The organism is Burkholderia sp. Bp8998, from assembly GCF_003854235.1.
In the GTDB taxonomy this organism is placed as follows: domain Bacteria; phylum Pseudomonadota; class Gammaproteobacteria; order Burkholderiales; family Burkholderiaceae; genus Burkholderia.
On the sequence record NZ_QTQF01000010.1, the window covers coordinates 1 to 165,508 of the forward strand.

Genomic DNA, 165,508 nt, shown 5'->3' on the forward strand with positions numbered 1-165,508 from the left:
GCGCTCAGATGCTGGTATTTCGTCATTGCAACACCCTACCTCATCAAAGGTGTTGCACTTGAAACTAGAGTCTAAGGAGAATCCTTTGCCTAGGGTGCTATAGGTGCTTACTTCTGTCGTTTGACCAACAAATCCTATTTTTATGTTTGGTAATATGTGTTCCTGTCCGTTTTCATCGTTGGCATACACCTCAAACATCGTAATAAAAGAGTAATCATTCCAATGATCTACCTTCAGGTAGACGGTGTTTGGTTGGCCGTTTTTTGGATGCTCGCTTCTGCTGATTATATTAAACTGAATTTCCATGATTTCCTTTTTATTTTTCAATTAGTGAGATGGGGCTTTGAATCATCTATGTAATTAATATATCCCATTGCCACATCATCCTTTTTCGGACCTTCCGTAGTGAAAGGCTGCTTGTCTAATGCATTCCACGAGATTTGCTTCACTGACGGAAAATGAAGGCGTACGAAGACACGAGCAGCGATTGCTTCCTTTTAGGCAGTCTCCTTTGTCCGGCCGCAGGAACATAACCGTGATACTACGACAAGGGAGCCGGAAACTTTAGTCGACGACTGAGAACGTCTGCTGTCGGGCACTCACCGACGGTCGAATGTCTGGCGGGACCGCCCGTCAAGCATCCCGTGATGGCCGGCGGCCGGCGGCCGACGTCTGCGAGGGGCGCTTTCCGAACCTTTGGAGGTCTGATCCGGGTGGCCGCGCCCTAAATTTTGGACTACAGGCAGCGGTGGCTGCGGCGCTTCCTCGGCGGTACACTTTGCCGGTGCAACTCCGTGGTGCTGAACGCAATCGGGGACCGCCAACGCGCTTCAATCCCGCCATAATGCCGCGAGGAGCTTGCACCTTCTTCTCGCCGGCATGGATGGCAATAACGATTCGAAAGCTAATGGCTCCGTCAAAGAGCACATCCAACCCAAAAGCGGCGCGCGGGGGCAGCGCGAAACGCGCGCTCGCGACGCTGCGGTCGACGAGCGGCGCCGGGTTCGAATTCGAGGATCTGATAAGCGCCTGGCAATTGGTGAAGGCCCTGTCAGGTGAGCAGGCGCCGGGTATCGGCGGCATGGTCACGCAGGTTCAAGCCCAAGTCGCGACCTTGGGGTGGCGCATCGACGACCTTCTGCTGACAGCCCGCGCCACCACAGGGCTGCGGAGACTTGCGATCTCGGCGAAGGGCAATTTGCAGGTGACTGCGGCAGGCCTCCCCGCTGACTTCGTGACGCGCGTTTGGGAACAATGGCGTGACCCGCAGGGGCCGTTTAACCGCGCGGCCGACGGGCTGGCCTTGGCCACGCTCGGCACTAATCAGGCGTTCCTCCCGGCGTGGCGGGAAGTGAAGAATGCATGCAGCGGCACAGATATCGTGCTTGCCATGAGCCGCATCCGCAGCAACACGAGGCAGTCGGTCGTCTTCGACAGCGTCCAGAAGCCCGGCGCCGCCTCCGACGAGGAGGCCATCGAGCTCATCCGCCACCTGCACGTGCTGCCGACCGACTTGCAGTTCGCGCACTCGGAGTTCGAAGCCCAGGCCGTCGCGCAATGCCGTCGCTTGCTCGCGTCCAGTTGTGGCGATGAAGCACGGGCTCTTTGGGAGGGTTTCATCAACGTTGCGAAGGCGGTGCGCCTTCGTAGCGGGACTATCACCGTTCCGGACATGTTGTCCTTGCTCCGCGGCCGGTTCGGCCTCCGCCACCATCCGGACTTCGAGCGTGATTGGGAAACGCTCTTCAACATCACCACCGACCACAAGGCGCGAATAGAGACGGAGTTGCCGTCTGGCTATGCCGTCCCGCGGACGGCAGAGAAGGCATCGCTCCAGACAGCTGTCGCCGACCACCGAGTCACGGTGGTCTTCGGTGAGTCGGGGTCTGGCAAGTCGGCGCTAGTAAAGTCAGTGTTGGACGGCGCGTACACTTCATGGAACCAGGTGTGGTTCGGTCCGGAAATCCTGAAGACGGCGCTCAGCGCGGCGCGGCGCAGCGCCCTTCCCCTGGCGCACGAACTTTCGCAGGTACTGAGCGCCACGGTGAAGCCACAGAATGTGTTGGTCATTGACTCCGCGGAGCGCATCGAGGCCGGCGAGTTTGTCGTCATTCGCCAGTTGCTTCAAGCCATCCTGCCAAATAGCGGCGAAGAGACCGAGGGCGCGTGGCGGGTCGTCATCGTCACGCAGACACAAAGTTGGGCCGATGGCGAAGAGATGATACTCAGCGGGCGGAAAGCGCATCTCGTCGAGGTCGAGGCCCTCAAGAGCGACGCTGTTAAGCTGGCGCTTCTGGCTTCGCCGACGTTGGGGTGGTTGGCAGCGCATGACGACACCATCGCGGCGCTAACGAACATGCGGACACTGGCATGGGTCGTAAAGGCGGGTGCGGCGTTAGGGTCGAACGTCGATGGTCTGGCGTCTCATACCGCCATTGCCGACAGCCTCTGGAAGTACTGGACTAAGGGCAATGTCGCCGTGCAGGCATTGATGATGCGCCTCGCCCGGCGCGAAGCATCGTTCGAGCGCAGCTTCGCGCTGACCGACTTCGAGCCGACGGACACGGTGACATTCACGCAGCGGCCCGACGAGCTTCCGCTGCGCCTGAACGAGCGAACCAACCGCGTCGAGTTCGAGCACGATCTCGCGGCAGATTGGGCGCGCTTCCAGTTCCTGAAGCAGATCGGGACTGATACGCCGCAGTGGGCCGTCCTGGCCAAGAATCCGCTCTGGACGAACGCGCTCCGGATGCTCGGCCAGTTCCTGCTGCGACAGTCGGCCGCGAATGGCACGGCCTGGGATGTCGCCTTCGGGTCCGCTGAGGCGGCGAAGAACGAGTTGGCGGGCGATATCCTCCTTGACGCGCTCTGCTTGGATCCCGATGCGGAACGCTTCCTGACCGATCGCGTCGACCTCCTGCTCGGCAACGCAGCGAAACATTTCACGCGGCTGCTTCTGCGCTTCCACCACATCGCGACGGTGCCGACCGGCGGCGGAATGGGGTTGAGCGCGGCGATCGGCTTATACATGGAAGCGCAGTACCGCTCGATTGTCTTCGGCCGTTGGCCGCCTTTTCTCCGCTTCCTCATCGCGCAGCGGGAGCGGCTGGCAGGGGTGGTTTCGTCCGCTCTCGCGAAGGTCATCGAGACGTGGCTGACGCAGACGCCGCAGACACTGACCAGCGGCAACTGCCTTCTGGAAGAGCCCGTTCTTCCCTTTCTTCCAGCTGGCCCCGAAAACGGCGCTCACCGCGCTCATCGCGTTGGTGAATTTCTGCACGGAGCGCTGGGTCGCCGAGACCATGAGGGGGCGAACCGGCGAGGCTCCCGGGGTGACACTGCAATTTGCCGACGGGTCGCAGAAGACCTTCTCTGGCTGGTGGCAGGTGTTCGACTGGCCGCAGTCCAATGACTCGATGCGCAACGGGAACTTGTACTGCGCTCTCGATGCGCTGGAGCGCTGGCTTATGTTGCAGCTCGACGCGGGTGGGGACATCACGGCCGATGTCGAGAGGATACTCCGGGAGGGAAACTCCGCGGCGCTCGTCAGCGTGCTCCTCAACGTCGCCAAGTATCGGCCGTCGCTGCTGACTGAGCCCCTCGCAGCCCTGATTACGTTCCCAAACCTGTTCTATTGGGACAACGATCGCGTGAAACAGGTTGGCGACAACTTCATCGCGTGGAGCTGGCTGCAGGGCGGCCAGGTAATGTTCAACTTCGCGCGTGATTGGGCCCTGGCGCCCCATCGCCGGCGGAAGTTCCTTGATGTCGTTGTCGAACTCCTGTTGGCCGCCGACGACGTTGCGCGGCGTCTTCAAGCGCTGCTGCTGACCTGGGCGTTGCCTGAAGACCCGAAGGAGGCGTTGGAGTTCAAAGTTCTCTTCGCTGCGCTCGACCGGACCAATTATCAGACCGTCACCGACCCGGCGACGGGCGCGGAGACCATAGTCCTTGCGTATCCTGACGAACTCCGCAGCGAGGTGTTGTCGTGGCAGACCGACAGCGCGCCAACCGTCACGTACCTTCTTGTGCCGCATCGATGCGAGCAGAGGCTTCAGGGCGGCCAACCGCTCACCGACGATGAGGCCTGTTATCTCTTCAATCTGCTCCGAGAGTGTGACGCCGGAGCGGATGGCGAAGATGAGAACGTGAAATCGAAATGCCGTATCGCTGCAGCCGGCACGTTAGTCGCATTGGGCGGTGCTTGGCTCGCCCAGAACCCCGAAGTGCAGACGTACACGCTCGAAGTCGTGCGTGCCTGTGTGGCGGCAACCGCGTCGACAGGAGAAGAGATTCGCGGGCGGCGCATGGGGAGCCACCGCGACGAACTGAAGTTCGTCGCTTACGCGGTCATGCACCTGTGGCTTGCCGATGGAGATGGCATGCCGGAATGGGAGACCGCCGTCCTGCGCCTTCTGACGAGCGGTGACACGCAAGCGACCGCTGTTGTGGTCGGCGTCGCCTACGCCAGTCGAAAGCAGCTTGGCACAGCGTGGTGGCGGCTGCTTCGCGCCGGGCTTTTCTGGTCGGGCCTACTCCTGCTCGCTCCGCACCTCGACGATGGCGACGATGCGGAGCGCACCTGGGGGGCGTGGCTCGCGCGGTTGCGGCGCTTTCCGCTCCGTGGACCGAGCGCGACGCCGGATGAACTCGATTTCAAGCGTGTCGTCGCGGGCCGAGAACGTTTGGACTTCCAGCGCCGCATGCGGCTCTACAATGCTGGTAACCAGACTTGGCGCGGAAAGCCGGAGCGCGAACGATGCGGTTCGCTAGACGGTCATGTCCTCCAAGTCATGTTTAACTGGCTCATCGAAGGCAACGGGACTGGCGATCGGGATCTCGACACGCGCTTGGCGCTGCGCATCTGGGATTACGATGCCACGCGCGCCAAAGCGTGTGAGAAGAAGCATGGCGAGTACGATTTGCCCACCCAGAACCTCGGCTACGACATCCTTGAGAAGCTTGGAGCCCTGTCGATCGCGGCGCCCGCCGGGGAAGCGCGCGCGGTTTGGGAGCCCGTTCTGGCCCACGGTCCGGCCGCACACTACGCACTGCAGCACTTCATTCGCAGCTTGTTCCAGCGCCTCGGGAAAGGTGACGACCCGGCGTCATTCGAGTACGTCTGGCGGGCTGCGGCGGAGTATGGCCTCGCAGCCGATTGGTCTCAGCCGGGCCTCTGGTTCTACGGCGAGCGCTTGATTTGCGACTTGCTGGGCTTCGGGAACGAGGACGCTCTGTCCGGCCTGCACCCGGGCGCGGCCCTGCGGATGCAGGATCTCTACACACGATGGGCCGTTGCGCACCTGACTCGCGACGAAGAATGCGTCACTCGTTTCTGTCACTTCCTGACGACAAAATTCGGAGCTCCACTTCGGCTTGAAGGGCTTCGCTGGCTCGCCGCTGCACTGAAGGAACACGAGCCTTCCAGTCGCTGGTACCGCAAGGTTACGGGCGACGCACTGGTGGAGCTAGTGGCGACGGCATTGAGTTCCGACGCTCAGGCCCTGTCGCAACATGCTCAGGCGCGAGAGGCGCTTGTCGAGATAGCTGCCGCACTCGCAGCTATGAACATCCCAGTTGCCCTGGCGCTCCAGGAGCGCATCAAACAGCTGCGATAGCGATCGAGAACAGGCGTCACGTGGTCGGTTTCGAACTTGATACAAAGACTAGTCTGCGTAGCAGTTCGTGAGAAAATGCGGTCCGTCGAGCCTAGGGTGGCCACCCGAAAGCCGGACACCTTCACCGGCTGGCTCGGCGTTCTTCGTGAAGGTCCACGCGAAGGGTGGACATGAGAAAGTCGCGCAACCTCGGGCACGAGGAAATAGATCCCGACGAAGAGCCGGTATCCGTACCGGCAGGAATACATCCCCGGTCACGGCAAGTTCATGGTCTATCGCGTGCTGCCGTCGATCTTCACGCTTGAGCTGTGAAATGCACCGCCGCCGTCCGGGAGGGCGGTGGCGGGCATTCCTTTGCGCGGCATTTTTGGCCCGCGCGTCAAAGTTACTTTGAGCGATCCGCTCCAGACGGAACCGGGCGGGCGCTTGCCGCGAATCTTGCCGCCATCGTAACAATCCAGCCCGGTTTATCTCCAGTATCTCCAGCGTTCTCCAAATCGATTGGAGACACGCGAAGCCTTACCCCATAAGGCTTCGCGGCCGATTCAGGCGTTTATCTCCAAATCTCCAACTCGTTTTGCACTGAGCGGACAGACGTCGACCGACCGTAGCGACCGCGAAGCCAGACGGGACGCGGCTGTCCGCGATTCGAGGTGCCTCGACAACGTGTTTTCGAGGGGGGTGTCCGCGACGCGCCCCGATCGGGCATTGTTGCGCCGGCCGCAAGTGTCGGGGCGGCCGGAAAGCGGGGGACCCTGCGTCTAGGGCAAAGACGCGGGGGCTCACACCCGCGTCTTTTCTCTACTGACGGCAAACATAGGGGGGGCACATAATAATAAGGGGCCAAATCATCGGTTTGCCCCACGCCTAGGAGGTTTCCGTTTTGCTGGTGGGGGACGCACGTAAGGGGGGCATAGCCCATGCGATAGAGCGCGTAGAGCATGGTGTTGTTCGAAATGTGGCTTCGGCCTTGCACACTGTAGAACACGAATCGATGCTGGCCGTTGAGCGCGCGGAGCTGGGCGATCACGTCGAGTGCCTGCCGCGATAGCGGAACAATGTGCGGATCGCGCATCTTCATACGCTCCGGCGGCACGCGCCATTCTGCGGCAGCTTCGTCAAACTCCGACCATTCCGCACGGATCATTTCCGTTGTCCGCACGAAGGTCAACGCCATCAGGCGCAGCGCGAGACGGGTGACTAGGTCGCCTTGGTAAGCGTCGATGTCTCGCATGAGCTGCGGAATCTCCGTCGCCTTGACGCGGGCCATGTGCTGCACACCGGGACCTTTCTTCAAGACCGTCTGCGCGTCGATATCGGCTGCCGGATTCCTGGAGCATCGCCCGGTCATGATCCCGTACTGGAAGACCGCGCGAGAGCGCTGGAGGATTCGCTTCGCCGTCTCGCGCACGCCGCGCGCCTCGACCTCGCGGACGATGCTGAGCATCTGCGGCGAGTCGATCTCGGCGATCGGGCGAGGGCCGATCTTGGGGAACACGTCGACCTCAAGCGAATTCAGCACCTTCTCGGCGTAGCCGTCGCTCCAGCCCGGACGCTGCGAGTCGTACCACTCGCGCGCTACCGCTTCGAACGAGTTAGCCGCCGCGATTTCGGCTGCCCGTTTCGCGTCTTTCTTCGCCTCGCCCGGATCTACGCCGGCCGCGATCTGCTCGCGGGCCTCGTCGCGCTTCTTCCGTGCCGTCGCGAGCGTGACGGCCGGATAGACGCCGAGGGCGAGCGTCTTCTGCTTGCCAAGGAAACGGTAAGACAAGCGCCAGTACTTCGCGCCGTTCGGTTGGACGAGCAAGAACATCCCGTTGCCGTCCGTGAGTTTGTACGGGGCCGCGCTGGCCTTCGCGTTCCGTATCTGTATGTCAGTGAGAGGCATTGTTGGTATCTGTGTTGTTGGTATCTGCTGATACCAACAAAAATACCAACACTTTCTCCGGCTGTCACTGAGCAACGTTGGGTAACGATGGGCGCGAGATGGCCGCCAGACGGGCTTGAACGGGGAGTTTCTTGTGAATCTTGGGGATGGTTTGGGGCTTGGCTGGTCCCCCCGACAGGAATCGAACCTGTATCTAGCGCTTAGGAGGCGCTTGTTCTATCCATTGAACTACGGGGAGCGGATAGTTTGAGCGGGATGGATAGAACCTTGTGAATCAGGCTCTTAGCCGTGTCCCGTTTGCCGTCTTGGAACTTCTGTCGTTCCGCATATAACGCGAAATGACTGGCGGCGAAGCACAGTTTAACGCCCCGTTTGCAACAAATCGGCTTTGTAGCAGCGTACGTGAATGACGCATCGCTACAACTGGCAAACGGGGTATGGCATGGCTTCGATCCCCCAAGATCGGCGAATGCTGGCGGGCTCAGGTCCGCCAGCGGGGACAGAGTATACCAAAGACGTTTCGAACCAAGGGCGCGACGTGTGAGATCGAGGATAGTCTCGACGAAGGTCGGGGCGTTGTTGGCGAGCGGGGTATCACGGTCGGCGAGCTTGTCAGCTGATATCGAAACACTTGGAATGATTTCCGTCTCGCCGAGCGACCGGAGGGATCCCGCGCTGCGGCCTTTTCCGCCCTTCCTCAAGCCTGCCAGCGCGCGATATCGTGTTTGCTCGGATCCTCCGGTGATACAGTGCCTCGGCCACGCGAGGTCGTGGAGTATGAGCAGCGCTTTGAGAGGGCGACGATGGCAAACGAAAATATGCGATTAAGCGAGGCCGGGTGGGCTGCGTTGCGGACGCGGGAACAAGCGATCATGGCCTATTACAACGATCAGGCAAACAACTGCACCTTCGGCGTAGGCACGCTTGCACACACGGGGCCATGCACCCCCGAAGAGCTGCGCCGTCCGGTTACCGCCGCGCAGGTCAATGCGCAGCTCGCCACGGGCGTGAGCCGAGCCTCAAGTGCGTAGAACAGTCACACAGCGAGAGTTGACGCAGGCGCAGTTCGATGAGTTGGTGAGCTACACCTGCAACGCGGGCAATAGCGGTGCCTTGGATGCACCGCGCTCCGCAAACCAGAATAACGATGCCGGCGTCGTGTCGCACATGAATCAGCGCGTCTACATCCATCCGCGTGACGCGCATGGACGTCGCCTTCGCGCAGTTCGGTCGAACGGGCTCGTCAATCGGCGCCGACTGGAGACCACCCCCATTCCAGACGCAGAGGCCGCGATGAGGAAATATTGTTTCTTGTTGCTCGTGACGGTGTCGGCGACCACATGGGCTGGCCAGACGCCTGTCGATGAGATCGCGGCGCGTAGCGGCTTGCCGGCGAGCGAGGTTGGCGCCCTGTTGGGCAATTGTGATGCGAGCCAGACCAGCATGAATTTCTGCGCATGGCGCGATCAGCTCGTCGCCGAGCGCGAGTTGCAGCAGGCCATTGACACGCAGATCGCCACGCATCCGGAGCGCAGGGTCGCGCTTGAGGCTCGGATCGCGAAGTGGGGGAAGGCCCGCGATGCGTCGTGCGAGAAATCGGCGCGCAAGGAGTGGGGTGATGGCTCGATGCGACCGGCAGCTCAGGCAACTTGTGCGGCAGCGGTGACGAAGAAGATGACGAAAAAACTCGCCGCCAGCGCGAATCGCAAACCGTCATGAGCGAAGGAAGGCCCCGCTTCGACGAGGCCTTTCCTTGGGCTACATTCCGGGACATTTGGTCGTTGTGTGGCTGCCTACCGGCAACTGAGGCAGGCTAACAGCAACCGTTACGATGTGTGCGGCGCGTCAGGGTGGTCACGAAGCGCTCGCCGATCGACGTGTCCTTCACGGCGATCGCATACTTCGTCAAGGGCGGCGTGCCCGATGCTTCCCTGCGGCAACTCGAACGCATCGTGCCGCAGTGTTTCAGCTGATCAACCGTGTTCGGAAATCAGAAATCCACGACGACGAAATCGTCCTTGCCCACGTCGCACAGCGGGCAGCGCCAGTCGGCGGGGATGTCGACGAAACGGGTGCCGGCGGGGATGCCCTCGTCGGGCAGGCCTTCCGCTTCGTTGTAGACCCACCCGCAAATCAGGCAGACCCAGCTCTGGTATTCGGTTACTTCGCTCATGTGGCGCTCGGGATGATGAAAGTCGGCGATGCCGTCCGCGGCGCGGCCGGCGGACGAAAGGCGCAATAGTACCGGAATTTCGCCGAATACCTGCGCAACGTCGTTTTAAACGTGCGCATCGCGAACAACGACCGTCATCACGCGTGTCGGGCATGCAGTGTATCCTTCGTGAGCCTTTCAATCTGAAGGAGAAAAACGATGCTCAACAAGAAGTGGATTGCAGGTGCGGTTTGTGTCGCGGCACTGGCCGTGTCGACGCTCGCGCGTGCCGAGGCGCGTGTGTTCTTCGTCGAGCCGAAGGACGGCGCGACCGTATCGAGCCCCGTGCATGTGAAGTTCGGTCTCGAAGGCGTGGCACTCAAGCCGGCCGGCGACATGACGCCGGACACGGGCCACCATCATCTGCTGATCGATGGCAAGCCGGTGCCGAAAGGCGATGTGATCCCCGCCACCGACCATTCGCTGCACTTCGGCAAGGGCCAGACCGAAACCGACGTGAAGCTGCCGCCCGGACAGCACACGCTGACGATGCAGCTCGGCGACGGCGCGCACCGGTCGTACGGTCCCGCGCTGAACTCGACGATCACGGTCAACGTGAAGTAATTGCGTGTTCCGCTTGCGGGCGCCCGGCCGGGAAGCGACGGCCGGATGCCCGCCGCCGGCCCCGCGTGACGTCGATGCGCGCGCTGCCGGCCCCGTCCGCCGAGCGCGCGCCGTCATGTCGCCGCGGCACCAACGCAGCACAAAATGAATCGCCCGCCGGCCTAGTCCGTCCGGCCATCCCGGCGCAGGCGTCCGCCACCGGTACAATGGGCGCTTCCGATTTCTCTCTTCGCCGTCTCCCCATGTCGCTTTATTCCATTACCGGCGCGCAACTCGCGTTCGGTCACGTCGCGTTGCTCGATCACGCGGATTTCTCGCTGGAGGCCGGCGAGCGCGTCGGTCTGATCGGTCGCAACGGCGCGGGCAAGTCGTCGCTGCTGAAGATCGTCGCCGGGCTGGCGAAGCCCGATGACGGGCTGATCACGCGTCAGCAGGAGCTCGTGACCGTCTACGTGCCGCAGGAGCCCGAATTCGAACCCGGCGCGACGGTGTTCGACGCCGTGGCATCGGGGCTCACGCATACGCGCGAAGTGCTCGAAGAATACGATTCGATTGCGCACCGCCTCGCGGAAACACCGGAAGGCGCCGAGCACGACGCGCTGCTCGCGCGAATGAACGCGTTGCAGTCGTCGCTCGATGCGCACGACGCATGGAACTGGCGCACGCGCGTGTCGATGACGCTCGCGCAGATCGGCCTGACGGACGGCGACGCGCAGGTCGACGCATTGTCGGGCGGGATGCAGAAGCGCGTCGCGCTGGCGCGTGCGCTCGTGCTGCAGCCCGACGTGCTGCTGCTCGACGAACCGACCAACCATCTCGACTTCGACGGCATCCGCTGGCTGGAAGAGCTGCTGGTCGCGCAGCGTGCGGGCCTCTTGTTCATCACCCACGATCGCGCGTTCCTCGACCGCGTCGCGACGCGCATCGTCGAGCTCGATCGCGGCCGGCTGCTGTCGTATCCGGGCAATTTCTCCGCGTACCAGACGCGCAAGGCGCAGCAGCTCGAAGTCGAGCGCGTGGAAAACGAGAAGTTCGACAAGCTGCTCGCGCAGGAAGAGGTGTGGATTCGCAAGGGCGTCGAGGCGCGCCGCACGCGCAGCGTCGGCCGCATCGCGCGGCTCGTGCAGATGCGCAACGAGCGCGCGGAGCGCCGCAATTCGCAGGGCAACGTGAAGCTCGACGTCGCGCAGGGCGAGAAGTCGGGCAAGATCGTCGCGGAACTGACGGACGTGACGAAGCGCTACGGCGACCGCACGGTCGTCGACACCTTCTCGACGACGGTGATGCGCGGCGACAAGATCGGTTTCGTCGGCCCGAACGGTGCCGGCAAGACCACGCTGCTCAAGCTGATCCTCGGCCAGCTGAAGCCCGACACGGGCACGGTGCGCACCGGCACGAACCTGCAGGTCGCGTATTTCGACCAGATGCGCGCGCAGCTCGACCAGGAAAAGAGCCTGGCCGACACGATCAGCCCCGGTAGCGAATGGGTCGAGATCGGCGGCGTGCGCAAGCATGTGATGAGCTATCTCGGCGACTTCCTGTTCGCGCCGGAGCGCGCACGCTCGCCGGTGAAGTCGCTGTCGGGCGGCGAGCGCAACCGGCTGCTGCTCGCGCGCCTGTTCGCGCGCCCGGCCAACGTGCTGGTGCTCGACGAACCGACCAACGACCTCGACATCCCGACGCTCGAACTGCTCGAAGAGTTGCTGGCCGACTACGACGGCACCGTGCTGCTCGTCAGCCACGATCGCGCGTTCCTCGACAACGTGGTCACGTCGGTGATCGCGGCCGAGGGCGACGGCAAGTGGCGCGAATACGTCGGCGGCTTCACCGACTGGCAGATTCAGAGCGAGCGTTCGCAGCAGCTCGCGCAGCAGGAAGCGGCGAAGCGCGCGGTGAAGGACGCGGCACCGCTCAAGGAAGACGTGGCGAAAAGCGCGGCCGGCCGCAACGCGCAGCGCACGGTGAAGCTGTCGTTCAACGAGCAGCGCGAACTCGATGCGCTGCCGGAGAAGATCGCGGCGCTGGAGGAAGAACAGAAGACGATCAATGCGCAGCTCGAGGACGGCTCGATCTTCGCGAAGGATCCGCAGGAAGGCACGCGCCTGACCGAACGGTTCGCGGCGATCGACGACGAGCTCCTCGCCGCGCTCGAGCGGTGGGAGACGCTCGAGGCGAAGCGCAAGCCGGTCTGACGCACCGCGCGCCGCGTGAGCGATCTTGCGACGGCGCGCCACGCGGAACCAGTAAAATACCGCGCGTCCCGGACTGCGCAGCGCACGCCGCGCGCCCGCTTTCGGAGCAGTCCAAGCACACCGTTGTTTCGATTCGCTTTTTTACGGAACTCAACGTTTTGTCCACGACGTTATCCACACGAGGTGTGGACAACGTCCCGATGAATGACGAAATTCAGCGCCTATGTCAACGAAGAAGCCCAGCGCGGCCTATAGCGAAGCATCGATCAAGGTGCTCAAGGGTCTCGAGCCGGTCAAGCAGCGGCCCGGCATGTACACCCGTACCGAAAATCCGCTGCACATCATTCAGGAAGTCATCGACAACGCGTCCGACGAGGCGCTCGGCGGCTACGGCAAGCAGATTACGGTCACGCTGCACGCCGACCAGTCGGTGTCGGTCGAGGACGACGGTCGCGGCATCCCGTTCGGGATGCACCCCGAAGAGGGCGTGCCGGTCGTCGAGATCGTGTTCACGCGCCTGCACGCAGGCGGCAAGTTCGACAAGGCCGCCGGCGGCGCATATACGTTCTCGGGCGGCCTGCACGGCGTCGGCGTGTCGGTGACGAACGCGCTCGCGACGCGTCTCGACGTGACGGTCTGGCGCGACGGCAAGATTGCCGAGCTCGGCTTCGCCGACGGCGATGTCGTGAAGCCGCTCGCGACGCAAGGCGCGGGCCGCGGCGAAAAGAAGTCCGGCACGCGTGTGCAGGTGTGGCCGAATCCGAAGTACTTCGATTCGCCGAACCTGCCGCTCGGCGAGCTGCAGCGTCTGCTGCGCTCGAAGGCCGTGCTGCTGCCGGGCGTCGAGGTCGTGCTCGTCAACGAGAAGACCGGCGAGCGCCAGGCGTGGAAGTACGAGGACGGCCTGCGCGGCTACCTGCTCGACGAGATGAACGGCAGCGAGCTGCTGATCCCGCTGTTCGAGGGCGAGCGCTTCGCCGATGCGCGTTCGACCGACGAAACCTTCGCCGAAGGGGAAGGCGCGTCGTGGGTCGTCGCATGGAGCGAGGAAGGCTCGCTCGTGCGCGAGTCGTACGTAAACCTGATCCCGACGCCGGCCGGCGGCACGCACGAGTCGGGCCTGCGCGACGGTCTCTACCAGGCGGTGAAGAGCTTCGTCGAACTGCACAACCTGCAGCCGAAGGGTGTGAAGCTGCTCGCGGAAGACGTGTTCGCGCGCGTGTCGTTCGTGCTGTCCGCGAAGGTGCTCGATCCGCAGTTCCAGGGGCAGATCAAGGAGCGGCTGAACAGCCGCGACGCAGTGAAGCTCGTGTCGTCGTTCTCGCGTCCGGCGCTCGAACTGTGGCTCAACCAGCACGTCGAGCACGGCAAGAAGCTCGCCGAACTCGTGATCAAGCAGGCGCAGGCGCGCACGCGCGCGGGTCAGAAGGTCGAGAAGCGCAAGAGCTCGGGCGTCGCGGTGCTGCCCGGCAAGCTGACCGATTGCGAGACGGAAGATATCGCGCGCAACGAACTGTTCCTCGTCGAGGGCGACTCGGCGGGCGGTTCCGCGAAGATGGGCCGCGACAAGGAATACCAGGCGATCCTGCCGCTGCGCGGCAAGGTGCTGAACACGTGGGAAACCGAGCGCGATCGTCTGTTCGCGAACAACGAGGTGCACGACATCTCGGTCGCGATCGGCGTCGATCCGCACAGCCCGGACGACACCGTCGACCTGTCGAACCTGCGCTACGGCAAGATCTGCATCCTGTCGGACGCGGACGTCGACGGCTCGCACATCCAGGTGCTGCTGCTCACGCTGTTCTTCAAGCATTTCCCGCAGCTGATCGAGCGCGGTCACGTGCATGTCGCGCGGCCGCCGCTGTTCCGCGTCGATGCGCCCGCGCGCGGCAAGAAGCCCGCGCAGAAGCTCTATGCGCTCGACGAAGGCGAACTCGAGGCGACCCTCGACAAGCTGCGCAAGGACGGCGTGCGCGAAACGCAGTGGAGCATCAGCCGCTTCAAGGGCCTGGGCGAAATGAGTGCCGAGCAGCTGTGGGACACGACGATGAACCCCGACACGCGCCGCCTGATGCCGGTGAAGCTCGGCGAGCTCGACTACGAGGCGACCGTCGAGCGCATGACGATGCTGATGGGCAAGGGCGAGGCAGCCGCACGGCGCGGCTGGCTCGAGGAAAAGGGCAACGACGTCGAAGCGGACATCTAAGCGGGGAACCCGCGCGGCCGGGCATGACGCCCGGCCCGGCCTCATGCCACTTACGAATACGGAACACAGATGGACGACAACACTTCCGATCTCTTCGCCGGGTCCGATGCGCCGGAAGCCGATGCGCTGACGCTCGGCAACTACGCGGAACAGGCGTACCTCAGCTACGCGGTCAGCGTGGTGAAGAGCCGCGCGCTGCCCGACGTGTGCGACGGCCAGAAGCCGGTGCAGCGCCGGATCCTGTTCGCGATGAACGAAATGGGCCTCGGCCCCGACGCGAAGCCGGTGAAGTCGGCGCGCGTGGTCGGCGACGTGCTCGGTAAATACCACCCGCACGGCGACCAGTCGGCGTACGACGCGCTCGTGCGTCTCGCGCAGGATTTCTCGCTGCGCTATCCGTTGATCGACGGCCAAGGCAACTTCGGCTCGCGCGACGGCGACGGCGCGGCGGCGATGCGATACACCGAAGCGCGGCTCACGCCGATCTCGAAGCTGCTGCTCGACGAGATCGACCAGGGCACGGTCGACTTCATGCCGAACTACGACGGCTCGTTCGAGGAACCGAAGACGCTGCCGAGCCGCATGCCGTTCGTGCTGCTGAACGGTGCGTCGGGCATCGCGGTCGGTCTCGCCACCGAAATCCCGTCGCACAACCTGCGCGAGGTCGCGGCGGCGGCGGTCGCGTTGATCCGCAATCCGAAGCTCTCGCACGCGGAGCTGATGAACCTGATCCCCGGCCCGGACTTCCCGGGCGGCGGCCAGATCATCTCGAGCGACACCGAGATCGCGGCGGCCTATGAAACCGGCCGCGGCAGCCTCAAGGTGCGCGCGCGCTGGAAGATCGAGGATCTCGCGCGCGGCCAGTGGCAACTGGTCGTCACCGAGCTGCCGCCGAACACGTCGGGCCAGAAGGTGCTCGAGGAAATCGAGGAGCTGACCAACCCGAAGCTCAAGCTCGGCAAGAAGACGCTCACGCCCGAGCAACTCAACACCAAGAAGGCGATGCTCGACCTGCTCGACGCGGTGCGCGACGAGTCGGGCAAGGAAGCGGCGGTGCGGCTCGTGTTCGAGCCGAAGTCGCGCACGATCGACCAGACGGAATTCGTGAACACGCTGCTCGCGTACACGAGCCTCGAGTCGAACGCGACGCTGAACCTCGTGATGATCGGCGCCGATGGCCGGCCGGGCCAGAAGGGGCTGCTGACGATCCTCGACGAATGGGTGAAGTTCCGCCAGCTGACGATGACGCGCCGCTGCCGCCATCGTCTCTCGAAGGTCGACGATCGCATCCACATCCTCGAAGGGCGGATGATCGTCTTCCTGAACATCGACGAGGTGATCCGCATCATCCGCGAGTCGGACGAGCCGAAGGCCGCGCTGATGAGCGCGTTCGGCCTCTCCGACCGCCAGGCCGAAGACATCCTCGAAATCCGCCTGCGTCAGCTCGCGCGGCTCGAGAAGATCAAGATCGAGAAGGAACTCGAAGCGCTGCGCGACGAGAAGGCGAAGCTCGAGGAACTGCTCGCGAACGAAAGCGCGATGAAGCGGCTGATGATCAAGGAGATCGAGGCCGACGCGAAGCAGTACGGCGACGATCGCCGCACGCTGATCCAGCAGGAAAAGCGCGCGACGTTCGAGGCGAAGGTCGTCGACGAGCCGGTGACGGTCGTCGTGTCGCAGAAGGGCTGGGTGCGTGCGCTGAAGGGCCACGGGCTCGACCCGGCGGGCTTCTCGTTCAAGGCCGGCGACCACCTGTACGCGGCGTTCCAGTGCCGCACGCCCGATCGCCTGATCGCGTGGGGCAGCAGCGGCCGCGTGTACTCGGTCGACGTGTCGGTGCTGCCGGGCGGGCGCGGCGACGGCGTGCCGGTGACGTCGCTGATCGAGCTCGAATCGGGCTCGCACCTGATGCACTACTACGCGGCGCCGGTCGAGCAGCAACTGCTGCTCGCGTCGAGCAACGGCTTCGGCTTCCTCGCCAAGGTCGGCGACATGGTGAGCCGCGTGAAGGCCGGCAAGTCGTTCATGACCATCGATGCGGGTGCGGTGCCGCTCGCGCCGATGCCCGTGCTGCCGAATGCGTCGCAGGTCGCGTGTCTGTCGAGCGGCGGCCGTCTGCTGGTGTTCGGGATGGACGAGATGAAGACGCTGTCCGGCGGCGGCCGCGGCGTGATCCTGATGGCGCTCGACGACAAGGAAACGCTCGTGCAGGCGCTCGCGATCGACCCGGCCGGCGTCGTGCTGATCGGCACCGGTCGCGGCGGCAAGGCGCAGGACGAAACGCTGTCGTACGCGGGGCTCGCGCCGCACGTCGGCAAGCGCGCGCGCAAGGGCCGCACGCCGGAAACGAAGCTCAAGGTCGTCAACGAGCTGCGTCCGCTGCTCGGCTGACGCCGCATCCGGTCGCCGGTTCGATCGGCATCGCAGGCCGCACCTCCGCTTCGGCGGGCGTGCGGCCTGTTTCTTGGGGCGACGCATTCAGGAAAGCGAGCGTGGCGCCGTCACGCGGAACTTGCAAAATATTGTGAAATGCCGCCGGGTGGCTGAACCGAGCGGTGGCGCGCCGGTCGAACGTCGCTTGAGACCGCGCGTGACGCGGCTATTCGTTGCACTCAACCCATCACAGGATTGCCGCCATGTCCCACGCCGTTGCCGTCGCGCTGTATCTTCATCTGCTGGCCGTCGCCGTGTGGGTGGGCGGGATGGTCTTCGCGAACTTCTGCCTGCGCCCGGCGCTGTCCGACCTGACGCCGCAGCTGCGGCTGCCGCTGATCGAGGGCGTGTTCGGCCGCTTCTTCAACTGGGTGTCGGGCTCGGTGATCGTGATCCTGCTGTCCGGCGGTTTCCTGCTCACGGCATTCGGCGGCGCGCATGCGACGTGGTCGCTGCATGCGATGGCGGGGCTCGGCGTCGTGATGATGCTGATCTTCGGTCATATCCGCTTCGCGCTGTTCCCGCGCATCCGCCGCGCGGTGCAGGCGCAGAACTGGCCGGACGGTGCGCGCGCGGTGAACACGGTGCGCCTGCTGGTCGTCGTCAACCTCGTGCTCGGCGTCGTGACGATCGGCGCGGCCGTGCTGTCGCGCGGCTTCTGATCGCCTGATCTTGCGGCGCCGTTCGGCGCCTGCCGCCGGCGCGATGCCGCGCGCCGCTACGCGGCCAGCATCGCGTCGAGCAGCCACGCGCCGGCCGGGCCGAGCGGCCGGTTGCACGACCACACCGCATCGACCCGCACGCGGCGCGGCCAGCCGCGCGAGCGCAGCTCGCGGAGGCGATCGCGCGCGAAGTGCTCGACCATCCAGCGCGGCAGCTCGGCCCAGCCGAACCCCAGCACCGCCATCTCCAGCAGCATCAGATAGCTCGGGGCGAGCCAGCGCTGCGTGCCGACGACGATCCGGTCGTCGGCGCCGCGATCCTCCGGTTTCACGTACGTGTTGAGGCGCAACTCGCGCGCGTCGCGCAGCGCCGCGTGCGGCACGTCGGCGTCGCCATACGCCGCAAGCGCGTGCGTGCACCCGACGAACAGACCGATCTCCGATTCTTCCGCCACCGTCGCCGCGCCGATATCGGGCGGGTAGACGGCGCGCGCGGCCATCAGCCCGAGCTGCGCGCGGCCCTGCTGGATCAGGTCGAGCACGTCCTCGTGTTCGGCGATCTGGCATTCGAGCTCGAGCGCCGGAAAGCGCCGCTCGAGCGCCATCAAGGTTTCCTCGTAACGCTTCGACTGGTACGTGTCGGACACGACGAGCGTCAGCCGCGCTTCCTCGCCCTGCGCGAGCCGCGCGGCGGCGCGGTCGATCGCCGCGCCGGCTTCCAGTGCGCGCTGCACCTGCGGCAGCAGCGCGCGACCGGCATCGGTCAGCGTCGGCGCGCGCGTCGAGCGGTCGAACAACTGCACGCCGAGATCGATCTCGAGATTCGCGATCGCTTCGGACACCGTCGACTGGCGCTTGCCGAGCTTGCGGGCGGCGGCCGTGAACGAGCCGAGCAGCGCGGCTTCGGCGAACGCGAGCAGGGCTTCGGGTGCGTGACGCATGCGGCGGACCTCTAGCGTTATATCGGTAAAACCGATGATATCAAACTGGATTCATACGGTCGCGCCGATCAAAATGGCCGACATGGGTGGGACAAACGAATCGGAGGGAACCATGAAACAGATGAACAAAACGGTGACGGAACGCCTCGTTCACGCACTGACGTTCGAGCTGGTGGCGATCGCGCTGTGCGCGCCGATCGGCGCGTGGCTGCTCGACATGCCGGTATCGCACGTCGGCGTGCTGACGGTGATGGTGTCGCTGATCGCGATGGCCTGGAACATGACGTTCAACACGCTGTTCGATCGCCTCGAGCGGCGGGCCGGCCTCACGCGCACGCTCGGCATGCGGATCGCGCATGCGGTCGCGTTCGAGCTGGGCCTCGTCGCGATGGTGGTGCCGGTCGCCGCGTGGTGGCTGAACGTGAGCCTCGTCGAGGCGCTGTTGCTCGACCTCGGCATCGTGCTGTTCTTCCTGCCTTACACGTTCTGCTTCAACCTCGCGTACGACGCGCTGCGCGCACGCTGGGTCGCACGCCGCGTCGCGGTACAGGCGGGCTGAGCGGCAGGCATCCGGCGGTGGTGGCGGTGACCGAGGCCGACCGTCAGTGCGCGACGGCCCACAGCCACACGCCGCACGTGATCGCGACCGCACCGTAGACGGCATACACGGGCACCTTGAAGCGCGCGAAGCACAGCGTCGCGAAGGCGCCCGTGAGCCAATAGACGGGATCGGCCGGTTCGCGATGCAGGATCTTCACGACGGCGACGACGAGAAAGCCCGTCGTCGCCGCGCGCAGCAGGCGCATCCCGTGCTCGAAGCGCGAATGGCGCTTGAGCCGGAACAGATGGTTCTGCGCGAACACGACAAGACACCCCGACGGAATGAACAGCGCGGCGGTCGCGAGCAGCGCGCCGGTCCAGCCGTCGGTCAGGTAGCCGAGAAACGGCACGACGTTCAGCAGCGGGCCGGGCGACACCGGCGACAGCGCGAACGCGAGCGTGAAGTCGCGATCGGAGATGCCGGTGGCCGGCGACACGAACAGCGTCTTGAGCACGGGCAGCGCGGAGAAGCCGCCGCCGAACAGCGTCATGCCGGCGCCGGCGAGCCGCGGCCACAGCAGCGTCATCTGGTAGTCGCCGGGCAGCGGCAGTGCGAATACCGCGACGAGGACGGCGAGCAGCACGAGCAGGTTGCGGTCGCGCTTCGACAGCGTGAAGTCGACCGCGTCGTGTTGCGGCGGCCCGGTGAGCCAGCCTGCTGCGAACGCCGCGAACAGAATCCCGACGAAAGCGGCTGGACTATGTGCGAAAGTGAGCAGAATCGTCGATAGCGCGGCAATCACCTGTTCGAGTCGTGTGCGCGCGAGCGTGCGCAACTGCCTGACCCACGTGACGCCGATCAGCGCGGCGAGCACCATCCCGAAGTGATTGATCAGGATCGGCGCGGCAAGCGCGCGCACGATCGGCGTGCGGTAGAAGATCGCGAACAGCGTCATCAGCACGGAGAACGGAAGGACGCTCGCGATGCCGGCGACCCACGCGCCGGCGCGGCCGTGCAGCGTCTGGCCGACCTGCACCGCGACATTGCAGCCGACGGGGCCTGGCACGAGCCATGCGAGGGCGACGAAATCGGCGAACACGTGCGGCTCGATGCGCTGCAACCGTTCGACGTAGTGGCGTTCGAGCTGCGCCATCATCGAAAGCCCGCCCCACGACACGGCTGAAATGCCGGCGACGACCTTGAACAAGGCCCACAGGGATGCCTGTGCCTGTTCGACACGTTCGGCCGCTTCGACTTCGACGGTGGTCATGATGGTGTTGCTGTTGGCGCAGGGCCTGGTCTCGCGCATGGGGATGTGCCGGCGGCCCGCCGACACGGTGGCCCTCCCGATTGTCCGCCGCGCGTCGTGACACTGCCATGCGCGAAAACGCTAGTGAATGAACTAAACAGCCGGATCGGAAACCGAAACAATCGGTGTGCCGCGCAACATGTGCCGCGCGGGTTGCCGGCTCATGCGCCGGTGCTGCCGGTCGCGCGGTGCGCGAGCACGTTCGGCCGGTCGCCGCGCACGCCGAAGCGCGCGATCAGCGCGGGGATCGCATCGGCCGGCACGGGGCGCGAGAACAGGAAGCCCTGCGCCTCGATCTCGCCGAGCGCGGACAGCCATGCAATCTGCTCCTCGGTTTCGGTGCCTTCGACGACGACCGTCAGGCCGAGCGAGCGCGCGAGATGCACGATCGACGACACCATCACGCACACGCTGCGATCGTTCGGGATCGCCTGCACGAACGAGCGGTCGACCTTCAGCGTGTCGACGGAGAAGCGGTGCAGGTACGACAGCGACGAATAGCCGGTGCCGAAATCGTCGAGCGCGATCCGGATGCCGAGCTTCTTCAACGCGACGATCTTCTCGGACACGAGCTCCGGATATTCCATCATCGCGGTCTCGGTGATCTCGAGTTCGAGCCGGTTCGCGTCGATGCCGGTGTCCTGCAGCGCCTGCGAGATCGTCTCGATCAGGTCGCCGCGCCAGAACTGCACCGGCGAGATGTTGATCGCGAGCGTCAGCGTGTCGTGGCCCTCGTCGCGCCAGCGCGCGATCTGTTCGCACGCGGTGCGGATCACGAAGTCGCCGATCGGCACGATGAGGCCCGTCGATTCGGCGATCGAAATGAATTCGTTCGCGGAGATGATCCCGTGTTCGGGGTGGTCCCAGCGCGCGAGCGCCTCGAAGCCGGTGATCGTGCGGTGCGTCAGGTCTATCTTCGGCTGATACGCGAGGAACAGCTGCCCCTCGGCGAGCGCGACGCGCAACTGCTGCTCCCAGCGCATCAGGTGATCCGCGCGATGCGACAGGTGCGGCGCGTAGAACTGGTAGCAGTTCTTGCCCGCGTCCTTCGCGCTGTACATCGCGAGGTCGGCCTTCTTCAGCAGGTCGATCTCGCTTTCGTTCGCGACGGTGTGCAGCGCGATGCCGATGCTCGCGTGCAGCACGAACGAACTGCCGCGCACGTCGAAGGGCTCCCCGAACATCCGGATGATCGCTTCCGCGAGCCGCACCGCGCGCCGTTCGACGTCGTCGCCCTTCATCACGACGACGAACTCGTCGCCGCCGATCCGCGCGAGCGACCCTTCGTCGCCGACGGCATCCGACAGGCGCGACGCGGTCATCTGCAGCACGATGTCGCCGGCGTTGTGGCCGAGCGTGTCGTTGACGGTCTTGAAGTTGTCGAGGTCGATGAACAGCAGGCCGAGCCGCGACAGGCTGGCCGGCATCGACACGTCGTTGCGCAGCCCGCGCAGGGTCGCGTAGCGGTTCGCGAGGCCGGTGAGCAGGTCGTATTCGGCGAGTTGGGTCATCTCGCGCTCGCGGCCGAGCAGCTTGCCGATCAGCCCCGTCGCGACGCTGAAAAACGCGAGCATCGCGAGCGTGATGAAGCTCGTCATCAGCAGGTAGACGTTGCGCGTGTGGTAGTAGTCCGCGAATTCCTCGGTCTGCGACAGCCCGACCATCACCGCGAGCGGGTAGCCGTCGAGGTGGCGGTACGACACGATGCGCGTCACGCCGTCGATCGGGTCGATGATCGTGCCCGTCACGCGCTCGGCGATCGGGTAGACACCCGATGCGGAGAACGCACCCGGAGCGTTGTTGAGCGAGCCGGTGCGCCGCGCGAGCACGGCGCCCGTGTCCGACACGACGGAGATCACGCCTTCCTTGCCGATCGCCGCGTTGTTGTAGAAGTCGTTCGTGAAGTAGCTCGGGTCTTCCGACACCACGACGATGCCCGCGAAGCTGCCGTCCGGGTTGTTCAGGCGCCGCGTCATCTGCAGCGTCCAGTGGCTCGACACGCGGCCGAGCACGGGCTTGCTGATGTACAGGCGGTCGTCGTTGTGCGCGAGGTGGACCCTGAAGTGCTCGCGATCGGCCAGGTTGATCGGCTGCGGATGGCGTTCGGCCGTGTTCGCGAACAGGATTCCCTTCGCGTTGACGAGCGAAACCTGGATCAGCGTGTCGCTCGGCACGACGCCCTTTTCGACCGCGCTCGCGAGGTTGAAGCGCGCGGGCGATTTTTCGAATTCGAACTTGACGAAGCGGGTGATCTGGTCGACCTGGTGGATCGCCTTGACCGTGTGCTGTTCGAGCGCGGACGACAGGATCGCCGCGGAGGCCGCCGCTTCCTTGTACGCGCTGTCCTTTTCAACCGACAGCCGCGCGATGATCACGGCCCACAGCAGCGCAAGCGCCAGCATCCCGAGCAGCGGGATCGCGAACAGCGCGCGCCGGCGCGACTTGCGTGGCGCGCGTAGCGGCCGGTTCGGCGGCGTGTGGTTTGACCGGGCGGAACTCATCGAAGAGGGCGGCGTCCTGCTCGCGTGCGCCATCCCGCGTCGGGACGGCCGGCTATGGTTGGGGGCGCACCGGCGTCTGTTCGTTCGCGGGATGCGCAACCATGGACAGACCCGCCGAAGCGACGGATTAGGCCCGATATTACTGGCTGGAACGTTTTTGCGATAGCCGGGGGAATCGTAGGGCGCCGGCCGGGCCGACGCCATCGCACATGGCGAAACGTCAGGCAGGCGCCTGGAACGTACCGTCGACGACCGTCACGACGTGGCCGCCGATCCAGATCGTGCCGTCGTCGTCATAGCACACGGCAATGCGGCCGTCGCGGCCGATCGCCGTGCCCTGGCGGGCTGTATACGACGTGCCGGGGCGGCGCTGCTGGCGGCTCAGCAACCCGGCCAGCGCGGCGTTCGCGCTGCCGGTGACGGGATCCTCGCCGGTGCCGAAACCGCCGCCCGTCATCAGGCACCGGATTTCGAACGTCGCGGGGCCGCCGTCGGGATGGGGCGCGTAGACCGCGAGGCCGTGCGCGCCGTAGCGGTGGGTGATCGCCTCGAGCGCGGCCGGATCGGGGGCGAGGCCCAGGCAGGCCTCGGCCGACGTGAGCCGCACCACGAGCCACGGCGCACCATTGTCGACCGCGCACGGTTCGGCATCCGGATCGATCGCGTCGCTGCGCAACGCGGCCGCGAGCACCGGATAGTCCAATCGGTCGAGCGGCGTGAACCGTGCCGGCGGCGCGGCAAATGCCCAGCCGTCGGCCTGTTCGCGCAGTTCGACCCGGCCGACCCCGCACTGCTGGATCAGCCGGCCCGGCGTGCGCGACCGCGCGCCGCTTTCCAGGTACGCGTGTGCGGTGCCGAGCGTCGGGTGGCCGGCGAACGGCAGTTCGCCGCCCGGTGTGAAGATCCGGACGCGGTAATCGGCCTCCGGATCGGTCGGCGTGCACACGAACGTCGTTTCCGACAGGTTCGTCCAGCGGGCGATCGCGAGCATGTCGTGGTCGCCGAGCGAGTCGGCGTCGAATACGACGGCGAGCGGGTTGCCCTTGAACGGCACCGACGTGAAGACGTCGACCTGCTTGAAGCGGACGCGGCGGGTCATCGTGACAGTTGCGTGACGCGACTTACGCGACTTCGGCGATCAGTTCGATCTCGACGCATGCGCCAAGCGGAATCTGCGCGACGCCGAACGCCGAACGCGCGTGCTTGCCTGCGTCGCCGAACACTTCGGCGATCAGTTCCGACGCACCGTTCGTCACGACGTGCTGTTCGGTGAAGTCGAGCGTCGAGTTGACGAGGCTCATCAGCTTCACGATGCGCTTGACCTTGTTCAGGTCGCCCGTGTGCGCGTGCAGCGTCGCGAGCAGGTCGATCGCAATCGAGCGCGCAGCCGCCTTGCCGTCTTCCGTCTGCAGGTCGGCGCCGAGCTTGCCGGCCCAGACCTTGCCGTCCTTCTTCGCGATGTGGCCCGACAGGTAGACCGTGTTGCCGCTTTGCGCGCTCATCACGTAGGCGGCAGCCGGTGCGCCGGCGGTCGGGAGTTCGATGCCGAGCGACTTCAGTTTGTCGTAGACGTTAGCCATGTGGTCGATTCCTCGTAGAGAGTCGTGACAGGAAAATGGGGATCAGAGACGCTCGCGCAGCAGCTTGCCGAGGCGCGCGACGCCTTCCTCGATCTTCTCCGGCGGCACCGTCACGAACGACAGGCGCAGCGTGTTCTGCTGCGGGTCGTTCGCGAAGAACGGCGCGCCCGGCACGAAGGCGACGTGGTTGTCGACCGCGGCCGCGAGCAGCTTCATGCTGTCGATCTGCGCGGGCAGGTTCACCCAGATGAACATGCCGCCGTCCGGGCGGTTCCACGTGACGCCTTCCGGCATGTGGCGCGCGAGCGACGCGAGCATCGCTTCGCATTGCGCGCCGTACAGCTGGCGGATCGTCGGGATGTGCTCGTCGAGGAAGCCGTCCTTGATCACTTCGTGCGCGATGCGCTGCGTGAGCGTCGGCGTGTGCAGGTCGGTGGCCTGCTTGGCCTGCACGAGCTTGAAGTGGAGTTCCTCGGGGGCAATGATGTAGCCGATCCGCAGGCCCGGCGCGAGCACCTTCGAGAACGTGCCGAGGTGCACGACGTGGTCCGGTGCCATCGACAGCATCGTCGGCAGCGGCTCGCCCTGGTAGTTCAGCGCGCCGTACGGGTCGTCTTCCAGCACCGGGAACGGGCTCGACTGCGCGAACGCGGCGAGCGCGCGGCGGCGCTCGACGGGCAGGCGGCGGCCGGTCGGGTTCTGGAAGTTCGGCTGAGCGTACAGCAGGCGCGCGCCTTGCGTCAGGTCGGGCGTGAGGCCTTCGGGCAGCAGGCCCTGCTCGTCGGTCGGCACCTGCACGTAGCGCGGCTCGTACAGCGAGAACGACTGCAGCGCGCCGAGGTAGGTCGGGGTTTCGACGAGGATCGGGCTGTCCGGATCGATCAGCGCCTTGCCGAGCAGGTCGAGCGCCTGCTGCGAGCCGGTCGTGATCAGCACCTGCGACACGCGCACGCTGTAGCGCTCGGCGATCCATTCGCGCAGCGGCAGGTAGCCTTCGGTCGCGCTGTACTGGAGGGCGGCGGCGGGCGAATCGCGCAGCACGCGGTCGGCCGCGGCGCGCATGCGTTCGGCCGGGAACGTCGCGGGAGCGGGCAGGCCGCCTGCGAACGAGATGACCTCGGGGCGTTCCGTGACCTTCAGGATCTCGCGGATCGCAGAGCTCGTCAGCTTGCGGGCGCGTTCGGAAAGCTGCCAGTGCGGCGGATGCAGGTCGCTCGGATTCATAGTCTCCTCGTTCGGATATCGTGGTCAGTCAAGAAAGGTCGGTCGGGCAGATTGCGTCGGCGCAGCCGGGTGGGCGTGCGGGAGCGCGATCGGGCCGTCGCGGCCGGGTGGGCAACACCGTTCAGGCAAAACGAACATTATGGCGCACCTCATCAACCGGCGCGAGCGGGACGCGGGGCCGTGGCCACCGCCGAGCGCCGGCCGAGCATCACGGTCGCGATCACGGCGGCCGCGAACAGCCACGTCGACGGCGTCACCGTTTCGCCGAACAGCAGCGCGGAAAAGGCGATCGTGAAGAAGATCTGCAGCAGTTGCACCTGGCCGACGCGCGCGATGCCGCCCATGGCGAGCCCGGCGTACCACGCGAAAAAGCCGATGAATTGCGAAAAGAGGGTCACGTACCCGAAGGCCAGCCAAGTGCGCAGCGCGAGCGGGGCAGGGTGCGCGACGTGCTGCGTCCATGCGAGCCAGCCGACCGGCAGCACGAGGAACGGCGCGGACACGACGAGCGCCCAGCAGATCACCTGCCAGCCGCCGATCTGGCGCGCGAGGCGCGCGCCTTCCGCATAGCCGAGCGCGCCGATGCCGACCGCGACGAGCATCAGCGCGTCGCCGGCCTGCACCGTGCCGCCGCCGTCGCGCAGCGCGAACGCGATCACGAGCGCGCTACCCGTCAGCGCGCTGGCCCAGAACGCCCTCGACGGCCGTTCGTGCGACAGCCACGCCGCGTACAGCGCGACGAACAGCGGCTGCAGGCCGTTCACGACCGCGCCGTGCGAGGCCGGCACGGTCTTCATCGCCCACGCGGAGAACACCGGATACGCGATGATCACGCCGGCCGATACGACCGCGAGGCTTTTCAGCTGCGCGCGGGCCGGCAGCCGCTCGCGGTGCCACCACAGCAGCAGACCGGCCGGCACCGACGCGGCGAGCGCGCGGCCGAGCCCGTTGAGCAGCGGGTTGAGTTCGGAGACGACGATCCGCGTCATCGGCAGCGTGAGGCTGAAGATCATCACGCCGATCAGGCCGAGCAGCATGCCCCGGGTTTCGCGCGAATTCATGTACTGGGTGTCTCCGTATTGCTGGGTTCGTGTAATCGAGGGGCGGCCGGGCGGTCAGCGCAGCGTGCGTGTGCCTTGCGGCGTATCGAATTCGGCGACGAGCGCGGGCGGGCCGTCGCCGGTGTCGAGGTCGAGCAGATGGCCGGCACCGAGCCAGTCGAGCTGCTCGCGGATGGTGTCCGCGCGCGGGTGGACGCCCTTGAGCGCCTTCAGCGCGACGCCGTCGTTCGGCAGCGATTCGGCCGGATGGCGTGGGCTGTCCCACTGGATCAGCGACGGCACGAGGCCGTCGCCGGCGCCTTGCCAAGCGGGGAACGCGCCGTCGTCGGGCACCGTGAGGCCCCAGCTCAGGTCGCCGCGCCGCATCGCGACGACCGGCGCGATGCGCGTGGGGTACTGGCTTTGCCACAACGCGAGCTGGCGCGGGCGGTCGACGCGCGCGACCCAGTGCGCGAGGAACGGGCCCTGCGCGAGCCGTGCGTGCATCGCCGGGTCGTCGAGGCCGAACAGCCGCGCGCGCGGCGGCGTGGCGTCGTCGCCGGTGGCGGGTGCGTCGGGATCGATCGCGATCACTTCGAGGTACAGCCCGCCCCACGCGCCGAACAGCGCGTTATGGGTGCGCATCAGCGGATGGCGGCCGCCGCCGGCCGGTTCGATGCCGAGCGCGTCGGCGACATGGCGCACGCCTTCGTCGAGCGTGCGCGCGGCGATCACCAGATGGTCGAGGGTCAGGGAGCGGGCTGGCATGAACGTCGGTCGGGAAGCGAAAGTGTCATGGTAGGCCGGCGGTGCGCCGGGTGGTCGGGCGACCGGCCGGTGCCGGGGCGGCGTCGCACGCCGGCCGGTGCCGCCCGCGTGGGGCAGGGCCGGAACGGCGGCCGCACGATCGCCATTCCGGTCAACTGTAATCGTCGGCACCGGCACAGTAACGGTACAATCGGCGCGATAGCCTTCGGTACAGTTGGAGCTGCCGCCCATGTCCACCGTCCCTCTCGCCCAGATTCCCGCGCCGCACGATACGGCCACGCTCACGCTCGTCGACCAGCTCGTCCAGTGGGCGCGGCGCCGCATCGACGAGCGCGTGTTCCGGCCCGGCATGCGGATGCCGTCGATCCGCAAGCTCGCGCTCGACAAGAGCGTGTCGCGTTTCACCGTCGTCGAGGCATACGAGCGGCTCGTCGCGCAGGGCTACCTCGACTCGCGGCGCGGCTCGGGTTTCTACGTGCGCGAGCGTACGGCCACCGGCCCGCAGCCGGCCGACAACGTGGTGCGCGTGGCCGAGGCCGCGCCGGTTCACAACACGATCGACGTGGTCTGGCTGCTGCGCAACATGCTGCATACCGTCAGTCCGGAAAAAGGGCCGGGTCTCGGCTACCTGCCGGGCCGCTGGCTCGATGGCGAGCTGATCACCGGGGCGCTGCGCGCGCTCGGACGCCAGTCGGGCGCGCAGATGCTCGGTTTCGGCACCGCGCAGGGCTTCCTGCCGCTGCGCCAGCAACTGCAGACGCGGCTCGCGGAAGTCGAGATCGGCGCGAAGCCCGAGCAGCTCGTGATGGTGTCGGGCATCACGCAGGCGATCGACCTGATCTCGCGGATCTACGTGCGGCCCGGCGATGCGGTGATCGTCGGCGATCCCGCGTGGTTCCAGATGTTCGGCCGCTTCGCGTCGCAGGGCGCGCAACTGGTCGGGATGCCGTATACGCCCGACGGCCCCGATCTCGACGCGCTGGAAACGCTCGTGCAGATGTGGCGGCCGAAGATGCTCGTGATCAATTCGGTGCTGCAGAACCCGACCGGTACATCGCTGTCGGCCGCGCAGGCGTTCCGGATCCTGAAACTCGCGGAGGCGTACGACTTCCTCGTCGTCGAGGACGACGTGTACGGCGACCTGTGCCCGCCGAGCTATCCGGCCACGCGGCTCGCGAGCCTCGACCAGTTGAAGCGTGTGATCTACCTGGGCAGCTATTCGAAGACGCTCGCGGCGAATTTGCGGGTCGGCTATGTCGCGTGCGCGCCGGAGATCGCGAAGGCGGTTACCGACCAGAAGATGCTGGTCGGGATGACGACGCCGGAGCTCAACGAGCGCGTGCTTTACAAGATCCTGACCGAAGGGCATTACCGGCGCCACGTCGAGCGGCTGCGCGCACGGCTCGACGGCGTGCGCGACAAGACCGCGCGGATGCTCGAGCGCACCGGCCTGCGGCTCTTCACGATGCCGGCGGCGGGGATGTTCCTGTGGGCCGATACCGGTGTCGATTCGGATGCGCTCGCGGCTGCCGCGCACGAGGAAGGGTTCCTGCTGACACCGGGGAGCCTGTTCTCGCCGCAGCAGTCGACGTCGACGTGGACGCGCTTCAACGTCGCGAACTGCGGCGATCCGGCGCTGCCGGGGTTTCTCGCGCGCTATATCGAGTCGGCGGCGCGGCGCGCGTCGTGATAGGGGGGCGGCACGCTCCCCCTTGAAATCCGGTCGCCCGTCCCCAGATACCCGCGCAAACCGCCTGCGCCAGGCGGTCGTCCTTGACGGGCTCGCCGGCATCGCGCGCCGGCCGCCTGCGCCACACCATTCAAGTTCAAGTAAGAGGAAACAGCATCCATGGCACACGAAACGATGAGCTTTCAGGCAGAGGTCAAGCAACTCCTCCACCTGATGATTCATTCGCTCTACAGCAACAAGGAAATCTTCCTGCGCGAACTGGTGTCGAACGCGTCCGACGCGGCCGACAAGCTGCGTTTCGAAGGGCTCGCGGACAACGCGCTGTACGAGAACGATCCGAACCTGCGCATCCGCATCGGCTTCGACAAGGCCGCCCGCACGATCACGATCGAGGACAACGGCATCGGCATGAGCCGCGACGAGGCGATCGCGAACCTCGGCACGATCGCGCGTTCGGGCACCAAGGAATTCTTCACGAAGCTGTCCGGCGACCAGCAGAAGGACGCGGCGCTGATCGGCCAGTTCGGCGTCGGCTTCTACTCGGGCTTCATCGTTGCGGACAAGATCACCGTCGAGACGCGCCGCGCCGGCCTGCCGGCGAACGAAGCCGTGCGCTGGGAAAGCGCGGGCGAGGGCGATTTCACGATCGACGCGATCGAGCGCGCGCAGCGCGGCACCACGATCACGCTGCACCTGCGTGAAGGCGAGGACGAACTGCTGTCGTCGCATCGCCTGAAGTCGATCATCCAGAAGTATTCCGATCACATCGCGCTGCCGATCCTGATGCAGAAGGAAGAGTGGGATCAGGAAAAGGGCGAGATGGTCCTGAAGGACGAGGACGAGACCGTCAACCAGGCGAGCGCGCTGTGGACGCGTTCGAAGAGCGACATCAGCGACGAGCAGTACACGCAGTTCTACCAGCACATCGCGCACGACCACCAGGATCCGCTCACGTGGACGCACAACCGCGTCGAGGGCCGCAGCGAATACACGCAACTGCTGTTCGTCCCGGCGCACGCGCCGTTCGACCTGTGGAACCGCGACTACCGCGGCGGCCTGAAGCTGTACGTGAAGCGCGTGTTCATCATGGACGACGCCGAGCAGCTGCTGCCGCAATACCTGCGCTTCGTGAAGGGCGTCGTGGATTCGGCCGACCTGCCGCTGAACGTGTCGCGTGAAATCCTGCAGGAAAGCCGCGACGTGAAGGCGATCCGCGAAGGCGTGACGAAGCGCGCGCTGTCGATGCTCGAGGAACTCGCGAACGCGGAAGAGGATGCCGGCAAGGAGAAGTACAAGACGTTCTGGAGCGCGTTCGGCCAGGTGCTGAAGGAAGGCCTCGGCGAGGATCACGCGAACCGCGAGCGCATCGCGAAGCTGCTGCGCTTCGCGTCGACGCACGGCGACACCGACGCACAGGACGTGTCGCTCGCCGACTACGTGTCGCGCATGAAGCCCGAGCAGAGCAAGATCTACTACGTGACCGCCGATACCTGGCAGGCCGCGAAGAACAGCCCGCATCTGGAAGTGTTCCGCAAGAAGGGTGTCGAGGTGCTGCTGCTGACCGATCGCGTCGACGAATGGATGCTGTCGTTCCTGCAAGAATTCGACGGCAAGCCGCTCGCGAGCGTTGCCCGCGGCGATCTCGACCTCGGCGAGCTGAACGACGAGGAAAAGAAGGCGCAGGAGCAGGCCGGCGAGGCGATCAAGCCGGTCGTCGAGAAGATGAAGGAAGCGCTCGGCGACAAGGTGAAGGAAGTGCGCGTCACGTTCCGCCTGACCGATTCGCCGTCGTGCCTCGTCGCGGACGACAACGACATGAGCGGCTACCTGCAGCGGATGCTGAAGGCGGCCGGCCAGAACGCGCCGGCGATGCAGCCGATCCTCGAGATCAACCCCGAGCACGCGCTCGTGAAGCAGCTGAACGCCGACAGTGCCAATTTCGGCGACTGGTGCCATCTGCTGTTCGACCAGGCATTGCTGGCCGAAGGCGGGATGCTCGACGATCCGGCGAGCTTCGTGAAGCGGACCAACGCGCTGCTGCTGTCGCGCACCGCGTGAACACGCGGATGCGATTCGACGGCGCACGGGCGGGCTGGCGCGACACGCCCCGGCCCGGCTGCACGCTCGACCAGCGCGACTGGCTGACGCGCGGCGGTTCGTTGACCGCGCATCTCGCGCGACTCGGCAGCGTGAACGTGCGCGTGACGCGCGAGGCCGTCGACTGTCCGTGGTTCGACGAACCCGCGGCGCTCGATAGTGCGCCGCGCGCGCCGATGTGGGTGCGCGAGGTGATCCTGTCGGTCGACGGCACGCCATACGTCGCCGCGCACAGCATCGCGCCGCTCGCGGCCAGCAAGGGTGTCTGGCAGGCGATGCGGCGGTTGCGCACGCGGCCGCTCGCGGAACTGCTGTACAGCGATCCGCAGGTCGAGCGCTCCGCGCTCGTCAGCCGGCGCGTGATCGCCGGTCATCCGTTGTATACGCTCGCGAGCCATGCGTTGCAGGGCGCGCGGGCGCCGCATGCGTTCGCCGCGCGGCGCTCGGTGTTCCAGCGGCACGGCAAGCCGTTGATGGTCACCGAGTGCATGCTGCCGGCGCTGTGGCGTCATCTCGATGCGCACGGCGACGGGCCGGGATCCGTCGGGCCACGCGGAGCCGTGTGATGCTGCAAGGCTTTCCGCCGGTCGTCGCGCCGAATACGCACACGATGATCCTCGGCAGCTTTCCGGGCGAGGCGTCGCTCGATGCCGCGCAGTACTACGCGCATCCGCGCAATCAGTTCTGGCGGTTGCTCGGTGCGGTGCTCGGCGAACCGGGGCTGCACGCGCTTGTGTATGACGCGCGGCTCGAGCGCGTGCTTTCGCACGGCATCGGCATCTGGGATGTCCTCGATGCATGCCATCGGCAAGGCAGTCTCGATTCCGCGATCCGCCATGCGAAGCCGAACGACTTCGCGTCGTTGCGCGAGCATGCGCCGCTGCTGAAGAAAGTGTGTTTCAACGGGAAGACGGCGGGGCGGTTTGCCGAGGTGATCGGTCAGGCCGGGTACGAGACGCTCGTGCTGCCGTCGTCGAGCCCGGCGAATGCGATGCTTTCTTTCGATCAGAAGCTCGTCCTTTGGCAGGGAATCCGCCGCTGACCGCGACGGCGAATTCTCATTCCAGGATCGGTCGCACCGCGATCGACTCGGTTGAATCGCGCATGGGCAGTGCGGCGCAGCCGCACCGTGCCGGTACTTACTTTTGCAACTCGGGCGCCTTTGCCAGCGCGGATTGCAGTTTGGACACCGCATCGGCCGTGGCAAGCTGCCCGGCAAGGCCGAAGTTGCGTTTGAATTCGCTGAACTCCGCGTGGCCGGTACCGGTCACGTCCGCGGTGGCCACGGGCCGACCGCTCGGGTCCGCGACGGTGCAGGCGAGCGAGACCGAGAAATCCGTGGGCGGCCACGTGAACGGGCTGGGGGACGACGACGTCGTCTTGATCGTCGGCGTGATCACGTAATCGAGATGCTTGGCCTGAATCGTTGCCGCGTCGGGCGCACTCTTGAGCTTGGTCACGTTCTTGAATACGTGGCCGAGACCGATGTAAATCGGCAATTCAAGGTCGTGGTACGGGCGATAGCTGACCTTGTCGCCTCCCCCGCCGGGGGTAATCACTTCCCGGGACAACTGATCATCCGTGATGACCAGACCCACCGTCTTGTCGAGTGGCGCTGCCGACAGCGCCGGAATCTTGTTCGCGTCGCCGGTCAGCGAAATTTCGTGCGCGCAGCCGGACAATGCCGCGACCACGGTTGCGGCTGCCATCATTCGAATCAATGCCATTGTGCTTGGTCTCTCGTCGTGTGGTTGGTAACGTTATTGAATTGCCTCGAGGAAGGCGGGATCGGCGTATAGCTCGCCGAGCAACTTCTGTACGGCGAGCGGATACTCTTCGCGCGCTTTCGGTACGGCAATCATTGCCGCGAACGCCGAATCCCATTGCGTGCGCGCGGATTTGACCGTGTCGTAGCGCACGGCACCGGCGCGCATCACGATAAAGCGCGCCGACAGTCTCGCGGCGCCGGTTGCCATACCGACGTCGATGTCGTTTTCCAATAGCGTCGCCTTGATCTCGACATCGCTTTGCGGCGAGAGCTTGCCGGCCAACCGCAATTCCTTCGTCATCGCGTCGGCAAGATATGCGCCGAACGAATCCCCGACCGGGGATTTCATCAGGTTGGCACGCAACGGGACCGGATACCGATTGGTGGTATCCGAATGGGATTCGAACGCGCCGATCTTCGCGTGTGCAGTAGCGGCATTCTTGAGCGCCTGGATATTGTCGACAGCGGGGGAATAGGGCGGAGCAACCATCGAACAAGCGGCCAATAGCACAATCGGCGTGATCAGGCCGACTGTACGGACAACGTTGCGCATATTTGAACTACCTCTGATTATTAAAATTGGCTTACGCAGGGGCTGTAAAGCAATGCGGCCCGATGCGCGATCGGCGGATGGGCACGTGAGGTCTTGTCTGGTGGAATTCGATTTTGGCCTCCATTCGGGAATATCGGCACGGAACCGCGAATCTTGAATGAACGAAAACGGCGCACCGGGTCCAAGGCGGGCCGGCAAGCCGAGGTGGTTCCGGTTCGATGTCGAATCGGCCGGCTCATCAGTCCGTTCTGGCGGTTGCTCGGTGCGGTGCGCGGCGAACCCCGCGAATGCGATGCTGTCGTTCGAGCAGACGCTGGTGCAGTGGCGGGCGATTCACGATTGACGCCGATCCGGCTGGCGCGGGCGGACGTCGCTCCGGCGCTCAATCGTCCTTGCCCCATCTCCACCTGGGCTTTTCGCCCTTGATCCAGCAAACGGCAGTCAACAGCGCGACCAGCGCCACGATGCATGCACCGTATGCAATCGGCGATCGGTGCGGCGGCACCCACCACGCGCTCGCGATAATCCCGATCGCGAACAGCAGCAGCACGACCCAGCCCTGCCAGGCTACCGGCAATCCCCAACCCCATCCGTAGCGCTTTGCCGGAAACCAGATTTTTTTGTCGTTCGAGCTCATGTGTCCGCCTTCGATCGGTGCATGCAGCATGGTGCCACGGCGATTCGAGGTCCGGCGGCCCGGCTGTGTGGCACGGCCGCCATCCTTCACCAATGCTATCCTCTCGTCCGCTCATCCAGCGTCACCCAGCGAGATTCAACATGACCCGACTGATCAAGCGCGCGTCCGCCGAGGCGCGCGCGTTCAAGAAACGCAAGCCGTCCGCCTACAACGGCTCCGACAAGCTCCAGCCGCCGCGCGTGAAGCGTCGCCCGGAGATCGACGAACACGACGACGTGCCCGTCCTCGAAGCACCGCGCAAGCCGCGCTTCGCGCCCGTCACGTTCTCGGAAGAGCGCGGCGTGCGCTTCCTGCACTTCGGTACCGAATGGGTGCAGGGCGCGATGCGGATTTCGAAGCCGCTGCACATCGAACTCGAATACGCGCAGCAGATGATGGCGTGGCTGCTGTTCCTCGAAACGCCCGAGCGGATCGTCCAGCTCGGGCTCGGCACCGGCGCGCTGACCAAGTTCTCGCACCGCTTCCTGCCGCACGCGAAGGTCGAGGCCGTCGAACTGAACCCGGCCGTGATCGTCGCCGCGCGTACGATGTTCGCGCTGCCGCCCGATGACGCACGCCTCGTCGTGCACGAAGCCGACGCGTGGGACTTCGTCAACGATCCGGCCAACCGCGGCACGACGGGCGCGCTGCAGATCGACCTGTACGACGCGACCGCGCGCGGTCCGGTGCTCGACAGCGTCGCGTTCTACCGCGCGGTGCGCGGCTGCCTCGCCGACGCGGGCATCGCGACGATCAACCTGTTCGGCGACCATCCGAGCTTCGTGCGCAACATGAAGCACCTGAACGCGGCGTTCGACCATCGCGTGATCGCGCTGCCGGAAGTGCACGACGGCAACCGGATCGCGATCGCGTTCTCGGGCCCCGCGCTCGACGTGTCGTTCGCGCAGCTGGAAGCCCGCGCGAAGCTGATCGAGGACACGCTGAAGCTCCCCGCGCACAAGTGGGTGAAAGCCTTGAAAGAAACGACGGGCGCACGCGAATCCTCGTTCGCGATCTGACGCTCATGCGCCGGCCGCATGCCGGTGCAACCGCATGACTGGGGGGCGGATCACCTCGGGTTCGCCCCCGCTTGACCGCGCGCTCGCGGCTTCTATACTGGCGCGAAGCTGGGGGAGCCGCAGCCTACCCGTTTTGCCGCTCCTCTCGCCGCCGTACCCGCGTAACAAGATCGATAACCGGGATAGATGAGGAGACGTCATGGCTCACGATGCCGACGCCAATCGGGCCGCCAAGCGCTGGCTCTGGCTGCTGGTGCTGCCGCTGATCGCGATGGTGTGGGTACCGTCGTACAGCAAGATCGAACCGCAATGGTTCGGTTTTCCGTTTTTCTACTGGTACCAGTTGCTGTGGGTGTTCATTAGCGCGGTGATCACCGCGTTCGTCTATTTCAAGACCAAGAACGCGTGGAAGGCGGGCGGCCCGCAGGGAGGTGCACGATGAATCTCGGCGCGACCTTCGTCTTCGTACTCCTGTTCATCGGCGTCACGATCATCGGTTTCCTGGCCGCGAACTGGCGGCGCGGCGATCTCGCCCACCTCGACGAATGGGGCCTCGGCGGTCGCCGCTTCGGCACGATCGTCACGTGGTTCCTGCTCGGCGGCGACCTCTATACGGCCTACACGTTCGTTGCGGTGCCCGCACTCGTGTTCGGCGCCGGCGCGATGGGCTTCTTCGCGCTGCCGTACACGATCCTGATCTACCCGTTCGCGTTCATCGTGTTCCCGAAGCTGTGGAGCATCGCGAAGCGCCACGGCTACGTGACGGCCGCCGACTTCGTGAACGCACGCTACGGCAGCCGGATGCTCGCGCTCGCGATCGCGGTGACGGGCATCCTCGCGACGATGCCGTACATCGCGCTGCAGCTCGTCGGCATCGAAGTCGTGATCGGTGCGCTCGGTTTCGACACGACGGGCTTCGTCGGCGACCTGCCGCTCATCATCGCATTCGCGATCCTCGCTGCCTACACGTACACGTCGGGGCTGCGCGCACCCGCGATGATCGCGATCGTGAAGGATATCCTGATCTACATCACGATCGCCGCGGCGGTCATCGTGATCCCGGCGAAGCTCGGCGGCTTCGGGCACATCTTCGCGGCGGTGCCGCCGGCGAAGCTGCTGCTGAAGGCGCCCGACGCGATGAGCCTGAACGGCTACAGCGCGTATGCGACGCTCGCGATCGGCTCCGCGCTCGCGCTGTTCCTGTATCCGCACTCGGTCACGGCGATCCTGTCGTCATCGTCGGGCAACTCGATCCGCCGCAACATGGCAATGTTGCCCGCGTACTCGTTCGTGCTCGGCCTGCTCGCGCTGCTCGGCTACATGGCGCTCGCGGCGGGCGTGAAGGACATGCCGCAGTACGCACCGTACTTCAAGGCGTTCGGCCCGAACTTCGCGGTGCCCGCGCTGTTCCTCGAGTATTTCCCGTCATGGTTCGTCGGCGTCGCGTTCGCGGCGATCGGCATCGGCGCGCTCGTGCCGGCGGCGATCATGTCGATCGCGGCCGCGAACCTGTACACGCGCAACATCCACCGCGAGTTCGTGAACCGCAACATGACGCACGACCAGGAGACGCACGTCGCGAAGCTCGTGTCGCTGATCGTGAAGGTTGGCGCGGTCGCGTTCATCCTCGGGCTGCCGCTGACCTATGCGATCCAGCTGCAGCTGCTCGGCGGGATCTGGATCATCCAGACGCTGCCGGCGATCGTGCTCGGCCTGTACACGCGCGTGCTCGACTATCGCGGCCTGCTGGCCGGCTGGGCGGCCGGCATCGTGTGCGGCACGTGGATGGCGATCTCGCTGAAGCTGGCCAGTTCGATCTTCACGATCCACTTGTTCGGCCTCGCGATTCCCGGCTACGCGGCCGTGTGGTCGCTGGTCGTGAACCTGGTGGTGGCGGTGGTGGTGAGCGTGCTGGTGCGCGTGACGGGCATGGCGCATGCGGAGGACCGCACGCGGCCGGAGGATTATCTCGACGTCGTCGAGGGTTGAAACGGGTGGCGCGGCCGCGTATCGCGGGCCGCGCAGCGCGCAGCGACAACGACGCCCGCCACCGCGAAGTGGCGGGCGTTTTCGTTGGCGTCAGCCCTGCGCGCGTTTCGAGAGATCCTCGCGCTGCGACAGGTCTTCGACATTGACCATCCAGTGCACGCCGAAACGATCCTTTGCCATCCCGAAGCCGAGCGCCCAGAACGTCTTGCCGAACGGCATCGTCACTTCGCCGCCGTCGGCGAGCGCATCGAACAGCTTCTGGCCTTCCTCGACCGTCGCCGGGTTCAGCGACAGCGAATAGCCGGCATGCATGCCGCCGCCCGGCTGGCTGCAGTCGCCGTCCGAGCACATGATCATCGAGTCGCCGATCGTGAAGCTCGCATGCATCACCTTGTCGGCCATCTCCGGCGACATCGGGTAATCGGGATTCGGCGGTGCATCCTTGAAGTGCATCTTGAACATCGTCTTCGCGCCCAGCGCCTTTTCGTAGAACTGAAGGGCTTCTTCCGCGCGGCCGTAGAACGTCAGGTACGGTTGGACTTGCATCGTTGTCTCCTGTTGACCGGGCCGGCGTGTCGGTGCCGGCCCGGGTACTTCCAAGATTGACCGGGAAGAGCATGCCGGGATGCGGCCGGCGCACTCGTGACGTGGATTGTAGTGCGCGCGCTTGACGATGGAATGAAAAATAAAAACGGCCGCGAACACGAGGTTCGCTGCCGTTCGTCAGCTTGCTGACGGTTGTTGTCAGGGTTGCTGACAGTTCAACTGACAGCCGTCGCGTCACGTGCGGCGTGGTTCAGCGCAGCGCGTCGATCAGCTTCTCGAGCTTCACCGCATCGGCGGCGAACACGCGGATGCCTTCGGCCAGCTTTTCCGTCGCCATCGCTTCGTCGTTCAGCTGGAAGCGGAACGACGCCTCGTCGATCGCGACGCGCTCGGTCGGCTTGTCCTGCAGCGCGTCCGGCGACAGCTTGCGCGCCACCGTGTCGGTGCTGTCCTGCAGCTTCTGCAGCAAATCGGGGCTGATCGTCAGCAGGTCGCAGCCCGCGAGCTCGGTGATCTGGCTCGTCGTGCGGAAGCTCGCCCCCATCACTTCGGTCGTGTAGCCGAACGTCTTGTAGTACGTGTAGATGCGGCGCACCGACTGCACGCCCGGATCGTTCGCGCCGCCGTCCCGCTCTTCATTCCACTCTGCGCCGGCCTGCTTCTTGTACCAGTCGTAGATGCGGCCGACGAACGGCGAGATCAGTTGTGCGCCGGCTTCCGCGCACGCGACGGCCTGCACGAGCGAGAAAAGCAGGGTCATGTTGCACTTGATCCCTTCCTTCTGCAGCACCTCGGCCGCGCGAATGCCTTCCCACGTCGACGCGAGCTTGATCAGGATGCGCTCGCGGCCGACGCCGGCCTCTTCGTACAGCTTGATGAGTTCGCGACCCTTGTCGATCGAGCGCTGCGTGTCGAACGACAGGCGCGCATCGACCTCGGTCGACACGCGGCCCGGGATCAGCTTCAGGATCTCGGTGCCGAATGCGATCAGCAGGCGGTCGATGATGAAATCGGAGGGTTCGTTGCGGTGATCGCGGACGGTTTTCTCGAGGATCGGCTTGTACGCGTCTTTCTGGACGGCCTTCAGGATCAGCGACGGGTTCGTGGTCGCGTCCTGCGGCTTGTATTGCGCAAGCTGCTGGAAATCGCCCGTGTCGGCGACGACGGTCGTGTACTGCTTCAGCTGGTCGAGTGCGGTAGTCATGGCGATTCGGAAGAAGGGCGCGGGGCGCCGGGTTCTCACGGGCCGCGCGAGCGCGGCGGCGAAGCGAAGCGGCGCCGGGCGCCGCCTCCGATCCATCATTTTAGGCCCGATTCGTGTCGAACACGTTTTGGCGTGCCCGGCGCCCGCCGCGGCGGGCGTCGCGCCGCATCACGCGGGGCGACGCGCGTTCAGGATCACCTGCGTGACAATCCCCGCGACGAGCCCCCAGAACGCCGAGCCGATCGACAGCAGCGTGAGGCCCGACGCGGTGACCATGAACGTGACGAGCGCGGCTTCGCGCTGTTTCACGTCCTGCATCGCGTTCGCGAGCCCGCTCATGATCGAGCCGAACAGCGCGAGCGCGGCGACCGACACGACGAGCGCCTTCGGCAGCGCCGCGAACAGCGCGGCGATCGTCGCGCCGAAGATCCCGGCGATCAGGTAGAACGTGCCGCACCACACGGCGGCCGTGTAGCGCTTCGCGTGATCCTCGTGCGCTTCGGGGCCCGTGCAGATCGCCGCGGTGATCGCCGCGAGGTTCACGCCGTGCGAGCCGAACGGGGCGAGCAGCAGCGACGCGAGGCCGGTCGTCGCGATCAGCGGCGACGACGGCGTCGAATAGCCGTCCGCGCGCAGCACCGCGATGCCCGGTACGTTCTGCGACGCCATCGCGACGACGAACAGCGGAATGCCGATGCTGACGATCGATGCGAGCGAGAACGCGGGCATCGTGAACACGGGCTGCGCGAGCGCGACGTGGAAGCGGCTGAAGTCGAGCAGGCCGAGGCCGCCGGCCACCGCGGTGCCGATGATCAGCGTCGTGACGATCGCATAGCGCGGCGCGAGCCGCTTGACGAGCAGGTAGGTGAAGAACATCGCGAGCACGAGCGCGGTCTGGAACTGCGCGGCGCGGAAGATCTCGATGCCGATCTCGAACAGGATGCCCGCGAGCAAGGCGGCGGCGATGCCGGCCGGAATGCGCCGCATCAGCGTGTCGAACAGCCCGCTCACGCCGATCGCGGTCAGCAGCAGCGCGCACACGACGAACGCGCCGATGGCCTCGGGATACGGCACGCCGGGCAGCGACGCGATCAGCAGCGCGGCGCCGGGCGTCGACCAGGCGACCACGACGGGCGCGCGAAAGCGCAGCGACAGGCCGATCGTCGTCAGCGCCATGCCGATCGACAGTGCCCAGATCCACGACGAAATCTGCGCGTCGGTCAGGTGCGCGGCGCGACCGGCCTGGAACATCAGCACGAGCGAGCTCGTGTAGCCCGTCATCATCGCGACGAAGCCGGCGACGAGCGCGGAGACGGACGTATCGGTGAAAAAGCGGCGGCCGCCGGCGCGGCCAGCGCTCGCGGTGGGCGAAGGGTTCATGCTATCTCCGGGGAAAGGCCGCTCGGACGCGACCTTCGTGTCTTCAGGGTGGGTTCGTTACTTGCTGAGTGCGCGCATCGCGGTTTCGAGGCCCGCGAGCGTGAGCGGGTACATGCGCTGGCCGAGCACGTCGCGAATGATCGAGACGGATTGCCGGTATTCCCATAGCCGCTCGGGCTCGGGGTTCAGCCATGCATGGTGGGGGAACTGGTCGGCGAGGCGGCGCAGCCAGACGGCACCGGCTTCCGGATTGTTGTATTCGACCGAGCCGCCGGGCTGCAGCACCTCGTACGGGCTCATCGTCGCGTCGCCGACGAAGATCAGCTTGTAGTCGGGCGTGAACTTGTGCAGCACGTCCCACGTCGCGGTGCGCTCCGAGTGACGGCGGCGGTTGTTCTTCCACAGGTGGTCGTACACGCAGTTGTGGAAGTAGTAGAACTCGAGGTGCTTGAACTCGGCCTTCGCGGCCGAGAACAGCTCCTCGGTGCGCTTGATGTGGTCGTCCATCGAGCCGCCGACGTCGAGCAGCATCAGCACCTTCACGTTGTTGTGGCGCTCGGGCACCATCCGCAGGTCGAGCCAGCCCGCGTTCGCGGCCGTGCTGCGAATCGTGCCGGGCAGGTCGAGCTCCTCGGCCGCGCCTTCGCGCGCGAAGCGGCGCAGGCGCCGCAGCGCGACCTTGATGTTGCGCGTGCCGATCTCGACCGAATCGTCGTAGTCGCGGTATGCGCGCGCCTCCCACACCTTGACCGCGGTGCGGTTGCCGTTCGACGGGCCGCCGATGCGCATGCCTTCGGGGTTGTAGCCGCCGTGCCCGAACGGCGACGTGCCGCCGGTGCCGATCCACTTGTTGCCGCCTTCGTGGCGTTCCTTCTGCTCGTCGAGCAGTTCCTTCAGGCGCTCCATCAGCTTGTCGAGGCCGCCCATCGCTTCGATCTGCGCCTTTTCCTCCGGCGACAGGTCGCGCTCGAGGCGCTTCTCGAGCCAGTCGAGCGGAAGGTCGAACGCGTCGGACGGCAGCGCGGACACGCCGTGGAAATACGCGCCGAACGCCTGGTCGAACTTGTCGAAGTACTGCTCGTCCTTGACGAGCGTCATTCGCGCGAGGAAGTAGAACGCGTCGATCGACGGCGAGATCAGCCCGGCCTTCAGCGATTCGAGCAGCGTCAGGTATTCCTTCACCGAGACGGGCAGCTTGGCTGCGCGCAGCGCGTAGAAGAAATTGAGCAGCATGGCCGGGCCTTCGCGGGTGGTTTACCGGTTGTGCCGGTTCATGTAGACGAGCCGCTCGAGCAGGCTCAGGTCCTGCTCGTTCTTCAGCAGCGCGCCCGCGAGCGGCGGCACGATCTGCTTCGCGTCGGCGCCGCGCAGCGCGTCGGCCGGGATGTTCTCGGCGAGCAGCAGCTTCAGCCAGTCGAGCAGCTCGGACGTCGACGGCTTCTTCTTCAGCCCCGACACGCTGCGCAACTCGAAGAAACTCTGGAGCGCCGCTTGCAGCAGTTCCGCGCGGATGTTCGGAAAGTGGACATCGACGATCTGCTGCATCGTCGACGCATCGGGAAACTGGATGTAGTGGAAGAAGCAGCGGCGCAGGAACGCGTCGGGCAGCTCCTTCTCGTTGTTCGACGTGATGATGACGAGCGGGCGATGCTTCGCGCGCACGGTCTCGCGCGTCTCGTACACGTGGAATTCCATCCGGTCGAGCTCGCGCAGCAGGTCGTTCGGGAATTCGATGTCGGCCTTGTCGATCTCGTCGATCAGCAGCACGCTCGGCTGCTCGGCGTCGAACGCCTGCCACAGCACGCCCTTGACGATGTAGTTCGCGATGTCCTTCACGCGCGCGTCGCCGAGCTGCGAGTCGCGCAGCCGCGACACCGCGTCGTATTCGTACAGACCCTGCTGCGCCTTGGTGGTCGACTTGATGTGCCACTGCAACAGCGGCATGTCGAGCGCGGCCGCCACTTCCTCGGCGAGCATGGTCTTGCCGGTGCCGGGCTCGCCCTTGATCAGCAGCGGGCGCTGCAGCGTCAGCGCGGCGTTGACCGCGAGCTTCAGGTCGTCGGTGGCGACGTAGTGCGAGGATCCTTCGAAACGCATGGCGGCGCTCTTTCCTGGTCGCAAAAAAACCCAGTATAAGTCAGAAGGGCTGTCCGGTTGGGCCGCGGCCGCGTATCGTTGCGGGGCTGCGGCGGGGGCGGACCGGGGCGCCATATGGACGCGTTCCCCGCCGACGCGGTACAATCTGGCCGTTTTTTTTGGCCTGCGTGGCGATCCGATAAGCAAAACGGCGCGGGCCGTTGCCGCTTCGGCGCCAGTTTCCCCTCAAGCTAGGTTACAAGAGCTATGAACAAATTCGTCGGCAAACACGTCGTTGTCGCAGCGCTCGTGGCGCTCGCGGGCAGCGCGCAGGCGGCCGGTGTGGTCGGCAACCCGAAGGACGGGGCAAGCAAGGCCGCCATGTGCATCGGTTGCCACGGCATCCAGGATTACCGCGCGGCGTACCCGGAGGTCTACCGGGTGCCCGTCATCGGCGGCCAAAACCAGCAATATCTCGAGAACGCGCTGAAGGCCTACCGCAAGAAGGATCGCCACTTCCCGTCGATGAACGCGATCGCCGGTTCGCTGACGGACCAGGACATCGCGGACCTGGCGGCCTACTACGCCGCCCAGAAGGTCGACACGAAGGACAATCCCTACAAGTAAAGCGCGCGCCGCCGATTCTTACCGGCGGGACAGGAGCATTCATGAACAACGCATTCAAGACGGCGGCGGTTGCACTGGCGGCCGGCCTCGCGATCGGTACCGCGCATGCGGCGGACACCACGAAGGGCAAGGAGCTGGTCGAATCGCACAACTGCGCGGCCTGCCACGGCGCGCAGCTGAACAAGCCGATCAACGCCGAGTATCCGCGCCTCGCGGGCCAGCACGCCGACTACCTCGTGTGGGCGATGCGCCAGTACCAGATGGGGCTGACGAACCCGCTGCTCGGTCGCAACAACGCGATCATGCAGGCGCAGGTGCAGAACCTGTCGGTCAACGACATGAAGGACATCGCGGCCTACATCGAGTCGCTGAAAGAGACCGATCTCGTCTTCAAGAAGTAAGCGCGCCGGGCCTTCGCGGCCAGTGCAGCCAAAATACCCCGCCGCGGCGGGGTATTTTTTTGTCCGCGGCGCTCAGTCGCGCGACGCGCGGCGCAGGATACGCTGCAGGTACGCGTCCGTATCGGGCGGCGTGCCGGTGCGCTGCGCTTCCCAGATCGTCTCGCCGAGGCATTCCATGATCATGTGCTGCGCCTCGTGCGTCGAGTCGAGCTTCGCGGCCAGCTTGTCGTGCGCGGCGCGGATGCCGGGCGGCTGGTCGATCGACAGCTGCTCGCTGATCGCGAGGTGCATCGACAGATGCAGGAACGGGTTCGTGCGACCTTCCTCGGGCGTGTAGTTGCGCGCAGCGGCGCCGTCGGCGTCCGCGAGGTCGTCGTGGTATTCGGGGTGCTCGACGATCCAGTCGGCTGCCATCGCTTCCAGCGGCGTCAGGATCTCGCCGGCGCGCTGCTTGCGCCAGGTCTCGGAGAAAAAGCGACGGACTTCGTCGCGACTCGGATTGAACATGGTGGGGAAACGTCGTGATTCGGGCGGCGTCATGCCGCGTCGCGCATTGTACGCCGGGTCGGCGCACGGTGCTGGCGACGGGTGGCGCGCGGGTGGGGCGCGGGTGGGGCGGGCACGGGGGCGCATCGTGGCGACGCCGGCCGGAGCCAGCCTGCGCGGGTCGGGCGCGGTGCCAACGGGTAAGCGCGGGCTAGGCTGCCGGCCGCCGCGCCGCTACACTCCGACGATTCCCGTCGTCGCGCTCGCACCGTTCCATCATGTCCGCCACCGCCCGTTCATCGTCCGCCGCGCTGCAGGGCGCGCTCTATGTCACGCTGTCCGCCGCCGCGTTCGGCGCGATGGCGATCTTCGGCCGCTATGCCTATGCGGCCGGCGTCGACGTGCTCGGGCTGCTGATCGTGCGCTTCGCGATCGGCGGCGCGATCCTCGCCGCGATCGCCCGGCACCGCCGCGTCGCATGGCCGCGCGGCCGCACGCTCGCGCCGCTCGTGGCGATGGGGGCGCTCGGCTACGTCGGACAGTCGTTCTGCTATTTCAGCGCGCTCCAGCATGCGCAGGCGAGCCTCGTCGCGCTGTTGCTGTACCTGTACCCGGCCTTCGTCACGCTCCTGGCCGCGTGGTGGCTCGGCGAGCGCCTCACGCGCGCGAAGGCGGTCGCGCTCGTGCTCTGTGTCGCGGGCTCCGCGCTGATGGTCGGGGGCGGTCGCGGCGAGCCGCTCGGCATCGCACTCGCGCTGGCCGCCGCGGTGATTTATTCGCTGTACATCGTCGGCGGCGCGAAGGCGACGCGCGGCGTCGATCCGCTCGCGACCACCGCCATCATCTGCCTGTCGGCGACCGCGACGCTCGTCGCGATCGCGATCGTGCGGACCGCGGCGTTCGGCGCGCCGCCGCGCTGGCCGGCGACGGGTGCAGGCTGGGCGTCGATGCTTGCGATCGCGCTGGTGTCGACGGTCGCCGCGATGCTCGCGTTCTTCGCCGGGCTCGAGCGGCTGGGCGCCGCGCGCACGTCGATGCTGTCGACGCTCGAACCGGTCGTGACGGTCGCGCTCGCGGCGCTGCTGTTCGGCGAGGCGCTGTCGCCGTTGCAGTGGATCGGCGGCGTCGCGATCCTCGCGGCCGTGCTGGCACTCGTGCGCGCGGGCGGCGCGGCGGCCGACGACGCGACGGCGACGTCCAACGCATAGCGGGAAAGGGGAAGGAGACAGCCGCGGCTCGCGCTCACTCGTTCGGCGGCGGCGTCTTCGGCCGGAATTCGCACAGCGGCTCGATCGCGCAGTGCCAGCATTCGGGCTTGCGCGCCTTGCACACATAGCGCCCGTGCAGGATCAGCCAGTGATGCGCGTCCTGCAGGAATTCCTTCGGCGTGAACTTCTCGAGCGCGGCCTCGACGGCCCGCACGTCCTTGCCCGGCGCGAGCCCCGTGCGGTTCGCGACGCGGAAGATGTGCGTGTCGACCGCGATCGTCGGCTGACCGAACGCGGTGTTCAGCACGACGTTCGCGGTCTTGCGGCCGACGCCCGGCAGGCTCTCGAGCGCCTCGCGATCGGCCGGCACCTCGCCGTCGTAGCGCTCGAGCAGGATGTTGCACGTCGTGACGACGTTCTTCGCCTTGGTGCGGTACAGGCCGATCGTCTTGATGTAGTCGGCGACGCCTTCTTCACCGAGCGCGACGATTTGTCGCGGGGTGTTCGCGACCGGGAACATCTTGCGCATCGCCTTGTTGACCGACACGTCGGTCGCCTGCGCGGACAGCATCACCGCGATCAGCAATTCGAACGGCGTCGTGTATTCGAGCTCGGTGGTCGGATGCGGATTGAGGCTCTGCAGTGTTTCGTAGATCGCGCGTCGTTTCGTGGCGTTCATGGACGGTTTTTGTCGGGCGGCGCGGACGGGCCGTTCCGGTCGCCGTTGTTCGGATCGTCGGGATGGTCGCCGGCGGCCTCGGCGTCGCGCTGCGCCTGCTGTTCGGCGAGCCGCTTGCGGCGGGCTTCGGCCGCGTCGATCTGCGCCTGCACGGCCGCGCTCACACCGTCGGTGTTCTTCGGCCCGGCGCCTTGCTCGGACAGTTCTTCCTTCTTCTTGCGTGCGCGTTCGAGCGCGGCGGCGATGATCGCGCGTTTCTTCGCGTCGGCGTCGTCGGCGTCGTCAGCCGGGGCCGCGCTCGGTGCGCCGCCAGGCTGTGCCGCGGCCGGCGCGGCCTTGGCCGCACCGGCGCTGGCCGCGCGGCGGGCGGCGGCGCGTGCCTCGGCGGCCTCGCGTTCGCGACGCTGGCGGGCGAGCCGGCGGTCGTGGCGCTCGCGCGCGGCGTCCGCCTGTTCCTGCGACCATGCGTCCCAGCCGGTGCGTTCGTCGGTCACGGGGACCATCGCGATGCAGTCGACCGGGCAGGGCGGCACGCACAGGTCGCAGCCCGTGCACAGCGATTCGATGATCGTGTGCATCTGTTTCGGTGCGCCGATGATCGCGTCGACCGGGCACGCCTGCATGCACAGCGTGCAGCCGATGCACAGGCTTTCGTCGATGAACGCGACGGCGCGCGGATGCTCGGTGCCGTTGACGGGGTTCAACGGGATCACGGGCTTGCCGAGCAGGCTCGCGAGGCGTGCGATGCCTTCGGCGCCGCCGGGCGGGCACTGGTTGTAGTTCGCGTCGCCGGCGGCGATCGCGTCGGCGTACGGACGGCAGCCGTCATAGCCGCACTTCGTGCATTGCGTCTGGGGAAGCAGATCTTCGATGCGATCCGCGAGGGTCTTGGATTCGGTCACGGTGACAACGGGCGCAGCAGCGCCGAATGGCTCTCGGCCGCGTCTGGCGCGGCCGGAAAGGTTTGCCAAACCTTGATTATCGCCGATTTCCCGCATTGCGCTGGACGCTGTCTGTGCGCATAATCGAACCGCTTTTTTGCAGGGGCTCAGCAGGAGGGCGGCCGCACGCGGCGCGCTCGTTCCAGGGCAGCCGGCGCCGAGGCGGTGGGGGTGCCGGTCCGGATCACGCGGCTCACATAGCAAAACGCCACCATGAATCAGCCAAAAATCAAAAGAGATCCTGAAGGTACACGCCGCCGCATCCTGATGGCGGCAGCCGAGGAGTTCGCGAGTGGAGGGCTGTTCGGCGCACGCGTCGACCAGATCGCGCGCCGGGCCGAAACCAACGAGCGCATGCTCTATTACTACTTCGGCAGCAAGGAGCAGCTGTTTACAGCCGTGCTCGAACACGCGTTTTCGTCGCTGACCGAGGCCGAGCGCGTGCTCGATCTCGATGGCGTCGCGCCCGTCGAGGCCGTCACGCGGCTCGCGCATTTCGTGTGGGACTACTACCGCGATCATCCGGAACTGCTGCGGCTCATCAACAACGAGAACCTGCACGAAGCGCGCTACCTGCACAAGTCGACGCGGATCCGCGAGATGATGTCGCCGATCGTCGCGAAGCTCGGCAACGTGCTGATGCGCGGCCAGAAGGCCGGCCTGTTCCGCAGCGATGTCGATCCGCTGCACTTCTACGTGACGCTGTCGGGGCTCGGCTACTACATCGTGTCGAACCGCTTCACGCTCGCCGCGACGCTCGGCCGCGACTTCAGCGAAGCCGACGAGCGCGCGGAGATGGTCAGGATGAACACCGAGGTGCTGCTCGCGTATCTGTTGCGACGCTGAACCGACGCGCCGCCGAGCCACTCACCTGCGCCCGGATAAAAGAACGCCGCCGTGCGCAAGCAACGGCGGCGTTTTTGCGTCGGAACGCGGCGCGTCAGGCGGCCTTGCGCGTGCGAGCGGGCTTGGCGCGCGTGCTGCCCGCGCGTTTCGCGGCCGGTGCGGCCTTCACGGCGGCCGTCCTGGCGGGCGCAACCGTCGCGGCCGGGGCCTTCGCGCGTGTACGCTTCGCGGCGGTCGCGCGCGCCGTCGCTTCGGGCTGCGGCTTGGCGCTCGGCACGGCAGCGAGCGTCGTCGTGGCCGGCGCATCGGGCGTCTTCGTCGCGCCATTCTTCGGTTCCGGCACATGCTCGCGGATGAAGTCGCGCAACTGCGGGTAGATGATCGTGCGCCAGCGGCGGCCCGAGAAGATCCCGTAGTGACCGCACTTCTCGGCGGTCAGGCTGCGGCGATCGTCCTGCGGGATGCCCGTGCACAGCTCGTGCGCGACGTGCGTCTGGCCGCTGCCCGAGATGTCGTCGAGCTCACCCTCGATCGTCATCAGTGCGGTGTGCTTGATGTCCTGCGGACGCACGCGCTCGCCTGCGACATCCCACGTGCCTTCCGCGAGCCGGAACTCCTGGAACACGACGCGGATCGTCTCCAGGTAATACTCGGCGGCCATGTCGAGCACCGCGTTGTACTCGTCGTAGAACTGGCGGTGCGCTTCGGCGTCGTCCTCGTCGCCGCGCAGCAGGCTCTGGTAGAAATCCCAGTGCGATTGCGCGTGACGTTCCGGGTTCATCGCGACGAAGCCCGTGTGCTGCAGGAAGCCCGGATACACGTGACGGCCTTCGCCCGGATAGTTCGCGGGCACCGTATGGATCACGTTGTTCTCGAACCACGCGGTCGAGTGCTGCGTCGCGAGCGAGTTCACCGACGTCGGGCTGCGGCGCGCGTCGATCGGCCCGCCCATCATCGTCATCGTGAGCGGCGTGTCCTCGCCGCGGCTCGCCATCAGCGAGATCGCCGCGAGCACCGGCACGGTCGGCTGGCACACGGAGATCACGTGCAGGTTGCGCGCGCCGATGTGGCGGATGAATTCCTGGATGTACGCGATGTAGTCGTGCAGGTGGAACGGGCCGACCTCGACCGGCACCATCCGTGCGTCGATCCAGTCGGTGATGTACACCTTGTGATCCTGCAGCAGCGTGCGCACGGTATCGCGCAGCAGCGTCGAGTGGTGACCCGACAGCGGCGCGCAGACCAGCACGACCGGCTCGTCCTTCAGCTGCGTGACGGCATCGGCGTCGTCCGAATAGCGCTTGAAGCGCAGCAGCCGGCAGAACGGCTTCTCGATGATCGTCTGCTCGACGATCGGGATGTTGTGGCCGTCCTTGACGATCTGGTGAAGGTTGAATTCGGGCTTCTCGTAATCCTTGCCGAGCCGGTACATCAGTTCGTACGCGGCGGCCATCCGCGTCGCGCCGGGCATCAGCGAGAACGGGCTGGACGGATTGGCGAACGACTTGGAAGCGGCCTGGGCCCAGGCCGTGAGCGGGCTCAGCATCGCCCGCTGGAATTCATGCAGTTGGTAAAGCATGCAGACTACTCCCGCGTGGGGGACGGTGCCGGGCAGCGTGGGGCGTCGCGGCGTGCCGTGTGGGCCAGCGACCGGCCGTGTTGCAGTGCGGCTGGTCAATCGAGTCGATCATATCGGACAACGATGAATGTTGCAATGCAACATTTCTCCGGTTATTCATCAAGGTTTTGCGAATTGACGATCTCTGAAGAAACCGCCTCGCCGCCGGTCAGCGCCCCGTCGCCACGGCCGGCGCGGGCTGGCCGGCCGCGCGCGCCATCGCCTCTTCATGGTGCATCAGGTTCATCGCGGTATGCACCAGCGCCACGTGCGAGAACGCCTGCGGGAAATTGCCGACGAGCCGGCCCTCGACCGGGTCGTATTCCTCGGCGAGCAGCCCGAGGTCGTTGGACAGTGCGAGCAGCCGGCTTAACAGCCGGTGCGCTTCGTCGATCCGGCCGAGCAGCGCGTAGTTGTCGACCAGCCAGAAGCTGCACGCGAGAAACGTGCCTTCGCCGGGCGGCAAACCGTCGTCGTACTCGGTCGTGCGGTAGCGCATCACGAGGCCATCGTGCAGCAATTCCCGTTCGACCGCCTCCACCGTGCCGACGATGCGCGGGTCTTCCGGCGGCAGGAAGCCCAGCAGCGGCAGCAGCAGCACGCTCGCGTCGAGCTCGTCGCTGCCGTAGCTCTGGGCAAACGCCTGTTTGCCTTCATGCCATGCGTTGACGCACACGTCGGCGTGGATCTGGTCGCGCAGCGCGCGCCAACGGTCGAGCGACGCGGGCAGCCGGAACATCTCCGCAGACTTGATCGCGCGGTCGAACGCGACCCACGCCATCACCTTCGAGAACGTGAAATGGCGGCGGCCGCCGCGCGTCTCCCAGATGCCCTCGTCGGGCTCCCGCCAGATCTTCTCGAGATGGTCGAGCAGCGAACACTGGACGGACCATACCGTGTCGTCGGCCTGCAGGCCGCCCACGCGCGCCAAGTGCAGCGCGGCCATCACTTCGCCGAACACGTCGAGCTGGAGCTGGTTCGCGGCGCCGTTGCCGACACGCACCGGTTTCGAATCCTGGTAGCCGGGCAGCCAGTCGAGCTCCATTTCCGGCAGCCGGCGCTCGCCGGCGATCCCGTACATGATCTGGATCTGCTCGGGCGAGCCGGCCATCACGCGGCCGAGCCACGTGCGCCACGCGCGCGCCTCGTCGTAATAGCCGCCGCGCATCAGCGCGAGCAGCGTGATCGTGGCGTCGCGCAGCCAGCAGTAGCGGTAGTCCCAGTTGCGGTTGCCGCCGATCTTCTCGGGCAGCGACGTGGTCGGCGCCGCGACGATGCCGCCGGTCGGCTCGTACGCGAGCGCCTTCAGCGTGATCAGCGAACGGCGCACGGCGGCCGCGTAGCGGCCCTGCACCTGGCAGCGGCCCGACCATTCGAGCCAGTAGTTCTCGGTGCGCGCGAGCATCGACAGCGGATCGCGCGCGGGCGGCAGCCGCAGGTGCGACGCGGCATAGCTGAGCGAGAACGGGATGCGCTCGTCGGCGCTCACCGTGAATTCCGCAAGCGTATGGAGGTTCTTGCCGGTGAGCGGCACCGGCGTGCGCAGCACCACGGTATCGGGGCCGGCGATCGCCTTCATGCCGTCCTCGCGCGTCAGCTGCGTGACCCACGGGATCGAGAAACCGTAGTCGAAGCGCAACACCAGTTCCATGCGCATCTTCATCGTGCCGTGGCGGCCGACGACGATCCGGACCAGTTCGGACCAGCCATTGCCGGGCGGCATGAAGTCGATCACGGTGACGGCGCCGTCGGCGCTTTCGTAGTCGGTTTCGAGGATCAGCGTGTCGCCGCGATAGCGGCGCGTCGTGTGCGTGATCGTGGCGTCGGCGGCCGGCGCGAGCAGCCAGCGGCCGTGCTCGGGCGTGCCGACCAGCGCCGCGAAACAGGCGCCCGAATCGAAGCGGGGCCAGCACAGCCAGTCGACGGAGCCGTCTTTCGAGATCAGCGCGGCGGTGTGGCCGTCGCCGACGAGCGCGTAGTCTTCGATCAAGGCGGGCATGGGCAAGCGGTCCTTGGGTTATTCGAGTTCACAAAGCAGGCTGCGGCACCCGGGCTTCACGCGCCGGCGTCGCGCCCCGTATACTCGGCCGGGCGGCGGAGCGCGTGAACGGCCGGCGTTTCGTCCTATCTCAACACTTGAAGCGACTCGATGCAAGGAGGATTGAATGCCCAACCGTTTACGCGAGCATGACGCGCGCGCTTCGACACGAGGGTTCCCGCTCAGGTTCGCTCACTGGATGAAAGGTTTCGCGATCGTGCTTTCCTTGTCCGCGACCCACGCCTTCGCACAACAATCGCCGGCACCGGCCGACGGCGTCTACAACCTGCTCGTCGGCACCTATACGGGGCACGGCAGCGACGGGATCTACGTGTACCGCTTCGATACGAAAACGGGCAGCGTCGCGCCCGTGTCGTCGGCGAAGACGGTGAATCCGTCCTACCTGTTGCCGAGCCGCGACGGTCGCACCGTCTACGCGGTCAACGAACTGCCCGGCGACAACGGGCCGGCCACGCAGCGCGGCGGCATCAGCGCGTTCGGCTTCGATCCGAAGACGGGCTCGCTCACGTTCATCGACCGCGTGTCGTCGGAAGGGAACGATCCTTGCTATCTCGCGCTGTCGCCGGACGGCAAGTACCTCGTCACGGCCAACTACTCGGTCGCGGCCGATCCGGGCGGCAGCTTCGCCGTGTTCCCGATCCGCGACGGCGGCGCGGTCGGCCCGGCCGTGCTGACGACGCACCACGAAGGCACGGGGCCCGTGAAGGGGCGCCAGGACGGCGCGCACGTCCACTCGACGGTGTTCTCGCCCGATGGCCGTTACCTGTTCGTGCAGGACCTCGGTGCGGACAAGATCTACGGCTACCGCTACACGGTGGACGGCAGCCGCGGGTTGATCAGCCCGACCGACACGCGCTACACGCCGGTGAAGGCCGGCGCCGGCCCGCGTCACATGGTGTTCGGCGCCGACGGCCGGTTCGCGTACGTGACGAGCGAACTCAACGCATCGGTCGAGGTGTTCGGCTACCGCGACGGCAAGCTGACGCCGGTCGAGACGCAGCCGATGACGGTGCCGGGCTTCAAGGGCAAGGTCGGCGGCGGCGCGATCCACCTGTCGCCGGACGGCCGCTTCCTGTATGCGAGCAACCGCGGCGACGTGAATGAAATTGTGATCTATGCGGTGAACCCGACCGACGGCCGGCTGAAGACGGTCGGGCGCCAGTCGAGCCTCGGCAAGACGCCGCGCGAATTCCTGATCGATCCGACCGGCAAGTGGCTGATCGTCGGCAACCAGGACAGCGACGCGTTCTATGTGTTCAGCCGCGATGTCGAAACAGGGCGGCTCGGCGCGAACCCGCAGAAGGTGGCGGTCGGCAGCCCGGTCGATTTCAAGCTGGTGCCGGTGGCGCTGTAAATCGCGGTCCATGAAAAAAGGGCGCTGCCGACGCAGCGCCCTTGTTCGTTCCGGCGGCCGCTTGCGCGGGGCGCCCGTATCGGTCGTCGGCGGCCGTACGGCCGCCACGCTCAGTCGGCCGCGGCCGGCACGAGCACCTCGCGGCTGCCGTTGATGCCCATCGGCGACACGAGTCCGGCCGCTTCCATCTGCTCGACGAGGCGCGCGGCGCGGTTGTAGCCGATACGCAGCTGCCGCTGCACCGACGAGATCGACGCGCGCCGCGTGCGCACCACGAACGCGACCGCTTCGTCGTACAGCGGATCGGCTTCCGCATCCGGCGCGTCGCCGAACAGGTCCTGCGTCGCACCATCGGCGGCCGGGCCGTCGAGAATGCCTTCCTCGTACTGTGGCTCGCCGAACTGTTTCAGGTATTCGACGATCCGGTGCACTTCCTCGTCCGCGACGAACGCCCCGTGCACACGCTGCGGGTAGCCCGTGCCCGGCGGCAGGAACAGCATGTCGCCCTGGCCCAGCAGCGATTCGGCGCCCATCTGATCGAGGATCGTGCGCGAGTCGATCTTCGACGACACCTGGAACGCGACGCGCGTCGGGATGTTCGCCTTGATCAGGCCGGTGATCACGTCGACGGACGGACGCTGGGTCGCGAGGATCAGGTGGATGCCGGCCGCGCGCGCCTTCTGCGCGAGACGGGCGATCAGCTCCTCGATCTTCTTGCCGGCGACCATCATCAGGTCGGCCAGCTCGTCGATCACGACGACGATCAGCGGCAGCTTCGACAGCGGCTCGGGATCGTCGGGCGTCAGCGAGAACGGGTTGCCGATCTTCTTTTCCTTCGCCTCTGCGTCGCGGATCTTCTGGTTGAAGCCCGCGAGATTGCGCACGCCGACGGCCGACATCAGCCGGTAGCGCTTCTCCATTTCGCCGACGCACCAGTTCAGTGCGTTCGCCGCGAGCTTCATGTCGGTGACGACCGGCGCGAGCAGGTGCGGGATGCCTTCGTAGACCGACAGCTCGAGCATCTTCGGGTCGATCATGATCAGGCGCACGTCCTCGGGCGTCGCCTTGTACAGCAACGACAGGATCATCGCGTTGATCGCGACCGACTTGCCCGAACCCGTCGTGCCCGCGACCAGCATGTGCGGCGCCTTTGCGAGATCGGTGACGACCGGGTGGCCGGTGATGTCCTTGCCCATCGCGATGGTCAGCTGCGACGCCGAATGCTGGTACTGGCGCGATTCGAGGATCTCCGACAGGCGGATCATCTGGCGTTTCGCGTTCGGCAGCTCGAGGCCCATGCAGGTCTTGCCGGGAATCGTCTCGACGACGCGGATCGACGTGAGGCCGAGCCCGCGCGACAGGTCCTTCATCAGGCCGACGATCTGGCTGCCGCGCACGCCGAGTGCGGGCTCGATCTCGAAGCGCGTGATCACCGGGCCTGCCGATGCGCCGACCACCGTCACCGGCACCTTGAACTCCTGCAGGCGCTGTTCGATCACCTGGGCCGTCTGCGCGAGGTGTTCCTCGGTGATCGTTTCGACGTCATCGGAGGCGGGCTCGAGCAGGTCGAGCGTCGGCAGTTCGACGTTGAACGATGCGGGTGCGTGGAATTCGAACGCGTTCGGACGCGGCGGGCGTGCGGAAGCGGCCGATGCATCGGGGGCCGGGGTGATCGATTCCGCCGGTGCCGGTGGCACGGTGACCGCCGGTGGCGTTGCGGCCGGAAGCGACGCGGTCGTGACGGCCGGGATGGCGGTGCCGGTTATCGCAGGCGTCGCGCCGGTGCCGAGCATTGACCAGCTCGCCGGCGCAGCGGCGGGCGCCGGCGGGGCGGTGAACGGCTGGGCCTGCGGCGCCGGTGCGGACGCGAGGGATTGCGCCGGTGTCGCCGTGTCGATGAATCCGCCCGGCGCTGAGAAGGTCGGCAATGCCGGCACCGGTGGGGGCGCGGAAGTCGGGGACGCGGCCGGTGCCGCAGCGGCGGCGGTTGCGGCCAAGGAGGCCAGCGCGCCATTTGTCGAGACAGGCGTGCCACCGAACTCCGTCGTAGACGCCAGGACGGAGGTCGCCGCCACTGCGCGTGGCGCGGACGGCGCAACCGATGCGGGCGCTGCCGATGCGGCCGGTTGCGACAGCGAACCGGAGGCCATGTTCGTCATGCCGGCAAACGAAGGCGGCGTGGCGACTGGCGTGCTGCTCGACGTGTGCGCCGGTGCCGGCGCAGCAGAACCGGGCGCGCGGCCGACGGGCGACGACGCGTCTGCTGCCGAGGGTGTCTGCGCAGCAGAGAAGGGTTCAGCGGACAACGGCTGCGACCACGATGCGGGGGATCCCGTGGCATTAACGGAAGCGGATTCCGCGATCGCGGAGGTCGACGCCACCGGCGCCGGTGCCGGATTCGACGCGGCCGAGGCTGCCGTCGTCGCTGCCGCGACCGGCATCGCATCGGCAAGCGGCCGCGCCGGCGTTGCCGCGACCGGCGAAGCGGAGAGGGGAGTGGTCGGCGTGACCTGCTGGACAAGGTTCACAACGTCCTGAGTCGCGTGCACGCCTTGTTTCGTATCGACCGATGCCGCGGTATCGGCAGGCACCTCAGATCGCGATTGGACCTGGCCGACGAGCCCGGCGGCCGTTGCCGAATCCTTCGCGTCGACGGCGCGGCCGATGGCACTTGCCGTCGACGTGACGGCCGCCGAAAGCGTATCGACAGCCGCGCTCGCAGCCATCGGCTCTTCCGCGTCCGACCGCGGCGTGGCAATCGGGCTTTCGTGCGATGCGCCGAGTCCGGAAACCGGCTGGCTGACGATGTCTTCCCACGGCGCAAAGTCGATCGGGGCATCGAATGCCGGCGCGGCACGCACATCGGCGCCATGCCGTGGTTCGCCGTCCGCATGACGCGTCGGCGCATCGGTCTCGACGCCGAGATCCGATATGGCATGCCGCACCGTCTCGCCGAACGCCGAGGCACCCGAATCGATGCGTGCGCGCGGCTCGGCCGGCATGAACGCATCCAGCACGATCGGTGCGTCGTCGTATGCCGGCGCCCCTTCGTGCGCGTCCGGGCGGCCTGCGTCGTGAGGCGCGGCCAGGTGCGTGCCCGGAGCGATCCCGGCCGGTGCCGCCGGCGATGCCGACGCGGCCACGCTGCCTGCCGATGCAACCGCGCCGGCCACGGTCGCCGCGGCGGTCGTCGCCGGCGACGCATCGGTCGACCGCACACCGTCCAGCGTCGCCCACTGCGCGGTACTGGCCTCGATCGAGCGCAGCGTGTCGTGCACGCTCGGCGCAGGCGTGATCGGCTCCGCGGGCTGTTGCACCCACGCGTAGAGCGGCGCGCGTGCGGGGGCCGGCGGCGCGGGGCGGCGTCGTGCCGCATCCGGCGACTGGCCGGCGGCGCCGGCGCCCGTCACCGGGCGCGCCGGTGTGCGCGGCGGCGTCGCGGCGGCCGGGCGTGGCGTGACCGCGGTGCGCGGCGCGGCCGGCTGCTTCAGTGCGGCTGCGGCCGGTCGCGCGGCGGTCGGTTGCGGCCGAACGGGCTCGAACCCGGCCGGAAGCGGGGCCGGACTGGGGCGCGGCACTTGTGCGTTCGCGGCGGCGCGCGCGAGGCTGGCGGTGCTGCCGGTCGTCGGGGGCGGCATGGCGCTCGCCGCGCCCGGTGCGGGCATGCGATTGGCCGACGTGGGCTTCAGCCAGCCCGACGGCGCGACCGGCTCCGCGAGCGGACGCGGCGCTGCGTTGCTGCGCGGCTTCGGCCGGGCCTGCGGATCGGGTTTCCACGACGTCGGGCGCGAATACCGGCCGTTCTGCCGCGGCGCCATCGAGTTGACGGTATGGGCGGTGGTCGGCTGCACGATGTCGTCGTCGCGATGCAGCGCGCTGCGCGGCAGGTCGGCGACGCCGCGCACGTCGTCGTCGACGTCGCGCGCGAGCTTGACGCCGAACGACGTGTCGACCCACGCGGCGAACTGCCGCCAGCCGATGCCGGTCAGCCACGGCAGGCCCGCGAAGAACAGTACGACCATCGCGACCGGTGTGCCGATCGGGCCGAGCACATGCGCGAAACCGTTCGAGAACGCGTGGCCGAGCGCATTCGTGTCGGAGCCCGACAGCGGGCTCGTCAGCGCGCAGCTTGCGACGAACACGGCCGCGAAGCCGAGCCACAGGCGAATCGAGCCGCGGCCGGCGAGTCCGCCGCCGCCGGGCAGCATCGCCTGAACGAGACGCCAGATGAGAAGGAGGAACCAGACGGCGGAGATGCCGAACCAGCCGAAGACAACCGTGTGCATGCTTTGATGAAACAGGAAGAAGGCGGGGAGCGCGGTGCGCGACCCGCCGAGTTTAACCGGCCGACGAACAAGACTGACAGGACGCCAAGGCAGCATGAAGGCGTCGAAGCGCCTCCAGGCCGCGCGACGCGTGCGTCCGGGATGCGCGCGTGGCGAAGGCGGCCGGTCGGCCTTCGCCCGTGCGCTGCATCAGGTGCTCCGACGCGTGAAGGTCAGTGTCGCGCCGGCTTCGGTCACGATCTGCAATTGCTGCGGCTCGCGCATCTGCACGCCGGTCTTCCCGATGTGCGCGAGCGCATCGAGGTACGCGTGTTCGAGCTGGCCGCCGAGCGTGTTCGGGCATGCCATGCGCGTGCCGGCGAGCGGCCCGAAGCTCAGCAGGCCGTTCTTGAGCGCGTAGGTTCCCATGTAGCGGTTGCAGCCCGAAAAGCCGCTGGCGCGCCGGACGCCCGATTCGCTGGACAGCGCGAGCTTGATCGGCTCGCCGTTGTCGCCGTGCGGAATCGTGCGTGGCGTGCCGTCGGGGTTCACCCAGCTCGTGAGTTCCCAGGTCGTGTCGTCGAGCAACTGGACGGCGGCGGGGTTGTACGGGTCGGGTGAGGGGGCGGCGGAATCGGGGTGGGTCGGCATCGCGCAGGCGGCGAGAAGCGTGGCAAGCGTCAACGCGCAGAGCGGCGTGCGCAACGGGCGAAGCAGGCCGGTGCGTGCGCGTGCGGCGGCGGACAGGTGGGACATGAGCCTCGTTCCTCATCGGATTCTGATCAAGGCGTAAGAGTAACGCACCCGCCCCGCGCGAGGCGAGCCGACACTTCGCGCATGAAAACGTTCGCAATCCGCCCGCGCGCCTCGCGCGGCGGGGCGGCGACGCGACGAAACCGGCCGGACCGGCGCGGATGCGCGTGTTAACATCGAAGCCGTTTTCGTCCTCCAACAGAACCAGCGGGAAATCACATGCAGATCGGTCAGCGGCTCGGTACGCCGCTTTCACCCTCGGCCACGCGCGTCATGCTGCTCGGCGCGGGCGAACTCGGCAAGGAAGTCATCATCGCGTTGCAGCGGCTCGGCGTCGAAGTCGTCGCGGTCGACCGCTATCCGGACGCACCGGGCCACCAGGTTGCGCATCGCGCGCACGTGATCGACATGACCGACGCCGCCGCGCTGCGCGCGGTCGTCGAGGCCGAGCGTCCGCACCTGATCGTGCCGGAGATCGAGGCGATCGCGACCGATGCGCTCGCGGCGATCGAGGCAGCCGGCCTGGCCGAGGTGATCCCGACCGCACGTGCGACGCAGCTCACGATGAACCGCGAAGGCATTCGCCGACTCGCGGCCGAGGAGCTCGGGCTGGCAACGTCGCCGTATGCGTTCGCCGAGTCGTTCGACGCGTTCAGCGCGGCCGTCGCGAAGATCGGCATGCCGTGCGTCGTGAAGCCGGTGATGTCGTCGTCGGGCAAGGGACAGTCGGTCGTGCGGACCGAGGCCGACATGAAGCCCGCCTGGGACTACGCGATGGCGGGCGGCCGCGTGAACCACGGCCGCGTGATCGTCGAGGGCTTCATCGATTTCGACTACGAAATCACGCAGCTGACCGTGCGCGCGATCGACCCGGCGACGCTCGAGACGCGCACCTACTTCTGCGAACCGGTCGGGCACGTGCAGGTGGCGGGCGACTACGTCGAATCCTGGCAGCCGCAGCCGATGAGCGCCGTCGCGCTCGAAAAATCGCGCGAGATCGCGCACAAGGTGACCGAGGCGCTCGGCGGGCGCGGGATGTTCGGCGTCGAGCTGTTCGTGCGCGGCGACGAAGTCTGGTTCTCCGAGGTGAGCCCGCGGCCGCACGACACCGGCCTCGTGACGCTCGCGTCGCAGCGCCAGTCGGAGTTCGAACTGCACGCGCGCGCGATTCTCGGGCTGCCGGTCGATCCGACGCTCGGCTCGCCGGCCGCGTCGGCGGTGATCTACGGCGGGCTCGACGAGCGCGGCATCGCGTTCGAGGGCGTGCGCGACGCGCTGGCCGTGCCGGGCGCCGACCTGCGCCTGTTCGGCAAACCGGAAAGCTTTGCGAAGCGGCGCATGGGCGTCGCGCTCGCGACCGGCGCGACCGTCGACGAAGCCCGCGAACGCGCGAAGCGCGCCGCGGCGGCCGTGCGGCCCGTGTCGGCGCGCTGACACGGCCAGGAGCGCGCGATGGCATCGACCTGGCGGCGCATCGGCCGTATCGGCAAGCTGGGCGCCGCGCTGGCGCTGGTCGCGAGTCTCGCGGGGTGCGGCCTCGCGGCCGCGCCGTGCCGGGTCGCATCGGCCGGGCTGAAGATCGTGCCGGTCATCGGCCACGTCGCGGCCGCGCCGACCGACGCATGCGCCGACGTCATCGATCCCTGACCGGCGAACCCTCGATCCAAAACCAACGATACCCGCGCGTCCCGCGAGGGCGCGCCTCCACCCGTCTCGTGAGAGGACCTGCATGATTCGCCAAACCTTCGCCGCGCTCGCGCTGGCCGGCACCGCCGTTTCCGTTGTGCATGCCGCGCAACTGACCGTCGAGGAGATCGACGCCGATTCGCGCGTGCAGACCCTCTATCAGTGCGCGAACCAGAAGCAGCCGGTGCGCGTGTCGTACTGGCGCGCGGGCAACGGCCAGAGCTTCGCGCTGGTGCCGGTCAACGGGCAGCAGTTGCTGTTCGTCGATACCGTTTCGGCGTCGGGCGCGCGCTACCAGGCCGGACGCTACACATGGTGGACGAAGGGCAAGGAAGGGACGCTGCGCGACGAGATCGCCGACCAGAATGCGGCCCCGCTGCTTGGCGACTGCGTGCAGGTCGAGAAGAGGAACAAGAAGAAGGGCTGAGCGTCGGGACGCGATCGGGTACGTCATGCGAGCGTGCCGATCGCCGCGATCGGGGCGGGCGGCCCGGTTCGGCCCTGGACAGGACGGTGGGTCGGGCAGCGATCACGCTCGCCAGCCGCCTGCTGACTTTCCGAGGGGGGGGCGTGATTGGGCCCCTAATTTCGACCATCAGCCGATCGGGATGGCCCGATCGCTCGACGCATCGCCCGCGCCCGGCCTGCCGGCGTACGCCGCGAACCGCCACCGGGGCCGTTCGCGGCATTGTCACGGACAGATTGCTGCGCAGTGCTACAATACGCCCCTTTCCGCCGGCATTCGCGCCGAACGGAGTCCGCACGGCCTGTGGCGCCCGATGTTCGAATTGAACCGGTCCCAAGCGCCAGAGCGGCGCCGCGCGGCGCGCCGCGGCTCCGTCTACTTCCGAAATGTGATGAGCGCAGGCCCGGCCGGCCTGACGCACGATGTCCCCGCCGCGCCTTTTGAGCGAAACGCCACCATGTCCGATTCTGTCGCCAAGCCAGCCGACGCAACCTTCGATCAATTCGGCCTTGCCGCCGATATCCTGAAAGCCATTGCGGAGCAGGGTTATACGACGCCGACGCCGATCCAGGCGCAGGCCATTCCGGTCGTGCTCGCCGGCCGCGACGTCATGGGCGCCGCGCAAACGGGCACCGGCAAGACCGCGAGCTTCTCGCTGCCGATCATCCAGCGGCTGCTGCCGCAGGCCAACACGAGCGCGTCCCCGGCGCGCCACCCGGTGCGCGCGCTGATCCTCACGCCGACCCGCGAACTCGCCGACCAGGTCGCCGCGAACGTGCACGCGTATGCGAAGCACACGCCGCTGCGCAGCGCGGTCGTGTTCGGCGGCGTCGACATGAATCCGCAGATGGCCGAGTTGCGCCGCGGCGTCGAGATCCTGATCGCGACGCCGGGCCGCCTGCTCGACCACGTGCAGCAGAAGACGGCGAACCTCGGCCAGGTCCAGATCCTGGTGCTGGACGAAGCCGACCGGATGCTCGACATGGGCTTCCTGCCCGACCTGCAGCGCATCCTGAACCTGCTGCCGAAGGACCGCCAGACGCTGCTGTTCTCGGCGACGTTCTCCGGTGAAATCAAGAAGCTCGCGTCGACCTACCTGCGCAGCCCGCAGACGATCGAGGTCGCACGCAGCAACTCGACCAACGCGAACGTCACGCAGATCGTCTACGACGTCGCCGAAGGCGACAAGCAGGCGGCCGTCGTGCAGCTGCTGCGCGATCGCGGGCTCAAGCAGGTGATCGTGTTCTGCAACAGCAAGATCGGCGCGAGCCGACTGGCCCGCAACCTCGAGCGCGACGGCGTGGTCGCGTCGGCGATCCACGGCGACAAGACGCAGATCGAGCGGATGCAGGCCCTCGACGCGTTCAAGCGCGGCGAGATCGAAGCGCTGGTCGCGACCGATGTGGCCGCGCGCGGTCTCGACATCGCCGAACTGCCGGCCGTGATCAACTTCGACCTGCCGTTCAGCGCGGAAGACTACGTGCACCGGATCGGCCGCACGGGCCGCGCGGGCGCGACGGGCGATGCGCTGTCGCTGTGCAGCCCGAACGAGCGCAAGCAGCTCGCCGATATCGAGAAGCTGATCAAGCGTCCGCTCGACGTGCAGACGCTCGTGCTCGACAAGCCGGCGCGTCATCATCACGACGAGCGAGGCAGCAATCGCGGGGGCGAGCGCAGCGGCGAACGCGGCGGCCGTCGCGAGCGCGACGAGCATCGCGGTGCGTCGGGGCGTCGTTCGGGTGGGTCCGAGCGTGGCGGCCATCACCGTCGTCACGAGGCGCCGGTCGACGATTTCTTCCTGAAGCCGTACGAGCCGTCGGTGCCGGCGAAACAGCCGGAAGAGGCGAAGTCCCAGCAGCCCGAGAAGAAGGGGCCGAAGCGTCAGGTCGCCGCGCTGCTCGGCGGCTTCGGGATGCCGCGCAAGCCGTCGGCGTAAGCGGGCGGTTCAGGCGGTCGGTGCGGCGCGCGAGCGCTGCCGCGGAAACGGGTGCATGTGATGAGCATGTGCCCGTTTTTCATTGGGCGAGACAATTGCGAAGAGGTGGGTGATTTCATGCGGCACGGCGTGCAGTCGAGTGGGCGCCCAGGGGGTCTTCATGCGATCGGATTTGGCGCTGACGGATGCAGGAGCGCGGTTGCGACAGGCCGGCGTTCGGTGAGCGGTTAGCTGGCGCGTGGCCCGAAGCGACGCGTCCACGCATCGGTCGCGGCCGCGTAGAACGCATCCATCGTATCGCCCGATGGATCGCCATCGGCCAAAAGGCCGAGATATGCCGCGGCGGCCCGCAGCGCCGGCAACGGATCGTCGCGTTCGAGCGCGATCGCACCCGTCTGCTTGCTGAGCTTTTCGCCGTTCGCATCGACGACGACGGGCACGTGCAGGTAGCCGGGCGTCGGCACGCCGAGACAGCGCTGCAGATAGATCTGGCGTGCGGTCGAATCGAGCAGGTCGGCGCCGCGCACGACGTGCGTGATGCCCGCGTCGGCATCGTCGACCACGACCGCGAGCTGATACGCCCACTGGCCGTCCGCGCGTTTCAGCACGAAATCGCCGACCTCGGTCGCGAGGTTCTGCGCTTGCGTGTGCTGCCAGCGGTCGTCGAACGTGACGATCGCGGCGTCGCCGTCCGGCACGCGCAGCCGCCATGCACGCGCGGGCTTGCCGTGCAGGCCGGTGCGGCAGGTGCCCGGGTACGCGAGTGTCGTGTGGCGCTCGTGCGCGGCGCGCAGCGAGTCGGCGATTTCCTTGCGCGTGCAGCCGCACGGATAGACGAGCCCCGCGGCGACGAGCCGTTCGAGCGCGGCCGCATAGGCGGCCTCGCGCGTGCTTTGCCATACGGGCGGCTCGTCGGGCGTCATGCCGAAATGCGCGAGCGTCGCGAGGATGTCGTCGGCGGCGCCGGGCACCGTGCGTGGGCCGTCGATGTCCTCGATGCGCACGAGCCACGCGCCGCCGTGCGCGCGCGCGTCGAGCCAGCTCGCAAGCGCACCGACCAGCGAGCCGAAATGCAGCGGGCCGGTGGGCGACGGCGCGAAGCGGCCGCGGTAGCCGTTCATCGGGGCGCGGAGCGACGCGCGCTTATGCGGCGGCGCTGGCTGTCTGCGCGCAGGCCGGGCACGACTTGCCGGGCACGTAGCTCGGCGATTGCTGGGCTTCCGGCGTGACGACCGCGCGGCACGCGAAGCACGTGACGTTCTCGGTCGGCTGCAGTTGCGGGTTCAGCGCGGTGCGGTAGTCGAACACGAAGCAGTCGCCGTGATAGTGCGCGCCGCCGACTTCCTCGAAATACTTCAGGATCCCGCCCTCGAGCTGGTACACATTCTCGATGCCGATTTCCTTCATGTGGATCGCCGCCTTCTCGCAACGGATGCCGCCGGTGCAGAACGACACGACCGTCTTGCCGTCGAGATCGGCGCGGTTCGCGTCGATCACTTCCGGGAACTCGCTGAACTTGTCGATCCGGTAGTCGAGCGCGTCGTCGAACGTGCCGACGTCCACTTCGAATGCGTTGCGCGTGTCGAGCATCACGACCGGGCGGCCGGCATCGTCGTGGCCGCGGTCGAGCCACGCCTTCAGCGTGCGCGCGTCGACCGACGGCGCGCGGCCGAGCTCCGGCTTGATCGCGGGCTTCTTCATCGTGATGATCTCGCGCTTCAGGCGCACGAGCATCCGGCGGAACGGCTGCGAGTCGGACAGGCTCTCCTTGAACTGCAGCGTCGCGAACTTGCCTTCGAACAGCGGATCGTGGCGGAGGTAGTCGACGAACGCGTCGGTCGCGTCGCGCGGGCCGGCGATGAACAGGTTAATGCCTTCCGGCGCGAGCAGGATCGTGCCGCGCAGGCCGAGTTCGTTGCAGCGGGCGGTGACGAGCGGGCGCCATTGCGCGGTCGCGTCGAGCGACACGAAGTGGTAGGCGGCGAGGTTGACGATGGTCATGATGGTCCGACGGGAAACGGCCGCGGCCGTGCGGCGGGCGCACGGCGGCCCCGCAAAAAAGGGTGCGAAGCCGGGACGATGATTCGAAAACCCGTATTATCCCGCAAACTGCGCATGCGCCGGCACCTGACCGTTCGGCCGGCGTCGCACGCATCGGCCGAACGGCCGGGCGCGGGGATTTTTTGGGCAGTCTGCGCGACGACGCGGCTACAATAACGCCCATGTCAGATCCCCGCTTCGTCCATCTTCGCGTTCACTCCGAATTCTCGATTGCCGACGGCATCGTGCGCCTCGACGACATCGTCAAGGCGGCGGCCGCAGACGGCCAGGGCGCGCTCGCCCTCACCGATCTCGGCAACGCATTCGGCCTCGTCCGTTTCTATCAGGAAGCCCGCGGCAAGGGCATCAAGCCGATCGCCGGCTGCGACGTCTGGATCACCAATCCGGACGATCGCGACAAACCGTCGCGCTTGCTGCTGCTGGTGAAGGACAAGGTCGGCTACCTGAACCTGTGCGAGCTGTTGTCGAAGGCGTGGCTCACGAACCAGTACCGCGGCCGCGCGGAGCTCGACGCGAGCTGGCTCGACGGCGAGCTCTCGCACGGGCTGCTCGCGCTGTCCGGCGCGCAGCAGGGCGATATCGGGCTCGCATTCGCGGCCGGTAACGAGGAAGCCGCGCGGCGTCATGCCGAGCGCTGGGCGAAGGTGTTCCCGGGCGGCTTCTACATCGAGCTGCAGCGTTACGGCCAGCCGGGCGCCGAGGCATACATCCAGCAGGCCGCGACGCTCGCCGCGTCGCTGAAGCTGCCGGTCGTCGCGACGCATCCGACGCAGTTCATGACCGACGACGATTTCACCGCGCACGAAGCGCGCGTGTGCATCTCGGAAGGCGACATGCTCGCGAATCCGCGGCGCCAGAAGCGTTTCACGACCGATCAGTACTTCCGCACGCAAGACGAGATGGCCGCGTTGTTCGCCGACCTGCCGTCGGCGGTCGCGAACACGGTCGAGATCGCGAAGCGCTGCAACCTGAAGCTCGAGCTCGGCAAGCCGAAGCTGCCGCTGTTCCCGACGCCGGACGGCATGTCGCTCGACCACTACCTGGTCCAGCTGTCGAAGGAGGGGCTCGAGAAGCGCCTCGAACAGCTGTATCCGGATGCCGCGGAGCGCGACGCGCAGCGCGACACGTACTACAAGCGGCTCGAATTCGAGTGCGGGACCATCACGAAGATGGGCTTCCCGGGCTACTTCCTGATCGTTGCCGACTTCATCAACTGGGCGAAGAACAACGGCGTGCCGGTCGGCCCGGGCCGCGGCTCTGGCGCCGGCTCGCTGGTCGCATACGCGCTCGGCATTACCGATCTGGACCCGCTGCGCTACAACCTGCTGTTCGAGCGATTCCTGAATCCGGAACGCGTGTCGATGCCCGACTTCGACATCGACTTCTGCCAGCACGGCCGCGATCGCGTGATCCAGTACGTGAAGGAAAAATACGGCGCGGACGCCGTGTCGCAGATCGCCACCTTCGGCACGATGGCCGCGAAGGCGGCCGTGCGCGATATCGGCCGCGTGCTCGATCTCGGCTACATGTTCACCGACGGTGTCGCGAAGCTGATCCCGTTCAAGCCGGGCAAGCACGTGACGATCGCCGACGCGATGAAGGAAGAGCCCCAGCTGCAGGAGCGCTACGACCACGAGGACGAAGTGCACCAGCTGCTCGACCTCGCGCAGCGCGTCGAGGGCCTCACGCGTAACGTCGGGATGCACGCCGGCGGCGTGCTGATCGCACCCGGCAAGCTGACCGATTTCTGCCCGCTTTACACCCAGGGCGACGACGGCGGTGTCGTGAGCCAGTACGACAAGGACGACGTCGAAGCCGTCGGCCTCGTGAAGTTCGACTTTCTGGGTCTCACGACGCTGACGATCCTCGACTGGGCCGAGCGCTACATTCGCCGCCTCGATGCATCGAAGGCCGACTGGTCGCTCGCGCAGGTGCCGCTCGACGATCCGGCGTCGTTCCAGATCCTGAAGAAGGCCAACACGGTTGCCGTGTTCCAGTTGGAAAGCCGCGGGATGCAGGGCATGCTGAAGGACGCGCAGCCCGACCGCTTCGAGGACATCATCGCGCTCGTGTCGTTGTACCGTCCGGGCCCGATGGACCTGATCCCGAGCTTCTGCGCACGGAAGCACGGCCGCGAGAAGGTCGACTATCCGGATCCGCGCGTAGAACCCGTCCTGAAAGAGACCTACGGCATCATGGTCTATCAGGAGCAGGTGATGCAGATGGCGCAGATCATCGGCGGCTACTCGCTCGGCGGCGCGGACTTGCTGCGTCGCGCGATGGGCAAGAAGAAGCCCGAGGAGATGGCCAAGCACCGCGAGATCTTCGCCGAGGGTGCGGCGGCGAACGGCCTCACGCGCGAGAAGTCCGACGAGATCTTCGACTTGATGGAGAAGTTCGCGGGCTACGGCTTCAACAAGTCGCACGCGGCGGCCTACGCGCTGCTCGCGTATTACACCGCGTGGCTGAAGGCGCACCATCCGGCCGAATTCATGGCGGCCAACATGACGCTCGCGATGGACGACACCGACAAGGTGAAGATCCTGTTCGACGACTGCGTCGTGAACAACCTCGTCGTGCTGCCGCCGGACATCAACGCTTCGCATTACCGGTTCGAGCCGGTCGCCGAAGCCGACGGCAAGCGCTCGCGCACGATCCGCTACGGCCTCGGCGCGGTGAAGGGCAGCGGCCAGAACGCGATCGAGGAAATCCTGCGCGCCCGCGAGGAAAAGGCGTTCACCGACCTGTTCGACTTCTGCGAGCGGATCGACCGGCGCATCGTCAACCGCCGCACGGTCGAGGCGCTGATCCGTGCCGGCGCGTTCGATTCGCTGAACACGAACCGTGCGCAGCTGATCGCGTCGGTGCCGCTGGCGATGGAAGCGGCCGACCAGGCCGAGGCGAACGCGATGCAGGCCGGCCTGTTCGACATGGGCGCCGAGTCGCCGCACGCGCATGCGCTCGTCGACGAACCCGCGTGGGACGACAAGCGCCGCCTGCAGGAAGAGAAGGGCGCGCTCGGCTTCTACCTGTCCGGCCACCTGTTCGATGCGTATCGCGACGAAGTGCGCCGGTTCGTGCGGCAGAAGGTCGGCGACCTGAAGGAAGGGCGCGACAAGCTCGTCGCGGGCATCATCGCGTCGCTGCGCACGCAGATGACCCAGCGCGGCAAGATGCTGATCGCATTGCTCGACGACGGTTCGGGCCAGTGCGAGATCACGATCTTCAACGAGCAGTTCGAGGCGAACAAGGCGCTGTTCAAGGAAGACGAACTGCTGATCGTGCAGGGCCAGGCACGCAACGATGCGTTCACCGGCGGCATCCGCTTCACGGCCGACACGGTAATGGATCTCGAACGCGCGCGCAGCCGCTATGCGCAGGCGGTGCGGCTCACGGTGAACGGCAACGCGGATGCGGCAGCGCTGCGCCGCGTGCTCGAGCCGCACGTGTCGAAGGACGATCCGGCTGCCGCACCCGCGGTCGAGGCGCCCGCGCCGCGAGGCGGCGGGCGTGACGGCGGCCGTCGCCCGCAGGCACCGCTGCCGAACGGGCTCGCGGTCCAGGTTCACTACAGCAACGCGCGCGCGCAGGGCGAAATGCGTCTGGGCGACGCGTGGCGAGTGAAGCCGAGCGACACGCTGCTCGCGGAACTGCGCGCGACGTTCGACGGCAGCATCGTCGAAATCACGTACTGACCGCATCCCCGCCGGACGGTCGTCGCCGGTGCGGCCCGTCGCATCGCCATCGTGCGGTGCGGCGGGCCGTCTTCATTTTGGCGGGTGCTTGGGGCTGTCATCCGGACGCTATACAATCCGTCGCGCGCGACGCAGATGTCCCCCCCGGCCGTGGTCCGTCCGCCGGCCGGCGGCGACATCGCGGGCGTGAAAACGGGGACGGTTCCGCGCGACACGGAATGCAGCGCGGTGCCGCGGGCGACCACGCGACGAGTCGGCACGGAGACGCAAGCCCGGATGCCGATCGGAACGCGACGACAAAAAATACCGACAGCACCACAACTACAATGGCCAACGGGAAACCGACGGGGCGGATCCTCGTGATCCGGATTGATTTTCTGGGCGACATGCTGTGCACGACCGCTTTTCTCGGCGCGCTGAAACAGCGCTGGGCCGGGGCGGAGCTGCACGTGGTCGCGAACCGTTACAACGCGGCCGCGCTGGCCGGCAACCCGGACGTGCACACGATCCATACGTACGTGTACAGCCGTCAGTGCGAGCGCAATGACCGCCCCGGACGGATGCGCGCGTTCTTCGACCGGCTGCGGCTCGTGCGCCGGCTGCGCCGCCTGCGGTTCGACCTCGTGGTCGTGCCGAACGGCGGCATGCATCGCAGCAGCATCCAGTTCGCGCGGCAGCTCGGCGTGACGGATTGCCGCTGGCACGATGCCGATTCCGAATTCGACGATCGCAAGCCCGAACACGTCGCGTCGCGGCCGATGTGCCATGAAGCGTTGTCGGGATTCCGGCTCGTGCCGGAACTCGGCCGCAGCGATCTCGACGGTCTCGTGCTGTCCGTCCACCCGGACCGCGCGCTGCAGGACACCTGGTATCGGCTGCTCGGGCCGCGCACCAAACCGCGCGTCGGTCTGTTCGTGTCGAACAAGGCGGCCGAGCGGCGCTGGCCGGCCGATCGATGGCGCGAGCTCGGCCAGCGGCTCGCACCGTTCGCCGACGTGATCGTGTTCCGCGATCCCGCCGTGTCGGCCGAGGCCGACGCCGATCGCGACGCGTGGCGGGACGTGGACGCCCGGCATGTCGTGCCGTCATCGGTCGCCGAACTGGTGGCCGCCGCGAGCCTCCTCGACGCGATCGTGTCGGCCGACAGCGCCCCCGTGCATCTCGCGTCGGCGCTCGGTGTGCCGGTCGCCGCGCTGTTCGAGGACCGTCCCGAGAAATACCGGCGCTGGCATCCGCTCGGCGTGCCGCACATGATCCTGCGGGCCGGCGCGACGGTCGACGCGATCGGCGTCGACGCGCTCGAGCGTGCGGTGCTTCATCTGTTGACGCAGGCCGGACAGCCCGACGACGCGATCGGCGGCGCACTGCCGCTCCCGGCCGCCACGCTTGCGGCACCCGGGGCCGGCGCGATCGTTTCGTAGCCCCGCGGAACGCAGGTGGCGGCGGCACTGCCGGTACCGCTGCTGGACGGGCAAGCGGGCGCAAGTAAGCGCGTGGCCGCAGGCCCCGCCGTGCCCGGTGCGTTGTTGCCTGCCGCACTGCCGGCCAAGCGACGCCGGCCGCCGGCCGCGGCGTGTCGCCGACGCCCGCTGTCCGCTGCCCGGCGCCACGCCAGCGGCCGCAAAATCCTGTACATTGCGAGCCTTGTCCAGCCAGCTAGACGGAACGATCGCCGTGGCCCTGTTTTCTTCCGCCCGCCCGCCCAGAACCATCCTCGTCGCAGCACCACGCCGTATCGGCGACGTGCTGCTGACGACGCCGCTCGTGCGTTCGCTGAAGGCGCGCTGGCCCGATGCGCAGATCGACATGCTGGTGTTTCGCGGCACCGAAGGCGTGCTGGAGCACAACCCGGACGTGCGGCGCGTGATCGTCGTCGCCCAGCGCGCGGGGTTTCGCGAACGGCTGCGCGACGCGCTGTCGATGTGGCGCCGCTACGATCTCGCGTGCGCGGCGCTCAGCTCCGACCGGCCGCGCTTCTATAGCTGGTTCGCCGGCCGCAAGCGCGTCGGCCTCGTCGATCCGAACCGCGTCACGTGGCTGACGCGAATGATGCTGAACGGCATCGCGATCAATCATCACGAGTCCGCGCATACGGTCGTCAGCACGCTCGCGCTCGCACCGGTGATCGGCATCGAGCCGGTATCCGAGGTGGTCGCGCCGGGCATCGGCGACGATCCCGCGCGGCGCGCGCGCTTCGACGCGTGGCTCGCCGAATCGCCGGCGATCCGCGATGGCAAGCCGCTTGTCGTGCTGCATCCGTATCCGATGTTCCGCTACAAGCAATGGCGGCTCGACGGCTGGGTCGAGATGATCGAATGGCTGCGCGCGCAGGGGTTTGCGATCGCGCTGTCGGGCGGCCCGGCCGATCGCGAGCGCGAGTACGCGGAGCAGGTCGCGGCCGAGGCGGGCGGCGACGTGCTGAACCTGGTCGGTCGCCTCACGTTCGGCGAAAGCGCGGAGCTGGTGCGGCGTGCGCGGCTGTTCATCGGGCCCGATACGGGCGCGACGCACGTTGCGGCCGCGACGGGCACCGCCACGATCGCGCTGTTCGGTCCGTCCGACCCGGTGCGCTGGGGGCCGTGGCCGCAGCACTGGCCGGCGACCGAGAACCCGTGGGCGCTGCGCGGCTCCGCACGGCACGGCAACGTATGGCTGCTACAGGGCGAAGGCGATTGCGTGCCGTGCCGGCACGAAGGCTGCGAGCGCCATGTCGACAGCCATAGCGACTGCCTCGTCAATCTCGGCACGCAGCGTGTGAAGGCGGCGGCGGCCGAGATGCTCGGGCTGAATCCGCCGGGCGGCGCCGATGCGGTCATCGACACGTCGCGACTGCATCGCGCGCGCTCGGACTGACGCACGACAGCCGGACGTTTCCTGATTTGAAAGGCGGGACGTGGCGGCACGACGCGTCGACGGCGCGCGTGCGCCGCCGTTGGGCCGAACCGGCGCCGGGCGGCCGCGTACCGCCCGCCGCCTGATGCGTTACGCGCTGCGCCGGATCGCCGACGTTTCGCGCGGCAGCGCTTCGCTGCGCGCGCCGCAGCCGAGCAGGATACCGGCCAGCAGCACGAGCAGGTGGCCTTCGGCGAAATCGAGCAGCAGCGAATTCGCGAGACTGCCGATCGTGAAGATCGCGAGCCACGCGAGCAGCAAGTGCCGCGAACGCGAATCGAGCGCGCGGCTGCCGCGCGCGATCTGCACGATCAGGTTCAGGAACAGCAATACGCCGAGCGTGCCAAGCTGCACGGCCATCAGCAGGTATTCGTTATGCGGATTCGACGTGAGCTGGCCTTCGGCAGCCGTCTTGCCTGCCGTGAGCTTCTGGAATTCGAACTCGAGGCCGCCCGCGCCGTAGCCGATCACGGGGCGCTGGCGATACAGCTCGAGCCCCTTCTTGTACCACTCGAGACGCAATCCGGTCGACGTGATCGCATCGCTCTGCCGATACTGCTGCACTTCCGACACGACCTTCACGAGCCGTCCGCTGTTCACCGTGCATGCGGCGGCGACGAGCGCGGCGCCCGCCAGGACCAGCGCACCGGCGGCGAGCCCCGCGCGCAGCGCCGACTGGCGGCGCAGCAGCAGCACGAAACGCACCGCCACGACGAGGATCAGCAGCAGCGCGATGACTTGCCCGGTGCGTCCCTGCAGCATCACGAACACGTTGATCAGCGACCACGCGGCGACGGCGGCATACGCGGCACGCGACAGCGCGGTGCGGGTCGCCAGCGCGAGGTCGGCTGCCTGGTAGAACAGCAGCGCGCCGAACATGCCGGCCGCGATGTGGTTCTTGAACACCCAGGCGCGCGACAGCGGCAGTTCGGTCGCATGCGCGGGCCCGATCGCGGTCAGCCCGAGATAGTTGGTGGTCGACAGCAGCAGGACCACGCACAGCGTGCCGAACCACGCGCGCCGCACGATCGGCGCCCAGTTCGAATGGCGGAAGGCGAGTACGGCAAACGGCAGCAGCAGCAGCTTGTCGTACTTGGCGACCCAGTTCCACGCCTTCGGGTGCGGCGCGACCGTGTAGGTGACGCTCGCGGTCAGCGCCGCGAGGATCAGGAGCGCCGCCAGCGACGCCGGTTCGGTCACGAACGTGCGCAGGTCGCGCCAGAATTCGGGGGAGATGACGAGTGCGGCCGCGAACAGCCCGCAGAACACGTTGGTCAGCGCGGTCGAGACGGGCACCATGCAGAGCGCGATGACGGCGAAGGCGCGGGCGGCGGTCAGGCGCCGCGTGGCGGGGGCGGAAAACGAAAGCATCGGAACCTGTCGAATGGACGATTGCGGCATGCGGGCACCGTGCTGCGCGCCGCGCGTCCCGGCGGCACCGCGCGGGACGAAGCGCGCAGTATACGCGAAGCTGCGGGCGTTTCCGTGCCGTTTCCGGGGTCTGATCAGCTGAATGCGCGCTTGATCCGCGAGCGCAGCAGCGCGCGCTTGAGGCGCCCTTCGACGGCCGGCGTGTCGAGCGCGAGGTGCGAGCCGGCCGGCTCGCCGCGATGCAGGTAGTAGCGGTCGAACGTGGCCTGCGTCATGCCCCATTTGTTGAGGAACTGGCGGCGGCCGTCGTTCTTGACGATCTTGCCGGTGCTCTTCTGCTGGAAGTGATAAACGAGGCTGTCGCCGACGCCGAGGAAGATCCGGCAGCCGGCGTCCCAGAATTTCATCGAGAAGTCGTTGTCGCTGCTCATCCCCGGCGACAGTTCGCTGCTGTAGCCGCCGATGCGGTTCCACCAGTCGCGGTGCACGAGCGTGGGCGGCCAGGTCGAGCCGAGCCAGTCCGCGCGCGCGAGCCGCGGCGTGGCCGCGACGAGGCCGGCCGCGTCGAACTGGTCGGCGTCGCGGCCGAAATTGCTGACGACGACGCACGGGTTGCGGGTGTCGACCGGCTCGACCATCGTGCCGGACAGCATGAACAGGTCGGTCGGCATCTGCTCGATGCGCCGCACGAGCGCCGTGTCCCAGCCCGGGCAGCAGTACATGTCGTCGTTCATGTAGACGACGTAGTCGCGCGTTGCGCGCGCGGCGGCCAGATTCACCGCGTGGCAGATGCCGATGTTGGCCGGCGACGCGGTGTGCTCGATGCCTTCGCTGCGCACCCAGTCGAGCGTGCCGTCCGAGCCGTCGTTGACGTGCACGATGATCTGGTGGTCGTACGCGGAATGACGGCGCAGGCTGTCGACGACGAGCTTGAGGTACGGCAGGTTGTTCCAGGTCGGGATGATGATGGAGAACATGGCGGTCGGATTCGGTGGTCGTCGTGTCGGCGGCGCGTGGCGCGGCGCCGCGCTCGGGCGCGCATGGCGTGCCGGCAGCCCGGCATTGTAACGCCGGGCCGGCGCCTGCCGGCGGCGTCGGGGTGGGGGCAGGGCGGGCCGCGCTCAGCGGGCCGGTTCGTGGCCGAGCTTCAGGAATCGGTAGTAGACGGTTTCCGCGTTGAACACGGCGATCATGAAGCCCGCGCGGCCGTCGAGAAACCCGCGCCGCAGCAGGTAGGTCCGCACGAATGCCCACGCGCCACGCGCGAGCGCCTTGCCGAAGCCGCCGCGCTGGCCGGCCGCGCGGCGCTGGCGCGCGCCGGCCGTCGAATACGCATCGAGCTTGCGCACGACGGTTTCGAAATCCTCGTACGAATAGTGCATGAGCTTGCCCGGCAGCCGCTGCGCGGGCGTGTCGAACACGAGCCGTTCGTGCACCAGATCGTCGGAGAAGCGGGCGGTGCCGCGCCGGAACAGGCGCGGCACCCAGTCCGGATACCAGCCGCTGTGGCGGATCCACTGGCCGCAGAAGCTCGACAGCCGGTCGAGCGCATAGACCTGCGCGGCCGGCGCGCGGATGGCCGCGCGGATCGACTGCGCGAGTTCCGGGCTGACCACCTCGTCGGTGTCGAGCGACAGGATCCAGTCGGTGTCGAGCGCATCGAGCGCACGGTTCTTCTGCGGGCCGAAACCTGGCCAGTCGCGCTCGACGATCACGCGGGCGCCGTGCGCGCGGGCGATCGCGACGGTATCGTCGGTGCTGCCGCCGTCGATCACGACGACGTCGTCGGCGAAGGTCAGCGCGTCGAGGCACTGCGCGAGCCGCGTGGCCGCGTTGAGGGCGATGAGGGCGACGCCGAGGGTGGGTTCTGCCATGAAATCGTCGAAAAGGCGGAGAAAACGGTGAGCGGCAGTATACCCGCGCGCCGGCCGGCGGCCGCTTCGGCGACGGCCATGCCGGTGCAGGCGGTACAGCTATAATGTTGGGCCTTTTTCGGCACCCGCCGGATGGGGCGAATCCCGGGCAGCCACGCCCCGGGCGCCGCGTCGCGGCTCAAGAAGGATTGCCTTGGAAACCCAGAACACTCTTCGCAAACCGATGGACGGCACCGGTACGTCGCCGGCCACGGTCCTCAAGCGCCTGTGGCCGTACATCCGGCCGCTCATCGGCATCGTGCTGCTCGCCGTGATGACGATGGGTGTCGTCGCGGCCACGGAAGCCGGGATCCCGGCACTGCTCAAGCCGCTGCTCGACCACGGCTTCGGCTCGCACGGCAGCGACCGCGCGAAATGGTACGTGCCGATCGCGGTGATCGGCCTCGCGCTCGTGCGCGGCGTGTCGCAGTACGCGTCCAACTACCTGCTCAACTACGTGTCGAACCGCATCCTGCTGCAGCTGCGGCTCGAGATGTTCCAGCGGATGATCCACACGGGCGCGTCGTTCTTCCAGCGCGAGACCGCGAGCACCGTGATCAACGCGATCGTGTTCGAGGTCAACCAGATCCTGTCGGTGCTGACCGGCGTGATGGTCACGCTGGTGCGCGACTCGCTGACCGTGATGTTCCTGCTCGGCTACCTGTTCTACCTGAACTGGCGGCTCACGCTGATCGTCGCGGTGATCCTGCCGGGCATCGGCTGGCTCGTCAGCAAGATCAACCGCCGCCTGCGCCGCCTGAACCGCGAGCACCAGACGCTGACCAACGAGCTGTCGTACATCGTCGAGGAGACGGTCGGCGGCTACAAGGTCGTCAAGGTGCACAACGGCGAAGCGTACGAGATGGACCGCTTCACGACGATGAGCAAGCGCCTGCGCGGCTATGCGATGCGCATGACGATCTCGGGCGGCCTCGCGCAACCGCTGACGCAGTTCCTCGCGTCGATCGCGCTCGCGGTCGTGATCACGATCGCGGTCGTGCAGTCGACCAACGACCAGACGACGGTCGGCGGCTTCGTCGCGTTCGTCACGTCGATGCTGCTGGTGATTTCGCCGCTCAAGCACCTGATCGACGTCAACCAGCCGCTGCAGCGCGGGATGACGGCCGCCGAGCTGATCTTCGGGCTGATCGACGAGCCGGCCGAGCCGCAGGGCGGCGGCCGTGCGCTGCCGCACGCGCGCGGCGAGATCGAATTCCGCGACGTGTCGTTCGACTACGGCGCCTCCGAGCGGCCGACGCTCGACCGCATTTCGTTCAAGGTCGCGCCGGGCGAGATGATCGCGCTCGCGGGGCCGTCGGGCAGCGGCAAGACGACCCTCGTGAACCTGCTGCCGCGCTTCTTCGATCCGACGGGCGGTGCAATCCTGGTCGACGGCGTGCCGGTGGCCGACTACGACCTCCACGCGCTGCGCGGCCAGATGGCGATGGTCAGCCAGGACGTCGTGCTGTTCAACGACACGATCGCCGCGAACGTCGCGTACGGGCAGACGCCCGACCGTGCACGCGTGCAGGCGGCGCTCGAGGCAGCGAACCTCGCCGACGCGGTCGCCGCGATGCCCGACGGACTCGACACGCTGGTCGGCGGCAACGGGATGCGTCTGTCGGGTGGCCAGCGGCAGCGGCTCGCGATCGCGCGCGCGATCTACAAGGATGCGCCGATTCTGATCCTCGACGAGGCGACCTCGGCACTCGACTCGGAGTCCGAGCGTCACGTGCAGGCCGCGCTCGAGCGGCTGATGGAAGGGCGCACGACGCTCGTGATCGCGCACCGGCTGTCGACGATCGAGCGCGCGGACCGGATCCTCGTGCTCGAAGCCGGCAAGATCGTCGAAGAGGGCAGCCACGACGAACTGCTGCGCCATGGCGGGCTGTACGCGCACCTGCACCGGATCCAGTACCAGCAGCAGGCGGCGTGACGTCGGGTCACGCCGGTGTGCTAGTCTTGATCGGGCAGGTGCAGTTGTTCCAGTTGTTTCCGGTTCGACGTGACAACACGGAGGGAAGGACAATGAGGAAGATGCACGGGATGATGCTGGCCGCGCTGGTCGCGGCGGGTTTCGCAGCGCCGGTCGCGATGGCGCAGGATCACGGCAACTACGACAACCACGGGGACCACGGCAATCACGGCATGCAGCGCGGCCACGGTCCGAAGCACATGCCGCCCGGCCAGATGCGTCACGAAGACGACGTGCCGCAGCGCTGGGCCGATCAGCCGCGCCGCGAATGGCACAAGGGCGACCGGCTTCCCGGCGAATTCCGCGATCGCCAGTACGTGGTCGACGACTGGCGCGGCTACCACCTGAGCGCACCGCCGCGCGGCTATCAATGGGTCGGCGTTGGCGGCGACTACCTGCTCGTGCAGATCGGCTCGGGCATCGTGCTGCGGGTCGGCCCGTAACGCTTCCCGCCGATCATCGATTCTTCCGGTTGCCGGGGCGTGCGTCCCGGCAACCGCGTCACTTCCCCTTGTCCGCCGTCCGGCGGAACCAGCGTCGCTCGATCCGCGACATCGCCCAGCACACCGCCAGCGCGCAGACGGTGCCGAGCGCCACTTCCCCGAGCCGCATCAGCGGAATGTCCCATAGCGGGCCGTTGCCCGGAAACAGCAGCACGATCGTCGCGGTGACGCCGCCGAGCCGCGCCGCGCTACCGACGTTCAGGCACCAGCAGCTGACGATCGTGATCGCGACCGCAAGCGCATAGGCGACGAGGCGGTCGCCGCCGAGCGCTGCACCCGCGAAGCCGACCAGGCCACCGATCATCGCGCCGATGAACTGGTCGCGCGACAGCGACATCGTGTCCGAATAGTTGTGCTGCGTGACGGCGATCGCGGTGATCGCCGCCCACACGGCCTGCTCGGTGTGCAGCGCGCGGCCGATCGCATACGCGAGGCACGCGCCGCAGACGGCCTGCAGCGCCATCAGCGCGCCTTGCATGAGCCGTTCGCCGAAGGTCAGCCCCTTGAACAGATCGAAGATCGATTGCTGGATCTGCTGGCGGGCTTCGTTGAGTGTCCTGATCGTATCCATCGTGTCGTGCCGGGAAGCGGGTGTGGTGCGCGTGCGTCAGCGCGCCTGTTCGGAAGGCGTGGCGGCCGGTTCGCCGGCGGTCGCGTCGCCGTTGTCGACGCGCGTTTCGGGCATCGCGAGCCAGACGAGCAGCACCGCGAGCGTGCCGGCAGCGGCGAGCCCGAAGAAGCTGACCGCGTTGCCGAAGTGATCGGCGATATAGCCGGCCACGGCTGTGCTGAGCGTCGCGCCGATCCCGGCCGCGAGCCCGAACAGCCCGATGCACAGGTTGTAGCGACCCTTGCCGCCCGCGACGTCGGCCGCGATCAGCGGCAGCATCACGCCGAACACGGCCGCGCTGATGCCGTCGAGCATCTGCACCGGCACGAGCAGGTACGGGCTGCTCACGCCGGCGAACAGCAGCGCGCGCACCGGCAGCGCCGAGAAGCCGAGCAGCAGGATCGGCCGGCGTCCCCAGCGTTGCGCGGAGCGGCCGACCCACGGCGACAGCATCGCGACGATCGCCTGCGGCACGATGATGCACGCGGCGATCACGAGCTGCACGTTCTCGCCCATCCCGGCCGTCACTTCGCCGGCCGCGAGGTTGAGCATCGCCGCGTTCGACAGGTGGAACAGCACCACGCATGCCGCGAAGATCAGCATCCGGCGATCGCGCAGCAGCTCGAGCAGCGTTTCGCGTTCCTCGCCTTCGTCGTGATCGTCGGGCTTCGACGAATGCGGGATCACCTCGTGCGTCGGCTGGATCATCGCGAGCGCGAACAGTGCGGGCAACGCCAGCACCGCAGTCAGCCAGAATACCGCGCGCGCGGAGAAGTACTCGCCGGTGAGCCCCATCAGCCCTGCCGCGACCGCGCTGCCGATCGACGCCCAGCGTGCGTTGCGGCCGAGCCGGTCGCCGAGGTCGGCGCGGCCGACCAGCGAGAACGAGATCGCGGCCATCGCCGGCACGAGCATGCAGCTCGCGAAGCCGTGGAATACCTCGGCCGCGATCACCGGCACGATCGTCGGGCTCGACGCGAGCAGCACCGCGGACAGGATGATGGCCGCGATCGCCCACGCGGCCGCGCCTTTCTTGTTCTTCAGCGCGTCGACGGCGGCGCCGCCCGGCACCTGGCTGACCATCGCGCTGATCGTGCCGATCGACAGCACCATGCCGATCTCGCCCTGCGTCCACTTGTGCGACGCGAGGTAGGACGCGATGAACGGACCGAACCCGGTTTGAACGTTTGCAACGAAAAAATTGAGCCAGTCGAGGGCCCGAAGACTGCGAACGCTGACGGAATGCTTGATCGTCATCGGGTCGCACTCGCAGACGAGGCCGGTGCCGGGGCAACGGGCGGGTAGACCGCGACGATCGGCTTGTCGGCCGCGTAGGGCGGCGACGCCTTGATCTGCGCATCGTTCAGGTCGAGCTGCGGGTGCAGCGCCTTGTCGCGCGTGACGAAGCGCAGCGCGCCCCAGCTCGCGGCGATCGAACGGCGGTCGGTATTGACGAGGCCGCCCAGGTCGAGCACGACAGCCTGCGGCTGCGCGGCGCGGTCGATCAGCACATCGACCACGCGGCCGATCTTCGTGCCGTTCGGGCGCTCGACCTCGCTGTCGAGCATCGGCAGTCGCGTCGCGGGCGATGCCGCGGCCGAACCCGACAGCGGCACGGCCTTGGGCCGCGCGGCCGGCGGCAGGTCGCCCGACGGCACGTCGAGCACGATCGGCTCCTGTTTGCCGCCCGGCGTGAAGCGGAACACGTTCCACGGGAAGACGACCTTGCGGTCGCCGACGCCCATGAAGCCCTGCAGGTTGACGATCATCTCGCGCGGCTTGCCGCTCGCGTCGGCCACCATGTCGACCGCGCGGCCGATCACCTTGCCGTTGCGGCGCGCGACTTCGCTGTCGAGCAGCGCATGGATCTGGGTGCGCTCGAGCGTGCGCGTGCCGACGAGCGGGGCCGGCGGCGGAGGCGGCGGCGTCGGCGTTTCGGGGCGCTGCACGGGTTTCGGCCGCGCCACCTCGCGGTGCGGCTTCTTCGGCGCTTCCGGTTCCTCCGGCTGCGTCGGCGCGGGCACGGGCGGCATCGTCAGCGGTTCGCCGGCGGCTTCCTCGACGGGTTCGATGAGCGCCTCGCTGATCGGCGCGGGCGGATTCTGCGTCGGCAGCAGCCCGCAGCCGGACAGCAGCGCGGCGGCTGCGAGAACGAGGAAGACCGTCGAGGACGGGAACGACATGCGGGATGCGGGAAACGGAAGTCCGCCGCTCATTGACACTCACTCCATGGGTCGTGGGCGGGCCCGGAGGCTCGCGGCTGGCGATGGATGGCGGGTGCGGGCGGCGCACCACGCGAGGTGAGAGTTTAACGTGTCTTCCTTTCAGGACCGATTTATGCGGACGATGAGTTGCGGGATGGCGGGGAAGGATCGAGGGTCGACTGCAGGACGGGCGGCGTGCGGTGCCGCAACGAGCACGGCGCCCGGCCGTCGACGACGGGACGGGCGCCGCACGGGCGGCCGGTGTGGCGTTACTTGACCAGCGCGCCGAGCGTCGTCGTTACCGGGGCAAGCAGGCCGCTGCCGGTCTTCGACAGCGCGCCGCTGCCGCTGCCGCCCGTCAGGCCGCCCGCCGGCGAACTGCCGGCCGCCCCCGTCGCGGTGCCGACCGCCGACGCGAGCGCGCCAGCCGGGTTGCTGCCGCCCATCGTGCCGCCGAGTGCGCCCGTCGACAGGAGCCCCGTCACCGGGGCGAGGGGATTCGTCGCGGTGGCGCCGCCGCCGAGCAGGGCGGTGCCCGCGGTCGCGACCGTGTTGCCGGTCGCGGTCACGACGTTGCCGACTCCGGTCGTGACCGGATTGTTGCCGGTATTCGCGAGCGTGGTGCCGGTGTTCGCGACGCCGTTGCCGACGGTCGTCACGAGGTTCGTCAACGGCGCGCCGAGCGGTGTGCTTGCCGCGACCGTCTGTGTGACCGAGCCGACCGTCGTCGTGATCGGCGTGATCGCCGAGCTGGCCGCGCCCGTCACCTGCGCGACCGGGCCGGTCGACAGTTGCGTGCCGAGCGTTGCGCCGCCCCCCGCGATCGTGTTGCCGAGCGTCGTCACGGCACCGCCGACGGGCGACGTGACCGGCGCGAGCGGCGCAAGGGCCGAACCGCTGGCGCCGAGACTCGACACGACACCGCCCGTCGCGGCGACGGCCTGGCCGAGGTTCGTGACCACGCCTCCCGTGCTCGCGACCGTCGTGCCGACCGGATTCGACGACGCGCCGAGCTGGCCGAGGCCCGACCCGAGACCGTTGCCGAGTGTGGTGACGGCCGCGCCGACGTCCTGCACGACCGCGCCGAGCCCCTGCGTCGTCGCCGGGTTCGTGCCGGGCAGCGTCTGCGCCGCGATTGCCGTGCCGACGCCCGATACGGCGCCGCCGCCGGCCGTCACGATGTTGCTCGACGCCGCGGTCGTCTGGCCGACCCCATTGGCCGACGTGCCGCTCGCGCCGTTGCCCGTGCCGCCGGTCGACGCCGTCGTGTCGCCGGACCCCGAACCTGAGCCGCCGGTGCCTTGGCTCAGCGAGCCGGAGCCGCCGCACGCGGACAGTGACATCAGCGCCGCGGCGCCGGCCGCGATCATGATCATTCGGAGTCCTGCTTGATGGATGGTGGGCGTGTTCATGTCGTCCTCGTCTCGATTATGGAAATGGATCAGGCGGTTCTCGCGTGCACCGATGTGTCGTCGCTGCGGAAGGGAAGCGGCGCGCGCATGGTTGTTGTCTCCCTGATTGACCTGTCGCCGCGTCGCTTATTCGCCTGAGTCGGAACCCGGAGCGCTTGCAGGACGAACCGTTTGCATTCTTTCGTCTTGCTTGCCGATCGTGCCGGAAATCACCGGATTCGTACGATCAGAGTAGGTCCATCGATGCGAGACGTCTTTTAACGATCGTTAAATTGAAGTAAGCGTCCGATTCACTGCCGGAATCGGGGTAATCGCGGTCGACACGAGGCGAGTCGTGTGATGAGGGCGGAGGGAAGGCGGAAGGGCGGGGAACGTGCAGGGGGCCGGCGGCGCCTGCCTGGCCCGCCATCGTGGCGGGCAGGCGCGGGCGCTGCCCGAGGAGCGGAGCTGGAACGTCAGGCGTCCGGATACCACGCGTCGCTGAATTCGCTGACCTGGACGTCGGTCAGCTCCGGACGTGCCGCCAGCCACGCGCGCACGTTCTCGCGGTCGGCATCGGTCGTCGTGCCGCGCGGTGCGCCGGAGATGACGTAGGCGCCGATCCCTTCGTCAGCGGATGCGACGGTCAGCAGCCCGTTCGCTTCGACGTAATCGATGAACGAATCGATCAGCTGGCCGCGCTCGAGGTCGGTCAGCTCGTTGCGGTATTGCGCGGTCGCGTTGAACGCGAGTTCCTGAAACTCGGCGATGTGGAGTTTCTTGCGCTGGCGGCGGTTGTGGCGTTGGCTCATGGTGTGACGTGTGAATGAGAGGTGGGAAAGGATAGCGCGGCGGGGGTACGTGCGCCATGTCGACGTGCCGCGCAGCCCGCACCCGCGGCGAAAGAGCGAACGTTGCGCCGTCGCGATATCGTGTTGTCGCGCGATTGATCAGGAAACCGTTGTTAAACAATTGCTCGATGTGGTTTTCACGGTGTGGTCTGGTCCGGCGGCGCATTGCACGTATGACCCGAATGATACAGGGTTGTTTTCCGAGCGTTACCGCAAGCCGCCGCGTGTGCCCCTTACCCTCGGCATGCTGGAAGAAGCGATGCGCATCGGCCGATGGGATACGGACGCGATCGAGCGCGCTGCACGAGACCAGGGCGCCCGCGGGAAATGAACAATCGAGCAATCGAATCGGCGAAATGCAAGAAGCCCGCTTGCTGTCGCAAAGCGGGCTTCGATGTTGGTTGCGGGGATAGGATTTGAACCTATGACCTTCGGGTTATGAGCCCGACGAGCTGCCAGACTGCTCCACCCCGCGGCGCGAATTATAGTGGCACTGCTGCGGTGCGTCAAACGGTCTGTGAACCACGTCGGACTCGAGGGACCGTGCTTCGCCCGCCAGGGGTGTTCGCTTACGTTGCCGGAGCCCTCGAAGATCGGTGAGATAACCGATCTTCTTGCTCGACGCCCGCTGCAAGGGTTGGCGGCGATCTCCCCGTTCGGAGATCGCCGCGGATCACCCTACATCAAGACTATGTCGTACTGCTCCTGGCTCAGGTTCGACTCGACCTGCAGCGACACCGGCTTGCCGATGAAGTCGATCAGCATCGCGAGATGCTGCGACTCCTCGTCGAGGAACAGGTCGATCACCTGCTGCGCGGCGATCACGCGGAATTCGCGCGGGTTGAACTGGCGCGACTCGCGCAGGATCTCGCGCAGGATGTCGTAGCACACGGTGCGCGACGTCTTCACCTGGCCCTTGCCCTGGCAGGTCGGGCATGGCTCGCACAGCACGTGCGCGAGCGATTCGCGCGTGCGCTTGCGCGTCATCTCGACGAGCCCGAGCTGCGAGAAGGTATTGACCGTCACGCGCGTGCGATCGCGCGACAGCGCCTTCTTCAGCTCCGACAGCACCGCGTCGCGATGCTCGGCGTTCTCCATGTCGATGAAGTCGATGATGATGATCCCGCCGAGGTTGCGCAGCCGCAGCTGCCGCGCGATCGTATGCGCGGCCTCGAGGTTGGTCTTGAAGATCGTGTCGTCGAAGTTGCGCGCACCGACGTAGCCGCCGGTGTTCACGTCGATCGTCGTCATCGCCTCGGTCTGGTCGATCATCAGGTAGCCGCCCGACTTCAGGTCGACGCGGCGCGACAGCGCGCGCTGGATCTCCGTCTCGATGTTGTACAGGTCGAACAGCGGCCGCTCGCCCGTGTAGTGGTGCAGCTTCGGGCTCACGGCCGGCGTGAACTCGCCCGCGAATTCCGAGAGACGCTGGTACGTCTCGCGCGAATCGACCTGGATGCGTGTCGTGTCGTCGTTCGCGAAATCGCGCAGCACGCGCTGCGCGAGATCGAGATCCTGGTACAGCAGGCTCGTCGCCGGCAGCCGCTGCGCCTGGGCGACGATCGTCGCCCACGTCTTGCGCAGGTACGTGACGTCGCCGGCGAGTTCGTCGGAGGTGGCATCCTCGGCGATCGTGCGCACAATGTAGCCGCCTTTCTCGTCCGCCGGGATCACTGCGGTCAGGCGCGCGCGCACGGCCTCGCGCTCGGCCTCGCTCTCGATCTTCTGCGAGATGCCGATGTGCGGCTCCTGCGGCAGGTACACGAGCGTGCGGCCCGCGATGCTGACCTGCGTCGACAGTCGCGCGCCCTTCGTGCCGATCGGATCCTTGATCACCTGGACCATCAGCGTCTGGCCTTCGAACACGGTCTTCTCGATCGGCTGGTGCGGTGCGCCCGACTGCGGCTCGCCGGCGAGGCGCGGATGCCAGATGTCCGCGACGTGCAGGAACGCCGCGCGCTCGAGGCCGATGTCGATGAACGCCGACTGCATGCCGGGCAGCACGCGCACGACCTTGCCGAGGTAGATGTTGCCGACCCGCCCGCGCGACAGCGTGCGTTCGACGTGAAGCTCCTGCACCGCGCCTTGCTGGACGAGTGCGACCCGCGTTTCCTGCGGCGTGAGGTTGATCAGGATTTCTTCGTTCATGGTGCGATTCAGAAGGCGATGCGCGCAATGCGCAGCAACGCGGCAGTCTCAAAAAGGGGCAGACCCATGATACCCGAATGGGAGCCGTCGATTCGCTCGATGAATTCGGCCGCGCGCCCCTGGATCGCGTAGGCGCCGGCCTTGCCGAACGGTTCGCGGGTGTCGACGTAGCGCTCGAACGCGTCGCGCGGCGCGGCCGAAAAGCGCACCGACGAGCGCGACAGCGCGGGCGGCAGCAGCTCACCGTCGGCGCCGATCACCGCGACGGCGGTCAGCACCTCGTGTTCGCGGCCCGCGAGGCGGGTCAGCATCGCGAGCGCGTCGTCGGCATCGGCCGGCTTGCCGAGGATCGCACCGTCGATCGTCACGGTGGTGTCCGCAACCAGCACCGGCGCGGCCGGCTTGCCGCTCGCGACGAGGCGCGCCCGCGCGGCCTCGGCCTTCGCGACGGTCACGCGCTGCACATAGGCATCGGCGGCTTCGCCGGGCCGTTCGGCTTCGAGCGCCTCGGCGTCTTCGTCGGGGCGCGGCAGCAGCAATTCGAAGCGCACGCCGATCTGCTGCAGCAGCTCCTGGCGGCGCGGGCTTTGCGAAGCGAGGTAAAGGGTCGGGAAAAGGGCAGGGGGCGTGCTGGACGGCATGGTGTCGTTATCTCGTTGAGCGCGCGCGGCGCGCGTCCCGAGGACGACACGTCATGCGCGGTGATAGGGGTGATTCTGCGTGATGCTCCACGCCCGGTAAAGCTGTTCGGCAAGCAGCACGCGCACCATCCCGTGCGGCAGCGTCATGCTCGAGATGCGCAGCAGCAGGTCGGCGCGCGCTTTGAGTTCCGGATCGAGCCCGTCGGCACCGCCGATCACGAACGCGACGTCACGGCCGTCCTGCTGCCAGCCGGGCAGCGCCTGCGCAAGCTGCATGGTGGTCCAGTCGCGGCCGCGCTCGTCGAGCGCGACGATGCGCGCGCCCTTCGGCAACGCGGCCTCGATCTTCTGACGCTCGGCCGCCATCACGCTTTCCGCGCTGCGGCCGCCCGAACGCAGTTCGGGCTTGATCTCGCGCAGCTCGATGCGCAGCTCGGGCGGCATCCGCTTCGTGTATTCGTCGAAGCCGGACGCGATCCAGCCGGGCATCTTGTGGCCGACCGCGAGGATGAAAAGCTTCATCGGGACGACTCGCTGCGACTCAGCGGCGGCGGGCCGCCGTCTTGCGCGCCGGGCGTGCGGGCGCTTCTTCCTCGTCGTCCTCGTCTTCGCTGGCCGTCGCGAAACCGTTCGGGCCCTTGCCGCCGCCGAGCTTCATCCGCACGGGCTTGTCGCCCCAGATTTCCTCGAGGTTGTAGTACTGGCGCAGCGCCGGTTGCAGGATGTGCACGACCGCGTCGCCGCAGTCGACCAGCACCCATTCGCCGGTATCTTCGCCCTCGGAGCTGACGATGTCGCCGCCGGCTTCCTTGACCTTGTCGCGCACGCTCGACGCGAGCGCCTTGGTCTGGCGGTTCGACGTGCCCGACGCGACGATCACGCGGTCGAACAGTTCGGTCAGGTGGCTGGTGTTGAACACCTTGATGTCTTGCGCCTTGATGTCTTCGAGAGCGTCGACGATCACGCGCTGCAGTTTGCGAATATCCATGGAATCAGGAATGGTAGAGACGATGTTGAAGAATATAGGCCCAGACGGCGGCCGGCACATGCTCGGCCGACGCATCGGGCATTTGCGCGTGACGCGCGATGCATTCGCGCAGGTGTGCACGGATGTCGGTTGCGGCGATATCGAACGCCAGCGTCGTGTCGATCAGCAGATGGCCGGCCGGTGTCGCCTTCAGCACGTCGGCGCCGGCCTGCCGCCGCGCGATTTCCCGCGCGACGTCCGGCGGCGCGGCGCCGAGGTCGAAGCCCGGGCGCGTCGATGCGCAGACGTGCGCGTAGTCGAACAGCTTGCGCCAGTCGCGCCACGTATCGAGCCGCACCAGCTGATCGGCGCCGATCAGCAGCGACAGCGACGCATCGGGGCCGATCCGCTCGCGCCAGCGCGCGAGCGTCTCGACCGTATAGGTCGGCCCCGCATGCTCGATCTCGTCGGTCGCGACGGTGATCGTCACCCCCGGCAGGGACAGCGAGCCGGCAGCGGCGCGCGTCATCGCGAGCCGATGCTCGGCGGCCGACACGTCGCGCTTCTGGTACGGCTGCCCGGCGGGCAGCAGCGCGAGCTCGGTCAGGCCGAGCACGTCGGCGAACCGCCGCGCGAGCGCGAGGTGGCCGTCGTGGATCGGGTCGAACGTGCCGCCCAGCAAGCCGATACGACGTGACAGCGGCTGCAGGGCGGGGCGGGCGGTGGTGTCCAGAAAAACGTGTCCTGTTCTTGAGGCGTCGGGGCGCGGCGGGCTCAGACCCAGTCGCGCGGCACGAGGAAGTCGCTCAGGCGTGCTTCCGGCGAGCCCGGCTCGGGCTGCCAGTTATAGCGCCAGTTCGCGACCGGCGGCATCGACATCAGGATCGACTCGGTCCGGCCGCCGCTTTGCAGGCCGAACAGCGTGCCGCGATCGAACACGAGGTTGAATTCGACGTAGCGGCCGCGCCGGTAAGCCTGGAAGTCGCGTTCGCGCTCGCCGTACGGCAGTGCGACACGGCGTTCGACGATCGGCAAATACGCGTTCAGGAACGCGTCGCCGACGCTCTGCATCATCTCAAACGAGCGTTCGAATCCGGGTTCGGAGAAATCGTCGAAGAAGATTCCGCCGACGCCGCGCGTCTCGTTGCGGTGCTTCAGGAAGAAATACTCGTCGCACCACGTCTTGAAACGCGGATAGAGCTCGGCGCCGAACGGGTCGAGCGCGTCCTTGCAGGTCTGGTGGAAATGCCGCGCGTCGTCCTCGAACGGATAAACCGGTGTCAGATCCATCCCGCCGCCGAACCAGAAGATCGGCGCTTCGCCGGGCTTCGTCGCGATCAGCATCCGCACGTTCATGTGCACGGTCGGGCAGTACGGGTTGCGCGGGTGCAGCACGAGCGACACGCCAAGCGCCTCGAAGCCGCGGCCGGCCAGTTGCGGGCGTGCGGCGCTCGCCGACGGCGGCAGTGCGTCGCCCGCGACATCGGAAAAACCGATCCCCGCGCGCTCGAACACGCGGCCGCCTTCGAGAATCCGCGTGCAGCCGCCGCCGCGCAGGCGCTCCTCGGGCCCGCGCTGCCATGCGTCGGTCGCGAGCGGTGTGCCGTCGAGCGCGCCGAGCGCGTCGGCGATGCGTGTCTGCAGGCCCTGGAGGTACGTGCGCACGCGTGCCACGTCGTAGGTCGAATCGGTCATGTCTGGACTGGGCGCCCCCGCGCGAAGCGGGGGCCGTAAAAAAGGCATCTGCCGGGCATTCTATCGAACCCCGGCAGAGGAGGCCGCCGTTTGCGACGGCAAGGCGGCGGTTGCGGCGTTACGTGCTCTTGCGGTTCAGCGCGCGGAAGCCGATGTCGCGGCGGTACTGCATGCCTTCGAAATTGATCTGGTTGATCGTGTCGTACGCATGCTGCTGCGCTTCGCGCACCGAATCGGCGAGGCCGACCACGCACAGCACGCGGCCGCCCGACGTGACGAGCTTGTCACCTTCGGCGAGCGTCGTGCCCGCATGGAACGTCACGGCCTGTGCGGTCTCGGCCGGGATCCCGTTGATGCGGTCGCCCTTGCGCGGCGCGTCCGGATAGCCGTGCGCGGCCAGCACGACGCCGAGCGCGGTACGGCGGTCCCAGTCGAGCTCGACCGTGTCGAGCGTGCCCGCGATCGCCTGTTCGACGACCTTCGAGAAATCGCTCTTCAGGCGCGCCATGATCGGCTGCGTCTCGGGGTCGCCCATCCGGCAGTTGAACTCGAGCGTGCGCGGATTGCCTTCCTTGTCGATCATCAGGCCCGCATACAGGAAGCCCGTGAAGCGGATGCCGTCCTTCTCCATCCCGCGCACCGTCGGCATGATGATTTCGCGCATCACGCGCGCGTGCATCTGCGGCGTGACGATCGGCGCGGGCGAATAGGCGCCCATGCCGCCCGTGTTCGGGCCGCGGTCCTCGTCGAGCAGGCGCTTGTGGTCCTGGCTCGACGCCAGTGCCAGCGCGTGCTTGCCGTCGACCATCACGATGAAGCTCGCTTCCTCGCCGTCGAGGAATTCCTCGATCACGACGCGCGCGCCGGCGTCGCCCAGCTTGTTGCCCGACAGCATCATGTCGACCGCGGCGTGCGCTTCTTCCAGCGTCATCGCGACGACGACGCCCTTGCCGGCCGCGAGGCCGTCGGCCTTCACGACGATCGGCGCACCCTTCGCGTCGATGTACGCGTGCGCGGCGGCGGCGTCGGAGAAGGTTTCGTAGTCGGCGGTCGGAATGCCGTGGCGCTTCATGAACGCCTTCGCGAAATCCTTCGAGCTTTCGAGCTGCGCGGCTTCGCGGGTCGGGCCGAACACCTTCAGGCCGCGTGCGCGGAACAGGTTGACGATACCGGCCGCGAGCGGCGCTTCCGGCCCGACGAGCGTGAACGCGACGCCTTCGCTTTCCGCGAAGTCGGCCAGTGCGTCGAGCGACGTGATGTCGACGTTCTTCAGACGCTCGTCCTGCGCCGTGCCGCCATTGCCGGGCGCGACGTAGACCATCTGGACGCGCGGCGACTGCGCGAGCTTCCACGCCAGCGCATGTTCGCGGCCGCCGGAACCGACGACGAGTAGTTTCATGGGATTCCCCGCAGACTAGAAAACAGGGCGGCCGGCACGCTCAGGCGCGCCGGCCGCGAAATCGGTCGGGCCGCCGCCGCAACGATGCGCGCGGCGGCCGGCATCTCATTCCTCGACGATGACGGCGTTCGTATACACCTCCTGCACGTCGTCGAGGTTCTCGAGCGCGTCCAGGAGCTTCTGCATCTTCGCCGCATCGTCGCCGGTGAATTCGACTTCGTTTTGCGGCTTCATCGTCACTTCGGCGAGTTCGGCCTTGAAGCCCGCGGCTTCGAGTGCGTCCTTCACAGCCGAGAATGCCTGCCAGTCGCACAGCACTTCGATCGAGCCGTCGTCGTTCGTGCTCACGTCGTCCGCGCCCGCTTCGAGCGCCGCTTCCATCAGCGCGTCTTCCGACGTGCCGGGCGCGAACAGGAACTGGCCGACGTGATCGAACATGAACGCGACCGAACCGTCGGTGCCCATGTTGCCGCCGAACTTCGAGAATGCGTGACGGACTTCCGCGACCGTGCGGGTGCGGTTGTCGGTCAGCGTGTCGACGATGATCGCCGCGCCGCTGATGCCGTAGCCTTCGTAACGGATTTCTTCGTAGTTCGCGCCGTCCGCGCCGCCGACACCGCGGTCGATCGCGCGCTTGACGTTGTCCTTCGGCATGTTCGCGTCGGCCGCCTTGTCGACCGCGAGACGCAGACGCGGGTTCGAACTCGCGTCGCCACCGCCGAGGCGGGCCGCGACCTGGATTTCCTTGATCAGGCGGGTCCAGATCTTGCCGCGCTTCGCGTCGGCCGCTGCCTTCTTATGCTTGATGTTGGCCCATTTCGAATGACCAGCCATACCTTTCTCCGTGCCCGGGCGCGCTGCGCGGGCGATTGTGCCAATGTGTCGTTGAATCGGCGGCCGTCTGGGCGGGCGTGATGCCGCGGGGCCGCGCGTGTCGAGTGGAACGTGATTTTATCACGCGGCGACCGTCGCTTCGGGGCCGCCGCGCATGGCCGAACGGCCGGGAGGGCCGTTGCGGCGTGCCGGGCCGCGCGGCCCGGCGGCGCCGGCGTGTCAGTTCTTGGTGCCGAACAGGCGGTCGCCCGCGTCGCCCAGGCCCGGGACGATGTACGCGTGCTCGTTCAGGTGCGAGTCGAGCGACGCGACGAACAGCTTCACGTCAGGGTGCGCGTCCTGGAATACCTGCACGCCCTCGGGCGCGGCGACGAGGGCGACGAACATGATGTTCGCGGCTGGCACGTTGCGGCGCTTGAGCACGTCGACCGCGTGCACGGCCGAATAGCCGGTCGCGACCATCGGGTCGCACAGGATGAAGATGCGGTCCTCGAGATCGGGCAGGCGCACCAGGTATTCGACAGGGCGGTGATCTTCCGCGCGGTACACGCCGATGTGGCCGACCCGGGCGGACGGCACCAGGTCGAGCAGGCCGTCCGACATCCCGATGCCGGCGCGCAGCACGGGCACGATCGCGAGCTTCTTGCCCGCGATCACCGGCGCGTCGACCGCCACCAGCGGGGTTTCGACCCGCTTGGTCGTGATCGGCAGGTTGCGGGTGATCTCGTAGCCCATCAGCAGCGTGATCTCGCGCAGCAGTTCGCGGAACGTGCGCGTCGACGTGTCCTTGTCGCGCATGTGCGTGAGCTTGTGCTGGATCAGCGGGTGATCGGTGATGAAGAGATTCGGGAAACGGCTGTCCTGTTTCATGACGGGGCGCCTTGGCGACAAAAGGTGATCGGGGGCGGCGATGGCGCCAAGCCGGCCGCCGCTTATGGCCGCAATTTTACCAAGGCGCGCCACGTGATCCGGATATTATCGACGTCTCACGACAATCCGCGCGCCGTGTTCGCCCGTTCGCGACCGCTCGCCCTTCCGGCGATGCGGCCGGGCCAAGCCGGCGCGCGTCGCCATAAGGGAATCGACGATGGATCTCGGCATCGCAGGAAAGACCGCGCTCGTGTGCGCGGCGAGCAAGGGGCTCGGGCGCGGCTGCGCGGAAGCGCTGGCCGCCGAGGGCGTGAATCTCGTGATCGTCGCCCGCACGCGCGACACGCTCGAGGAAACCGCGGAGGAGATTCGCGCCGAGTCGAACGTGTCGATCACCGCCGTCGCCTGCGACATCACGACGCCCGACGGCCGCGCGGCCGCGCTCGCCGCCTGTCCGCAGCCGGACATTCTCGTGACGAATGCCGGCGGGCCGCCGCCCGGCGACTTCCGCGATTTCTCGCACGACGACTGGATCCGCGCGCTCGAGTCGAACATGCTGACGCCGATCGAGCTGATCCGGGCGACCGTCGACGGGATGATCGGCCGCGGCTTCGGCCGGATCGTCAACATCACGAGTTCGGCCGTGAAGGCGCCGATCGACGTGCTCGCGCTGTCGAACGGCGCGCGCTCGGGGCTGACCGGCTTCGTCGCGGGGCTGTCGCGCAAGGTCGCGGGGCAGGGCGTGACGATCAACAACCTGCTCCCCGGGCTGTTCGACACCGACCGGATCGCGACGACGCTCGCCGCGTCGGCGAAGGCGCAGGGCGTGACGGTCGACGAGATGCGCGCGCGGCGCGCGAAGGAAATCCCGGCCGGGCGCCTCGGCACGCGCGCCGAATTCGGCGCGGCGTGCGCGTTCCTCTGCAGCGTGCATGCCGGTTATATCACCGGGCAGAACTGGCTGCTCGACGGCGGCGCGTATCCGGGCACGTTCTGACGCGCGCACCGCCTTCACGCCTACGACAACCACTGAACGACGAAGGAGACGGAGATGAGCAAACCCCGCATCGCATTGATCGCGCACGACGCGAAGAAGGACGAGATCGTCGCGCTCGCGGGCCAGTTCCGCGAGGCGCTTGCGCAGTGCCGGCTGGTCGCGACGGGCACGACGGGCAGCCGCATTGCCGCCGCGCACGGGCTCGAGGTCGAGCGCAAGCTGTCGGGGCCGCAGGGCGGCGACCTGCAGATCGGTGCGGAACTGGCCGAGGGCCGCGTCGACATCGTCGTGTTCCTGCGCGACCCGATGACCGCTCAGCCGCACGACCCGGACATCACCGCGCTGGTGCGCGCGTGCGACGTGCACGACGTGCCGGTTGCGACCAACGTCGCGACCGCGCGGATGCTGCTCGACGATCTGGCGCGGAACATGCAGGACGTTTGCTAGTCGCAGGCCGCGGAACGATTAGCCTTGTCCCCGGCGTGCATGGCCCTTGCAATTCGTTTCCCGCGAAGACCCTGAAGATTTGAAGGGATTGCGACGGCGCAGTGCGTGACCGCACGGGACGCGCGAGAATCGAATCTTGCGACTGGTGTTCGCACGCATCGCCGCAGGGGCGATGTCGCCGTATTCGGCGAACACGATTCCCAGACAAACAAGGAGCGAAACGATGCCGAAAGCAATCCGATACGATCAGCCGGGCGGCCCGGACGTGATGAAGTGGGTCGATGTCGAGGTCGGCGAGCCGAAGGCGGGCGAAGTCCGCATCCGGCAGCACGCGGTCGGGCTCAACTACATCGACGTGTATTTCCGCACGGGCCTCTATCCGCAGCCGCTGCCCGGCGGCCTCGGGATGGAGGCGGCGGGCGAGGTGACGGCCGTCGGCGACGGCGTGACCGCGCTGAAGGTCGGTGACCGCGTCGCCTACGTCGGGCAGCCGCCGGGCGCGTATGCGCAGGAGCGCGTGATGCCGGCCGAGCGGCTCGTGAAGCTGCCGGACGGGATCAGCTACGACGACGCGGCATCGGTGATGCTGCAGGGGCTGACCGCGCACTACCTGCTGCGCCGCACGTATCCGGTGAAGGCCGGCGACACGATCCTGATCCACGCGGCGGCCGGCGGTGTCGGCCTGCTCGTGTGCCAGTGGGCGAAGGCGCTCGGCGCGACCGTGATCGGGACGGTCGGCTCCGACGAGAAGGCCGCGCTCGCGAAGGCGCATGGCTGCGATCATCCGATCGTCTATACGCGCGAGAATTTCACGCAGCGCGTGAAGGAGATCACGAACGGCGCGGGCGTGCCGGTCGTCTACGATTCGATCGGCAAGGACACCTACATCGGTTCGCTCGACTGCCTCGCGCCGCTTGGGCTTTTCGTCAGCTTCGGCAATGCATCGGGCCCGCTGCCGGCGATCGACTCGAAGGAGTTCTCGTCGCGCGGCTCGCTGTTCTTCACGCGCCCGACGCTGTTCTCGTACATCGCGAAGCGTGCCGATCTCGAAGCCGCGGCCGCCGAACTGTTCGACGTGATCCAGTCGGGCAAGGTGAAGACGAGCATCAACCAGCGCTACCCGCTCGCGGAAGTCGGCCGCGCGCATGCCGACCTCGAGTCGCGCAAGACGACCGGCTCGACGATCCTCGTTCCCTGACGCATCCCTTCGTGCCGGCACCACGCCGGCACGCACCCTGGCGGGCGGCGCCGGTCGCCGCCCGTCCTGTCTCCCGTGCACTCCGACGTCCCGTCCGCCGTTCACTACCGCGCCCGTTTACGCGTTTTTTATACCGGCCCGATGACCTTTGACCCGTCCTTTACGCGCGTTCCCATAAGGTTCTAGTCGTCCGATTTCGACGACGGAGAACACAAAAATGGATGGGGTTTTCATCGGCGCGCTGGTGCTGTTCACCGTGCTGATCCTCGGTTTGCTTGCCGGTTGCGAGAAGCTCGTGCAATACGGCCGCGGGGGGCACGCATGACCTGGATGCTTTGGCTCGCGGGGGCCTCGACGGCCCTGCTGTTCGCGTATCTCGTCTTTGCGCTGCTGCGCGCGGAGGACATCGAATGAACGCGAACAACCTGTTTCAGACGTTGCTGTTCATCGTCGTGCTGCTCGCGGCGGCCGTGCCGGTCGCGCGCTACCTGACCGGCGTGATGGATGGCAGCTCGCGCGTCGTGCGCGTGTTCGGGCCGATCGAGCGCGCGCTGTACCGCATCGCCGGCGTCGATGCCGGCACCGAAATGAACTGGAAGCAATACGCGGTCGCGACGATCGCATTCAACGCGCTCGGCGCGCTGTTCCTGTACGGCCTGCTGCGCCTGCAGGGCGTCCTGCCCGGCAACCCGCAGCAATTCGGCGCGATGACGGCCGACGGCGCATTCAACACGGCCGTCAGCTTCGTCACCAACACCAACTGGCAGGACTACACGCCCGAGCAGACGGTCAGCTACCTGACGCAGATGCTCGGCCTGACCGTGCAGAACTTCCTGTCGGCGGCGACCGGTATCGTCGTCGTGATCGCGCTGATCCGCGGCTTCGCGCGCCACACCGCGCAGACGATCGGCAACTTCTGGGTCGACCTCACACGCGTGACGATGTACGTGCTCGTGCCGATGTCGATGGTCATCGCCGCGCTGCTGATGAGCCAAGGCGTGATCCAGAACCTGAAGGCGTACCAGGACGTGCCGGTGCTGCAGGCGAGCACCTACGCGGCACCGAAGCTCGACGCGCAGGGCAACCCGGTGAAGGACGACAAGGGCAACCCGGTGACGGTGCCCACGCCGCTCGTGAAGCAGACGCTCGCGATGGGCCCGGTCGCGTCGCAGGAAGCGATCAAGATGCTCGGCACCAACGGCGGCGGCTTCTTCAACGCGAACTCCGCGCACCCGTTCGAGAACCCGACGCCGTTCACGAACTTCCTGCAGATTTTCTCGATCCTGATCATCCCGGCCGCGCTGGCGCTCGTGTTCGGCCGCATGATCGGCGACCGCCGGCAGGGCATCGCGGTGCTCGCGGCGATGACGGTCGCGTTCGTGGTCGCGATCGGCGCCGAGGTGAGCGCCGAGCAGGCCGGCAACCCGACGCTCGCCGCGCTGCACGTCGACCAGTCGACGAGCGCGCTGCAGCCGGGCGGCAACATGGAAGGCAAGGAAACGCGCTTCGGCATCGCGCAGACCGGCATCTTCACGGTCGCGACGACGGCCGCGTCGTGCGGCGCGGTCGACACGATGCACGATTCGCTGACGCCGCTCGGCGGTCTCGTGCCGATGCTGCTGATGCAGCTCGGCGAGGTGATCTACGGCGGTGTCGGTTCCGGTCTCTACGGGATGCTCGTGTTCGCGCTGCTCGCGGTGTTCGTCGCCGGCCTGATGATCGGCCGCACGCCGGAATACGTCGGCAAGAAGATCGAGTCGTACGAGATGAAGATGGTGTCGATCGTCGTGCTGCTCACGCCGCTGCTCGTGCTGGTCGGCGCGTCGATCGCGGTGCTGACGGGCGCGGGCAAGGCCGGCATCGCGAACCCGGGCCCGCACGGCTTCTCGGAAATCCTGTACGCGTTCAGCTCGGCCGCGAACAACAACGGCAGCGCGTTCGCGGGCCTGACGGTCGGCACGCCGTTCTACAACTGGATGACCGCGATCGCGATGTGGTTCGGCCGCTTCGGCACGATCGTGCCGGTGCTGGCGATCGCCGGCTCGCTCGCCGCGAAGAAGCGCATCGCGGCGACGAGCGGCACGCTGCCGACGCACGGTCCGCTGTTCGTCGTGCTGCTGCTCGGCACCGTGCTGCTGGTGGGTGCGCTGACCTACGTGCCGGCGCTCGCGCTCGGCCCGGGCGTCGAGCATCTGATGATGTGGCTGGGCGCGTAATGCGTGCCCGCATGGCGACACCTTGCAAAGACTGAAGAGATTGAAGAGATCGCAATGACTCAACATTCCGCAACACGGTCCATGTTCGATCCGGCGCTGCTGCGTCCGGCGATCGTGGATTCGTTCAAGAAACTCACGCCGCGCACGCAGTTCCGCAACCCGGTGATGTTCTGCGTGTACGTCGGCAGCATCCTGACCACGATCCTGTGGATCGCGGCGCTCGCCGGCCAGGCCGAGGCGCCGGCGGGCTTCATCCTCGCGATCGCGCTGTGGCTGTGGTTCACCGTGCTGTTCGCGAACTTCGCCGAAGCGCTCGCCGAAGGGCGTTCGAAGGCGCAGGCCGCGTCGCTGCGCAGCGCGAAGAAGGACGTGATGGCGAAGAAGCTCAACGAGCCGCATCCGAAGTCGCCGATCCGCATCACGACCGCGTCCGACCTGCGTAAAGGCGACGTCGTGCTGGTCGAGGCCGGCGACGTGATCCCGGCCGACGGTGAAGTCGTCGACGGCGTCGCATCGGTCGACGAATCGGCGATCACCGGCGAATCCGCACCGGTGATCCGCGAATCGGGCGGCGACTTCTCGTCGGTGACGGGCGGCACCCGCGTGCTGTCCGACTGGATCGTCGTGAAGGTCACCGCGAACCCCGGCGAGGCTTTTCTCGACCGGATGATCGCGATGGTCGAAGGCGCGAAGCGCAAGAAGACCCCGAACGAGGTCGCGCTGACGATCCTGCTCGTCGCGCTGACGATCGTGATGCTGCTCGCGACCGCGACGCTGCTGCCGTTCTCGATGTTCTCGGTCGAAGCGATGAAGGCCGGCCACGTGGTGACGATCACCGCGCTCGTCGCGCTGCTGGTGTGCCTGATCCCGACCACGATCGGCGGCCTCCTGTCCGCGATCGGCGTGGCCGGGATGAGCCGGATGATGCAGGCGAACGTGATCGCGACGTCGGGCCGCGCGGTGGAAGCGGCCGGCGACGTCGACGTGCTGCTGCTCGACAAGACCGGCACGATCACGCTCGGCAATCGCCAGGCGTCGATGTTCGTGCCCGCGCCGGGCGTGTCCGAGGAAGCGCTGGCCGACGCCGCGCAGCTGTCTTCGCTCGCCGACGAGACGCCGGAAGGCCGCAGCATCGTCGTGCTCGCGAAGGAACGCTTCAACATCCGCCAGCGCGACATGGCGCAACTGCATGCGACGTTCATCGGCTTCTCCGCGCAGACGCGCATGAGCGGCGTCGACCTGTTTCCCGAGGGGGGGACCTCCGGTGCGCCCGGCCGCGAGATCCGCAAGGGCGCGGCCGATGCGATCCGCCGCTATGTCGAGACGCACGGCAGCCGCTTCCCGGACGAGGTGCGCCGCGCGGTCGACGACGTCGCGCGCCGCGGCAGCACGCCGCTCGTCGTGGCCGACCTGCACGATGGGGGCGCGCGCGTGCTCGGCGTGATCGAGCTGAAGGACATCGTGAAGGGCGGCATCAAGGAGCGCTTCGCGGAACTGCGCAAGATGGGCATCAAGACCGTGATGGTGACGGGCGACAACCGGCTGACGGCCGCGGCGATCGCGGCGGAGGCGGGCGTCGACGACTTCCTCGCGGAAGCGACGCCGGAAACAAAGCTCGCGACGATCCGCGAGCACCAGGCGGCCGGCCGGCTCGTCGCGATGACGGGCGACGGCACCAACGACGCACCGGCACTCGCGCAGGCCGACGTGGCGGTGGCGATGAACACCGGCACGCAGGCGGCGAAGGAAGCCGGCAACATGGTCGATCTCGACTCGAACCCGACCAAGCTGATCGAGATCGTCGAGATCGGCAAGCAGATGCTGATGACCCGAGGCTCGCTGACGACGTTCTCGATCGCGAACGACATCGCGAAGTACTTCGCGATCATCCCGGCCGCGTTCGTGACGACGTACCCGCAGTTGCGCGTGCTCGACATCATGCACCTGAGCTCGCCGGCATCCGCGATCCTGTCGGCGGTGATCTTCAACGCGTTGATCATCGTCGCGCTGATCCCGCTCGCGCTGAAGGGCGTCACCTACCGGCCGCTCGGCGCCGCGTCGCTGCTGCGCCGCAACCTGCTGGTGTACGGCCTCGGCGGCGTGCTGCTGCCGTTCCCGTTCATCAAGCTGATCGACATGACGCTCGCCGCGCTCGGCTGGGCCTGATGCGCCGTATTTGAAGGAACCCTCATGAAAACGTTGATTCGCCCGCTCGTCGTGATCTTTGTCATCCTGACCGTCGTGACGGGGTTCGCTTACCCGGCCGTGATGACCGTGTTCGGCCAGGCCGTGTTTCCGTCGCAGGCGAACGGCAGCCTGATCGAGAAGGACGGCCGTGCGGTCGGCTCCGCGCTGATCGGCCAGCCGTTCGACGCGCCGAAGTATTTCTGGGGCCGCCTGTCGGCCACGTCGCCGATGCCGTACAACGCGACCGGCTCCGGCGGCTCGAACCTCGGTCCGCTGAACCCGTCGCTCGCCGATCAGGTGAAGGCGCGCATCGCCGCGCTGCGCGACGCGGGCACCGACATGTCGAAGCCCGTGCCGGTCGACCTCGTGACGGCCTCGGCGAGCGGTCTCGATCCGGAGATCACGCCCGCCGCCGCCGCGTACCAGGTCGAGCGCGTCGCGAAGGCGCGCAACCTGACGGCCGACGCGGTCGCGCAGCTCGTCGCCGCGAACACGACGGGCCGCCAGTTCGGCATGCTCGGCGAGCCGCGCGTGAACGTGCTGAAGCTGAACCTCGCGCTCGACGGGGTGCAGGACGCGCACTGAGCGCGCGTGGCAACCGGTGTCCGGCGCGGCTTGCTGCGCGCCGGGCCTGCCTTTCATGACGGCGCATGCGCCGTCTTTGCCTTTTGCGGCGATTTGGAACAACAATGCCAGTACTCGTGCGCAATCCCGCGCTTCGCTTTCCTGACGCATGAACCGCCCCGATCCCGACCAACTCCTCGACAAGCTGCAGCGAGACGAAGAAAAGCAGCGGCGCGGCCAGCTCAAGATCTTCTTCGGCGCGTCCGCCGGCGTCGGCAAGACCTACGCGATGCTGCAGGCCGCGCGCCAGCGCCTGCAGGACGGCGTCGACGTCGTCGTCGGCATCGTCGAGACTCACGGCCGCGGCGAAACCGCCGCGCTGCTCGACGGCCTCGACGTGCTGCCGCTCGCGCGCATCGAGTATCGCGGCCGCACGCTCGCCGAATTCGATCTCGACGGCGCGCTCGCGCGCGCGCCGCAACTGATCCTCGTCGACGAACTCGCGCATTCGAACGTGCAGGGCGCGCGCCACCTGAAGCGCTGGCAGGACGTCTACGAACTGCTCGACGCGGGCATCGACGTGTACACCACTGTCAACGTCCAGCACCTCGAAAGCCTGAACGACGTGGTTGGTGCAATCACCGGCATCCGCGTGTGGGAGACCGTGCCCGACCGCGTGTTCGACGCGGCCGACGAGGTCACGCTGGTCGACCTGCCCGCCGAGGAACTGCTCGAGCGGATGCGCGACGGCAAGGTCTATCTCGCGCAGCAGGCCGAGCGGGCGGTGCGCAACTTCTTCCGCAAGGGCAACCTGATCGCGCTGCGCGAGCTGGCGCTGCGCCGCACGGCCGACCGCGTCGACGCGCAGATGCGCGAGTACCGGGCCGACCGTTCGATCCAGCGCATCTGGCAGGCGCGTGAACGCCTGCTCGTGTGCGTCGGGCCCGGGCCCGAGGCGCCGACGCTCGTGCGCGCGGCCGCGCGGCTCGCCGCGAGCCTGAAGGCCGACTGGATCGCCGTGTACGTCGAGACGCCGCGGCTGCAGCGGCTGCCCGACGCGCGGCGGCAGCGCACGCTCGATGCGCTGAAGCTGGCGGCCGAGCTTGGCGCGGAGACGGCCACGCTCGCCGGCGACGACGCGGTCGCCGCGCTGATCGGCTATGCGAAGGTGCGCAACGTATCGAAGATCGTCGCGGGCGGCTCGCCGAAGGTCGGGCTCGCGCGCCGCTTCGTGCGGCCGTTCGGCGAAAAGCTCGCCGAACGCGCGGGCGACGTCGACCTGATGCTGATCCGCGCGTCGGCGAGCGACGAAGTGCGCGCGGCGCCGCTCGATGCGCGCGCACGCGACTGGCGCGACGCGTTCGCGCAATTCGGCCTGCGGCGTTCGCCGCCGCGCCATTACCTGTACGCGGCCGCGATCTGCGCGGCGATCACCGGTGTCGCGAGCATCGTGTCCGAGCGGCTCGACCTCACGAACCTCGTGATGCTGTACCTGCTCGGCGTCGTGTTCTCGGCCGTGCGGCTCGGGCGCGGCCCGGGCGTGCTGCAGTCGTTCCTGTCGGTCGCCGCGTTCGATTTCTTCTTCGTGCCGCCGCGCATGTCGTTCTCGGTCAGCGACACGCAGTACCTGCTGACCTTCTTCGGGATGCTGCTGACGTCGCTTGTGATCAGCCATCTGACGTCGACGCTGACGCGCCAGGCGAGCATCGCGCAGCGCCGCGAGCGCCGCACCGGCGCGATCTACGCGATGGCGCGCGAGCTCGGCGCGGCGCTGACGACCGAGCAGATCGTCGAGATCGGCAGCCGCCACGTGGGCGAGGTGTTCCGCGCGCGCGTCGCGTTCCTGCTGCCCGACAGCGCGGACCAGGTGCGGCAGAAGATCGAGGAACCCGACGCGGTCGTCACGCTGACGGGCGTGGATCTCGACTGCGACGTCGGCCAGTGGGTGTACGACCAGCAGAAGCCGGCCGGCCGCGGCACCGACACGCTGCCCGCGACCGCCGCGCTGTACCTGCCGCTGAAGGCGCCGATGCGCACGCGCGGCGTGCTCGCGGTGGCGTCGCGCGATCCGCGCGAGCTCGAGGTGCCCGAGCAACTGCGCATGCTCGATGCGTTCGCCGCGCAGATCGCGCTCGCGCTCGAGCGCGTGCACTACGTCGAGATCGCGCGCGACGCGCTCGTCAACATGGAGTCCGAGCGGCTGCGCAACTCGCTGCTGTCGGCGATCTCGCACGACCTGCGCACGCCGCTCACGACGATCGTCGGCTTCTCGTCGATGCTCGCGAACGCGCGCGCGGCCGAGCCGCACACGCCGGCGGCCGAACGGTCCGCGCAGCGCGAAGGCGAGCTCGTCGACGCGATCCACGACGAGGCGCTGCGGATGACGGGCATCGTCACGAACCTGCTCGACATGGCGCGGCTGCAGGCCGGCAGCCTGCAGCTCAAGCGCCAGTGGTCGCTGCTCGAGGAAACCGTCGGCGCCGCGCTCGCCGCATGCAAGCGCGTGCTCGCGCGCCATCCCGCGCGCGTGTCGCTGCCGGCCAACCTGCCTCTGTTGCAGATGGACGCGGTGCTGATGGAACGGCTGTTCACCAACCTGTTCGAGAACGCGGCGAAGTACACGCCGGCCGACACGTCGATCGAGATCGGTGCGGAGCGTGTGACCGACGACGGACACCCGTTCGTGCGCGTGCACGTCGACGATCACGGCCCGGGTCTGCCGGCCGGGATGGAAACGCGGATCTTCGACAAGTTCACGCGCGGGGAGAAGGAATCGGCGACACCGGGCATCGGGCTCGGCCTCGCGATCTGTCGCGCGATCGTCGAGGCGCACGGCGGTAGAATCGGCGCGCTCAACCGTACCGGACCCGATGGCCGCGTCACGGGCGCGCGCTTCTGGTTCACGCTGCCGGTCGAGACGCCGCCGGCCGTGCCTGCCGTATCCGACGACGACCTCGACGTGCCCGGCGCATCGTCCCCCTCCGAGCCATTGCCAGACCATGAGTGAACCGAGCCTGACCGTCGTCCTGATCGAGGACGAAAAACAGATCCGCCGTTTCGTGCGCGCCGCGCTCGAAGAGGAGGACATCGCGGTGTTCGAGGCGGAGACGGGCAATCAGGGGCTGATCGACGCGGCGACCCGCAAGCCCGATCTCGTGATCGTCGATCTCGGCCTGCCCGATACCGACGGCCTCGACGTCATCCGCGAACTGCGCGGCTGGTCCGAGGTGCCGGTGATCGTGCTGTCGGCGCGCACGCAGGAAGAGGAGAAGGTCGCCGCGCTCGATGCCGGTGCCGACGACTACCTGACCAAGCCGTTCGGCGTGTCCGAGCTGCGCGCGCGAATCCGCGCGCAACTGCGCCGGCGCAACCAGGGCGGCGCGAACGAGTCGCCGAAGGTGAGCTTCGGCAGCGTGACCGTCGATCTCGCGCTGCGCCAGGTGTGGCGCGACGGCGAGATCGTGCACCTGACGCCGCTCGAGTACCGGCTGCTCGCGACGCTCGTGCGGCACGCGGGGCGCGTGCTCACGCACCGTCAGTTGCTGCGCGACGTGTGGGGGCCGTCGCACGTCGAGAGCCATCACTACCTGCGCATCTACATGGCACACCTGCGCCAGAAGCTCGAGCGCGATCCCGCGCAGCCCGAGCACATCGTCACCGAAACGGGCGTCGGCTACCGGCTCGTCGGTGCTGCGTGACCTCCGCGGCATGCCGTGCGACGCGGCCGGAATGCAAGGCCGCACGCCGGTGAAGTTGCATCGGCGCGACATTGCCCCCGCATGCGCCGGCCGCACACACCGACCGCGCACACCGGCCGCGAATTCCCCGCTATGCTGACCGTTCCGCGAACGAAATCGAGGAGCGTGCAATGTCCGTCCGTCTGGTCGTCATCTGTGCGCTGGCGCTCGCTGCGCCGGGCGCGTTCGCTCAGCCGCTGCCGCCCGGGCAGCAGCCTTCTGCGCCGCAAGTGGCGCTCGCCAATCCCGCGTCGGTCAATTGCGAGAAGCTCGGCGGCCACCACGTGATCCGCAACCTGTCGAGCGGGCAGGTCGGAATGTGCGTGTTCAAGGACGGCCGCGTGTGCGAAGAATGGGCGCTGTACCGCGACGACCGCTGCGTCGGCGGCGGCGCCAAGCGCGTGTCGAACTGAGACCGCGCGGCAGGACGGGCGCGGCCGGGCCCGGCCCGGCCCGGCCATCCGTCGGCCCGATCCCCAGTTTGCCTCGGCCCGGCGCTTCCGGCATGCCCGTAAGCATCTTGTTATACTCGGCGCCGCCCGGGGACGACCCCGGGTCATTCGCTTCAACGGGGACGGCCCCATCCGATACGGAGTACGTCGAGATGGCGTGGGTATGGTTGTTGATCGCCGGTTTCCTGGAAGTGGCCTGGGCGGCCGGCATGAAATCGTCCGAGGGTTTCACGAAGCTCGGACCGTCGGTGTTGACGATCGTGGCGGCGCTCGCCAGCTTCGGGCTGCTCGCGGTCGCGATGCGCCAGTTACCGCTTGGCACCGCATATGCGGTGTGGACGGGCATCGGCGCGGTCGGCGCGTTCGTGTTCGGGATCGTGATGATGGGCGAGGCGCTCACCACCGCCCGCGTCGCGAGCGCGTCGTTGATCGTACTCGGGCTGATCGGCCTGAAGCTGTCGTCGGCCGCCTGACGCCGACGCGGCGGCCGCCGGCCGGCGCCCGCGCCCGGCCGTGACGCGCCGCCGAATTGCGCCGGCCCTCCTGCCAGCCTGTCTATAATGGAACGCATTCGGGCCTGAATGCCGCTGCGCCGCTCCGGGCAGCGCGGCACCGGTCGCCACGCGCCGCGCGGCCGGTCATACCGACTCGATCCGATCAATCGGCAAAGCGCACGGAAAGTGCAAGGAGAGGGCCATGATCGAAGCCATTTCGCTCGGCGCGGGGCTCGCGTGGGCGAGCGGGCTGCGCCTTTACCTGACGGTGCTGATCGCCGGCGTGCTCGCGCGGGTTGGCTGGCTCCATCTGCCGGACACGCTGGCGGTCCTGACGTCGCCGTGGGTCATCGGCGCCGCCGCCGTGCTCGCCGTCACCGAATTCCTTGCCGACAAGATTCCCGCGTTCGACTCGCTGTGGGACGCCGTGCACACCTTCATCCGCATTCCGGCCGGCGCCGTGCTGGCCGCCGGTGCGCTCGGCCATGCCGACCCGACCGTGCTCGCGGTCGCCGGGCTGGCCGGTGGCTCGCTCGCCGGTGCCGCGCACGTCGCGAAGGCCGGCACGCGCGCGCTGATCAACCTGTCTCCCGAGCCGATCTCGAACTGGGTCGCATCGTCCACCGAGGACGGGCTCGTGTTCGGCGGCCTCGCACTCGCGTTCTTCGTTCCGCTCGCGTTCCTCGTACTGCTCGCGGCGTTCATCGCGGCGTCGGCCTGGGCGCTGCCGCGTCTGTGGCGCGGCGTGTCGGGCGGGTTCCGCGGGATGGCGAACCACATGGTGTCGCGGCTCAACTCGATCGGGGGCAAGCGCGATTGAAGGCGCCGTCACCCGCCGAGCGGCAGCACGCCGACCCGTCGCCGGCCGGGCGGCCCGGCCATGCCGGCCGCTTCGGCTGGCACGACCTGATCCGCCAGGCCGCGCGGATGACCGCCCGCGACTGGCGTGCCGGTGAACTGACGCTGCTGGTGCTCGCGCTGGTGCTCGCGGTCGCCGCGCTGACGAGTGTCGGATTCCTCGCCGACCGTTTGCGCCAGGGGCTCGAGCGCGACGCGCGCCAGATGCTGGGTGCCGATTTCGTCGTGCGTGCCGACCATCCCGTCGATCCGGCGTTCGATCGCGAGGCGCGCGCACTCGGGCTGCGCACCGCGACGACCGCGATCTTCCCGAGCATGATCGCATCGGCCGTCGGCGGCCAGGCGAGCGACGCGGCGCCTGCGCGTCTCGCGGCCGTGAAGGCCGTATCGCCCGGGTATCCGCTGCGCGGCGCGGTCGAGATCGTGCCGGCCGGCGCGACCGCCGCGCACAAGGCGACCGCGATTCCCGCGCCCGGCACCGTGTGGGCCGATCCCGCGCTGCTCGATGCATTGCATCTGAAGGCGGGGGACACCGTGCGCGTCGGGTTGCGCACGTTCACGGTCGCCGCGTCGATCTCCCGCGAACTCGATCGCGGTTTCTCGTTCGTCAATTTTTCGCCGCGGCTCATGATGCGCGCGGACGAACTCGCCGCGACGGGGCTCACCGGTTACGGCAGCCGCGTCACGTACCGGCTGCTCGTGGCCGGTGATACGCCGGCCGTCGCGCGCTTCGAGGCATACGCGCACGGGCGCGTCGACGGCGGCAAGCTGCGCGGCGTCGGCCTCGAATCGCTGCAGGAAGGCCAGCCGCAGGTGCGTCAGACGCTCGATCGCGCGCGCCATTTCCTGACGCTCGTCGCGCTCCTGACCGCGCTGCTCGCGGCGGTCGCGATCGCGATGGCCGCGCAGCGCTACATGCGGCGCCATCTGGACGGCTGCGCGACGATGCGGTGCCTCGGCGTGAGCCGCCGCACGCTCGGCGCGCTGTTCGCGCTCGAATTCACCGGCATCGGCATCGTCGCGGGCGTCGCCGGCGCGGTGCTCGGCTACGGCGGCCACTGGGCGCTCCTGGCGGCGCTCGGCAGCCTGATCGACGTCGTGCTGCCGCCGCCGACGCCCTGGCCCGCGCTCGTCGGTATCGGCGCCGCGCTCGTGCTGCTGCTCGGTTTCGCGCTGCCGCCGCTCGCGCCGCTCACGCGCGTGCCGCCGGTACGCGTGCTGCGGCGCGACTGGGGCGATGCGTCGCGCATCGCGTGGGCCGCGTATGCGCTCGGTGTCGTGCTGTTCGCCGGGCTGCTGATCGTCGCGGCGGGCAACCTGAAGCTCGGGCTGATCGTCGCGGGCGGGTTCGCCGGTGCCCTGGTCGGTTTCTCGCTGATCGCCCGGCTCGTGCTGTACGCGGCGGCGCGCGCGGTGCGCAATGCGCGCGTGGCGGCGGGCGTCGGCTGGCGCTATGCGCTCGCGTCGCTGCACCGGCGCGGCACGGCCAGTGCGCTGCAGATCACCGCGCTCGCGCTGGGCCTGATGTGCCTGCTGCTGATCGCGATCACGCGCAACGATCTCGTCGCCGGCTGGCGGCAGTCGACACCGCCCGACGCACCGAATCAGTTCCTGATCGACATCCAGCCCGACCAGCGCGACGACGTCGCGGCCTATCTGGCCGCACACGGCGTGCGCGACGCGGTGCCCGCGCCGATGGTGCGCGGCCGGCTCGTCTCGATCAACGGCAAGCCCGTGAACCCCGACGCGTATCCGTCCGACGAGGCGCGCCGGCTCGTCGACCGCGAGTTCAACCTGTCATATACGACCGAGCTGCCATCCGACAACCGGATCGTCGAAGGCGACTGGTTCGGCACCGCGGCCACGCCGCAGATCTCGATCGAGGCCGGGCTCGCAAAGACGCTGAACGTGAAGCAGGGCGACATGCTGCGCTTCGACGTGACCGGGCTGACGGTCGACGCACCGATCACCAGCGTGCGCAAGCTCGACTGGGGCTCGTTCCGCGTCAACTTCTTCGTCCTGATGCCGCCGCCGGTGCTGAAGGATTTCCCGGCCGTCTACCTGACGAGCTTTCATTTGCCGGCATCGGACGCCGCGCTGCTCGATCCGCTGATCGCGCGCTACCCGAACCTGACCGCGATCGACGTCGCGCCGATCCTCGCGCAGCTGCAGCGGATGATGCTGCAGGTGGTCGGCGCGGTGCAGTTCCTGTTTGCGTTCACGCTCGCGGCGGGTGTGCTCGTGTTGTACACGGCACTGGCCGGCTCACGCGACGAGCGTGTGCGGGAGGCTGCACTGCTGCGCGCGCTCGGCGCGTCGCGCGCGCAGGTCAATGCGGTGCAGCGCGCGGAATTCATCGTCGTCGGCGCGCTGGCCGGTGCACTGGCAGCGGCGGGTGCGATCGCGGTTGGCTGGGTGCTCGCGTCGCGCGTGTTCGACTTCCGGCTCGCCGTCGATCCGTGGCTCGTGCCGGCCGGCATCGCGGCAGGCGTCGCGTGCGCCGGTGCGGCCGGCTGGCTGAGCCTGCATAATGTGTTGCGGCGCCCGGCGCTGCAGTCGCTGCGCGACGCCTGAGCGTCGCCGGCGGCCCCGACTATCCCGTTTCCGATTATCCGTATGACCGATGTGAATGATGATGCGCCGTCGCAGCCGACGGCGTTCGAGCTCGTGGGCGGTGAAGCCCGCGTGCGCGAAATGGTGGACCGCTTTTACGACCTGATGGACCTCGAGCCCGAGTTCGCGGAGATTCGCGCGCTGCACCCGGCGTCGCTCGACGGCTCGCGCGACAAGCTGTTCTGGTTCCTGTGCGGCTGGCTCGGCGGCCCCGACCACTACATCAGCCGGTTCGGCCATCCGCGGCTGCGCGCCCGGCACCTGCCGTTCCCGATCGCATCGGCCGGGCGCGATCAATGGCTGCGCTGCATGGCTTGGGCGATGGAGGACATCGGGTTGCCCGAGCCGCTGCGCGAGCGGCTCATGCATTCGTTCTTCGATACGGCCGACTGGATGCGCAACCGGCCCGGTTGATCGACCGGTACACCGCTGTCCGGACGCCGGACGATCTGCGTCTGGGCGCCTGTCCGGTGCGGCGCGACACTGATCGTTTCCCCAACGATACGAGGCTCGCCCGATGACGACCCACGCACTGTTTCGCGAAGATGCCTATCTGACGCAATGCGAGGCCGTCGTCGCGGCCGTCGACGATGACGGCATCCGGCTCGACCGCACCGTGTTCTATCCGCTCGGCGGCGGGCAGGCCGGCGACAGCGGCACGCTGACGCTGCCCGACGGCAGCACCATCGCGATCGCCGACACGCGCAAGGCGAAGTTCGACGGCGCAACGCCCGACGATGCCGTGCACGTGCCCGCGGCGGGCCAGGAAGCGCGCGTCGCGACGCTCGCACCCGGCGCGCGCGTGGTCGCGGACATCGACTGGCTGCGCCGCTACCGGCACATGCGGCTGCATACGGCCGCGCACCTGATGTGTGCGGTGCTGCCGTACCCGGTGGACGGCTGCAGCGTGACGGCCGACTACGTGCGGCTCGATTTCGCGACGTCCGATGCGATCGACCGCGTCGACGTCGAGCACCGTCTCGCGGGGCTGGTCCACGGCGCGCATGCGGTCACGGCCGAATGGATTACCGACGCGGAGATGGCCGAGCGCCCCGAGCTCGTGCGCACGATGAGCGTGAAGCCGCCGATGGGACTGGGCCGCGTGCGGCTGCTGCGCATCGAAGGCGTCGATCTGCAGCCGTGCGGCGGCACGCACGTGCGCAATACGGCGGAAATCGGCGACCTGCGGGTCGCCAAACTTGAAAAGAAGAGCGCGCGGACACGGCGCCTCGTACTGGAGTTTGCATGACGATCGACAACCTGACGGACAGCGCCGCGGCGCTCGATCCGCAAGCGCGCGAGATTCTCGATTTCTGGTTCGGCGAGCCGGATTCGGTGGAGTTCGGCCACGCGCGCAAGGTGTGGTTCAACGGCGGCACGGCGTTCGACGACGTGCTGCGTACGCGCTACGGCGCGTTGCTCGATGCCGCGTGCGACGGGGCCTGCGATCGGTGGGCCGATACGCCGCTCGGCGCGCTCGCGCTGATCGTGGTCCTCGACCAGTTCTCGCGCATACATTCATCGCGGCACGCCGCGCGCGTTCGCCGCCGATCCGAAGGCGCTGGCCCTCGCACGGCGCGTCGTCGCGGCAGGGTGGGACGCGCAACTGCCGAGCGGCCATCACCGCGCGTTCGCGTATCTGCCGTTCGAACATGACGAGTCGGACGAGAGCCAGCGCGAGGCCGTGCGGCTGTGCGCGGGCATTCGCGGCGAGGCCGGGTGCGAGAGTTACCACGACTTCGCGTTGCGCCATGCTGCCGTGGTCGAGCGCTTCGGCCGTTTCCCGCACCGGAACGCGATTCTTGGCCGTGCGTCGACCGACGCGGAGGCGGCATTCCTGCGTGAGCCCGGCTCGTCGTTTTGACGGGCCGGGTGGTGGGGCTGCGGGCGTGAAGCCGCGCTCGCGCGCCGCTTGCCTGGCCTTCCGGAAATGACGACGGCGCCGTTTCGCGGCACCGCCTTGCATTACTGTGCTTGGTACTCTTCAGGCGTGCGCACGTAGACGCGCAGCAGTTCCTCGTCGTCGCCGGGGCGCGCACCGGTCCAGAACAGTTTCCATTCGCTGCCGGGTGCAGGATCGACGGCCCGCACGCCCTGGACGATCATCCACGTGCAGCGCGTCGTCTTCGCGTCGTCGATCGGCGTGTGCTGGATACCGGAGAAGTAGTACAGCATCGGCGCTTCCGATTCGCCGAGCCCGTGCAGGCTCGCCATGCAGTCGCCGTCGCTCCATTCGAGCGCGAGATGCGCGTTCAGGTCGTCGAACACCGACCGGTAGCTCTTCGCGACGTCGAGCCACGGCAGCAGCAGCGTATACACGAGACCCCACGCGACCAGCGTGCCGGCGCCCCACGACAGCGCGCCGCGCCACAGTCCGGTCGTGCGCAGCTTCGGCAGCAGCCACAGCCAGCCGACCGTCAGCACGAGTGCGCCGATCACGAGCCCCGGCACGATCGGCATGGTCCAGTCGAGCGGCAGCCAGCGGCCGAGCGGCGCGAGGTTCGCACGCGATGCGCCCGGATCGGCCATCGCCGCCCAGATCACCCATGCGAGCGCGACGACGGTGCCGAACAGCAGGCGGCTCAGGTAGTCCCATGCGAGATGCAGCCCGCGCGGCAGGCGCTCGATCGCCTGTGCGGCGACCAGCGCGAGCGGCGCGAAGAACGGCAGGATGTAGAGCTGGCGCGAGGTCGCGGACACTTGCAGCACCGCCAGGCCGATCCCGGCGAACAGCACCGGCAGCGCGATGCGCGGTGTGCGCCAGTCGCGCCATGCACCGCGCGCCAGCGCGGCGATCGCGAGCGGCGCGACCGGGAAGCCGAGCAGCAGGAATGCACGCAGGATGAAGAACGGCTTGTCGTTTTCGGCGCCGAGCTCGGGCACCGAGAAGCCGAAGAAGCGGCCGACGTTGTTGTCCCAGAACCATGTCATGAACAGCGTCTCGGAACGCAGGAACAGCGCGGTCGGCCAGACGAGCGCGAACGGCGCGAACACCAGCGCGGCGACGCCGAGCGAACGTGCGAACGCGCGCGTACGGCAGGCGGGGTAGAGCACCAGCGCGCCCGCGAGCGTGGCCGCGAACACGAGCGGCACGAACAGCCCCTTCGTCATCAGCGCGATACCGACGCCCGCGCCGAAGATCGGCGCGGCCCAGCGGCCGGACGGCCGCACCGGCAGCCCGTGCCGCATCTGCCGCGCGCGCGCGACGTGCTGCATGACGAGCTCGAGCAGGCCGCAGAAGCCCATCGCGGTGCCGGCGAACAGCGCGACGTCAGTCATCATGTCGTGCATGTGCTTGATGACGACGAGCGTGCCCGCGCTCAACACGACGGGGCCGATCACGCGCAGGTCGAGCCAGCGGTCGGCCCGGCTGGCACTGTGTGCCGCGCGTGCGATGAAGCCGAACGCGAGCGCCGCGAACAGCGCGCTCGCGAGCCGGGCCGCGTCATGCAGCGGCATCACCCGCTGCAGCAGCCATGCGAGGCTCGTCGCGACCCACGCGTAGAGCGGCGGCTTTTCCATGAACGGCTGGCCGGCGTTGGTCGGCACGACGAAGTCAGCCGTCTCGAGCATGTGCTGGATGATGCCGAACGTATAGGTTTCGTCCTGCTTCCACGGATCGTGGCCGAGCACGCCCGGCAGCGTATACGCGCAGACCAGCGCGGCAACCAGCAGCCAGACGCGCCAGCCGAGCTGGAGGGCGCGATCGCGGGCGGCGTTCGTCGCGGTGGCGCCGGACACGGCTGGCGTGCCGGCAGCATTGAGCGTCGCGCTGAGGTCGGGATCGGCGGCTGATCGGGCGTGCACGGCCGAAGCGGGCACGGATGTGCGTCGCCGGCCGGGCGCTGCGGTTCCTGGCATGGAAAAGATCTCGGTCGGGTCAAGCTGGTCCGGCGACATGGGCCGGGACCAATAAGGGTCGCATCAAGGCGTGGTGACAGCCGGATGACTGGCTGTTTTTTGGCTTGGCGCTAGTAAAGCACGGAACTGTTACGGATGTTTACTGAAACGGTCACGATATTGTGGAGATTTGTGGTTTCGTGACCACGGACTGCTTCAGTCGGTCCGTTTCGCCGCTTTTTGGGGCGCGATTACCGGCCGCCGCCGACATCGAGCAAGGCGCCCGTCGTGTATGACGCCGCGTCGCCGAGCAGCCAGACGATCGCTTCGGCGATTTCCTGCGCTTCGCCCGCACGGCCGAGCGGTGTCTGCGCGCCGAGGCGCGCCGCGCGGCCCGGCTGGCCGCCGCTCGCATGGATTTCCGTCTCGATCAGGCCCGGACGCACCGCGTTGACGCGTACGCCGTGCGGGCCGAGTTCCTTCGCGAGGCCGATCGTCAGCGAATCGACTGCGCCTTTCGAGCCCGCGTAGTCGACGTATTCGTTCGGCGAGCCGAGCCGGGATGCGATCGACGACACGTTGACGATCGCGCCGCCGCGCCCGCCGCGATCGGTGGACAGCCGGCGCGCGGCTTCGCGCGCACACAGGTACGCGCCGAGCACGTTGGTGTCGAACATCCGCCGCAGCCGGTCGACCGGCATGTCGGCGAGCGGCATCGACGGCGCGACGATTCCCGCATTGTTGACGAGCGCGTCGAGGCGGCCGAACGCCGTCGTGACGGCGTCGAACATCGCGATGACGTCCGCTTCGTTCGCGACATCGCCGGCGACGACGCACGCGCGTGCGCCGGCGTCGCGAACGGCTTGCGCGGTCAATTCGGCTGCCGCCGCGTCGCGCGCGTAGTTGACGCCGACGTCCCAGCCGCGCTCGGCCGCGAGCACGGCGGTCGCGCGGCCGATGCCGCGGCTCGCGCCGGTGACGAGGACGGCCTTGCGCTCGGACGGTGCGGGCATCACGTGCGGCTCCCGATAAACGTTACTTGGCCGCGTCGGGCGCCCACTTGTCGCGGACGGGCGGCTGGTAGCGGCGCAGCTGTTCGATCAGCGCGACCGGTTCGGCGTCGATGCACAGCGCGTCGAAGTAGGCCGGGCGCATGAAACCCTCGTCGACCGTATGGCGCAGCAGTGCGATCAGCGGATCGTAGAACGAATCGATGTTGTACAGCGCGACGGGCTTGCGGTGATAGCCGAGCTGCGCCCACGTATAGACCTCGAACAGCTCCTCGAGCGTGCCGGCGCCGCCGGGCATCGCGACGAACGCGTCCGAGAGGTCGGCCATCATCTTCTTGCGGTGGTGCATGTCGGGCACGACATGCAGCTCGGACAGCCCCGTATGGCCGACTTCCTTGTCGACGAGCAACTCGGGGATCACGCCGACCGCACGGCCGCCGGCCGCCATCACTTCATCGGCGATCACGCCCATCAAACCGACGCGGCCGCCGCCGTAGACGAGCGCGAGGCCCGCATCGACGAGTGCGCGGCCGAACGCGCGCGCGGCGTCCGCATAGACGGGCCGCACGCCTGACGACGAGCCGCAGTAAACGCAGACCGCCTTCATTGTTTCGTATCCTTCGCGGCCGGCTTGGCGGCGACCGGGCTGCCAGCGGGGCGCGGCGAACCGTCGCGCGGCGGCAGGTAGTCGGTGAACTGGCGCTTGGGCAGCTTGCCGGAGACGAGATCGTCGAACAGCTGGCGCGAACGGCCGCGCAGGTACGGGGCCATGACCGAGATCACGTGCATGCTCACCTGGTGCAGCTCTTCGCGGATCGCGTCCTGGTCGTTGTATTTGCGCGGGTGCATCACGTACTGATACGACAGCCAGTATGTCGAGATCACGGCCATGTTGGTGGCGATGACCTCGATCTCGGCCGGCGTCGCGACCATTTCGGCGTCGGACACGAGCAGTTCGCACATGTCGTGCGCGAAGCGCACCTTGTGGCTGATGATCTGCTTGAAGTGCGTCTCGAGCGTGCGGTTGCGCGCGAGCAGGTCGTTGAGGTCGCGATACAGGAACCGGTAGGTCCACATGAAGTCGGCCATGTACTGCAGGTACGACCAGGTCTCGTCGATCGTCGGACGGTGATCTTCGGGGAAGCGCAGCCGCCGTTCGATCTGTTGCTCGAACTGCGCGAAGATGCTGTTGATGATGTCGTCCTTGTTGCGGAAATGGTAGTACAGGTTGCCTGGACTGATTTCCATTTCCTCGGCGATCGTCGTGGTCGTGACGTTCGGCTCGCCGATCTCGTTGAAGAGTTTCAACGACAACTCGAGAATCCGTTCGCGGGTGCGGCGGGGAGGTTTCGCTTCCATGTCGTCCGGCCCTGTGTATGCCGGACTGGCGGGCGCTGCAATCGATGCTGCGAGATTCGTCCGGCGCGGGTTGCTGTTCTAAGTCTAGCGGACGATTATAAACCGCGGTTTCCTTGCAACGGGCGCATTTCGTGATCGCGATGCGTCCGGCGCATGGTGCGCCGCCGCACGCAGCCGATGCCGCGGAGGCTGCTAGACGCCGAGCCAGCGTGCGATCACCGGCCCGAGCACGAAGCCCCACGTCGTCACGCAAGCGAACAGCGCGACCGTGACCGCCGCGCTGCCGAGATCCTTCGCGCGCTTCGACAATTCGTGGCGCTCGAGCGAGATGCGGTCGATCGCGGCCTCGACGCTCGAGTTCAGCAGCTCGACGATCAGCACGAGCAACACCGACGCGATCAGCAGCGCGCGCGAGGCGGCGGGGACCGGTGAGAACGCACCGATCGGCAGCATCAGCGCGGCGAGCGTGAGTTCCTGGCGAAACGCGCTCTCCTCGCGGATCGCGACGCGAAACCCGTTCAGCGAATGCTTGAGCGCGTACCACGCACGCGTGATGCCGCGGTGGCGCTTGTACGGGTTCGGCGGCAGCGGCGCCAGTCGATCGTCGGGGCCGAGCGGTTCGTGCGGGTGCACGTCCGCGTCGGTGTGCGGCTCTTCTTCGTCGAACGGACGATGCGGTCGCGCCGTCGCGGCAGGGGGCGGGGTCTGGTCGTTCAGGTCTCGTTTCAAACGGCGGCACCTTCGGCGGGCGAGTACGCAGTCTTCTGCAGCGGCTTCAGATGCGACGCGAACTGCTCGGACGCCGCGCGCCACGAGAAGCGCTCGGCCCACGCGCGGGCAGTCTCGCGTTCGATCTTGAGCGCCTCGAGGCAGGCTTCCTGCAGGTCTTCGTGCATCGCGCCGGCATCGCCCCCGCCAAGCACGTCGATCGGGCCCGTGACAGGGTACGCGGCGACCGGCGTGCCGCACGCGAGCGCCTCCAGCAGCACGAGGCCGAACGTGTCGGTGCGACTCGGGAATACGAACACGTCGGCCGCAGCATACACCTTCGCGAGCTCGGCTTGCGACAGTACGCCCAGATAGTTCGCTTCCGGATAGCGCGATTTCAGCTCGGCGAGCGCCGGACCTTCGCCCGCGACCCACTTCGAGCCGGGCAGGTCGAGGCGCAGGAACGCCTCGACGTTCTTCTCGATCGCGACGCGGCCCACGTACAGGAAGATCGGCCGCGCGGTATTGAGCACCTTCGACTCCATCGGCCGGAAGATGTCGAGGTCGACGCCGCGCGTCCACAGCACGACGTTCGTGAAGCCGAACTTCTCGAGATCCTGCTTCACGACCGGAGTCGGCGCCATCACCGCGAGCGACGGCCCGTGGAACCAGTGCAGGAACTTGTAGGTCGCCGACAGCGGAATGCCGAAGCGCGCCTGCACGTATTCCGGAAAGCGCGTGTGATACGCGGTCGTGTACGGCAGCTTGCGCGCGCGTGCATAGCGTCGCGCGGCGAGGCCGAGCGGGCCTTCGGTCGCGATGTGCAGCGCGTCGGGTGCGAACGCATCGATCCGGGCGCGCAGCTTGCGGTACGGCAGGATCGACAGGCGGATCTCGGGGTAGGTCGGGCAGGGCACCGTGCGGAATTCCAGCGGCGTCAGCATTTCGACCCGGTGACCGAGCGCGGTGAGTTCGCGGGAGGTGCTCTTCAGCGTGCGCACGACGCCATTGACCTGCGGTTCCCACGCGTCGGTGACGATCATGATCTTCATCGCGGCATGTGTCCTGTAAGTGGAGTTTTGTCAGGCGGTGGCCTTGGCCTTGCGCGACGAGGCGGCGGACGGCGCGGTGCGCATCGCCGTCCAGTAGACGACCTTCAGCTCGCCTTCCATCGTCTCGACGAGCGCGGACAGGCTCTCGACCCAGTCGCCGTCGTTGCAGTACAGCACGCCGTCGATGTCGCGGATCTCCGCCTTGTGGATGTGTCCGCACACGACGCCGTCGCAGCCGCGGCGGCGCGCTTCGTCGGTCATCACGGTCTCGAACTGCGAGATGAAGTTCACCGCGTTCTTCACCTGGTGTTTCAGGTACTGCGACAGCGACCAGTACTGGAAGCCCAGCCGGCTGCGGATCCGGTTGAACCAGCGGTTCAGCACGAGGATCAGCGTGTAGAGCGTGTCGCCGAGATACGCGAGCCATTTCGCGTGCTGGATCACGCCGTCGAACAGGTCGCCGTGCACGATCCACAGACGTTTGCCCGCGAGTGTCGTGTGAAATGCCTCGCCGCGCACCTGGATGTCGCCGAACGCGAGGTCGCAGAACTGCCGCGCGCCTTCGTCGTGGTTGCCCGGGATGTAGACCACCTGCGTGCCCTTGCGCGCCTTGCGCAGGACTTTCTGCACGACGTCGTTGTGTGCCTGCGGCCAGTACCAGCCCTTCTTCAGCTGCCAGCCGTCGATGATGTCGCCGACGAGGTACAGGTATTCCGAATCGTTGTGTCGCAGGAAGTCGAGCAGGTACGGCGCCTGGCAGCCGCTCGAGCCGAGATGGATGTCGGACAGCCAGATCGTCCGGTAGCGATGGGTGGACGGTTCGGGGTCGTCGTGCTGCGTGACGTGCGTGGCCGTCGGCTCGTGCGGCGAAAGGGCGTCGGTTGCGGCCGAGCCGGACAGGAAGGCGGTGACGGCGCGGGCGCCGAGCGGTTGACGGAACAGGGAGGTCGCGGACGTTTTCTGGCCCATGCATGACTCGCGCCGGTTGACATTACCGGCATTGCGCCATGCGGGCATGACTATGCCGTGACAGTCACGCGACGTTCTTATTACTGTCGTTGCGGCGTGTTTGGCAGTGAATGCGGTGGCGTTGCGTGGCCTGCCGAACCGACGGGTCCGTGGTTATCGGGCAAGCCGCGCGGAGCGGTCGTGCCGGCGTTGTCGAGGGGTTTCGTCTGACGGATGCGCCGATGCGCGGAACCGGCCGCGGTCGCGCGGACGGCGCGGCGCGTCAGCGCGGAATGGCGACGACGCGCGTGCGGGCGATGCGGTCGTGCGGGAACTGGCGACCGGCGTGCAGCCGGGCGGCGCCGGCCCAGGCGACGATCCACGCGGCGGTGAGCGCGAGCGTGACGGGCACCGACAGGCCCAGGAGCGGATGCAGCGCGAGCGGCGGCAGGAACCACAGCCAGCCGAGCGCGTAGCGGACCAGCGCATGGCCGGCGTTCAGCGGCCGGCCGCTCGACGATTCGAGCCGCAGCCGCCAGGTCTTCATCGGCAGCGTCTGGCCGCCGTGGGTCCAGAACCAGACGAAGTACGCGCCGACGACGAGCGCGATCCACGCGGCGAGGAGGTTGTGGTGGACGAGGCCGTTGCGCTGCTGCGTCGCAAGGCTGAAGGCGAGGCCCGCGAAGAACACGACGCCGAACAGCAGCACGGCTTCGTACAACATCGCGGCGAGGCGCCGCCGCACGGACGGCGCGGCGACGGCGGCCGGGGCTTCGGGGGCGCGGGCGCTCGCCACGGCGGGTCAGGAGCCCTTGAACATCGACGGCGCGTCGGCCGGCGACACCGGTGTGACGGTCGCGGGCGCGGGTGCGGCGGTGCCGGATGTGGACGATGCCGCCACCGGCGGCGTGCCGGCGCCCGGCGATGCGGGCGCCGCTGCCGGCGCGGGGGTGCTCGCCGGATGCTCGTGCGAATTGACGAGACGGCGTACATCACGGTCGGCGACGGTCGGCGGCGCGCTGACGACGCTCGGCCGGCGCCGGCGCTCGGTCGCGGCGAGGCGCTCCTTCTGTTCTTCCGGCAGTTGCTGGTAGGCCTTCCATGCGCGCTCGCGCGCCTGCGCGGACAATTCCTTGGCGCTCTGGTAATTTTCGCGCGCGACACGGCGCTGCTCGGGCGTCATCCGTGCCCACTCGGACATCCGGTCCTGCAGGTGTTTCTGCTCATCGGGCGTCAATTTCGCGAAACGAGACGCGATCTTCAGCCATTTGCGCTTGCGTGCGTCGCTGAAGCCATCCCACTGATCGGCAAACGGCGCGAGTGCCGCGCGTTGCGCGGGCGTCAGGCGCGCCCACGACAGCGGGCCGTTGGCGGCCGGCAGCGGCAGGGGGGGGAGTTCGGTGGTCAGCCCGGCGGCGGCCGAGGTCGGCGCGGGCGCGCTGCTGGCCGCGGCGGAGACCGTCGCGGGGGGCGGGTTGAATCGGGAATAGGTGGCGACGTAGGAAACGGCGATCGCGATCACGCATCCGAAAAATACGGCCAGGCCGCGTTTCTGACTCACCCGTGCGATCCCCTCGTTATTGTCTGTTAGCGTGCGTGCGAAAGATACGCGTTGAACCCGTGATCGAGATACGCGTTGAGCGGCAGGTCGTCGCTGAGCATCGCCGCGTCGATATCGGCGAGTTCGGCGGTGCGCTGCATGTCTTCCCAGTAGGCGATGCCGACGAGCCCCGCGAGCAGCAGCGCGAGCGGCCACGCGCGCAGCAGGCGGCGCGCGAACGATGCCGGCGGGCGGCTCGCGGGCGGCGTGCCGTATGCGCCGGCTGCGCCGGCGAAGGCGGGCACGAACACCGGCGCGGTTGCGGCTTCCGGCTTCTTGCGCGCGAGCGCGGCCCGGCGCGCGACGGCCAGACGGTCGGTGGTCGCGGCAGGCAGCGCCGCGGCACGTTCGTCCAGTGCGCGGCGGACCTTCAGCGCGAATTCGTGTTCTCGATTTACGGGAGCGGAGCTCATAGCGTGATTCCTTTGGCCTTGAGCGCTTGCGCCAGGGTGTGGGTGGCTCGCGAGCAGTGCGTCTTGACGCTGCCTTCGGAGCACCCCATTGCGGCGGCAGTCTCGGCGACATCCATATCTTCCCAATAACGCATCAGGAACGCTTCCCGTTGACGCGTCGGAAGTTTCTGGATTTCTTCGTCGATCAGGGCCAGAACCTGCTCCCGCTCGAGGCGGTGCTCGGTGCTCTCGACGCCCGCGTTGTCGTCCGCGGACTCGAGCGTTTCCAGCGGATCGAAGTCCTCGTCGTCCGTGTTGTTGAGCGACGAGAAGAGCGTGACCCAGGTATTGCGGACCTTCTGCCGGCGGAACCAGTCGTGGATCGCGTTCTGCAGGATCCGCTGGAACAGCAGCGGCAGTTCGGCCGCCGGCCGGTCGCCGTATTTCTCCGCCAGCTTGATCATCGCGTCCTGCACGATGTCGAGCGACGCATCGTCGTCACGCACGGCGTACGCAGCCTGCTTGAACGCGCGCCTTTCGACGCCCGCCAGAAAGTCGGCGAGTTCCTTGTCTGATGCCATTCCGTAAAGGTATGCGCTGCGGACTGCGGCGTGTGAAAGGTCGAAAAATTTCGTAAAACCCGCGGATGCTAACAAATTTTCGCGCGACTTGGCACAGTTGACGGCTCGGTACGTTGCGTGCGAGCCGCGTCCGCGGGCCGCCGGGCGAGGGCCATGATGCGCTGCGGGATATTTTGCTTGACGACCCAATCATGACCCGCTATCGTCAGCGATTCGCAACATGAAGTGATGGTCTCATTTGAGGCTGGCCCAAGAAGCCCGCCCTTCAACTGGACGCGCCGCTTGAACCCGAGCCACAAGCCCGGCAGAGAGCACCCGATCAATTTTTTGCCGAAAATTCGAAAGGTCAAAATGAACATGCCCAGCGCGGAATTCTCCACGTCGGAACCCCTTTCCCCTCCCGATAGCGACTCCATCGGCGCCACCGTGCTCATGAAGGCACTGGCCGACGAGAACGTCGAATTCATCTGGGGCTACCCCGGCGGCTCGGTACTCTACATCTACGACGAGCTTTACAAGCAGGACAAGATTCAGCACGTGCTCGTGCGCCACGAACAGGCGGCCGTGCACGCAGCCGATGCGTATGCGCGTTCCACCGGCAACGTCGGCGTCTGTCTCGTGACGTCCGGCCCCGGTGTCACCAATGCGGTGACCGGCATCGCGACGGCCTACATGGATTCGATCCCGATGGTCGTGATCAGCGGCCAGGTGCCGACTGCCGCGATCGGCCAGGACGCATTCCAGGAATGCGATACGGTCGGCATCACGCGTCCGTGCGTGAAGCACAACTTCCTCGTGAAGGACGTGCGCGACCTCGCGGAAACCGTCAAGAAGGCGTTCTACATCGCCCGCACCGGCCGTCCGGGCCCGGTGCTGATCGACATCCCGAAGGACATCTCGAAGACCCCGTGCCAGTACGAGCCGGTCAAGAGCGTGTCGCTGCGGTCGTACAACCCTGTCACGAAAGGCCATTCGGGCCAGATCCGCAAGGCCGTGTCGCTGCTGCTGTCGGCGAAGCGTCCCTATATCTATACGGGCGGTGGCATCATCCTCGCCGACGCGGCACGCGAACTGAACCAGTTCGCCGACCTGCTCGGCTACCCGGTCACGAATACGCTGATGGGCCTCGGCGGCTATCGCGCGTCGGACAAGAAATTCCTCGGCATGCTCGGCATGCACGGCACCTACGAAGCGAACATGGCGATGCAGCACTGTGACGTGCTGATCGCGATCGGCGCCCGCTTCGACGACCGCGTGATCGGCGATCCGGCGCACTTCGCGTCGCGTCCGCGCAAGATCATCCATATCGACATCGACCCGTCGTCGATCTCGAAGCGCGTGAAGGTCGACATCCCGATCGTCGGCGACGTGAAGGAAGTGCTGAAGGAGCTGATCGAGCAGTTGCAGACGGCCGAGCATGGCCCCGACACCGAAGCGCTCGCGCAATGGTGGAAGGACATCGAGGGCTGGCGTTCGAAGGACTGCCTGAAGTTCGACCGCGACAGCGAGATCATCAAGCCGCAGTACGTGGTCGAGAAGGCGTGGGAGCTGACGGACGGCAATGCGTTCGTGTGCTCGGACGTCGGCCAGCACCAGATGTGGGCCGCGCAGTTCTACCGTTTCAACAAGCCGCGTCGCTGGATCAATTCCGGCGGCCTCGGCACGATGGGCTTCGGCCTGCCGGCAGCGATGGGCGTCAAGATGGCGCACCCGGACGACGACGTGCTGTGCATCACGGGCGAAGGCTCGATCCAGATGTGCATCCAGGAACTGTCGACCTGCCTGCAGTACGACACGCCCGTGAAGATCATTTCGCTGAACAATCGCTATCTCGGCATGGTCCGCCAGTGGCAGCAGATCGAATACAGCAAGCGCTATTCGCATTCGTACATGGATGCGCTGCCCGACTTCGTGAAGCTCGCCGAAGCGTACGGCCATGTCGGCATGCGGATCGAAAAGACCTCGGATGTGGAGCCGGCGCTGAAGGAAGCGCTGCGCCTGAAGGATCGCACCGTGTTTCTCGACTTCCAGACCGATCCGACCGAAAACGTCTGGCCGATGGTACAGGCCGGCAAGGGCATCACCGAGATGCTGCTCGGATCGGAAGATCTGTAACGGCGCGACGCGCGCCTCGGCCGAATGCGGCCGCCTTCACGAAGGGCGGTGCGGCACTGGCGGCGCGCGGCGCGAGTGAATCGACACGGACACATTCTGGAAGAAGCGAACATGAGACACATCATTTCCGTCCTGCTGGAGAACGAACCCGGCGCGCTGTCGCGCGTGGTCGGTCTGTTCTCCGCACGCGGCTACAACATCGAAACCTTGACGGTGGCGCCGACCGAAGACCAATCGCTGTCGCGGCTCACCATCGTTTCCATTGGCTCGGACGACGTGATCGAACAGATCACGAAGCATCTGAACCGCCTGATCGAGGTGGTGAAAGTGGTGGACCTGACCGACGGTGCACACATCGAACGCGAGCTGATGCTGATCAAGGTACGTGCAGTGGGCAAGGAGCGCGAAGAAATGAAGCGGATGTCGGACATTTTCCGCGGCCGCATCATCGACGTGACCGAAAAGACCTACACGATCGAATTGACGGGCGCGAGCGACAAGCTCGACGCATTCATCCAGGGGCTGGACGCCAGCGCGATCCTAGAGACCGTGCGTACCGGCAGCTCCGGCATCGGACGCGGCGAGCGCATCCTGAAGGTGTGATGCCGATATCGGCAGGCAGGCACGCCGGGTGCGCCGTCATGTCCCGGCCCGCAGTACTCCATCTGAACGAATTGTTGAATTTTTGAATTAGCGAAGGAACCATCATGAACGTTTTCTACGACAAAGACGCTGACCTCTCCCTCATCAAGGGCAAGCAAGTCACGATCATCGGCTACGGCTCGCAAGGCCATGCACACGCACTGAACCTGAAGGACAGCGGCGTGAACGTGACGGTCGGCCTTCGCAAGGGCGGCGCGTCGTGGAGCAAGGCCGAAAACGCAGGCCTGTCGGTCAAGGAAGTCGCGGAAGCGGTGAAGGGCGCGGACGTCGTCATGATGCTGCTGCCGGACGAGCAGATCGCCGACGTGTACGCGAAGGAAGTGCACGAGAACATCAAGCAGGACGCCGCACTGGCATTCGCACACGGCTTCAACGTCCACTACGGCGCGGTGATCCCGCGCGCCGACCTCGACGTGATCATGATCGCGCCGAAGGCACCGGGCCACACCGTGCGCGGCACGTACTCGCAAGGTGGCGGCGTGCCGCACCTGATCGCCGTTGCGCAGAACAAGTCGGGCGCGGCACGCGACATTGCGCTGTCGTACGCTGCAGCGAACGGCGGCGGCCGTGCCGGCATCATCGAGACGAACTTCCGTGAAGAGACCGAAACCGACCTGTTCGGCGAGCAGGCCGTGCTGTGCGGCGGTACGGTCGAGCTGATCAAGGCAGGTTTCGAGACGCTGGTCGAAGCGGGCTACGCGCCGGAAATGGCGTACTTCGAGTGCCTGCACGAACTGAAGCTGATCGTCGACCTGATCTACGAAGGCGGCATCGCGAACATGAACTACTCGATCTCGAACAACGCCGAGTACGGCGAGTACGTGACGGGTCCGCGCGTCGTCACGGAAGAGACGAAGAAGGCGATGAAGCAGTGCCTGACCGACATCCAGACGGGCGAGTACGCAAAGAGCTTCATTCTCGAGAACAAGGCAGGCGCGCCGACGCTGCAGTCGCGCCGCCGCCTGACGGCCGAGCACCAGATCGAGCAGGTCGGTGCGAAGCTGCGCGCGATGATGCCGTGGATCGCGAAGAACAAGCTCGTCGACCAGACGAAGAACTAAGCACGGATCGAGCAAAACGTGCTGTTCCGGCCCTTCGAGTGGAGGGTCGGTATCAAAAAGCCGCCCGAAGGCAGTAGTGCCCCGGGCGGCTTTTGCTATCCTACGGGCTTTGCAATTCACCGAACACAGAACGAATCCATGAACTATCCTCATCCGATCATCGCGCGCGAAGGCTGGCCGTTCATCGCGATTGCAGCCGTCATCGCGCTGTTGATCCACGCCGTCGGGGGCTTCGGCTTCGCGTGGCCGTTCTGGCTGCTGCTCGTCTTCGTCGTCCAGTTCTTCCGTGATCCGCAGCGCCCGATCCCGGCGCAGCCGAACGCGGTCCTGTGCCCGGCGGACGGCCGCATCGTCGCGGTCGAGACCACGCAGGATCCGTACGCGAACCGCGAAGCGCTGAAGATCAGCGTGTTCATGAATGTCTTCAACGTCCATTCGCAGCGTTCGCCGGTCGACGGCGCGATCTCCAAGGTCGAGTATTTCCCGGGCGCGTTCCTGAACGCGGCGATCGACAAGGCATCGACCGAGAACGAGCGCAATGCGGTCGTGATCCAGACGGCGAGCGGCAAGACCGTCACGGCCGTGCAGATCGCCGGCCTCGTCGCCCGCCGGATCCTCTGCTATGTGCGCGCCGGTGAGCCGCTGTCGCGCGGCCAGCGCTACGGTTTCATCCGCTTCGGTTCGCGCGTCGACGTGTACCTGCCGCTCGGCAGCCGTGCGAAGGTATCGATCGGCGAGAAGGTCTACGCGTCGTCGACGATCCTCGCCGAGCTCGAGCAGTAAGCGGCGGGACGCACGATGGCCGCATTCAAACCGCGTCGGCCGCGCAACGGCTCCGGCCAGACGCCACGCCCGTTCCGCCGCAACAAGGTAATGGCGCCGGATCCGACGCCCATCGAAAGCCGCCGCGCCGCGCGCCAGCGGTTCCTGAAGACGCGCGGCATCTACCTGCTGCCGAACGCATTCACGACCGCCGCGCTGTTCTGCGGCTTCTTCGCGGTCGTGCAGGCGATGAACGTGCGCTTCGAGATCGCCGCGATCGCGATCTTCGTCGCGATGGTGCTCGACGGGATGGACGGGCGCGTCGCGCGGATGACGCATACGCAAAGCGCGTTCGGCGAACAGTTCGACAGCCTGTCGGACATGGTGTCGTTCGGTGTCGCGCCCGCGCTCGTCATGTACGAGTGGGTGCTGAAGGATCTCGGCCGCTGGGGCTGGCTCGCCGCGTTCGTCTATTGCTCGGGGGCGGCGCTGCGCCTCGCGCGCTTCAACACGAACATCGGCAGCGTCGACAAGCGCTTCTTCCAGGGGCTGCCGAGCCCGGCCGCCGCCGCGCTGATCGCCGGCTTCGTCTGGCTCGCGACCGACAATCGCGTGCCGATGAAGCTCGGCTGGCTGCCGTGGGTTGCGTTCGCGCTGACGATCTATGCGGGCGTGACGATGGTGTCGAACGCGCCGTTCTATAGCGGCAAGGCGCTCGACGTGCGGCACCGCGTGCCGTTCGCGGCGATCCTGCTGGTCGTCGTGGCATTCGTGCTCGTGTCTTCCGATCCGCCGCTGATGCTGTTCTGCCTGTTCGTGCTGTACGGGCTGTCCGGCTACGCGTTCTGGGCCTATATGGCCGTGCGCGGGCGGGCGAACCCCGCGCGCTCGTCGCAGCGCGATCACTGACGCGCAACCTGCCCGGAAACGGCGGCCTCGGATGTGATTCCAGGCCGCCGTTTTCATTTGCCCCTGTTTCGCCCGGCGCGGCCCGGCATCGCGGGTGCCGTCCGATTGCGCGCCCGGCGGAATGCCGCTATAGTCTTCGGCATGACTGCATTTTCCCGCCTCTCCCTCCTTCTAGCCGGTGCGCCGCTACGCGCGCTAGCGTTGGCGCGCCTGCCGCGCTGACCGTTCTCGCCCTCCGTCAAGCCTCGTCTGTTGTTGAGCGTCGCCAGCGGTGGCGCGATCTCATTACGTTTGATTTCCGTATAAAGAGCCCTGGAGTCCCCCATGACAGACAAGCTGATCATTTTCGATACGACGTTGCGTGACGGTGAACAATCGCCCGGCGCGTCGATGACGAAGGAAGAGAAAATCCGCATCGCGAAGCATCTCGAGCGGATGAAGGTCGACGTGATCGAGGCCGGCTTCGCGGCCAGCTCGAACGGCGACTTCGACGCGATTCACACGATCGCCGGTCTGGTGAAGGACAGCACGATCTGCTCGCTGGCGCGCGCCAACGACAAGGACATCCAGCGTGCGGCAGACGCGCTGAAGCCGGCCAACAGCGCGCGGATCCACACGTTCATCGCGACGTCGCCGCTGCACATGGAGAAGAAGCTGCGGATGACGCCAGACCAGGTGTTCGAGCAGGCGCGCCTCGCGGTGCGCTTCGCGCGCAAGTTCACCGACAACGTCGAATTCTCGCCGGAGGACGGCAGCCGTTCGGACCTCGACTTCCTGTGCCGCGTGCTGGAAGCCGTGATCGCCGAAGGGGCGACGACGATCAACATCGCCGATACGGTCGGCTACGGCGTGCCGGAACTCTACGGCAACCTCGTGAAGACGCTGCGCGAACGCATTCCGAACTCGGACAAGGCGATCTTCTCCGTGCATTGCCACAACGACCTCGGGATGGCGGTGGCGAACTCGCTCGCCGGCGTGAAGATCGGCGGTGCACGGCAGGTCGAGTGCACGATCAACGGTCTCGGCGAGCGCGCGGGCAACACGTCGCTCGAGGAAATCGTGATGGCCGTGAAGACCCGCAAGGACTACTTCGGCCTCGACGTCGGCATCGACACGACGCAGATCGTGCCGACATCGAAGCTCGTGTCGCAGATCACCGGTTTCGTCGTGCAGCCGAACAAGGCGGTGGTCGGCGCGAACGCATTCGCGCACGCGTCGGGCATCCACCAGGACGGCGTGCTCAAGGCGCGCGACACCTACGAGATCATGCGTGCGGAAGACGTGGGCTGGACCGCGAACAAGATCGTGCTCGGCAAGCTGTCGGGCCGCAACGCGTTCAAGCAGCGTCTGCAGGAGCTCGGCGTGTCGCTCGACAGCGAAGCCGAACTGAATGCCGCGTTCATGCGCTTCAAGGACCTCGCCGATCGCAAGGCCGAGATCTTCGACGAAGACATCATCGCGATCGTCTCCGAAGAGTCAGCGTTCGCGCACGAGCAGGAGCACTTCAAGTTCGTGTCGCTGTCGCAGCACTCCGAAACCGGCGAGCAACCGCAAGCCAAGGTCGTGTTCGCGGTCGAGGGCAAGGAAGTGACCGGCGAGGCGCGCGGCAACGGCCCCGTCGATGCGACGCTGAACGCGATCGAGAGCGAAGTCGGCAGCGGTTCCGAACTGCTGCTGTACTCGGTGAACGCGATCACGACCGGCACGCAGGCGCAGGGCGAAGTGACGGTCCGGCTGTCGAAGAGCGGGCGGATCGTCAACGGCGTCGGCACCGATCCGGACATCGTCGCGGCGTCCGCGAAGGCGTACATCGCCGCGCTGAACAAGCTGCACTCGAAGGACGACAAGGTCAACCCGCAGCGCGCGTAAGCGCTGCGCGTCGAGCGTCCGAAACGCCCCGTGCGGCCGTGTGCCGCCCGGGGCGTTTTTCATGCGCCGCTCATTCGGCGGCCGGCGCGCGGAACAGCCAGCGGCGCGCGGCCGGGCGGGGCGCCGGGCTGCGGCGGCGGAATTCGACCGTGATCCCGCGCCGAGGTGCTTCGGCGACGAATGCGTCGAGCAGTTCGAGCACATCGTGATCGATGTAGTCGGCGCGCGTCGCGTCGATGATCACGGCCGCACGATCCGGAATGTGCCGCAGGTGATGCTTGACCTGCACCTTGCCGAGGAACGACACGTCCTTGCGGAACGACAGCAGGAAGTGATCGTCGTGCTGCGCGAGCGTGACGGGGCTCTTCAGGTTCGCCACCGCGACCGCCAGCACGCTGCAGGCGAGGCCGAGCGCGATGCCGAACAGCAGGTCGACCGCCAGTACGCCCGCGATCGTCGCGGCGAACGGCACGAACGCGGCCGGGCCCTGCTTCAGCACCGAGCGGAACAGCGCCGGTTTCGCGAGCTTCAAGCCGGTGTGGATCAGGATCGCCGCGAGGCTCGCGAGCGGGATCAGGTTGATCAGCCCCGTGAGCGCGAACACACTGGCAAGCAGCAGGATCCCGTGCACGATCGCCGACATCCGGCTTTGCGCACCAGCGTTCACGTTGACCGAACTGCGCACGATCACCGAGGTGATCGGCAGCCCGCCGACCGCCCCCGCGACGAGATTGCCGACGCCTTGCGCCTTCAGTTCCCGGTCCGGCTGGGTCGGCCGGCGTTTCGGATCGATCTGTTCGACTGCTTCCAGGCTCAGCAGCGTTTCGAGGCTCGCAACGACTGCGAGCGTGATCGCGACGCGCCACACGTCGGGATTCGCCAGCTGCGTGAAGTTCGGGCCGAACTCGGCGTGCTTCAGCGATGCCACGAGTGCCGCGAACGATTCGAGCTCCGGCAGCGCGACACGATGTGCGGCGCCCGGCGCGACTGACGGCGCAATGACGCCGAGCACCAGTGTTGCGCCGATGCCGAACACGACGACCGCGAGCGGCGCGGGCACCGAGCGCACCCAGGCGAGGCGCTTGAATGCCGGCGTGTCCCAGGCGACCAGCAGCACGAGCGAGGCGAGCGCGATGGCCGTCGCAGCCCAGGCGGTCGGCAGGCCCGGCCATGACGCAAACGATTGCGCGGCCGGCCCGCCGATGCCGAATGCGAACGGAATCTGCTTCACGATCAGCAACAGGCCGATCGCGGCGAGCATGCCCTTGATGACGGGCGATGGCACGTAGGCGGCGAAGCGGCCGGCGCGCAGCATGCCGAAGCCGAACTGCAGCACGCCCGACAGCAGCACCGCGAGCAGGAACGCGGAAAAGCTGCCGAGTTGCGCGATCCCTTCGACGACGATCACGACGAGGCCGGCCGCCGGCCCGCTGACCGACAGCGACGAGCCGCTCAGTAGCGCGACGATGATGCCGCCGACGATGCCGGACACGAGTCCGGCGAACGGCTCGACGCCGGACGCATTGGCGATGCCGAGACAGAGCGGCAGGGCGACGAGGAAAACGACGATGCCGGCGACGATATCGCGCGGCAGGGTGGACAGATGCGGGTTCAATTTCATGATCGGGGCGACTTCATTGGCGTAGGGGGAGGTGCGGGTTAGCCGAGTGCAGCTGCCGTCGCGGCATGCTCCGGTTCGGCTTCGGCGGGCGGTGCCGTATAGCCGGAGTCGAGCTCCTTCAGCCGGCCATCGGCGAGCGAAAAGATCCAGCCGTGCACGAGCGGCGGCCGCTGCCGCCCGTGCACGATCGGCGACGCGCGCAGCAGCCGCACCTGTTCGAGCACGTTCAGCTCGGCCAGGCGATCGGCGGCGGCCGCGTCGTCGAGTCCGTCGAGCGCGTCGCGATGGCGCCGCGCGAGCGTGCAGAGCGGCGCGATGCGACGCGCGACGTGCGGCAGGTCGGCCGGCGGCGGCAGCAGCGATGCGCGCACGCCGCCGCACCCGTAATGACCGCATACGATCACGTGATCGACTTCGAGTACGCGCACCGCGTACTCGAGCACGCTCGCGGAGTTGTCGTCATCGGGATGGAACAGGTTCGCGATGTTGCGATGGACGAACAGTTCGCCGGGCACGCTGTGCGTGATGGTTTCGGCCGGCACCCTGCTGTCGGCGCAGCCGATCCACAGCACGCGCGGATTCTGGCCGCGTGCGAGCGCGTCGAAAAAGCCGGGCGTGCGTTCGCGCGTTTCGCGGGCCCAGGCGATGTTGGCGACCAGCATGCTCTTGGGGCGATTCATGAGGACTCCTTTTTGATAAAGGCAAACAAATGACGGATGAAGTGGAGCGATATGATTCTTTCTAAATTGAAAGGTTCAATTTTGACTGATATTAGGGGTATGCCCTAATGTCCGGTGCCATTGATACAAATTGTTTCAAGTGGATCTGATGAAGTGCATCAAATGCACCAATACAACGCATGACATGTATTGCGAATACTGGTTCTCGCCGGCCACCGCACGGCAAGGGCTCCGCGCAACGACGTTCCGGGCGGTAACGATCGGAAAGTATTGCCGCGTCGAATCGGAAATTAGTCGAATATAACGGAAAAAATGAAATGGCCATTCACGCAATGATTCGAGAATGGCCATTGTGAAAATTGCGCGGAAATGTGTAATTGATCCGGTCAGAACAGGTTGCGGCGGTCGGGATCGTGCAGCGGGTCGGGCGTTTTCTGCGTCGTGCGCAGGATGCCCTGCGGATCGAAATAGAAGCTGTACATCATGTACCAGACGTTGTCCTCGAGATACCGGTAGGTCCACACCTCGCGCTTCATCAGCGGGAAGTAGGAGGTCTCGACCGGACGACCGAAGTTGACGAGCACGTCGGTCTTGGTCCACTTGCCGATGTCCGCGCGATAGAACTCGCTCGGCTGCAGCACCTGGCGCACGTTGACGATCCGGTGGGCCGCGTCGACGTCGGCCGCGATGGTGATTTCACCCATCGGCTGGGTCGGCCACATCAGGCGCTTGCCGCCACCGGGCAGGTCGTAGATCTCGCGCGGCGGGCCCATGCGTGCGACGATCGCCGACTCGTCCTGGCCGGCCTGGTATTGCTGCCACGGTTGTGCGCAGCCGGCGAGCAGCGCCGCCGCGCAGGCGACCAGCACCGGCAGGCGCACGGGAATGCGAATGCGCATGGGATTCTCCAGAATGCTCCAACGATTCAGTTGTATCACGGACGGCATGCGCCGGCGCATCGCGTCCGCAAAAATCGGTGCGGATCACCGGCAATGTGCCGTCGAGGGGTCGTTCGCGCGGCGCTTGCGGCCGGCGCCGCCTGCGGCCTATGATCCGCGCTTCTCGGACAGATTGAAGGGCAGGGAGCCGATGCAGCTGTGGAAACGGTGCGCGCTCGCATTGAGCGCGGGGTGGATGCTGGCGTCGTCCGCGTTCGCGGCAGGCGAGCCGGTGCGGATCGCGCTGATCGAAGGGATGTCGGGTCCGTTCGCGAACGCGGGCGCGGCGGTCGAGCGCAACCTGCGCTTCGGCGTCGAACAGGTCAACGCGGCGGGCGGCGTGAAGCTGCGCGACGGCGCGCATCCGCTCGAACTCGTCGTGCTCGACAGCAAGGGTAGCCCGGAGGAGGCTCTCGTGCAGTTGCGCGCGGCGGCGGACCGGCACATCGGTTTCGTCGCGCAGGGCAACAGCTCGGCGGTCGCGGCCGCGCTCGTCGCGGCGCTCGACAAGCTGAACGCACGCAATCCGGACGGCCGGATGCTGTTCCTCAACTATTCGGCTGACGATCCGGCGCTGACAGGCGCACGCTGCAGCTTCTGGCATTTCCGCTTCGACGCGCACGCCGGTATGCGGATGGCCGCGCTGGCGGACGTGATGGCGCGCGACCGCGCGCTGCGCAAGGTCTATCTGCTGAACCAGGACTACAGCTTCGGTCGCGACGTCAGCGCGCTGGCGCGGCAGGCGCTGGCCGAACGGCGCCCCGACGTGACGATCGCCGGCGACGAATTCCACCCGATCGGCCGCATCAAGGATTTCTCGCCCTATATCGCGAAGATCCGGGCGAGTGGCGCGGACGCCGTCGTGAGCGGCAACTGGGGCAACGACCTGACGCTCCTCGTCAAGGCGGCGCGCGAGCAGGGGCTGAACGCGAAGTTCTATACGTTCTACGGCAACAGTCTCGGCGCGCCGGCCGCGCTCGGCGACGCGGGCGTCGGGCGGGTGGTGGCCGTCGCGGACTGGCATCCGAACGCGGGCGGCGCGAAATCGGACGCATTCTATCGTGCGTTCCGGACCCGTTTCCCCGCTGCCCGGGACGACTACCCGGTGCGACGCATCAGCCTGATGACCGAGATGCTCGCGGCGGCGATGAATCGGGCCGGCTCGGCCGACCCCGTCGCGGTGGCGCGCGCGCTGGAGGGGCTGTCGATCGACGACGGCTTCCACGCGTCGACGATGCGTGCGCAGGATCATCAGCTGATCCAGCCCCTTTATGTGATGGAGATGGACAAGGCCGGCACGCCGGGCGTGCGCTTCGACAACGAGGGCTCGGGCTACGGTTTTCGGACCGTCCTCGCGGTGCCGGCGCAGCGCACGCAGATGCCGTCGACCTGCTCGATGACGCGCCCGTGACAGGAGGCGGTAGGAACGGCGTCCAGTTGTGCTACAATGCCCGCCGGTTGTAAGTCACGGCACGGCCATTCTTCCGTGTCCGCCTGTTCAGTTAGCAAGTAGGAAAGAAAGGAAATCACATGTCTGTTGCAGATATCAAGAAGTCGGAAGTCGTTGCTCAGTTCGCCCGCGGTACCAACGACACGGGTTCGCCCGAAGTTCAGGTCGCACTGCTGACCGCACGTATCGTCGAACTGACGGGTCACTTCAAGACCCACGCGAAGGATCACCACAGCCGCCGCGGCCTGCTGCGCATGGTGAGCCGCCGCCGCAAACTGCTCGACTACCTCAAGGGCAAGGATGCCGACCGTTACCGCGCGCTGATCGAGAAGCTGGGTCTGCGTAAGTAATCGAGGCGATTGCCGCCAGCAAGATGCCTGTGTCAGTCCGCTGATGCAGGCATTTTGTTTTTGCGCGGTGCGTAGCGTCACGCGCACCGCAGGTTGTCCGGCACGTGGGTGCCGGGCTGCCGGAACGGCTGATACCGGGGTCGGGATTTGTGTCATTCCAGCGCGCCGCTCGACGCGCGCCGCGCTGGAATGGCATAAAAAACACACCTTGCTCCGGGTGATTCGGTCGGGACGCCGCCGCGCGGGATGGCCCGGGCGGCGAATGAAATGAATGAATTCAAAGGAGCAACCATGTCCATGTTCAACAAGGTCGTGAAGGAATTCCAGTGGGGTCAGCACAAGGTGCGCCTCGAAACCGGTGAAGTTGCCCGCCAGGCGAGCGGTGCCGTGATCGTCGACGTGGAAGATACCGTCGTGCTGGCAACCGTCGTTGGCGCGAAGTCGGCGAAGCCGGGTCAGGATTTCTTCCCGCTGACCGTCGACTATCTCGAAAAGACCTACTCGGCCGGCAAGATCCCGGGCGGCTTCTTCCGTCGCGAAGGGCGTCCGTCGGAACACGAGACGCTGACGTCGCGCCTGATCGACCGTCCGCTGCGCCCGCTGTTCCCGGAAGGCTTCTACAACGAAGTGCAGGTCGTGATCCACGTGCTGTCCGTGAACCCGGAAATCCCGGCGGACATCCCCGCGCTGATCGGCGCATCGGCCGCGCTCGCCGTGTCGGGCCTGCCGTTCAACGGTCCGGTCGGTGCCGCACGTGTGGCCTACATCGACAACGCGTACGTGCTGAACCCGACGCGTGACCAGATCAAGGCGTCGAGCCTCGACCTCGTCGTCGCCGGTACGGAGCGCGCCGTGCTGATGGTCGAATCGGAAGCCGACCAGCTGTCGGAAGACGTGATGCTGGGCGCCGTGGTGTTCGGCCACGAGCAAATGCAGGTCGCGATCGACGCGATCCACGAACTGGTGCGCGAAGGCGGCAAGCCCGAGTGGGACTGGCAGCCGGCACCGAAGAACGAAGCGCTGATCGCACGCGTGACCGAGCTGGCACAGAACGACCTGCTCGCTGCTTACCAGCTCCGCGACAAGCAGGCGCGCTCGACGAAGCTGAAGGAAGTCTACGCAGCAACCTCGGCGAAGCTCGAGGAAGATGCGCTGGCGGCCGGTACGGTCGCAGCCGACAAGGCAACGGTCGGCAACGTGCTGTTCGACATCGAAGCCAAGATCGTCCGTTCGCAGATCCTGAACGGCGAGCCGCGCATCGACGGCCGCGACACGCGCACCGTGCGCCCGATCGAGATCCGCACCGGCGTGCTGCCGCGTACCCACGGCTCGGCGCTGTTCACGCGTGGCGAAACGCAGGCGCTCGTCGTCGCGACGCTCGGCACGAAGGGTGACGAGCAGATCATCGACGCGCTCGAAGGCGAGTACCGCGAGCGCTTCATGCTCCACTACAACATGCCCCCGTTCGCGACCGGCGAAACGGGCCGCGTCGGCTCGCCGAAGCGCCGCGAAATCGGCCACGGCCGCCTCGCGAAGCGTGCACTGGTCAAGTGCCTGCCGAGCGCCGACGAATTCGGCTACTCGATCCGCGTCGTGTCGGAAATCACCGAATCGAACGGTTCGTCGTCGATGGCATCGGTGTGCGGCGGCTGCCTCGCGCTGATGGACGCCGGCGTGCCGATGAAGGCGCACGTCGCGGGTATCGCGATGGGCCTGATCCTCGAAGGCAACAAGTTCGCGGTGCTGACCGACATCCTCGGCGACGAAGATCACCTCGGCGACATGGACTTCAAGGTGGCCGGCACGGAGCAAGGCGTGACGGCACTGCAGATGGACATCAAGATCCAGGGCATCACGAAGGAAATCATGCAGGTCGCGCTCGCGCAGGCGAAGGAAGGCCGCATGCACATCCTCGGCAAGATGACGTCGGCGGTTTCGGGTGCGAACACGCAACTGTCGGAATTCGCGCCGCGCATGATCACGATCAAGATCAACCCGGAAAAGATCCGCGACGTGATCGGCAAGGGTGGTTCGGTGATCCGCGCGCTGACGGAAGAAACCGGCACGACCATCGATATCTCGGACGACGGCGTCGTGACGATCGCGAGCACGAACAGCGAAGGCATGGCCGAAGCGAAGAAGCGCATCGAGCAAATCACGGCCGAGATCGAAGTTGGTCAGGTGTATGAAGGCACGGTGCTCAAGCTGCTCGATTTCGGCGCGATCGTGAACCTGCTGCCGGGCAAGGACGGCCTGCTGCACATCTCGGAAATCGTCAACGAGCGCGTGAAGGACATCAACGACTACCTGAAGGAAGGCCAGCAGGTGAAGGTCAAGGTGATCCAGACGGACGAAAAGGGTCGTGTGCGTCTGTCGGCGAAGGCGCTGCTGAACGAAGCAGCGGCAGCATCGCAGTCGGATACGCCGCCGCAGCAGTAAGCGGACAGGCGTGAGAACGGCCGGCAGTGCGAAAGCGCGCCGGCCGTTTTTTCTGTAGCATCGTTGTGCGGCGCAGCAGCGCCGGCGAGGCGCCCGTGCCGCGCACGGGTGCGCTACCCGATTCCGATCCTGGAGCGACCACCATGAAAGCCATCGAAATCACCGAATTCGGCGCCCCCGACGTGCTGAAGCTCGCCGAGCGTTCGCGCCCCGAACCGAAGCGCGGCGAAGTGCTGATCAAGGTGGCGGCTTCCGGCGTGAACCGGCCCGACGTATTCCAGCGCAAGGGCGCGTATGCGCCGCCGCCGGGGGCGTCGGATCTGCCGGGCCTCGAGGTCGCGGGCGAGATCGTCGGCGGCGACCTGTCGGATGCGGCGCTGAATCCGTTCGGCCTGAAGCTGGGCGATCGCGTCTGCGCGCTGCTCGCGGGCGGTGGCTACGCCGAGTACGCGGTCGCGCCGCTGCCGCAATGCCTGCCGGTGCCCGACGGGCTGACCGACATCGAGGCCGCATCGCTGCCTGAAACGTTCTTCACGGTGTGGAGCAACGTGTTCGACCGAGCGCTGCTCGGTGCGGGCGAGGGCGGCGAGCAGGAAACGCTGCTTGTGCAGGGCGGCTCGAGCGGAATCGGCGTGACGGCGATCCAGATCGCGCACGCGCTCGGCTTTCGCGTGTTCGCGACGGCCGGGAACGCCGACAAATGCCGCGCATGCGAGGCGCTCGGCGCCGAGCGTGCGATCAACTACAAGACCGAGGACTTCGTCGAGGTCGTCAAGTCGCTGACGCACGATCGCGGCGTCGACGTGATCCTCGACATGGTCGCGGGCTCGTACGTGCCGCGCGAACTGTCTGCGCTCGCGGACGGCGGCCGCCTCGTGCTGATCGCGCTGCTCGGCGGCGCGAAGGCGGAGGTCAACCTGAGCGAGATCCTGCGCCGCCGGCTGACGGTGACGGGCTCGACGCTGCGTCCGCGTCCGGTCGAGTTCAAGGCGCGCATTGCCGCACAGCTGAAGGCGCGCGTCTGGCCACTGCTCGCGGACGGCCGCATCAAGCCCGTGATCTATCGCGTGCTGCCGGCCGGCGAGGCCGCGCAGGCGCATGCGTTGATGGAAAGCGGCGAACACATCGGCAAGATCGTCCTCGATTGGGGTACGACCGCCTGACGGTCCGTGCGGCCGGACTTGACATGTGCGGTTTGACCGGTTCAAGCCGCGCGCAGTAAAATCGTGGGTTTGCTTCGCCAGATCCAACCTGACGGCCGGTTTCCGGTGCGTTAATGACAAGATAGTGACGAGACAGACACGATGTCGAAACAACGAACAAAGCGAGTGATCGGCAACTGGAAGATGCACGGCCGGCTGGCCGGCAACCAGGCATTGCTGAGCGAAGTGGTGCAGGGCGCGGGTGCGGTGGCGGTTGGGACGTCGATTGGCGTGTGCGTGCCGTTCCCGTATCTCGCGCAGGTTCAGGCGCAACTCGCCGGCGGCCGTGTCGCGTTCGGCGCGCAGGACGTGTCCGCGCACGAGCAGGGCGCGTTCACCGGTGAAGTGGCGGCCGCGATGGTGGCGGAGTTCGGCGCGCAGTATGCGATCGTCGGTCACTCGGAGCGTCGCGCGTATCACGGCGAGCGCAACGAAACCGTCGCAGCGAAGACGCAGCGCGCGCTCGCGGCAGGCCTCACGCCGGTCGTGTGCGTCGGTGAAACGCTCGACGAGCGCGAAGCGGGCGCGACCGAGCAGGTTGTCGGTGCGCAGCTCGACGCCGTGCTCGCCGTGCTGACGGCTGAAGAAGCGGCACGCATCGTCGTCGCGTACGAGCCGGTCTGGGCGATCGGCACGGGCAAGAGCGCAACGTCGGCGCAGGCGCAGGACGTGCACGCATTCCTGCGTGCGCGTCTCGCGGCGAAGGGTGCGGCGGACGTATCGGTGCTGTACGGCGGCAGCGTGAAGCCGGACAACGCGGAAGAGCTGTTCGCGCAGGCGGACATCGACGGCGGCCTGATCGGCGGCGCGTCGCTGAAGGCGGAAGATTTCCTGGCGATCTGCCGGGCTGCACGTTGAGCGGTCCGGGATCGAATTGAACCATGATGGCGGCCGGTCGGTCCGGTCGCCTGATCCAATCGGGTGGGTGTGATGCTGTTATTCAAGACGTTGATTATTGTCGTGCAGGTGCTGTCCGCACTTGGTGTGATCGGGCTCGTGCTGCTGCAGCACGGCAAGGGTGCCGACATGGGCGCCGCATTCGGCAGCGGCGCCTCGGGCAGCCTGTTCGGAGCGACGGGCTCCGCGAACTTCCTGTCGCGCACGACGGGCATTCTCGCGACGATCTTCTTCGTCGCGACGCTCGCGCTGACGTACCTCGGTTCGTACAAGTCGACGCCATCGGCAGGCGTGCTCGGCGCGGCACCGACCGCACCGGCATCGGCGCCTGCCGCGTCGGCGCCGGCCGTCGCGGCGTCCGCTGCGGCGGGTTCGGCTGCGAGCGCGCCGGGCCAGGACGTCCCGAAATAAAAAGTTCAAATTTTTGCGTTTGTGCGTTGAACAAATCTGGAACTCGGGTTAGAATTTAAATCTTGAAGCGATTCGCGGGAAACAAGTAGTACAACCCGAGTTGCATGCAGTGCCGACGTGGTGAAATTGGTAGACACGCTATCTTGAGGGGGTAGTGGCGAAAGCTGTGCGAGTTCGAGTCTCGCCGTCGGCACCAAAGTTACTCAATGCCAGCCGCTTCTAGTGGCTGGCATTTTTCATTTGTGGGGTGTGCCTTGCGATTGTCTTGTGATCGCATGCACTCCGAAATGATTCCTTCCGCCGGAAGTGGTATTCTCCGGACGCTCAGAACCAACCGATAGAGGATTGCCTTGAACCTCGCAGCCTATTACCCCGTCTTGTTGTTCCTCCTCGTGGGCACTGGTTTAGGTATAGCGCTGGTCAGCATCGGCAAGCTCCTTGGTCCCAACAAGCCGGACGTCGAGAAGAACGCACCGTACGAGTGCGGCTTCGAAGCCTTTGAAGACGCCCGGATGAAATTCGACGTCCGGTACTACCTCGTCGCCATCCTGTTCATCATCTTCGATCTCGAAACCGCATTCCTGTTTCCGTGGGGCGTCGCGCTCCGGGATATCGGCTGGCCGGGTTTCATCGCAATGATGATTTTTCTGCTCGAATTCCTGCTGGGCTTTGCCTATATCTGGAAGAAAGGCGGCCTCGACTGGGAGTGATGGGTTAATCGCCGGTTTGCATGGGCGGCCACGCTGGGCCGCTCGTCTGGAGTGGAAAGCAAATGAGTATCGAAGGGGTCTTGAAGGAAGGGTTTGTCACCACGACGGCTGACAAGCTGATCAACTGGACGCGTACCGGCTCGCTGTGGCCGATGACGTTCGGGCTCGCGTGTTGCGCCGTCGAGATGATGCATGCGGGCGCGGCCCGTTATGACCTGGACCGGTTCGGGGTCGTGTTCCGTCCGAGCCCGCGTCAGTCGGACGTGATGATCGTCGCCGGCACGCTGTGCAACAAGATGGCGCCCGCGCTGCGCCGCGTGTACGACCAGATGGCCGAGCCGCGCTGGGTGATCTCGATGGGGTCGTGCGCGAACGGCGGCGGCTACTACCACTACTCGTACTCGGTGGTCCGCGGTTGCGACCGGATCGTGCCGGTCGACGTCTACGTGCCGGGCTGTCCGCCCACGGCGGAGGCGCTGGTCTACGGCGTGATCCAGCTTCAGGCGAAGATCCGCCGCACCAACACCATCGCCCGTCAATAAAGTCCCGAGCGTCCCCTCAATATGGCAAGCAAAATCGAGACCCTCAAGGCAAACCTCGAAGCCGCGCTCGGCGCGCGCGTGGTGAGCCTCACCGAAGCGATCGGTGAACTGACGCTCGTCGTGAAGGCGAGCGATTACCTCGAAGTCGCAAAGACGCTGCGCGACGATCCGAAGCTCCGTTTCGAGCAGCTGATCGACCTGTGCGGCGTCGACTACCAGACCTACGGCGACGGCGCCTACGACGGCCCGCGTTTTGCGGCCGTGTCGCAATTGCTGTCGGTCACGAACAACTGGCGCCTGCGTCTGCGCGTGTTCGCGCCGGACGACGATCTGCCGATCGTGGCATCGCTCGTCGACATCTGGACCTCCGCAAACTGGTACGAGCGCGAAGCATTTGACCTGTACGGCCTCGTGTTCGAGGGTCACCCCGACCTGCGCCGCATCCTCACCGACTACGGCTTCATCGGCCACCCGTTCCGCAAGGACTTCCCGGTGTCGGGCTATGTCGAAATGCGTTACGACCCGGAAGAGAAGCGGGTCGTCTACCAGCCGGTGACGATCGAGCCGCGCGAAATCACGCCGCGCGTGATCCGCGAGGATCGCTATGGCGGTCTGAAACATTAAGGGGGCGTCATGGCAGAAATCAAGAACTACACCCTCAACTTCGGCCCGCAGCACCCGGCAGCGCACGGCGTGCTGCGCCTGGTGCTCGAGCTCGACGGCGAAGTCATCCAGCGCGCCGATCCGCACATCGGCCTGCTGCACCGCGCGACTGAAAAGCTCGCGGAAAGCAAGACCTTCATCCAGTCCGTGCCGTACATGGACCGTCTCGACTACGTGTCGATGATGGTCAACGAGCACGGCTACGTACTCGCGATCGAGCGTCTGCTCGGCATCGACGTGCCGGAGCGCGCGCAGTACATCCGCGTGCTGTTCGACGAGATCACGCGCGTACTGAACCACCTGATGTGGATCGGCGCGCACGCGCTCGACGTCGGCGCGATGGCCGTGTTCCTGTACGCGTTCCGCGAGCGCGAAGACCTGATGGACGTGTACGAAGCGGTGTCCGGTGCCCGGATGCACGCGGCGTACTATCGTCCGGGCGGCGTCTATCGCGACTTGCCTGACGCAATGCCGCAATACAAGGCGTCGAAGATTCGTAACGAGAAGGCGCTCGCGAAGATGAACGAAGCGCGCAGCGGCTCGGTGCTCGACTTCATCGACGACTTCTTCACGCGCTTCCCGAAGTGCGTCGACGAATATGAAACGCTGCTGACCGACAACCGGATCTGGAAACAGCGTCTGGTCGGGATCGGTGTCGTCAGCCCGGAACGTGCGCTGCAGATGGGCCTGACGGGCCCGATGCTGCGCGGCTCGGGCATCGCGTGGGACCTGCGCAAGAAGCAGCCGTACGAAGTGTACGACCGCATGGATTTCGACGTGCCGGTCGGCGTGAACGGCGATTGCTACGACCGCTATCTGGTGCGCGTCGAGGAAATGCGCCAGTCGGTCCGTATCGCGAAACAGTGTATTGAGTGGCTCCGCAAGAATCCGGGCCCGGTGATGACCGACAATCACAAGGTTGCGCCGCCGTCGCGCGTCGGCATGAAGACCAACATGGAAGACTTGATTCACCACTTCAAGCTCTTCACCGAAGGTTTTCACGTGCCGGAAGGCGAAGCGTACGCGGCAGTCGAGCATCCGAAGGGCGAATTCGGCATCTACCTCGTGTCGGATGGTGCCAACAAGCCGTATCGCCTCAAGATCCGCGCACCGGGCTTCGCGCACCTCGCGTCGCTCGACGAAATGGCGCGCGGTCACATGATTGCCGACGCCGTCACGATTATCGGTACGCAGGACATCGTGTTCGGCGAAATCGATCGCTAATGGTTGCGCCGCCCGCGCGAGCGGGCGGCGAGCAGTCAGTCACACGCGAAGTCACATGCGGTATGCGCTGAACCGGCGCGGCTTCGCAAGCTGTCAACAGTGAGCGCCAGGTCTGCCGTCCATGCACAGCAGTGCGGCAGGTTGTTCGTTCGGTAGGAATTGAAAGAGTCGTGTCTGAAAATGATCTCAGCTGAAGGCCTGAAGGAAATCGATCGAGCGTTGACGAAGTATCCCGCCGATCAGAAACAGTCCGCCGTGATGTCGGCGTTGGCCGTCGCTCAGGAAGAGCACGGCTGGCTGTCGCCCGAACTGATGCAGTTCGTCGCGGACTATCTCGGCATGCCGGCCGTCGCCGTGCAGGAAGTCGCGACGTTCTACACGATGTACGAGCTCAAACCGGTCGGCAAGCACAAGATCACGCTCTGCACGAACCTGCCGTGCCAGCTTGGCCCGCACGGCGGCGCGGAAGCGACTGCCGACTACCTGAAACAGAAGCTGGGCATCGGCTTCGGCGAGACCACGCCCGACGGCAAGTTCACGCTGAAGGAAGGCGAATGCATGGGCTCGTGCGGCGATGCGCCGGTGCTGCTGGTGAACAATCACAGAATGTGCAGCTTCATGAGCCGCGAGAAGATCGACCAGCTGCTTGAGGAGCTCTCGAAATGACGTCCCTCCACGACCGTCACATCAAACCGCTGATCCTCGCTGGTCTGAACGGCGAGAACTGGCATCTCGAAGACTACGTTGCGCGCGGCGGCTACAAGCAGCTGCGCCGCATTCTCGAAGAAAAGATTCCGCCGGAGCAGGTGATCGCCGACGTGAAGGCATCGGGCTTGCGTGGCCGTGGCGGTGCGGGCTTCCCGACCGGCCTGAAATGGAGCTTCATGCCGCGCCAGTTCCCGGGGCAGAAGTACCTCGTCTGCAACTCGGACGAAGGCGAGCCGGGCACGTTCAAGGATCGCGACATCCTGCGCTGGAACCCGCATGCGCTGATCGAGGGCATGGCCATCGGCGCGTACGCGATGGGCATCACCGTCGGCTACAACTACATCCACGGCGAAATCTTCGAAGTGTATCGACGCTTCGAGGCCGCGCTCGATGAAGCGCGCGCCGCGGGTTTCCTCGGCGACAACATCATGGGCTCGGAATTCTCGTTCCAGCTGCACGCGCACCACGGTTACGGCGCGTACATCTGCGGCGAGGAAACGGCGCTGCTCGAGTCGCTCGAGGGCAAGAAGGGCCAGCCGCGCTTCAAGCCGCCGTTCCCGGCGAGCTTCGGCGTGTACGGCAAGCCGACCACGATCAACAACACCGAGACGTTCGCCGCGGTGCCGTTCCTGCTGTCCATCGGACCGCAGAATTACCTCGAGATCGGCAAGCCGAACAACGGCGGCACGAAGATCTTCTCGGTGTCGGGCGACGTCGAGCGTCCGGGCAACTATGAAGTGCCGCTCGGCACGCCGTTCGCGACGCTGATGGAACTCGCCGGCGGGATGCGCGGCGGTCGCAAGATCAAGGCAGTGATCCCGGGCGGTTCGTCGGCACCGGTGATCCCGGGCGACATCATGATGCAGACCGATCTCGATTACGACTCGATCGCGAAGGCGGGCTCGATGCTCGGCTCCGGCGCGGTGATCGTGATGGACGAGACGCGTTGCATGGTGCGTTCGCTGCTGCGCCTGTCGTACTTCTACTACGAGGAATCGTGCGGTCAGTGCACGCCGTGCCGCGAAGGCACCGGCTGGCTGTATCGCGTCGTGAATCGTATCGAGCACGGCGAAGGGCGCCAGGAAGATCTGGACCTGCTGAACTCGGTTGCCGAGAACATCATGGGCCGCACGATCTGCGCACTCGGCGATGCGGCGGCGATGCCGGTGCGCGGGATGCTCAAGCATTACTGGGACGAATTCGCGTACCACGTCGAGCACAAGCACTGCATGGTCGGCGGCCACGCACACGCGGCGGCAGCCTGAAGCGAAGCACCGGTTGCGGAATTTGAGCGCACGGTCGGGCGAAGGCGCGAACGGGCGGAAATAGGTTAAGGACCATTCACCATCATGGTTGAACTTGAAATAGACGGCAAGAAGGTCGAGGTGCCCGAAGGCAGCATGGTGATCCAGGCTGCGCACAAGGCGGATACGTACATTCCTCACTTCTGCTATCACAAGAAACTGTCGGTTGCGGCCAACTGCCGGATGTGTCTCGTCGAAGTCGAGAAGATGCCGAAGGCCGTGCCTGCCTGCGCGACGCCCGTGTCGGCCGGCATGATCGTGCGCACGCAGTCCGACAAGGCCGTGAAGGCGCAGCAGTCGGTGATGGAATTCCTCCTCATCAACCACCCGCTCGACTGCCCGATCTGCGATCAGGGCGGCGAATGCCAGCTGCAGGATCTGGCGGTCGGCTACGGCAAGTCGTCGTCGCGCTACTCGGAAGAAAAGCGCGTGGTGTTCCACAAGAACGTGGGCCCGCTGATCTCGATGGAAGAGATGTCGCGCTGCATCCACTGCACGCGTTGCGTCCGCTTCGGCCAGGAAATCGCCGGCGTGATGGAGCTCGGCATGCTGGGCCGTGGCGAGCACTCGGAAATCACGACGTTCGTCGGCAAGACGGTCGACTCCGAACTGTCGGGCAACATGATCGACCTGTGCCCGGTCGGCGCGCTGACCAGCAAGCCGTTCCGCTACAGCGCCCGTACGTGGGAACTGTCGCGCCGCAAGTCGGTGAGCCCGCACGATTCCGTCGGCGCTAACCTCGTCGTGCAGGTGAAGAACAACCGCGTGATGCGCGTGCTGCCGTTCGAGAACGAAGCGATCAACGAGTGCTGGATCTCGGACAAGGATCGTTTCTCGTACGAAGGCCTGAACAGCGAAGAGCGCCTGACGAAGCCGATGCTGAAGCAGGGCGGCCAGTGGATCGAAACCGACTGGCAGACCGCGCTCGAATACGTCGCGAAGGGCCTGAAGGGCATCGCCGCGGATCACGGCGCGAACGCGCTGGCGATGCTCGCGAGCGCGCACAGCACCGCTGAAGAGCTGTTCCTCGTGAAGCAGCTCGCCAGCGAACTGAAGACGCCGAACGTCGACTTCCGTCTGCGTCAGCAGGATTTCTCGGCGCCGGTCCAGGGCGCACCGTGGCTCGGCATGCCGATCGCCGACCTGTCGAACGTGGATGCCGCGTTCGTCGTCGGTTCGTTCCTGCGCCGCGACCACCCGCTGTTTGCCGCACGCCTGCGTCAGGCCGCGAAGAACGGCGCGAAGCTGCACTTCCTGCACGCGACCGCCGACGACTCGCTGATCCCGACCGCGAAGCGCATCGTCGCCGCGCCGTCGGCATGGCTCGACGAGCTGGCCGGCGTTGCCGCAGCCGTCGCGCAACTGCGTGGCGTCGCGCTGCCGGACACGCTCGCGGGCGTCACGGCATCGCCGGCTGCGCAAGCGGTCGCCCAGTCGCTCGCGAACGGCGAGCGCCGCGCGGTGCTGCTCGGCAACGCAGCTGTCCGTCACCCGCAATTCGCGAAGCTGCACGCCGTCGCACAGTGGATCGCCGACAACACCGGCGCCACGTTCGGCTTCCTGACGGAAGCGGCGAATACGGTCGGCGCGCACGTCGTCGGCGCACTGCCGGGCGAAGGCGGCCTGAACGCACGTGAAGCGTTCGCGCAGCCGCGCAAGGGCTACGTGCTGCTGAACGTCGAACCGGAATTCGACACGGCTGATCCGGCGCAGGCGCTTGCCGCGCTGAACCAGGCCGAAATGGTCGTCGTGATGTCGCCGTTCAAGCACGGCCTCGATTACGCCGACGTGCTGCTGCCGATCGCGCCGTTCACGGAAACGGCCGGTACGTACGTGAACGCGGAAGGGTCGGTGCAGAGCTTCAACGGCGTCGTGCGTCCGCTCGGCGACACGCGTCCGGCGTGGAAGGTGCTGCGCGTGCTCGGCAGCCTGCTCGGCCTGCCGAACTTCGAATACGAAACGGCGGAAGAAGTGCGTCTCGCGGCGCTCGGCGACGCAGGCGTCGCGAACCGTCTGTCGAACCAGGCGTCGGTCGCACCGGCTCGCGTCGCGGCAACTGCCGCGAACGGCGGCTTCGAGCGCCTCGCCGATGTGCCGATCTATCATGCCGACGCACTCGTGCGCCGCGCAGGTGCGCTGCACCTGACGGCCGCCGCGAAGGTGGCGAACGCCGCGGCCCTGCCGGCCGCGCTGTTCGACAAGCTGGGCTTGAAGGAAGGCGACGCGGTTCGCGTGCGCCAGGGCGAGCGTGCGGTGCAGTTGCCGGCCGTGCGCGACGCGAATCTTGCGGAGACGGTCGTTCGCGTGTCGGCGGCAACGCCTGCCGGCGCAGCGCTCGGCAGCCTGTCCGGTGAACTGGTGGTGGAGAAGGCGTAAATGAGCTTGTTCGATACGATCAACGCGGGCGGGGCCGAGCTTCTCGGCTTCGCGTGGCCGACGGTGTGGGCAGTCGTGCGCATCCTCGTCGTCTCCGTCGTCATCCTGCTGTGCGTCGCGTACCTGATTCTGTGGGAGCGCAAGCTGATCGGCTGGATGCACGTGCGTCTCGGCCCGAACCGCGTCGGCCCCGGCGGCCTGCTGCAGCCGATCGCCGACGTGCTGAAGCTGCTGCTGAAGGAAGTCATTCAGCCGAGCGCCGCCAGCCGCTGGCTGTACCTGATTGCGCCGGTCATGACCGTCGTGCCGGCGTTCGCCGTGTGGGCGGTGATCCCGTTCCAGGCCGAAGCCGTGCTCGCGAACGTGAACGCGGGCCTGCTGTACGCGATGGCGATCTCGTCGATCGGCGTGTACGCGGTGATTCTCGCCGGCTGGGCGTCGAACTCGAAGTACGCGTTCCTCGGTGCGATGCGTGCCGCGGCGCAGATGGTCTCGTACGAAATCTCGATGGGCTTCGCGCTGGTGCTCGTGCTGATGACGGCCGGCAGCCTGAACCTGTCGGAAATCGTCGGCTCGCAGCAGCACGGCTTCTTCGCCGGCCACGGCGTGAACTTCCTGTCGTGGAACTGGCTGCCGCTCCTGCCGGCGTTCGTCGTCTACTTCGTGTCCGGCATCGCCGAAACGAACCGTCACCCGTTCGACGTGGTGGAAGGGGAGTCGGAAATCGTCGCGGGTCACATGATCGATTACTCGGGTATGGCGTTCGCGCTGTTCTTCCTGGCCGAGTACATCAACATGATCGTGATCTCGGCGTTGGCTGCGACGCTGTTCCTCGGCGGCTGGGACGCACCGTTCGAATTCCTGTCGTTCATTCCGGGCATCTTCTGGCTGGTGCTGAAGGTATTCGCGCTGCTGTCGGTGTTCATCTGGGTGCGCGCGACGTTCCCGCGCTACCGTTACGACCAGATCATGCGTCTGGGCTGGAAGGTGTTCCTGCCCGTCACGGTGATCTGGGTGGTCGTGGTCGGCTTCTGGATGATGTCGCCGCTCAACATCTGGGTGAAGTAAAGATCGGACGAAATCATGACGGCAATCCAACACTTCTTTAAGACCTTCTTCCTGACGGAGCTGCTGAAGGGGCTCGCGCTGACCGGTCGTTACACGTTCCGGCGCAAGTTCACCGTGCAGTTTCCGGAAGAGAAGACCCCGATCTCGCCGCGCTTCCGCGGGCTGCATGCGCTGCGCCGCTACGAAAACGGCGAAGAGCGCTGCATCGCGTGCAAGCTCTGCGAGGCCGTGTGCCCCGCCATGGCGATCACGATCGAATCGGAAACGCGCGCGGACAACACGCGCCGCACGACGCGCTACGACATCGACCTGACGAAGTGCATCTTCTGCGGTTTCTGCGAAGAAAGCTGCCCGGTCGATTCAATCGTCGAGACGCAGATTCTCGAGTACCACGGCGAAAAGCGCGGCGACCTGTATTTCACGAAGGAAATGCTGCTCGCGGTGGGCGATCGCTACGAGAAGGACATCGCTGCGGCGAAGGCTGCCGACGCGCCGTATCGTTGATTGTGTTTGCAGTGCCGGCCCGGCATGAACGGGCCGAGCCGCCGCGACGGGTGCGGCACGCGAGAGCGTCCCGCAAGCCGCGCCTGACTATGGCCTAACGATGAACCGGTAATCATGGAATTCACGACCGTACTGTTCTACATCTTCGCGCTGCTCCTGGTGGTATCAGGGCTGAAGGTGATCACTTCGCGCAACCCGGTGGCGTCTGCGCTTTTCCTTGTGCTGGCGTTCTTCAACGCCGCCGCGATCTGGATGCTGCTGGAAGCGGAGTTCCTCGCGATCCTGCTGGTGCTGGTGTACGTGGGCGCCGTGATGGTGCTGTTCCTGTTCGTCGTGATGATGCTGGACATCAACATCGATTACCTGCGCCGCGACTTCAAGCGCTTCGTGCCGATGGCAACGGTCGTCGGCGCGATCATCGTGGTCGAGACCGCGCTGATCCTGTGGCGCGGCTATGGCGACACGCACACGGTCCACGCCATGGCGACGGGCGCGATGGCCGACTGGTCGAACACGCGACTGATCGGCAAGGTGATCTACACCGACTACATCTTCGCGTTTGAAATCGCCGGCCTGGTGCTGCTGGTCGCGATCATCGCCGCGATCGGGCTGACCGAGCGCAAGGGCAAGGACAGCAAGCGCCAGCGCGTGTCGGATCAGGTCAAGGTGCGTCGCGACGACCGCGTGCGCCTCGTGAAGATGGAAGCGGAAAAGCCGCAGCCGGAAACGGCGCAGAGCGAAGCCGGTACGAGCACCAACGGCTAAGCGGAGGAAAAGAAAATCATGCTGACTCTTGCTCATTACCTCGTGCTCGGCGCGATCCTCTTTGCGATCGCGATCGTCGGGATCTTCCTGAACCGCCGCAACATCATCATCATCCTGATGGCGATCGAACTGATGCTGCTGGCGGTGAACACCAACTTCGTCGCGTTTTCGCACTACCTCGGCGACGTGCACGGCCAGATCTTCGTGTTCTTCGTGCTGACCGTCGCCGCAGCGGAAGCCGCGATCGGTCTCGCGATTCTGGTGACCCTGTTCCGCAAGCTCGACACGATCAATGTCGAGGATCTCGATCAGCTCAAAGGTTAATTTCAGGCAACGCTGTTATGTCAACGACACTCAATGAAAACCTGCTGCTGGCGATTCCGCTCGCTCCGCTGGCCGGCTCGCTGATTGCGGGGCTGTTCGGGAACGCAGTCGGGCGCAAGGGCGCACACCGGATCACGATCCTCGGCGTATTGATCGCGTTCCTCCTGTCGGCGAAAGTCTTCCTCGACGTGATGGGCGGCGCGAGCTTCAACGCGACCGTCTATGAATGGATGAACGTCGGCTCGCTGAAACTCGAAGTCGGCTTCCTCGTCGATTCGCTGACTGCGATGATGATGGTCGTCGTGACCTTCGTCTCGCTGATGGTGCACGTGTACACGATCGGCTACATGTCGGAAGAAGACGGCTACCAGCGCTTCTTCTCGTACATCTCGCTGTTCACGTTCTCGATGCTGATGCTCGTGATGAGCAACAACTTCCTGCAGCTGTTCTTCGGCTGGGAAGCGGTGGGTCTGGTGTCGTACCTGCTGATCGGCTTCTACTTCACGCGTGAGAGCGCGATCTACGCGAACATGAAGGCGTTCCTCGTGAACCGCGTGGGCGACTTCGGCTTCCTGCTGGGCATCGGCCTGCTGCTCGCGTTCGCGGGTTCGATGAACTACGGCGAAGTGTTCGCGAAGCGTGCCGAGCTCGCAAGCCTGCACTTCCCGGGCACCGACTGGGGCCTGCTGACCGTCGCCTGTATCTGCCTGTTCATCGGCGCGATGGGCAAGTCGGCGCAGTTCCCGCTGCACGTGTGGCTGCCCGACTCGATGGAAGGCCCGACCCCGATCTCCGCGCTGATTCACGCGGCGACGATGGTGACGGCCGGCATCTTTATGGTGTCGCGCATGTCGCCGCTGTTCGAACTGTCGGATACCGCGCTGTCGTTCATCACGGTGATCGGCGCGATCACGGCGCTGTTCATGGGCTTCCTCGGCATCATCCAGAACGACATCAAGCGCGTGGTCGCGTATTCGACGCTGTCGCAGCTCGGCTACATGACGGTCGCGCTCGGCGTGTCCGCGTACCCGGTCGCGTTGTTCCACCTGATGACGCACGCGTTCTTCAAGGCGCTGCTGTTCCTCGGCGCGGGCTCGGTGATCATCGGCATGCACCACGACCAGGACATCCGCAACATGGGCGGCCTGCGCAAGTACATGCCGATCACGTGGATCACGTCGCTGATCGGCTCGCTCGCGCTGATCGGCACGCCGTTCTTCTCGGGCTTCTACTCGAAGGATTCGATCATCGAGGCCGTGAAGGAATCGCATCTCGCGGGTTCGGGCTTCGCATACTTCGCAGTGGTTGCGAGCGTGTTCGTGACGGCGCTGTACTCGTTCCGCATGTACTTCCTCGTGTTCCACGGCGAAGAGCGCTTCCGTCACCCGAAGCATCCTGAATCGCCGATGGGCATGGCGGCCGCGCACGGTCACGACGATCACGGCCACGGCCATGGTCACGACGACCACGCGCACGAACCGCACGAGACCCCGTGGGTCGTGTGGCTGCCGCTCGTGTTGCTCGCCATTCCGTCGGTCATCGTCGGTGCGATCGCGATCGGCCCGATGCTGTACGGCAGCTTCTTCGAACACGGCGTGGCATTCGACAAGGTGATCTTCATCGGCGAAAACCACCCGGGCCTCGAAGAGCTGGGCAAGGAATTCCATGGCTGGGCCGCGATGGCGCTGCACTCGCTGACGACGCTGCCGCTGTGGCTCGCGATCGCCGGTGTTGTCGTCGCATGGTTCCTGTACCTGAAGCGTCCGGAACTGCCGGCGTCGATCCGCCGCGCGTTCGGCCCGATCTACACGCTGCTGGACAACAAGTACTACATGGACAAGATCAACGAAGTGGTGTTCGCCCGTGGTTCGGTGGCGATCGGCCGCGGCCTGTGGAAGGAAGGTGACGTCGTCGTGATCGACGGCCTCGTCAACGGCAGCGCCCGGTTCATCGGCTGGTTCGCCAGCGTGATCCGCTTCCTCCAATCCGGTTACATCTATCACTACGCGTTCGCCATGATCATCGGCATGCTGGGGCTCCTGACCCTGTTTGTAACGCTCGGCGGCAAATAAGGCGGGGGGACAACTAATGCACGCTTTTCCGATTCTCAGTACCGCGATCTGGTTGCCGATCGTTTTCGGCCTCCTCGTGCTCGCGGTGGGTAACGACAAAAATCCGGGAACGGCCCGCTGGGTCGCGCTAATCGGTTCGCTGCTCGGTCTCGCGGTCACGATCCCGCTGATCACGGGCTTCGACTCGAGCACGGCTGCGCTGCAGTTCGTCGAGAATTCGACCTGGATCGAACGCTTCCACATCGCGTATCACCTCGGCGTCGACGGCATCTCGATGTGGTTCGTCGTGCTGACCGCGCTGATCACGGTGATCGTCGTGATCAGCGCGTGGGAAGTGATCACCGAGAACGTCGCACAGTACTTCGCGGCCTTCCTGATCCTGTCCGGGATCATGATCGGCGTGTTCTCGGCGGCCGACGGCCTGCTGTTCTACGTGTTCTTCGAGGCGACCCTGATCCCGATGTACATCATCATCGGCGTGTGGGGCGGCCCGAACCGCGTGTATGCGGCGTTCAAGTTCTTCCTGTACACGCTGGCCGGCTCGCTGCTGATGCTGGTCGCGCTGATCTACCTGTACACGCAGACGCATTCGTTCGACCTCGCGACGTGGCAGAACGCCAAGATCGCGATGACGCCGCAGATCCTGCTGTTCATTGCATTCTTCCTCGCATTCGCGGTGAAGGTGCCGATGTGGCCGGTGCACACCTGGCTGCCGGATGCGCACGTGGAAGCGCCGACGGGCGGCTCGGTCGTGCTGGCCGCGATCATGCTGAAGCTCGGCGCGTACGGTTTCCTGCGCTTCTCGCTGCCGATCACGCCTGACGCAAGCCACTTCCTGGCACCGGTCGTGATCACGCTGTCGCTGATCGCGGTGATCTACATCGGTCTCGTCGCGATGGTGCAGTCCGACATGAAGAAGCTGGTCGCGTATTCGTCCATCGCGCACATGGGCTTCGTGACACTCGGCTTCTTCATCTTCAACCAGCTCGGCGTCGAAGGCGCGATCATCCAGATGATCTCGCACGGCTTCGTGTCGGGCGCGATGTTCCTGTGCATCGGCGTGCTGTACGATCGCGTGCACTCGCGCCAGATTGCCGATTACGGTGGCGTCGTGAACGTGATGCCGAAGTTCGCGGCATTCGCGATGCTGTTCTCGATGGCCAACTGCGGCCTGCCGGGTACCTCGGGTTTCGTCGGCGAATTCATGGTGATTCTCGCAGCCGTCCAGTACAACTTCTGGATCGCATTCGGCGCGGCATTCACGCTGATCCTCGGCGCGGCCTACACGCTGTGGATGTACAAGCGCGTGTACTTCGGCGCGGTGGCGAACGATCACGTTGCCAAGCTGAAGGACATCGGCCGTCGCGAATTCGTGATGCTGGCGGTGCTCGCCGCGTTCACGATGCTGATGGGCCTTTATCCGAAGCCTTTCACCGACGTGATGCACGTTTCCGTGGAAAACCTCCTCTCCCATGTCGCGCAGTCGAAGCTGCCGCTGGCCCAGTAATCGCGAGCGGAGGAAATCAAGATCATGAACGCTCCTATGAATGTCCTGTTGCCTGACGCGCTGGTGATGGTCGCCATCGTCGTCGCATGGCTGAACGACACCTTTACCGGTGCAGCCGGCCGCCGCCTGACCTATCTGATCGCGGTGGTTTCGTCGGTCGTCGCCGGTGTATGGTTCGCCGTGCAGGCGCTGGATCCGCAGCAGTACTACTTCTTCTCGCGGATGGTCGTCGTCGACTCGTTCGCGAGCATGATGAAGGCCGTCGTATCGATCGGCTTCGCGGTCTCGCTCGTCTATTCGCGCAAGTACCTCGAAGACCGCGACATGTTCCGCGGCGACGTGTTCCTGCTGGGCATGTTCTCGCTGCTCGGTCAGTTGGTGATGGTGTCGGGCAACAACTTCCTGACGCTGTACCTCGGCCTCGAACTGATGTCGCTGTCGCTGTACGCGGTCATCGCGCTGCGCCGCGATGCCCCGCAGTCGAGTGAAGCCGCAATGAAGTACTACGTGCTGGGCGCGCTCGCGTCGGGCTTCGTGCTGTACGGCATCTCGATGCTCTACGGCGCGACCGGCTCGCTCGAGCTGGGCGAGGTGTACAAGGCGGTCGGCGGCAACACCGATGCAGCCGTGCTGATGTTTGGCGTGGTCTTCATCGTCGCCGGTATCGCGTTCAAGCTCGGCGCCGTGCCGTTCCACATGTGGGTGCCGGACGTCTACCAGGGCGCACCGACCGCGATGACGCTGTTCGTCGGCGGCGGCCCGAAGGTTGCCGCGTTCGCGTGGGGTCTGCGCTTCCTGGTGATGGGCCTGCTGCCGCTCGCGCAGAACTGGCAGACCGCGCTCGTGATCCTCGCCGCGCTGTCGCTGATCGTCGGCAACATCACCGGTATCGTCCAGCGCAACATCAAGCGGATGCTTGCGTACTCTGCGATCTCGAACATGGGCTTCGTGCTGCTGGGCCTGCTCGCCGGCATCGTGAAGGGCGACGCGAACGCACCGGCGAACGCGTACAGCTCGGCGATGTTCTACGCGATCGTCTACCTGATCACGACGCTCGGCTCGTTCGGCGTGGTGATGCTGCTCGCACGCCGCGATTTCGAAGCGGAAACGATCGACGACTTCAAGGGCCTCAACAAGCGCAGCCCGGTGTTCGCGTTCGTGATGATGGTCATGATGTTCTCGCTGGCCGGTATCCCGCCGACCGTCGGCTTCTATGCGAAGCTCGCGGTGCTCGAGGCGACCGTCAACGCGGGTCTCACGTGGCTGGCCGTGCTGGCCGTGATCACGTCGCTGTTCGGCGCGTTCTACTACCTGCGCATCGTCAAGCTGATGTACTTCGATGCACCGCAGGATACGGCTCCGGTCACCGGCGATTTCTGCAAGCGCACGATCCTCGTGCTGAACGGCCTCGCGGTCGTCGTGCTCGGGCTGATCCCGAGCCCGCTGCTGACGGCCTGCCTGCAGGCGATCCGTCACACGCTGCCGCTGTAATGTCGGCAGCCGGCTGGTTCATCGTGCTGTTGGCGCTCGTATGCGCCAACCTGCCGTTCCTGAACCAACGTGTCTTCGCCGTCGTGCCGATCGGCGCGACGAAGAAGAACGCGTGGGTTCGGATCGGCGAGCTGATCGTGCTGTATTTCGTCGTCGGCGCGCTCGGCTTCTGGCTCGAGTCGCGCGCCGGCAACCGCTTCGAACAGGGCTGGCAGTTTTACGCGATCACGTTCAGTCTCTTTGTCGTGTTCGCGTTTCCCGGCTTCACGTTCCAGTATCTCGTCAAACGACGCTGACGGCTCCGGCCGTCGCGTGCTCATTCCTCCGGAGCCCGCCGATGGCCGAACTACCCAATCACGACGCCGCACTGACCGAAACCTGCCTCGAGAGCGAGGCGGTTTTCGACGGCTCGTTCCTCAAGCTGAAGCGCGATACCGTCCGCCTGCCGGACGGCAAGCAGGCCACGCGCGAATACGTCCAGCACCCGGGCGCGGTGATGGTGATCCCGCTGTTCGACGACGGCCGCGTGCTGATGGAAAGCCAGTATCGCTATCCGATCGGCAAGGTCATGGCCGAATTCCCGGCCGGCAAGCTCGACCCGAACGAAGGCGCGCTCGCCTGCGCGGTGCGCGAACTGCGCGAGGAAACCGGCTACACGGCACGCGAATACGTGTTCCTGGCCCGGATTCACCCGATCATTTCCTATTCGACCGAATTCATCGACCTGTATCTCGCGCGCGGGCTGACGGCCGGCGAGCGCAAGCTCGACGAAGGCGAATTCCTCGAAACCTTCACGGCGACGCTGCCCGACCTGCAGGAGTGGGTGCGCACGGGCCAGATCACCGACGTGAAGACGATCATCGGCACGATGTGGCTCGACAAGGTGCTGTCCGGAACCTGGCCGCTCGGCCCGGTCGAGACGCCCTGACGACGCGTCAGCGGCGGGTGGGGCGCCGCGTTACAATCGGGTGACGCGGCGGCTGTCCGGTCGCGCGATCCTGATTTAGCACGATCGTTCACAAAAGCGCGTTTTGCGCTACACTCGTCACACGCCCTGATTCAGTATGAAGGTCCTCGATTTACAGTGCCCGCGCGGTCATCGGTTCGAAGGCTGGTTCGCTTCCGCCGATGAGTTCGACGCGCAGTTGTCCCGCAAGCTGGTCGAATGTCCGGTGTGCGGGACGACCGAGATCAACCGGATGCCGTCGGCGCCGCGCCTGAACCTGTCGGGCGCGACGCAGGCGCAGCCGGCCGATCCGCGTGCGCTGCAGGCGCAGGTGATGCGCGCGCTGCGCGAGGTGCTGGAGAAGACCGAGAACGTGGGCGAGCGCTTCGCCGAGGAAGCGCGGCGCATCCATTACAACGAGGCGCCGGCACGCAGCATTCGTGGCGTCACGACGCCGGAGGATGCGCAATCCTTGGCCGAAGAAGGCATCGACGTGATGCCGCTGCCGATTCCTGCCGCGCTGAAAGAACCGCTGCAATGACGTACGCAGTGTGTCCTTGGCCGGGCCGGACGGCCGCGGTCAGGAGACACTGCGCATGGATCTGGATTATTCCCCCGCCGACGACGCATTCCGCGTCGACGTCCGCGCCTGGCTGGAGGCCAATCTGCCTCACGCACTGCGCGCCAAGGTACTCGATCACAAACGACTCGACCGCGAGGACTTCGCGAGCTGGCACCGGATTCTCGGCCAGCGCGGCTGGTCCGCGCCCGCGTGGCCGGCCGAATACGGCGGCCCGGACTGGAACGCGACGCAGCGGCACATCTGGGACGAGGAGTGCGCACGCATCGGCGCGCCGACCGTGCTCCCGTTCGGCGTATCGATGGTCGCGCCGGTGCTGATGAAATACGGCAGCGAAGCGCAGAAGCACCACTATCTGCCGCGCATCCTCGACGGTACCGACTGGTGGTGCCAGGGCTATTCCGAGCCGGGCTCCGGATCGGATCTCGCATCGCTGCGCACGCGCGCCGAACGTCATGGCGATCACTACGTCGTCAACGGCCAGAAGACCTGGACGACGCTCGGCCAGTACGCGGACATGATGTTCTGTCTCGTGCGCACCGATCCGGCGGCGAAGAAGCAGGAGGGCATCTCGTTCCTGCTGATCGACATGAAGACGCCCGGCATCACGGTGCGCCCGATCATCACGCTCGACGAGGATCACGAAGTCAACGAGGTGTTCTTCGAGGACGTGAAGGTGCCCGTCGAAAACCTCGTCGGCGATGAAAACCGCGGATGGACCTACGCGAAATACCTGTTGGGCCACGAGCGAACCGGCATTGCGCGCGTGGGTGCGTCGAAGCGCGAGCTCGCGTTCCTGAAGCGCGTGGCGTCGAACCAGCGCAAGAACGGCAAGCCGTTGCTTGCCGATCCCGTGTTCGCCGCGAAGGTCGCGGCGCTCGAAGTCGAGTTGATGGCGCTCGAGGTGACGGTGCTGCGCGTCGTGAGCCGCGAGACGAGCGGCAAGGGGCCGGGCCCCGAAGCGTCGATGCTGAAGATCAAGGGCACCGAGGTGCAGCAGGCGCTCACCGAGCTGATGTTCGAGGCGATCGGGCCGCTCGCCGCGCCGTTCGACGTTCCGTTCCTCGAGGGCGAGCGCGAACACAGCAGCGCGGGCGACGACGATGCTGCGCCGCTCGCGGCGTACTACTTCAATTACCGGAAGACGTCGATCTACGGCGGTTCGAACGAGATTCAGAAGAACATCATCGCGCAGATGATCCTGGGGCTGTGATCAGGGAACGGAGACAACCATGGATTTCAGCTTTACCGATGAGCAGCAACAGTTCGGCGACGCGCTGCGCCGTTATCTCGGCGAGCAATACGGTTTCGACGCGCGCCAGGCCATCGTGCGCAGCGATGCCGGTGTGTCGGACGCACAATGGGACGCATTCGCGGAGCTGGGCCTGACCGCGCTGCCCGTGCCGGACGCACAGGGCGGATTCGGCGGCGGCCCGGTCGACATGCTGGTCGTGATGCAGGCGCTCGGCCGCGCACTCGTGGTCGAGCCGTACTGGGCGACGGCGGTCGGCGTCGAGGCGCTGCGTGTCGCCGGGGCCGGCACGGCAGACGATGCCGCGCTGCTGGAAGCGGTCGCACAAGGGCAGAAGCGCCTGGCCGTGGCGTTCCACGAACCGCGGGCGCGCTACGACCTGTACGAACTCGATACGCATGCGCGCGAGCAGGGCGGCACGTACCGGCTGACCGGCGCCAAGTCGGTCGTTCAGCACGGGGCGCAGGCGCATGCGTGGATCGTGCCCGCACGCGTCGACGGCGGCGGCATCGGCCTGTTCGTTGTCGAGCGCGATGCCGCGGGGGTGAAGCTCGTCGACTACCGGACGATCGACGGCCAGCGCGCCGCGACGATCGAGTTGCATGAAACACCCGCGCGGCAGCTGACGGGCGGCGCACGCGATGCGGCCGCACTCGAGCAGATTGCCGATTACGCGACCTTCCTGCTCTGTGCGGAAGCGGTCGGTGCACTCGACGAGCTGAACCGCGCGACGGTCGAATACACGAAGACGCGCGAACAGTTCGGCGTGCCGATCGCGCGCTTCCAGGCACTGCAGCACCGGATGGTCGACATGCTGATTCACGCGGAGCAGGCACGCTCGCTGACTTACCTGGCCGCGGTGCGTTACGCGGGCGGCGATGCCGATGCGCGGCGCAAGGCGGTTTCGGCCGCGAAGGCGAGGGTCGGCGCTGCCGCGCGCTTCGTCGGCCAGCAGGCCGTGCAACTGCACGGCGGCATGGGCGTGACCAACGAGGTCGCCGCCGCACACCTGTTCAAGCGGCTGTCGATCATCGAGACGACACTGGGCGACACCGATCATCACCTTGCGCGCATCGCGGCCCTGCCGGATTTCGCGCAGACCGACGTGGCATGACGGCGACGCGCAAGCGCGCCAGAGGAGATAGACAGTGGGTATCAGTTACGAGGATCTGGAAGTCGGCAGTACGACCGAAATCGGCCGCTACACGTTCGAACCGGACGACATCAAGGCGTTCGCGCAACGTTACGATCCGCAACCATTCCACCTCGACGAAGAGGCCGGCAAGGCATCGCCGTTCGGTGGACTGGTTGCGAGCGGCTGGCATACGTGTTCGGTGTTCATGAGCCTGCTCATCAAGAAGCTGGGACCGGATTCGACCAGCATGGGCTCGCCCGGCATCGACTCGATCCGTTGGCTCAAACCCGTGCGCGCCGGCGACACGATCACGATGTACCAGAAGGTCCACGACAAGCGCGTATCGGCGAGCAAGCCCGATCGCGGCATCGTGTCGACGGAGTGGATCGGCACCAACGGTGCCGGCGACACGGTGATCACCGTGCATACCAAGGTGATCTTCGGGCTGCGTCATCCGCAGGGAGCCGGCGCATGACGGACGTGACATTGCCGCTGATCGCGTCGACGCAAGCGCTGCATGAGCGGATCGGCGCGGAACCGCTCGCGAGCGGCTGGGTCGAGATCGACCAGCATCGGGTCGACGGTTTCGCCGATGCGACCGGCGATCACCAGTGGATTCACGTCGATCCCGAGCGCGCGCGGCGCGAGTCGCCGTTCGGCGGCCCGATCGCGCACGGCTTCCTGACGTTGTCGCTGATTCCCGCGCTGATGACCGATGCGATGCGCTTCGAGCAGAAGATGGGCGTGAACTACGGACTGAACCGTGTGCGGTTCCTGAAGCCGGTGCCGGTCGGCGCGCGCGTGCGCGCGCTGTTCGCGGTGAAGGAAACCGCGGCGGCCGCACAGGGCGGCGTGCAGGTGACGTGGTCGGTGTCGGTACAGGTTGAGCGTCCGGACACGCCGTTGCTCGTTTGCGCGGCGGAATTCATTACGCTGCACTACTTCTGACGCGCGCGGCGGCATCGACGGATGCCGCCGCGTCGCACGGCGCGTGCTTCTTCAGTGCTTCGCGTATTGCGTCGCGCCGAAGAGCATCTCGCGTGCCTTGTCGTCCTGCAGCGGCTTGCGCAACGATGCGAGCACTTCAACGCCGCGCTGCACGGCCGGACGCGCGGCAATCGTTTCGTGCCAGCGTTTCACGTTCGGCAGTTCGTCGAGCACGATGCCCTGGTTTTGCCACGAACGCGTCCAGGGGAACGTCGCAATGTCCGCGATCGTGTACGTGTCGCCGGCGAGATAGGCGGATTCGCCGAGGCGCTTTTCCATCACGTTGTATAGGCGCTTCGCTTCGTTCGTGTAGCGATTGACCGCATAGTCGATCTTCTCCGGCGCATACAGCCGGAAGTGATGCGCCTGCCCGAGCATCGGGCCGACGCCGCCCATCTGGAACATCAGCCATTCGAGCGTCGCGTAGCGCGCGGCCGGCTCGGTCGGCAGGAATTTGCCGGTCTTTTCCGCCAGGTACATGAGGATCGCGCCCGATTCGAACAGCGAGATCGGCTTGCCGCCGGGGCCGTCCGCGTCGACGATCGCGGGGATCTTGTTGTTCGGGCTGATCGTCAGGAATTCGGGCTTGAACTGGTCGCCCGCACCGATATCGACCGGATGCACACGATACGCGAGGCCCGTTTCCTCGAGCATGATGTGTACCTTGTGGCCGTTCGGGGTCGCCCAGCTGTAGACGTCGATCATCGTCAACTCCTTTATTGCATGCGCGAAAACGGCGCCGACAGGGCGCCGCGACAGGCGGTCATTAGAGCATGGATCGATACGGGCTGCAGGCGTCGGAAACGTGCGGCCACACGTCTGCGCGCGTGTGTCGCCGCCGCGGCGGCAACGCCGTTGGAACGGCGGAAGCGCGCCGGATCAGCGCTTGTAGCGTGGCTGGCGTTTCTCGAGGAATGCAGTAATGCCTTCGAACGCGTCCGCGTGATGCAGTGACGCGACGAAGTGATCGCGCTCGGAGCCGAGATGCGCATCGAGCGGCTGCGCGGTCGCATCGTCGAGCAGCGACTTGATGCGCGTAAGCGCGTTCGGCGAGATGCCGGCAAGCGAGTCGGCCCACGCGAGTGCGTCGGACAGTGCGGCCCCGGGCACGGCGAGCCGATTGACGACGCCGAGCGCATGCAGGCGTTCGGCCGCGACGGGCTTGCCCTCGAACAGGATTTCGGCGGCGAGCGCACGCGGCAGCGCGCGCGCAAGGAACCACGAGCCGCCGCCATCGGGCGTGAGGCCGACGCGTGCGTACGACATCACGAACTTCGCGTCGTGCGCGGCAACGATCAGGTCGCACGCGAGCGCGAGCGAGAAGCCCGCGCCGGCCGCCGCACTTTCGACTGCCGCGATCACGGGTTTCGTCGCTGCGCGAATCGCCGTGATCCACGCGCCGAGCTGCTCGATGCTGTCGGCCTGGTAGGACGGATCCTTCGAGCGGTTGTCGAGCAGCCGGTTCAGGTTGCCGCCCGCGCAAAAGAAACGGTCGGCCCCCGTGAGCACGACGGCGCGAATCGCGGGATCGCGCTCGGCGGTGGCGAGCGCTTCGACGCCGGCCGCGTACATGTCGGGATGCAGCGCGTTGCGCGCGCCGGGATTGGATAGCGTGAGGACGAGCGTCGATTCGCTCTCGGGCGGACGCGAGGCCAGCAGTTCAGCACTCATTCGAGCGTGTCTCCATCGGATGGCGAGGCTGCGGTACCGCATGTTACGCGGGCTCGTGCGCAACCCCGTGAGGGTGCCGCCGCAGCGGATGTATGGTTGTCGTGACGGACGCGAAACTGCTTTAGACTAGCACGAACGTGCTTTTCAGCGCGACGCATCCCGATGCGGCCGCCATCACCGCGGCCGCGCTTCAGCAACGAAGGAGACTCCGATGCTACAGCTGTGCGGTATTCCGTTGTCCAACTACTACAACAAGGTGAAGTTCGTCCTGCTCGAGCATGACATCCCGTTCGAGGAATCGGCATGCAGCCTGCCGATCAGCGATCCGGCACTGCTCGCCGATTCGCCGCTCGGCAAGATTCCGTTCTTGAAGACGGAAGAGGGCGCGCTGTTCGAGTCGCAGGTGATCATCGAGTATCTGGCGGAGCGCTATCCCGACAAGGCCATTTTTCCGGCCGGGCCGTTCGCGGCCGCGAAGGTGCGCGAACTCGTCGAGACGCTCGAGCTTTATCTCGAATGGACCGCGCGCGAGGTCTATACGGAAGCGTTTTTCGGCGGCAAGGTCAGCGACGGGATGAAGGCGCACGTCGAGAAGCGCCTGCCGCGCGCGATCGATGCATTCAAGCGGATGGCGCAGTTCTCGCCCTACGTGCTCGGCGACACATTCAGTCTTGCGGACATTGCCGCAGCGATCCATCTGCCGGTGATCGGAATGGCGACGAAGGCCATCTTCGGCCGAGATTTCCTGCTCGACGCCGGTATCGACTGGAAGGCGCACGCGAAGCTGGTCGGCGAACGGCCGGCCGCACAGCGCGTGGCGGCCGATCGCAAGGCCTACGTCGAGGCAACCAGCGCCGCGCGTTCGTAAGCGCGACCCGGGCGCGGCACGGGCAGCGCCTCGCTGCCCTGCTACCCGGACTTACAGGCGCGCGAGCCGTTCGAGTGCGGACGCGAGCGTGCTTTCCTGTTTCGCGAAGCAGAAGCGCACGACGCCCGATTCGTGCGACTCGTGATAGAACGCCGACACCGGAATGGCCGCCACGCCGATTTCCGACGTGAGCCACTTCGAGAATTCCGCTTCGGGCAGGTCGCTGATCGCCGAATAATCGACGCACTGGAAGTACGTGCCCGTGCACGGCAACAGCTTGAAGCGCGTGCGCTCGAGGCCGGCGCGGAAGAAGTCGCGCTTTTTCTGGTAGAAGTCGGGCAGCGTCAGGTACGGTGCAGGGTCGCGCAGGTAGTCGGCGAGCCCGATCTGCATCGGCGTGTTCACCGTGAACACGTTGAACTGATGGACCTTGCGGAACTCCGCGGTCAGCGCGGCAGGCGCCGCGACATAGCCGACCTTCCAGCCCGTCACGTGATAGGTCTTCCCGAAGCTCGACACGATGAAGCTGCGCGCGGCCAGTTCCGGGTAGCGTGCGACGCTTTCGTGCCGCGCGCCGTCGTAGACCATATGTTCGTACACTTCATCCGACAGGATCAGCACGTTGGTGCCGCGCACGATCTCCTCGAGCTTGCGCATGTCGGCCTCGCGCCACACGGTGCCGGTCGGGTTGTGCGGCGTGTTGATCATGATCATCCGCGTCTTCGGCGTGATCGCGGCGGCCAGGCGATCGAACGGGATCGCATAGTCGGGCGCTTCCAGCGTGACGAACACGGGCTTGCCGCCGGCGAGCTCGATCGACGGCAGATAGCTGTCGTAGGTCGGTTCGACGACGATCACCTCGTCGCCGGGATGCACCGCGCACAGGATCGCCGTCAGCAGTGCCTGCGTCGCGCCGGCCGTCACCGTGATCTCGGTGGCCGGATCGTAGCGCCGCCCGTAGACCCGTGCGATCTTGTCGGCGATCGCATCGCGCAACGGCGCGACGCCGGCCATCGGCGGATACTGGTTGTGACCATTGCGCATCGCGGCCGCGACCGCGTCGAGGATGCGCGGGTCGCAATCGAAATCCGGGAAGCCCTGGCCGAGATTCACGGCGCCTTTCTCGGCGGCGAGCGCGCTCATGACCGTGAAGATCGTGGTGCCGACGTTCGGCAAGCGCGAGGGGAAAACGGGAGTCGTAGGCATGGCGGATGGAGCGTTCATCGATACGGTCGCAAGCGGGTGGCGCCGGGCCCGTCAGGCCGGCGTGGTAGGGGTGGCCGACGCGGCATCGAGCGCGCAGGCTTCGGCAAACGGCGCGGGCTGCGCGATCCGGAAGCCGAAGTCGCGCGCGGTGCGCTTCGCGAGCTTGAGCAGCGCACGGTCCTTCGACACGAGCCAGTCGGCCTGCGCGGCGCGCGCGAGCTCGAGAAACTTCTGATCGTCGCGGTCCTTGCACTTCGGCAGCGGCGGCGCGTCGGCGTCGACGGGCGGCGGCTCGACGAGGCTCGCCAGGCGGGCGACGGTCGCGAGCGCTTCGGCCTTGTCGATCGCGCGCGCCTCGAATTGCGGGTAGTCGAGCACGAGTTGGAGTTCGTTCAGGCAGCGGCCGTCGATCACGGCGGCCAGCGTGCCACGTTCGAGCGCAGCCCGGATCGGGCGTGTGGCAGGGTCGTCGAATACGAGTATGTCGATCCAGACGTTCGAGTCGAGCACGACGCGATGTGCGGCATGCGGGGCGAGGGAGCGGGTCATTCGTTACAATCGGTGGTTTTCGTCTGACCGCAAGGCACGGCGTGCCAGCGAGCCTCTATGATAATCGTTCTCTCCCCAGCCAAATCCCTCGACTACGATACGCCCGCCCACGTCCCGTCTTACACGAAGCCTGCATTCGTCGACGATGCGTCGGAACTGATCGACGGCCTGCGCAAGTTGTCGCCGCAGGACATCTCGACGCTGATGGACATCTCCGACCCGCTCGCGCGGCTGAACTTCCAGCGCTACGCGGACTGGTCGCCGACCTTCACGACGGCCAATGCGAAGCAGGCGGTGCTCGCGTTCAACGGCGACGTGTACGAAGGGTTCGATGCCAAATCGCTGTCGGCCGCCGATCTCGACTATGCGCAGCAGCACGTGCGCGTGCTGTCGGGCCTGTACGGGCTGCTGCGTCCGCTCGACCTGCTGCAACCGTACCGGCTCGAGATGGGTACCCGTTTCGCGAACGCGCGCGGCAAGGACCTGTATGCGTTCTGGGGCGACCGGATCACGCGGGCACTGAACGAGCAGCTCGAGACGCGCAGCGGCGCGGCGCGGGTGCTGGTCAACTGCGCGTCGACCGAGTACTTCAAGTCGGTGAAGCCGAAACTGCTGGCCGCGCCCGTCGTCACGCCGGTGTTCGAGGACTGGAAGGGCGGCCGTTACAAGATCATCAGCTTCCACGCGAAGCGCGCGCGTGGCCTGATGGCGCGCTATATCGTCGAGAACCGCATCGCGGAGCCCGCGGCGCTGAAGGATTTCGCGGTGGAAGACTACGCGTTCGATGCCTCTGCGTCGAACGATTCGACTTACGTATATCGCCGGCGAATCGGCGAGTGACCAAGTCGGCCGTTCACGAGACGGCCGACGCATGCATGAGGCCGGACACGCGGCAAACCGCCCGTTCCGGTCGACAACTTTGCATGGGACCGGAGTCAGTGCTGAAGCACCAACTTCGGTCGACACTGGAGAGACAGATGACCCTTTCGATCACCAGCAATTTCGACGCGGGCGCCATCGACGTCGTGGCGTGCGACAGCCCGGACGCGATCCGGCTGCGCGTACGTGGCGACAATCGCTCGGAATTCGCGCAATGGTTCTACTTCCGCCTGACGGGCGCGCGTGGCGAGCGATGCGTGATGTCGTTCGAGAATGCGGCCGAATGCGCGTATCCGTCGGGATGGCGCAACTACGGGGCGGTCGCGAGCTATGACCGGGTCGACTGGTTCCGCGTGCCGACGACGTTCGACGGCAAGACGATGACCATTGACCATACGCCCGAGTTCGACAGCATCTACTACGCGTATTTCGAGCCGTATTCGGAAGAGCGCCATGCGGCGTTCCTCGGCGCGGTCCAGCAGTTGCCGCAGGCGAGTGTCGTCGAACTCGGCCGCACGGTCGAAGGCCGTCCGATGTCGCTGCTGACGCTCGGTGCGCCGGAAGTCGATGGTGCACCGAAGAAGAAGGTGTGGATCATCGCGCGCCAGCACCCGGGCGAGACGATGGCCGAGTGGTTCGTCGAAGGGCTCGTCAAGCGGCTGGCCGGATGGGGAGACTGGGCGGGCGATCCGGTGGCGCGCAAGCTGTACGACCGCGCGACGTTCTATATCGTTTCGAACATGAATCCGGACGGCAGCGTGCACGGCAACCTGCGCACCAACGCGGCGGGCGCGAACCTGAACCGCGAGTGGATGGCGCCCGATGCCGAGCGCAGCCCCGAAGTGCTGGCCGTGCGCGATGCGATCCACGCGATCGGCTGCGACATGTTCTTCGACATTCACGGCGACGAGGATCTGCCGTACGTGTTCGTCGCGGGTTCGGAGATGCTGCCGAGCTTTACCGAGCAGCAGGGCAAGGAGCAGACCGCGTTCATCGATGCGTTCAAGGTCGCGAGCCCGGATTTCCAGACCGAGCATGGCTATGCGGCGAGCAAATACAAGGAAGACGCGCTCAAGCTCGCGTCGAAGTACATCGGCCATCAGTTCGGCTGTCTGTCGCTGACGCTCGAGATGCCGTTCAAGGACAACGCGAACCTGCCCGACGAGCGGGTCGGCTGGAACGGCGAGCGGAGCGCTGCACTCGGCGCGGCGATGCTGGCCGCAATTCTGGTGCACGTCGAGACGTTCGCGTAAGCGCATCGTCGTCGATATGAAAAAAGCCGGCGCATCGCGTGATGCGCCGGCTTTTCAGCTTTTGTCGTTGCCGCTCCGTCGTATCAGGACTTCTTCACGGTTTTCTTCTTCACGGCTTTCTTCTGGCCGCTGGAATTCTTCGTTGCGACGGCTTTCTTGCCGGTGCGGCCGGATGCCTTGGCCTTACCGCGGTGCGACTTGCCCTTGAACTTCTTCGTCGACGACGACGGGCGCTCGACGCGCGGCTTCAGCGGCGGCACGGGATCGTTCCAGGTGAACGCAAGCATTTGCTGACCGACATAGCCGCAGCGGAATTTCAGCGGTGTCGGGTCGCTGCCGTCGCTGTGGACGCCGAGGCCATCCACTGTGACGATGTTGTCGACTTTCACGCGCTGCTTGCCCTCGTCGAACGAGTCGTTCCACGGCGTGATCGTCGCGTTGCCGCTTGCGAACGCGTTCGGCGCGAAGTCGACGCGGTCGAAGGCCGACGACGTGCTGGCGATGAAGCTGCCGTGCGCCGCACAATCGGCGACGATCGGATCGGCATGCATCTCGTTGACGAATTTGTTGATCAGTTCGGAGCGCTGGTCGAGGAGGTCGGCGAATACCGGTGCCGGAAGCGCAAGCGACAGGCCCGCGACACAGGCTGCCAGCTTGCCGAGCGCCCGGAAAACCCGGAGCGAGGCAGGTGAGCTGTCCATCTGGTTATTGGTGAGGAGCGAATGAGGCATCGGGCACGTATAGATGCCCGATGAAGAACAGGAGTTCAATCTTAGCGTAAAAAACTTGTGCGGCAGTAGATGCCGCACTCTCCCGCGCCGCGCAAACAGATCGCCGCGTGCAGCGATCGCATCGGAACCGGTGCGTTCAGGCGCGCGGGCCGCCGAGGCGATAGCGCCGAACGTCGAACGTTGTGACCCACGCCGGGCGATAGACGGCGATGAGCGCGGTGGCCATGCCGGTGAACCACGCTTCGCCGAGCGCGAGTAGCGCGGTGTTCAGCAGATAGCCGGCAGGAATCACGACGGGCACGCCGTCCGCAAGCGCCAGCTGAACACCGGCCGCGGCCCCGGCGACCGCGGCGATCGCGATGGCCGGTGACAGGAATCCCTGGCCGGTGATGAACGACGCGAGGTTGTGCGGGAGCCATGCGATCGCGGCGCGTTGCAGCAACGCGGACACGGCGACCGGTAGCGCGCCGTAAATCAGGTAGGTGAGGCCGATGCCTTGCCACGGCGCATCGAAGACGATCGCTGCGACGGCCGTGACGGCACCCATCGCGATCAGCGCAAGCGTCCAGTCGAACAGCGTGACGAGCAGCGTCGCGCCGAGCAGGTGCATGACGATGCCGTCCTCGAGCCACGCATTCGAGGCCCAGAGCACCGTGATCGCGGTGACGAGCGCGAGCCACACGTGCTGGAGCGTTGCGTCCTGCAGCCGGACGAAGGGACGATTCCAGAGCGCGAGCGCGAGCAGCGCCACGGCGGCGATCCAGCCGCCGATGCCAACCCAGAGCGGAAGCGGTGTGAAAAGAAAACCCATGCGTCCATATTACTCGTTGAGCATCAAAGGTGGGAATCCGCGAATGTCGACCGTCGCAATATCGATACTGGCCGGTCAGCGCTCGCGCCGAAACCGCGCCGGCGGTTCGGCCGCGAGCGGCAGGTCCCGAGTGCCGGCATTCGCGGCCGGCAACGGGTATGGACGGTCGTTCCGTTGCGTGCGCAGCGGAACCGGGCCGCGTTCGCCGATGGCGGGCTTGCTTGCACGATCACGGTTCGCCAGCAGCACCTCGAGATGGGGTGACAACCAGCCGTTGTAGATCGCGACTGCGGCGGCGCGGTTTGCCGCGCCCAGCTGCTGGAAGATGCTGGCGAGGTGGATCTTGACGGTGCCTTCGCTGATGCCGAGCGTGCGGGCGATCATCTTGTTGGTGCTGCCCATATGGACGAAGCGCATGATCTGCGCCTGCCGCGGCGACAGGAGGCCGCTTGGCGGGCGGCGCGGCAGCGATCCGGCGAGCGTCTGGAAATGGGCGTCGTGACGTGCCGCGGCGGCGGAGGGCAGCAGGCTAAGCGCGATCGGCGGGATGTAATGGCCACCCAGCAGAACCATTTCGAGCGCCCGCACGATCAGGTGCGGCCGTGTGGAGTGCGGGATCACGCCCGCGACGCCATAGTTGTAGAAGCGCTGGATGGCCTCCGGCGTGGATTCGTCGATCAGAACCGCGGCGGGTGTCGGCGAGCAGGCGCTGCAGAGCGCCTGGAGTTCGCTGTGCCGGCCGACGTCCAGCCAGTCGATGGCGACGAGGTCGAAACGTTGGGTGCGCAGCAGCCGGCGCGCCTGGAAACCATCGGGCGCATCGTTGATGCTGGCGTGACGGTCGATCTGCCGCAGCAGGGCCTTCAGTCCGTCACGCCGTTCGGCGTCTGAGTTCAGCACCAGGAACCGCATATTCAACCTCCGTAAGGTGAGTCATTGAGCTGCCATCGGCACGCGTTGGATCCGATAATGACAAAGACCTTACACGATGTCTGCTTGGCTGAAAGGCTTAGGAAAAGTCTGAAATTTCGAGTGCGGGAAATGCGGGCGAGAAAAAAGCCGCTCCGGCTGGAACCGGGAGCGGCTTCGTCGGGCAGACTCAATGGGCCTGCGGTACACGATCAGTGAAAGTGCGGTTGGGCGGGCGAAGCGTCTTCCGGCATTTCCGCATGGACGATTTCGCCGAGCGGATCGGCATAGAGCGGCACGCCGCAGTCGTCGCAGTATTCGGGCTCGAAGCGGCCTGCGTGCCGGCGGACGTCGGTTACACCGCATTCCTTCAGCAGGCTCACGATCTCCTCGAGCGGCCCTTCGATCGGTGCTTCGCCTTCGAGCGTCGCGCTGTCGATCGACACGTCGCCGTTTTCACGGCCGTAGAGCGGCCACACGACGCCATAGATCACGTCGTTGCTGGCACGTCGCGTGAAGCCGACGCGATACTCGTCGATCCGGCGCTCGCCGAAGCCGGCGACCACCGCGCGCAGTTCTTGCGGTGCCGCACCAAGTGTGTCGAAAAGATAACGGATGGCCGTTCGGACCGTGTGCGGACGGATGCGCTCGTCCGCATCACGGCATGCCGAATAGTACGCGTCCGGAAGCAGGCATTCGAACTCGCAGCCGGGGAGGGCAGCCGACAGGTTAGGGCCGCCCTGGGCGGTCCATTGCTCGAGACACTGGCCGCGTTCGATCCGGTTGCCGTGCTCTTCTTCCTGCCAGCGGAACAGCGGTGCGCCGGCCGGCGCGGCGACGACGGCGAGCAGGAAGCGCGGGTCGGCCAGGATCGGCGAGGTTTCGGGCAGGTCGCCGAAGCTGAGCTTGGCGGCGTGCTGGCCGAGCGCCGCATGCGCGAGCTGCTGGGCGAGCCGGTAGGTCTCGACATGGTGGCGCGGCAGCTGGTCGATGCTGTACAGGAACGGGGCCAGCCCGACGAGCGTGCCGGTGGCGAGCACGTGCGCCTGCAGGTGCGCGCGCAGTGCGTCGGCGACATCGCCTTTCAGCGGGCCCGACGGAATCATGTAGCGCGTCCACGCGAGAACGGGAACGGCGACCAGCAGCGCATCGTACGGCTGGCCGTCGTGCTCGATCACCATCGATTCACTGTGCGTCTCGGCCATGTCGGCGAGTGCGCCATAGGCATCGGGGTGGTTCTGCTGCAGATGGTCGAGTGCTGCGTCGAGCGTGGTCTGGTTGCCGTTGCGAACAATCTTGGCGAGCAGCGCATCGAGCTTCGCTTCCCAGAAGCGATCCTCGATGCGACTGCCCGAGGCGAAGAGCGCAAGCGACAGGCCGACCAGTTTGTCGGCGTCGGGGGGGAGGCGTTTGGCGATTCGCTGGCGCATATTAAATACGTATAGAAAGAGGCGAAGAACCTCATATTCTAGTCCGTTCTTTGCACCATAAGCGGTCTCGTGCTGCGGCATGGCCGGAAGGCCGAATCGGCGGGGATGAAGGAAAAAATCCATCAAACCCCCTTGCGCGATGGCCGGGAGCTGCTTAGAATCACGCCTCTTTCGCGCTAACGGAAACGCGGCGCGGAGGAAGAAGGGAAGCGGTGCGGTCGAGGGCTGGTTGTAGAGCCCCGGCGCACACGAAGTTGAACCCCAGTCGTCGCAACGAAGTCGTTAAAAAAGTTGTTGACGAACTGAAAAAGACGGTTCATAATTTCGCTTCTATGCTGCTGAAAACGCAGCGCTGCTGAGAAACTTCAGGTTTCTCGCAGAAATGCTCTTTAAAAATTAAC

148 protein-coding genes, 3 tRNA genes and 4 pseudogenes are annotated in these 165,508 nt (G+C 66.7%); 86 read left to right on the plus strand and 69 right to left on the minus strand.

Annotated elements, in window-relative coordinates:
- Positions 1-306 (minus strand): annotated as a pseudogene (locus tag DIE06_RS38660) (hypothetical protein); the annotation flags it as partial.
- 601 nt (positions 307-907) lie between these two features.
- Between DIE06_RS38660 and DIE06_RS12590 the strand changes: the two are divergent.
- Both DIE06_RS12590 and DIE06_RS38665 read left to right on the plus strand, forming a co-directional pair.
- A complete protein-coding gene (locus DIE06_RS12590) occupies positions 908-3,412 on the plus strand; it encodes a hypothetical protein (protein WP_124661712.1) in 2,505 nt (834 codons plus the stop codon).
- Positions 3,333-5,618 carry a hypothetical protein gene (locus DIE06_RS38665; protein ID WP_221624050.1) on the plus strand — a complete coding sequence of 762 codons (2,286 nt, stop codon included), beginning with the start codon at positions 3,333-3,335 and terminating at the stop codon, positions 5,616-5,618. The genes DIE06_RS12590 and DIE06_RS38665 overlap by 80 nt, the downstream gene beginning before the upstream one ends.
- Before the next feature lie 913 nt (positions 5,619-6,531).
- Here DIE06_RS38665 and DIE06_RS12605 read toward each other — a convergent pair.
- Positions 6,532-7,506 (minus strand): annotated as a pseudogene (locus DIE06_RS12605) (tyrosine-type recombinase/integrase); the annotation flags it as partial.
- A gap of 163 nt (positions 7,507-7,669) precedes the next feature.
- Positions 7,670-7,744 (minus strand) — tRNA-Arg (locus DIE06_RS12610).
- A gap of 565 nt (positions 7,745-8,309) precedes the next feature.
- Here DIE06_RS12610 and DIE06_RS12620 point away from each other — a divergent pair.
- The 3 genes and pseudogenes from DIE06_RS12620 to DIE06_RS38985 all read left to right on the plus strand — a co-directional run.
- Positions 8,310-8,778: pseudogene (locus DIE06_RS12620) on the plus strand (glycoside hydrolase family protein); the annotation flags it as partial.
- 21 nt (positions 8,779-8,799) lie between these two features.
- Positions 8,800-9,225, plus strand: coding sequence for a lysozyme inhibitor LprI family protein (locus tag DIE06_RS12625; RefSeq protein WP_124661829.1), 426 nt, complete (start codon positions 8,800-8,802; stop codon positions 9,223-9,225).
- A 131-nt stretch (positions 9,226-9,356) separates the two neighbouring features.
- Positions 9,357-9,479 carry a hypothetical protein gene (locus DIE06_RS38985; RefSeq protein ID WP_260433611.1) on the plus strand — a complete coding sequence of 41 codons (123 nt, stop codon included), beginning with the start codon at positions 9,357-9,359 and terminating at the stop codon, positions 9,477-9,479.
- 17 nt (positions 9,480-9,496) lie between these two features.
- Here DIE06_RS38985 and DIE06_RS12630 read toward each other — a convergent pair whose 3' ends face one another.
- Positions 9,497-9,679 carry a rubredoxin gene (locus DIE06_RS12630; protein ID WP_124661714.1) on the minus strand — a complete coding sequence of 61 codons (183 nt, stop codon included), beginning with the start codon at positions 9,677-9,679 and terminating at the stop codon, positions 9,497-9,499.
- A 198-nt stretch (positions 9,680-9,877) separates the two neighbouring features.
- On the opposite strand from DIE06_RS12630, the gene DIE06_RS12635 reads away from it, so the two are divergent.
- The 5 genes from DIE06_RS12635 (at position 9,878) to DIE06_RS12660 (ending at position 17,775) form a co-directional block, all read left to right on the plus strand.
- Entirely contained in the window at positions 9,878-10,282 is a 405-nt protein-coding gene (locus DIE06_RS12635; RefSeq protein WP_124661715.1) for a DUF4399 domain-containing protein, read from the plus strand.
- Between the two features lie 206 nt (positions 10,283-10,488).
- Entirely contained in the window at positions 10,489-12,474 is a 1,986-nt protein-coding gene (locus DIE06_RS12645; protein ID WP_185733399.1) for an ATP-binding cassette domain-containing protein, read from the plus strand.
- 223 nt (positions 12,475-12,697) lie between these two features.
- A complete protein-coding gene (locus DIE06_RS12650) occupies positions 12,698-14,680 on the plus strand; it encodes a DNA topoisomerase IV subunit B (RefSeq protein ID WP_124661717.1) in 1,983 nt (660 codons plus the stop codon).
- A gap of 69 nt (positions 14,681-14,749) precedes the next feature.
- Complete coding sequence (gene parC / locus DIE06_RS12655; protein ID WP_124661718.1) at positions 14,750-17,071, plus strand: DNA topoisomerase IV subunit A; 2,322 nt, start codon at positions 14,750-14,752, stop codon at positions 17,069-17,071.
- 245 nt (positions 17,072-17,316) lie between these two features.
- A complete protein-coding gene (locus DIE06_RS12660; RefSeq protein ID WP_124661719.1) occupies positions 17,317-17,775 on the plus strand; it encodes a CopD family protein in 459 nt (152 codons plus the stop codon).
- A gap of 56 nt (positions 17,776-17,831) precedes the next feature.
- Here the strand turns inward: DIE06_RS12660 and DIE06_RS12665 are convergent, their stop codons facing one another.
- On the minus strand, positions 17,832-18,716 hold the full coding sequence (locus DIE06_RS12665) for a LysR family transcriptional regulator (RefSeq protein WP_124661720.1): 885 nt from the start codon (positions 18,714-18,716) through the stop codon (positions 17,832-17,834).
- Between the two features lie 112 nt (positions 18,717-18,828).
- Here DIE06_RS12665 and DIE06_RS12670 point away from each other — a divergent pair, with 112 nt between their 5' ends.
- Positions 18,829-19,275 carry a multidrug/biocide efflux PACE transporter gene (locus DIE06_RS12670; RefSeq protein ID WP_124661721.1) on the plus strand — a complete coding sequence of 149 codons (447 nt, stop codon included), beginning with the start codon at positions 18,829-18,831 and terminating at the stop codon, positions 19,273-19,275.
- 43 nt (positions 19,276-19,318) lie between these two features.
- Here DIE06_RS12670 and DIE06_RS12675 read toward each other — a convergent pair whose 3' ends face one another.
- From DIE06_RS12675 to DIE06_RS12705, 7 genes are all read right to left on the minus strand, one after another.
- Positions 19,319-20,527: a chromate transporter gene (locus DIE06_RS12675; RefSeq protein ID WP_124661722.1), complete on the minus strand. Its 1,209-nt coding sequence runs from the start codon at positions 20,525-20,527 to the stop codon at positions 19,319-19,321.
- A 200-nt stretch (positions 20,528-20,727) separates the two neighbouring features.
- Positions 20,728-23,067: an EAL domain-containing protein gene (locus tag DIE06_RS12680; protein WP_124661723.1), complete on the minus strand. Its 2,340-nt coding sequence runs from the start codon at positions 23,065-23,067 to the stop codon at positions 20,728-20,730.
- A gap of 220 nt (positions 23,068-23,287) precedes the next feature.
- Positions 23,288-24,166: a PhzF family phenazine biosynthesis protein gene (locus tag DIE06_RS12685; RefSeq protein ID WP_124661724.1), complete on the minus strand. Its 879-nt coding sequence runs from the start codon at positions 24,164-24,166 to the stop codon at positions 23,288-23,290.
- A 22-nt stretch (positions 24,167-24,188) separates the two neighbouring features.
- Entirely contained in the window at positions 24,189-24,647 is a 459-nt protein-coding gene (locus DIE06_RS12690; protein WP_124661725.1) for a RidA family protein, read from the minus strand.
- 42 nt (positions 24,648-24,689) lie between these two features.
- Entirely contained in the window at positions 24,690-25,871 is a 1,182-nt protein-coding gene (locus DIE06_RS12695) for a PLP-dependent aminotransferase family protein (protein ID WP_124661726.1), read from the minus strand.
- A gap of 152 nt (positions 25,872-26,023) precedes the next feature.
- On the minus strand, positions 26,024-26,932 hold the full coding sequence (locus tag DIE06_RS12700) for a DMT family transporter (RefSeq protein ID WP_124661727.1): 909 nt from the start codon (positions 26,930-26,932) through the stop codon (positions 26,024-26,026).
- A gap of 54 nt (positions 26,933-26,986) precedes the next feature.
- On the minus strand, positions 26,987-27,679 hold the full coding sequence (locus DIE06_RS12705) for a VOC family protein (protein ID WP_124661728.1): 693 nt from the start codon (positions 27,677-27,679) through the stop codon (positions 26,987-26,989).
- 229 nt (positions 27,680-27,908) lie between these two features.
- Between DIE06_RS12705 and DIE06_RS12710 the strand changes: the two genes are divergently transcribed.
- The 4 genes from DIE06_RS12710 (at position 27,909) to DIE06_RS12725 (ending at position 32,508) form a co-directional block, all read left to right on the plus strand.
- Complete coding sequence (locus tag DIE06_RS12710; protein WP_124661729.1) at positions 27,909-29,369, plus strand: PLP-dependent aminotransferase family protein; 1,461 nt, start codon at positions 27,909-27,911, stop codon at positions 29,367-29,369.
- A 159-nt stretch (positions 29,370-29,528) separates the two neighbouring features.
- The gene (gene htpG / locus DIE06_RS12715; protein WP_124661730.1) at positions 29,529-31,427 is read left to right on the plus strand and encodes a molecular chaperone HtpG; all 1,899 of its coding nucleotides are present in this window, start codon (positions 29,529-29,531) and stop codon (positions 31,425-31,427) included.
- Positions 31,428-31,435: 8 nt separating this feature from the next.
- Positions 31,436-32,032, plus strand: coding sequence for a chorismate lyase (locus DIE06_RS12720; protein ID WP_124661731.1), 597 nt, complete (start codon positions 31,436-31,438; stop codon positions 32,030-32,032).
- Complete coding sequence (locus DIE06_RS12725; protein WP_124661732.1) at positions 32,032-32,508, plus strand: DNA-deoxyinosine glycosylase; 477 nt, start codon at positions 32,032-32,034, stop codon at positions 32,506-32,508. Before DIE06_RS12720 ends, DIE06_RS12725 begins: the two co-directional genes overlap by 1 nt.
- A 97-nt stretch (positions 32,509-32,605) precedes the next feature.
- On the opposite strand, the gene DIE06_RS12730 is transcribed toward DIE06_RS12725, so the two are convergent.
- From DIE06_RS12730 to DIE06_RS12740, 3 genes are all read right to left on the minus strand, one after another.
- The gene (locus tag DIE06_RS12730) at positions 32,606-33,193 is read right to left on the minus strand and encodes a hypothetical protein (RefSeq protein ID WP_124661733.1); all 588 of its coding nucleotides are present in this window, start codon (positions 33,191-33,193) and stop codon (positions 32,606-32,608) included.
- Between the two features lie 33 nt (positions 33,194-33,226).
- On the minus strand, positions 33,227-33,787 hold the full coding sequence (locus DIE06_RS12735; protein WP_124661734.1) for a hypothetical protein: 561 nt from the start codon (positions 33,785-33,787) through the stop codon (positions 33,227-33,229).
- A gap of 382 nt (positions 33,788-34,169) precedes the next feature.
- Positions 34,170-34,424: a hypothetical protein gene (locus DIE06_RS12740; RefSeq protein WP_124661830.1), complete on the minus strand. Its 255-nt coding sequence runs from the start codon at positions 34,422-34,424 to the stop codon at positions 34,170-34,172.
- A gap of 140 nt (positions 34,425-34,564) precedes the next feature.
- On the opposite strand from DIE06_RS12740, the gene DIE06_RS12745 reads away from it, so the two are divergent.
- The 3 genes from DIE06_RS12745 (at position 34,565) to mctP (ending at position 37,471) form a co-directional block, all read left to right on the plus strand.
- The gene (locus DIE06_RS12745) at positions 34,565-35,482 is read left to right on the plus strand and encodes a spermidine synthase (protein ID WP_124661735.1); all 918 of its coding nucleotides are present in this window, start codon (positions 34,565-34,567) and stop codon (positions 35,480-35,482) included.
- A 199-nt stretch (positions 35,483-35,681) separates the two neighbouring features.
- Positions 35,682-35,924: a DUF3311 domain-containing protein gene (locus tag DIE06_RS12750; protein ID WP_124661736.1), complete on the plus strand. Its 243-nt coding sequence runs from the start codon at positions 35,682-35,684 to the stop codon at positions 35,922-35,924.
- Positions 35,921-37,471, plus strand: coding sequence for a monocarboxylate uptake permease MctP (gene mctP, locus DIE06_RS12755; RefSeq protein ID WP_124661737.1), 1,551 nt, complete (start codon positions 35,921-35,923; stop codon positions 37,469-37,471). The genes DIE06_RS12750 and mctP overlap by 4 nt, the downstream gene beginning before the upstream one ends.
- 90 nt (positions 37,472-37,561) lie before the next feature.
- Here the strand turns inward: mctP and DIE06_RS12760 are convergent, their stop codons facing one another.
- From DIE06_RS12760 to DIE06_RS12780, 5 genes are all read right to left on the minus strand, one after another.
- On the minus strand, positions 37,562-38,017 hold the full coding sequence (locus DIE06_RS12760) for a VOC family protein (RefSeq protein ID WP_124661738.1): 456 nt from the start codon (positions 38,015-38,017) through the stop codon (positions 37,562-37,564).
- A 250-nt stretch (positions 38,018-38,267) separates the two neighbouring features.
- The gene (gene tal, locus DIE06_RS12765; protein WP_124661739.1) at positions 38,268-39,221 is read right to left on the minus strand and encodes a transaldolase; all 954 of its coding nucleotides are present in this window, start codon (positions 39,219-39,221) and stop codon (positions 38,268-38,270) included.
- Between the two features lie 168 nt (positions 39,222-39,389).
- Positions 39,390-40,601, minus strand: coding sequence for a benzoate/H(+) symporter BenE family transporter (locus DIE06_RS12770; protein WP_124661740.1), 1,212 nt, complete (start codon positions 40,599-40,601; stop codon positions 39,390-39,392).
- Between the two features lie 57 nt (positions 40,602-40,658).
- A complete protein-coding gene (locus DIE06_RS12775) occupies positions 40,659-41,834 on the minus strand; it encodes a VWA domain-containing protein (protein ID WP_124661741.1) in 1,176 nt (391 codons plus the stop codon).
- Positions 41,835-41,855: 21 nt separating this feature from the next.
- On the minus strand, positions 41,856-42,698 hold the full coding sequence (locus DIE06_RS12780; RefSeq protein ID WP_124661742.1) for a MoxR family ATPase: 843 nt from the start codon (positions 42,696-42,698) through the stop codon (positions 41,856-41,858).
- A gap of 246 nt (positions 42,699-42,944) precedes the next feature.
- Between DIE06_RS12780 and DIE06_RS12785 the strand changes: the two genes are divergently transcribed.
- Positions 42,945-43,304, plus strand: a complete 360-nt coding sequence (locus DIE06_RS12785) for a c-type cytochrome (RefSeq protein WP_124661743.1) — start codon at positions 42,945-42,947, stop codon at positions 43,302-43,304.
- A 41-nt stretch (positions 43,305-43,345) separates the two neighbouring features.
- Positions 43,346-43,705, plus strand: coding sequence for a cytochrome c (locus DIE06_RS12790; protein ID WP_124612467.1), 360 nt, complete (start codon positions 43,346-43,348; stop codon positions 43,703-43,705).
- Positions 43,706-43,777: 72 nt separating this feature from the next.
- On the opposite strand, the gene DIE06_RS12795 is transcribed toward DIE06_RS12790, so the two are convergent.
- Positions 43,778-44,245 (minus strand): DUF1841 family protein, encoded by a 468-nt coding sequence (locus DIE06_RS12795; protein ID WP_409364500.1) that lies wholly within the window; start codon positions 44,243-44,245, stop codon positions 43,778-43,780.
- Positions 44,246-44,469: 224 nt separating this feature from the next.
- Here DIE06_RS12795 and DIE06_RS12800 point away from each other — a divergent pair, with 224 nt between their 5' ends.
- Complete coding sequence (locus tag DIE06_RS12800) at positions 44,470-45,399, plus strand: DMT family transporter (protein ID WP_124661745.1); 930 nt, start codon at positions 44,470-44,472, stop codon at positions 45,397-45,399.
- Positions 45,400-45,433: 34 nt separating this feature from the next.
- Here DIE06_RS12800 and nth read toward each other — a convergent pair whose 3' ends face one another.
- Positions 45,434-46,078, minus strand: coding sequence for an endonuclease III (nth, locus tag DIE06_RS12805; protein ID WP_124661746.1), 645 nt, complete (start codon positions 46,076-46,078; stop codon positions 45,434-45,436).
- Positions 46,075-47,076 carry an electron transport complex subunit RsxB gene (gene rsxB / locus DIE06_RS12810; protein ID WP_124661747.1) on the minus strand — a complete coding sequence of 334 codons (1,002 nt, stop codon included), beginning with the start codon at positions 47,074-47,076 and terminating at the stop codon, positions 46,075-46,077. The genes nth and rsxB overlap by 4 nt, the downstream gene beginning before the upstream one ends.
- Before the next feature lie 156 nt (positions 47,077-47,232).
- Here rsxB and DIE06_RS12815 point away from each other — a divergent pair, with 156 nt between their 5' ends.
- Positions 47,233-47,865 (plus strand): TetR family transcriptional regulator, encoded by a 633-nt coding sequence (locus DIE06_RS12815; protein WP_124661748.1) that lies wholly within the window; start codon positions 47,233-47,235, stop codon positions 47,863-47,865.
- 94 nt (positions 47,866-47,959) lie between these two features.
- On the opposite strand, the gene DIE06_RS12820 is transcribed toward DIE06_RS12815, so the two are convergent.
- Entirely contained in the window at positions 47,960-49,444 is a 1,485-nt protein-coding gene (locus tag DIE06_RS12820; RefSeq protein WP_124661749.1) for a polyhydroxyalkanoate depolymerase, read from the minus strand.
- Between the two features lie 208 nt (positions 49,445-49,652).
- A complete protein-coding gene (locus tag DIE06_RS12825; RefSeq protein WP_124661750.1) occupies positions 49,653-51,482 on the minus strand; it encodes a glycoside hydrolase family 15 protein in 1,830 nt (609 codons plus the stop codon).
- A 166-nt stretch (positions 51,483-51,648) separates the two neighbouring features.
- Between DIE06_RS12825 and DIE06_RS12835 the strand changes: the two genes are divergently transcribed.
- Entirely contained in the window at positions 51,649-52,896 is a 1,248-nt protein-coding gene (locus tag DIE06_RS12835) for a lactonase family protein (RefSeq protein WP_185733400.1), read from the plus strand.
- Positions 52,897-53,006: 110 nt separating this feature from the next.
- On the opposite strand, the gene DIE06_RS38990 is transcribed toward DIE06_RS12835, so the two are convergent.
- Positions 53,007-57,182 carry a DNA translocase FtsK gene (locus DIE06_RS38990; RefSeq protein ID WP_124661752.1) on the minus strand — a complete coding sequence of 1,392 codons (4,176 nt, stop codon included), beginning with the start codon at positions 57,180-57,182 and terminating at the stop codon, positions 53,007-53,009.
- Between the two features lie 189 nt (positions 57,183-57,371).
- The gene (locus DIE06_RS12845; protein WP_124661753.1) at positions 57,372-57,917 is read right to left on the minus strand and encodes an META domain-containing protein; all 546 of its coding nucleotides are present in this window, start codon (positions 57,915-57,917) and stop codon (positions 57,372-57,374) included.
- Between the two features lie 216 nt (positions 57,918-58,133).
- Here DIE06_RS12845 and purT point away from each other — a divergent pair, with 216 nt between their 5' ends.
- The 4 genes from purT to DIE06_RS12870 all read left to right on the plus strand — a co-directional run bounded on the left by purT (position 58,134) and on the right by DIE06_RS12870 (position 62,002).
- Complete coding sequence (purT, locus tag DIE06_RS12850; RefSeq protein ID WP_124661754.1) at positions 58,134-59,348, plus strand: formate-dependent phosphoribosylglycinamide formyltransferase; 1,215 nt, start codon at positions 58,134-58,136, stop codon at positions 59,346-59,348.
- A gap of 18 nt (positions 59,349-59,366) precedes the next feature.
- Entirely contained in the window at positions 59,367-59,561 is a 195-nt protein-coding gene (locus DIE06_RS12855) for a DUF6726 family protein (RefSeq protein ID WP_124661755.1), read from the plus strand.
- An 82-nt stretch (positions 59,562-59,643) separates the two neighbouring features.
- A complete protein-coding gene (locus DIE06_RS12860) occupies positions 59,644-60,027 on the plus strand; it encodes an MliC family protein (RefSeq protein ID WP_124661756.1) in 384 nt (127 codons plus the stop codon).
- Positions 60,028-60,457: 430 nt separating this feature from the next.
- Positions 60,458-62,002 carry a DEAD/DEAH box helicase gene (locus DIE06_RS12870; RefSeq protein ID WP_124661757.1) on the plus strand — a complete coding sequence of 515 codons (1,545 nt, stop codon included), beginning with the start codon at positions 60,458-60,460 and terminating at the stop codon, positions 62,000-62,002.
- Between the two features lie 227 nt (positions 62,003-62,229).
- Here the strand turns inward: DIE06_RS12870 and gluQRS are convergent, their stop codons facing one another.
- Both gluQRS and DIE06_RS12880 read right to left on the minus strand, forming a co-directional pair.
- Positions 62,230-63,123 (minus strand): tRNA glutamyl-Q(34) synthetase GluQRS, encoded by an 894-nt coding sequence (gene gluQRS / locus DIE06_RS12875; protein ID WP_124661758.1) that lies wholly within the window; start codon positions 63,121-63,123, stop codon positions 62,230-62,232.
- Positions 63,124-63,145: 22 nt separating this feature from the next.
- The gene (locus DIE06_RS12880) at positions 63,146-64,003 is read right to left on the minus strand and encodes a sulfurtransferase (RefSeq protein ID WP_124661759.1); all 858 of its coding nucleotides are present in this window, start codon (positions 64,001-64,003) and stop codon (positions 63,146-63,148) included.
- Positions 64,004-64,224: 221 nt separating this feature from the next.
- Here DIE06_RS12880 and dnaE point away from each other — a divergent pair, with 221 nt between their 5' ends.
- The 3 genes from dnaE to DIE06_RS12895 all read left to right on the plus strand — a co-directional run bounded on the left by dnaE (position 64,225) and on the right by DIE06_RS12895 (position 70,611).
- Positions 64,225-67,758: a DNA polymerase III subunit alpha gene (dnaE, locus tag DIE06_RS12885; protein WP_124661760.1), complete on the plus strand. Its 3,534-nt coding sequence runs from the start codon at positions 64,225-64,227 to the stop codon at positions 67,756-67,758.
- Positions 67,759-68,084: 326 nt separating this feature from the next.
- Positions 68,085-69,179: a glycosyltransferase family 9 protein gene (locus DIE06_RS12890; protein ID WP_124661761.1), complete on the plus strand. Its 1,095-nt coding sequence runs from the start codon at positions 68,085-68,087 to the stop codon at positions 69,177-69,179.
- Positions 69,180-69,432: 253 nt separating this feature from the next.
- The gene (locus DIE06_RS12895; RefSeq protein WP_124661762.1) at positions 69,433-70,611 is read left to right on the plus strand and encodes a glycosyltransferase family 9 protein; all 1,179 of its coding nucleotides are present in this window, start codon (positions 69,433-69,435) and stop codon (positions 70,609-70,611) included.
- A 129-nt stretch (positions 70,612-70,740) separates the two neighbouring features.
- Here the strand turns inward: DIE06_RS12895 and DIE06_RS12900 are convergent, their stop codons facing one another.
- The 3 genes from DIE06_RS12900 to DIE06_RS12910 form a co-directional block, all read right to left on the minus strand.
- Entirely contained in the window at positions 70,741-72,021 is a 1,281-nt protein-coding gene (locus DIE06_RS12900) for an O-antigen ligase (protein ID WP_124661763.1), read from the minus strand.
- A gap of 134 nt (positions 72,022-72,155) precedes the next feature.
- Positions 72,156-72,998: a glycosyltransferase family 2 protein gene (locus DIE06_RS12905; RefSeq protein ID WP_124661764.1), complete on the minus strand. Its 843-nt coding sequence runs from the start codon at positions 72,996-72,998 to the stop codon at positions 72,156-72,158.
- 144 nt (positions 72,999-73,142) lie between these two features.
- Positions 73,143-73,895, minus strand: a complete 753-nt coding sequence (locus DIE06_RS12910; RefSeq protein WP_124661765.1) for a glycosyltransferase family 2 protein — start codon at positions 73,893-73,895, stop codon at positions 73,143-73,145.
- 223 nt (positions 73,896-74,118) lie between these two features.
- Between DIE06_RS12910 and msbA the strand changes: the two genes are divergently transcribed.
- Both msbA and DIE06_RS12920 read left to right on the plus strand, forming a co-directional pair.
- A complete protein-coding gene (gene msbA / locus DIE06_RS12915; protein ID WP_260433612.1) occupies positions 74,119-75,870 on the plus strand; it encodes a lipid A export permease/ATP-binding protein MsbA in 1,752 nt (583 codons plus the stop codon).
- A gap of 92 nt (positions 75,871-75,962) precedes the next feature.
- Positions 75,963-76,352, plus strand: a complete 390-nt coding sequence (locus DIE06_RS12920; RefSeq protein ID WP_124661767.1) for an RcnB family protein — start codon at positions 75,963-75,965, stop codon at positions 76,350-76,352.
- 58 nt (positions 76,353-76,410) lie between these two features.
- Here DIE06_RS12920 and DIE06_RS12925 read toward each other — a convergent pair whose 3' ends face one another.
- From DIE06_RS12925 to DIE06_RS12945, 5 genes are all read right to left on the minus strand, one after another.
- Complete coding sequence (locus DIE06_RS12925) at positions 76,411-76,983, minus strand: aromatic acid exporter family protein (protein WP_124661768.1); 573 nt, start codon at positions 76,981-76,983, stop codon at positions 76,411-76,413.
- A gap of 36 nt (positions 76,984-77,019) precedes the next feature.
- Entirely contained in the window at positions 77,020-78,279 is a 1,260-nt protein-coding gene (locus DIE06_RS12930) for an MFS transporter (protein ID WP_124661769.1), read from the minus strand.
- On the minus strand, positions 78,276-79,238 hold the full coding sequence (locus DIE06_RS12935) for a PRC-barrel domain-containing protein (protein WP_124661770.1): 963 nt from the start codon (positions 79,236-79,238) through the stop codon (positions 78,276-78,278). The genes DIE06_RS12930 and DIE06_RS12935 overlap by 4 nt, the downstream gene beginning before the upstream one ends.
- A 257-nt stretch (positions 79,239-79,495) precedes the next feature.
- Positions 79,496-80,638 carry a collagen-like triple helix repeat-containing protein gene (locus DIE06_RS12940; RefSeq protein WP_124661771.1) on the minus strand — a complete coding sequence of 381 codons (1,143 nt, stop codon included), beginning with the start codon at positions 80,636-80,638 and terminating at the stop codon, positions 79,496-79,498.
- A 455-nt stretch (positions 80,639-81,093) separates the two neighbouring features.
- Positions 81,094-81,429, minus strand: a complete 336-nt coding sequence (locus DIE06_RS12945; protein WP_124661772.1) for a YggL family protein — start codon at positions 81,427-81,429, stop codon at positions 81,094-81,096.
- Between the two features lie 49 nt (positions 81,430-81,478).
- Between DIE06_RS12945 and DIE06_RS38995 the strand changes: the two genes are divergently transcribed.
- Entirely contained in the window at positions 81,479-81,799 is a 321-nt protein-coding gene (locus DIE06_RS38995) for a hypothetical protein (protein WP_124661773.1), read from the plus strand.
- A 67-nt stretch (positions 81,800-81,866) separates the two neighbouring features.
- Here the strand turns inward: DIE06_RS38995 and DIE06_RS12955 are convergent.
- The 10 genes from DIE06_RS12955 to upp all read right to left on the minus strand — a co-directional run bounded on the left by DIE06_RS12955 (position 81,867) and on the right by upp (position 90,022).
- A tRNA-Met gene (locus DIE06_RS12955) sits at positions 81,867-81,943 on the minus strand.
- Between the two features lie 203 nt (positions 81,944-82,146).
- Complete coding sequence (gene rng, locus DIE06_RS12960) at positions 82,147-83,616, minus strand: ribonuclease G (protein WP_124661774.1); 1,470 nt, start codon at positions 83,614-83,616, stop codon at positions 82,147-82,149.
- 8 nt (positions 83,617-83,624) lie between these two features.
- Positions 83,625-84,257: a nucleoside triphosphate pyrophosphatase gene (locus DIE06_RS12965; RefSeq protein ID WP_124661775.1), complete on the minus strand. Its 633-nt coding sequence runs from the start codon at positions 84,255-84,257 to the stop codon at positions 83,625-83,627.
- Positions 84,258-84,308: 51 nt separating this feature from the next.
- Positions 84,309-84,779: a 23S rRNA (pseudouridine(1915)-N(3))-methyltransferase RlmH gene (rlmH, locus tag DIE06_RS12970; RefSeq protein ID WP_044844705.1), complete on the minus strand. Its 471-nt coding sequence runs from the start codon at positions 84,777-84,779 to the stop codon at positions 84,309-84,311.
- 19 nt (positions 84,780-84,798) lie between these two features.
- Entirely contained in the window at positions 84,799-85,245 is a 447-nt protein-coding gene (gene rsfS / locus DIE06_RS12975) for a ribosome silencing factor (protein WP_124612501.1), read from the minus strand.
- A 4-nt stretch (positions 85,246-85,249) separates the two neighbouring features.
- Entirely contained in the window at positions 85,250-85,957 is a 708-nt protein-coding gene (locus DIE06_RS12980; protein ID WP_124661776.1) for a nicotinate-nucleotide adenylyltransferase, read from the minus strand.
- Between the two features lie 41 nt (positions 85,958-85,998).
- Positions 85,999-86,919: an oxygen-dependent coproporphyrinogen oxidase gene (gene hemF / locus DIE06_RS12985; protein ID WP_124661777.1), complete on the minus strand. Its 921-nt coding sequence runs from the start codon at positions 86,917-86,919 to the stop codon at positions 85,999-86,001.
- Between the two features lie 118 nt (positions 86,920-87,037).
- The gene (gene purD / locus DIE06_RS12990; protein ID WP_124661778.1) at positions 87,038-88,318 is read right to left on the minus strand and encodes a phosphoribosylamine--glycine ligase; all 1,281 of its coding nucleotides are present in this window, start codon (positions 88,316-88,318) and stop codon (positions 87,038-87,040) included.
- A 105-nt stretch (positions 88,319-88,423) separates the two neighbouring features.
- Complete coding sequence (locus DIE06_RS12995; RefSeq protein WP_044844700.1) at positions 88,424-89,152, minus strand: YebC/PmpR family DNA-binding transcriptional regulator; 729 nt, start codon at positions 89,150-89,152, stop codon at positions 88,424-88,426.
- Positions 89,153-89,371: 219 nt separating this feature from the next.
- Entirely contained in the window at positions 89,372-90,022 is a 651-nt protein-coding gene (gene upp / locus DIE06_RS13000) for a uracil phosphoribosyltransferase (protein WP_006478229.1), read from the minus strand.
- Between the two features lie 217 nt (positions 90,023-90,239).
- Here upp and DIE06_RS13005 point away from each other — a divergent pair, with 217 nt between their 5' ends.
- The 16 genes and pseudogenes from DIE06_RS13005 (at position 90,240) to DIE06_RS13080 (ending at position 107,649) form a co-directional block, all read left to right on the plus strand.
- Entirely contained in the window at positions 90,240-91,019 is a 780-nt protein-coding gene (locus DIE06_RS13005) for an SDR family oxidoreductase (protein ID WP_124661779.1), read from the plus strand.
- A 54-nt stretch (positions 91,020-91,073) separates the two neighbouring features.
- The gene (locus tag DIE06_RS13010) at positions 91,074-91,466 is read left to right on the plus strand and encodes a methylglyoxal synthase (RefSeq protein WP_057929243.1); all 393 of its coding nucleotides are present in this window, start codon (positions 91,074-91,076) and stop codon (positions 91,464-91,466) included.
- Positions 91,467-91,689: 223 nt separating this feature from the next.
- Entirely contained in the window at positions 91,690-92,664 is a 975-nt protein-coding gene (locus DIE06_RS13015; RefSeq protein ID WP_124661780.1) for a quinone oxidoreductase, read from the plus strand.
- Positions 92,665-92,985: 321 nt separating this feature from the next.
- Positions 92,986-93,078 carry a K(+)-transporting ATPase subunit F gene (kdpF, locus tag DIE06_RS13020; protein ID WP_006752209.1) on the plus strand — a complete coding sequence of 31 codons (93 nt, stop codon included), beginning with the start codon at positions 92,986-92,988 and terminating at the stop codon, positions 93,076-93,078.
- On the plus strand, positions 93,075-94,880 hold the full coding sequence (kdpA, locus tag DIE06_RS13025; RefSeq protein ID WP_124661781.1) for a potassium-transporting ATPase subunit KdpA: 1,806 nt from the start codon (positions 93,075-93,077) through the stop codon (positions 94,878-94,880). The genes kdpF and kdpA overlap by 4 nt, the downstream gene beginning before the upstream one ends.
- A 54-nt stretch (positions 94,881-94,934) precedes the next feature.
- Complete coding sequence (gene kdpB, locus DIE06_RS13030; RefSeq protein WP_124661782.1) at positions 94,935-97,046, plus strand: potassium-transporting ATPase subunit KdpB; 2,112 nt, start codon at positions 94,935-94,937, stop codon at positions 97,044-97,046.
- Between the two features lie 24 nt (positions 97,047-97,070).
- Positions 97,071-97,652 (plus strand): potassium-transporting ATPase subunit KdpC, encoded by a 582-nt coding sequence (gene kdpC, locus DIE06_RS13035; RefSeq protein ID WP_124661783.1) that lies wholly within the window; start codon positions 97,071-97,073, stop codon positions 97,650-97,652.
- Positions 97,653-97,800: 148 nt separating this feature from the next.
- Positions 97,801-100,638, plus strand: coding sequence for a sensor histidine kinase KdpD (locus tag DIE06_RS13040; protein ID WP_124661784.1), 2,838 nt, complete (start codon positions 97,801-97,803; stop codon positions 100,636-100,638).
- Positions 100,631-101,329, plus strand: coding sequence for a two-component system response regulator KdpE (kdpE, locus tag DIE06_RS13045; protein WP_124661785.1), 699 nt, complete (start codon positions 100,631-100,633; stop codon positions 101,327-101,329). The genes DIE06_RS13040 and kdpE overlap by 8 nt, the downstream gene beginning before the upstream one ends.
- 170 nt (positions 101,330-101,499) lie before the next feature.
- The gene (locus tag DIE06_RS13050) at positions 101,500-101,781 is read left to right on the plus strand and encodes a DUF333 domain-containing protein (protein WP_124661786.1); all 282 of its coding nucleotides are present in this window, start codon (positions 101,500-101,502) and stop codon (positions 101,779-101,781) included.
- A 191-nt stretch (positions 101,782-101,972) separates the two neighbouring features.
- The gene (gene sugE / locus DIE06_RS13055) at positions 101,973-102,293 is read left to right on the plus strand and encodes a quaternary ammonium compound efflux SMR transporter SugE (RefSeq protein WP_124661787.1); all 321 of its coding nucleotides are present in this window, start codon (positions 101,973-101,975) and stop codon (positions 102,291-102,293) included.
- A 223-nt stretch (positions 102,294-102,516) separates the two neighbouring features.
- Positions 102,517-103,134, plus strand: a complete 618-nt coding sequence (locus tag DIE06_RS13060; RefSeq protein WP_040144699.1) for a DUF4126 domain-containing protein — start codon at positions 102,517-102,519, stop codon at positions 103,132-103,134.
- A 107-nt stretch (positions 103,135-103,241) separates the two neighbouring features.
- Positions 103,242-105,746 (plus strand): ABC transporter permease, encoded by a 2,505-nt coding sequence (locus DIE06_RS13065; RefSeq protein ID WP_124661831.1) that lies wholly within the window; start codon positions 103,242-103,244, stop codon positions 105,744-105,746.
- 42 nt (positions 105,747-105,788) lie between these two features.
- Positions 105,789-106,199 (plus strand): group II truncated hemoglobin, encoded by a 411-nt coding sequence (locus DIE06_RS13070; protein ID WP_124661788.1) that lies wholly within the window; start codon positions 105,789-105,791, stop codon positions 106,197-106,199.
- Between the two features lie 103 nt (positions 106,200-106,302).
- Positions 106,303-107,034 carry an alanyl-tRNA editing protein gene (locus tag DIE06_RS13075; protein ID WP_124661789.1) on the plus strand — a complete coding sequence of 244 codons (732 nt, stop codon included), beginning with the start codon at positions 106,303-106,305 and terminating at the stop codon, positions 107,032-107,034.
- A pseudogene (locus DIE06_RS13080) lies at positions 107,031-107,649 on the plus strand (DUF924 family protein). Before DIE06_RS13075 ends, DIE06_RS13080 begins: the two are co-directional and overlap by 4 nt.
- Before the next feature lie 101 nt (positions 107,650-107,750).
- Here the strand turns inward: DIE06_RS13080 and DIE06_RS13085 are convergent.
- The 11 genes from DIE06_RS13085 to DIE06_RS13135 form a co-directional block, all read right to left on the minus strand.
- Entirely contained in the window at positions 107,751-109,646 is a 1,896-nt protein-coding gene (locus tag DIE06_RS13085; RefSeq protein WP_124661790.1) for a glycosyltransferase family 39 protein, read from the minus strand.
- 230 nt (positions 109,647-109,876) lie between these two features.
- A complete protein-coding gene (locus DIE06_RS13090; protein WP_124661791.1) occupies positions 109,877-110,638 on the minus strand; it encodes an SDR family oxidoreductase in 762 nt (253 codons plus the stop codon).
- A 22-nt stretch (positions 110,639-110,660) separates the two neighbouring features.
- The gene (locus DIE06_RS13095; protein WP_124661792.1) at positions 110,661-111,242 is read right to left on the minus strand and encodes a TIGR00730 family Rossman fold protein; all 582 of its coding nucleotides are present in this window, start codon (positions 111,240-111,242) and stop codon (positions 110,661-110,663) included.
- Positions 111,239-111,994: a TetR/AcrR family transcriptional regulator gene (locus DIE06_RS13100; protein WP_059600412.1), complete on the minus strand. Its 756-nt coding sequence runs from the start codon at positions 111,992-111,994 to the stop codon at positions 111,239-111,241. Before DIE06_RS13100 ends, DIE06_RS13095 begins: the two co-directional genes overlap by 4 nt.
- 192 nt (positions 111,995-112,186) lie before the next feature.
- Positions 112,187-112,723 (minus strand): diacylglycerol kinase, encoded by a 537-nt coding sequence (locus DIE06_RS13105; RefSeq protein ID WP_124661793.1) that lies wholly within the window; start codon positions 112,721-112,723, stop codon positions 112,187-112,189.
- Positions 112,720-113,754: a glycosyltransferase family 1 protein gene (locus DIE06_RS13110; RefSeq protein WP_124661794.1), complete on the minus strand. Its 1,035-nt coding sequence runs from the start codon at positions 113,752-113,754 to the stop codon at positions 112,720-112,722. The genes DIE06_RS13105 and DIE06_RS13110 overlap by 4 nt, the downstream gene beginning before the upstream one ends.
- Before the next feature lie 30 nt (positions 113,755-113,784).
- On the minus strand, positions 113,785-114,723 hold the full coding sequence (locus DIE06_RS13115) for a UDP-2,3-diacylglucosamine diphosphatase (RefSeq protein WP_124661795.1): 939 nt from the start codon (positions 114,721-114,723) through the stop codon (positions 113,785-113,787).
- Between the two features lie 262 nt (positions 114,724-114,985).
- Positions 114,986-115,498: an RDD family protein gene (locus DIE06_RS13120; RefSeq protein WP_124661796.1), complete on the minus strand. Its 513-nt coding sequence runs from the start codon at positions 115,496-115,498 to the stop codon at positions 114,986-114,988.
- Positions 115,499-115,504: 6 nt separating this feature from the next.
- Entirely contained in the window at positions 115,505-116,263 is a 759-nt protein-coding gene (locus tag DIE06_RS13125) for a DUF3106 domain-containing protein (protein WP_124661797.1), read from the minus strand.
- A gap of 26 nt (positions 116,264-116,289) precedes the next feature.
- A complete protein-coding gene (locus tag DIE06_RS13130) occupies positions 116,290-116,715 on the minus strand; it encodes a DUF3619 family protein (RefSeq protein ID WP_124612526.1) in 426 nt (141 codons plus the stop codon).
- The gene (locus DIE06_RS13135; protein ID WP_059468121.1) at positions 116,712-117,275 is read right to left on the minus strand and encodes an RNA polymerase sigma factor; all 564 of its coding nucleotides are present in this window, start codon (positions 117,273-117,275) and stop codon (positions 116,712-116,714) included. The genes DIE06_RS13130 and DIE06_RS13135 overlap by 4 nt, the downstream gene beginning before the upstream one ends.
- 351 nt (positions 117,276-117,626) lie before the next feature.
- On the opposite strand from DIE06_RS13135, the gene DIE06_RS13140 reads away from it, so the two are divergent.
- The 6 genes from DIE06_RS13140 to DIE06_RS13170 all read left to right on the plus strand — a co-directional run bounded on the left by DIE06_RS13140 (position 117,627) and on the right by DIE06_RS13170 (position 124,654).
- A complete protein-coding gene (locus DIE06_RS13140) occupies positions 117,627-119,390 on the plus strand; it encodes an acetolactate synthase 3 catalytic subunit (RefSeq protein ID WP_059689386.1) in 1,764 nt (587 codons plus the stop codon).
- Positions 119,391-119,501: 111 nt separating this feature from the next.
- Positions 119,502-119,993, plus strand: a complete 492-nt coding sequence (gene ilvN / locus DIE06_RS13145) for an acetolactate synthase small subunit (RefSeq protein WP_006750445.1) — start codon at positions 119,502-119,504, stop codon at positions 119,991-119,993.
- A 104-nt stretch (positions 119,994-120,097) separates the two neighbouring features.
- The gene (gene ilvC / locus DIE06_RS13150) at positions 120,098-121,114 is read left to right on the plus strand and encodes a ketol-acid reductoisomerase (protein WP_124661798.1); all 1,017 of its coding nucleotides are present in this window, start codon (positions 120,098-120,100) and stop codon (positions 121,112-121,114) included.
- Between the two features lie 138 nt (positions 121,115-121,252).
- Complete coding sequence (locus DIE06_RS13155) at positions 121,253-121,897, plus strand: phosphatidylserine decarboxylase (protein ID WP_039370565.1); 645 nt, start codon at positions 121,253-121,255, stop codon at positions 121,895-121,897.
- Positions 121,898-121,912: 15 nt separating this feature from the next.
- Complete coding sequence (pssA, locus tag DIE06_RS13160; RefSeq protein WP_124661799.1) at positions 121,913-122,785, plus strand: CDP-diacylglycerol--serine O-phosphatidyltransferase; 873 nt, start codon at positions 121,913-121,915, stop codon at positions 122,783-122,785.
- Between the two features lie 324 nt (positions 122,786-123,109).
- The gene (locus DIE06_RS13170) at positions 123,110-124,654 is read left to right on the plus strand and encodes a 2-isopropylmalate synthase (RefSeq protein ID WP_124612530.1); all 1,545 of its coding nucleotides are present in this window, start codon (positions 123,110-123,112) and stop codon (positions 124,652-124,654) included.
- 70 nt (positions 124,655-124,724) lie between these two features.
- Here the strand turns inward: DIE06_RS13170 and DIE06_RS13175 are convergent, their stop codons facing one another.
- From DIE06_RS13175 to DIE06_RS13185, 3 genes are all read right to left on the minus strand, one after another.
- Complete coding sequence (locus DIE06_RS13175) at positions 124,725-126,275, minus strand: SulP family inorganic anion transporter (RefSeq protein ID WP_124661800.1); 1,551 nt, start codon at positions 126,273-126,275, stop codon at positions 124,725-124,727.
- A 38-nt stretch (positions 126,276-126,313) separates the two neighbouring features.
- On the minus strand, positions 126,314-126,955 hold the full coding sequence (locus tag DIE06_RS13180) for a carbonic anhydrase (protein WP_124661801.1): 642 nt from the start codon (positions 126,953-126,955) through the stop codon (positions 126,314-126,316).
- A 386-nt stretch (positions 126,956-127,341) separates the two neighbouring features.
- Positions 127,342-127,854: a hypothetical protein gene (locus DIE06_RS13185; protein ID WP_124661802.1), complete on the minus strand. Its 513-nt coding sequence runs from the start codon at positions 127,852-127,854 to the stop codon at positions 127,342-127,344.
- A gap of 190 nt (positions 127,855-128,044) precedes the next feature.
- On the opposite strand from DIE06_RS13185, the gene DIE06_RS13190 reads away from it, so the two are divergent.
- The 28 genes from DIE06_RS13190 (at position 128,045) to DIE06_RS13330 (ending at position 154,761) form a co-directional block, all read left to right on the plus strand.
- Complete coding sequence (locus DIE06_RS13190; RefSeq protein ID WP_124661803.1) at positions 128,045-129,304, plus strand: branched-chain amino acid ABC transporter substrate-binding protein; 1,260 nt, start codon at positions 128,045-128,047, stop codon at positions 129,302-129,304.
- A 119-nt stretch (positions 129,305-129,423) separates the two neighbouring features.
- On the plus strand, positions 129,424-129,693 hold the full coding sequence (gene rpsO, locus DIE06_RS13195) for a 30S ribosomal protein S15 (RefSeq protein ID WP_006398792.1): 270 nt from the start codon (positions 129,424-129,426) through the stop codon (positions 129,691-129,693).
- Between the two features lie 291 nt (positions 129,694-129,984).
- Positions 129,985-132,132 (plus strand): polyribonucleotide nucleotidyltransferase, encoded by a 2,148-nt coding sequence (gene pnp / locus DIE06_RS13205; RefSeq protein WP_124661804.1) that lies wholly within the window; start codon positions 129,985-129,987, stop codon positions 132,130-132,132.
- Positions 132,133-132,275: 143 nt separating this feature from the next.
- Positions 132,276-133,295: an NAD(P)H-quinone oxidoreductase gene (locus DIE06_RS13210; protein WP_124661805.1), complete on the plus strand. Its 1,020-nt coding sequence runs from the start codon at positions 132,276-132,278 to the stop codon at positions 133,293-133,295.
- A gap of 141 nt (positions 133,296-133,436) precedes the next feature.
- Positions 133,437-134,192 (plus strand): triose-phosphate isomerase, encoded by a 756-nt coding sequence (gene tpiA / locus DIE06_RS13215; protein ID WP_124661806.1) that lies wholly within the window; start codon positions 133,437-133,439, stop codon positions 134,190-134,192.
- 72 nt (positions 134,193-134,264) lie between these two features.
- Entirely contained in the window at positions 134,265-134,642 is a 378-nt protein-coding gene (gene secG / locus DIE06_RS13220; RefSeq protein WP_124661807.1) for a preprotein translocase subunit SecG, read from the plus strand.
- 111 nt (positions 134,643-134,753) lie between these two features.
- Positions 134,754-134,838 (plus strand) — tRNA-Leu (locus DIE06_RS13225).
- A 154-nt stretch (positions 134,839-134,992) separates the two neighbouring features.
- Positions 134,993-135,352 (plus strand): NADH-quinone oxidoreductase subunit A, encoded by a 360-nt coding sequence (locus DIE06_RS13230; protein WP_006398798.1) that lies wholly within the window; start codon positions 134,993-134,995, stop codon positions 135,350-135,352.
- 62 nt (positions 135,353-135,414) lie between these two features.
- Complete coding sequence (locus tag DIE06_RS13235) at positions 135,415-135,894, plus strand: NADH-quinone oxidoreductase subunit B family protein (protein WP_006398799.1); 480 nt, start codon at positions 135,415-135,417, stop codon at positions 135,892-135,894.
- Between the two features lie 21 nt (positions 135,895-135,915).
- Positions 135,916-136,518, plus strand: coding sequence for an NADH-quinone oxidoreductase subunit C (locus DIE06_RS13240; RefSeq protein ID WP_124498165.1), 603 nt, complete (start codon positions 135,916-135,918; stop codon positions 136,516-136,518).
- A gap of 9 nt (positions 136,519-136,527) precedes the next feature.
- Positions 136,528-137,781 carry an NADH-quinone oxidoreductase subunit D gene (locus DIE06_RS13245; RefSeq protein WP_044844663.1) on the plus strand — a complete coding sequence of 418 codons (1,254 nt, stop codon included), beginning with the start codon at positions 136,528-136,530 and terminating at the stop codon, positions 137,779-137,781.
- 180 nt (positions 137,782-137,961) lie between these two features.
- Positions 137,962-138,447, plus strand: a complete 486-nt coding sequence (nuoE, locus tag DIE06_RS13250; RefSeq protein WP_006478266.1) for an NADH-quinone oxidoreductase subunit NuoE — start codon at positions 137,962-137,964, stop codon at positions 138,445-138,447.
- A complete protein-coding gene (gene nuoF / locus DIE06_RS13255) occupies positions 138,444-139,754 on the plus strand; it encodes an NADH-quinone oxidoreductase subunit NuoF (RefSeq protein WP_006756904.1) in 1,311 nt (436 codons plus the stop codon). The genes nuoE and nuoF overlap by 4 nt, the downstream gene beginning before the upstream one ends.
- Positions 139,755-139,838: 84 nt before the next feature.
- Positions 139,839-142,169 (plus strand): NADH-quinone oxidoreductase subunit NuoG, encoded by a 2,331-nt coding sequence (gene nuoG / locus DIE06_RS13260; protein ID WP_124612539.1) that lies wholly within the window; start codon positions 139,839-139,841, stop codon positions 142,167-142,169.
- Positions 142,170-143,237: an NADH-quinone oxidoreductase subunit NuoH gene (nuoH, locus tag DIE06_RS13265; protein ID WP_124661808.1), complete on the plus strand. Its 1,068-nt coding sequence runs from the start codon at positions 142,170-142,172 to the stop codon at positions 143,235-143,237.
- A 15-nt stretch (positions 143,238-143,252) separates the two neighbouring features.
- The gene (gene nuoI, locus DIE06_RS13270; RefSeq protein WP_011885529.1) at positions 143,253-143,741 is read left to right on the plus strand and encodes an NADH-quinone oxidoreductase subunit NuoI; all 489 of its coding nucleotides are present in this window, start codon (positions 143,253-143,255) and stop codon (positions 143,739-143,741) included.
- A gap of 114 nt (positions 143,742-143,855) precedes the next feature.
- Positions 143,856-144,506, plus strand: coding sequence for an NADH-quinone oxidoreductase subunit J (locus tag DIE06_RS13275; RefSeq protein ID WP_059600433.1), 651 nt, complete (start codon positions 143,856-143,858; stop codon positions 144,504-144,506).
- Positions 144,507-144,524: 18 nt separating this feature from the next.
- Positions 144,525-144,830, plus strand: a complete 306-nt coding sequence (nuoK, locus tag DIE06_RS13280) for an NADH-quinone oxidoreductase subunit NuoK (RefSeq protein WP_004185739.1) — start codon at positions 144,525-144,527, stop codon at positions 144,828-144,830.
- Positions 144,831-144,847: 17 nt separating this feature from the next.
- A complete protein-coding gene (gene nuoL / locus DIE06_RS13285) occupies positions 144,848-146,902 on the plus strand; it encodes an NADH-quinone oxidoreductase subunit L (protein ID WP_124661809.1) in 2,055 nt (684 codons plus the stop codon).
- 16 nt (positions 146,903-146,918) lie between these two features.
- The gene (locus DIE06_RS13290) at positions 146,919-148,409 is read left to right on the plus strand and encodes an NADH-quinone oxidoreductase subunit M (protein ID WP_124661810.1); all 1,491 of its coding nucleotides are present in this window, start codon (positions 146,919-146,921) and stop codon (positions 148,407-148,409) included.
- Positions 148,410-148,445: 36 nt separating this feature from the next.
- Positions 148,446-149,900: an NADH-quinone oxidoreductase subunit NuoN gene (gene nuoN, locus DIE06_RS13295; RefSeq protein WP_185733401.1), complete on the plus strand. Its 1,455-nt coding sequence runs from the start codon at positions 148,446-148,448 to the stop codon at positions 149,898-149,900.
- Positions 149,900-150,196, plus strand: coding sequence for a DUF2818 family protein (locus DIE06_RS13300; protein WP_124661812.1), 297 nt, complete (start codon positions 149,900-149,902; stop codon positions 150,194-150,196). Before nuoN ends, DIE06_RS13300 begins: the two co-directional genes overlap by 1 nt.
- A 41-nt stretch (positions 150,197-150,237) precedes the next feature.
- Positions 150,238-150,828 carry an NUDIX domain-containing protein gene (locus DIE06_RS13305; RefSeq protein ID WP_124661813.1) on the plus strand — a complete coding sequence of 197 codons (591 nt, stop codon included), beginning with the start codon at positions 150,238-150,240 and terminating at the stop codon, positions 150,826-150,828.
- Positions 150,829-150,964: 136 nt separating this feature from the next.
- Positions 150,965-151,387: a DUF1178 family protein gene (locus DIE06_RS13310; RefSeq protein WP_124661814.1), complete on the plus strand. Its 423-nt coding sequence runs from the start codon at positions 150,965-150,967 to the stop codon at positions 151,385-151,387.
- A gap of 55 nt (positions 151,388-151,442) precedes the next feature.
- Positions 151,443-152,639, plus strand: coding sequence for an acyl-CoA dehydrogenase family protein (locus DIE06_RS13315; RefSeq protein WP_124661815.1), 1,197 nt, complete (start codon positions 151,443-151,445; stop codon positions 152,637-152,639).
- 19 nt (positions 152,640-152,658) lie between these two features.
- Positions 152,659-153,792 carry an acyl-CoA dehydrogenase family protein gene (locus tag DIE06_RS13320; protein ID WP_124661816.1) on the plus strand — a complete coding sequence of 378 codons (1,134 nt, stop codon included), beginning with the start codon at positions 152,659-152,661 and terminating at the stop codon, positions 153,790-153,792.
- A gap of 34 nt (positions 153,793-153,826) precedes the next feature.
- Entirely contained in the window at positions 153,827-154,288 is a 462-nt protein-coding gene (locus tag DIE06_RS13325) for a MaoC family dehydratase (protein WP_124661817.1), read from the plus strand.
- On the plus strand, positions 154,285-154,761 hold the full coding sequence (locus tag DIE06_RS13330; protein WP_124661818.1) for a MaoC family dehydratase: 477 nt from the start codon (positions 154,285-154,287) through the stop codon (positions 154,759-154,761). Before DIE06_RS13325 ends, DIE06_RS13330 begins: the two co-directional genes overlap by 4 nt.
- 51 nt (positions 154,762-154,812) lie before the next feature.
- Here DIE06_RS13330 and DIE06_RS13335 read toward each other — a convergent pair whose 3' ends face one another.
- Both DIE06_RS13335 and DIE06_RS13340 read right to left on the minus strand, forming a co-directional pair.
- On the minus strand, positions 154,813-155,505 hold the full coding sequence (locus tag DIE06_RS13335) for a glutathione binding-like protein (protein ID WP_124661819.1): 693 nt from the start codon (positions 155,503-155,505) through the stop codon (positions 154,813-154,815).
- Between the two features lie 174 nt (positions 155,506-155,679).
- The gene (locus DIE06_RS13340) at positions 155,680-156,471 is read right to left on the minus strand and encodes an oxepin-CoA hydrolase, alternative type (RefSeq protein ID WP_124661820.1); all 792 of its coding nucleotides are present in this window, start codon (positions 156,469-156,471) and stop codon (positions 155,680-155,682) included.
- A 211-nt stretch (positions 156,472-156,682) separates the two neighbouring features.
- On the opposite strand from DIE06_RS13340, the gene DIE06_RS13345 reads away from it, so the two are divergent.
- Positions 156,683-157,339 (plus strand): glutathione S-transferase, encoded by a 657-nt coding sequence (locus DIE06_RS13345; protein ID WP_124661821.1) that lies wholly within the window; start codon positions 156,683-156,685, stop codon positions 157,337-157,339.
- A 51-nt stretch (positions 157,340-157,390) separates the two neighbouring features.
- Here DIE06_RS13345 and DIE06_RS13350 read toward each other — a convergent pair whose 3' ends face one another.
- On the minus strand, positions 157,391-158,563 hold the full coding sequence (locus DIE06_RS13350; protein ID WP_124661822.1) for a pyridoxal phosphate-dependent aminotransferase: 1,173 nt from the start codon (positions 158,561-158,563) through the stop codon (positions 157,391-157,393).
- Positions 158,564-158,596: 33 nt separating this feature from the next.
- Positions 158,597-159,094 (minus strand): putative toxin-antitoxin system toxin component, PIN family, encoded by a 498-nt coding sequence (locus DIE06_RS13355; protein WP_124661823.1) that lies wholly within the window; start codon positions 159,092-159,094, stop codon positions 158,597-158,599.
- A gap of 57 nt (positions 159,095-159,151) precedes the next feature.
- On the opposite strand from DIE06_RS13355, the gene yaaA reads away from it, so the two are divergent.
- Positions 159,152-159,934, plus strand: coding sequence for a peroxide stress protein YaaA (yaaA, locus tag DIE06_RS13360; protein ID WP_124612557.1), 783 nt, complete (start codon positions 159,152-159,154; stop codon positions 159,932-159,934).
- Between the two features lie 137 nt (positions 159,935-160,071).
- On the plus strand, positions 160,072-161,226 hold the full coding sequence (locus tag DIE06_RS13365) for a M14-type cytosolic carboxypeptidase (protein ID WP_124661824.1): 1,155 nt from the start codon (positions 160,072-160,074) through the stop codon (positions 161,224-161,226).
- Positions 161,227-161,309: 83 nt separating this feature from the next.
- Here the strand turns inward: DIE06_RS13365 and DIE06_RS13370 are convergent, their stop codons facing one another.
- From DIE06_RS13370 to DIE06_RS13385, 4 genes are all read right to left on the minus strand, one after another.
- Complete coding sequence (locus DIE06_RS13370; RefSeq protein WP_124661832.1) at positions 161,310-161,957, minus strand: BspC domain-containing protein; 648 nt, start codon at positions 161,955-161,957, stop codon at positions 161,310-161,312.
- Between the two features lie 136 nt (positions 161,958-162,093).
- Positions 162,094-162,768 carry an energy-coupling factor ABC transporter permease gene (locus DIE06_RS13375; protein ID WP_124661825.1) on the minus strand — a complete coding sequence of 225 codons (675 nt, stop codon included), beginning with the start codon at positions 162,766-162,768 and terminating at the stop codon, positions 162,094-162,096.
- Positions 162,769-162,843: 75 nt separating this feature from the next.
- Entirely contained in the window at positions 162,844-163,680 is an 837-nt protein-coding gene (locus tag DIE06_RS13380; RefSeq protein WP_124661826.1) for a response regulator transcription factor, read from the minus strand.
- A 209-nt stretch (positions 163,681-163,889) separates the two neighbouring features.
- Positions 163,890-165,107 (minus strand): DUF2863 family protein, encoded by a 1,218-nt coding sequence (locus tag DIE06_RS13385; RefSeq protein WP_124661827.1) that lies wholly within the window; start codon positions 165,105-165,107, stop codon positions 163,890-163,892.
- Between the last annotated feature and the right edge of the window lie 401 nt (positions 165,108-165,508).

What these genes read in the sequence shown, in the direction of transcription:
- DIE06_RS12685 (WP_124661724.1), bottom strand. Translation starts at nt 24,166, where the DNA reads ATGACCCGCCGCGTCCGCTTCAAGCAGGTCGACGTCTTCACGTCGGTG.
- nuoE (WP_006478266.1), top strand. Translation starts at nt 137,962, where the DNA reads ATGATCTCAGCTGAAGGCCTGAAGGAAATCGATCGAGCGTTGACGAAG.
- DIE06_RS12920 (WP_124661767.1), top strand. Translation starts at nt 75,963, where the DNA reads ATGAGGAAGATGCACGGGATGATGCTGGCCGCGCTGGTCGCGGCGGGT.
- DIE06_RS13350 (WP_124661822.1), bottom strand. Translation starts at nt 158,563, where the DNA reads ATGAACGCTCCATCCGCCATGCCTACGACTCCCGTTTTCCCCTCGCGC.
- dnaE (WP_124661760.1), top strand. Translation starts at nt 64,225, where the DNA reads ATGTCAGATCCCCGCTTCGTCCATCTTCGCGTTCACTCCGAATTCTCG.
- DIE06_RS13060 (WP_040144699.1), top strand. Translation starts at nt 102,517, where the DNA reads ATGATCGAAGCCATTTCGCTCGGCGCGGGGCTCGCGTGGGCGAGCGGG.
- DIE06_RS13300 (WP_124661812.1), top strand. Translation starts at nt 149,900, where the DNA reads ATGTCGGCAGCCGGCTGGTTCATCGTGCTGTTGGCGCTCGTATGCGCC.
- DIE06_RS13290 (WP_124661810.1), top strand. Translation starts at nt 146,919, where the DNA reads ATGCACGCTTTTCCGATTCTCAGTACCGCGATCTGGTTGCCGATCGTT.
- DIE06_RS12735 (WP_124661734.1), bottom strand. Translation starts at nt 33,787, where the DNA reads ATGCGCAACGTTGTCCGTACAGTCGGCCTGATCACGCCGATTGTGCTA.
- nuoH (WP_124661808.1), top strand. Translation starts at nt 142,170, where the DNA reads ATGAGCTTGTTCGATACGATCAACGCGGGCGGGGCCGAGCTTCTCGGC.
- DIE06_RS13240 (WP_124498165.1), top strand. Translation starts at nt 135,916, where the DNA reads ATGGCAAGCAAAATCGAGACCCTCAAGGCAAACCTCGAAGCCGCGCTC.
- DIE06_RS12965 (WP_124661775.1), bottom strand. Translation starts at nt 84,257, where the DNA reads ATGCCGTCCAGCACGCCCCCTGCCCTTTTCCCGACCCTTTACCTCGCT.
- DIE06_RS13100 (WP_059600412.1), bottom strand. Translation starts at nt 111,994, where the DNA reads ATGGAAGCGAAACCTCCCCGCCGCACCCGCGAACGGATTCTCGAGTTG.
- DIE06_RS12855 (WP_124661755.1), top strand. Translation starts at nt 59,367, where the DNA reads ATGGCATCGACCTGGCGGCGCATCGGCCGTATCGGCAAGCTGGGCGCC.
- DIE06_RS12790 (WP_124612467.1), top strand. Translation starts at nt 43,346, where the DNA reads ATGAACAACGCATTCAAGACGGCGGCGGTTGCACTGGCGGCCGGCCTC.
- secG (WP_124661807.1), top strand. Translation starts at nt 134,265, where the DNA reads ATGCTGTTATTCAAGACGTTGATTATTGTCGTGCAGGTGCTGTCCGCA.
- DIE06_RS12925 (WP_124661768.1), bottom strand. Translation starts at nt 76,983, where the DNA reads ATGGATACGATCAGGACACTCAACGAAGCCCGCCAGCAGATCCAGCAA.
- DIE06_RS12770 (WP_124661740.1), bottom strand. Translation starts at nt 40,601, where the DNA reads ATGAACCCTTCGCCCACCGCGAGCGCTGGCCGCGCCGGCGGCCGCCGC.
- DIE06_RS12730 (WP_124661733.1), bottom strand. Translation starts at nt 33,193, where the DNA reads ATGGCATTGATTCGAATGATGGCAGCCGCAACCGTGGTCGCGGCATTG.
- DIE06_RS13135 (WP_059468121.1), bottom strand. Translation starts at nt 117,275, where the DNA reads ATGGCATCAGACAAGGAACTCGCCGACTTTCTGGCGGGCGTCGAAAGG.
- DIE06_RS12870 (WP_124661757.1), top strand. Translation starts at nt 60,458, where the DNA reads ATGAGCGCAGGCCCGGCCGGCCTGACGCACGATGTCCCCGCCGCGCCT.
- DIE06_RS13315 (WP_124661815.1), top strand. Translation starts at nt 151,443, where the DNA reads ATGGATCTGGATTATTCCCCCGCCGACGACGCATTCCGCGTCGACGTC.
- DIE06_RS12795 (WP_409364500.1), bottom strand. Translation starts at nt 44,245, where the DNA reads ATGACGCCGCCCGAATCACGACGTTTCCCCACCATGTTCAATCCGAGT.
- nuoI (WP_011885529.1), top strand. Translation starts at nt 143,253, where the DNA reads ATGACGGCAATCCAACACTTCTTTAAGACCTTCTTCCTGACGGAGCTG.
- DIE06_RS13330 (WP_124661818.1), top strand. Translation starts at nt 154,285, where the DNA reads ATGACGGACGTGACATTGCCGCTGATCGCGTCGACGCAAGCGCTGCAT.
- DIE06_RS13320 (WP_124661816.1), top strand. Translation starts at nt 152,659, where the DNA reads ATGGATTTCAGCTTTACCGATGAGCAGCAACAGTTCGGCGACGCGCTG.
- DIE06_RS13180 (WP_124661801.1), bottom strand. Translation starts at nt 126,955, where the DNA reads ATGAATCGCCCCAAGAGCATGCTGGTCGCCAACATCGCCTGGGCCCGC.
- DIE06_RS13175 (WP_124661800.1), bottom strand. Translation starts at nt 126,275, where the DNA reads ATGAAATTGAACCCGCATCTGTCCACCCTGCCGCGCGATATCGTCGCC.
- DIE06_RS13345 (WP_124661821.1), top strand. Translation starts at nt 156,683, where the DNA reads ATGCTACAGCTGTGCGGTATTCCGTTGTCCAACTACTACAACAAGGTG.
- DIE06_RS12820 (WP_124661749.1), bottom strand. Translation starts at nt 49,444, where the DNA reads ATGCTTTACCAACTGCATGAATTCCAGCGGGCGATGCTGAGCCCGCTC.
- DIE06_RS12625 (WP_124661829.1), top strand. Translation starts at nt 8,800, where the DNA reads ATGAGGAAATATTGTTTCTTGTTGCTCGTGACGGTGTCGGCGACCACA.
- DIE06_RS12995 (WP_044844700.1), bottom strand. Translation starts at nt 89,152, where the DNA reads ATGGCTGGTCATTCGAAATGGGCCAACATCAAGCATAAGAAGGCAGCG.
- DIE06_RS12945 (WP_124661772.1), bottom strand. Translation starts at nt 81,429, where the DNA reads ATGAGCCAACGCCACAACCGCCGCCAGCGCAAGAAACTCCACATCGCC.
- nuoG (WP_124612539.1), top strand. Translation starts at nt 139,839, where the DNA reads ATGGTTGAACTTGAAATAGACGGCAAGAAGGTCGAGGTGCCCGAAGGC.
- rlmH (WP_044844705.1), bottom strand. Translation starts at nt 84,779, where the DNA reads ATGAAGCTTTTCATCCTCGCGGTCGGCCACAAGATGCCCGGCTGGATC.
- kdpA (WP_124661781.1), top strand. Translation starts at nt 93,075, where the DNA reads ATGAACGCGAACAACCTGTTTCAGACGTTGCTGTTCATCGTCGTGCTG.
- DIE06_RS12690 (WP_124661725.1), bottom strand. Translation starts at nt 24,647, where the DNA reads ATGGCTAACGTCTACGACAAACTGAAGTCGCTCGGCATCGAACTCCCG.
- DIE06_RS12680 (WP_124661723.1), bottom strand. Translation starts at nt 23,067, where the DNA reads ATGAGTTCCGCCCGGTCAAACCACACGCCGCCGAACCGGCCGCTACGC.
- DIE06_RS12650 (WP_124661717.1), top strand. Translation starts at nt 12,698, where the DNA reads ATGTCAACGAAGAAGCCCAGCGCGGCCTATAGCGAAGCATCGATCAAG.
- DIE06_RS13050 (WP_124661786.1), top strand. Translation starts at nt 101,500, where the DNA reads ATGTCCGTCCGTCTGGTCGTCATCTGTGCGCTGGCGCTCGCTGCGCCG.
- nth (WP_124661746.1), bottom strand. Translation starts at nt 46,078, where the DNA reads ATGAACGCCACGAAACGACGCGCGATCTACGAAACACTGCAGAGCCTC.
- nuoN (WP_185733401.1), top strand. Translation starts at nt 148,446, where the DNA reads ATGAATGTCCTGTTGCCTGACGCGCTGGTGATGGTCGCCATCGTCGTC.
- nuoK (WP_004185739.1), top strand. Translation starts at nt 144,525, where the DNA reads ATGCTGACTCTTGCTCATTACCTCGTGCTCGGCGCGATCCTCTTTGCG.
- DIE06_RS12710 (WP_124661729.1), top strand. Translation starts at nt 27,909, where the DNA reads ATGTCCACCGTCCCTCTCGCCCAGATTCCCGCGCCGCACGATACGGCC.
- DIE06_RS12745 (WP_124661735.1), top strand. Translation starts at nt 34,565, where the DNA reads ATGACCCGACTGATCAAGCGCGCGTCCGCCGAGGCGCGCGCGTTCAAG.
- DIE06_RS13070 (WP_124661788.1), top strand. Translation starts at nt 105,789, where the DNA reads ATGACCGATGTGAATGATGATGCGCCGTCGCAGCCGACGGCGTTCGAG.
- DIE06_RS13380 (WP_124661826.1), bottom strand. Translation starts at nt 163,680, where the DNA reads ATGCGGTTCCTGGTGCTGAACTCAGACGCCGAACGGCGTGACGGACTG.
- kdpB (WP_124661782.1), top strand. Translation starts at nt 94,935, where the DNA reads ATGACTCAACATTCCGCAACACGGTCCATGTTCGATCCGGCGCTGCTG.
- tal (WP_124661739.1), bottom strand. Translation starts at nt 39,221, where the DNA reads ATGACTACCGCACTCGACCAGCTGAAGCAGTACACGACCGTCGTCGCC.
- DIE06_RS13375 (WP_124661825.1), bottom strand. Translation starts at nt 162,768, where the DNA reads ATGGGTTTTCTTTTCACACCGCTTCCGCTCTGGGTTGGCATCGGCGGC.
- pnp (WP_124661804.1), top strand. Translation starts at nt 129,985, where the DNA reads ATGTCCATGTTCAACAAGGTCGTGAAGGAATTCCAGTGGGGTCAGCAC.
- upp (WP_006478229.1), bottom strand. Translation starts at nt 90,022, where the DNA reads ATGAAACAGGACAGCCGTTTCCCGAATCTCTTCATCACCGATCACCCG.
- DIE06_RS12880 (WP_124661759.1), bottom strand. Translation starts at nt 64,003, where the DNA reads ATGACCATCGTCAACCTCGCCGCCTACCACTTCGTGTCGCTCGACGCG.
- DIE06_RS12760 (WP_124661738.1), bottom strand. Translation starts at nt 38,017, where the DNA reads ATGCAAGTCCAACCGTACCTGACGTTCTACGGCCGCGCGGAAGAAGCC.
- rsfS (WP_124612501.1), bottom strand. Translation starts at nt 85,245, where the DNA reads ATGGATATTCGCAAACTGCAGCGCGTGATCGTCGACGCTCTCGAAGAC.
- DIE06_RS13310 (WP_124661814.1), top strand. Translation starts at nt 150,965, where the DNA reads ATGAAGGTCCTCGATTTACAGTGCCCGCGCGGTCATCGGTTCGAAGGC.
- DIE06_RS13115 (WP_124661795.1), bottom strand. Translation starts at nt 114,723, where the DNA reads ATGGGCCAGAAAACGTCCGCGACCTCCCTGTTCCGTCAACCGCTCGGC.
- DIE06_RS13370 (WP_124661832.1), bottom strand. Translation starts at nt 161,957, where the DNA reads ATGCCTCATTCGCTCCTCACCAATAACCAGATGGACAGCTCACCTGCC.
- rng (WP_124661774.1), bottom strand. Translation starts at nt 83,616, where the DNA reads ATGAACGAAGAAATCCTGATCAACCTCACGCCGCAGGAAACGCGGGTC.
- DIE06_RS12750 (WP_124661736.1), top strand. Translation starts at nt 35,682, where the DNA reads ATGGCTCACGATGCCGACGCCAATCGGGCCGCCAAGCGCTGGCTCTGG.
- DIE06_RS13305 (WP_124661813.1), top strand. Translation starts at nt 150,238, where the DNA reads ATGGCCGAACTACCCAATCACGACGCCGCACTGACCGAAACCTGCCTC.
- nuoL (WP_124661809.1), top strand. Translation starts at nt 144,848, where the DNA reads ATGTCAACGACACTCAATGAAAACCTGCTGCTGGCGATTCCGCTCGCT.
- DIE06_RS13095 (WP_124661792.1), bottom strand. Translation starts at nt 111,242, where the DNA reads ATGAAGGCGGTCTGCGTTTACTGCGGCTCGTCGTCAGGCGTGCGGCCC.
- ilvN (WP_006750445.1), top strand. Translation starts at nt 119,502, where the DNA reads ATGAGACACATCATTTCCGTCCTGCTGGAGAACGAACCCGGCGCGCTG.
- DIE06_RS13005 (WP_124661779.1), top strand. Translation starts at nt 90,240, where the DNA reads ATGGATCTCGGCATCGCAGGAAAGACCGCGCTCGTGTGCGCGGCGAGC.
- DIE06_RS12785 (WP_124661743.1), top strand. Translation starts at nt 42,945, where the DNA reads ATGAACAAATTCGTCGGCAAACACGTCGTTGTCGCAGCGCTCGTGGCG.
- rsxB (WP_124661747.1), bottom strand. Translation starts at nt 47,076, where the DNA reads ATGCGGGAAATCGGCGATAATCAAGGTTTGGCAAACCTTTCCGGCCGC.
- DIE06_RS12815 (WP_124661748.1), top strand. Translation starts at nt 47,233, where the DNA reads ATGAATCAGCCAAAAATCAAAAGAGATCCTGAAGGTACACGCCGCCGC.
- DIE06_RS12700 (WP_124661727.1), bottom strand. Translation starts at nt 26,932, where the DNA reads ATGAATTCGCGCGAAACCCGGGGCATGCTGCTCGGCCTGATCGGCGTG.
- yaaA (WP_124612557.1), top strand. Translation starts at nt 159,152, where the DNA reads ATGATAATCGTTCTCTCCCCAGCCAAATCCCTCGACTACGATACGCCC.
- purD (WP_124661778.1), bottom strand. Translation starts at nt 88,318, where the DNA reads ATGAAACTACTCGTCGTCGGTTCCGGCGGCCGCGAACATGCGCTGGCG.
- DIE06_RS13210 (WP_124661805.1), top strand. Translation starts at nt 132,276, where the DNA reads ATGAAAGCCATCGAAATCACCGAATTCGGCGCCCCCGACGTGCTGAAG.
- DIE06_RS12910 (WP_124661765.1), bottom strand. Translation starts at nt 73,895, where the DNA reads ATGGCAGAACCCACCCTCGGCGTCGCCCTCATCGCCCTCAACGCGGCC.
- msbA (WP_260433612.1), top strand. Translation starts at nt 74,119, where the DNA reads ATGGACGGCACCGGTACGTCGCCGGCCACGGTCCTCAAGCGCCTGTGG.
- DIE06_RS13355 (WP_124661823.1), bottom strand. Translation starts at nt 159,094, where the DNA reads ATGACCCGCTCCCTCGCCCCGCATGCCGCACATCGCGTCGTGCTCGAC.
- DIE06_RS12705 (WP_124661728.1), bottom strand. Translation starts at nt 27,679, where the DNA reads ATGCCAGCCCGCTCCCTGACCCTCGACCATCTGGTGATCGCCGCGCGC.
- DIE06_RS13235 (WP_006398799.1), top strand. Translation starts at nt 135,415, where the DNA reads ATGAGTATCGAAGGGGTCTTGAAGGAAGGGTTTGTCACCACGACGGCT.
- DIE06_RS13130 (WP_124612526.1), bottom strand. Translation starts at nt 116,715, where the DNA reads ATGAGCTCCGCTCCCGTAAATCGAGAACACGAATTCGCGCTGAAGGTC.
- DIE06_RS12645 (WP_185733399.1), top strand. Translation starts at nt 10,489, where the DNA reads ATGGGCGCTTCCGATTTCTCTCTTCGCCGTCTCCCCATGTCGCTTTAT.
- DIE06_RS13340 (WP_124661820.1), bottom strand. Translation starts at nt 156,471, where the DNA reads ATGAGTGCTGAACTGCTGGCCTCGCGTCCGCCCGAGAGCGAATCGACG.
- DIE06_RS38990 (WP_124661752.1), bottom strand. Translation starts at nt 57,182, where the DNA reads ATGCACACGGTTGTCTTCGGCTGGTTCGGCATCTCCGCCGTCTGGTTC.
- DIE06_RS12890 (WP_124661761.1), top strand. Translation starts at nt 68,085, where the DNA reads ATGGCCAACGGGAAACCGACGGGGCGGATCCTCGTGATCCGGATTGAT.
- DIE06_RS12775 (WP_124661741.1), bottom strand. Translation starts at nt 41,834, where the DNA reads ATGCTGCTCAATTTCTTCTACGCGCTGCGCGCAGCCAAGCTGCCCGTC.
- DIE06_RS13245 (WP_044844663.1), top strand. Translation starts at nt 136,528, where the DNA reads ATGGCAGAAATCAAGAACTACACCCTCAACTTCGGCCCGCAGCACCCG.
- DIE06_RS12670 (WP_124661721.1), top strand. Translation starts at nt 18,829, where the DNA reads ATGAAACAGATGAACAAAACGGTGACGGAACGCCTCGTTCACGCACTG.
- gluQRS (WP_124661758.1), bottom strand. Translation starts at nt 63,123, where the DNA reads ATGAACGGCTACCGCGGCCGCTTCGCGCCGTCGCCCACCGGCCCGCTG.
- DIE06_RS12935 (WP_124661770.1), bottom strand. Translation starts at nt 79,238, where the DNA reads ATGAGCGGCGGACTTCCGTTTCCCGCATCCCGCATGTCGTTCCCGTCC.
- DIE06_RS12720 (WP_124661731.1), top strand. Translation starts at nt 31,436, where the DNA reads ATGCGATTCGACGGCGCACGGGCGGGCTGGCGCGACACGCCCCGGCCC.
- DIE06_RS13155 (WP_039370565.1), top strand. Translation starts at nt 121,253, where the DNA reads ATGAACTATCCTCATCCGATCATCGCGCGCGAAGGCTGGCCGTTCATC.
- DIE06_RS13140 (WP_059689386.1), top strand. Translation starts at nt 117,627, where the DNA reads ATGAACATGCCCAGCGCGGAATTCTCCACGTCGGAACCCCTTTCCCCT.
- DIE06_RS13075 (WP_124661789.1), top strand. Translation starts at nt 106,303, where the DNA reads ATGACGACCCACGCACTGTTTCGCGAAGATGCCTATCTGACGCAATGC.
- purT (WP_124661754.1), top strand. Translation starts at nt 58,134, where the DNA reads ATGCAGATCGGTCAGCGGCTCGGTACGCCGCTTTCACCCTCGGCCACG.
- pssA (WP_124661799.1), top strand. Translation starts at nt 121,913, where the DNA reads ATGGCCGCATTCAAACCGCGTCGGCCGCGCAACGGCTCCGGCCAGACG.
- DIE06_RS12900 (WP_124661763.1), bottom strand. Translation starts at nt 72,021, where the DNA reads ATGCTTTCGTTTTCCGCCCCCGCCACGCGGCGCCTGACCGCCGCCCGC.
- DIE06_RS12860 (WP_124661756.1), top strand. Translation starts at nt 59,644, where the DNA reads ATGATTCGCCAAACCTTCGCCGCGCTCGCGCTGGCCGGCACCGCCGTT.
- parC (WP_124661718.1), top strand. Translation starts at nt 14,750, where the DNA reads ATGGACGACAACACTTCCGATCTCTTCGCCGGGTCCGATGCGCCGGAA.
- DIE06_RS12675 (WP_124661722.1), bottom strand. Translation starts at nt 20,527, where the DNA reads ATGACCACCGTCGAAGTCGAAGCGGCCGAACGTGTCGAACAGGCACAG.
- DIE06_RS13170 (WP_124612530.1), top strand. Translation starts at nt 123,110, where the DNA reads ATGACAGACAAGCTGATCATTTTCGATACGACGTTGCGTGACGGTGAA.
- rpsO (WP_006398792.1), top strand. Translation starts at nt 129,424, where the DNA reads ATGTCTGTTGCAGATATCAAGAAGTCGGAAGTCGTTGCTCAGTTCGCC.
- kdpC (WP_124661783.1), top strand. Translation starts at nt 97,071, where the DNA reads ATGAAAACGTTGATTCGCCCGCTCGTCGTGATCTTTGTCATCCTGACC.
- ilvC (WP_124661798.1), top strand. Translation starts at nt 120,098, where the DNA reads ATGAACGTTTTCTACGACAAAGACGCTGACCTCTCCCTCATCAAGGGC.
- DIE06_RS12800 (WP_124661745.1), top strand. Translation starts at nt 44,470, where the DNA reads ATGTCCGCCACCGCCCGTTCATCGTCCGCCGCGCTGCAGGGCGCGCTC.
- DIE06_RS12825 (WP_124661750.1), bottom strand. Translation starts at nt 51,482, where the DNA reads ATGCCCGCCTTGATCGAAGACTACGCGCTCGTCGGCGACGGCCACACC.
- DIE06_RS12695 (WP_124661726.1), bottom strand. Translation starts at nt 25,871, where the DNA reads ATGAATCCGAGCGACCTGCATCCGCCGCACTGGCAGCTTTCCGAACGC.
- nuoF (WP_006756904.1), top strand. Translation starts at nt 138,444, where the DNA reads ATGACGTCCCTCCACGACCGTCACATCAAACCGCTGATCCTCGCTGGT.
- DIE06_RS13275 (WP_059600433.1), top strand. Translation starts at nt 143,856, where the DNA reads ATGGAATTCACGACCGTACTGTTCTACATCTTCGCGCTGCTCCTGGTG.
- DIE06_RS13090 (WP_124661791.1), bottom strand. Translation starts at nt 110,638, where the DNA reads ATGCCCGCACCGTCCGAGCGCAAGGCCGTCCTCGTCACCGGCGCGAGC.
- sugE (WP_124661787.1), top strand. Translation starts at nt 101,973, where the DNA reads ATGGCGTGGGTATGGTTGTTGATCGCCGGTTTCCTGGAAGTGGCCTGG.
- DIE06_RS12660 (WP_124661719.1), top strand. Translation starts at nt 17,317, where the DNA reads ATGTCCCACGCCGTTGCCGTCGCGCTGTATCTTCATCTGCTGGCCGTC.
- DIE06_RS13010 (WP_057929243.1), top strand. Translation starts at nt 91,074, where the DNA reads ATGAGCAAACCCCGCATCGCATTGATCGCGCACGACGCGAAGAAGGAC.
- kdpF (WP_006752209.1), top strand. Translation starts at nt 92,986, where the DNA reads ATGACCTGGATGCTTTGGCTCGCGGGGGCCTCGACGGCCCTGCTGTTC.
- DIE06_RS12905 (WP_124661764.1), bottom strand. Translation starts at nt 72,998, where the DNA reads ATGTTCTCCATCATCATCCCGACCTGGAACAACCTGCCGTACCTCAAG.
- DIE06_RS12930 (WP_124661769.1), bottom strand. Translation starts at nt 78,279, where the DNA reads ATGACGATCAAGCATTCCGTCAGCGTTCGCAGTCTTCGGGCCCTCGAC.
- DIE06_RS13040 (WP_124661784.1), top strand. Translation starts at nt 97,801, where the DNA reads ATGAACCGCCCCGATCCCGACCAACTCCTCGACAAGCTGCAGCGAGAC.
- hemF (WP_124661777.1), bottom strand. Translation starts at nt 86,919, where the DNA reads ATGACCGATTCGACCTACGACGTGGCACGCGTGCGCACGTACCTCCAG.
- DIE06_RS13190 (WP_124661803.1), top strand. Translation starts at nt 128,045, where the DNA reads ATGCAGCTGTGGAAACGGTGCGCGCTCGCATTGAGCGCGGGGTGGATG.
- DIE06_RS13385 (WP_124661827.1), bottom strand. Translation starts at nt 165,107, where the DNA reads ATGCGCCAGCGAATCGCCAAACGCCTCCCCCCCGACGCCGACAAACTG.
- DIE06_RS12635 (WP_124661715.1), top strand. Translation starts at nt 9,878, where the DNA reads ATGCTCAACAAGAAGTGGATTGCAGGTGCGGTTTGTGTCGCGGCACTG.
- DIE06_RS13110 (WP_124661794.1), bottom strand. Translation starts at nt 113,754, where the DNA reads ATGAAGATCATGATCGTCACCGACGCGTGGGAACCGCAGGTCAATGGC.
- DIE06_RS13085 (WP_124661790.1), bottom strand. Translation starts at nt 109,646, where the DNA reads ATGCCAGGAACCGCAGCGCCCGGCCGGCGACGCACATCCGTGCCCGCT.
- DIE06_RS12780 (WP_124661742.1), bottom strand. Translation starts at nt 42,698, where the DNA reads ATGCGTTTCGAAGGATCCTCGCACTACGTCGCCACCGACGACCTGAAG.
- htpG (WP_124661730.1), top strand. Translation starts at nt 29,529, where the DNA reads ATGGCACACGAAACGATGAGCTTTCAGGCAGAGGTCAAGCAACTCCTC.
- DIE06_RS12590 (WP_124661712.1), top strand. Translation starts at nt 908, where the DNA reads ATGGCTCCGTCAAAGAGCACATCCAACCCAAAAGCGGCGCGCGGGGGC.
- DIE06_RS12740 (WP_124661830.1), bottom strand. Translation starts at nt 34,424, where the DNA reads ATGAGCTCGAACGACAAAAAAATCTGGTTTCCGGCAAAGCGCTACGGA.
- DIE06_RS13015 (WP_124661780.1), top strand. Translation starts at nt 91,690, where the DNA reads ATGCCGAAAGCAATCCGATACGATCAGCCGGGCGGCCCGGACGTGATG.
- DIE06_RS13365 (WP_124661824.1), top strand. Translation starts at nt 160,072, where the DNA reads ATGACCCTTTCGATCACCAGCAATTTCGACGCGGGCGCCATCGACGTC.
- tpiA (WP_124661806.1), top strand. Translation starts at nt 133,437, where the DNA reads ATGTCGAAACAACGAACAAAGCGAGTGATCGGCAACTGGAAGATGCAC.
- DIE06_RS13185 (WP_124661802.1), bottom strand. Translation starts at nt 127,854, where the DNA reads ATGCGCATTCGCATTCCCGTGCGCCTGCCGGTGCTGGTCGCCTGCGCG.
- DIE06_RS12665 (WP_124661720.1), bottom strand. Translation starts at nt 18,716, where the DNA reads ATGCGTCACGCACCCGAAGCCCTGCTCGCGTTCGCCGAAGCCGCGCTG.
- DIE06_RS12725 (WP_124661732.1), top strand. Translation starts at nt 32,032, where the DNA reads ATGCTGCAAGGCTTTCCGCCGGTCGTCGCGCCGAATACGCACACGATG.
- DIE06_RS12845 (WP_124661753.1), bottom strand. Translation starts at nt 57,917, where the DNA reads ATGTCCCACCTGTCCGCCGCCGCACGCGCACGCACCGGCCTGCTTCGC.
- DIE06_RS13335 (WP_124661819.1), bottom strand. Translation starts at nt 155,505, where the DNA reads ATGATCGACGTCTACAGCTGGGCGACCCCGAACGGCCACAAGGTACAC.
- DIE06_RS12940 (WP_124661771.1), bottom strand. Translation starts at nt 80,638, where the DNA reads ATGAACACGCCCACCATCCATCAAGCAGGACTCCGAATGATCATGATC.
- DIE06_RS12835 (WP_185733400.1), top strand. Translation starts at nt 51,649, where the DNA reads ATGCCCAACCGTTTACGCGAGCATGACGCGCGCGCTTCGACACGAGGG.
- mctP (WP_124661737.1), top strand. Translation starts at nt 35,921, where the DNA reads ATGAATCTCGGCGCGACCTTCGTCTTCGTACTCCTGTTCATCGGCGTC.
- kdpE (WP_124661785.1), top strand. Translation starts at nt 100,631, where the DNA reads ATGAGTGAACCGAGCCTGACCGTCGTCCTGATCGAGGACGAAAAACAG.
- DIE06_RS12630 (WP_124661714.1), bottom strand. Translation starts at nt 9,679, where the DNA reads ATGAGCGAAGTAACCGAATACCAGAGCTGGGTCTGCCTGATTTGCGGG.
- DIE06_RS13065 (WP_124661831.1), top strand. Translation starts at nt 103,242, where the DNA reads ATGACCGCCCGCGACTGGCGTGCCGGTGAACTGACGCTGCTGGTGCTC.